The organism is Pseudonocardia sp. P-1 (assembly GCF_058111925.1).
Window position 1 is genome coordinate 4,519,931 of record NZ_CM176614.1, and the last position, 223,361, is coordinate 4,743,291.

At 73.1% G+C, this 223,361-nt stretch carries 225 protein-coding genes, 3 tRNA genes and 11 pseudogenes (1 of these 239 cut by a window edge); 119 read left to right on the forward strand and 120 right to left on the reverse strand.

Going from position 1 to position 223,361, the window contains the following annotated elements; translation table 11 throughout:
- On the reverse strand, positions 1–472 hold the start of the coding sequence (locus AC0GKK_RS22140; protein WP_224401671.1) for a cytochrome P450. Its footprint begins 761 nt before the window's first position; only the first 472 of its 1,233 coding nucleotides appear in the window; the start codon lies at positions 470–472; the stop codon falls past the left edge of the window.
- Positions 473–614: 142 nt separating this feature from the next.
- On the opposite strand from AC0GKK_RS22140, the gene AC0GKK_RS22145 reads away from it, so the two are divergent.
- The 4 genes from AC0GKK_RS22145 (at position 615) to AC0GKK_RS22160 (ending at position 5,116) form a co-directional block, all read left to right on the forward strand.
- Complete coding sequence (locus AC0GKK_RS22145) at positions 615–1,577, forward strand: AraC family transcriptional regulator (protein WP_405415735.1); 963 nt, start codon at positions 615–617, stop codon at positions 1,575–1,577.
- A gap of 735 nt (positions 1,578–2,312) precedes the next feature.
- On the forward strand, positions 2,313–3,419 hold the full coding sequence (locus AC0GKK_RS22150; protein WP_489882444.1) for a rolling circle replication-associated protein: 1,107 nt from the start codon (positions 2,313–2,315) through the stop codon (positions 3,417–3,419).
- 123 nt (positions 3,420–3,542) lie between these two features.
- Entirely contained in the window at positions 3,543–4,340 is a 798-nt protein-coding gene (locus AC0GKK_RS22155) for a transposase family protein (protein WP_161152599.1), read from the forward strand.
- Positions 4,341–4,345: 5 nt separating this feature from the next.
- Complete coding sequence (locus tag AC0GKK_RS22160; protein ID WP_489882445.1) at positions 4,346–5,116, forward strand: tyrosine-type recombinase/integrase; 771 nt, start codon at positions 4,346–4,348, stop codon at positions 5,114–5,116.
- Between the two features lie 8 nt (positions 5,117–5,124).
- On the opposite strand, the gene AC0GKK_RS22165 is transcribed toward AC0GKK_RS22160, so the two are convergent.
- Together AC0GKK_RS22165 and AC0GKK_RS22170 are read right to left on the reverse strand one after the other, a co-directional pair.
- Positions 5,125–5,328 carry a cold-shock protein gene (locus AC0GKK_RS22165; protein ID WP_489882446.1) on the reverse strand — a complete coding sequence of 68 codons (204 nt, stop codon included), beginning with the start codon at positions 5,326–5,328 and terminating at the stop codon, positions 5,125–5,127.
- 136 nt (positions 5,329–5,464) lie between these two features.
- Positions 5,465–5,541 (reverse strand) — tRNA-Pro (locus AC0GKK_RS22170).
- Positions 5,542–5,705: 164 nt separating this feature from the next.
- Here AC0GKK_RS22170 and AC0GKK_RS22175 point away from each other — a divergent pair.
- From AC0GKK_RS22175 to AC0GKK_RS22185, 3 genes are all read left to right on the forward strand, one after another.
- Complete coding sequence (locus tag AC0GKK_RS22175; RefSeq protein ID WP_062396966.1) at positions 5,706–6,404, forward strand: CHRD domain-containing protein; 699 nt, start codon at positions 5,706–5,708, stop codon at positions 6,402–6,404.
- A gap of 52 nt (positions 6,405–6,456) precedes the next feature.
- Positions 6,457–6,996, forward strand: a complete 540-nt coding sequence (locus AC0GKK_RS22180) for a sortase domain-containing protein (RefSeq protein ID WP_405415765.1) — start codon at positions 6,457–6,459, stop codon at positions 6,994–6,996.
- A gap of 67 nt (positions 6,997–7,063) precedes the next feature.
- Positions 7,064–8,230 carry an FtsW/RodA/SpoVE family cell cycle protein gene (locus AC0GKK_RS22185; protein ID WP_405415767.1) on the forward strand — a complete coding sequence of 389 codons (1,167 nt, stop codon included), beginning with the start codon at positions 7,064–7,066 and terminating at the stop codon, positions 8,228–8,230.
- Here AC0GKK_RS22185 and AC0GKK_RS22190 read toward each other — a convergent pair.
- Positions 8,223–8,891 (reverse strand): anti-sigma factor family protein, encoded by a 669-nt coding sequence (locus tag AC0GKK_RS22190; protein WP_405415770.1) that lies wholly within the window; start codon positions 8,889–8,891, stop codon positions 8,223–8,225. The two genes, AC0GKK_RS22185 and AC0GKK_RS22190, sit on opposite strands and share 8 nt — an antisense overlap.
- Positions 8,888–9,457 (reverse strand): sigma-70 family RNA polymerase sigma factor, encoded by a 570-nt coding sequence (locus AC0GKK_RS22195; RefSeq protein WP_062396962.1) that lies wholly within the window; start codon positions 9,455–9,457, stop codon positions 8,888–8,890. Before AC0GKK_RS22195 ends, AC0GKK_RS22190 begins: the two co-directional genes overlap by 4 nt.
- Positions 9,458–9,577: 120 nt before the next feature.
- Here AC0GKK_RS22195 and AC0GKK_RS22200 point away from each other — a divergent pair.
- Positions 9,578–9,651, forward strand: a tRNA-Gly gene (locus tag AC0GKK_RS22200).
- A gap of 186 nt (positions 9,652–9,837) precedes the next feature.
- Here AC0GKK_RS22200 and AC0GKK_RS22205 read toward each other — a convergent pair.
- The 7 genes and pseudogenes from AC0GKK_RS22205 to AC0GKK_RS22235 all read right to left on the reverse strand — a co-directional run.
- A pseudogene (locus AC0GKK_RS22205) lies at positions 9,838–10,143 on the reverse strand (transposase); the annotation flags it as partial.
- Positions 10,144–10,235: 92 nt separating this feature from the next.
- Complete coding sequence (locus AC0GKK_RS22210) at positions 10,236–10,775, reverse strand: MDR/zinc-dependent alcohol dehydrogenase-like family protein (protein ID WP_405415772.1); 540 nt, start codon at positions 10,773–10,775, stop codon at positions 10,236–10,238.
- An 85-nt stretch (positions 10,776–10,860) separates the two neighbouring features.
- Complete coding sequence (locus tag AC0GKK_RS22215) at positions 10,861–11,034, reverse strand: hypothetical protein (protein WP_405415775.1); 174 nt, start codon at positions 11,032–11,034, stop codon at positions 10,861–10,863.
- 197 nt (positions 11,035–11,231) lie between these two features.
- The gene (locus tag AC0GKK_RS22220; protein ID WP_489882447.1) at positions 11,232–12,065 is read right to left on the reverse strand and encodes an aldo/keto reductase; all 834 of its coding nucleotides are present in this window, start codon (positions 12,063–12,065) and stop codon (positions 11,232–11,234) included.
- A gap of 425 nt (positions 12,066–12,490) precedes the next feature.
- A pseudogene (locus AC0GKK_RS22225) lies at positions 12,491–12,778 on the reverse strand (DJ-1/PfpI family protein); the annotation flags it as partial.
- A gap of 151 nt (positions 12,779–12,929) precedes the next feature.
- A pseudogene (locus AC0GKK_RS22230) lies at positions 12,930–13,157 on the reverse strand (ANTAR domain-containing protein); the annotation flags it as partial.
- A gap of 80 nt (positions 13,158–13,237) precedes the next feature.
- Positions 13,238–13,810 (reverse strand): helix-turn-helix transcriptional regulator, encoded by a 573-nt coding sequence (locus tag AC0GKK_RS22235; RefSeq protein ID WP_489882448.1) that lies wholly within the window; start codon positions 13,808–13,810, stop codon positions 13,238–13,240.
- A gap of 162 nt (positions 13,811–13,972) precedes the next feature.
- On the opposite strand from AC0GKK_RS22235, the gene AC0GKK_RS22240 reads away from it, so the two are divergent.
- The 3 genes from AC0GKK_RS22240 to AC0GKK_RS22250 all read left to right on the forward strand — a co-directional run bounded on the left by AC0GKK_RS22240 (position 13,973) and on the right by AC0GKK_RS22250 (position 16,388).
- A complete protein-coding gene (locus tag AC0GKK_RS22240; RefSeq protein ID WP_489882449.1) occupies positions 13,973–14,341 on the forward strand; it encodes a potassium channel family protein in 369 nt (122 codons plus the stop codon).
- Positions 14,342–14,436: 95 nt separating this feature from the next.
- Entirely contained in the window at positions 14,437–15,624 is a 1,188-nt protein-coding gene (locus tag AC0GKK_RS22245; RefSeq protein ID WP_405415783.1) for a diacylglycerol/lipid kinase family protein, read from the forward strand.
- A gap of 308 nt (positions 15,625–15,932) precedes the next feature.
- Positions 15,933–16,388, forward strand: a complete 456-nt coding sequence (locus tag AC0GKK_RS22250; protein ID WP_405415786.1) for a DUF7144 family membrane protein — start codon at positions 15,933–15,935, stop codon at positions 16,386–16,388.
- A gap of 131 nt (positions 16,389–16,519) precedes the next feature.
- Here AC0GKK_RS22250 and mftD read toward each other — a convergent pair.
- The 9 genes and pseudogenes from mftD to AC0GKK_RS22295 all read right to left on the reverse strand — a co-directional run bounded on the left by mftD (position 16,520) and on the right by AC0GKK_RS22295 (position 23,537).
- Positions 16,520–17,712: pseudogene (gene mftD, locus AC0GKK_RS22255) on the reverse strand (pre-mycofactocin synthase MftD).
- 59 nt (positions 17,713–17,771) lie between these two features.
- Positions 17,772–18,623 (reverse strand): vWA domain-containing protein, encoded by an 852-nt coding sequence (locus AC0GKK_RS22260; RefSeq protein ID WP_489882450.1) that lies wholly within the window; start codon positions 18,621–18,623, stop codon positions 17,772–17,774.
- Positions 18,624–18,773: 150 nt separating this feature from the next.
- The gene (locus tag AC0GKK_RS22265; RefSeq protein ID WP_489882451.1) at positions 18,774–19,808 is read right to left on the reverse strand and encodes an AAA family ATPase; all 1,035 of its coding nucleotides are present in this window, start codon (positions 19,806–19,808) and stop codon (positions 18,774–18,776) included.
- Positions 19,805–20,611, reverse strand: a complete 807-nt coding sequence (locus tag AC0GKK_RS22270) for a mycofactocin-coupled SDR family oxidoreductase (protein ID WP_073577336.1) — start codon at positions 20,609–20,611, stop codon at positions 19,805–19,807. Before AC0GKK_RS22270 ends, AC0GKK_RS22265 begins: the two co-directional genes overlap by 4 nt.
- 124 nt (positions 20,612–20,735) lie before the next feature.
- A pseudogene (locus tag AC0GKK_RS22275) lies at positions 20,736–20,852 on the reverse strand (SDR family mycofactocin-dependent oxidoreductase); the annotation flags it as partial.
- Between the two features lie 13 nt (positions 20,853–20,865).
- Complete coding sequence (locus AC0GKK_RS22280; RefSeq protein ID WP_482638073.1) at positions 20,866–21,678, reverse strand: mycofactocin-coupled SDR family oxidoreductase; 813 nt, start codon at positions 21,676–21,678, stop codon at positions 20,866–20,868.
- 112 nt (positions 21,679–21,790) lie between these two features.
- On the reverse strand, positions 21,791–22,738 hold the full coding sequence (locus tag AC0GKK_RS22285; RefSeq protein ID WP_083658952.1) for a helix-turn-helix domain-containing protein: 948 nt from the start codon (positions 22,736–22,738) through the stop codon (positions 21,791–21,793).
- A 101-nt stretch (positions 22,739–22,839) separates the two neighbouring features.
- Entirely contained in the window at positions 22,840–23,271 is a 432-nt protein-coding gene (locus tag AC0GKK_RS22290; protein ID WP_489882452.1) for an STAS domain-containing protein, read from the reverse strand.
- Positions 23,272–23,315: 44 nt separating this feature from the next.
- On the reverse strand, positions 23,316–23,537 hold the full coding sequence (locus AC0GKK_RS22295) for a hypothetical protein (protein WP_489882453.1): 222 nt from the start codon (positions 23,535–23,537) through the stop codon (positions 23,316–23,318).
- Between the two features lie 284 nt (positions 23,538–23,821).
- On the opposite strand from AC0GKK_RS22295, the gene AC0GKK_RS22300 reads away from it, so the two are divergent.
- Entirely contained in the window at positions 23,822–24,067 is a 246-nt protein-coding gene (locus AC0GKK_RS22300; protein ID WP_489882454.1) for a tripartite tricarboxylate transporter TctB family protein, read from the forward strand.
- Positions 24,067–25,086, forward strand: coding sequence for a tripartite tricarboxylate transporter substrate-binding protein (locus AC0GKK_RS22305; protein ID WP_489882455.1), 1,020 nt, complete (start codon positions 24,067–24,069; stop codon positions 25,084–25,086). The genes AC0GKK_RS22300 and AC0GKK_RS22305 overlap by 1 nt, the downstream gene beginning before the upstream one ends.
- A 167-nt stretch (positions 25,087–25,253) precedes the next feature.
- Here the strand turns inward: AC0GKK_RS22305 and AC0GKK_RS22310 are convergent, their stop codons facing one another.
- The 4 genes from AC0GKK_RS22310 to AC0GKK_RS22325 are packed head-to-tail and all read right to left on the reverse strand — an operon-like array spanning position 25,254 to position 29,531.
- Positions 25,254–26,651, reverse strand: a complete 1,398-nt coding sequence (locus AC0GKK_RS22310; RefSeq protein WP_489882456.1) for an alkaline phosphatase family protein — start codon at positions 26,649–26,651, stop codon at positions 25,254–25,256.
- Positions 26,648–27,202 carry an adenylyltransferase/cytidyltransferase family protein gene (locus AC0GKK_RS22315; RefSeq protein ID WP_489882457.1) on the reverse strand — a complete coding sequence of 185 codons (555 nt, stop codon included), beginning with the start codon at positions 27,200–27,202 and terminating at the stop codon, positions 26,648–26,650. The genes AC0GKK_RS22310 and AC0GKK_RS22315 overlap by 4 nt, the downstream gene beginning before the upstream one ends.
- Positions 27,199–28,290 carry a selenide, water dikinase SelD gene (gene selD, locus AC0GKK_RS22320; RefSeq protein ID WP_489882458.1) on the reverse strand — a complete coding sequence of 364 codons (1,092 nt, stop codon included), beginning with the start codon at positions 28,288–28,290 and terminating at the stop codon, positions 27,199–27,201. Before selD ends, AC0GKK_RS22315 begins: the two co-directional genes overlap by 4 nt.
- Entirely contained in the window at positions 28,290–29,531 is a 1,242-nt protein-coding gene (locus tag AC0GKK_RS22325) for an acyl-CoA dehydrogenase family protein (RefSeq protein ID WP_489882459.1), read from the reverse strand. Before AC0GKK_RS22325 ends, selD begins: the two co-directional genes overlap by 1 nt.
- Positions 29,532–29,623: 92 nt before the next feature.
- On the opposite strand from AC0GKK_RS22325, the gene AC0GKK_RS22330 reads away from it, so the two are divergent.
- Positions 29,624–30,235, forward strand: coding sequence for a TetR/AcrR family transcriptional regulator (locus AC0GKK_RS22330; RefSeq protein ID WP_489882460.1), 612 nt, complete (start codon positions 29,624–29,626; stop codon positions 30,233–30,235).
- A 212-nt stretch (positions 30,236–30,447) separates the two neighbouring features.
- Here AC0GKK_RS22330 and AC0GKK_RS22335 read toward each other — a convergent pair whose 3' ends face one another.
- The gene (locus AC0GKK_RS22335; RefSeq protein ID WP_489884082.1) at positions 30,448–30,615 is read right to left on the reverse strand and encodes a hypothetical protein; all 168 of its coding nucleotides are present in this window, start codon (positions 30,613–30,615) and stop codon (positions 30,448–30,450) included.
- Between AC0GKK_RS22335 and AC0GKK_RS22340 the strand changes: the two are divergent.
- Positions 30,595–30,963, forward strand: a pseudogene (locus AC0GKK_RS22340) (transposase); the annotation flags it as partial. The gene AC0GKK_RS22335 and the pseudogene AC0GKK_RS22340 overlap by 21 nt on opposite strands.
- A gap of 18 nt (positions 30,964–30,981) precedes the next feature.
- Here AC0GKK_RS22340 and AC0GKK_RS22345 read toward each other — a convergent pair.
- Both AC0GKK_RS22345 and AC0GKK_RS22350 read right to left on the reverse strand, forming a co-directional pair.
- A complete protein-coding gene (locus tag AC0GKK_RS22345) occupies positions 30,982–31,575 on the reverse strand; it encodes a plasmid pRiA4b ORF-3 family protein (protein ID WP_337826784.1) in 594 nt (197 codons plus the stop codon).
- A gap of 326 nt (positions 31,576–31,901) precedes the next feature.
- A complete protein-coding gene (locus tag AC0GKK_RS22350; protein ID WP_489882461.1) occupies positions 31,902–32,165 on the reverse strand; it encodes an RraA family protein in 264 nt (87 codons plus the stop codon).
- On the opposite strand from AC0GKK_RS22350, the gene AC0GKK_RS22355 reads away from it, so the two are divergent.
- Both AC0GKK_RS22355 and AC0GKK_RS22360 read left to right on the forward strand, forming a co-directional pair.
- Positions 32,073–32,471 (forward strand): transposase family protein, encoded by a 399-nt coding sequence (locus AC0GKK_RS22355; RefSeq protein ID WP_489882462.1) that lies wholly within the window; start codon positions 32,073–32,075, stop codon positions 32,469–32,471. The two genes, AC0GKK_RS22350 and AC0GKK_RS22355, sit on opposite strands and share 93 nt — an antisense overlap.
- 71 nt (positions 32,472–32,542) lie before the next feature.
- Positions 32,543–32,695 (forward strand): annotated as a pseudogene (locus AC0GKK_RS22360) (IS481 family transposase); the annotation flags it as partial.
- Between the two features lie 224 nt (positions 32,696–32,919).
- Here AC0GKK_RS22360 and AC0GKK_RS22365 read toward each other — a convergent pair.
- The gene (locus AC0GKK_RS22365; protein WP_350589151.1) at positions 32,920–33,210 is read right to left on the reverse strand and encodes a hypothetical protein; all 291 of its coding nucleotides are present in this window, start codon (positions 33,208–33,210) and stop codon (positions 32,920–32,922) included.
- A gap of 149 nt (positions 33,211–33,359) precedes the next feature.
- On the opposite strand from AC0GKK_RS22365, the gene AC0GKK_RS22370 reads away from it, so the two are divergent.
- The 5 genes from AC0GKK_RS22370 to AC0GKK_RS22390 all read left to right on the forward strand — a co-directional run bounded on the left by AC0GKK_RS22370 (position 33,360) and on the right by AC0GKK_RS22390 (position 35,500).
- A complete protein-coding gene (locus tag AC0GKK_RS22370; protein WP_350589152.1) occupies positions 33,360–33,641 on the forward strand; it encodes a hypothetical protein in 282 nt (93 codons plus the stop codon).
- Positions 33,611–33,949 (forward strand): HAD-IC family P-type ATPase, encoded by a 339-nt coding sequence (locus AC0GKK_RS22375; RefSeq protein ID WP_237454169.1) that lies wholly within the window; start codon positions 33,611–33,613, stop codon positions 33,947–33,949. The genes AC0GKK_RS22370 and AC0GKK_RS22375 overlap by 31 nt, the downstream gene beginning before the upstream one ends.
- 88 nt (positions 33,950–34,037) lie before the next feature.
- A complete protein-coding gene (locus AC0GKK_RS22380; RefSeq protein ID WP_350589153.1) occupies positions 34,038–34,190 on the forward strand; it encodes a hypothetical protein in 153 nt (50 codons plus the stop codon).
- Positions 34,191–34,339: 149 nt separating this feature from the next.
- Entirely contained in the window at positions 34,340–34,765 is a 426-nt protein-coding gene (locus tag AC0GKK_RS22385) for a DUF6153 family protein (RefSeq protein ID WP_357439545.1), read from the forward strand.
- 75 nt (positions 34,766–34,840) lie between these two features.
- On the forward strand, positions 34,841–35,500 hold the full coding sequence (locus tag AC0GKK_RS22390) for a DUF305 domain-containing protein (RefSeq protein WP_405415796.1): 660 nt from the start codon (positions 34,841–34,843) through the stop codon (positions 35,498–35,500).
- Here AC0GKK_RS22390 and AC0GKK_RS22395 read toward each other — a convergent pair.
- Positions 35,458–37,632, reverse strand: a complete 2,175-nt coding sequence (locus AC0GKK_RS22395; RefSeq protein WP_489882463.1) for a proton-conducting transporter transmembrane domain-containing protein — start codon at positions 37,630–37,632, stop codon at positions 35,458–35,460. The genes AC0GKK_RS22390 and AC0GKK_RS22395 overlap by 43 nt on opposite strands.
- Positions 37,633–38,141: 509 nt before the next feature.
- Between AC0GKK_RS22395 and AC0GKK_RS22400 the strand changes: the two genes are divergently transcribed.
- Positions 38,142–38,999, forward strand: coding sequence for an alpha/beta fold hydrolase (locus AC0GKK_RS22400; RefSeq protein ID WP_253066658.1), 858 nt, complete (start codon positions 38,142–38,144; stop codon positions 38,997–38,999).
- A 6-nt stretch (positions 39,000–39,005) separates the two neighbouring features.
- On the opposite strand, the gene AC0GKK_RS22405 is transcribed toward AC0GKK_RS22400, so the two are convergent.
- The 3 genes from AC0GKK_RS22405 to AC0GKK_RS22415 form a co-directional block, all read right to left on the reverse strand.
- Positions 39,006–40,646 carry an SLC13 family permease gene (locus AC0GKK_RS22405; protein WP_489882464.1) on the reverse strand — a complete coding sequence of 547 codons (1,641 nt, stop codon included), beginning with the start codon at positions 40,644–40,646 and terminating at the stop codon, positions 39,006–39,008.
- A 266-nt stretch (positions 40,647–40,912) separates the two neighbouring features.
- Positions 40,913–41,710, reverse strand: a complete 798-nt coding sequence (locus AC0GKK_RS22410) for a DUF3048 domain-containing protein (protein ID WP_405415807.1) — start codon at positions 41,708–41,710, stop codon at positions 40,913–40,915.
- 368 nt (positions 41,711–42,078) lie between these two features.
- Positions 42,079–42,897 carry an IclR family transcriptional regulator domain-containing protein gene (locus AC0GKK_RS22415; RefSeq protein ID WP_357439533.1) on the reverse strand — a complete coding sequence of 273 codons (819 nt, stop codon included), beginning with the start codon at positions 42,895–42,897 and terminating at the stop codon, positions 42,079–42,081.
- A gap of 143 nt (positions 42,898–43,040) precedes the next feature.
- Between AC0GKK_RS22415 and AC0GKK_RS22420 the strand changes: the two genes are divergently transcribed.
- From AC0GKK_RS22420 to pcaD (AC0GKK_RS22440), 5 genes are all read left to right on the forward strand, one after another.
- Complete coding sequence (locus tag AC0GKK_RS22420) at positions 43,041–43,592, forward strand: flavin reductase family protein (RefSeq protein ID WP_073577353.1); 552 nt, start codon at positions 43,041–43,043, stop codon at positions 43,590–43,592.
- A gap of 73 nt (positions 43,593–43,665) precedes the next feature.
- On the forward strand, positions 43,666–45,261 hold the full coding sequence (locus AC0GKK_RS22425; RefSeq protein WP_100880615.1) for a 4-hydroxyphenylacetate 3-hydroxylase family protein: 1,596 nt from the start codon (positions 43,666–43,668) through the stop codon (positions 45,259–45,261).
- Positions 45,258–46,130, forward strand: coding sequence for a dioxygenase family protein (locus AC0GKK_RS22430; RefSeq protein ID WP_476652234.1), 873 nt, complete (start codon positions 45,258–45,260; stop codon positions 46,128–46,130). The genes AC0GKK_RS22425 and AC0GKK_RS22430 overlap by 4 nt, the downstream gene beginning before the upstream one ends.
- Before the next feature lie 76 nt (positions 46,131–46,206).
- Complete coding sequence (locus AC0GKK_RS22435; RefSeq protein WP_489882465.1) at positions 46,207–47,034, forward strand: adenylyltransferase/cytidyltransferase family protein; 828 nt, start codon at positions 46,207–46,209, stop codon at positions 47,032–47,034.
- Positions 47,031–48,392 carry a 3-oxoadipate enol-lactonase gene (pcaD, locus tag AC0GKK_RS22440; protein WP_357439524.1) on the forward strand — a complete coding sequence of 454 codons (1,362 nt, stop codon included), beginning with the start codon at positions 47,031–47,033 and terminating at the stop codon, positions 48,390–48,392. The genes AC0GKK_RS22435 and pcaD (AC0GKK_RS22440) overlap by 4 nt, the downstream gene beginning before the upstream one ends.
- A gap of 364 nt (positions 48,393–48,756) precedes the next feature.
- Here pcaD (AC0GKK_RS22440) and AC0GKK_RS22445 read toward each other — a convergent pair whose 3' ends face one another.
- Entirely contained in the window at positions 48,757–49,683 is a 927-nt protein-coding gene (locus AC0GKK_RS22445) for a LysR family transcriptional regulator (protein WP_482638065.1), read from the reverse strand.
- A gap of 107 nt (positions 49,684–49,790) precedes the next feature.
- On the opposite strand from AC0GKK_RS22445, the gene solA reads away from it, so the two are divergent.
- The 4 genes from solA to AC0GKK_RS22465 are packed head-to-tail and all read left to right on the forward strand — an operon-like array spanning position 49,791 to position 53,522.
- A complete protein-coding gene (gene solA, locus AC0GKK_RS22450; protein WP_482638064.1) occupies positions 49,791–50,975 on the forward strand; it encodes an N-methyl-L-tryptophan oxidase in 1,185 nt (394 codons plus the stop codon).
- 32 nt (positions 50,976–51,007) lie between these two features.
- On the forward strand, positions 51,008–52,339 hold the full coding sequence (locus AC0GKK_RS22455) for an aromatic ring-hydroxylating oxygenase subunit alpha (RefSeq protein WP_489882466.1): 1,332 nt from the start codon (positions 51,008–51,010) through the stop codon (positions 52,337–52,339).
- Between the two features lie 38 nt (positions 52,340–52,377).
- Positions 52,378–52,839, forward strand: coding sequence for a MarR family winged helix-turn-helix transcriptional regulator (locus AC0GKK_RS22460; protein ID WP_208826468.1), 462 nt, complete (start codon positions 52,378–52,380; stop codon positions 52,837–52,839).
- A complete protein-coding gene (locus AC0GKK_RS22465) occupies positions 52,836–53,522 on the forward strand; it encodes an SDR family oxidoreductase (protein WP_062396927.1) in 687 nt (228 codons plus the stop codon). The genes AC0GKK_RS22460 and AC0GKK_RS22465 overlap by 4 nt, the downstream gene beginning before the upstream one ends.
- A 19-nt stretch (positions 53,523–53,541) precedes the next feature.
- Here AC0GKK_RS22465 and AC0GKK_RS22470 read toward each other — a convergent pair whose 3' ends face one another.
- On the reverse strand, positions 53,542–55,905 hold the full coding sequence (locus AC0GKK_RS22470; RefSeq protein ID WP_489882467.1) for an FdhF/YdeP family oxidoreductase: 2,364 nt from the start codon (positions 55,903–55,905) through the stop codon (positions 53,542–53,544).
- Positions 55,906–56,371: 466 nt separating this feature from the next.
- Between AC0GKK_RS22470 and whiA the strand changes: the two genes are divergently transcribed.
- Positions 56,372–57,271, forward strand: coding sequence for a DNA-binding protein WhiA (gene whiA, locus AC0GKK_RS22475; protein ID WP_357439510.1), 900 nt, complete (start codon positions 56,372–56,374; stop codon positions 57,269–57,271).
- Between the two features lie 32 nt (positions 57,272–57,303).
- On the opposite strand, the gene AC0GKK_RS22480 is transcribed toward whiA, so the two are convergent.
- Both AC0GKK_RS22480 and AC0GKK_RS22485 read right to left on the reverse strand, forming a co-directional pair.
- Positions 57,304–58,314: a phosphotransferase family protein gene (locus AC0GKK_RS22480; RefSeq protein WP_357439506.1), complete on the reverse strand. Its 1,011-nt coding sequence runs from the start codon at positions 58,312–58,314 to the stop codon at positions 57,304–57,306.
- The gene (locus AC0GKK_RS22485) at positions 58,311–59,492 is read right to left on the reverse strand and encodes an acyl-CoA dehydrogenase family protein (protein WP_251787303.1); all 1,182 of its coding nucleotides are present in this window, start codon (positions 59,490–59,492) and stop codon (positions 58,311–58,313) included. Before AC0GKK_RS22485 ends, AC0GKK_RS22480 begins: the two co-directional genes overlap by 4 nt.
- Before the next feature lie 106 nt (positions 59,493–59,598).
- On the opposite strand from AC0GKK_RS22485, the gene AC0GKK_RS22490 reads away from it, so the two are divergent.
- The 3 genes from AC0GKK_RS22490 (at position 59,599) to AC0GKK_RS22500 (ending at position 61,544) form a co-directional block, all read left to right on the forward strand.
- Positions 59,599–60,183, forward strand: coding sequence for a TetR/AcrR family transcriptional regulator (locus tag AC0GKK_RS22490; protein WP_489882468.1), 585 nt, complete (start codon positions 59,599–59,601; stop codon positions 60,181–60,183).
- 77 nt (positions 60,184–60,260) lie between these two features.
- Positions 60,261–60,452 (forward strand): hypothetical protein, encoded by a 192-nt coding sequence (locus tag AC0GKK_RS22495; protein WP_489882469.1) that lies wholly within the window; start codon positions 60,261–60,263, stop codon positions 60,450–60,452.
- A gap of 21 nt (positions 60,453–60,473) precedes the next feature.
- On the forward strand, positions 60,474–61,544 hold the full coding sequence (locus AC0GKK_RS22500) for an ABC transporter ATP-binding protein (protein ID WP_346864727.1): 1,071 nt from the start codon (positions 60,474–60,476) through the stop codon (positions 61,542–61,544).
- Between the two features lie 73 nt (positions 61,545–61,617).
- Here the strand turns inward: AC0GKK_RS22500 and eutC are convergent, their stop codons facing one another.
- From eutC to AC0GKK_RS22535, 7 genes are all read right to left on the reverse strand, one after another.
- Positions 61,618–62,355, reverse strand: coding sequence for an ethanolamine ammonia-lyase subunit EutC (gene eutC, locus AC0GKK_RS22505; protein WP_346102866.1), 738 nt, complete (start codon positions 62,353–62,355; stop codon positions 61,618–61,620).
- Complete coding sequence (locus tag AC0GKK_RS22510) at positions 62,352–63,728, reverse strand: ethanolamine ammonia-lyase subunit EutB (protein WP_346102868.1); 1,377 nt, start codon at positions 63,726–63,728, stop codon at positions 62,352–62,354. The genes eutC and AC0GKK_RS22510 overlap by 4 nt, the downstream gene beginning before the upstream one ends.
- Positions 63,725–65,119, reverse strand: a complete 1,395-nt coding sequence (gene eat / locus AC0GKK_RS22515; RefSeq protein ID WP_489882470.1) for an ethanolamine permease — start codon at positions 65,117–65,119, stop codon at positions 63,725–63,727. The genes AC0GKK_RS22510 and eat overlap by 4 nt, the downstream gene beginning before the upstream one ends.
- A gap of 175 nt (positions 65,120–65,294) precedes the next feature.
- Entirely contained in the window at positions 65,295–65,501 is a 207-nt protein-coding gene (locus tag AC0GKK_RS22520) for a hypothetical protein (RefSeq protein ID WP_073577367.1), read from the reverse strand.
- A 144-nt stretch (positions 65,502–65,645) separates the two neighbouring features.
- Complete coding sequence (locus tag AC0GKK_RS22525; RefSeq protein WP_357439494.1) at positions 65,646–67,307, reverse strand: HlyD family efflux transporter periplasmic adaptor subunit; 1,662 nt, start codon at positions 67,305–67,307, stop codon at positions 65,646–65,648.
- Between the two features lie 31 nt (positions 67,308–67,338).
- Positions 67,339–68,559 carry an ABC transporter permease gene (locus AC0GKK_RS22530; protein WP_476652219.1) on the reverse strand — a complete coding sequence of 407 codons (1,221 nt, stop codon included), beginning with the start codon at positions 68,557–68,559 and terminating at the stop codon, positions 67,339–67,341.
- Positions 68,556–69,224 (reverse strand): ABC transporter ATP-binding protein, encoded by a 669-nt coding sequence (locus AC0GKK_RS22535; RefSeq protein ID WP_073577370.1) that lies wholly within the window; start codon positions 69,222–69,224, stop codon positions 68,556–68,558. Before AC0GKK_RS22535 ends, AC0GKK_RS22530 begins: the two co-directional genes overlap by 4 nt.
- Before the next feature lie 284 nt (positions 69,225–69,508).
- Here AC0GKK_RS22535 and AC0GKK_RS22540 point away from each other — a divergent pair, with 284 nt between their 5' ends.
- Positions 69,509–69,964: a MarR family winged helix-turn-helix transcriptional regulator gene (locus AC0GKK_RS22540; RefSeq protein WP_073577371.1), complete on the forward strand. Its 456-nt coding sequence runs from the start codon at positions 69,509–69,511 to the stop codon at positions 69,962–69,964.
- Here the strand turns inward: AC0GKK_RS22540 and AC0GKK_RS22545 are convergent.
- Positions 69,916–71,169: an FAD-dependent monooxygenase gene (locus tag AC0GKK_RS22545; protein WP_489882471.1), complete on the reverse strand. Its 1,254-nt coding sequence runs from the start codon at positions 71,167–71,169 to the stop codon at positions 69,916–69,918. The genes AC0GKK_RS22540 and AC0GKK_RS22545 overlap by 49 nt on opposite strands.
- A gap of 30 nt (positions 71,170–71,199) precedes the next feature.
- A complete protein-coding gene (locus AC0GKK_RS22550) occupies positions 71,200–72,024 on the reverse strand; it encodes an LLM class flavin-dependent oxidoreductase (RefSeq protein ID WP_237453547.1) in 825 nt (274 codons plus the stop codon).
- A 130-nt stretch (positions 72,025–72,154) separates the two neighbouring features.
- Between AC0GKK_RS22550 and AC0GKK_RS22555 the strand changes: the two genes are divergently transcribed.
- From AC0GKK_RS22555 to AC0GKK_RS22570, 4 genes are all read left to right on the forward strand, one after another.
- Positions 72,155–72,721, forward strand: a complete 567-nt coding sequence (locus AC0GKK_RS22555) for a TetR/AcrR family transcriptional regulator (RefSeq protein WP_251786662.1) — start codon at positions 72,155–72,157, stop codon at positions 72,719–72,721.
- A 78-nt stretch (positions 72,722–72,799) separates the two neighbouring features.
- The gene (locus AC0GKK_RS22560; RefSeq protein WP_346102879.1) at positions 72,800–73,348 is read left to right on the forward strand and encodes a 2Fe-2S iron-sulfur cluster-binding protein; all 549 of its coding nucleotides are present in this window, start codon (positions 72,800–72,802) and stop codon (positions 73,346–73,348) included.
- Positions 73,345–74,361 carry an FAD binding domain-containing protein gene (locus AC0GKK_RS22565; protein WP_346102881.1) on the forward strand — a complete coding sequence of 339 codons (1,017 nt, stop codon included), beginning with the start codon at positions 73,345–73,347 and terminating at the stop codon, positions 74,359–74,361. Before AC0GKK_RS22560 ends, AC0GKK_RS22565 begins: the two co-directional genes overlap by 4 nt.
- Entirely contained in the window at positions 74,358–76,472 is a 2,115-nt protein-coding gene (locus AC0GKK_RS22570) for a xanthine dehydrogenase family protein molybdopterin-binding subunit (RefSeq protein WP_489882472.1), read from the forward strand. Before AC0GKK_RS22565 ends, AC0GKK_RS22570 begins: the two co-directional genes overlap by 4 nt.
- On the opposite strand, the gene AC0GKK_RS22575 is transcribed toward AC0GKK_RS22570, so the two are convergent.
- Positions 76,444–77,130, reverse strand: a complete 687-nt coding sequence (locus tag AC0GKK_RS22575; protein ID WP_489882473.1) for a type 1 glutamine amidotransferase — start codon at positions 77,128–77,130, stop codon at positions 76,444–76,446. The two genes, AC0GKK_RS22570 and AC0GKK_RS22575, sit on opposite strands and share 29 nt — an antisense overlap.
- 193 nt (positions 77,131–77,323) lie before the next feature.
- On the opposite strand from AC0GKK_RS22575, the gene AC0GKK_RS22580 reads away from it, so the two are divergent.
- Positions 77,324–78,463 carry an FUSC family protein gene (locus AC0GKK_RS22580; RefSeq protein WP_405415851.1) on the forward strand — a complete coding sequence of 380 codons (1,140 nt, stop codon included), beginning with the start codon at positions 77,324–77,326 and terminating at the stop codon, positions 78,461–78,463.
- Positions 78,464–78,669: 206 nt separating this feature from the next.
- Here the strand turns inward: AC0GKK_RS22580 and AC0GKK_RS22585 are convergent, their stop codons facing one another.
- From AC0GKK_RS22585 to AC0GKK_RS22595, 3 genes are all read right to left on the reverse strand, one after another.
- A complete protein-coding gene (locus AC0GKK_RS22585) occupies positions 78,670–80,862 on the reverse strand; it encodes a heavy metal translocating P-type ATPase (RefSeq protein WP_489884050.1) in 2,193 nt (730 codons plus the stop codon).
- A gap of 195 nt (positions 80,863–81,057) precedes the next feature.
- Positions 81,058–81,261 (reverse strand): heavy-metal-associated domain-containing protein, encoded by a 204-nt coding sequence (locus AC0GKK_RS22590; RefSeq protein ID WP_357439469.1) that lies wholly within the window; start codon positions 81,259–81,261, stop codon positions 81,058–81,060.
- Positions 81,262–81,298: 37 nt separating this feature from the next.
- Positions 81,299–81,580, reverse strand: coding sequence for a metal-sensitive transcriptional regulator (locus tag AC0GKK_RS22595; protein ID WP_226350647.1), 282 nt, complete (start codon positions 81,578–81,580; stop codon positions 81,299–81,301).
- A 76-nt stretch (positions 81,581–81,656) separates the two neighbouring features.
- Between AC0GKK_RS22595 and AC0GKK_RS22600 the strand changes: the two genes are divergently transcribed.
- Both AC0GKK_RS22600 and AC0GKK_RS22605 read left to right on the forward strand, forming a co-directional pair.
- A complete protein-coding gene (locus AC0GKK_RS22600; protein ID WP_489882474.1) occupies positions 81,657–82,103 on the forward strand; it encodes a DUF6153 family protein in 447 nt (148 codons plus the stop codon).
- Positions 82,104–82,166: 63 nt separating this feature from the next.
- Positions 82,167–82,724 carry a DUF305 domain-containing protein gene (locus tag AC0GKK_RS22605; RefSeq protein WP_251786655.1) on the forward strand — a complete coding sequence of 186 codons (558 nt, stop codon included), beginning with the start codon at positions 82,167–82,169 and terminating at the stop codon, positions 82,722–82,724.
- A gap of 79 nt (positions 82,725–82,803) precedes the next feature.
- On the opposite strand, the gene AC0GKK_RS22610 is transcribed toward AC0GKK_RS22605, so the two are convergent.
- The 15 genes from AC0GKK_RS22610 to paaA form a co-directional block, all read right to left on the reverse strand.
- Positions 82,804–83,691, reverse strand: a complete 888-nt coding sequence (locus AC0GKK_RS22610; RefSeq protein ID WP_357439457.1) for a VldE C-terminal domain-containing protein — start codon at positions 83,689–83,691, stop codon at positions 82,804–82,806.
- Between the two features lie 221 nt (positions 83,692–83,912).
- Entirely contained in the window at positions 83,913–85,103 is a 1,191-nt protein-coding gene (locus AC0GKK_RS22615) for an alpha-amylase family glycosyl hydrolase (RefSeq protein ID WP_489882475.1), read from the reverse strand.
- Positions 85,104–85,113: 10 nt separating this feature from the next.
- Complete coding sequence (locus AC0GKK_RS22620; RefSeq protein ID WP_167409985.1) at positions 85,114–85,755, reverse strand: GntR family transcriptional regulator; 642 nt, start codon at positions 85,753–85,755, stop codon at positions 85,114–85,116.
- Positions 85,752–86,894 (reverse strand): CaiB/BaiF CoA transferase family protein, encoded by a 1,143-nt coding sequence (locus AC0GKK_RS22625; RefSeq protein ID WP_357439451.1) that lies wholly within the window; start codon positions 86,892–86,894, stop codon positions 85,752–85,754. Before AC0GKK_RS22625 ends, AC0GKK_RS22620 begins: the two co-directional genes overlap by 4 nt.
- Before the next feature lie 236 nt (positions 86,895–87,130).
- Positions 87,131–87,733 carry a phosphoribosylanthranilate isomerase gene (locus AC0GKK_RS22630; RefSeq protein WP_489882476.1) on the reverse strand — a complete coding sequence of 201 codons (603 nt, stop codon included), beginning with the start codon at positions 87,731–87,733 and terminating at the stop codon, positions 87,131–87,133.
- A gap of 27 nt (positions 87,734–87,760) precedes the next feature.
- Positions 87,761–88,702 carry a PDR/VanB family oxidoreductase gene (locus AC0GKK_RS22635; protein ID WP_489882477.1) on the reverse strand — a complete coding sequence of 314 codons (942 nt, stop codon included), beginning with the start codon at positions 88,700–88,702 and terminating at the stop codon, positions 87,761–87,763.
- A complete protein-coding gene (locus AC0GKK_RS22640) occupies positions 88,699–88,890 on the reverse strand; it encodes a hypothetical protein (protein WP_073577386.1) in 192 nt (63 codons plus the stop codon). The genes AC0GKK_RS22635 and AC0GKK_RS22640 overlap by 4 nt, the downstream gene beginning before the upstream one ends.
- On the reverse strand, positions 88,887–89,951 hold the full coding sequence (locus AC0GKK_RS22645; protein WP_178373008.1) for an aromatic ring-hydroxylating oxygenase subunit alpha: 1,065 nt from the start codon (positions 89,949–89,951) through the stop codon (positions 88,887–88,889). The genes AC0GKK_RS22640 and AC0GKK_RS22645 overlap by 4 nt, the downstream gene beginning before the upstream one ends.
- Positions 89,948–91,291, reverse strand: a complete 1,344-nt coding sequence (locus AC0GKK_RS22650) for an MFS transporter (protein WP_482638047.1) — start codon at positions 91,289–91,291, stop codon at positions 89,948–89,950. Before AC0GKK_RS22650 ends, AC0GKK_RS22645 begins: the two co-directional genes overlap by 4 nt.
- A 98-nt stretch (positions 91,292–91,389) precedes the next feature.
- Positions 91,390–92,166, reverse strand: coding sequence for an IclR family transcriptional regulator (locus tag AC0GKK_RS22655; protein ID WP_083474260.1), 777 nt, complete (start codon positions 92,164–92,166; stop codon positions 91,390–91,392).
- An 11-nt stretch (positions 92,167–92,177) separates the two neighbouring features.
- Positions 92,178–93,347, reverse strand: coding sequence for a 1,2-phenylacetyl-CoA epoxidase subunit PaaE (gene paaE, locus AC0GKK_RS22660; RefSeq protein ID WP_350589138.1), 1,170 nt, complete (start codon positions 93,345–93,347; stop codon positions 92,178–92,180).
- A gap of 82 nt (positions 93,348–93,429) precedes the next feature.
- Positions 93,430–93,873, reverse strand: coding sequence for a 1,2-phenylacetyl-CoA epoxidase subunit PaaD (paaD, locus tag AC0GKK_RS22665; protein WP_244326444.1), 444 nt, complete (start codon positions 93,871–93,873; stop codon positions 93,430–93,432).
- Between the two features lie 41 nt (positions 93,874–93,914).
- The gene (gene paaC / locus AC0GKK_RS22670) at positions 93,915–94,793 is read right to left on the reverse strand and encodes a 1,2-phenylacetyl-CoA epoxidase subunit PaaC (RefSeq protein WP_350589136.1); all 879 of its coding nucleotides are present in this window, start codon (positions 94,791–94,793) and stop codon (positions 93,915–93,917) included.
- A complete protein-coding gene (paaB, locus tag AC0GKK_RS22675; RefSeq protein WP_489882478.1) occupies positions 94,790–95,191 on the reverse strand; it encodes a 1,2-phenylacetyl-CoA epoxidase subunit PaaB in 402 nt (133 codons plus the stop codon). The genes paaC and paaB overlap by 4 nt, the downstream gene beginning before the upstream one ends.
- On the reverse strand, positions 95,188–96,135 hold the full coding sequence (gene paaA, locus AC0GKK_RS22680; RefSeq protein WP_476652197.1) for a 1,2-phenylacetyl-CoA epoxidase subunit PaaA: 948 nt from the start codon (positions 96,133–96,135) through the stop codon (positions 95,188–95,190). The genes paaB and paaA overlap by 4 nt, the downstream gene beginning before the upstream one ends.
- Before the next feature lie 199 nt (positions 96,136–96,334).
- Here paaA and AC0GKK_RS22685 point away from each other — a divergent pair, with 199 nt between their 5' ends.
- Positions 96,335–97,252 (forward strand): endonuclease domain-containing protein, encoded by a 918-nt coding sequence (locus AC0GKK_RS22685; RefSeq protein ID WP_489882479.1) that lies wholly within the window; start codon positions 96,335–96,337, stop codon positions 97,250–97,252.
- A 52-nt stretch (positions 97,253–97,304) separates the two neighbouring features.
- Here the strand turns inward: AC0GKK_RS22685 and AC0GKK_RS22690 are convergent, their stop codons facing one another.
- From AC0GKK_RS22690 to AC0GKK_RS22700, 3 genes are read right to left on the reverse strand one after another with little or no spacing between them, the layout of a single operon-like run.
- Positions 97,305–97,706: a GNAT family N-acetyltransferase gene (locus tag AC0GKK_RS22690; RefSeq protein WP_405415877.1), complete on the reverse strand. Its 402-nt coding sequence runs from the start codon at positions 97,704–97,706 to the stop codon at positions 97,305–97,307.
- On the reverse strand, positions 97,703–98,299 hold the full coding sequence (locus tag AC0GKK_RS22695; protein WP_062396736.1) for a TetR/AcrR family transcriptional regulator: 597 nt from the start codon (positions 98,297–98,299) through the stop codon (positions 97,703–97,705). Before AC0GKK_RS22695 ends, AC0GKK_RS22690 begins: the two co-directional genes overlap by 4 nt.
- Positions 98,296–99,114 carry an enoyl-CoA hydratase/isomerase family protein gene (locus tag AC0GKK_RS22700; RefSeq protein WP_251786640.1) on the reverse strand — a complete coding sequence of 273 codons (819 nt, stop codon included), beginning with the start codon at positions 99,112–99,114 and terminating at the stop codon, positions 98,296–98,298. The genes AC0GKK_RS22695 and AC0GKK_RS22700 overlap by 4 nt, the downstream gene beginning before the upstream one ends.
- Before the next feature lie 144 nt (positions 99,115–99,258).
- On the opposite strand from AC0GKK_RS22700, the gene paaZ reads away from it, so the two are divergent.
- Positions 99,259–101,289, forward strand: coding sequence for a phenylacetic acid degradation bifunctional protein PaaZ (paaZ, locus tag AC0GKK_RS22705; protein WP_489882480.1), 2,031 nt, complete (start codon positions 99,259–99,261; stop codon positions 101,287–101,289).
- Positions 101,289–102,620: a phenylacetate--CoA ligase PaaK gene (gene paaK, locus AC0GKK_RS22710; protein WP_489882481.1), complete on the forward strand. Its 1,332-nt coding sequence runs from the start codon at positions 101,289–101,291 to the stop codon at positions 102,618–102,620. The genes paaZ and paaK overlap by 1 nt, the downstream gene beginning before the upstream one ends.
- A gap of 4 nt (positions 102,621–102,624) precedes the next feature.
- On the opposite strand, the gene AC0GKK_RS22715 is transcribed toward paaK, so the two are convergent.
- On the reverse strand, positions 102,625–103,053 hold the full coding sequence (locus AC0GKK_RS22715; RefSeq protein ID WP_301548968.1) for an Lrp/AsnC family transcriptional regulator: 429 nt from the start codon (positions 103,051–103,053) through the stop codon (positions 102,625–102,627).
- A 171-nt stretch (positions 103,054–103,224) separates the two neighbouring features.
- Here AC0GKK_RS22715 and AC0GKK_RS22720 point away from each other — a divergent pair, with 171 nt between their 5' ends.
- From AC0GKK_RS22720 to AC0GKK_RS22730, 3 genes are read left to right on the forward strand one after another with little or no spacing between them, the layout of a single operon-like run.
- On the forward strand, positions 103,225–104,283 hold the full coding sequence (locus AC0GKK_RS22720) for a thiamine pyrophosphate-dependent enzyme (RefSeq protein WP_405415890.1): 1,059 nt from the start codon (positions 103,225–103,227) through the stop codon (positions 104,281–104,283).
- A gap of 23 nt (positions 104,284–104,306) precedes the next feature.
- Positions 104,307–105,275 carry an alpha-ketoacid dehydrogenase subunit beta gene (locus tag AC0GKK_RS22725; RefSeq protein WP_489884051.1) on the forward strand — a complete coding sequence of 323 codons (969 nt, stop codon included), beginning with the start codon at positions 104,307–104,309 and terminating at the stop codon, positions 105,273–105,275.
- Positions 105,272–106,681 carry a dihydrolipoamide acetyltransferase family protein gene (locus AC0GKK_RS22730; RefSeq protein ID WP_489882482.1) on the forward strand — a complete coding sequence of 470 codons (1,410 nt, stop codon included), beginning with the start codon at positions 105,272–105,274 and terminating at the stop codon, positions 106,679–106,681. Before AC0GKK_RS22725 ends, AC0GKK_RS22730 begins: the two co-directional genes overlap by 4 nt.
- A gap of 13 nt (positions 106,682–106,694) precedes the next feature.
- Here AC0GKK_RS22730 and AC0GKK_RS22735 read toward each other — a convergent pair whose 3' ends face one another.
- Together AC0GKK_RS22735 and AC0GKK_RS22740 are read right to left on the reverse strand one after the other, a co-directional pair.
- Complete coding sequence (locus AC0GKK_RS22735; RefSeq protein ID WP_357439359.1) at positions 106,695–107,336, reverse strand: cupin domain-containing protein; 642 nt, start codon at positions 107,334–107,336, stop codon at positions 106,695–106,697.
- Between the two features lie 114 nt (positions 107,337–107,450).
- The gene (locus AC0GKK_RS22740; protein WP_476652188.1) at positions 107,451–108,203 is read right to left on the reverse strand and encodes an SGNH/GDSL hydrolase family protein; all 753 of its coding nucleotides are present in this window, start codon (positions 108,201–108,203) and stop codon (positions 107,451–107,453) included.
- A 187-nt stretch (positions 108,204–108,390) separates the two neighbouring features.
- On the opposite strand from AC0GKK_RS22740, the gene AC0GKK_RS22745 reads away from it, so the two are divergent.
- Complete coding sequence (locus AC0GKK_RS22745; RefSeq protein ID WP_208820980.1) at positions 108,391–108,666, forward strand: ACT domain-containing protein; 276 nt, start codon at positions 108,391–108,393, stop codon at positions 108,664–108,666.
- Between the two features lie 7 nt (positions 108,667–108,673).
- On the opposite strand, the gene AC0GKK_RS22750 is transcribed toward AC0GKK_RS22745, so the two are convergent.
- The 4 genes from AC0GKK_RS22750 to AC0GKK_RS22765 are packed head-to-tail and all read right to left on the reverse strand — an operon-like array spanning position 108,674 to position 111,649.
- The gene (locus AC0GKK_RS22750) at positions 108,674–109,642 is read right to left on the reverse strand and encodes a pirin family protein (RefSeq protein WP_357439351.1); all 969 of its coding nucleotides are present in this window, start codon (positions 109,640–109,642) and stop codon (positions 108,674–108,676) included.
- Positions 109,639–109,977 carry a GNAT family N-acetyltransferase gene (locus AC0GKK_RS22755; RefSeq protein ID WP_179762151.1) on the reverse strand — a complete coding sequence of 113 codons (339 nt, stop codon included), beginning with the start codon at positions 109,975–109,977 and terminating at the stop codon, positions 109,639–109,641. Before AC0GKK_RS22755 ends, AC0GKK_RS22750 begins: the two co-directional genes overlap by 4 nt.
- 12 nt (positions 109,978–109,989) lie before the next feature.
- A complete protein-coding gene (locus tag AC0GKK_RS22760; protein ID WP_100878385.1) occupies positions 109,990–110,478 on the reverse strand; it encodes a carboxymuconolactone decarboxylase family protein in 489 nt (162 codons plus the stop codon).
- 16 nt (positions 110,479–110,494) lie between these two features.
- Positions 110,495–111,649: a low temperature requirement protein A gene (locus tag AC0GKK_RS22765; protein ID WP_405415904.1), complete on the reverse strand. Its 1,155-nt coding sequence runs from the start codon at positions 111,647–111,649 to the stop codon at positions 110,495–110,497.
- A gap of 53 nt (positions 111,650–111,702) precedes the next feature.
- Between AC0GKK_RS22765 and AC0GKK_RS22770 the strand changes: the two genes are divergently transcribed.
- Positions 111,703–112,875, forward strand: a complete 1,173-nt coding sequence (locus AC0GKK_RS22770; protein WP_357439348.1) for a low temperature requirement protein A — start codon at positions 111,703–111,705, stop codon at positions 112,873–112,875.
- On the opposite strand, the gene AC0GKK_RS22775 is transcribed toward AC0GKK_RS22770, so the two are convergent.
- A complete protein-coding gene (locus AC0GKK_RS22775; protein ID WP_489882483.1) occupies positions 112,872–114,239 on the reverse strand; it encodes a mycothione reductase in 1,368 nt (455 codons plus the stop codon). The genes AC0GKK_RS22770 and AC0GKK_RS22775 overlap by 4 nt on opposite strands.
- Before the next feature lie 135 nt (positions 114,240–114,374).
- On the opposite strand from AC0GKK_RS22775, the gene AC0GKK_RS22780 reads away from it, so the two are divergent.
- Positions 114,375–114,809, forward strand: a complete 435-nt coding sequence (locus tag AC0GKK_RS22780; RefSeq protein ID WP_489882484.1) for an STAS domain-containing protein — start codon at positions 114,375–114,377, stop codon at positions 114,807–114,809.
- Between the two features lie 8 nt (positions 114,810–114,817).
- Here AC0GKK_RS22780 and AC0GKK_RS22785 read toward each other — a convergent pair whose 3' ends face one another.
- Positions 114,818–115,777: a LysR family transcriptional regulator gene (locus AC0GKK_RS22785; protein ID WP_350589121.1), complete on the reverse strand. Its 960-nt coding sequence runs from the start codon at positions 115,775–115,777 to the stop codon at positions 114,818–114,820.
- An 87-nt stretch (positions 115,778–115,864) separates the two neighbouring features.
- Here AC0GKK_RS22785 and AC0GKK_RS22790 point away from each other — a divergent pair, with 87 nt between their 5' ends.
- Genes AC0GKK_RS22790 through AC0GKK_RS22800 form a run of 3 tightly spaced genes read left to right on the forward strand, consistent with a single transcriptional unit; the run spans position 115,865 to position 119,327 of the window.
- On the forward strand, positions 115,865–116,584 hold the full coding sequence (locus AC0GKK_RS22790; RefSeq protein ID WP_178372991.1) for a succinate dehydrogenase cytochrome b subunit: 720 nt from the start codon (positions 115,865–115,867) through the stop codon (positions 116,582–116,584).
- 4 nt (positions 116,585–116,588) lie between these two features.
- Entirely contained in the window at positions 116,589–118,565 is a 1,977-nt protein-coding gene (locus tag AC0GKK_RS22795; protein ID WP_489882485.1) for a fumarate reductase/succinate dehydrogenase flavoprotein subunit, read from the forward strand.
- A gap of 12 nt (positions 118,566–118,577) precedes the next feature.
- Positions 118,578–119,327 (forward strand): succinate dehydrogenase/fumarate reductase iron-sulfur subunit, encoded by a 750-nt coding sequence (locus AC0GKK_RS22800; RefSeq protein WP_062396708.1) that lies wholly within the window; start codon positions 118,578–118,580, stop codon positions 119,325–119,327.
- A gap of 78 nt (positions 119,328–119,405) precedes the next feature.
- Here the strand turns inward: AC0GKK_RS22800 and gdhA are convergent, their stop codons facing one another.
- Positions 119,406–120,743, reverse strand: coding sequence for an NADP-specific glutamate dehydrogenase (gene gdhA, locus AC0GKK_RS22805; protein ID WP_489882486.1), 1,338 nt, complete (start codon positions 120,741–120,743; stop codon positions 119,406–119,408).
- A gap of 328 nt (positions 120,744–121,071) precedes the next feature.
- Between gdhA and AC0GKK_RS22810 the strand changes: the two genes are divergently transcribed.
- From AC0GKK_RS22810 to AC0GKK_RS22820, 3 genes are read left to right on the forward strand one after another with little or no spacing between them, the layout of a single operon-like run.
- Positions 121,072–121,884: a hypothetical protein gene (locus tag AC0GKK_RS22810; protein ID WP_161152220.1), complete on the forward strand. Its 813-nt coding sequence runs from the start codon at positions 121,072–121,074 to the stop codon at positions 121,882–121,884.
- A gap of 8 nt (positions 121,885–121,892) precedes the next feature.
- On the forward strand, positions 121,893–123,800 hold the full coding sequence (locus tag AC0GKK_RS22815) for a fumarate reductase/succinate dehydrogenase flavoprotein subunit (RefSeq protein WP_224402406.1): 1,908 nt from the start codon (positions 121,893–121,895) through the stop codon (positions 123,798–123,800).
- Positions 123,797–124,558 carry a succinate dehydrogenase/fumarate reductase iron-sulfur subunit gene (locus AC0GKK_RS22820; RefSeq protein ID WP_224401794.1) on the forward strand — a complete coding sequence of 254 codons (762 nt, stop codon included), beginning with the start codon at positions 123,797–123,799 and terminating at the stop codon, positions 124,556–124,558. Before AC0GKK_RS22815 ends, AC0GKK_RS22820 begins: the two co-directional genes overlap by 4 nt.
- Positions 124,559–124,638: 80 nt before the next feature.
- Here AC0GKK_RS22820 and AC0GKK_RS22825 read toward each other — a convergent pair whose 3' ends face one another.
- Entirely contained in the window at positions 124,639–124,923 is a 285-nt protein-coding gene (locus AC0GKK_RS22825; protein ID WP_224401795.1) for a hypothetical protein, read from the reverse strand.
- Between the two features lie 68 nt (positions 124,924–124,991).
- Here AC0GKK_RS22825 and AC0GKK_RS22830 point away from each other — a divergent pair, with 68 nt between their 5' ends.
- The 5 genes from AC0GKK_RS22830 to AC0GKK_RS22850 all read left to right on the forward strand — a co-directional run bounded on the left by AC0GKK_RS22830 (position 124,992) and on the right by AC0GKK_RS22850 (position 129,744).
- Complete coding sequence (locus AC0GKK_RS22830) at positions 124,992–125,660, forward strand: alpha/beta fold hydrolase (RefSeq protein WP_489882487.1); 669 nt, start codon at positions 124,992–124,994, stop codon at positions 125,658–125,660.
- Between the two features lie 20 nt (positions 125,661–125,680).
- A complete protein-coding gene (locus tag AC0GKK_RS22835; protein WP_073577418.1) occupies positions 125,681–126,010 on the forward strand; it encodes a hypothetical protein in 330 nt (109 codons plus the stop codon).
- A gap of 83 nt (positions 126,011–126,093) precedes the next feature.
- The gene (locus tag AC0GKK_RS22840; RefSeq protein WP_489882488.1) at positions 126,094–126,921 is read left to right on the forward strand and encodes an HpcH/HpaI aldolase/citrate lyase family protein; all 828 of its coding nucleotides are present in this window, start codon (positions 126,094–126,096) and stop codon (positions 126,919–126,921) included.
- Positions 126,922–126,994: 73 nt separating this feature from the next.
- Complete coding sequence (locus tag AC0GKK_RS22845) at positions 126,995–129,007, forward strand: S9 family peptidase (protein ID WP_489882489.1); 2,013 nt, start codon at positions 126,995–126,997, stop codon at positions 129,005–129,007.
- Positions 129,004–129,744, forward strand: coding sequence for an AAA family ATPase (locus AC0GKK_RS22850; protein WP_357439330.1), 741 nt, complete (start codon positions 129,004–129,006; stop codon positions 129,742–129,744). Before AC0GKK_RS22845 ends, AC0GKK_RS22850 begins: the two co-directional genes overlap by 4 nt.
- 54 nt (positions 129,745–129,798) lie before the next feature.
- Here the strand turns inward: AC0GKK_RS22850 and AC0GKK_RS22855 are convergent, their stop codons facing one another.
- The 4 genes from AC0GKK_RS22855 to AC0GKK_RS22870 all read right to left on the reverse strand — a co-directional run bounded on the left by AC0GKK_RS22855 (position 129,799) and on the right by AC0GKK_RS22870 (position 133,057).
- Positions 129,799–130,692, reverse strand: coding sequence for an amino acid ABC transporter permease (locus AC0GKK_RS22855; RefSeq protein ID WP_073577422.1), 894 nt, complete (start codon positions 130,690–130,692; stop codon positions 129,799–129,801).
- A complete protein-coding gene (locus AC0GKK_RS22860; RefSeq protein WP_062396684.1) occupies positions 130,689–131,336 on the reverse strand; it encodes an amino acid ABC transporter permease in 648 nt (215 codons plus the stop codon). Before AC0GKK_RS22860 ends, AC0GKK_RS22855 begins: the two co-directional genes overlap by 4 nt.
- Before the next feature lie 72 nt (positions 131,337–131,408).
- Positions 131,409–132,266 carry a glutamate ABC transporter substrate-binding protein gene (locus AC0GKK_RS22865; protein WP_357439589.1) on the reverse strand — a complete coding sequence of 286 codons (858 nt, stop codon included), beginning with the start codon at positions 132,264–132,266 and terminating at the stop codon, positions 131,409–131,411.
- 62 nt (positions 132,267–132,328) lie between these two features.
- The gene (locus AC0GKK_RS22870; protein ID WP_251786687.1) at positions 132,329–133,057 is read right to left on the reverse strand and encodes an amino acid ABC transporter ATP-binding protein; all 729 of its coding nucleotides are present in this window, start codon (positions 133,055–133,057) and stop codon (positions 132,329–132,331) included.
- A gap of 134 nt (positions 133,058–133,191) precedes the next feature.
- On the opposite strand from AC0GKK_RS22870, the gene AC0GKK_RS22875 reads away from it, so the two are divergent.
- Positions 133,192–133,875, forward strand: coding sequence for a response regulator transcription factor (locus AC0GKK_RS22875; RefSeq protein ID WP_062396678.1), 684 nt, complete (start codon positions 133,192–133,194; stop codon positions 133,873–133,875).
- A 3-nt stretch (positions 133,876–133,878) separates the two neighbouring features.
- Positions 133,879–135,297: a sensor histidine kinase gene (locus AC0GKK_RS22880; protein WP_489882490.1), complete on the forward strand. Its 1,419-nt coding sequence runs from the start codon at positions 133,879–133,881 to the stop codon at positions 135,295–135,297.
- Here the strand turns inward: AC0GKK_RS22880 and AC0GKK_RS22885 are convergent.
- Positions 135,291–136,256 (reverse strand): TAXI family TRAP transporter solute-binding subunit, encoded by a 966-nt coding sequence (locus AC0GKK_RS22885; protein WP_489882491.1) that lies wholly within the window; start codon positions 136,254–136,256, stop codon positions 135,291–135,293. The two genes, AC0GKK_RS22880 and AC0GKK_RS22885, sit on opposite strands and share 7 nt — an antisense overlap.
- 102 nt (positions 136,257–136,358) lie before the next feature.
- Here AC0GKK_RS22885 and miaB point away from each other — a divergent pair, with 102 nt between their 5' ends.
- Both miaB and AC0GKK_RS22895 read left to right on the forward strand, forming a co-directional pair.
- Positions 136,359–137,828 carry a tRNA (N6-isopentenyl adenosine(37)-C2)-methylthiotransferase MiaB gene (gene miaB / locus AC0GKK_RS22890; RefSeq protein ID WP_489884052.1) on the forward strand — a complete coding sequence of 490 codons (1,470 nt, stop codon included), beginning with the start codon at positions 136,359–136,361 and terminating at the stop codon, positions 137,826–137,828.
- The gene (locus AC0GKK_RS22895; RefSeq protein WP_226350500.1) at positions 137,825–138,271 is read left to right on the forward strand and encodes an Rv2732c family membrane protein; all 447 of its coding nucleotides are present in this window, start codon (positions 137,825–137,827) and stop codon (positions 138,269–138,271) included. The genes miaB and AC0GKK_RS22895 overlap by 4 nt, the downstream gene beginning before the upstream one ends.
- 4 nt (positions 138,272–138,275) lie before the next feature.
- On the opposite strand, the gene AC0GKK_RS22900 is transcribed toward AC0GKK_RS22895, so the two are convergent.
- Positions 138,276–139,511 carry a DUF349 domain-containing protein gene (locus tag AC0GKK_RS22900; protein WP_208821050.1) on the reverse strand — a complete coding sequence of 412 codons (1,236 nt, stop codon included), beginning with the start codon at positions 139,509–139,511 and terminating at the stop codon, positions 138,276–138,278.
- Between the two features lie 372 nt (positions 139,512–139,883).
- Between AC0GKK_RS22900 and AC0GKK_RS22905 the strand changes: the two genes are divergently transcribed.
- Genes AC0GKK_RS22905 through AC0GKK_RS22925 form a run of 5 tightly spaced genes read left to right on the forward strand, consistent with a single transcriptional unit; the run spans position 139,884 to position 145,037 of the window.
- The gene (locus tag AC0GKK_RS22905; RefSeq protein WP_489882492.1) at positions 139,884–140,585 is read left to right on the forward strand and encodes a class III extradiol ring-cleavage dioxygenase family protein; all 702 of its coding nucleotides are present in this window, start codon (positions 139,884–139,886) and stop codon (positions 140,583–140,585) included.
- On the forward strand, positions 140,582–141,526 hold the full coding sequence (miaA, locus tag AC0GKK_RS22910) for a tRNA (adenosine(37)-N6)-dimethylallyltransferase MiaA (RefSeq protein WP_357439318.1): 945 nt from the start codon (positions 140,582–140,584) through the stop codon (positions 141,524–141,526). Before AC0GKK_RS22905 ends, miaA begins: the two co-directional genes overlap by 4 nt.
- Positions 141,523–142,392, forward strand: coding sequence for a diaminopimelate epimerase (gene dapF, locus AC0GKK_RS22915; protein WP_350591381.1), 870 nt, complete (start codon positions 141,523–141,525; stop codon positions 142,390–142,392). The genes miaA and dapF overlap by 4 nt, the downstream gene beginning before the upstream one ends.
- A gap of 54 nt (positions 142,393–142,446) precedes the next feature.
- A complete protein-coding gene (gene hflX, locus AC0GKK_RS22920) occupies positions 142,447–143,937 on the forward strand; it encodes a GTPase HflX (RefSeq protein WP_253069226.1) in 1,491 nt (496 codons plus the stop codon).
- Between the two features lie 35 nt (positions 143,938–143,972).
- Positions 143,973–145,037 (forward strand): hypothetical protein, encoded by a 1,065-nt coding sequence (locus AC0GKK_RS22925; RefSeq protein WP_253069227.1) that lies wholly within the window; start codon positions 143,973–143,975, stop codon positions 145,035–145,037.
- Between the two features lie 28 nt (positions 145,038–145,065).
- On the opposite strand, the gene lexA is transcribed toward AC0GKK_RS22925, so the two are convergent.
- A complete protein-coding gene (gene lexA / locus AC0GKK_RS22930; RefSeq protein WP_062396661.1) occupies positions 145,066–145,824 on the reverse strand; it encodes a transcriptional repressor LexA in 759 nt (252 codons plus the stop codon).
- A gap of 229 nt (positions 145,825–146,053) precedes the next feature.
- Between lexA and AC0GKK_RS22935 the strand changes: the two genes are divergently transcribed.
- From AC0GKK_RS22935 to AC0GKK_RS22955, 5 genes are all read left to right on the forward strand, one after another.
- A complete protein-coding gene (locus AC0GKK_RS22935; protein ID WP_253069228.1) occupies positions 146,054–146,284 on the forward strand; it encodes a hypothetical protein in 231 nt (76 codons plus the stop codon).
- Positions 146,285–146,447: 163 nt separating this feature from the next.
- Entirely contained in the window at positions 146,448–147,107 is a 660-nt protein-coding gene (locus tag AC0GKK_RS22940; protein WP_489882493.1) for a hypothetical protein, read from the forward strand.
- A gap of 519 nt (positions 147,108–147,626) precedes the next feature.
- Positions 147,627–148,118: a transcriptional regulator NrdR gene (gene nrdR, locus AC0GKK_RS22945; protein WP_062396654.1), complete on the forward strand. Its 492-nt coding sequence runs from the start codon at positions 147,627–147,629 to the stop codon at positions 148,116–148,118.
- 94 nt (positions 148,119–148,212) lie between these two features.
- Complete coding sequence (locus tag AC0GKK_RS22950) at positions 148,213–151,074, forward strand: vitamin B12-dependent ribonucleotide reductase (protein ID WP_253067492.1); 2,862 nt, start codon at positions 148,213–148,215, stop codon at positions 151,072–151,074.
- A gap of 80 nt (positions 151,075–151,154) precedes the next feature.
- Positions 151,155–151,796, forward strand: coding sequence for a hypothetical protein (locus AC0GKK_RS22955; RefSeq protein ID WP_253067493.1), 642 nt, complete (start codon positions 151,155–151,157; stop codon positions 151,794–151,796).
- A 14-nt stretch (positions 151,797–151,810) separates the two neighbouring features.
- Here the strand turns inward: AC0GKK_RS22955 and AC0GKK_RS22960 are convergent, their stop codons facing one another.
- A complete protein-coding gene (locus AC0GKK_RS22960) occupies positions 151,811–152,818 on the reverse strand; it encodes an alpha/beta fold hydrolase (RefSeq protein WP_489882494.1) in 1,008 nt (335 codons plus the stop codon).
- Positions 152,819–152,895: 77 nt separating this feature from the next.
- Between AC0GKK_RS22960 and AC0GKK_RS22965 the strand changes: the two genes are divergently transcribed.
- The gene (locus AC0GKK_RS22965) at positions 152,896–153,366 is read left to right on the forward strand and encodes an NUDIX domain-containing protein (protein WP_253067494.1); all 471 of its coding nucleotides are present in this window, start codon (positions 152,896–152,898) and stop codon (positions 153,364–153,366) included.
- 4 nt (positions 153,367–153,370) lie between these two features.
- Here the strand turns inward: AC0GKK_RS22965 and AC0GKK_RS22970 are convergent, their stop codons facing one another.
- The 3 genes from AC0GKK_RS22970 to AC0GKK_RS22980 are packed head-to-tail and all read right to left on the reverse strand — an operon-like array spanning position 153,371 to position 154,634.
- The gene (locus AC0GKK_RS22970) at positions 153,371–153,607 is read right to left on the reverse strand and encodes a hypothetical protein (protein ID WP_062396644.1); all 237 of its coding nucleotides are present in this window, start codon (positions 153,605–153,607) and stop codon (positions 153,371–153,373) included.
- Between the two features lie 47 nt (positions 153,608–153,654).
- Positions 153,655–154,407 (reverse strand): methyltransferase domain-containing protein, encoded by a 753-nt coding sequence (locus AC0GKK_RS22975; protein ID WP_489882495.1) that lies wholly within the window; start codon positions 154,405–154,407, stop codon positions 153,655–153,657.
- A gap of 14 nt (positions 154,408–154,421) precedes the next feature.
- Positions 154,422–154,634 carry a helix-turn-helix domain-containing protein gene (locus tag AC0GKK_RS22980; RefSeq protein WP_020623051.1) on the reverse strand — a complete coding sequence of 71 codons (213 nt, stop codon included), beginning with the start codon at positions 154,632–154,634 and terminating at the stop codon, positions 154,422–154,424.
- Between the two features lie 230 nt (positions 154,635–154,864).
- Here AC0GKK_RS22980 and AC0GKK_RS22985 point away from each other — a divergent pair, with 230 nt between their 5' ends.
- From AC0GKK_RS22985 to AC0GKK_RS22995, 3 genes are all read left to right on the forward strand, one after another.
- Positions 154,865–155,941, forward strand: coding sequence for an MBL fold metallo-hydrolase (locus tag AC0GKK_RS22985; protein ID WP_253067496.1), 1,077 nt, complete (start codon positions 154,865–154,867; stop codon positions 155,939–155,941).
- A 225-nt stretch (positions 155,942–156,166) separates the two neighbouring features.
- Positions 156,167–156,658 carry a DUF3145 domain-containing protein gene (locus tag AC0GKK_RS22990; protein ID WP_043277342.1) on the forward strand — a complete coding sequence of 164 codons (492 nt, stop codon included), beginning with the start codon at positions 156,167–156,169 and terminating at the stop codon, positions 156,656–156,658.
- Between the two features lie 44 nt (positions 156,659–156,702).
- Positions 156,703–157,248 carry a hypothetical protein gene (locus AC0GKK_RS22995; protein WP_253067497.1) on the forward strand — a complete coding sequence of 182 codons (546 nt, stop codon included), beginning with the start codon at positions 156,703–156,705 and terminating at the stop codon, positions 157,246–157,248.
- Positions 157,249–157,289: 41 nt separating this feature from the next.
- Here AC0GKK_RS22995 and AC0GKK_RS23000 read toward each other — a convergent pair whose 3' ends face one another.
- The 5 genes from AC0GKK_RS23000 to AC0GKK_RS23020 form a co-directional block, all read right to left on the reverse strand.
- Positions 157,290–158,537, reverse strand: coding sequence for a beta-ketoacyl-[acyl-carrier-protein] synthase family protein (locus tag AC0GKK_RS23000; RefSeq protein WP_489882496.1), 1,248 nt, complete (start codon positions 158,535–158,537; stop codon positions 157,290–157,292).
- A gap of 55 nt (positions 158,538–158,592) precedes the next feature.
- Complete coding sequence (locus AC0GKK_RS23005) at positions 158,593–158,835, reverse strand: acyl carrier protein (RefSeq protein WP_489882497.1); 243 nt, start codon at positions 158,833–158,835, stop codon at positions 158,593–158,595.
- Positions 158,836–158,889: 54 nt separating this feature from the next.
- Entirely contained in the window at positions 158,890–159,870 is a 981-nt protein-coding gene (locus AC0GKK_RS23010) for a beta-ketoacyl-ACP synthase III (protein ID WP_253067498.1), read from the reverse strand.
- Positions 159,871–159,875: 5 nt separating this feature from the next.
- Positions 159,876–160,799: an ACP S-malonyltransferase gene (locus AC0GKK_RS23015; protein WP_253067499.1), complete on the reverse strand. Its 924-nt coding sequence runs from the start codon at positions 160,797–160,799 to the stop codon at positions 159,876–159,878.
- A gap of 141 nt (positions 160,800–160,940) precedes the next feature.
- Positions 160,941–162,323: a PucR family transcriptional regulator gene (locus AC0GKK_RS23020; protein ID WP_489882498.1), complete on the reverse strand. Its 1,383-nt coding sequence runs from the start codon at positions 162,321–162,323 to the stop codon at positions 160,941–160,943.
- A 9-nt stretch (positions 162,324–162,332) separates the two neighbouring features.
- On the opposite strand from AC0GKK_RS23020, the gene AC0GKK_RS23025 reads away from it, so the two are divergent.
- Positions 162,333–163,079 (forward strand): pirin family protein, encoded by a 747-nt coding sequence (locus AC0GKK_RS23025; protein WP_489882499.1) that lies wholly within the window; start codon positions 162,333–162,335, stop codon positions 163,077–163,079.
- A 92-nt stretch (positions 163,080–163,171) separates the two neighbouring features.
- Here AC0GKK_RS23025 and AC0GKK_RS23030 read toward each other — a convergent pair whose 3' ends face one another.
- Both AC0GKK_RS23030 and aceE read right to left on the reverse strand, forming a co-directional pair.
- Positions 163,172–163,375: a cold-shock protein gene (locus AC0GKK_RS23030; RefSeq protein ID WP_073577448.1), complete on the reverse strand. Its 204-nt coding sequence runs from the start codon at positions 163,373–163,375 to the stop codon at positions 163,172–163,174.
- 226 nt (positions 163,376–163,601) lie between these two features.
- Positions 163,602–166,382, reverse strand: a complete 2,781-nt coding sequence (aceE, locus tag AC0GKK_RS23035) for a pyruvate dehydrogenase (acetyl-transferring), homodimeric type (RefSeq protein ID WP_346106654.1) — start codon at positions 166,380–166,382, stop codon at positions 163,602–163,604.
- Positions 166,383–166,752: 370 nt separating this feature from the next.
- Here aceE and AC0GKK_RS23040 point away from each other — a divergent pair, with 370 nt between their 5' ends.
- The 6 genes from AC0GKK_RS23040 (at position 166,753) to AC0GKK_RS23065 (ending at position 170,457) form a co-directional block, all read left to right on the forward strand.
- Positions 166,753–167,184 (forward strand): DUF3052 domain-containing protein, encoded by a 432-nt coding sequence (locus AC0GKK_RS23040; protein ID WP_073577450.1) that lies wholly within the window; start codon positions 166,753–166,755, stop codon positions 167,182–167,184.
- 68 nt (positions 167,185–167,252) lie between these two features.
- Positions 167,253–167,645: a redoxin domain-containing protein gene (locus AC0GKK_RS23045; protein WP_489884053.1), complete on the forward strand. Its 393-nt coding sequence runs from the start codon at positions 167,253–167,255 to the stop codon at positions 167,643–167,645.
- Between the two features lie 13 nt (positions 167,646–167,658).
- A tRNA-Val gene (locus AC0GKK_RS23050) sits at positions 167,659–167,730 on the forward strand.
- A 90-nt stretch (positions 167,731–167,820) separates the two neighbouring features.
- Complete coding sequence (locus tag AC0GKK_RS23055; protein ID WP_379674636.1) at positions 167,821–169,641, forward strand: tyrosine-type recombinase/integrase; 1,821 nt, start codon at positions 167,821–167,823, stop codon at positions 169,639–169,641.
- Between the two features lie 65 nt (positions 169,642–169,706).
- Positions 169,707–170,228, forward strand: a complete 522-nt coding sequence (locus AC0GKK_RS23060; RefSeq protein WP_357439285.1) for a GntR family transcriptional regulator — start codon at positions 169,707–169,709, stop codon at positions 170,226–170,228.
- Positions 170,229–170,250: 22 nt separating this feature from the next.
- A complete protein-coding gene (locus tag AC0GKK_RS23065) occupies positions 170,251–170,457 on the forward strand; it encodes a hypothetical protein (RefSeq protein ID WP_489882500.1) in 207 nt (68 codons plus the stop codon).
- Here AC0GKK_RS23065 and AC0GKK_RS23070 read toward each other — a convergent pair.
- Positions 170,458–171,256 (reverse strand): annotated as a pseudogene (locus tag AC0GKK_RS23070) (transposase family protein).
- A 191-nt stretch (positions 171,257–171,447) separates the two neighbouring features.
- Complete coding sequence (locus tag AC0GKK_RS23075) at positions 171,448–172,185, reverse strand: GntR family transcriptional regulator (protein ID WP_379674575.1); 738 nt, start codon at positions 172,183–172,185, stop codon at positions 171,448–171,450.
- Between the two features lie 135 nt (positions 172,186–172,320).
- On the opposite strand from AC0GKK_RS23075, the gene AC0GKK_RS23080 reads away from it, so the two are divergent.
- Complete coding sequence (locus AC0GKK_RS23080; RefSeq protein ID WP_357440970.1) at positions 172,321–173,325, forward strand: AraC family transcriptional regulator; 1,005 nt, start codon at positions 172,321–172,323, stop codon at positions 173,323–173,325.
- Between the two features lie 21 nt (positions 173,326–173,346).
- Here AC0GKK_RS23080 and AC0GKK_RS23085 read toward each other — a convergent pair.
- Positions 173,347–174,083 (reverse strand): annotated as a pseudogene (locus AC0GKK_RS23085) (IS5 family transposase).
- Between the two features lie 355 nt (positions 174,084–174,438).
- Between AC0GKK_RS23085 and AC0GKK_RS23090 the strand changes: the two are divergent.
- Genes AC0GKK_RS23090 through AC0GKK_RS23130 form a run of 9 tightly spaced genes read left to right on the forward strand, consistent with a single transcriptional unit; the run spans position 174,439 to position 183,540 of the window.
- Entirely contained in the window at positions 174,439–175,029 is a 591-nt protein-coding gene (locus tag AC0GKK_RS23090) for a flavin reductase family protein (protein WP_357440967.1), read from the forward strand.
- Positions 175,030–175,047: 18 nt separating this feature from the next.
- Positions 175,048–176,613, forward strand: coding sequence for a 4-hydroxyphenylacetate 3-hydroxylase N-terminal domain-containing protein (locus AC0GKK_RS23095; RefSeq protein WP_357440964.1), 1,566 nt, complete (start codon positions 175,048–175,050; stop codon positions 176,611–176,613).
- 4 nt (positions 176,614–176,617) lie between these two features.
- Positions 176,618–176,896 (forward strand): muconolactone Delta-isomerase, encoded by a 279-nt coding sequence (catC, locus tag AC0GKK_RS23100; protein ID WP_357440963.1) that lies wholly within the window; start codon positions 176,618–176,620, stop codon positions 176,894–176,896.
- 21 nt (positions 176,897–176,917) lie between these two features.
- Positions 176,918–177,730 carry a dioxygenase family protein gene (locus AC0GKK_RS23105; protein ID WP_379674577.1) on the forward strand — a complete coding sequence of 271 codons (813 nt, stop codon included), beginning with the start codon at positions 176,918–176,920 and terminating at the stop codon, positions 177,728–177,730.
- Between the two features lie 11 nt (positions 177,731–177,741).
- The gene (locus tag AC0GKK_RS23110) at positions 177,742–178,842 is read left to right on the forward strand and encodes a mandelate racemase/muconate lactonizing enzyme family protein (protein ID WP_489882501.1); all 1,101 of its coding nucleotides are present in this window, start codon (positions 177,742–177,744) and stop codon (positions 178,840–178,842) included.
- The gene (gene pcaD, locus AC0GKK_RS23115) at positions 178,839–179,630 is read left to right on the forward strand and encodes a 3-oxoadipate enol-lactonase (RefSeq protein ID WP_405415987.1); all 792 of its coding nucleotides are present in this window, start codon (positions 178,839–178,841) and stop codon (positions 179,628–179,630) included. Before AC0GKK_RS23110 ends, pcaD (AC0GKK_RS23115) begins: the two co-directional genes overlap by 4 nt.
- A gap of 24 nt (positions 179,631–179,654) precedes the next feature.
- Complete coding sequence (locus AC0GKK_RS23120; protein ID WP_476652143.1) at positions 179,655–181,190, forward strand: AMP-binding protein; 1,536 nt, start codon at positions 179,655–179,657, stop codon at positions 181,188–181,190.
- Positions 181,187–181,975, forward strand: coding sequence for a citryl-CoA lyase (locus AC0GKK_RS23125; protein ID WP_357440948.1), 789 nt, complete (start codon positions 181,187–181,189; stop codon positions 181,973–181,975). Before AC0GKK_RS23120 ends, AC0GKK_RS23125 begins: the two co-directional genes overlap by 4 nt.
- On the forward strand, positions 181,972–183,540 hold the full coding sequence (locus tag AC0GKK_RS23130; RefSeq protein ID WP_357440946.1) for a 4-hydroxyphenylacetate 3-hydroxylase N-terminal domain-containing protein: 1,569 nt from the start codon (positions 181,972–181,974) through the stop codon (positions 183,538–183,540). Before AC0GKK_RS23125 ends, AC0GKK_RS23130 begins: the two co-directional genes overlap by 4 nt.
- 36 nt (positions 183,541–183,576) lie before the next feature.
- On the opposite strand, the gene AC0GKK_RS23135 is transcribed toward AC0GKK_RS23130, so the two are convergent.
- On the reverse strand, positions 183,577–183,717 hold the full coding sequence (locus AC0GKK_RS23135) for a hypothetical protein (RefSeq protein ID WP_357440943.1): 141 nt from the start codon (positions 183,715–183,717) through the stop codon (positions 183,577–183,579).
- Positions 183,718–183,851: 134 nt separating this feature from the next.
- Between AC0GKK_RS23135 and AC0GKK_RS23140 the strand changes: the two genes are divergently transcribed.
- Together AC0GKK_RS23140 and AC0GKK_RS23145 are read left to right on the forward strand one after the other, a co-directional pair.
- A complete protein-coding gene (locus tag AC0GKK_RS23140; protein WP_405415997.1) occupies positions 183,852–184,046 on the forward strand; it encodes a hypothetical protein in 195 nt (64 codons plus the stop codon).
- 24 nt (positions 184,047–184,070) lie between these two features.
- Positions 184,071–185,457 (forward strand): annotated as a pseudogene (locus AC0GKK_RS23145) (IS256 family transposase).
- 61 nt (positions 185,458–185,518) lie between these two features.
- Here the strand turns inward: AC0GKK_RS23145 and AC0GKK_RS23150 are convergent.
- Both AC0GKK_RS23150 and AC0GKK_RS23155 read right to left on the reverse strand, forming a co-directional pair.
- Complete coding sequence (locus AC0GKK_RS23150; RefSeq protein ID WP_489882502.1) at positions 185,519–187,033, reverse strand: ISL3 family transposase; 1,515 nt, start codon at positions 187,031–187,033, stop codon at positions 185,519–185,521.
- A gap of 50 nt (positions 187,034–187,083) precedes the next feature.
- The gene (locus AC0GKK_RS23155) at positions 187,084–187,488 is read right to left on the reverse strand and encodes a hypothetical protein (RefSeq protein WP_489882503.1); all 405 of its coding nucleotides are present in this window, start codon (positions 187,486–187,488) and stop codon (positions 187,084–187,086) included.
- A 153-nt stretch (positions 187,489–187,641) separates the two neighbouring features.
- On the opposite strand from AC0GKK_RS23155, the gene AC0GKK_RS23160 reads away from it, so the two are divergent.
- From AC0GKK_RS23160 to AC0GKK_RS23175, 4 genes are all read left to right on the forward strand, one after another.
- Complete coding sequence (locus AC0GKK_RS23160; protein ID WP_010243516.1) at positions 187,642–188,337, forward strand: type 1 glutamine amidotransferase domain-containing protein; 696 nt, start codon at positions 187,642–187,644, stop codon at positions 188,335–188,337.
- A 66-nt stretch (positions 188,338–188,403) separates the two neighbouring features.
- The gene (locus AC0GKK_RS23165; protein ID WP_033200722.1) at positions 188,404–188,961 is read left to right on the forward strand and encodes a TetR/AcrR family transcriptional regulator; all 558 of its coding nucleotides are present in this window, start codon (positions 188,404–188,406) and stop codon (positions 188,959–188,961) included.
- A gap of 285 nt (positions 188,962–189,246) precedes the next feature.
- Positions 189,247–189,342, forward strand: coding sequence for a DUF5996 family protein (locus AC0GKK_RS23170; protein ID WP_337819678.1), 96 nt, complete (start codon positions 189,247–189,249; stop codon positions 189,340–189,342).
- Positions 189,343–189,349: 7 nt separating this feature from the next.
- Positions 189,350–189,613: a DUF5996 family protein gene (locus AC0GKK_RS23175; RefSeq protein ID WP_357440935.1), complete on the forward strand. Its 264-nt coding sequence runs from the start codon at positions 189,350–189,352 to the stop codon at positions 189,611–189,613.
- A 208-nt stretch (positions 189,614–189,821) separates the two neighbouring features.
- Here the strand turns inward: AC0GKK_RS23175 and AC0GKK_RS23180 are convergent.
- Positions 189,822–191,092 (reverse strand): annotated as a pseudogene (locus tag AC0GKK_RS23180) (IS3 family transposase).
- 409 nt (positions 191,093–191,501) lie between these two features.
- Here AC0GKK_RS23180 and AC0GKK_RS23185 point away from each other — a divergent pair.
- Together AC0GKK_RS23185 and AC0GKK_RS23190 are read left to right on the forward strand one after the other, a co-directional pair.
- On the forward strand, positions 191,502–192,317 hold the full coding sequence (locus AC0GKK_RS23185) for a GAF and ANTAR domain-containing protein (protein ID WP_489882504.1): 816 nt from the start codon (positions 191,502–191,504) through the stop codon (positions 192,315–192,317).
- Positions 192,318–192,712: 395 nt separating this feature from the next.
- Positions 192,713–194,368, forward strand: a complete 1,656-nt coding sequence (locus AC0GKK_RS23190; RefSeq protein ID WP_489882505.1) for a BCCT family transporter — start codon at positions 192,713–192,715, stop codon at positions 194,366–194,368.
- 145 nt (positions 194,369–194,513) lie between these two features.
- On the opposite strand, the gene AC0GKK_RS23195 is transcribed toward AC0GKK_RS23190, so the two are convergent.
- Positions 194,514–195,080, reverse strand: coding sequence for a PadR family transcriptional regulator (locus AC0GKK_RS23195; protein WP_062396568.1), 567 nt, complete (start codon positions 195,078–195,080; stop codon positions 194,514–194,516).
- 227 nt (positions 195,081–195,307) lie between these two features.
- Here AC0GKK_RS23195 and AC0GKK_RS23200 point away from each other — a divergent pair, with 227 nt between their 5' ends.
- The 7 genes from AC0GKK_RS23200 to AC0GKK_RS23230 are packed head-to-tail and all read left to right on the forward strand — an operon-like array spanning position 195,308 to position 204,411.
- Complete coding sequence (locus AC0GKK_RS23200) at positions 195,308–196,819, forward strand: class I adenylate-forming enzyme family protein (protein ID WP_489882506.1); 1,512 nt, start codon at positions 195,308–195,310, stop codon at positions 196,817–196,819.
- The gene (locus AC0GKK_RS23205; RefSeq protein WP_489882507.1) at positions 196,812–199,241 is read left to right on the forward strand and encodes a xanthine dehydrogenase family protein molybdopterin-binding subunit; all 2,430 of its coding nucleotides are present in this window, start codon (positions 196,812–196,814) and stop codon (positions 199,239–199,241) included. Before AC0GKK_RS23200 ends, AC0GKK_RS23205 begins: the two co-directional genes overlap by 8 nt.
- 1 nt (position 199,242) lies before the next feature.
- Positions 199,243–200,022, forward strand: a complete 780-nt coding sequence (locus AC0GKK_RS23210) for an enoyl-CoA hydratase/isomerase family protein (RefSeq protein ID WP_489882508.1) — start codon at positions 199,243–199,245, stop codon at positions 200,020–200,022.
- Positions 200,022–200,888, forward strand: a complete 867-nt coding sequence (locus tag AC0GKK_RS23215) for an FAD binding domain-containing protein (RefSeq protein WP_357547240.1) — start codon at positions 200,022–200,024, stop codon at positions 200,886–200,888. The genes AC0GKK_RS23210 and AC0GKK_RS23215 overlap by 1 nt, the downstream gene beginning before the upstream one ends.
- Positions 200,885–202,126, forward strand: a complete 1,242-nt coding sequence (locus AC0GKK_RS23220) for a 2Fe-2S iron-sulfur cluster-binding protein (protein ID WP_489882509.1) — start codon at positions 200,885–200,887, stop codon at positions 202,124–202,126. The genes AC0GKK_RS23215 and AC0GKK_RS23220 overlap by 4 nt, the downstream gene beginning before the upstream one ends.
- Before the next feature lie 46 nt (positions 202,127–202,172).
- Positions 202,173–203,483: a benzoate/H(+) symporter BenE family transporter gene (locus AC0GKK_RS23225; RefSeq protein ID WP_489882510.1), complete on the forward strand. Its 1,311-nt coding sequence runs from the start codon at positions 202,173–202,175 to the stop codon at positions 203,481–203,483.
- A 55-nt stretch (positions 203,484–203,538) separates the two neighbouring features.
- Positions 203,539–204,411: a LysR family transcriptional regulator gene (locus AC0GKK_RS23230; RefSeq protein ID WP_357439826.1), complete on the forward strand. Its 873-nt coding sequence runs from the start codon at positions 203,539–203,541 to the stop codon at positions 204,409–204,411.
- A 24-nt stretch (positions 204,412–204,435) separates the two neighbouring features.
- Here AC0GKK_RS23230 and AC0GKK_RS23235 read toward each other — a convergent pair whose 3' ends face one another.
- From AC0GKK_RS23235 to AC0GKK_RS23260, 6 genes are all read right to left on the reverse strand, one after another.
- Positions 204,436–205,026, reverse strand: coding sequence for a UbiX family flavin prenyltransferase (locus AC0GKK_RS23235; RefSeq protein ID WP_224401887.1), 591 nt, complete (start codon positions 205,024–205,026; stop codon positions 204,436–204,438).
- A complete protein-coding gene (locus tag AC0GKK_RS23240) occupies positions 205,023–206,378 on the reverse strand; it encodes a UbiD family decarboxylase (RefSeq protein WP_489882511.1) in 1,356 nt (451 codons plus the stop codon). Before AC0GKK_RS23240 ends, AC0GKK_RS23235 begins: the two co-directional genes overlap by 4 nt.
- Positions 206,375–207,166, reverse strand: coding sequence for an SDR family NAD(P)-dependent oxidoreductase (locus AC0GKK_RS23245; RefSeq protein ID WP_489882512.1), 792 nt, complete (start codon positions 207,164–207,166; stop codon positions 206,375–206,377). Before AC0GKK_RS23245 ends, AC0GKK_RS23240 begins: the two co-directional genes overlap by 4 nt.
- A complete protein-coding gene (locus AC0GKK_RS23250) occupies positions 207,163–208,578 on the reverse strand; it encodes an MFS transporter (RefSeq protein ID WP_357439818.1) in 1,416 nt (471 codons plus the stop codon). Before AC0GKK_RS23250 ends, AC0GKK_RS23245 begins: the two co-directional genes overlap by 4 nt.
- Positions 208,575–209,756, reverse strand: coding sequence for a cytochrome P450 (locus AC0GKK_RS23255; RefSeq protein ID WP_224401891.1), 1,182 nt, complete (start codon positions 209,754–209,756; stop codon positions 208,575–208,577). Before AC0GKK_RS23255 ends, AC0GKK_RS23250 begins: the two co-directional genes overlap by 4 nt.
- Positions 209,757–209,993: 237 nt before the next feature.
- Positions 209,994–210,842, reverse strand: a complete 849-nt coding sequence (locus AC0GKK_RS23260) for an SDR family NAD(P)-dependent oxidoreductase (RefSeq protein WP_357439815.1) — start codon at positions 210,840–210,842, stop codon at positions 209,994–209,996.
- 77 nt (positions 210,843–210,919) lie between these two features.
- Between AC0GKK_RS23260 and AC0GKK_RS23265 the strand changes: the two genes are divergently transcribed.
- Entirely contained in the window at positions 210,920–211,528 is a 609-nt protein-coding gene (locus tag AC0GKK_RS23265; protein WP_357439812.1) for a TetR/AcrR family transcriptional regulator, read from the forward strand.
- 6 nt (positions 211,529–211,534) lie between these two features.
- Here the strand turns inward: AC0GKK_RS23265 and AC0GKK_RS23270 are convergent, their stop codons facing one another.
- Together AC0GKK_RS23270 and rraA are read right to left on the reverse strand one after the other, a co-directional pair.
- Positions 211,535–211,822 (reverse strand): hypothetical protein, encoded by a 288-nt coding sequence (locus AC0GKK_RS23270; RefSeq protein WP_489882513.1) that lies wholly within the window; start codon positions 211,820–211,822, stop codon positions 211,535–211,537.
- Between the two features lie 24 nt (positions 211,823–211,846).
- A complete protein-coding gene (gene rraA, locus AC0GKK_RS23275) occupies positions 211,847–212,344 on the reverse strand; it encodes a ribonuclease E activity regulator RraA (protein ID WP_489882514.1) in 498 nt (165 codons plus the stop codon).
- A 269-nt stretch (positions 212,345–212,613) separates the two neighbouring features.
- Here rraA and AC0GKK_RS23280 point away from each other — a divergent pair, with 269 nt between their 5' ends.
- Positions 212,614–213,762: an MmpS family transport accessory protein gene (locus AC0GKK_RS23280; protein ID WP_489882515.1), complete on the forward strand. Its 1,149-nt coding sequence runs from the start codon at positions 212,614–212,616 to the stop codon at positions 213,760–213,762.
- 9 nt (positions 213,763–213,771) lie between these two features.
- Here the strand turns inward: AC0GKK_RS23280 and AC0GKK_RS23285 are convergent, their stop codons facing one another.
- From AC0GKK_RS23285 to AC0GKK_RS23300, 4 genes are all read right to left on the reverse strand, one after another.
- The gene (locus AC0GKK_RS23285) at positions 213,772–214,263 is read right to left on the reverse strand and encodes an inorganic diphosphatase (RefSeq protein WP_489882516.1); all 492 of its coding nucleotides are present in this window, start codon (positions 214,261–214,263) and stop codon (positions 213,772–213,774) included.
- A gap of 92 nt (positions 214,264–214,355) precedes the next feature.
- Positions 214,356–214,799, reverse strand: coding sequence for a DUF3632 domain-containing protein (locus AC0GKK_RS23290; protein WP_489882517.1), 444 nt, complete (start codon positions 214,797–214,799; stop codon positions 214,356–214,358).
- Positions 214,800–214,808: 9 nt separating this feature from the next.
- Positions 214,809–215,684 carry an alpha/beta hydrolase fold domain-containing protein gene (locus AC0GKK_RS23295; protein WP_350590729.1) on the reverse strand — a complete coding sequence of 292 codons (876 nt, stop codon included), beginning with the start codon at positions 215,682–215,684 and terminating at the stop codon, positions 214,809–214,811.
- The gene (locus AC0GKK_RS23300; protein ID WP_062396536.1) at positions 215,681–216,202 is read right to left on the reverse strand and encodes a phenolic acid decarboxylase; all 522 of its coding nucleotides are present in this window, start codon (positions 216,200–216,202) and stop codon (positions 215,681–215,683) included. The genes AC0GKK_RS23295 and AC0GKK_RS23300 overlap by 4 nt, the downstream gene beginning before the upstream one ends.
- A gap of 58 nt (positions 216,203–216,260) precedes the next feature.
- Between AC0GKK_RS23300 and AC0GKK_RS23305 the strand changes: the two genes are divergently transcribed.
- Positions 216,261–216,695: a MarR family transcriptional regulator gene (locus AC0GKK_RS23305; protein WP_350590727.1), complete on the forward strand. Its 435-nt coding sequence runs from the start codon at positions 216,261–216,263 to the stop codon at positions 216,693–216,695.
- 116 nt (positions 216,696–216,811) lie between these two features.
- The gene (locus tag AC0GKK_RS23310; protein ID WP_224401902.1) at positions 216,812–217,408 is read left to right on the forward strand and encodes a hypothetical protein; all 597 of its coding nucleotides are present in this window, start codon (positions 216,812–216,814) and stop codon (positions 217,406–217,408) included.
- Positions 217,409–217,417: 9 nt separating this feature from the next.
- Here AC0GKK_RS23310 and AC0GKK_RS23315 read toward each other — a convergent pair whose 3' ends face one another.
- Positions 217,418–218,770, reverse strand: a complete 1,353-nt coding sequence (locus tag AC0GKK_RS23315) for a spinster family MFS transporter (RefSeq protein WP_489882518.1) — start codon at positions 218,768–218,770, stop codon at positions 217,418–217,420.
- A gap of 87 nt (positions 218,771–218,857) precedes the next feature.
- Positions 218,858–219,610 carry a DUF1275 family protein gene (locus tag AC0GKK_RS23320; RefSeq protein ID WP_489882519.1) on the reverse strand — a complete coding sequence of 251 codons (753 nt, stop codon included), beginning with the start codon at positions 219,608–219,610 and terminating at the stop codon, positions 218,858–218,860.
- A gap of 130 nt (positions 219,611–219,740) precedes the next feature.
- On the opposite strand from AC0GKK_RS23320, the gene AC0GKK_RS23325 reads away from it, so the two are divergent.
- Entirely contained in the window at positions 219,741–220,208 is a 468-nt protein-coding gene (locus AC0GKK_RS23325) for a hypothetical protein (protein ID WP_357547258.1), read from the forward strand.
- Between the two features lie 73 nt (positions 220,209–220,281).
- Here AC0GKK_RS23325 and AC0GKK_RS23330 read toward each other — a convergent pair whose 3' ends face one another.
- A complete protein-coding gene (locus AC0GKK_RS23330; RefSeq protein WP_489882520.1) occupies positions 220,282–223,353 on the reverse strand; it encodes a DEAD/DEAH box helicase in 3,072 nt (1,023 codons plus the stop codon).
- Positions 223,354–223,361 lie beyond the last annotated feature (8 nt).

The following is a 223,361-nucleotide window of genomic DNA, read 5'->3' on the forward strand; positions in this document are numbered from 1 at the left end:
ACTCCACGTCGCGGAGCCCGAGGAGGTCACCGAGGGACCGCACACTGACCGGCTCGCAGTACTGCGCGACCAGCTCGGCGCGGCCGTCGTTCTCGAAGCTCTCCAGGTAGCGGCGGGCGATGGGACGGACGAGGTCCTCGACGTAGCGGTCGACCTCGACCGGCTGCAACGCGGGCTCGACCATCCCGCGCAGGTCGGCGTGGACGTCCCCGTTGACCCCGATGATCGCCGGGTGGCCGAAGGTGCGCCCGCCCGCCGGGGTGATGACGGCCTCGAAGGCGGCGCTCGTGGCCACCTCGCGGCAGACCTCCTCGGTGGACGCCACGTAGGAGCCCAGTACCGGGACGTAGGCGAGTGGTGCCTCGGCACGCAGACGCTCGTAGGTCGCGTACGGGTTCCGCTCGAGGTCGGACATCGTCACGTCGTCCAGCCACGAGAGGTCCGGGGTGCGGGCGTCGTTCACCGCCGTCATGGGGGTGGCTCCTTCACTGCGTCGGTTCGGGACGGCGAGAAGGTAGGCGGGGTCGTCGGGGGCTGACGACACCGATCGCGCGGTTTCGGTACCGATCGCGCGAGGAGTTCGAACGTGATCGGTGTCGGATACGATCGAGGGCATGGCCGCACACAGGGGTGCGCCACCTCGGGACTGGGACCAGGTGTCGCAGAGCGTCGCTGACGTGTACTTCCCGCACGAGCTGACGCCCATCGGTCCCGGGAGCAGGCCTCGCCTCACCCTGCAGACACTCGATCTCGGCCCGGTTCTCCTCGGCTACGTCGGCTGGGGAGCCGACATCGCCATCGACTGCGACTATCCCGGGGCGTACGAGGTCAACATCCCGTTGACCGGTCACTTCGTCAGCCAGACCCGTCGCGGATCGATGACCTCCGTCTCCGGCCAGGCGGCGGTCTTCCGGGCCGACAGCGCGTGCCGGATCACGCACTGGGACGCGACGTGCACCGTGCTGGGGGTCAAGTTCGACCGCACCTGGCTCGATCGCGAGGCGGAACGCGTACTGGGCAGCAACCCCGTCCGGGTCGCCGGCGTCCTGCCCGACCAGCTCGATCTCGACCGGGGCGGAGGTGAGGACTGGCGGAGACTCGTCAGCAGTCTCGCCAGCCACCTTCGTCGCCCGTCACTGTTCGCCGGCTCTCCCGTGGTCTCCGAGCAGCTGGCCGGCGCGGTGGCCGCGGGATTCCTGCTGACGAGCTGCCCCGACCTGGGCACCGGGTCGCCCGCGCGGCCGCGCACGGTGTCCCGGGTCGTGGACGCGGTCCGTGACGACCCGGCCCGGCCCTGGACCGTGGCGGACATGGCGGTCCTCGGGAGCACCACCGTGCGACGGCTGCAGGAGGGCTTCCAGGAGTGGATCGGATGCTCCCCGATGGAGCACCTCACGACCGTCCGCCTGCAACGGGCGAAGGCGGACCTGGAGAGCCGGACGTCGACCTCGGTCAGCGATGTCGCGGCGAACTGGGGGTTCTCGAGTCCGAGCCGGTTCGCAGCCGCATTCCGCCGTCGCTACGGCCTGTCGCCCTCGGAGTTCCGTCGGTACCACCGCCACGGCGGCTCCCACTGAGCACGTCGCCGCTGCGGGGGACGGCCGGACCACGGCTCGGTGCGGGCGCCGGCCGGGACCACCGGCCGTTGCCGGACGCTGTCGGATGCCGCTGTCGACCGCTTCCGGACCGCCGCGCACGGTGACGTCTCCGCTGGTCGGGGTGGCGGGATTTGAACCCACGGCCCCTCGCTCCCAAATCACGCCGGAACGGTCTCGCTCTGCGCATCCTGGTCGCCTGAACTGCGTAAATACTCTCGCGAGACGACCGCGGACGGTGGCGTACAGCGCCCCGTTGCTACAGAACTGCTACATGCCGACCGCCGTCGAGCCGCAGCCCTGATCCGTCGGGCTGCCCGCTGACGGCGGCCATCCCCCTACGCCCGCACACCGCCGGAACCCACGTGGCTCCGGCGGTGATGCCGGCGTGCCCGGACGACGGTTCAGCCTGCCCGCGAGACGGCCTCCGCGAGAGGCCACGCCGTGCAGCACACCCCATCCACGTACCCGGGTCCCGACGCGTCGCGGACCGCCCCCGATCCCGGCACCAAGAACAACACCGCCGACCCGACCCTGTCGTCGGTGGCGGCCGCGGGAGCCGTGGCCGGCCCGCAGGCGCGGGCCGGAGGCAGGAGCGTCTGCGGGTCGGACGCGAGCGGACCGGCCGCGGCCCCGGCGGCAGCCGCGGGCCGGCCTGGGCTTGTTCTATGTGCCATATCGGGCCGGGCCACCGAACCGACCCGGACCCCGGACACAGTGGAGGGGCTGTGGTCCCCGGCATTCCCCTCGCCGGAGCTCGTCGACGCCGCGGCCGCGCTGCTGCCCGCCGTCCGCGAGCACTCGGGCACGCTCGCCGAGGGACCGCGCTGGGAACTGACGGTCGGGCCGGGCATGTTCGCCGTGGGTACCCGGGACTGGGCGCGCGCCGAACGCACCGCGCAGCGTCAGGCCGAGGTACAGCGCAAGGACGTGGATCTGGCGGTCGGCCAGCACCTCGCGACCGGTGAGTGGGTCGATCCGCCGCCACGGATGAGGATCACCGGCTGGTCGCGGAAGTCTCGGGCACGGATGGTGCGACGGCTCTGCGAGCTGGACTACACCCCGCTCTACGCCGGTCGCCGGCTCCCGGCGATGGTCACGTTGACCTACCCCGGGGACTGGGAAACCGTCGTCCCCACCGGCCCGGTGCTGAAGCAGCACATGAAGGCCCTGCGCAAGCGCTACCTGCGCGCCTGGGGCGAGGACTGGGCGTGCGTGTGGAAACTCGAGTTCCAGCGGCGCGGGGCACCGCACGTCCACATGCTCTGCACCCCGCCGCACGGCCAGGCCGCCACGACCGGCGAGCGGTTCCACGTCTGGCTCTCGCGGGTGTGGGCCGAGGTCGTCGACCACCCCGACCCCGAGCAGCGGCGACGCCACGAGCTGGCCGGGACCGCGCTGGACTACCGGGAGGGCCTGCGCGCGACGGACCCGCGCCGGGTCGCGGCGTACTTCTGCAAGCACGGGATGCTCGCGGCAAAGGAGTACCAGCACCAGGTCCCCGAGGCGTGGCAGGAACCCGGCCGCGGGCCGGGACGGTTCTGGGGCGTCTGGAACCTCGAACGCGCCACCCGCACGCTCGCCGTCACCCCGGCCACCGGCGTGCAGGCCGGCCGGATCGCCCGGCGCTGGGCTCGCGCGCAACGCCGGACGCAGCAGACCTGGAAGATGCGCGTCGAGCAGTCCACCGGACGCGTCCGATACCGGCGCTCGCGGTCACGGGTGAAGCTAATGACCAACGGCGGCCGGGGCTGGATCGCGGTCAACGACGGACCGGCGTTCGCCGCCGGCCTCGCCCGCTATCTCGACCAGCTCGACCACTGAGCCTTTGCCAACCTGACGGACGGGCAGGTCAGAGCGTGTGCGGCGTGGCGTGACCTCGAAGGGGTGAAGCTCCTGGTAGACGAGCGGTTGCTGAGACCAATCCGTCCGACCAGGAGCTTCAAGGTGCTGTCCTACCCGTCCGGGATGACCGTGTCCACCCACACGCTGAAGATGGTCAGCACGCTGCTGCGTCGTCACCGCCGCGAACGCGCGACCCGCTGGCGCAGGCTCACCCCGGGCCGTCAAGCCCTGCTGGTCGTGGCGCACCTGCGCACCGGTGACACCTACGCCCAGCTGGCCTGCGGATTCAAGGTCGGGACCTCCACGGTGTACCGCTACCTGCGCGAGGCCATCGACCTGCTCGCTGCGATGGCCCCGACCCTGGAGCAAGCGATGCAGGTCGCGGCGCGCAAAGCGTTCGTGATCATCGACGGGACCCTGCTGCGCATCGACCGGGTCGGCATGGCGAGCGGCTATGACCGGGGGTTCTACTCGGGCAAGCACAAATGCCACGGGCTGAACGTGCAGGTCATCGCTGACCCGGTCGGCCGGTTGGTGTGGATCTCCCCGCCGCTGCCCGGGGCCCGTCACGACATGGGCGCAGCCCGCGAGCACGGCATCATCGACGCGCTCACCGAGTACGCGATCCCGGCCGCCGGCGACACCGCCTACCAGGGTGCCGGGCCTACGGTCGCGGTCCCGCAGCGCCGTCGGCGCCTCGACCCCGACACCGGTCGTTACCGACCCTTGTCGGTGAACCAGAAGGCGGTCAACGCCGCGCACGCCCGCCGTCGCGGGCCGGGCGAGCGGGTCAACGCCGAGCTGAAGACCTGGAAGGTCCTGCGCAAGATCCGCTCCAGCCCGAACCAGGCCGCAGCGCTCATCGCCGCAGTTCAGACCCTCATGATCGCCAACACTTGATCAGGTTGGCAAAGGCTCACTGCTGCGGGCGGCGGCCCTCGACCCGGCAGCTCCAGTACGTGCACGCCGTCCTGCGCAACGCGCTCGGGCACGCCGAGCGCCTGGAGCTGGTCCCGCGCAACGTCGCCAAGCTCGTGCGGGTCAAGACGCCGGAGTACTCCGTCGGGAAGGGCCTGCCCGTCGACCAGGTGCGCACCCTCCTCGCGACGGCCGAGGGGACGCGGTTCCATCCGCTCTACGTCGTCGCGGCCACCCTCGGGCTCCGACGGGGCGAGCTGCTCGGGCTGCGGTGGTGCGACATCGACATGGACGACGCGACGATCCACGTCCGGCAGACCGTGCAGCGCGTCGGCGGCGAGCTGGTCGTCGAGGGCACCAAGACCCGCGCCTCGTCGGCCGTCGTCCCGCTGCCGAAGATCACCCGCTCGGCGATCCTGGCTCGTCGCCGCGTCTGGGCCGACGAACGGGAGACCGCGGGGGAGTGCTGGCAGGACCACGACCTCGTGTTCTGCACGCAGGTCGGCACCCCGCTCGAACCGCGCGCGCTGAACCGCGACTTCGACAAGCTCCGTCTCCGCGCCGGCCTTCCTGGCGTTCGGCTGCACGACCTGCGGCACACCGTCGTCAGCCTGCTGCTGTCGCTCGGGACGCCCCCTCACGTCGTGCAGGCCATCGCCCGTCACGCCGACATCGACGTGACCATGACGATCTACGCCCACACCAACCTCGACGAGATGCGCCAGGCACTCGACGCGATCGAATGGGAGGCGGGATGAGCCAGGTGTCAGAGGCGTCGTGCGCGCGTCGCGCGGAAACGGAAGCTGTCCTGCTGGGCAGGTTCGTAGTCGAACTCGACCTGGTCGCCCTGCTCGAACGACTTGTAGCCCTCGGCTTCGATGGCACTGAAGTGGACGAAGGCGTCGAGGCCGTCGGGCAGCTCCTGGCTGCTGATCGCGCCCCAGCCCTTCTCGGCCTTGTAGAACTTCACGACCCCGGTTGCCATGCGTCGATCAGAGCAGGTCGGGTCGCCACGGTCCACGCGGTTGCGGGAGCTACTGCTACAGCAACTGCTACATCTCGATCTTTCGGCGATGTAGCACCGACCTGTTTCCGCAGGTCGGATGTGGTCGGGGTGGCGGGATTTGAACCCACGGCCCCTCGCTCCCAAAGCGAGTGCGCTACCAAGCTGCGCCACACCCCGTCGACCGCAGTCTAACTACGCTTTATACCCCGCCGCGCAGCGCTCCATGCCTGAGGTGATCGAGCACCCACGATCGGGTGAGACGTGAACGCGGCCACTGCGAGGTCCGTAGAGACGGGCAAGAACGACGAACCTCGTGAAACTCTCGGAAAGGACCCACCCCGATGCGTCGCACCCTGCCCCGTCTCGCCGCCGTCACCGCCGCGACCGCCCTCGGCTTCGCCGCGACCGCGGGCGTCGCCTTCGCCCAGCAGGCGGACGTGCCCGAGCCGGACTCGTTCACCAGCATGTACACCGTGATGGCCACCCCGGACACCATCATCAACAACGACGGCGCGTCGGTCCCCGGCCAGCCGGGTGCCACCGGAGAGTTCAACTTCCGGATCAACTCCGACGACGAGGTCATCTGCTACGACATCACGCTGCGTGGCGTGACCGGCGAGTACCAGAGCCCGGCCGCGACCGCGACGCACATCCACGAGGCGGCCGCCGGCCAGCCCGGCCCGCCGCGGATCTCCTTCCCGAACCCCCAGGGTGACGGCGACGTCCGCACCTCGTCCGGCTGCATGCAGGGCCCCTTCACCACCGGGCTCGAGGGTGACAACGGCCAGGACACCGGCACCGGCTTCTCGCTCAAGCAGATCGAGGCGAACCCGGCCGGGTTCACCGGCGACACGCACACCGCCGAGTTCGCCGCGGGCACCGTCCGTGGTCAGCTGCAGGAGGTCCCGATGGGCGGCGTCGAGACCGGCGCCGGTGGCGCGTCCGACTCCACCGCCCTGTACGCGATCGGTGCCGCCGGCGTCGCCGCGGCCGCCGGTGCGGGCGTCGTGATGGTCCGCCGGGGTCGTGCGCAGAGCTGAACCCGCGCGTGACCGACGCCCGGGAGCCCTGCTGCTCCCGGGCGTCGTCGCGTTGCTCCTCCTCCTCGCAGGCTGCGCCGCGCCGGCCGCACCCGCCGCGCCCGAGCGCCCGGCAGGCCCGGTCACGCAGGAGCCGGTCGTCGCCGAGCCGGGGGAGGCCGCGGTGCCGACCTCGGTGCGGATCCCGGCCATCGGGGTCGACGAGCCGGGTCTGGTGCGTCTCGGCGTCGCCGCGGACAACACCGCCGAGGTCCCGCAGGACTTCGACCGTGTCGGCTGGTTCGACCGCGGCGGCAATCCCGGACCGACTGTCCTGATGGGACACGTCGACTCGCGCAGCGGGCCCGCGGTCTTCTTCGACCTGCGCGACCTCGGACCGGGTGACGTCGTCGAGGTCGGTCGCAGCGACGGCACGACCCTACGCTACGCGATCGAGCGGACCCAGCAGGTTCCGAAGGACGCGTTCCCGACCTTCGAGGTGTTCGGCGCGGCGTCCCCGGACCTGCTGCGCCTGGTGACCTGCGCGGGCGACTTCGACCGCGGCGAGCGCAGCTACGTCGACAACTTCGTCGTGCACGCCCGCATGCTCTGACCGTTGCCCGACGCGCCGTGCGGTCCGGTTCCGCCCGTTGTGCCCGGTCCGGCGCGACACTGATCGGGTGACGGTGCCGAGACAGCGCGACGCGCGTGCAGCGGGCGGGACGCCGCGGCGCCGTCCGGCGTCGCGGCTCGCCCGGCTGCGTTCCGTACCGCCGCTGCACCTCGTGCTCGGCGCGACGGGGGCCCTGCTGGCCGTCGGTGTGGTGATGGTGCTGTCGGCGTCGGCGGGCGGGCGGACCGTCGCCGACGGGATGGTGCTCACCGTCTTCGTCCGCCACCTGATCTTCCTGCTGCTCGGGATCGGCGCGTTCGCACTCGGGATGTGGGTGTCACCGGCCCGGTTGCGACGGTGGACACCGTGGCTGCTGTTCGCCTGTCTCACCGCGCTGGTGCTGGTGCTGGTCCCCGGCATCGGCGAGGTCCGCGGCGGTGCCCGCCGGTGGATCTCGGTCGCCGGGTTCACCGTGCAGCCGGGCGAGGCGGCGAAGGTCGTGCTCCTGCTGTGGGGCGCGCACGTGCTCGCGTTGCGCGGGCGCGCCGTGCGCCACGGCCGCTACGCCGTCCTCCCCCTGGTGCCGGTCGCCCTGCTGGCCGGGGCACTGCTCATGCTGCAACCCGCGCTCAGCACGACGGTGGCGCTCGGCGTCATCGTGCTGTCGCTGCTGTTCTTCGCCGGTGCGCCGCTGGTGTTGCTCGCGGGCCTGTCCGGCGGGGCGCTGCTCGGCGTCGCCGTCCTGGGGCTCACCGCGGACTACCGCCGCGACCGGATCAGCACCTTCCTGGGCGCCGGCGACGAGCTCGGCGCCGGCTACCAGTCCCGCCAGGCGCTGCTGTCCCTCGCCGACGGCGGCCTGTTCGGCACCGGCCTCGGCCAGGGGCGCGCGAAGTGGGACTACCTGCCCAACGCCGCGAACGACTTCATCTTCGCCGTCATCGGTGAGGAGCTCGGGCTGGTCGGCGGGCTCGCCGTGCTGGCGCTGTACCTGCTGCTCGCCTGGGTCGGGCTGCGCGTCGCCGCCCGCACCCGGGACACCTTCCTGCGGCTGGTGACGGCGGCGACCGCGACCTGGGTGGTCGTGCAGGCCGTGATGAACGTCGGCTACGTCGTCGGTCTGCTCCCGGTGACGGGTCAGCAGCTGCCGCTGGTGTCGGCGGGCGGGACGGCGCTGGTCAGCACCCTGTTCCTGCTCGGGCTGGTCGCCAACGCCGCCCGCCGCGTCAGGTAGCCAGGCTGCCGCGCAGCACCGTGGACCCGGCGCCGTCGACGACCCGGAACTCCTCCGCGTCGGCCCGCAGCACCGAGGAGTTGAGGTTGCACACCATCGGGGCGGTGCCCGTGCCGATGAACTCGCCCGCGCTCACCTCACGCCCGTCCTCGGCCTCGACGACGACGCGGTAGGTCGCACCGGAGCGGAACCCGTCGCCGTCCAGCACGATCTCCACGCCCCAGGTGTGCGGGATCGCGACCGCCGTGGCCTGCACCGCGGGATCCATCGCCTGGACCGCGACCGGCTCGCGGGGGATCCCGTCGTGGTCGCCGACCAGGTACCCGGCGACGCCGCCGACGAGCAGCGCCGCCGCGGCCGCCGCCGCGACCGGGGCCCACCGGTTCCGTGCCCGGGCCGCGGCCGACGCCGCGCGCTCGGCCCGCGCCGCCGCCACGATCCGGTCGCCCAGATCCGGTGGGGGAGCGGGAGTGTGGTCGAGCCGGTCGGGGGCGACCCGGCCCAGCGCGGGCAGCACACTCGAGACCTCGGCCAGCTCCTCGCGGCACGCCGGACAGCCCTGCAGATGGGCCTCGAGGGTCGCCAGCTCGTCGCCCTCCAGCCTGCCCATCGCGTGGTCACCCAACGACTCCCGCATCGCCCGGTGCTCGTCCGGAGTCACGGTTCCACCCCCATCTCGTCCATCGCCAGTCGCAACGCCTTCAGCCCGTAGAAGACCCGGCTGCGGATCGTCCCGACGGGCACCCCCGCCTCCGCGGCGATCTCGGCGTGTGGACGCCCCCGCAGGTACGCCTCGACGATCGCCTGCCGGTGCTCGGGCCGGAGCCGCCGCAACGCCTCCTCGACCAGCCAGCCGTCGACGAGGGCGTCGTCGGCGGGACCGATGGAGTCGTTCCCGGTCTCGGGCTCGTCGGTGAGCTGACGACGCCAGGGTCGCACGCTCACCCGGCGGATCTCGTCGATGACCACGTTGCGCGCGATGGCGAACAGCCACACCCGCAGGCTCGCGACCGACGGGTCGTACGAGTCGGCACGACGCCAGGCGCGCAGGAAGACCTCCTGCACGGACTCCTGGGCTGCACCCTCGTCGCCCAGCTGGCGCAGGGCATAGCGGTAGAGCTCGGCTCCGTGCGCGGTGTACGCGGCGCGGAGCCCCGGCTCGGAGTCGAGCCCGGGTTCGGCGGGGCGCGCGTCGACGGAGCGCAACCTGCGGTGGGGCGCTTTCATCGGTGTCTGCGAACCTCCTGAACGTCCCTGTCCTCGTTGTGTACGCACCCGGGGGCGGGGGTGTTCACGGGGTCGGAGTGGGATACGCTGCGGGGGTCCTGATCGACGAGATCGGGGCATGCGGGCGTAGCTCAATGGTAGAGCCCCAGTCTTCCAAACTGGCTACGCGGGTTCGATTCCCGTCGCCCGCTCCACCACCTGACCAGCGGAAACGCTGATCAGCTCTGATCTTGAGACAGATTTCGTGCATCAAACGTGGTGCGAGTCGGTCCTAGCGTTGACTGCATGGCAGGTCGACAGCCCGCGAGCACGGCTCGCGCCCGGGGCAGCATCACCACGCTTCCGCGTGGCACCATCCGCGTCCGGGTCTACGCCGGGATCGACCCGGTGCGCTTGAGCACCTCATTGGCCCGGTGCAGTTCGCGGACCTCTTGCTCGAGCTCGCGTACCCGGGCTGCCTCGTCGGTGGTCACACCGGGCTGGTGGCCGTCGTCGAGGTCGGCTTGGCGCAGCCACAACAGCACCGACTCTGCGCCGTAGCCGAGCTGATCGGCCACCCCCTTCACCACACCGTGATCGTGTCCCAGCTCGGCGCGCAGGGTGCGGACCATCCGCACCGCCGCGGCCTTCTCCTCCCGCGAGTACCGCCGCGTCGTCGGCTTCCCCGCAGTTCGATCTGACGACATGACTCCATCCTCGTTTCCAAGGCCAAGAGTCTCTACAGCACCCAGGGCGGCTCCGTCGACCTCGCCGGCTGGCGTCACGGTCGCTATCGAGGTCAGGGTTGGAAGACCGCTCGGACGCAGCCGTCTTTCTTGTTCTTGAACATGTCGTAGCCGCGTGGGCCGTCGTCCAACGACATGACGTGGGTGGCCAGGTGGCTGGTGGTGATCTCTCCGTTGGCTATGCGGCCGAGCAGCATCGGCAGGTAGCGCTGCCCGTGTTGCTGCGCGCCGCGCAGGGTCAGTCCCTTGTTCATCAACGCGCCGAGCGGGAACTTGTCGACCAGCCCGGCGAACACCCCGAGGGAGAACACCGACCCGCCCTTGCGGCACGACATGATCGCCTCGCGGATCGCGATCGGCCGGTCGTTCTCCAGCCGTAGCTGCTGCTTGACCTTGTCGTAGAGGTACTCCGGGCCGTGGGTGTGCGCCTCCTGGCCGACGGCCTCGATGCACACGTCCGGGCCCCGTCCTCCGGTGCGCTCCCGCAGCTCGGCGCCGACGTCGGGACGCTGGTCGGTGGCCCCGGTCAGCCCTCGCAGCGCCTTGACCGCCCATCTCGGCACGGTCGTCGCGGCGTCCACCACTTTGCTCATCGTTTCCTCCTTCTGTCTGACGTCGCTGCGTATGTCGCAGTCCGCGGGGGTCAGATGGTGCTGCGACGGACCGCTCCGGTCTCGGTCAGGACGCGGACGAGGACGCGGAAGCGGCTTCGCCGGTCTCGTCGTCGTGGCCGACTTCGTCGCGGCGTTGGAGTGCGCGGTAGCCGTAGGTCGCTCGGAGGCGTTCGGCTTCGTCGTGACCGCTCAGCCGGCCGTCGCCACGCCGGGCGCGCAGCGACGTCTCCCGCTTCACCAGGTGTTGGATCCGGTCCAACAGGTCCTGATCCGTTTCACCTCAGGGCCCCCGTCCGGCTCGGCACCCCTCTGCCCTGTCCGACCCGGCGCCGTGGCACTCGGTCGGTGAGTGGGTCGGTGGCTCTTCTACGATCTCGGTCTGATTTTCTGCCCCAGGCTTCCTGGTGGTCGTCGCGCTGACCCCCCCGGGCAGGATCACAGGATTTCCAGTCGTCGCGGACCGCTCGGCGGCGGGAAGGCACGGTCGAGAGCATCCAGGTCCTCGCGGGTCAGCTTCGCGTCCAGTGCCGTGGCGTTGTCGCGCACGTGCTGCGGGCTGCTCGCCTTGGGGATGGTGCACAGTGAGTCGCGGCGCAGCACCCACGCCAGGGCCGCCGCAGCGGGGCTGATGCCGTGGGCGGCCGCGACCTCGCCGAGTGTCGCGTCGCCGAGGATGCGCCCCTGCTCGATCGGCGAGTACGCCATCACCGGCAGTTCGTGGTCGGCGCACCACGGCAGCAGGTCGTATTCCGGCCCCCGCCGCGACAGGTTGTACAGCACCTGGTCCGTGGCCAGTCCTTCGCTGCCCGGCACGTCCCGGAGCTCGGTGAGGGCGGCGTGGTCGAAGTTGCTGACGCCCCAGTACCGGATCTTCCCGACCTCGATCAGGTGCTGGAAGGCCTCGAGGGTGTCCTCCAGGGGGTGCCTGCCTTGCCAGTGCAGCAGGTAGAGATCGATCCGGTCGGTGCCCAGGCGTTCCAGACTGCGCTCGCAGGCCGCGATCGCGCCGGCAAGGGACGCGTTCGACGGCAGTACCTTGCTGACGACGAAGGCCTCGTCGCGGCGGCCCGCCAGTGCCTCACCGAGCACCTCCTCCGCACCGCCGCCGGCGTACATCTCGGCGGTATCGACCAGGGCCATGCCCAGGTCCAGGCCGGTGCGCAGGGCCGCGACCTCGTCGCCGCGGCGACCGGGGTCCTCGCCCCATCCCCAGGTGCCCTGGCCCAGAACGGGGACGGTTTCCCCCCTTGCCAGCGCGATTCGTCGCATCCGCGATCACTTCCTTCCGCGTCCTCGGCTGGGATGAGAGCCGCGACTTCCGGCCCTCATTCCCGGCCATGGAGTCGATCGCCGACGGCGTCACCGACGGGAGGAGTCCGACTCCTTCTGGATTGTCATGTCACAATTCCCTTCTCCCCTTCTACCGTTCCAACGTCATCCGGCGCCCGTCGGCTCGGTCAGTACTGCCTTCCCGGTGGCCGTGCGCAGGCACAGCGCCTCGACGGCGTCGGCGATCTCCGCCCAGTCACGGACCGAGCCCAGCTGCGGGTCGAGCCTGCCGCGCCCGATCAGCGTGGCGAGGACGCCGAGGTCGCGGCCGAAGGTGTCCTCGCCGGTGGCGTAGACGAAGAACCCGACGAGCCGTGCCGGCGGTGCGGCGGCGGAGTCGTAGAAAGGTGGCGGTCGGTGGTGGGTCAGTTCGCAGCCGGGACGGCCGCGAACTGTTCGACGATCGCCGCGCAGAACGCGGGCAGGTCGAACGGTGACCGGCTGGTGATGAACTGGCCGTCGACGCAGACCTCGTCGTCGACGACCTCGGCACCGGCGTTGCGCAGGTCGGTGCGGATCGAGGCCCACGACGTCAGTCGCCGACCGCGGATCACGTCGGCCTCGGCGAGGGTCCAGGGGCCGTGACAGATCGAGGCGACCGGCTTGCCGGTGCTCACGAACGCGCGCACGAACTCCACCGCGGCGGGGTGGGTGCCGGGTCCGCTGGGTCTGGTCGAGCAGGCTCTCCAGGACCTCGGTCACGACCCGGCAATGCTGCGCCGGACCGCGTTCGCGGACCCCGGCGACGACGACCGTCGCGAGCTCGGCGAGCTTGGTGTCGGAGTGCGGGGAGACCTGGACCAGCAGCGTGAACGCCTCGTCGGGGCCGATGTCGTAGTGGGCGACCAGGATGCCCTTGGCCTGCCCGATCGTGTCGCGGTTACGCAGGGCGCGGGTCAGGCCTTCGACCTGGTCCTGGAGCAGGGTGATCCGGCTCTGGTCGGACCGGACGGCCGCCGTGCGTGTGCTGTCGCCTCCGAGCTGTCCGGGGTGGTCCGTGACTCGATCGGGGCCGGTCAGCAGTGTCGACATCGACGGTGTGCTCCCATCCGGTGCTCGCGGCGATCTCCTGGTGCGCCGGGTCCACCAGGGACGATGGCGCCGCCATGACGCTAGGGAGCCCCGGCGTCGTCGCAGAGACGTTTCCGGCGAGGCGCCCGGTGCGGAAACGGCGGCCACCGACGGGCCGCTCCGCCCTCAGCGCAGCGCGCGAGCCAGGGTGGCGGCGGGGGCTCGCCGTAGTGGCGTCGGTAGGTGGTGGCGAAGCGTCCCGGGTGACTGAAGCCCCACCGGTGGGCGACGTCGATGATCCGGAGCCCGTCGACGGGGTCGGCGACGACGAGGTCGTCGTGGGCACGCTCGAGACGCACGTGCTGGAGGTACTGCTTCGGGGACCGGTCGAACTCACGGCAGAAACCCGCGTGCAGGGCCCGCACCGCCCCACCCCGGCCCGCTCGCGCGCCGATACGCGGCCGACCGTGGTGGCCGACGTCCCGGAAGACCACCCGGCGCGGATGACGACCGGTCGCCCGTCGCGGGTGTTCCGTCCGCTGCCGCCCGACCGACGAGCCGATCCGGCCTGCCTCGGCGTTGCGGGTGGCGGTCCCGACCGGCAGCGAGGACGGAGCGAGCCCGATGACCAGGCAGCGGCACGACGGGCTGAGCGCATCGGTTCCGCGGCGCATGCTGATCGTGGCGGTGGTGCGGGCCGCCGCGTCGGCGGCTCTGCTGGTGGTCGTCTACTACCTGGCCCCGCTGGACGGCCACTCGACGTCGGCACCGGGATCGCGTTCCTGCTCGGGCTGGTCGTCCTGGCCGGGGTCGTCGCCTGGCAGGTGCGGGCGATCATGGCCTCCGACGTCCCGCGGCTGCGCGCGTTCCAGGCGGTCGCCGTCGGCCTGCCCACGTTCCTGCTCCTGTTCGCCACGACCTACGTCGTGATCGCGAGCACGTACCCGGACAGCTTCAGCGAGACGCTCAGCCGGACCGACGCGCTCTACTTCGCCGTCACCGTCTTCGCCACCGTCGGCTTCGGTGACATCACCCCGCTCAGCGAGGTGACACGCATCGTCACGACGATCCAGATGATCGCAGGTCTGGTGGTGGTCGGGCTGGTCGCGAGGATCGTGCTCAGCGCGGTGCAGGTGGCGGAGCGGCGCCGCGAGAACGAGGGCACGGAGGCGGCGGGGGCCGACGACCACCGCGGGGGTGGTTGAGCGCGGGCGCGCACTCATCCGGGCCGGGTGACGACACCACGGCGCGCCCGGCCCAGCGTGGTCGGTGTTGTCACCCGGCCTGGAGGCGGAGCGCGATGGAGATCCCGGCGGACGTGCCGCTAGTCGGCGCCACCCCGGCGCACCCGGCACCGACCCCTCGGCGGCGTCTCGCGGCCGCCGGCGCGCTGGTCGCGCTCGTGTCGGCCGTCGTGGTCGCCGTCGCCGGCTTCCTGGACGACCCCGTCCGCCTGCCGTTGGCGCTGCTGCTGATCCTCGCCGCCGTGATGGCCGGTTGGACGGCGCTCGTGCACCGCGGCGGTCGACGGGCGGTCGCGGCGGCGGTCGCGGCCGCGGCGTTGCTCGGGCTCGTGGTGCTGTTCGTCTCCGGCTCCCCGTTGCGGCTCGCGGTCCTCGTCGCGCTCGTCGTTCTCTCCATGGCCGGCGCCCGGTTGGCGCTGGGGCACGACACGGCGGACGCATCCGCCACGGCCCGGGCCGTCGGACCGGCGAGCAACGGATTCCTGATCATGAACCGGTGGTCCGGCGGCGGGAAGGTCGACGAGTTCGACCCGGAGGGCGAGGCACACCGTCGCGGGGTCACCCCGGTCGTGCTGCAGCGCGGGGACGACCTGAGGGCGCTCGCCGAGCAGGCCGTCGCCGCCGGCGCCGACGTGATCGGGATGGCGGGCGGTGACGGATCGCAGGCGCTGGTCGCCGACGTGGCACGGCGCCACGACGCCGCGTTCGTGTGCGTGCCCGCCGGCACCCGCAATCACTTCGCCCTCGACCTCGGGCTCGACCGCGCCGCGGTCGCGGCCGCACTCGACGCCTACGGCGACGCCGTCGAGCGGCGCGTCGACCTGGCCCTGCTCGGCGACCGGATCTTCGTCAACAACGCCTCACTCGGCGTGTACGCCACCGTCGTGCAGTCCGAGGCCTACCGGGAGGCGAAGCTCGCCACCGCGGCGCAGGTCCTGCCCGACCTGCTCGGCCCCGGCGGTGACCGTTCCGACCTGCGCTACACCGGACCCGACGGCGGGCCCACGCCGCCCGCCGACGTCCTGCTCGTCTCCAACGGCGTCTACCGACTCGACTCCCTCAACGGGTTCGGCACCCGCGAGCGGATGGACGCAGGCGTCCTGGGCGTGGTCACGGTCACGGTGGACCGGGCGCGCGACCTGCCGAGCCTGCTCTCCGCCGAGGCAGGCGGGCGTCTCGACCGCTCCCTGGCTACCGGTCGTGGACCACGCCGGAGTTCTCGGTCGACTCCACCGAGCCGCTGATCGACGTCGGGGTCGACGGTGAGGCCCTGCGGCTGCCGCCGCCGCTGCGGTTCCGGTCGCTGCCCGGTGCGCTGCGCGTCCGCACGCCGGTGCACGCGCCCGGCGTCGCGCCCGCCGCCCTCGCACCCGGCGGCATCGGCGAGGCGAGCGTCGCCCTGGTCCGGGTGCTCGCCGGGCACCCCGCGCGCTGACGTCGCCCCGTCACCGGTGCGTCCGCCCGCTCACCCCACGCGGATGAGGACGTGCGGCCGGGGTGGCGCGACGATCGCCGGTGAGCCAGGACGCGCATCGATGAAGGAGGCCCCCCGATGTCGGTACCCCCGCAGGCGGCGACCACGGAGCCGCCGCGCTCCCCCACCATGTCCGCGCAGCGGCCGAGCCCCGCGCCCTGGGTCGTCGGGCTGAGCCTCTTCGCGGCGGTCATGATGATCGTCGCCGGCGTGTTCAACGCCCTGGAGGGATTCGTCGCGCTGTTCTACAACGAGGTCTACCTGGCCGGACCCCGGTACGTCTTCGCCTTCGACCTGACGACGTGGGGCTGGATCCATCTCCTCGCCGGCATCGCGTTGGTGGCCGCGGGCTTCGCGGTGATGTCCGGACGACTCTGGGGCCGGGTGGTCGGCATCGCGATCACGCTGCTGAGCATGCCCACGAACTTCCTGTTCATCCCCTACTACCCGGTGTGGTACCTGCTGATCATCGCCCTGGACGTCTTCGTGATCTGGGCGCTGTGCGTCTACGACCGGGATTCCGCGGCCGCCTGACCGCGGCGCGACGCCCGGGCGGCCACCGCCTCGCGTGAGCGGAACGTGGTTGCTGTTCACGGCGTTCCGAACAGCGACGGCGTTCCGCTCACGCGGGGCGGGACCGCGCCTGATCTCGTCGACGTCGCGGTTCAGACGACGCGCACGGACTCCTCCGCGCCGAGGGCCCGGGGGAACCCCGCGGGTACCACGATGTCGCGGGCGGTCAGGTCGTGCACCGACCGGTGGCCCAGGCCCAGGACCGCGGAGTCGATCCCGCCGCGCAGGATGTCGAGGACGTTCTCCACTCCGGCCTGCCCTCCTGCCGCCAGCCCCCACAGGTACGCGCGGCCGATCATCACCGCCCTCGCCCCCAGGCCCAACGCCTTCACCACGTCACCGCCCCGACGCACACCGCCGTCGGTGACCACCTCGATCTGGTCGCCGACGGCCTCCGCCACGGCGGGCAGGGCCCGGATGGAGGCCGGCGTGCCGTCGAGGTTGTTGCCGCCGTGGTTGGACACCGAGATCGCCGTGACCCCGGCGTCGACAGCGCGCTTGGCGTCGTCGACGCGCATCACGCCCTTGAGCATGAACGGCCCGCCCCACTGCTCGCGCAGCCAGGCCACGTCCTCCCACGTCGGCAGCGGCGTGCCCATCCACTGCCCGTACGCCTGGAAGAACGTGGGTGCGCTGCCACCCGGCGCCGTCAGGTTCGGAGTGGTCAGGTCGGGGATCCGCCCGGTCCTCGCGAACCGGTAGAGCCACTGGGGCCGCAGCGCCACCTCGGGACCGAACCTCAGCGCCGCCTTGAGGTCCACCTTCTCCGGGATGGCCGGGCTGCCCCAGTCGCGGCCGTTGGAGAACGACCAGTCCAACGTCATGATCAGCCCGACGGCCCCGGCGGCCCGCGCCCGCTCCATCCGCTGCACCAGCACGTCGCGGGTGCCCACCCAGTACATCTGGAAGAACGTCTGCGGGTTGGCCGCGGCGACCTCCTCGATGGACCGGCTGGCGAACGAGCTCAGGCCCATCGGGATGCCGCGGGCGGCGGCCGCCCGGGCCACGGCGACCTCGCCGTCCGGGTGCACGGCCTGCACACCGGTCGGGGAGATCAGCACCGGCATCGACGTGGGCGGCCCCATCACGGTGGTGGACAGGTCACGCTCGCTCTGCAGCCCGGCCACGTGCGGGGCGAACCCCAGCTCGCCGTAGGCCGTCGTGTTGTCCTCCACCGTCGCGCCGCGCTCGGACCCGGCCACAGCGCGCCGTACACCGACCTCGGCAGCTGCCTCCGCGCCCGCCGCTGCGCCTCCGCGACCGTCTCGAACCAACCGTTCGCCATCAGTTGTCTCGTCTCTCGTTCGTCTTTCGCACGTTCGTCTCTCGCATGAACGATCCGCCTCAGTCGGTGAAGATCGTCGTGAGGGCCGCCGCGACGTCACGATGATCGCGCACCAGCCGGCACCGTCCGCGCCCGAGGCGGGCGAGGTCGCGACCGAGGTCGACGTCGTCCTCCCCCGAGGTGTCGAGCAGGACGTCGAGACGGGGCAGGCGGGCGGCGGTGAGGCGCGGGTCCGGGCCGGCGTTGTGCACGCAGTCCGACAGCAGCAACACCCGGGCGTCGCGCGGCGGCACCCCGGCGAGCTGACGGCTTGCGACCTGCAGCGCGAACGCCACGTTCGTCAGGCCCCGGGTGGGCACCCGCAGCAGCAGGTCGAGCACGGCCAGCGGCTCCAGCTGCTCGCCCGGGCGGACGAGCACGGAGGCGTCGGACCAGAACGCCACGACCGCGAGCGAGTCCCGACCCAGCTCCGCGGCCAGCGCGCCGACGGTGGCCGCCGCGGTACGCACCCGTTCGCCCTTCATCGACCCGGAGACGTCGACGACGAGCACCACCGAGCGGCGCGTGCGGACCCGTTCCCGGACCCACACGTCGTCCTCGGTGATCACGGCGGTGCCTGCCACGGACTCCAGGGTGCGCTCGAGGTCCAGCTCGTCGGAGCCCCCGGACCAACGCAGGCTGGTGAGCTCCCCGACGCCGCGCCGCGCCCGTCGGTCGCGGGGTGGGCGCGCCACCGCGAGGGTCCGGGCGATCTGCCGAGCCCGAGCCCGAGCGAGCAGGTCGGCCTGCGAGGACTCGGTGAGCTCCGCGAGTGCGATCAGGTCGGCGTCCTCGTCGGACTCCCCCGGAGCGGTGACACCCGCCCGCGCCGGGCGGGCCGCGGAGCGCCGCCGGTCACCGGACGACAGCACCAGCCCGCCACCACCGGCCGAGGGCCGGAAGAGTGAGGGCTCCTCGTCGAGCTGCTTGGGACGACGCCGCAGCGGCCGCAGCGCCCGGGTGCGGCGACCCGAACCCGGGCGGTCTCGGCGGGTCAGCGGTGAGTCGGCCTCGACCGCTCTTCAACCGGGTTCCGCCGCTGCGGGCAGCAGCAGGAAGTGGTCCTCCCAGATCTCGTGGAGCACCTGCTCGGGGGTGGCATCGGTGGTCTCGTCGAGCTGGATGCGTCCGGACAGCGCGAGGAGCATCGCGTCCTTGACGAGCGCGGTGTAGTCCGGCGGGAGATCCCGAGGAGGCGCCACCGAGGGCTGCTCGGGCAGGGCCACGTCGCGCATCGCCGCGAGCTGCGCCGCGATCAGGGCGACGTCGATGGCGCCACGCACGCTGCTGCCCTGGCGGACGTCGTCGCGCTCGCGGGTGGCCCGCGTCAACGCCACGGCGTCGGCCACGAGCCGGGCCGAGGAGATCGCGGCGCGGCGGGTGACGATGCCCCGCTCGGCCTCGGCGTCCTGGTAGTCGATCGCCATCCGGCAGATCCGGTCGTGCACCGAGGTGGAGAGCCGGGTGGTGCCGATGGTGTCGTAGGGGTTCATCGACGCCACCACCCGGAACGTGGGCGCCGCCTCCAACGTGCCCACCCGCGGCACCGCGATCCGGCGCTCGGCCATCGCGGTGAGCAGCGTGTTGAGCGTGTCCTCCGGCGCCCGGTTGAACTCCTCGACGTAGAGGAACCCGCCGCTGCGCATCGCCTCCACCAGGGGTCCCGGCACGAAGTTGTCCGCGGTGTAGTCCTCCCGCAGCACCCGTGCGGGGTTGTGGTGGCCCACCAGGCGGGTCGGGGTGAGGTCCGCGTTGCCCTCGACGAACAACAGCGGGATGCCCCACTCGAGAGTGATCGCCCGCAGCAGCGTCGACTTGGATGTACCGGGCGGGCCCTCCAGCAGGACGTCGCGACCGGCGGCGACGGCCGCGAGCAGGAGATCCAGCTCCCGCTCGCGGCCCACCAGATGCCGAGCGACCCTGGCCCGGACCCCACGCACGGACCCGCCGTCTGCGCCGGTGACCCGGCTGCCGGTGATGGCGGTGTCGGTGATCGACGCGTCGGCGATGGTGCTGTCGGGGACGGATCCGTTGATCGCCGACTCGTGCAGTGTCATCGGATCGTGCAGCCCGCGTCGACCTTCATCTCCAGTCCGGTGACGTAGCGGGCCTCGTCCGACGCCAGGTAGAGCACGGCGTTGCTGATGTCGACCGGGTCGACGACCTCGACCGGCATGGTGTTCATGAAGATCGGGCCCATCGTCGGACTCTGCTCGATGAACTGGTTCATCCCGCCCAGCCCCGCCACCAGCGGGGTGTCCACGCCGGCGGGGTGGATCGTGTTGACGCGGATGTTGTGCTCGGCGAGCTCGTTGGCCAGCGAGCGCATCACGCCCACGATCCCGTGCTTGGCGGCGACGTAGGGGGCGAGCCACGGCTGCCCCTTGATGCCCGACGTCGAGCTGGTGATGATGATCGAGCCGCCGCCCGCCGTCAGCAGGTGCGGGATGGTCGCCACACAGGTGTGCCAGACACCGGTCAGGTTGACGTCGAGGGTGTCCGCCCAGATCTGCGGGGTCACCTCGTCCCACTTCTGCACCGTGCAGATGCCGGCGTTGGCGGAGACGATGTCGAGCCGGCCGAGCTGGGCCACACCCTCGTCGACGGCGGCCTTGAGCGCCGCGGCGTCGCGGACGTCGGCCTTGACCGCCACGATCCGGCGGTCCAGCGCCTCGACGGCCTTGACCGTGTCGGCGAGGTCCGCCTCGGTGGCCATCGCGTAGCCGACCGTGTCGAAGTCCTGGCAGGCGTCGACGGCGATGATGTCGGCGCCCTCCTCGGCCAGCCGGACCGCGTGGCTGCGGCCCTGGCCCCGGGCGGCTCCGGTGATGAACGCGACTTTGCCCTGCACACGCCCCATGGCGCGGCTCCTCTCGTGGATGGTGGTCTTGCTCGTGCTTACTTCTGCGTCATGCCGAGGTTGTCGAACCCCTTGATCCCGGCCGTCGAGCTGGTGAGGATGATCGCCCCGCCCGCTTCGACCAGATGTCGAGCGCGATGATGTCCGCGCCCTCCTCGGCGAGGCGCAGCGCGTGCGAGCGGCCCTGCCCCCGCGCAGCGCCGGTGATGAACGCGACCTTGCCCGTCACACGTCCGGCCATGGTCTGCGGTCCCCTACTTCTGGTTGAAGCCGGCGTCGACCGGGATCTGCGCGCCGGTGACGTAGCGCGCCTCCTCCGAGGACAGCCAGACGACGGCGTTGGAGACGTCGACGGGCTCGATCATCTCCACCGGCAGCGGGTTCTTCAGGGCCTCGAGCATCTCGGAGTGCTCGGTGAACCACTTCTGCATGAAGTCGTTGGTGACCAGCGGGGTGTTGACGCCGGTCGGGTGCACCGTATTGACCCGGATCGAGTACTTCGCCAGCTCCAGGGCCAGCGACCGCATCAACCCGACCACACCGTGCTTGGCCGCGGCGTAGTGCGCGATCTGCACGAAGCCCTTCATGCCGGCGGTCGAGCTGGTGAGCACGATCGAGCCGCCGTTGCCAGCCGCGATCATCGCGGGGATCGCCGCCTTGCAGGTCTTCCAGACGCCGGACAGGTCGATGTCGATCGTCTCGTCCCAGACGTCCTCGGTCATGTCCCAGGCGTTCTCGACGTAGGAGACGACGCCGGCGTTGCCGCAGACGATGTCGAGGCGGCCGAACTCGGCGACGCCCTCATCCACCACGGCCTGCATCGCCGCCATGTCTCGGACGTCGGCCTGCCGGGCGATGATGCGGCGGTCCAGGTCCTCGACCAGCTTCACCGTCTGCGCGAGGTCCTCGGCCGTGCCCAGCGCGTAGGGCACCGTGCGCATGTCCTGGCAGGCGTCCAGCGCGATGACGTCCGCGCCCTCCTCCGCCAGGCGCACCGCGTGCGACCGGCCCTGCCCCCGCGCTGCGCCGGTGACCAGCGCGACCTTGCCTGCCAACCGTCCGGCCATGTCGGCTCCTCCTTGAGCTGTCCTGTGCAGCTGAAGGTACGAGCGGCCGACATGCGGATCTTGACCGTGCCCGCACGCGCTCTTGCACGAGGCCGCACAGCCGGCGGGGGAGTCAGCTGCGGGCGCGTCGTTCCCGCGGGGTGATCCCGTAGCGCACCTTGAAGGCGCGGGTGAAGTGCGACGCGTGGCTGAAACCGACGGCGAGAGCGATCTCGGAGATCGTGCGGCGCGCCCAGCGGGTGTCGACCAGCAACGCGTGCGCCCGGCCGAGCCGCTCCTCGAGCAGCCACCGCCCCGGGGACGTGCCGTCGGCCTCCAGGAGCGCGTAGAGATAGCGCTGCGAGATGTTGATGCCGTCGGCGATGACGGCGGGCGTGAGCTCCGGATCGGACAGGTGACCGCGGATGAAGCTCCGTGCCCGGGCCAGGTGCACCGCGCGGACGGACCGGCCCTCGACATCGCCGCCGACCCGGTCGTGCAGGGCTGCGGCCACCAGGTCGAGGACGGATCCGCTGACCGGTGCCACCGATTCGGTCTTCTCACCATAGAGCGGAAGGGACCGCAGGAGCCCGGAGGCGAGCGCACCGACGCCGCTGGTCCCGGTGACGGTGACGCCGGTAGCCCCGGCGAACCCCGGCAGCCACGCGCCCAGCTGGTCGCGGGGCACGCGCACCACGATCTGCCGGGACCGGTCACCGAGGCGGCCGCGGTACGGACGGGCGCTGTCGAGCAGCACGAAGTCACCGGGCCGGTCGAGCACCGCGCGCCGTTCGTCCTGCTCGAACACCCCCTCGCCCTGCACGAGCAGGGTGAGGAACAGGTCATCGGTGTCGGCGCGGCTGATCAGCCGGGCCGTGCGGGCGACCTCGTGCGCGTCGGCGGTGACCGTGTCCACGTGCAGCCGGTCGACGATGCTGCGCACGATCTCTCCCACGAACCGGTCGGACGACGGCCCGGCGGCGTTCGCGGTCAGCTCGACGATGTGTCGGCAGATGGCGTCGCGCCAGTACGCGAAGCCGTCGTGGCCGTCGACGTCGGAGGTCGAGAGTCGCACTGCCATCAACCACCTCGCACGGCCGGGGTCGGGGTGCCTCCCATCGTGCCACCAACCGCCGCGATCCCGGCCGTCGAGCGAACGGTGGACCCCGCCGGCGCGGGCGCTCAGCTCGGGAGTTCCTCGAGGGTCTCGACGATGTCGGCGAGCCGGCTCAGCGCGGTCAGCGTCAGCACCTGGTGGGCGGCGGTGCCGGTGGGGCCGATCAGCTGCAGGCGGCGACCGTCTCCGGCCATCTGTTCGGCCAGTTGGTACAGCATCTGGACGCCGGCGCTGGCGAGGTGGCTCACGCCGGTGAGGTCGACGACCAACGGGAGCACTCCGCCGCGGCTGGCTTCCTGCAGGCGCTGGCGCAGTTCGGCGGCCGTGCTCAGGTCGATCGGCCCGTGTACCGCCACCTGCGGGGGGGTGAACCCGACCATCTGGACGCGGAAGGCCGCCTCGCTCGACACGGCGCTGCGCCGCGGGCCGGAGCCGTCGGGGCTGATGGGATGAAGGAGCGGGGCCTCCTCCAGCAGCTTCTCCGAGAGCCGCTTCACGGCGTCCGCGATCCGCTGCCACGTCTCCGGCGGGATCGCGCGGATCAGGTTGCCCGCGCGCGGGCGGCGTTCCCGAACGCCGTGCCCAGGGTGCGCATCACGCCCTCGGTGGGACGGATGGCATCGAGCAGCGACTCCATGCCCGGGGTCGCCTCGTCGAAGAACTGCATGGCTGCGGTGAGCAGCCGGAAGAACAGGGTCTCGAGCTTGCCGAGCACCGAACGCAGATTCGACAGGCTCCGCTCGGCCTGGCCAGTGCGGTTCATCTCGTCGAGCCAGTCGGCGGTCGCCGACGTGGCCGAGGCCGGGGAAGCAGCGGCTCAACCAGCTCCCACAGCTCGTCGGTGACCAGTCGTTCGACCGTCGATGCCCTTGCCATCGACCCCGAGCATCACCCGACCAGATCCATCTACATAGGACCGACACACCCCGACTTCTGCAACGACCTCTTAGCAGCCTCCACCTGGTCCGCAGCCTCACCGGGCGGGCCGGGCGGTCCCGCGCCCAGCGCTCCGGGGAAGGACCACCGCCCTCCGACGAGGCGACCAGGGTGTTCGCCACGGCCGGTCGCCGGTCCTGGACGGTGGCGCTGGCCTGGGTCGTCGGGTTCTTCGCCGGCACCTACGTCATCGGGCTCGTTGTCACCGGAGCCGTCTTCGCCCTCGCGTTTCTGCGGGTCCAGGCGCGGGCGAGCTGGCAGGCAAGCGTCGGGTACGGCGTCGCCGTCGGGCTGATCGTCTGGCTGCTGTTCGACGTGCTGTTCGAGATTGCGCTCCCCGAAGGGCTGATGCTCTGATGACACCTCGCAGATACCTCTCCGCCGTCGCGGCGGGAGTGGCCGCGCTCGTCCTCGCCGGGTGCGGTGCCGATCCGGGCGCGCTCCCGGCGCCGGAGTTCTACCGAGACCGCGCGATCGACCTCGTCGTGCCCTACGAGCCCGGCGGCGGCTACGACCTGTACGCCCGCGACGTCGCGCCCTATCTCGCCCGCTGCACCGGTGGTGACGTCAAGGTCGTCAACGAGGCCGGCGCCGGCGGGCTGCTCGCGACCTCGAACACCGCGGCCGCGGAGCCGGACGGAACCCGGGTGCAGATCGTCAACACGGTCGGTGCGGTGAGCGCCCAGATCGGTCAGGCGGCCGGGATCAACTTCGACCTGGCCGCCCTGTCCTGGGTCGCCAGGGTCTCGGCCGAAGCCAACGTCGTGGTCGTCGCCGCGGACAGCCGCTTCGCCGACTTCGATGACATGCTCCGCTCCCCGGGCCCGGTGCGGTTCGTCTCCACCGGGCCCGGCTCGAACGACTACATCAACCCGCCGCTGCTCCAGCAGATCTTCGACTTCCCGGTCGAGGTGATCAGCGGCTTCGCCGGATCGGGCGAGGCCCGCACGGCATACCTGCGCGGTGACGCCGACGCCCAGGTCCTGCCGGTAGCCAGCACCGTCAGCGCGATCCGGTCGGGGGAGATCCGCCCGGTGCTCGTGCTCGGTGACGCCGACAGCCCCGGACTGGAGGGCGTGCCCAGGGCCCGCGACCTCCCGGTCGCCGGCGCGGCGCAGCGGGAGACGTTGAGGTCGCTGCTCGATCTCGTCTCGCTGAGCCGCACGATGGTCGCCCCGCCCGGTCTCGCCCCGGACCGGCTGGCGTTCCTGCGCGACGCGTTCGCCTGCGCCCTGACCAACCCTGACCTGGTCGCTGCCTCGACCGAGCAGCGACGGCCGATCGAGTTCATGCCCGGGGCGGAGCTGACCGAGGCCATGCGCTCGGTGCTGAGCGCGGACCCGGCGTTCCGCGAGATCGTCCGGGACATCACGTGAGCGGATCCCGATCACCCCGGTCTGCTGGGACCACGACCGGACCCGGGCGCTGGAGGACGGGACCGTCGCCCGGACGGCGGTGACCTGACTGCCGCGGACGGCGCGGGCCACCGTCGATGCCGGCGCTCCGCGCCGGACCACGGTGTTGCTCAGCGCGTTGATGCCGGTCAGTCACGGCTGGTCGGGCCGGGCGCGGCGGTCCGGGCCGGCGGGTGCGGCCGCGCTTCCTGTCGCAGCGGCATCGGCCGGGGTGTGTCGGCGAGCGCGGACACCGCCCGGGCGGTGATGCGGTGGCCCATGAACACCGGCCGGTTGGCCTGCCCGAGCAGCAGCGGCAGCAGTTCTGCGGCCCGCACCTGGCCCCACCAGCCCATCTGGCTGGAGAGCTCGCCCCACTCGGTGACGCCGTCGGGTCGCACGGTCGGGCCCGCCACCAGCAGGGGGGTCGGTTCTCCCGCGTGCATCACGCCGTGGGTGGAGGGTGTCGCGTGGTCCCCGGTCACCGCGACCACGGCGCGCTCGGCGATCTCGCCGAGACCGGCCAGGCCGCGGTCGATGGCCTGCAGGACGTCGCGTTTGGCGAAGGGTTGCTTGGTGTGTCCGGCCTCGTCGGTGGCCTTCGTGTGGACGTGCACGAACCGGGCCCCGTCCTCGATGAGCCGCTCCGCCGCTTCCAGCCGGCCGGCCATGTCCTCCTCGAGGTCGTCGACCGGGGACAGGTGGCTCGAGGTCATGTCCAGCGCGGTGACGATGCCCTTGTAGAGGCGGGTGCTGGTGACCGCGGCACCGGCGACCCCGACCTGGTCGAGGAACGACGGGATCGTTCCTCGCCGGCCGGACCACTTGGTGGTGAGGACGTCGAGCGCGGGCAGGCCGCGGGCCAGGCGGCGCGCATTGACGTCACTGGCGCACAGCCAAGCCCGCGTATCGAGCAGCGCGGCGGTGAGATCCTCGGCGAACGCCGCACCGTCGGGTTCGGTCGGGACCGGGCGCATCCACGGGTGAAAGGTCTCGAACAGCGGGTCGGAGTCGGTGACGGCGCCGCTGTGGTGGGTGGGGGAGGACAGCAGGGCTTCGCCCTTGCTCCCGAGCTGTTGCAGGGTCATGCCGTGTTCGGCGAGTATCGGGGTGAGTCCGGTGAGCAGTGCGGTGACGTCGTCGAGGTCGTCCGGCCGGGCCCTGCCGGTGAGGTGGAGCGTGCTCCCGTCGACGCGCGAGGTGCGTAGGGAGGCGTGGGTGACGGCGACGTCGGGGTCGACGTCGAGGCCGCCGCCGAGGGCCTCGAGGACGGCGCGGCCGGGGAAGGGCACCTCGGCGTAGCCGAACATGGCCCAGTGGGCGAGTTCGGAGGCAGGAGCCCGCCCCCATCCGAACGGCAGGTGCCAGCCGCTCGCGCCGCGACGGGCCAGGTCGTCGAGGTGAGGGGTGTGGGCGGCTTCGGCCGGTGTGCGGCCGTCGAGCTGGGGGATCGGCCGGTCGCCCAGGCCGTCGAGGACGACCAGCACGATCGGTAGCCGGTCGTCGTCGAGTCGGGGTTGGGTCTCGCCGTATCCCGCGGGCTTCACGTCGCCTCCTCGGTCTCGGTCCGGTCCCGGTCTGCGAGGAGTTCTGCGAGCACCGGGACGACGGCGCGCGGAACCAGGTCTGCCCATACCGACCGGTCGGCGTCGAGGCGCGCGCGGATATCGGAGGCCGACAGCCGGGTGGCCGGGTCGCCGTCGAGCACCGTCACCTCGTATCCGGCGTCGGAGAGCCGGCTCGCCTTCTCCCGTTCCCAGGCGCTGTAAGCGCGCACGAGCTGTCGTGCACGGCCAGGGACGTACTCGTACCAGGTCTCGGGCCGGGTCAGGTCGAAGGGCACGATCGAGACGTGGCGGGACAGGCCTCGTTCCTGCAGCGCGGCCTGCAGCAGACGCAGACGCTCGAAATAGGTGAACGGGTTGGCCTCGGCGAGGTGGCGGTGCGCGGAGGTCGTCTCCTCGTGCCGGGCTCTGGTGTCGGGGTTGGTGACCGCGACGATGAGGTGCTCGGCCTCGTGCAAGGCGAGTTCGAACAGTTCCAGGTGCTGTCCGTGCACGGGCTGGAAGCGGCCGGTCACGCACGCCAGACGTCTCACTCGTGCTTCCTCCCGATCGGGCCCGGCGCGGCAGTGACACGCCCGGGGACGCCCTCGACCAGCTCGCCCACCACCGTCGCCGCGGTGTCGCCGCCACGGTGCAGCGTTGCCAGCAGCTCGCCCACCCTGGCCGGCGGGACGGCGAGCAGCAGCCCACCGGAGGTCTGGGCGTCGGCGAGCAGCAGCTGGCAGATCGAGTCCGCCTCGCCCGGCACGAACCAGCCCGCGTCGAGGGCGTCCTGCAGGGTTCGTCGGCTGCCGTCCGGTGCGCATCCGTTCGCGACGAGCCGGGCGGCACCGGGCAACAACGGCACCTCGTCCGGCCAGATCCTGGCCTCGAGGCGGCCGGCCGATGTCATCTCGTGCAGGTGCCCGATCAGGCCGTACCCGGTGATGTCGGTGCCCCCGGCCAATCCGCAGGCCACGGCGGCGCGCGAGGCGGCGGCGTTGAGTCGGGTCATCGACTCGACTGCGCCCACCACCTCGGTGTCGGCGGCGCGTCCCAGCTTGACGGCGGTGCCGATGACGCCGACGCCGAGGGGCTTGGTCAGCACCAGGCGGTCACCCGGGTGTCCGCCGCCCTTGTGCAGGATGGCGTCGTGGGCGGCCTCGCCGATGACGGCGAGTCCGTACTTCGGGGCGGGGTCGACGATGCTGTGACCGCCCGCGAGCAGCGCGCCCGCGTCGGCGACCGCTTCTGCGCCGCCACGGAGGACCTCGGCGACCAGCCCGGGGTCGAGGTCCGACGGCCAGCCGAGCAGGTTCAGCGCCAGCAGCGGGCGCCCACCCATCGCGTAGACGTCGGACAGGGCGTTGGTCGCCGCGATCCGTCCCCACTGGTACGGGTCGTCCACGACCGGGGTCAGGAAGTCGCAGGTCACCACCAGCGACCGGCCGTGCCACCCGGGTAGGTCGAAGACCGCGGCGTCGTCGGCGGGGTCGAGACCGACCCGTAGGCGAGCGTCGGTCCCGCCGGTCGCAGCGCCGGTACGCAGCGAGCCCAGTACGTCGTCGAGCAGTTGCTGGGGCAGCTTGCACGCGCAGCCACCACCCGGCGAGAACTGCGTGAGCGGAACCGACACGGCCATCACGCCGCCTTGGTCCTGAGCAGACCGCGGGCGATGGCGTTGCGCTGGATCTCCGAGGTGCCGGCCGGAATACGCAGGTTGCGCGCCACCCGGAACAGCTTCTCCTCGGGCGAGTCCTGGACGAGCCCCACCGCGCCACGGACCTGGATGGCGTTGTCGGCGACCCGGAAGAACGCCTCGTCGTTGATGACCTTGACCAGGCTGATCAGTCGGGGAGCCCCGGGGTGCAGCGGCATTCCGTACGGGTCGAGGTCGTCGAGCTGGGCCTGGGCGACCAGCGAGGTCGAGCGGGCCTGATAGATGTCGGCGTCGATGTCGGCGAGCATGTGCTGCACGGCCTGCTGGGCGGCGATCGGCTTCCCGCCGACCTCGCGTTGCTGGGCGTAGTCGACGGCGCGCTGAAGCAGCCACGCGCCCCAGCCGGCGCACATCCCACCGCGACAGAGCCGGCGCCAGTTGATCCACGACATCGCCAGGCCGAAGCCGTCGCCGATCTCGCCGACGACGTTCTCCGCCGGCACCCGCACATCACGGAACTCCAGTGTGCCGGTCAGCCCGTCGGCCATCGTGGTCGGCAGGTCGGCCCCGCGACTCACCCCGGGCGCGTCGGCGTCGATCAGGAACATCGACAACGACCGGGTCCCGGCGCCCGGGTCGGTGACCGCCACGACCTGCAGGACGTCGGCGAAGTGCGAGTTGGTGATCCAGCCCTTCGACCCGTTGATGATCCAGTCGGCACCGTCGCGGTTCGCGCGGGTGGCCATCCGCAGCACGTCCGAGCCGGCGCCGAGCTCGGTGTTGCAGAACGCCGCAGTGATCTCCCCGGTCATCAGCGGCGCCAGGTACTGCTCGCGCACGGCCGGAGAGCAGTGCTCGATCGCGGGGTTCGGCCCCTCGGTCCAGGCCAGTGCCGCCAGACCCAGTCCCAGGCCGGAGTGGCGGTAGACGAACTCCTCGACGTGGTGCATCTCGACCCGGCTGAACCCGCCGCCCCCGGCCGCGGTGCCGGAGTGCGGGGCGTAGAGACCCAGGGCGCCCGAGCGTCGCTGGACCTCGCGGCGCGCCTCCCACACCGCCGGATGCATGCGGCCCTGCTCATCGAACTTCGGGGCGCTCGCGGTGCCGGTGCCCTGCCGGGCCAGCTCCTTCTCCAGCTCGGCGACGTCGGTATCGAGGAACGTGCGGAAGCGCTCGGTGTAGGCGACGACCCGCTCGCTCGGAGCGATGTCTGCGACGGCCACAGTGACCCACCCCCGGTGGTTGAACAATGTTCGTTTGGATGAACGTTGTGCGGACTGTAGCGTCTCGGCCATCCACGGGAAAGGCGGAACGGATGCCGGAGGGCGCACGCGCAGCACGCGCCGATGCTGTGGCCGAGGCCAAGCGGGCGCTGATCCTCGAGGCCGCACTACGTGTGTTCGCCCGTGATGGGCTGCGCGACGCGAGCATCCGGGCGATCGCCAAGGAGGCCGGATACGCCACCGGGGCGATCTACGGCTACTTCCCGAGCAAGGAACACCTCTACGCCGCAGCTCTGCACGAGTCGCTGCAACGGTTGCGGGCCGAGACCGAGACCGCAGCGGCCGGCATCGAGGGGGCGGCTCGGCGCTACGTCGCCGCCGGCTTGGCGTTCTTCGACTTCTACGACGCCAACCCCCGTGATCTCGACATGGGGTTCTACCTGTTCGCTGGGGGAATGGCCCCCCGAGGACTGGGCGACGAGGAGGCGAACCATGAGCTCAACGCCGCCTTGTTGACCACGCTGGAGCCGGTCCGCGGTGCTGCCGAGGATCTCGTCGGCGCCGAGGAGGCGAATCGGCTCACCGCAGAGGCGTTCGCCCACGCCTCCGGCCTCCTCCTGCTGCGGCACACACACCGGCTGAACCTCTTCGGTCTCGAAGCACGGCAGCTGATGCAACGCTTCCTCACCGGGCAGATCACCTGACCGAACAGCCACACGGCCACCGGGCACCCGGCACAGCCCGCGGCCGCGGGCTCCGGCACGACGGCGGCCAGATCCGCGGCCCGCTGGTCCGGGACATGCCCAGCCCGGCGGCCGGCAGGATCCCCGATCCCACGGCCAACGTGTTGGCCGAGGTGGCCCGTGAGCAATCGTCAAGACCTGTGGATGAAGGTCTTAGAGCGTGTTTGAGAAGATCAAGTCGCGGGTGTGAAGACGTACTTCTGTTGGCGGGCGGCCGGCTTGCCGCGGGCGATGCGGCGGGTGATGGTGTTGATCGCGGCCCAGCGGATCATGGCCTCGGAGACGGCGGGGTGGCGTTCGTAGTCGCGGGCCAGACGGCGGTGTCCGGCGCGAACACCCACGACAGCCGGATGCTGGCCGAGCTGCTCGACACCAATCCCGGCGTCCGCGAACGGTGCGGCCAGGCCGGACGCCCGCGGCGGCGTCCCGGCAAGCTGCACGCCGACAAGGGCTACGACTACCCACGGTGTCGGCGCTACCTCTCCGGGCGCGGGATCGGGGTGCGGATCGCTCGCCGCGGAGTCGAAGACTCGGCCCGGCTCGGCCGGGTCCGGTGGGTCGTGGAGCGCACGATGGCCTGGCTGCTGTCGTTCCGGCGGCTCGGGCTGCGCTACGAACGCTCCCGCACCAGCATCGAGGCCTTGCTGAAGCTGGCGTGCGCGTTGATCTGCTTGCGCCGTCTGCCCTGAACGACCCCTCGCGGTGGATCAGGACCGCGCCGTCGCGCTCGACCCGGCCAGCGGCGACCAGGCCAACCGCTCCAGCGCTCGGTCGGTGCCGGCGAGGTCGAAATGGTGCGGATCGAACTGGTCCGAGCCCCACCACTCGACCCGCTCGGCGTGCTCAGCATGATCGGGATCGGCGAGCGCGTCGACGAACTCCGGGTAGCCGAACACCCCGCCCACGTCCTCGGGTGGACATGCACCCTGCCCCTCGACACAGCGCGGGTAGCGCACCCCAGGCTCTGGAGTGGTGACTGCGTCGACGGTCAGGACGTGGTGCCAGTTGTCGCCGAAGTCGTAGACATAGCCCGCGTCCTGCCCGGCGGCCAGCACCCGGAACAGCTTCGTCTTGGCCTCGTCGAGCGTGCCGGAGTCCCAGTCCGGATCAGGCATCCCATAGCGCACAGCGTCGATCTCGAACTCGTGCAGGTGGGAGTTGGTCCAGCCCATCGCGTCCTGCACGACCTCGTGCAGGACCGCGAGACTGGCCTCACCCGGGACCTCGACCACCCGCCGCACGGTCGGTTCGACATCGACCAGCACGATCTCGATCCGGAAGATCTTCGTCTTCGTCGTCACCCGAGGCCTCGCCATGCCCGCGATGCTCCCACCGCCCCTGGGAGCGCCCGGTACCCGCTCCCGGACTTCTGCAATGACCTCTAAGCGCAAGCGTCAGGGTCGCCGCCACCTCACCGGTGCGCTCGTCGTGGACTACGCCCGGCGAGGCCAGCAACGTCCCCATCGGGTCGTCTGCGTTCACCGGCCGCAGCTCCTCCTCGCGCTCGTCGCCGTCCCGCTGCGGGACGGCGGTAGAACGACAGCGCTGGCGCGCCACCAAGATGACAGCGCCGTCAGATCGGCTCCAACAGGGGCAAGGCTGGTGCTCGTACAGTCGGGCTCGCCCCTCACGGCGTCCCGGCGAGCCTGCCGGGACGGGTGACGATCACCCCGTCGTTGTCGCTCCACAAGTGTTGTCCCGGTACGAAAGTTGCACCTCCGAAGCTGACAGGAATGTCGATCTCTCCCGTGCCGTCGAACGGTTCTACTCGGGCAAGCACAAATGCCACGGGCTGAACGTGCAGGTCATCGCTGACCCGGTCGGCCGGTTGGTGTGGATCTCCCCGCCGCTGCCCGGGGCCCGTCACGACATGGGCGCAGCCCGCGAGCACGGCATCATCGACGCGCTCACCGAGTACGCGATCCCGGCCGCCGGCGACACCGCCTACCAGGGTGCCGGGCCTACGGTCGCGGTCCCGCAGCGCCGTCGGCGCCTCGACCCCGACACCGGTCGTTACCGACCCTTGTCGGTGAACCAGAAGGCGGTCAACGCCGCGCACGCCCGCCGTCGCGGGCCGGGCGAGCGGGTCAACGCCGAGCTGAAGACCTGGAAGGTCCTGCGCAAGATCCGCTCCAGCCCGAACCAGGCCGCAGCGCTCATCGCCGCAGTTCAGACCCTCATGATCGCCAACACTTGATCAGGTTGGCAAAGGCTCAGTGTCTCGAACTCGATCGGGGTCAGTCGATCGGCGCCCGCCGGGGTGTGTTCATCCTGACCCGCTGCAGGCTGCACCGCCTGGCCCACGTCGACCGGGTCACCGGCGAGGCCGTACGCCGCTACCAACACCCGGACCCCGGGGATCTGCTCCACGTCGACGCCAAGAAGCTTGACAGCATCCCTGAGGGCGGCGGCTGGCCGTTCACCGTGCCGCCGATGTCGTTGACCACGACGCGTGCGCCGCGGGCGGCGAGGGCGTGGGCACGGCCGAGGCCTCCGCCCGCGCCGGTGACGACGGCGACGCGTCCGGCGAAGTCGAGGGGCATGTGTTGTTCTCCGTGGTCGGGAGCACCGCGTGGTCGGCGCCCTGGGGTGGGGGATGAGGCCGGGGGTGGGCGAGCGTGTCGCTTGCCCACCCCCGACTCGTGCTACCCGGCGGTGACCGTCAGTCGTCCGAGGGTGGTGGCGGCGTCCGGGTGGTCGGCGGGTACCACCGCGGAGGACAAAGCGGTCCAGCAGGATGGGCAGCTGTAATGCAGGAAGACCACCGGCGCGTCGACGTAGTCGCCAGCGGTCGCGATGATCTGCGGGCCGGCGTCCGTGGGAGCGCCGTCGTAGACCGCGAGTGCCAGCGGGCCGTCGGCGGGGTCGCCCAGGACCTCGCCGCAGTGTCCGCACGCGGCCGCGGACCCCATCTCGACGAGGTTGTCGTCGAACAACCGTCAAGATCAGGCCACCCCCTCACAACGGCAAGGCGGGGCTCGTCACCCGGCACCACGAGCACCTCCGCCGCTGGAGCCAACGAGGACCGTCACCCCGGGGACAACGTCAGTGGACGTCGCCACCCGGTTCAGCGCTGTCCGGCCCGGTGCAGCCGGCGCGTGAGTTCTCCTCGTCCCCCGCGGTCGCGGTCGGGGTCGAGGCCACCGCGGACGGCACGCTGATCCAGGTCGGCGGACCTCACCTGCTCGACCAGCACGGCGCCGCCGAGTTCGCGGTCGCGGACCAGTGGTGCCGCCAAGGGGCGATCGTCCTGCACGCCCTCGTCGACGGTGAGGTCATCGCGCGCTGCGACGGGAAGACGAGATCAGGCCAGCGTCCCGGAAGGCGGGCGAGGCCCTGCACGCCGTCGGCACGCAGGCGGTCATGATCACCGGGGACGCCAGGGCAGTGGCTGACACCGTCGCTGCCGACCTCGGCATCGACCGGGTCTTCGCCGGAGTCCGGCCTGAGGACAAGGCCGCCACGGTGGCCGAACTGCAGAGCCAGGGTCGTCGGGTCGCGATGGCCGGGGACGGCGTCACCGACGCTCCTGCCCTGGCTCAGGGCGACGGGGGTATCGCGATCGGGGCCGGGACCGATGTCGCGATCGGTTCCGCCGGTGTCATCCTCGCCTGGTCCGACCCGAGGTCGGTGCTGTCGGTGACGACCTGTCGCGCGCGACCTACCGGAAGATGAAGCAGAATTTGTGGTGGGCGGCCGGCTACAATCTGGCCTCTGTCCCGCTGGCGGCCGGGTCCTCGCTCCCGTCGGGTTCGTCCTGCCGATGAGCGTCGGCGCGATCCTGATGTCGGTCTCGACCGTCGTCGTCGCCCTCGACGCTCAGCTTCTTCGCCGTCTCGACCTGACGCCTGCGCGCAGCACGGCACGACTCGCCGGTGCCGACACCACCGAGTGCGGTGCCCGTGCAGCGGTCTGACCCCAAAGGCAATCGACCGACGTGGCCGGCGGGGCGAGGGCATGGCGGGACGGATGTGGATCCGATCCGGTCGTGCCCGCCGTCTACGGCAGGCCGGCTGTAGCGGCAGCGCGCGCGGGCCGGGCGACCACCCCGGTACCGTGACCGACATGGGCAACAGGCGAGAAGGGCTACAGCTGGTGCTGCTGGTCCTGCCTGTCCTGCTCGGCCTGATCGGGATGCACGCACTCGTCGCCCCGCCCCCCACGGCAGACACCGGGCACGGGGTGGCGGCGACAGCGCCGGGGCACAGCGACCATCGTGCCGTCGAGGCATCCGCGCCACCGGCAACGGTGGCAGTCGAACCTCCGATGCCGGCCGACCACGGCGAGCACGACGCCACCCACGCACTGCACCTGTGCCTGGCCGTGTTGGCTGCCACCGGGCTCGCCCTGCTCGCGGCGTGGCTGTTCCTCGGACGTCTGACGCTCCCGGTAGCGATCACCGCGGCCCGTCGGCGCCCCCGCAGCCGACCCGCGCAGCGGCCGCCGCCCGTTCCCAGACGACTCGCTCAGCTCTGCGTGTTGCGGACCTGATCGGCCCCCGGCGCGGAAGAGCGCCGGATCCCGGCCCCGATCACCCGTACTCGACACGGAGAGCCAGAACCACCCATGAAGATCACCAACGTGGCCACTGCGGCCACGACACTGACCGCTGCCCTCGTGCTGTCGGCCTGCGGCGGCGCAGAGCCCACCGGCAGCGCCGCGCCCACGGCCCCCGCCCCGACCAGCTCCGCTGCTCCGGGCGCGGCGATCTCGGCCGAGCACAACCAGGCCGACATCGCCTTCGCCCAGGGCATGATCCCGCACCACCAGCAGGCGGTGGAGATGTCGAAGCTGGCCGCCGACCGTGCCGGCAGTGACGACGTCCGCCGTCTCGCCACCGAGATCGAGCAGGCCCAAGGCCCGGAGATCGCGCAGATGCAGGCCTTCCTCACCACCTGGGGCGCTCCCGCATCCGGTGGTATGCCCGGGATGGACCAGGGCGGCATGTCCGGGATGGACCATGGCGGAACGGGCCAGGGCGGGATGGATCACGGCGGTATGGCCGGGATGATGACGCCTGACCAGATGCGCCGGCTCGAGCACGCCGACGGCGCCGACTTCGACCGCATGTTCCTCGAGATGATGATCGCCCACCACGAGGGTGCGGTGCAGATGGCCCAGACCGAACTCGCCGCCGGAGCCAATGCCGAGGCGAAGGCACTGGCCCAGCAGATCGTCGACGCTCAGCAGGCCGAGATCGGCCGGATGCGCCAGCTGCTCGGCTGACCGTCCGCCGTCCACGGGCGACGACGGCGACCACGAGCCGCACTCACCCTGACCGATACGGGTGGGGGACGGGCCGTGAATCGGTATATCCCCCACCCGTGTCGACGGCGGAGGCCCTCCGATGGTGAAGAGTGCGCGTCGGCCCGCTGCCCGAGATCCACTGTCCGCAATGGTCGCGGCCGCCAGGTCTGGACCCGGCCGTGCCTTCCTGCGCTGCCTGCTCGCCCGAGTCCAGATCGGAGACAACGTTCTTGGCCGCGTTCTACGTCGTAGACGACCTGGGTGATGAAGAACCTGCATCCGGCGTCCTGTTTCGCGAGCAGCCGTAGGTGTTCGTCGCCGCTGCGGGTGTGTCGTTCCGGGAGCGGGCAGCTCGACGGCCTCGGTGAGCGTGTGGGTTGACGAGTCGCGTACACATGCAGGAGGGGGATGAGCAGGTGCCGGGCAGGGGCGTCACCACGGTAGGGGCGGCCGGTGGCCCGGCCCAGGCCGACGACACCGCTGCGCAGCCGCTCCACGACCGCGACGCCGGTGACCGGGAACAGCGCCCGGTCCAGTGCCCGGTCCACCCACCGGTGAGCGACGGCCACCACGGTCCCCAGGGCGATGGCGATCGCCGAGACCACCAGCGCCGGGGTGACGCCGTGCCACACGGAGACGGCCGGGACCGCCGCCGGGGCCACCCCGAGAGCCGCGGCCGCCGAGGACCGCAGCGCGCCGTCGAGCAGCCAGACCGCCGGCCCGAGCAGGGCACCGGCGAGCGCGGTGACGGTGACCGTCCCGGCCATCGTCCGTGCACCGCCGGGAGGACCGAGCGCGGTCGTCGACCCGAACAACACGGAGAACACCATCCGTGCGCTGTAGGCGACGGTCAGCACCGCGGCGGCGCCGAGCCCGACGGCGGCGAGCAGTGCCGGGCCCCCGTCTCCGGACAGGGCGGCGTCGAGGACGTACTCCTTGGAGACGAAGCCCAGCGTCACCGGTACGCCGGCCATGCTCAGGGCGATCAGGGCGATCAGGGCGATCAGGGCGATCAGGGCGATCATCGTGGCGGTCCAGGGCATCGACCGGAACAGGCCGCGCAACTCACGCAGGTCGCGGGTCCCGGCGCGGCGCTCCACCAGCCCCACGGTCATGAAGCCGGCGGACTTGAACAGGGCGTGCGTGACGACTCGGGCGCTCGCGGCCAGCAGCGCGGTCGTGGTCCCGACGCCGATGACGGCCACGAGCAGACCGAGCTGGCTGATCGTGGAGTAGGCGAGCATCTCCTTGAGATCGCTGCGCTGCAACGCGAACACGCCGCCCAGCAGCGCCGTCACCACGCCGACCGTGACCAGCAGCCATGGCCACAGCGGCGACGCCGACGCCGCGCCGGCGAAGCGCATCAGGAGGTAGATGCCGGCCTTGACCATCGCCGCCGCGTGCAGGTAGGCGCTGACCGGGGCCGGGGCGACCATGGCGTCGGGCAGCCACGAGTGGAACGGGAACTGCGCCGCCTTGGTCATCGCGGCCACGGCGACCAGGACGGCGACGGCACCGGCGAACACCGGATCCAGCGTCCAGGCCGGGTCGGCGAGCGCGGCCGACAGCTGCGTGGTCCCGGTCCGCACCACGATCGCGCACACCGCACCCAGCAGCGCCAGGCCGCCGGCGACGGTCACCAGCAACGTGCGTGCCGCCGGCGCTCGCCCCGCAGGTCCCACCCGCAGGATCAGCAGATAGGAGCAGAGGGTGGTGACCTCCGACGCCACGAACAGCACGACCAGGTCGTCGGCGAGGACCAGGGTCAGCATCGCCGCGGCGAACGCGGTCATCAGCGTGAAGAAGCCGCCCGCCCGCTCCTCGGTGACATAGGAGGTCGAGTACGCCAGCACCACCGTGCCGACTCCGAGGACGAGCAGGGCGAACAGCCAGCCGAGCCCGTCCACACGCAGCCGCAGCGCGATCTCCAGCGAGGGGATCCACGGCACCGCCTCGGTGCGCGTGCCGGGTCCGCCGGTGGCGACGACGGCGGTCAGGGCCGTCAGCACCACGACGGCGAGCCATCCGCCGCGCGCCCCGACCCGGTTCGCGAGTACTGCGACCGCGGGAACGAGCAGCCACAGGGCCGCCAGAACACAGAACAACGACATCGGGGAAAGAGCTCCTCGCGCGAATTTCGGGCACAAGTATCAGGCGGAACCCGGAATGGGAATCGCCGACGTGTCGAAACATTGCAACCCGCGCACCGCGATGCTGCGCATGCGGTCAGTTCGCGGCGACATGCCGCCTGTCGGTGCGGAGTCGCGAGCTCAGGCGTCGGGAGCGACGCCGGCGAGGATGGCTCCCCACGACGAGGGATGACCATCGGTGCCCGGATGCGGCACGAGCCACTGCAGGGCTCGGAAGGCGCATCGAGTAATCACGCCCAAAGACTACGCGATTCTTGCGGCTGTCGTCGCGCTGGGCGGATGCGATCCACGCCACCGTTGTCGCCGCATGACGAAACAATTGCGACGACGATCCGTGCGCAGCGTCTTTGCGCGATCTTTACGGACCCCTCGTTCGCTCACGCGCCTCGACGTGCCTACGGTGGCCTCGGTGTGCCGGGAAGCCTGGTCGGCGAGCAGAACACGCACGCTCGACGAAGGGCAGCCCCGCGATGGACATCTACCGCTCCGAACCCGGCCGTACCCTGCTGCGCGACTGGAGCAACCTGCAGATCAGCCGCCTTCTGCCCGACGCGCGTTGCCGGTGGATCGACACCCCCTTGGGGCCGACCCACCTCACGACCGTCGGTTCCGGGCCGGCCGTGGTGCTCCTGCCCGGTACGACCCTCGGCGCCGCTGCATCGGCGTACGTCGTGCGGGCTCTGGCCGCCGACCACCGGGTCACGGCAGTGGACGTCCCCGGGCAGCCCGGACTCAGCCACGGCGAGAGGCCCGCCGACGATCTCGTCGGCCGATATCGCGCCTGGATCGACGAGGTGCTGGCCGCGGTCGGGACCGAGCCGGCGACGATCGTCGGCGAGTCCCTCGGCGCCGCTATCGCGCTCTGCGCCGGGCCCGGCCCGGCGGTCGCCGGGCTCGTCCTCGTCGCCCCGGCCGGTCTGGTGCCCGCCCGGGTCACCGCGAGTCTGCGCCCGGCCCTGCCCTGGCTGTGGCATCCCACCGAGGCCCGCACCGAGCGGGTGCTGTCCTTCCTCTCCGGCGGTGCACCGCTGCCCGACCGGCGCCACCTCGTCGAGTGGATGACGCTGGTCCCCGAGCACACCCGCAGCTCGCTCGCGCCGGCACCCCTGCCCAACGCGGTCCTCACCGCCTGGCGCGACATCCCGTGCGTCGTCCTGGCCGGCCGTCGCGACCCGATCTTCCCGGCGGAGGAGCTGACCCGCCCCGCCCGGATGCTGCTCGGGGCCCGCGTCGAGTTCGTCGCCGACGCGGGGCACCTGCTCGCCCACTCCCACCCCGACGCCGTCCGTCGCGGGATCACCGCGCCGGCCGGCCCCGGGGCGGGGTGAGACGGCTCAGAACTGCAGGCCCAGCGCCCATCCGCCGAGCAGGAACGCGAACCCGGTGATCAGCACGACCCCGACCACGTTGAGCAGCAGACCACCGCGGGCCATCTGGCCGATGGTGACCACACCGGACCCGAAGACGATGGCGTTGGGCGGGGTGCCGACCGGCAGCATGAACGCGCACGTCGCGGCCAGCGCCGCCGGGATGAGCAGCGTCATCGAGTCGGCGCCGATGCCGATCGCGACCCCGCCGAGCACCGGGATGAACGTCGCCGCCGTCGCGGTGTTGCTGGTGACCTCGGTCAGGAACAGCACGATCGTCACCACCGCCGCCACCAGCAGCAGGACCGGAAGTACACCGAGGCCGGCGACGCTGGTGCCGATGAACTCGTCGAGCCCACTGGAGGCGACCGCCCCGGCGAGGGCGGGCCCGCCCCCGAACAGCAGCAGCACGCCCCAGGGCAGTCCCGCCTGGGCGTCGGGCCAGGCCAGCAACATCCGGTACCCGCCGCGGCGGCCGGTCGCGGCCTCGTCGGGCGGGATGGTCGCGGAGGGCAGGAAGAACAGCGCGACACCCGCGGCGATCGCGATCGCGGTGTCGTTCAGCCCGCCCAGCCACGGCAGCACGGCGTCCACGGCGTCGAACTCGGTGAGCAGGCCCGGCACGATCCACAGGAACGCCGCGGAGGCGAACACCGCGAGTACGCGCTTCTCGGCCGTACTGGCCGGGCCCATCTCCCGGAGCTGGTCGTCGATCATCTCCCGGCCGCCGGGGATCTCGGTCAGTGTGGTCCGGAACAGCACCCGGGTGATCAGCAGCCACGCGACGGTCACGAACACCACGACGATCGGGACCCCGAGCTGCATCCAGCCGACGAAGCTGATGTCGCGGTCGAGCTCGTCCTGTACGTAGCCGGCGACGATGGCGTTCGGCGGGCTGCCCAGCAGCGTTCCGAGTCCGCCGATCGACGAGGCCCACGCCACGGAGAGGATCAGCCCGATGCCGAACGAGCGCACAGCCGGGTCGCGGATGGTCTCACTGAGCGGGGCGCCGCGACGGACCTCGCCGCCGCCGCCCCCGGCACGCTCGGCGACCAGCGCCAGGACCGACAGCGCGATCGGCAGCATCATCAGTGTGGTCGCGGTGTTGGACACCCACATCGACAGGAACGCCGTCGCCACCATCATGCCGAGCACGATCCGGGTCGGTGTCGTGCCCACCGCCCGCAGCGTCAGCAGCGCGATCCGCCGGTGCAGGTGCCACTTCTGCATGGCGATCGCGATGAGGAAGCCGCCCAGGAACAGGAAGACGATCGGGTCGCCGTAGCGGGCGGTCGTGTCGGTCACCGACACCACCCCGAACGCGGGGAACAGCACCACCGGCAGCAGCGCGGTCGCCGACAGCGGGATGGCCTCGGTGACCCACCACGTCGCCATCAGGACACCGATCGCCGCGACCATCCGCGCCTCGGGGGGCAGTTCCTGCGCCGCCCCGAGCAGCAGCCACGTCAGCAGGGCGAGCGCCACGCCGAGCAGACGCAGCGACCACGTCGCCCGCGGGGTTCTGCCGTCGGCGGCGGTCGCCGCTCCCGGAGCCTGAGGATCCGCCGTGGCCGTGCCGGGCTCGGGACCGCTGTCATTCGTCGTCATCGTCGGAACCCCTGTGTCGTACGGCCGCTGTGCTGCGTCGCGGACCGTACCCGAATTGTCCCCATCCGGGTCGTTTGTTCTCGTTCGAACGCATGACCGAGCGAACGGAGGAACGGCACGGGCTCGACGGCGTGGTACGTCGGGACGGCCACGACGCGGGTCACCCGGGCGGCGTCCATCGGGAATCCCTGCGATCGACGATGCCGTCACGGCACCTGCGCCCTGCGACCGTGGAACGGGGCCGCACGATGCCCCGGGCGGACCGCCTACGCGACGAGCAGTACCCAGGTCCGCCCCGGGTGCAGGGGCACCTCACGGCCGTCGGGTGCGGTCAGACGGGTGGGGTCGCCCGCAGCGGGACGGGACCACCGGGCGGGGAACGAACGGCCGTCACGCAGGACCTCGGCGTCGCCCGCGCCGACGGTGAGCGCGATCGGGGAGGCCGAGCCGGCGCTGTCCCGGACCGAGGACTCGACGACCCCCACCCGTTGCACGACCACCGTGTCCGCCCGCACCGGCCGCCGGTCCGGGCCGGCGACGGCGATCTCCTCGCCGGTTGCGATCGTCCAGGCGTCGTCGGGTGCGCTCCAGGTGACGGTGACGGCGGTGGAACCCACCCGGACGGTGCGCTCCGGGGCGGGGGCACCCCCGTCCGGCGCGGGCCCGAAGCGCAGGCCGATGTCCTGGACCGGCCCCGCCTCCGGCACCCGGCCGCGGAGGTCCGCCAGGTCCACGTAGACGTTCACCGGCGCCGGCCGCCGGTCGTCACGCCGGAACGCCGCCGGGAACTCGCGGGGCACGGCCGGGACCAGCGGCGCGGCGACGATCTCGTCCATGACCGGCGGTGCGGCGCCGGAGAAGACGAGGGCCGGGCGGCCGTAGGCGCCGAGCACGCCCATGTCGGTCTCCCGGGCACTGCGCACCGGCCCCACCGAGCCCGGTAGCTGCGAGGCGAACACGGCGAGCAGACGGGTGAGGCCGCCCTCGACCGGCTCGACGTAGACGACGTCGGCGAACTCGACGCCGTCCCACGGGCGCGCCTCCGCGGTGTTGTCGATCTTCACGGCGAAGACTCTCGCTCCGGGCTCGGAGGGCAGCCCGGTCAGCGGGGACAGGAGCGGCGCCGGAGCGGTCGCCGGTGGCGGTACCGGCACGGACGGAGCGCATCCGACGGCGCCCACCAGCACCAGTCCGACGAGGGCCCTCACCGCCGGGTTCCCACGCACCGGCGCACCGTACTCCGCCACGTCGCGCCACGGCCGGTCGCACGCCAGGGCGCGAACCACACGGACCCGCTGGACCGCGACCACGGCGGACCCGGCCATGGCATACGACCTGGTGGCGTCACCGGAGGGCCGGGCGGCGGCCGCCGACCTGGAGAGCTCCGCCGACGGCGGAGCCACTCTGTTCGTCGCGCACGACTGACCCGCGGTCAGTAGAACCCGTCGCGGGTGGCGCCGAACCGGGCGCGCGAGGGTCGTCCGAGGCTCCGGCTCAGGCGTTCGGCCGTGGCCAGTACGTGCGGCAGGACGGTCTCGACCAGCCTCTCCGGTGAGCACCGGCCGACGCTGGTCGCGGACGCCAGCGCCGCGACGACCGCTCCCGTGTGGTCCCGCACCGGGACCGCCACGGCCATGAGGTCCGGGTCGAGCTCGCCGACGGCCAACGCCCAGCCCCGGGTATGCACCTCCCGGAGGATCCCGCGCAACGCCTTCGGATCGGTGACGGTCCGCGGGGTGCAGGCCGGGGGGGCCGCGGCGAGCACCCGGGCGATGGTCGGTTCCCCGGCCCAGGCCAGCAGGACCCGCCCCATCGCGGTCGCCGTGGCCGGGACCCGGGTGCCGGGGGAGACGTCGACCTGCAGGATCCGGCGTACCGGCACCCGGGCGACGTAGACGGCGTCCGTGCCGTCCAGCACGGTCAGCGAGGCGGACTCGTCGGTCTGCTCGGCCAGCTGCGTCAGGTAGGGGCGGGCGGCGTCGACGATCGAGTGCGTCGCGATGTACCGCTGTCCGACCGACAGCACGCGCGGCGTCAGCCGCCAGTGGCCGTGCGCCTGCTCGACGTAGCCGAGGTGCTCCAGGGTCAGCAGGATCCGCCGGACGGCGGGCCGGGACAGGCCGGTCGCCGCCGCCACGTCCGAGCTGGTCGGCCGGGGCCGGTCGGCGTCGAAGGCGAGCAGCACGGCGAAACCCCGCTCGATGCTCTGGATGCGGTCCCGAGCACCGGCACCGTCGGCCACGTCGGTCATTGGGACGGGATTCCTCTCAATTGATCGTGACCCGGTCCGTGCGGGCGCCGCAGGGGCGTTGACCAGCGCGAACCCACTCGACACAGTGGTCGTGAACGCAAAGCGGGCAATGTGTACGCAGAGCGTACAGGGAGGAGCGATCGATGGCGATCGACCCGCGAGAGCTGCGCCGGTGCCTCGGGCACTTCGCCACCGGCGTCACCGTCATCACCTGCCAGGGGGCCGACGGCACGCCGCACGGCGCGACGGTGAACGCCTTCACCGCGGTGTCGCTCGACCCGCCGCTGGTGCTGGTGTCGCTGGACCGGCGGTCGCGCCTGTGCGCCCTGGTCGAACAGGAGCGGCGGCCGTTCACCGTGAACGTCCTCGCGTCGGGGCAGAAGGAGCTGGCGCTGCACTTCGCGGGCCGGCCGAACCAGGACGTCGCGTGGCTGCCCGACAGCGCGTGCGGTGCGCCGCGGCTCGACGGCGCCCTGGCGCACATCTCCTGCACCCCCTGGCAGGCCTACGACGGCGGTGATCACGTTCTCTATCTGGGCGAGGTCCAGGAGTTCCTGATCCACGACGGAGCCCCGCTCCTGTTCCACACCGGCCGGTTCCACCACCTCGGGGACGACCACGAGCCGGTCCTGTGGGGCGACTCGGCCGACGGCCCCGCGGGGCAGAGCTGGATCACCCCGGCCGCGGCCCGCTGACCACACCCCCCGTCCATGACGCCGTGCGCACGCACGGCTCGCCCCCCGAGCCCGAACGACAAAGGAGTCGATGATGACCCTGCAGCAGGATTCGGTCGCCACCCCCACCGACGCCGACGGCCGCGTCACCCGGCCGATGACCGGCGACGAGTACATCGAAAGTCTCAAGGACGACCGCGAGGTCTACCTCTACGGCGAGAAGGTCGCCGACGTGACCACCCATCCGGCGTTCCGCAACGCGGTACGGATGACCGCGCGGCTCTACGACGCGCTGCACGACCCGACCCGCGCCGAGAAACTCACCGTCCCCACCGACACCGGCAGCTCCGGCGTCACCCACCCGTTCTTCCGGACCCCGCACTCGGTCGAGGACCTGCGCAAGGACCGCGAGGCGATTGCCGAGTGGGCCCGGATGACCTACGGCTTCATGGGGCGCAGCCCCGACTACAAGGCCGCGTTCCTCGGCACCCTGGGCGCGAACTCCGAGTTCTACGACCCCTACGCCGCCAATGCCCGGCGCTGGTACGAGGAGTCGCAGGAGAAGGTCCTCTACTGGAACCACGCGATCATCAACCCGCCGGTCGACCGGCACCGCCCGCCGGACGAGGTCTCCGACGTGTTCATGCACGTCGAGGAGGAGAACGACAACGGCGTCGTCGTCTCCGGGGCCAAGGTCGTCGCCACCGGTTCGGCGATCACCCACTTCAACTTCCTCGCCCACTACGGCCTGCCGATCAAGAAGCGCGAGTACTCCCTGGTCTGCACCGTGCCGATGGGCGCGCCCGGGATGAAGCTGATCTGTCGCCCGTCCTACGCCCAGCAGGCCTCGATGATGGGCACCCCGTTCGACTATCCGCTCTCCTCGCGGATGGATGAGAACGACACGATCTTCATCCTCGACAAGGTGCTCATCCCCTGGGAGAACGTGTTCATCTACGGCGACGCGGAGAAGGCGTCGACGTTCTTCCCCGGGTCCGGCTTCCTGCACCGCTTCACCTTCCACGGCGTCACCCGGCTCGCGGTCAAGCTCGACTTCATCGCCGGCCTGCTGATGAAGGGCCTGGAGGTCACCGGCTCGAAGGACTTCCGCGGCGTGCAGACCCGGGTCGGCGAGGTCATCGCCTGGCGCAACATGTTCTGGGCGCTGTCGGATGCGATGTGCGCCAACCCCGACGAGTGGGTGGGTGGGGCGAAGCTGCCCAAACTCGACTACGGCCTGGCCTACCGCTGGTTCATGACCCTGGGCTACCCGCGGGTCAAGGAGATCATCATGCAGGACCTGGGCGCCTCGCTGATCTACCTGCCCAGCCACTCCGCGGATTTCCTCTCCCCGGAGGTCCGGCCCTACCTGGACAAGTACGTCCGCGGCTCGAACGGCTACGAGGCCGTCGACCGGGTCAAGCTCATGAAGCTGATCTGGGACTCGATCGGCTCGGAGTTCGGCGGGCGCCACGAGCTCTACGAGCGCAACTACTCCGGCAACCACGAGGGCGTGCGTGCCGAGCTCCTGTTCGCCGCCGAGGCGTCGGGCACCGCGTCGGCGATGAAGGGCTTCGCCGAGCAGTGCCTCGACGAGTACGACCTCAACGGCTGGACCGTGCCCGACCTGATCAACAACGACGACGTGCGGCTGTTCGGCCGCAGGGTCGCGGAGGGGGACGGGTCATGACCACCACCGACCAGGGCACCGCACCGTCGGGCGCCGAGCTCGCCGGGGCCAACGCGACCGAGTCCGCGCGCCTCGGTCTGTCCAGCACGCGGGAGACGCCCGGGACCGGCGCCGACGCCGACCGCGTCGCCGCCGTCGTGGGCGCCGCGCTGGAGGGGATCCGGGCGGCGATCCGCGACCACAAGGTGACCTACTCCGAGTTCGACGCGTTCAAGCGCTGGCTCATCGAGGTCTCCGACACCGGCGAGTGGCCGCTGTTCCTCGACGTCTACCTCGAGTTCGAGGTCGAGCGGGTGGCCGCCGAGTCCCAGCAGGGCTCGACCGGCACCATCCTCGGCCCGTTCTGGCTCGACGGCCAGGTCCGGCTGCAGTCCCCGGCGACCCTGCCGATGCGCGCGGACGAGCCCGGCACCCCGCTCGTCCTCGCCGGCCGTGTGACCGGCACCGACGGCACGCCGCTGCCCGGGGCGACGGTCGACATCTGGCACACCGACGACGAGGGCTGGTACTCCGGCTTCGCGGAGAAGCCCCCGGCCGGGAACCTGCGCGGCGTCGTCGCCTGCGACGAGCAGGGCCGGTTCGAGATCCACACCCGCAGGCCCGCCCCGTACACGATCCCGCTGGACGGCCCGACCGGGAAGCTCACCACGACCGCGGGATGGAGCCCGTGGAGACCGGCCCACCTGCACCTGCTGGTCTCCGCCCCCGGGCACCGCACGGTCACCACCCAGCTGTTCTTCACCGGTGACCCGTACCTGGACTCCGACGTCGCCTCGGCGACCAAGCCGGAGCTGGTACTCGACCCGCAGCCCACCGGCGACGGCGACGAGGTCCGCTCGGACCACGACTTCGTCCTCGAACCCGAGTAGTCCGAACGGGTGGGGTGGGCCCCGGCACGGGGCCCGCCCCACCCGTCGGCGCAACCGTGACGTGGAGGTCCCGGTCATGACCGCCGCCCAGGCACCCGACCGCACCCCGAGCCGGCCCGTCGTCCCGCTGTGGTGGGGCGTCGACGCCGTGCCCGACTCCTTCGGCCCCTGCGTGGTGACCGTCGGTGTCTTCGACGGCGTCCACCGTGGCCACCGCCGCCTCATCGACCACGCCCGGGCCGTCGGGCGGGAGCGGGGGCTCCCGGTCGTGCTGCTCACCTTCGACCCGCATCCGGCCCGCGTGCTCGGGGTCGACCGCGACACCGCCGTCCTGACCACCGTGGACCACCGCGCCGAGCTCGCGGCCGCCGCCGGTGTCGACGCGGTCTGCGTCCTGCGCTTCACCTCCGGGCTGGCCGCCCGGACCCCGGACGAGTTCGCCCGCGACGTCCTGGCCCGCGGGCTGGGGGCCGCGGCGGTCGTCGTCGGCGCGAACTTCACCTTCGGCGCCCGCGCGGCCGGCGACGTCACCACGCTGGCGACCCTGGGGACGGGGTTCGGCTTCACCACCCACGTGGTGCCGCTGCTGCGCGTGGTCGACACCCCGTGCTCGTCCACCCACGCCCGGCGGTGCATCCGGTCGGGCCGGCTCGACGCCGCGGCGCGGGCCCTCGGCCGCCCGCACCGGGTCGACGGCGCCCGCCGCGGTGACGTCGTCCGTCCCGAGCCCGGGACGGCGCTCCCACCGCCCGGCCGCTACCGCGGCCTCGTCGACGGCAGGACGGCCGACGTCGAGGTGCTGCCCGACGGGCGGGTGCGGATCGTCGCGGCCGCGGGGGACCTGCCGTCACCGGACGGTCCGGTCTCGGTCGTCTTCGCCGGGGACGGCGGCGCGCTCCGATGACCACCGCGGAGCAGCGCCTCGCCCGGCTGGAGGCCATCGAGGAGATCCGGGCCCTCGACGCGCGCTACTGCCGGGCCCTCGACGACGGCGACTGGGACACCCTGGTCTCGCTGTTCACCGACGACGGCGAGTTCGTCGGCCTCCGCCACGCACGGGGCCCGGTCGGTCTGCGCCGGTTCTTCGCCGGCCTGGCCCGTGAGGGGCTCACCTCGTTCTGGCACCACGTGTCCAACCTGGAGGTCGAGCTGGACGACGACGCCGTCGACGGCGAGCCCGCGGCGGCGCGTGTCCACTCGCTGCTGTGGCAGCCCTGCGTCCGCGACGGGGTGCCGCACGTGGCCGCCGGTCGCTACGACGACCGCGTCGTGCGCCTCGACGGTGAGTGGCGCTACCGGCGCAAACGTATCTCGTTCGACTACTTCGCGCCGCTCGCCGACGGCTGGGAGAAGGGCGTGTTCAGCGTCGAGGACGCCGCCGCGACCTTCCGGACGGGCGCGCCCGAACCGGAGGTCGAGTTCGTCCACGCCCCGATCGACCTCGCGCACCGGATCGACGGCCGCGAGGGTGCCCCCGTCCTCGTGCTCGGACCGTCGCTGGGCACCGACCTGCACCTGTTCGACGAGCAGGTCGACGCGCTGGCCGACGAGTTCCGCATCGTGCGCTACGACCTGCCCGGGCACGGTGCGAGCCCGGCACCCGCCGGGCCGTACACGATGGCAGGCCTCGCGCGCGACGTCGTCGCGCTGCTCGACCGGCTCGACATCGGCCGCGCCCACTACGCGGGGGTCTCGATCGGCGGCGCCATCGGCCAGCAGATCGCCCTCGACCACCCCGGCCGTCTCGAGACCCTCACGGTGATCGCCTCGGCCGCACGGTTCGCCGAACCCTCCAGCTGGCCAGCGCGTGCGCAGGAGGTCCGGGCGAAGGGGACGGCCGCGATGATCACGAGCCGGGCCGGGGTCTGGTTCACCCACGACTTCGTGCGCACCCGCAACGAGGAGGCCGTCCGCCTGCTGCGGATGCTCGGGGCGACCGACCCGGAGGGCTACGCCGGATGCTGCGAGGCGATCGGCGCCTTCGACGTCCGGCGACGGCTGCCGGAGATCACCGTCCCGACACTTGTGATCGCCGGTGGCGCCGACCCGGCCACACCGCCGGAGCTGGCGAAGATCGTCGCCCACGGGGTGGCGGACGGGCGCTACGTCGTCATCGACGGGGCCGCGCACCTCACCAACGTGGAGGCGGCCGAGCGGGTCACCGGACTGGTGCGGAGCTTCGCCGCCGGCCCGCGCGGCGGCACCGCCCCGACACCGGGCGGAGGAGAGGATCGAGGAGGTCGGCGCGCGAGCCACTCCTGATCGTGGGCGGGGCCGGTCGCCGGAGCGGCACGGCCGGGAGGGGACGGCGGTCCGTGCCCGCCACGCCGCCCCTCCCGCTGCTCAGCCCGCCCGCAGCGGTTCGTTGCGGTCGACGGTCCAGGCGACCATGGCGCTGTCGAGGTAAGCGCGGACCTCCACGATCCGGGCGCCGGGCCGGGCCGATCGAACCGGCGGGCCCGGCGGTAGCCGTTGTCGAACGGCGCCCCGTCGAGGGTCACCGAGGTCGCGCGCAGCTCGGCGACGGTGATCTCCCCGGCGACGTGGAGGTGGCTGACCTCGAGGCGGATCCCGTCCCGCATCAGCGGTCCGGGTCCGCCGTGACCGGCGTTGTCGCTGTCCGGGGTCAGGCCGCGGCGAGCCGGTCGGCCAGCTCGCGGCACACCTCGTCCAGGGTCGCCAGCCCGGCGGCCACCGCGGGCCGGTGCCGCGCACCGGCGCGGACCGCGGCGACCACCCGGCGGATCGGCACCGGCGGCGTGCCGATCCGGATCCGCCGGGTCTCGTGACGGGCTGGGACGTCGGCCAGGCGGGGGACCAGCGCGACGCCGAACCCGCGGGAGACGAGCGCGGCGCCGGTGTCCCACTCGTCGGCGTGGTGGGCGATGTCGGGCGCGAACCCCGCGCCGGCGCAGGCCATCGTCACAAGCTGGTGGTAGGCCCGTCCCGGATTGCTGCAGATCCACCGCTCCGCGGCCGTGTCGGCCAGCGCCACGTCCGCGCGCCCGACCAGCGGGTGGTCCGGGCCGACCAGCAGGTCCAGCGGCTCGTCGAACAGGGTCCGCTGGTCGAACGCCGGGTCGGTCACCGGCGGGAGGCTCGACGTCGCGACGACCACCACGATGTCGGTGTCACCCGCGGCGAGCAGGTCGAACGCCCGGGCCGGCTCGCACTCCCGCAGCTGCAGCTCCCACCCGGGATGGGCGGTGCGCAGCCGTCCCAGCACCTCCGGCACGACGGCCGCCGCCGCGGTGGAGAACCCGCAGAACCGCAGCGCCCCGCCGGTGTCGCCGTCGCGGTGGGCCGCGAGGTCGGCCTGTGCCCGTTCCCACTGCGCCCGCAGGGTCTCGCCGTGCGTCAGCAGGGTCCGCGCCGCGGCGGTCAGGCGCACGCGTCGTCCGTCGGGTTCGAGCAGCGTCACCCCGAGCTCGCGGGCCAGCGCCTGCATCTGGTGCGACGCCGCCGACGGCGTCATCCGGCACACCTCGGCCGCCGCGGTCACCGTCCCGTGCCGGGCGATCGCGGTCAGCACCCGCAGCCTCCGATCGATCATTCGCAGAACGTACAAGATTCCGGGTCCGATTCTGCGATGGACCTGAACGGTTTCCGGCGCCCACCCTGTCGTCGTCAGCACACCGCGCAACGGCAGGAGCACGACGGATGGGTGCGTACCGCGCGATCGTCATCGGCCTCGGGGGGCTCGGCTCGGCCGCGCTGCACCGGCTCGCCACCGAGCTCGGTCCGGGGGTCCTGGGTCTGGAGCAGTTCGCGCTCGGCCATCACCGGGGCGCGTCCCAGGACCACTCCCGGATCATCCGGCTCGCCCAGCACCAGGACGCCTACGCCGCCCTGGCCGCACCCGCCTACCGGGCCTGGGCCGCCGTCGAGGAGGAGTCCGGCCAGCGGCTCGTCACCCGCACCGGCGGGCTGGTGATCGAGGACCGGGTCGCCCGGGCGGGCACCGCGACCGGCACCCGGAACATCGAGGGATACACCGCGCTGTTCGACCGCCACGGCGTCGCCTACGAGCTGCTCGACGCCGACGCCCTCACCGGGCGCTGGCCCCAGTTCCGGACCTCCGGTGGCGAGCAGGCCCTGTACCAGGAGGATTCCGGCATCGTCGACGCCGCGCGGGCGAACGCGGTGCACGTCGCGCTGGCCCGGGCGCACGGCGCCGAGGTCCGCCCGCACACCCCGGTCCGGTCGATCCGGGCCGACGGCGGCGGGGTCGCGGTCGTCACCGACGGGGGCACCCTGCGCGCCGACCGCGTCGTGCTGGCCGCCGACGCCTGGACCAACCAGCTGCTCGCCGGGGTGGGGCTGCGGCTGCCGCTGACCGTGCTGCGCGAGCAGGTCACCTACTACGCGACCCCGCACCTGGCCGAGTTCTCGCCCGGCCGCTTCCCGGTCTTCATGTGGCACGGCGAGCACAACTTCTACGGCTTCCCGGTGTACGGCGAGGTCGCGACCAAGCTCGGCCAGCACATGGGCGGCGAGGAGACCACCGCCGACGGCCGCTCGTTCGACCCCGACCCGGTCCGCCGCGAGCGCTACGACGCCTTCCTCGCCCGGCACCTGCCGCGGTTCCGCGGTCCGGAGCTGTACTCGAGGACCTGTCTCTACACCGTCCCGCCGGACCAGGACTTCGTCCTCGACACCCTGCCCGGTACCCCGCAGGTCGTCGTCGCCATCGGGGCGGGGCACGCGTACAAGTTCGCCGCGCTGATCGGTGGGCTGCTCACCGACCTCGCTCTCGGCACGGAGCCGGCGCATCCGGTCGACGCCTTCTCCGTCACCCGGCCCGCGCTGACCGACCCCGCCTTCCCACGCAGCTTCCACACCTGAGCCCGTCCGCCCCGCGACGAGAGGAGACCCCCGTGAGCATCGACCTCCCGGTCACCCCGGGCCCGGCGCCCGCCCCCCACGACGCCCTGCCCGCCCGGCCGGTCGACCCAGCCACGTTCGGCGACGAGGCCACCTACCGGCACACCCGCCTCCCCGTGGACCAGGCGTCGACCCTGCTGCCCGACGCCTACACCTCGCCGGAGTTCTTCGCCCTCGAACGGGAGCGGGTGTTCGCGACCGGTTGGGTCGCGGTCGGCCTCACCGCCGACGTCGACCGGCACGGCGCCTGCGTCGTCGTCGAGGTCGCGGGGCGGTCGGTGATCGTCACCCGCAACCGGCACGGTGAGCTGCGCGCCTTCCACAACGTCTGCCGCCACCGCGCCACCCGGCTGCTCGACGCCGACGCCCGTGAGGTCGGCAGGCGCGGCCGCATCCGCTGTCCGTACCACAGCTGGACCTACGACACCGACGGCGCGTGCCTGGGCACCCCGCTGTTCGAGGGCTCCGACGTCCCGGCCGGGCAGGAGCCCGTGTTCGACACCTCGGTCGCCACCGGCTTCGACCGCGCCGACCAGGGGCTGCTCCCCGTCGCCGTCGACAGCTGGGGGTTCCTGCTGTTCGTCCACCTCGGCCGCGATCCGGGCCCGTTGCGCGAGCAGCTCGGTGACCTGCCCGCCCGGTTCGCCGACCACCGACTGGAGGCCTGGTCGCCCCGCCGTCGCCGCCGCTACGACGTCGCGGCCAACTACAAGCTCGTCGGCGAGAACTTCATGGAGTACTACCACCTGCCGTGGGTGCATCCCGAGCTCAACCGGGTCTCCCGGTTCTCCGACCACTACCGCTGGCAGGGCCCCGGCATGTACACGGGCATGTGCACCACCCCGGTGTCGCGCAACACCGAGGCAGGCGGCTGGGACGGCCCGGCGCCGCTGAGCACGCTCGGCCCCGACGACGCGGACAGCGGCCGCTTCGTCTGGCTGTTCCCCAGCTGCGCGCTGGTGGTGCTGCCCAACCACGCCTTCGTGCTGCTCAACCGCCCGGTGGCCGCCGACCGGACGGAGGAGACCGCGGTGCTGCTCACCCATCCCGAGTTCGTCGACGACGAGGACGGCCGTGCGGGGCTCGACCAGCTCGAGGCGTTCTGGGACCTGGTCAACCGCCAGGACCTGGACATCGTCGAGCGGGTCCAGCAGGGCCTGGCGGACCCGGCCTTCCGCGGCGGCCGGATGTGCTTCCGCTTCGAGGAGCCCGTCCACCGCTTCCAGAACATGGTCGTCGACCGGATGGTCGGCCTCGACCGGGTCCCGGCCGGCGACGACGTCACCGCCGTGCGGATGTTCCCGGACCCGAATAGTATCGCCTGATACCTGTCGTCTGACAGCTATTTGGGTACCGTGACGGCGTGGACGACGACCAGGAGACCCGGCTGTTCGAGCTGGCCGACCGCATCCTCGCGGTCGGCAGGCTCATCCACGCGTCGAAGGAGCCCGCGTTCGCCGGGCAGAGCTGGACCCCGCTGGAGAGCGCGGTGATGCGCGTGGTCGACCGGGAGCCGGGCATCACCGCCGGTGCCGTCGCCCGGGCGACCCGGCTGATCTCCAGCAACACCAGCCGCGCGCTGCGCAACCTCGAGTCCAAGGGCCTGGTGCGGCGCGTGCCCGACCCCGACGACGCGCGCCGGGTCCGCCTGTACCCGACCGACCGCGCCGAGCAGAACCTGCGCGAGCTGCGTCGCATCTGGAGCGAGCTGCTCGACGGGGTCGCCGACGACCCCGCGGGGATCGACACGGCCGTCGTCCTGCTGCGCCGGATCGAGAACGGGCTCGCCGGCGACCCCCGCACCCACACCCAGGAGCAGACATGACCGACCGCACCGCACTCGTCGTCGGGGCCTCGCGCTCACTCGGGCTCGCCCTGGCGGGCGAACTCGCCGAGCGGGGGTTCGACGTCGTCGCCACCGTGCGTGGTGAGACCCCGGAGGCCCTCGCGGCACTCGCCGACCGGACCGGGCGGGTGACCGTCGAGCACCTCGACATCACCGACACCGGGCAGATCGACGCGCTGCGCGAGCGGCTCGGCGGCCGCCGGATCGACCTGTTGTTCGTCAACGCCGGCATCACCGACGCCGACGTGCCGGCCGCCCAGGTGCCCACCGAGGTGTTCGTCGAGGTCATGGTGACCAACGCGCTGAGCCCGATGCGGGTCGTCGAGGGGCTCGCCCCGCTGGTCCCGCCCACCGGCACGATCGGGGTCATGTCGTCGCGGCAGGGCAGCATCGGGTTCAACACCCGGGGCGGGCACGAGGTCTACCGGGCGAGCAAGTCCGCGCTCAACCAGCTCATGCGCAGCTACGCCGCCCGGACGGCGCAGGACCCGCGCACCCTGCTGCTCCTGCACCCGGGGTGGGTGCAGACCGAGCTGGGCGGCCCCGGGGCCCGGCTGACCGTCGCGGAGAGCGCGCGCGGGGTGGCCGAGGTCCTGGTGGGCCACGCGCACGACGGCGGCCTGCAGTTCCTCGACCACACCGGAGCGGTCGTCCCCTGGTGAGCCCCGGCACGCCTCACGGTCAGGACAGGTGCGACACCTCCGGCCGGGACTTGTGGCCGTCGTCGTCGCCGACCGCTCCCTGGGCGCCCCGCGGGTCGCACTCCTCGCTCCCGGCCACGCCGAGCCGGACCACCACCGACTTCGACGCCGGCTGGTTGCTCTTCAGCGCGGTGGCGTCGAGCGGGACCAGCGGGTTCGTCTCCGGGTAGTACGCCGCCGCGGTACCCCGCGGGACGTCGTAGGCCACCAGGCGGAAGTCGGACGCGCAGCGCACGTGCTCGTCGCCCTCCCAGCGCGTGATCAGGTCCACGTGGTCGCCCTCGGAGTACCCGAGCGCCGCGATGTCCTCGCGGTGGCAGAACACGACCCGGCGCCCACCCTCGATGCCGCGGTAGCGGTCCGACAGGCCGTAGATGGTGGTGTTGAACTGGTCGTGGCTGCGCAGGGTCTGGAGCAGCAGGTGCCCGTCGGGCACCTCGAGCACCTCGATCGGCGACACCGCGAACTCGCCGCGCCCGGACCCGGTCTCGAAGGTCCGCGAGTCCCGCGGCGGGTGCGGCAGCACGAACCCACCGGGGCGACGGACGTTCACCTCGTAGCTCTCGCAGCCGGTCACGACGCGGGAGATGTGGTCGCGGATGCGGCGGTAGTCCCCGCGCATCGCCGCCCAGTCGATGCCGTACCGGTCGCCCAGGGTGGCCTCGGCGATCCCGGTGATGATCGCGACCTCGGAGCGCAGGTGCGGGCTCGCCGGCGGCAGCGGGCCGCGGGACGAGTGCACGGAGCACGTGGAGTCCTCGACCGAGACGAACTGCGGTCCGGACTCCTGGACGTCGCGCTCGGTCCGGCCCAGGGTGGGCAGGATCAGCGCGGTCCGGCCGCCGTGCAGGTGCGACCGGTTGATCTTCGTCGAGATCTGCACGGTCAGCCGGGTGCCGGTCAGCGCCGCGGTCGTGACGTCGGTGTCCGGTGCGGCCTGCAGGAAGTTGCCGCCGAGGCCGACGAAGACCTTGACCTTCCGGTCACGCATGGCCCGGATGCTGTCGACGGTGTCCAGGCCGTGCTCACGGGGCGGGTCGAACGCGAACTCGGCCTGCAGGGCGTCGAGGAAGGAGTCCGGGACGCGCTCCCAGATGCCCATCGTCCGGTCGCCCTGGACGTTGGAGTGGCCGCGGACCGGGAAGAGCCCGGCGCCCGGACGGCCGATGTTGCCCTGGGCCAGGGCGACGTTGACGACCTCCTTGATCGTCGCGACGCCGTTGCGGTGCTGGGTCAGACCCATCGCCCAGCAGAAGACGGTCTTGCGCGAGTCCCGCAACAGGGCCGCGGCCCGGGTGATGTCGGCCCAGGACAGCCCGGTGGACCGGGTGACGGCGTCGCGATCGATCGAGGCGACGTGGTCGCGCCAGGCGTCGAAGCCGCTGGTGTGCCGGTCGAGGAACTCGTGGTCCAGGGCGTCCCACGCGACGAGCAGTGAGCCGATGGCCTGGAACAGCGCCAGATCGCCGTTGACCCGGACCGGCAGGTGCAGGTCGGAGATGTCGGTGCCGCGTCCGAGCACCCCCTGGGGGGTCTGCGGGTTCTTGAACCGCATCAGCCCGGCCTCGCGCAGCGGGTTGATCGTGAGGATCGTGGCGCCGTTGCGCTTGGCGTGCTCGAGCTGGGTCAGCATCCGCGGGTGGTTGGTGCCCGGGTTCTGTCCGGCGATGACGATCACGTCCGCCTCGAGCAGGTCGGGCAGCGTCACGCTGGCCATGCCGATCCCGATCGACTCCTGCAGGGCGATCGAGGTCGACTCGTGGCACATGTTCGAGCAGTCGGGCAGGTTGTTGGTCCCGAACGCCCTGGCGAAGAGCTGGTAGACGAACGCGGCCTCGTTGGACGCCCGGCCGGAGGTGTAGAAGGTGGCCTCGCCGGGGTCGTCCAGGGCGTTCAGCTCGTCGCCGATCAGCCGGAACGCCGCGTCCCAGCCGATCGGCTCGTAGTGGGTCCCGCCCGGTCGCCGGACCATGGGATGGGTGATCCGGCCCTGCTGGCCGAGCCAGTACTCCGACCGCTCGTCGAGCTCGGCGACGCTGTGGCGGGCGAAGAACTCCGGGGTCGCGCGCCGCGTCGTCGCCTCCTCGGCGATCGCCTTCGCGCCGTTCTCACAGAACTCGGCCACCGAGCGGTGCCCGGGGTCGGGGTCCGGCCAGGCGCAGCTGGTGCAGTCGAAGCCCTCGGCCTGGTTCAGCTTCAGCAGCGTGCGGGCGGTGCGGGACGGTCCCATCCGCTCCAGCGACCGCTTCATCGACACCGCGACGGCCGTCGCCCCGACGGCGTGGTCCTCGGGCGTGCCGACCTCCAGGTCGGCCTCCGAGTAGTCGTCGCTGTGTCCGTCCATGGGGCTACCTCCGCGTTCGACGACCGTCGGGCGGCGCCCCCGTCGGGGGCGCGCCCGCTGTGGACGCGCTACCCGGCTGGAGCGATCCCAACCGTCCACGACCCGATCGGGGCCGGACCGGTGGCGTGCGCCGGGGCCGACCCGGGGAAGAGGATCACGCAGGGTCACCTGTCGGCGGTCCGTCGACCACCGGTCGTCCCGGTCGCCGCGCCCGGCGTCCCCGGTGGCCCGGTTGTCGTGGCGGGCAAGCGGATCCGCCTCGTCCTGCGGCGGTCGATCGTTGTCCGGGATGTGGTGCACGCCGACCGGGAGCCCGGCGTGCGGCACCGGCCGGTCCGAGGCGCGTCGCCCCCGCCAGGGCGGTACGTCCCGGACCGGCCGTCCCCTCGGCCGGGGCGTCGTCCGACGGTCGCGGGGCCGAGCCCGCGCCGGCGGAGCACGCCGATCGGATCCGAAGGAGCCTCAGGTGGACATCCTCGACGTCCGGGACGAGCTGTTCCGGCACCGCCCCGCGCGGGCCGACATCGGACGCGCGGAGGCGGCGACGACACTCCGGTTCGCCTGCGCCGGGACCCTCGACCGGACCGTCGGGGCGGCATCGGTCCCGGTGCTGGACGTCCCAGCCGGGTGCGCGCGCGCCGTCGGTCGCCTGGCCCGGCAGATCACCGACCTGTTCGAGATCCCCGTCGTCCGGCTGTCCGCCGAGTCCCTCCGGGTCGTCGCACGGGTCCCGGAGCTGGCCCGCCGCACCCGGCTGTGCGACAGCACCGGCCGCTGGGTACGCGGCCTGCCGCCGCCGGTCGTCGCGGGCGACGACGCGGTCCTGGCCGGGGCCTGGCGCGCCGCGTTCCTGGTGGCCGGGGCGCTCGGCGGCCGCGGCCGGGCCGGGCTGGAGCTGCTCTGCCCGTCCCCGGAGACGGCGATGGCGCTCACCGGAGCGGCCCGGCGCCTCGGCGTCGCCGCGCTGACCCGCCCCGGCATCCACGGCGACCGCGTCGTCGTCCGCGACCCCGTCGACGTGCGCGCGGTGCTCGGCCGGATGGGTGCGCCGTGCGCGGCGCAGGCGTGGAACCCCGACCTGCGGCGCGGGACCGGGGAGGTGCCGGTGAGCGGCGCGCTGCACGACGCCAACCGGGAGCGCGCCTCCCAGGCCGCGGCGATGACGACCCTGCGCGTCCAGGCGCTGCTGGCGGACCCGCCCGCAGGGGTGCCCGAGCGACTGCTGGCCACCGGCCTGCTGCGGGCCCGCAACCCGGAGCTGTCGTTGCAGGAGCTGGGCCGCCTCGCCGACCCGCCGATGACCAAGGACGCGATCGCCGGGCGGCTGCGGCGGCTGCTCGAGCACACCGAGCGCCTCACCCGCTGAGCGCCCTGCCCGACGGCCCGGCCCGCCGTCGCTCAGCCGCGGGCCGCGACGACCCCGGCCGCGGCCAGCGGTGCGGTCGCCTCGCCCACGGTCGCGAACCCGTCGCCGCGGGTGTCGCCGCGCAGGTGCCGGGCGTGGATGCCCTCGGCGATGACGGCGACCTTCAGGTAGGCCAGGCCGCGGTGGAACGCCCAGTCCCGCGGCTCGCGCCCGGACGCCGCGGCGTAGCGCTCCACCAGCTCGTCGGCACCCGGCATCCGGGTGCTGGTGGAGGCCGCGGCCCCGGCCAGGACCGGGGCGAACACGGGGTCGCCGTAGACGACGTGCAGGGCCAGGTCGGCCAGCGGGTCGCCGAGGGTGGCCATCTCCCAGTCGACCAGGGCGCGCACCACGGTGGGGTCGTCGCGGTCGAGGATGGCGTTGTCGATACGGAAGTCCCCGTGCACGACGGCGTGGTCGCTCTCGGCCGGGCAGCTCGCCTCGAGCAGGCCGTGCAGGGTGTCCACGTCGGGCAGCTCGCGGGTGGCGACGCGCTGCCACTGGCCGTACCAGCGCTCGACCTGGCGGCGCAGGTACCCGGCGGGGCGGCCCAGCTCGGACAACGGGCCGGTGGCGACGTCGACGGCGTGCAGCGCGGCGAGGGTGTCGACCAGGGAGAACGCGGTCGCCCGCACGCCTGCGTCGTCGAGGGTGGCGAGGTCGTCCTCGCTGCGCACCACGATCCCGTCGACGAACCCGGTGAGCGCGAACGGCACCCCCAGCACCGACGCGTCGGCCAGCGCGACCGCCGGTGCGACGGGGACCCCGGACCCGGCGAGGGCGGCGACGACCCGGTACTCGCGGCCCATGTCGTGCGCGGACGGGGTCAGCGTGCCGAGTGGGGGGCGGCGCAGGATCCAGACGTGTTCCCCGTCGGTGACCCGGTAGGTGAGGTTGGACCGCCCGCCGGAGACGAGCTCGGCGGTGACCCCGCCGCGGTAGCCGTCGACGTGCCGGCGCAGGAACGCGTCCAGCGCGGTCAGGTCCAGGCCGTCGGGGCTCATCGGGTGGCCCGCGCGACGGTGCGGCGGGCGATCGACCAGCGGTGGGTCTCCGAGGGGCCGTCGTAGATGCGGAACGGGCGCACCTCGCGCAGGAACCGGCTCAACAGCACGTCCCCGGAGACGCCGCGGCCGCCGTTGAGCTGCAGGGCCCGGTCGACGACCCGCCACACGGCCTCCGCGGTGAAGGTCTTGGCGATCGAGACCTCCATCCCGGCGGGGCGGCCCTGGTCGAGCTCCCAGCAGGCGCGCAGGACCAGCCCGCGCGCGGCGGCGATGTCGATCTCGTTGTCGGCGATCATCGCCTGCGCCATGCCGAGGTCGGCCAGCCGTGACCCGAACACCTGCCGCTCCGCCGCCCAGGCCACGGCGATGTCCTGGGCGCGGCGCGCGATGCCCAGCCAGCGCATGCAGTGGGTCAACCGGGCCGGGCCGAGACGGACCTGGGCGTAGCGGTAGCCCTCGTCGACCTCACCCAGCACGGCGTCGTCGGTGACGCGGCAGTCGGAGAACCCCACCTCCAGGTGCCCGCCGTAGAGCGACTCGTCCAGCGTCGGGATGTGCCGGCCGATCGTCATGCCGGGGTTGTCGGCGTCGACGAGGAACATCGTCGCACCACCACGGTCACCGGGCACGCCGCTGGTGCGGGCCATGACGATGGCGAACGCGGCGCCGTCGGCGCCGGTGATGAACCACTTCCGGCCGTCGATCCGCCAGCCGCCGTCGACCCGGGTGGCCGTGGTGGACAGTGCGTCGGGGTCGGACCCGGCGCCGGGGGAGGGCTCGGTCATCGCGAAGCACGAGCGCACGTCCCCGGCGGCGAGCGGGGCGAGGTAGCGGACCTTCTGGTCCTCCGAGGCGATCCGCTCGAGCAGGTGGATGTTGCCCTCGTCGGGCGCGGCGATGTTCAGCGCGATCGGGCCGAGCAGCGAGTACCCGGCCTCGGTGAACACCGCGGCGCGGCCGCACATGTCCAGGCCGTGCCCGCCGAACTCGGGGGCGGCGTGCGGGGCGAACACCCCCGCGGCGCGGGCGGCGTCCTGCAGCCGGACCCGCTCCCCGTCCGACGGCAGGACGCCGCCGTGGGCCTCCTCGACCGGGACCACCACCTCCCGGACGAAGCGGGCCGTCCGCTCCGCGAGGTCCTGCACGTGCGCGTCCTGGGCGAGGTCGACCGCCATGTCTCCTCCATCGGCTAATGATTGTTAGCCATCATGTAGCAGCATCGCGGCAGCCGGGGACAGCGTCGGGAGCCACATCTCACATCACGGCTATAGACTGCTAGCCGTGCGGAGCGATGAGATCCGGTCGGCGGCGCTGGCGGAGTTCGCCCGCCGCGGCTACGAGGCGACGACCATGGCCGACATCGGAGCCGCCGTCGGGATCCGCGGGCCGAGCCTCTACAAGCACGTCCGCTCCAAGCAGGAGCTGCTCGCCTCGGTCATCGACGCCACCATGGACGCGCTGATCCGCGAGCACGACGCCGCGGTGGCCGGGATCGACGACCCGGTCGAACGGCTGCGCCGCGCCGTCGAGGCGCACGTGCGCTTCCACGCCCGGAACCGGGTGGAGGCCTTCGTCGGCAACCGGGAGCTGCGCAGCCTGACCGAACCGCACCGGTCGGAGATCCTCGCCAGACGCGCCGACTACGAGCAGCGCTTCCGGCGGCTGATCGCCGACGGCGCCGACGCCGGGGTGTTCTCGGTCGCGTCGCCGCGGCTCGCGTCGTACGCGATCCTCGACCAGGGGATGGGCGTCGCGGTGTGGTTCCGCGACGACGCGGGCCCGGGGGAGAACGAGGTCGCCTGGCAGCTCGCGGAGTTCGCGCTACGCCTCGTCGGGGCCGGGCCCGCCGCGCTCAGGCCCCGGTGAACCGGGGCCGCGGCGCTCGGCCGGCGCCCGCGCGCCCTCCAGGATCGGCATCCGGGCGCCCGGCCCCGGACCGCGGGGTGGGGACACGGACCGTCGTCACCCGGGCCGGCGTGGTGTCCGCCGACGACGACCGGGTCACCGCCCTGCTCTACTTCACGCAGGAGGCCGCCCGCACCGGCGAGCCACCGCGCACCACCCCGGGCCGCGCCGAGGTCACGGTCAAGCGGGTCGACGGCCGGTGGCTCGTGTCCGACCTGCGCAACTTCTAGGCGAGAAGGAGACGTGACCCCATGACGGGTGTCGAGGTGAAGGTCGAGGGGCTGACGAAGTCCTTCGGTCGGGCCAACATCTGGTCGGACGTGAGCCTGACGCTGCCCGCGGGTGAGGTGTCGGTGCTGCTCGGGCCGTCGGGTACGGGTAAGTCGGTGTTCCTGAAGTCCCTGATCGGGCTGCTGAAGCCGGAGCGGGGGTCGATCGTGATCGAGGGCGTCGACCTGTGCAAGTGCTCGGAGTCGGAGCTGTACGAGATCCGGAAGCTGTTCGGGGTGCTGTTCCAGGACGGTGCGTTGTTCGGGTCGATGAACCTGTTCGACAACATCGCGTTCCCGTTGCGGGAGCACACGCGCAAGTCGGAGTCGGCGATCCGCGACATCGTCATGGAGAAGATCGACATGGTCGGTCTGGTCGGTGCCGAGGGCAAGCTGCCGGGTGAGATCTCGGGTGGTATGCGTAAGCGGGCGGGGTTGGCGCGGGCGTTGGTGCTGGATCCGAAGATCATTCTGTTCGACGAGCCGGACTCGGGTCTGGATCCGGTGCGTACGGCGTATCTGAACCAGCTGATCATCGATCTGAATGCGATGACGGACTCGACGTTCCTGATCGTGACCCACGACATCAACTCGGCGCAGACGGTGCCGGACAACATCGGGTTGCTCTACCGCAAGCACCTGGCGATGTTCGGCCCCCGTGAGGTGTTGCTGACCTCCGACGAGCCGGTGGTGGCGCAGTTCCTCAACGGGCGTCGGGAGGGTCCGATCGGGATGTCGGAGGAGAAGGACGCCGCCCAGGCCGCCCGCGAGATGGAGGAGGCCGGCGGTGAGCTGGAGGGGCGTCCCGAGATGAAGCCCCAGCTCGTGGCCTCGACCGGGATGCCCGACCGGCAGGCGGTGCACCGTCGTCGGGAGCGGGTCCAGGCGATGCTGCACGAGCTGCCGTCCTCGGCGCAGGAGGCGATCCGGGAGCAGTACGCCGATGCCGACGCGGCGTCCACCGGCCCGTCGCGGGACGGGACGACCCGGCAGGAGGCGCGAGCGGGCGGCGACGACTGGCCCACCGACGTCCACCCGCGGGTCGGCGGCTGACGGAGGGGGTCCCGGTCCATCCCGCCGCGCGTCTCGACAGGACGGCGCGCAGGGAGACCTGCCGGGCGCGGGCTCAGCTCCCGGCGTCTCCCGAGGGCAGTGCCGGGCCCGCCTTGAGCGCGACCCCGGACAGCTTGAGCCGCCGCGCCTCGCTCATCAGCAGGGCGAGCGTGGTCGCGGCGGCGGCGTAGCCGGTGCCGTGCGGCGGGCGGACGTTGGAGATGCAGTTGCGCTCGGAGTCGCGGCGGCCCCGGTGGGCGTCGTAGGTGAAGTACAGCCCGAGCGAGTCGACCGAGCTCATCCCCGGCCGCTCCCCGACGAGCACGACGACGTGCCGCGCCCCCACCGCGGTCGCGATCTCGTCGCCGAGCGCGACCCGGGCCTGGGTGGCGACGACGACCGGCGCCACCCGCCACCCGTCGAGCCGGTCGAGGATCTCGGCCAGCATCCCCGGGGCGTGCTCGGCGACCGCGCGGGGCGAGAGCCCGTCGGCGACGACGAGCACCACGTCGTGCTCCCCGCGCGGCAGGTCGGCGCCGTCGGCGAGGCGGCGGCCCAGGTCGGGCCGGGTCAGGTACTCGGTGCGGTCGGCCGGGGCCCCGGCGGCGCGCAGCGTGTCCACCCCGAGCGCGGCGATCCGGTCGGTGAGCGCGTCGACGTCGAGCGGGGTGTGCACGGCGTCGCGGGCCGCGGCGTGCGCGGCGCGCAGCTCCAGCAGCCGCGCGGTCGGCAGCGCGTCCCCGGCCCGCCCGAGCGCCACCCGCGCCCGGGTGGAGGCCCGCAGCAGCTCCAGCGGGTCCGCTGCGCTCACCCCACACCCGCCGTCAGCGCACGGACCGCCGCGGGGGCCAGCTCCTTGAGCCGTCCGTCCGGTGCCAGCATGTCCATGGTGGACAGCCACCCCTCGAACTCGGGGGCGGGACGCAGGCCCAGCACCTGACGGGCGTAGAGCGCGTCGTGGAAGGACAGCGACTGGTAGTGGAGCATCACGTCGTCGCCGCCGGGCACGCAGATCACGAATGAGCAACCGGCCGCGCCGAGCAGGGTGAGCAGGGCGTCGGTGTCGTCGGCGTCGGCCTCGGCGTGGTTGGTGTAGCAGACGTCGACGCCCATCGGGACACCCAGCAGCTTCCCGCACAGGTGGTCCTCCAGACCGGCGCGGGTGATCTGCTTGCCGTCGTAGAGGTACTCCGGCCCGATGAACCCGACGACGGTGTTGACCAGAAGCGGGTCGAACGCCCGGCACACGGCGTAGGCGCGGGCTTCGAGGGTCTGCTGGTCGACGCCGTGGTGGGCGTCGGCGGACAGCGCGGAGCCCTGCCCGGTCTCGAAGTACATGCAGTTCGTGCCGACGGTGCCCCGGCCCAGTGACAGCGCCGCGTCGTGTGCCTCGCGCAGCATCGCCAGGGTCACCCCGAACCCGGTGTTCGCCGCCTCGGTGCCGGCGACGGACTGGAACACCAGGTCCACCGGGGCGCCGCGCTCCATGATCTCGATGGAGGTCGTGACGTGGGCGAGCACGCAGGACTGGGTGGGGATGTCGTAGCGGGTGCGCACCTCGTCGACCAGGTGCAGCAGGTCGGTGGTGCGCTGCGGCGAGTCGGTCGCCGGGTTGATGCCGATGACGGCGTCGCCGCAGCCGAGCAGCAGCCCGTCGACGATGGACGCGGTCACCCCGGACGGGTCGTCGGTGGGGTGGTTGGGCTGCAGCCGGGTCGCCATCGTGCCGGGCAGCCCGACCGTCGAGCGGAACGCGGTGACGACCGGGGTACGCCGCGCGACGGCGATCAGGTCCTGCAGCCGCATCAGCTTGGCCGTCGCCGCGACCATCTCCGGGGTCAGGCCGGGCGCGAGCGCGGTGGTGTCGGTGGACGGGTCGAGCAGGTGCTCACGGAACCCGCCGACGGTCATCGACGCGACCGGGGCGAACGCCGCGCGGTCGTGCGAGTCGAGGATCAGGCGGGTCACCTCGTCGTCCTCGTAGGGGACGACCTGCTCGTCGAGGAAGGTGGCGAGCGGCAGGTCGGCCAGAACCGTCTGGGCGGCGACGCGTTCCTGCTCCGACCGGGCCGCGACCCCGGCGAGCACGTCCCCTGAGCGTTCCGGGGTGGCCGCGGCCAGCAGCGCCCGGAGGTCGGCGAACTCGTGCGTGTGCCCACCGAGGGTGGCTCTGCGGGTGGTCACGTCAGCTCGGCCTCCGCCTGCGCCAGCGCCGCGAACTCCTCGTCGGGGGCCGCGGCGACCAGGTGGTGTCGGGAGTAGAACGCGAAGTACAGCATGAACAGGGCGAAGGCGCCGAGGGTCGCGCCCGCCGCGACCGGGTCGACGAGGAACGTCGCGATGACGGCGAGCACCGCGACGACCAGCGCGAACCCGGTCGTGACGACGCCGCCGGGGGTCCGGTAGGGCCGCGGCATCTCCGGCGCGGTCCGGCGCAGCACGATGTGGCTGACCATCATCAGCACGTACGACAGCGCGGCCCCGAACACCGCCATGTTCAGCAGCACGTCCCCCTGCCCGGTCAGCGAGAGCAGGAATCCGATCGCGCCGGGGACGATCAGGGCGAGGGTGGGTGCCTTGCGGCCGTTGGTCACCGACAGCACCCGCGGCAGGTACCCGGCGCGTGACAGCGCGAAGGTCTGGCGGGAGTAGGCGTAGATGATCGAGAAGAAGCTCGCGACGAGCCCGGCCAGCCCGACGTAGTTGACGACGACCCCGGCGGTCGACCCGCCGAGCGCCTCGACGAGCGGGTTGCCCGACTCCGACAGCGCCTGTGCGCCGAGCGCGCCGGTCGCGAGCACGAGCACCAGCGTCCCGGTGACGAGCAGGACCAGCATCGCGGCGACGATGCCGCGGGGCACGTTGCGCTCGGGGTCGCGTGCCTCCTCCGCGGCCAGCGGGACGCCCTCCAGCGCGAGGAAGAACCAGATCGCGAACGGCACCGCCGACCAGATCCCCAGGTAGCCGAAGGGCAGGAATGGTGACGCCCCGGCGGCCGCGGTCGGCGCGATGTCCACGAGGTTGGCGGTGTCGAACAGCGGCACCGCGGCGACGGCGAAGATCAGCAGCCCCAGCACGGCGATCGCGGTGATCACGAACATGACCTTGAGCGCCTCGCCGACGCCGGCGATGTGGATGCCGATGAACAGCAGGTAGGCGGCGAGGTAGACCCACCAGCCGTCGGTGATCCCGAACAGGCCGAGCGACTCGACGTAGGCACCGATGAAGGTGGCGATCGCCGCGGGGGCGATGGCGTACTCGATGAGGATCGCGGTGCCGGTCGCGAACCCGCCCCACGGGCCCAGCGCGCGGCGGGCGAAGGTGTAGCCGCCGCCCGCGGCGGGCAGCGCCGAGGACAGCTCGGCCATGCCCAGCACCATCGCGAAGTACATGCCCGCGATGACGACACCGGCGATCAGCAACCCGCCGAACCCGCCCTGGGCGAGACCGAAGTTCCAGCCGGAGTAGTCGCCGGAGATGACGTAGCTGACGCCGAGCCCGGCCAGCAGGACCCAGCCCGCGGCCCCGGTCCGCAGCCGGCGTCGCTCCAGGTAGTCCGATGGATCCTGGGCCATGTCGTCCTCCTGGGCGCGTCCGCACCGGCGGGGACCGCCGGGTGTGGGGACAAGCTAGGAAGTACGGGCCGGACCGGGGTAGGGCCGCGCGGGGTAACCGTGTGAAGAGTGTGTGTCCGCCGCGGGGTGCGGGGCGGGGCGGCGGTGACGCGCGCACCGCCCCGCACCGGGCTGCTCAGTCCGCGAGCTTGCTGATCGCCTGCGCCCAGAGGAAGAACTTGTTGGTGCCCAGGTCACGGACGGTCGTGATGTTGAACGCCTCCTTGAGGAGCTTCGCGTCGCCCTCGGAGACGCCCTTCAGCGCGTCGACGGGGGCGTCGGCCAGCTCCTCGACACCCTTGCCCTCGTACGCCTTGTCGAACTTGCCGGCGATGTCGCCCACGACTGCTCCTTCCCGATGCGGCCCGGGACCGCGTCCTACGGATGTGCGTGGGCCAGCCTGGCAGTGATCGTTGCGGGACCGAACGACCGACACCCGTGACTCGGTGAACGGGCGAGCGGGCCGCCGAGCGTGATCCCGCGGCGGTCAGTTCCCGCCCTGGCCACCCCCGCCGGGCCCGCCGCCAGGACGGCCCGGCGTCGCCTCGACGGTGGCCTGCGGCAGCAGGACCTGCTGGCCGTCGTCGAGGCCGGACCGCACCTCGGTGAACTGGTCGCCCACCAGGCCGGGGACGAACTGCCGGGTCACCGCGGCGCCGTCGTCGCCGGGCACGTCGACGACCGAGCGGCCGCCCTCCTGCCGGACGGCGGTGTTCGGCACCCGCAGCACCCCGTTGCGTGCCTCGGTGCGCACGTCGGCCTGCGCGGTCTGGCCGTCGCGCAGCTGCGGGTCGGTGCGGTTCAGCACGACGGTCGCGTAGTAGCTCACGACGCCCGACAGCTGCGTCGCGGTCGGCGCGACGGCCACCACGGTCGCCGGCAGGCTCACCCCGGGCAGCGCGTCGACGGTGACGTCGACGGTCTGGTTCGGCGCGACCCGCGCGGCGTCGCTCTCCTCGAACGGGACGACCAGCTGATAGGTCTGCAGGTCGTTGAGGGTGAGGAACGGTGCCCCGCCCGCCGCGGACGCGCCGCCACCGGCGGCCCCCGCGCCGCCCGAGGCCGCCGACGCCGACCCGACGGCCTGCGGGATCCGGGCGTCGGTGCCGGGGGCGAGCGCGGTCGCGGCGCTCGCGGCGGGCACGACGTCACCGACCGCGCCGTTGATCGCGGACACGGTGCCGGCGACCGGGGCGCGCAGCAGGGTGTCGTCGAGGGCGCGCTGGGCATCGGCGAGGGTGTTGCGGGCGTCGGCGACCACGGCGTCCTGCACCGCGACGTCGGCCGGTGCGTCGTTGTTCGCCCCGGTGAGCTGCGAGCGGGCGTCGGACACCGCGCTCTCGGCGTTCGCGATCGAGACCCGGCCGGAGGCGGCGCCGGTGTCGCGGGTGCCCTCGGCCTGCGCCAGCGCCGTCTGCGAGGTGATGACCTGGCCCTTCGCCGTCGTCACGGCCTGCTCGTCGGTGGCGACGGCGGTGCAGGCCGGGTCGGTCGTCGCCGCGCCGAGGCCGGACCCGCCCGAGGTGCCGGACCCGCCGGACAGCCCGCCGAGCAGCCCGCCGCCGGACGGGTCGGCGGTGGGCTCCGGGGTCGCGGACGCGGTGCTGCCGCCGGAGCGCTTGCAGGCCCGCCGGTCGGTCTCCAGCTTCTCCTGGGCCGCGGCGAGCTGCTTGCGGTCGAAGGCGAGCTGGACCCTCGCCCGCTCGACGGCGGTGTCGTTCGCCGCGTTCTGCGCCCCGACCTGGTCGCGGGTCGCGGCCAGTACCGACTCGGCCGAGGCCAGCGACGCCTGCGCGGCCTCGACGGTGTTCGCGCCGGTCAGCTTGCCCAGCGACGCCTGCTGCTGGTCCAGCCCCGCCTGCGCGGCGGCGACCTGGGACCGGGCCTCGGCGTCGTCGAGCCGGGCGAGCGGCTGCCCGGCGGCGACGGTCTCGCCGACCTCCACGAGCAGCTCGGTGACCCGGCCGCCGTCGGTGAACCCGAGGTTCTGCTGGGTGATCGACACCAGCGACCCCGACGCCGACACCCCGGTGGAGACCACACCCCGGTCGACGACGGCCGTCGGCGGCGGCTGGTCCCCTCCGGTGCAGGCCGTGAGGCCGACGAGTCCGGCGAGCAGCAGGCTGCCCGCGAGCCGCAGTCGGGTCATGAAGTGCTCCTCGGTGCTGTCGCGGGCGCTGTCACTGGTGCCGCAGGGCGTCGATGGGCCGCATCCGCGCGGCCCGGTTGGCGGGGAAACCGCCCGCGAGCAGCCCGATCAGCAGGCTCACCCCGAAGGCGAGCACCACCGATCCGGCCGACACCGTCGGGGCGGGGAAGTCGGGTACGAGGCGGGGCAGGACGATCCCGGCCAGCACGGACACACCGACGCCGACCAGGATCCCGATGACCCCGCCGATGCCGGTGAGGACCATCGCCTCGATGAGGAACTGCTGCAGGATCGCGCGGCGGCGCGCGCCGATGGCCTTGCGGATACCGATCTCGCGGGTCCGCTCGGTCACCGTGACCAGCATGATGTTGGCGACGCCGATGCTCCCGACCAGCAGCGAGATGCCCGCGACCGCCGCGACGAAGATCGTCACGAAGCTCAGGACCTGCGAGGACTGGTCGAGCAGGCTCTGCAGCGCGGTGACGGTGTAGTCGCGGTCCTGCGGGTCGTCGATGCGGTGCCGGTCGTCGAGGACCGTCGTGACCTGCTCGACCGCCTGCGGCACCGCGTCGGTGGACACCGCGCGCACGGTGATCTGGTCGACGACGTCGCCGCCACCGGTCAGGTAGGCGCGTGCGGCGCCCAGCGGCATGACGGCGATGTCGTCCTGCTGGCCGTTGGCGGCGAGCACGCCGATCACCCGGAACGAGGTGCGGCCGATCCGCACCTCCGAGCCGAGCGCCTCGCCGGCGCGGCCGCCGAACAGCGTCGCCACCGGGTTGGGGCCGAGCACGACGACCTTCGCCCGGGTCGTGGCCTGGCGGTCGTCGAAGAACGACCCGACGACCAGCTCCCGGTTGGTGATGTCGAGGTAGTCGGCGTCGGCGCCGGTCACGCCGCTGCGGACGCTCCCGCCACCGGCCAGCTGCAGCTGCGCCGAGCCGGTCACCGTCGGGCTGACCGAGGCGACCGCGGGTGCGGAGGCCCGGTCCCGCAGGGCGCGGACGTCGGCGTCGGTGAGGTCGCGCGGCGTGCCGCCGCCGCTGATGCCACCGCGGTCCGGGGTGATCTGGATCTGGTTGGCGAGCGGGCCGAACGCGTCGGCGACGAAGCGCTGCAGACCGTTGCCGAAGGCGACCAGCACGATCACCGCGGCGACCCCGATGATGATCCCGAGCATCGTCAGCAGCGACCGCAGCGGCCCGGCCCGCAGGCCCCGTACCGCGATCCGCGCGGACTCCCAGATCGTCATCGGCGCTCGTCACCCACGATCCGGCCGTCGCGCAGGGTCACCACGCGCTTGGCGAACTCCGCGACCTCGGGCTCGTGGGTGATCAGCACGACGGTGCGGCCGCTCTCGTTCAGCTCCACGAACAGGTTCATGACGTCGGTGGTCGAGGCGGTGTCGAGGTTCCCCGTCGGCTCGTCGGCCAGGATCATCGAGGGGTCGGTGACCAGGGCACGGGCCACCGCGACGCGCTGCTGCTGGCCGCCGGAGAGCTCGTTGGGCCGGTGGTCGCCGCGGTCGCCGAGCCCGACCCGTTCCAGCGCGCGCCGCGCCCGGCCCCGGCGGTCGCGCCCGCCGGCGTAGACCAGCGGCAGCTCCACGTTGGCCAGCGCCGAGGTGCGCGGCAGCAGGTTGAACGACTGGAAGACGAAACCGATCTTCTGCAGCCGGACGTCGGCGAGCCGGTTGTCCGACATCCGGCCGACGTCGATGCCGTCGAGCCGGTAGGCGCCGGAGCTCGGCACGTCGAGGCAGCCGAGGATGTTCATCATCGTGGACTTGCCCGAGCCGGAGGGGCCCATGATCGCGACGAGGTCGCCGTCGTCGACGTGCAGGTCCACGGCGTCGAGTGCGCGCAGCTCGAGGGCTCCGGTCCGGTAGACCTTGGAGACCCCCTCCAGCTCGATCACGATTCCGGAGATTACGCACGGGGCGGTTCCGGGAAATCGTCGGGTCGCCGTCGGGAATGGTGCGCAGAAATATGGCGTCACCCGATCGGGTGGAAGGTTGCGCAGGGCCGTCACCTGCGGGTCGTCGATCAGTTAATGCGGATTCATTCCCATTCGACGGTCGAGAGCGGGGAGGTGTCCCCGAAACGGCGTCGCGAATTCGTGACCACCTCGTGACCGGTCCTGCCGCGGCTGCGGCCGGGCCCGTCCGGCTACGGTGCCGTGGACCGACGCCGGGAGGCCGCATGGGCGAGCGACGACACCTGCTGGAGGGGCTGGCCGGCCCGACCGTCGCGCTGGAGGCGGTGAACCGGGCGACCCACGAGTTCACCGGCAGGCAGGCCCGGCGGGCGGGGCTGCACCCGACCGACCTGTGGGCGTTGCGGCTGCTCGACGTGCACGGCTCGCTCGGGCCGACCGAGCTGGCCCGGCGGCTGGACCTGCGGCCGGCCTCGACCACCGCGCTGATCGACCGGCTCGAGGCGGCCGGCCACCTCGAGCGTGTCCCCGACCCGCACGACCGCCGCCGGGTCACCGTGCGCTCGCGGGAGGAGTCCTTCCGCGCGCGGCTCGCGCAGTGGGAGCCGGCCGTCCGGGCCCTCGACGACGTCGCCCGCCGCCTCTCCGCCGACGAGGGCGAGGTCGTCGAGCGCTACCTGCGCGCGGTCGTCGCCACGCTCGACGAGCTCGGCGCCGGGTAGTCCGGGAGCCGGAACGCGTCGACCGCGCCGGTCGGGGTGGCCCCGAGCAGCCCGGTCACCCGCTTCCCGACCGGGCTCGCGACGGCCCGGAACGCGGTGCGCAGCGTCCGGATCCCGGCCCGGGTCCGCGGGTTGGCCAGCGTCAGCGGCGGCAGCTTCTGCGCCTGCTCGGTCGCGGGCCTCAGCAGCTCCTCGTAGCGGTGCAGCGCACCCGCGGTGTCGCCGGGGCGGGCGGCCAGCTCCCCGGCCAGTACGTAGGCACCGATCAGGGCCAGGCTCGTGCCCCCGCCGCCCAGCGGCGACGGGCAGTACGCGGCGTCGCCGAGCAGTACCACCCGTCCCGAGCTCCAGCGCGGGGCCGTGACCTGCCCGACGGCGTCGAAGTACATCGGGGCCCCGCCCGGCCCGTCGCCGAGCTCCCGCATGATCCGCGGGGCGACCCAGCCCGCATCGGCGAAGGTCCGCCGCAGGACGGTGCGGACGTCGGCGTCGCCGAGGGTCTCCAGGCCGCGCACCCCGGACAGGAAGGTCAGCATGGCGCGGGTGGTGCCCAGGTTGTCCGGGCGCAGGTGCACCCCGCGCGAGCCGGTCTCGTGGAACCAGTTCCACCAGGCGTCGTCATCGGCGGTGCGGGGGATCGTCAGGTAGGCGCCGTACAGGCCGGTCTCGCGGACGGTGACGTCGGCGAACACCAGGTCGCGGGTTCGCGACCGCAGCCCCTCGGCGACCACGACGAGGTCGGAGGTGACCGTGGTGCCGTCGTCGAGGGCGACCCGGGCCGGGCCGTCGCCGGCGCCCCGGTCCTCGACGCCGGTGATCCGGGTGCCGAACCGGAACGCCGTGGACCCCGGCGCGGCCCCGATCAGCACCCGGGCCAGCTCGCCGCGCAGGATCTCCAGCTCGGCGGTCGGACCGTCGGCCGACCCGGTCGGGTCCATCGGGATCTCGGCGACCGGGCGCCCGTCGTCGCCGATCACGCGGAAGCCGACCTCGCGGGTGCCGGCGGCCCGCACGGCGTCCTCCAGGCCCATCCGGCGCAGGACCTCACGGGCGGTGCCACGGACGTCGATGTTGTGCCCCTCGTCGCGCTGCCGCGGCGCGCGCTCCAGGACGGTCGTCCGCCAGCCGTACGCGGCCAGGCGCAGGGCGAGCGCGGAGCCGGCGATGCCGGCGCCGGAGATGAGGGCGTGCCGGGAGGAGGCCATGGTAGTTAGATGACCGAACTATCCGGTCGGCTAAACCTGCGCGACGATCTCGTCGGCCACCCAGCGGGCGGCACCCTGCGGGAACGGGGCGGGCAGCCCCAGGACCACGTGCCCGAAGCCCGCGCCGACGGCGGCGGACACCCGCTCGCGGGCGTCCGCCGGGTCGTCGTAGGAGACGCCCAGGTGGATCGACCGGGTGATCTCCGCCGGGTCCCGGTCGATGTCGGCGCACAGCTCGTCGAGCAGCGCGCTGCGGGCGACGGCGTCGTCGAGGTCGCCGCCGGGGATGTTCCAGACGTCGGCGTGCCGGGCCGCGATCCGCAGCGTCGCCCTGGCCCGTCCGCCGATCACGATCGGCGGGTGGGCCTGCACCGGCTTCGGGCTGCCGAACGCGCCGGTGAGCCGCACCTGCTCGCCGTCGACGTCGAACGGCTCGGTCTCGGTCCACAGCCGCCGGATCACCGTGCAGGCCTCGTCGAGCGCGGTGACGGCGTCGGCGGTGGCGGCGAAGGGCAGGCCGTGCGCCTCGTACTCGCGGCGGGCGAGCGGGTGGTCCGGGCGGGACCCGACGCCGATGCCCAGGTCGAGCCGTCCGCCGGAGACGACGTCGACCGTCGTCGCGATCTTGGCCAGCACCGCGGGCGGGCGGAACCGGTTGCTGGTGACCAGCAGACCCAGACGCAGCCGTCGGGTCCGAGCGGCGAGCGCGGACAGGGTGGTCCAGCCGTCGAGGGCCGGTCCCAGCGGGTCGCCACCGATCGGCATGAGGTGGTCGAACAGCCAGGCGTGCTCGATGCCGGGCAGCTCGTCGGCCTCCAGCCAGACGCGCAGCAGGTCGTCGTAGGTGGTCTGCATCTGGGCGGTCATGATGCCGATGGACGCTCGGGACACGGGAACTCCTGTGCGGGGCGAGTGCGGACGATGAAACGGAACAGTGTTCCGGGTACGATACGGAACAGTGTTCCGGTCAGCAAGGGAGTGTGCGGTGGGAGTGCAGCGGGAACCGGTCCGGTCCGACGCCCGGCGCAGTCGTGCCGCCCTGCTCGAGGCCGCCGCGGCCGAGTTCGTGACCGCGGGCGTCGACGCGCCGGTCCGGGCGATCGCCGCCCGCGCGGGGGTCGGCGTGGGGACGGTCTACCGGCACTTTCCGACCCGGCCCGACCTGGTCGTCGCCGTCTACCGGCACCAGGTCGAGGGGTGTGCGGCGGCCGCACGGACCTGCCTGGACGCCGGTCCGACGCCGTTCGACGCCCTCACGGCCTGGGTCGGGGAGTTCGTCGACCTGCTCGTCACCAAGCACGGGCTGGTCGCGATGCTCGTCCACGACGACGGCCGCTCCGCCGCGCTGCACGAGCTGTTCCTGGAGCGCCTGCTGCCGGCGGGGGAGGAGATCGTCCGGGCGGCGCGGGAGGCCGGGCAGCTGCCGTCCGACGTCACCGCCTACGAGGTGCTGCGGGGGATCGGCAACCTGTGCTTCGGTGCCGAGGCCGACTCCGCCTACGACGCCCGCCGCGCCGTCGGCTTCTTCCTCGCGGGCCTCCGGGTTGCGTAACCGGAACAGCGTTCCTATATTTCCGGAGGAGGCTCCGTTTCGAGCTCTCCACTCCGTCTCCCGAAGGAGCGCACCATCGTGGACTCCACGATCTCCCTCACCGTCGACGGCCGTCGCCACGAGCTGACGGTCGACACCCGGACCACCGTCCTCGACGCGCTGCGTGACCGGCTCGGCGTGACCAGCGCCAAGAAGGGCTGCGACCACGGCCAGTGCGGTGCGTGCACCGTCCTGCTGGCCGCACCCGGCGAACAGGGGCCGGGCCGCCGCGTGCTGTCCTGCCTCTCGCTCGCCGTCGCCCACGACGACGCCGCGGTCACCACCGCCGACGGCCTCGGCGCCGGCGCGGACCTGCACCCGCTCGCCGAGGCCTTCGTCGCGCACGACGCCTACCAGTGCGGCTACTGCACCCCCGGCCAGATCTGCTCGGCCGTCGGGATGCTGGACGAGGCCCGCGCCGGGCACCCCAGCGCGGTCACCGCCGACCTGTCCGGCGACGGGCCGGCCGTGCTGGACCGCGCCGAGATCGCCGAGCGCCTGTCCGGGAACCTGTGCCGCTGCGCCGCCTACTCCGGAATCGTCGACGCCGTCGGTGCCGTGGGCACCGGGACGGGGGCGTCGCGGTGAAGCCGTTCGCCTACACCCGTCCCGGCGACGCCGCGGCTGCGGTCGCCGTCGTCTCCGCCGACCCGTCCGCCGCCTACCTGGCCGGCGGGACCAACCTCGTCGACCACCTCAAGCTGGGCCTGGTCGAGCCGGGCACGCTCGTCGACGTCACCGGCCTGCTGCCCACCGGGATCACCCCGACCGCCGACGGCGGCCTGTCCATCGGCGCGGGCGCCCGCAACACCGACGTCGCCGTGGACCCGCGGGTCCGGCGCGACTACCCGGCACTGTCCGCGGCGCTGCTCGCCGGGGCCTCGGGGCAGCTGCGCAACATGGCGACGACCGGCGGGAACCTGCTGCAGCGCACCCGCTGCTCCTACTTCGCCGACCTCACCGCGCCCTGTACCAAGCGTGACCCCGGGCAGGGCTGCTCCGCGCAGCACGGCTGGGCCCGCCACCACGCGATCCTCGGCGCACCCGAGGGCGGCTGCATCGCGACCCACCCGTCGGACATGGCGGTCGCGCTGGCCGCGTTCGACGCCCGCGTGCACGTCCTCGGCCCGGACGGGGAGCGCACCGTCGCCGCCACCGAGCTGCACCGGCTGCCCGGCGACGACCCGGGCCGCGACACCGTGCTGGAGCACGGGGAGCTGATCACCTCGGTCGAGCTGCCCGCGCTGCCGGTCGCCGCGCACTCCACCTACCGCAAGGTCCGCGACCGCGCCTCGTACGCGTTCGCACTGGTGTCGGTCGCCGCGGCCCTCGACGTCGCCGACGACGGCACCGTCCGCGACGTGCGGATCGCCCTCGGCGGGGTCGCGCACCGGCCGTGGCGGGCGCACCGCGCCGAGCAGGCGCTGCTCGGCGGGCCCGCCACCGACGAGGCGTTCCGCGCCGCCGCGGCGGCCGAGACCGCCGACGCCCGTGCCGTCGACACCGCCGTCGGCGGCAACGCCTTCAAGATCCCGCTGGTGGCCGGCACGGTCACCGCCACCCTGCGCGGCCTCGCCGCGCACCGGACGGAGGCCGCATGACCAGCACCGTCACCCCCGGCACCACGACCGACGGCGCCGCGGGCACCTCGCACACCCGGATCGAGGGCCCCGCCAAGGTCACCGGCAACGCCGTCTACGCCTACGAGCAGGACGCGGTCGACCCGCTGCACCTGCGCGGCGTCGGCGCCACGGTCGCCCGCGGTCGGGTCCGCGCCGTCGACACCACCGCCGCGGCCGCAGTGCCCGGGGTGGTCGCGGTGCTCACCCCGGACACCGCGCCCCGGATCGACGGCAGCGCCACCCCCGAACAGACGGTGCTGCAGTCCGGCGAGGTGCACCACCGCGGCCAGTACGTCGCCGCCGTGCTCGCCGAGACCGCCGAGGCGGCCCGGGAGGCGGCGGACCTGGTCGTCGTCACCTACGACGCCGAGCCGGCCACCACCGCGTTCGACCCGGCCTCGCCGGAGGCCTACACCCCCGAGGTCGTCGTCGCGTTCCCGCCGGACGCCACCACCGGCGACCCGGACGCCGCGTTCGCCGCGGCCCCGGTGCAGGTCGACGCCACCTACCGGACGCCGATCGAGTACCACCACCCGATGGAGCCGCACAGCACCGTCGCCCGCTGGGACGGCGACCACCTCACGCTGTTCGAGGCCTCGCAGGCGGTGTGGTCGGCCCGGCGCGAGCTCGCGCAGATGTTCGGTATCGGCGACGACGACGTCACCGTCGTCTCACCGCACGTCGGCGGCGGGTTCGGTACCAAGGGCACGCTGCACGGCGGGTCGGTGCTGGCCGTCGTCGCCGCCCGGGCGGTCCCCGGACGGTCGGTCAAGCTGGCGCTGACCCGCCGCGAGATGACCGACCTGACCGGCTACCGCCCGGCGACCGTGCAGCGGGTCCGGCTCGGTGCCGGGACCGACGGGCGGCTGCACTCCCTCGCCCACGACGTCGTCGAGTCCGGCGCGCGGATGGCCGAGTTCGGCGAGCCGACCGCAGTGATCAGCAGGCACCTCTACGCGTCGCCGCACCGGCGGACCTCGCACCGGGTCGTGCCGCTGGACCTGTCCACGCCGACGTACATGCGCGCACCCGGCGAGGCGCCCGGCAGCTTCGGCGCGGAGTCCGCGCTGGACGAGCTCGCCGTCGCGCTCGGGATCGACCCGGTCGAGCTGCGGATCCGCAACGAGCCCGACGTCGACCCCGACACCGGCAGGCCGTTCTCCAGTCGCAACCTCGTGGCCTGCCTGCAGCGCGGCGCCGAGCGGTTCGGCTGGGCCGACCGGGACCCGCGCCCGCGCACCCGGCTCGTCGACGGCTGGTGGCACGGCACCGGCGTGGCCGCCGCGTTCTTCCCGAGCTTCGCGATGCCCGGCTCCGCCGCCGCGATCCGGTACGCCGACGGCGGTGCCGGTGCGCCGGGCCGCTACCGGGTGGACATCGCCGCGGCCGACATCGGGCAGGGCGCCCGCACGGTGCTCACCCAGATCGCGGCCGAGGCGCTCGGGGTGCCGCCCGCGCAGGTCGACCTGAACCTCGGCGACACCGGGCTGCCGCACGCGACCATGGCCGGTGGGTCGGCGGGTACCGCGTCCTGGGCGACGGCGATCGTCGAGGCCGCCGACCGGTTCCGCGACAAGTGGGGCACCGACCCCGAGGACGCGGCGGAGGCCGACGGCGTCGCCGGGCACAACCCGGCGATGGCCGAGTACGCGATGGGTGCGCACGGGGCGCACTTCGTCGAGGTCGCGGTGCACGCCGACACCGGCGAGATCCGGGTGCCGCGGATGCTGGGGGTGTTCGCCGCGGGCCGCATCCTCAACCCGCTGACCGCGCGCTCGCAGTTCCTCGGCGGGATGGTGTGGGGGCTGTCGATGGCGCTGCACGAGGAGGGCGTCGTCGACCCGGCCCGCGGGCACGTCGTCAACCACGACCTCGCCGGCTACCACGTGGCGGCGAACGCCGACGTCGGCGACATCGACGCCGAGTGGGTCGACGAGGACGACCCGCACGTCAACCCGGTGGGCGCCAAGGGGATCGGGGAGATCGGGATCGTCGGGGTGGCCGCGGCCGTCGCGAACGCCGCCCACCACGCCACCGGCGTGCGGGTCCGGTCGCTGCCGATCACCCTGGAGCACTTCCTGGGGGCCTGAGCGCGAGCGCCAGGACCCGCTCGGCCCGCTCGGCGAGCCGCTGCGGGTCCTGGGCCGCCGTCGCCGCCCGGAGGGCCCGCGCGTCGAGGCCGTCGGGCACACCGAGGGTGTACCAGCGCTCCAGCAGGTCCACGGTCATCTCGGGGTGGAACTGCACGCCCACGCTGCGACCGGCCACGAACGCCTCGTGTCCGGCCCCGCCGGCGGCGAGCAGCTCCGCCCCGGGCGGTGCGACGAGCTGCTCGGCGTTCCAGCAGAACCACGGCCCGGCCGGGAGGCGGCCGTCGGCCGGGTCGACCGTGTGCCATCCGATCCGGGCGGTCGGCAGCGTCGTCCGGGAGCCGCCGAGCGCCTCGGCGAGGAGCTGGGCGCCGAAGCAGATCGCCAGCACCGGCACACCGGCGTCGTGCGCCCGGCGCAGGAACGCGACCTCACGGACCGCCCACCCCGCGATCCGCTCCCTCGGCCACGGCGCGCCGAGGGTGACCACCAGGCCGGCCCCCGTCGGGTCGGGGAACCCGGCGTCGACGTCCGGGGCGTCGTACCGGTCCGCGGGCACCACCGTCGTCCACTCCGGACGGATCCCGCGTCGTTCCAGGGCCGGTCCCAGCGCCCCGAGGCCGGCGACGTGGTCGTGGCCGATCACGATGGCGCGCACCGGCACATCCTGCCACCGCCCGGGTTTGTGCCGCGCGGTCGTGGGTAGTCCTCCGGCGGCCCGCGCCCGTGTGCGCACGGCGCCACCCCGGACTCCACCGCGTTCTCCGCGGCCGTCGGGTGGCCAGGGCTCCTCCGTGGTCGAACAGCCGGCCCCGCTTCCCGTATCACCTGCACGACCGACGGAGCCGTCGTTGATCCCGCACCACCCGAACTCCCCGGCCTCCCCGTTCACCGAGGGGCTGCGCCACCGCATGCGACTGGCGTGGCGGGCCGGCGCCGCAGCCGGCGCGGCCTGGTACCTCGCCACCCTCGTCCCCGGTGTGCTCGGCCAGTACCCCTACTACGCACCGCTCGGTGCCCTGCTCGTCTGCTACCCGACCGTCTTCGACTCGCTGCGCCAGAGCCTGCACGCCGTGCTCGCCACCGGGCTCGGTGTCGGTCTCGGCGCCGCCGCCCTGCACCTGGGCGGCGCGCAGTGGTGGGCGGTGGCCGCGGCTGTGCTGGCCGGGATCGCGGCGGGTGCCGTCCCCGTGCTGGCCACCGCCCGGGACCTGATCCCGACCGCGGCGTTGTTCACCATCCTCATCGGAGCCACCGACCCGTCCGGGTTCATGGCCGGCTACCTGGGGCAGACCCTGCTGGGGGTGGTCGTGGGGGTCGCGGTCACCCTGGTCCTGCCGCCCCCGCCGCAGAACGCCCGCGCGCACCGCGTGGTGGCGCGGCTGCGTGACGGCATCGCCGACCACCTGCAGGAGATGGCGGAGGTCCTGGCCGAGCAGTGGCCGCCGGAGCGCGAGGAGTGGACACGCCACCGCCACCACTTCGAGCCCCTGATCGACGCGACCCGGGAGGCGGTCCGTTCCGCCGACGCCGGGCGGCGGGCCAACCTGCGGGCTCGTGCCTACCGGGCGCGCGGCCAGCAGCTCTACGAGGCCGCGCAGACCCTGGAACAGCTCGCGGTGCTCGTCCGCGACATCAGCACGGTCCTGGCCCAGACGGCGTGGGCCGAGCGCACCGTGCTCGTCCTCGACCCCGCGCTGCGCACCCCGGTCGCGGAGGCGATGGGCGGCCTGGCCACCGCGATCCGGTCGGCGGAGCTCGCGCACCTGACCCGCGGCCCCGCACCCGCCGGGCTCGACGGGCACCGCCGCCACCTGGCCGCCGCCCGGGACGCGCTGGACCGGGTCACCGACCGGCTCGACTCCCAGCGCGCGGGCTGGGAGGACAGCCTCGCCGCGTCGGGGATCGTGCTGCACCTGCGGCGTTGCCTGGACCACCTGCACGCCGGACCGGCCGACCGCAGCCCGGATCTGCATCCGGCGGAACGGTGACGTGTGGGCGGCCGCCGACGGGGTACGTCAGGTCCATGTCGGCGCTCGTACCCGGGGCGTACGCCGGCCCAGGTCCTGTCGGTTGAGATCCTGCAGCCGGCGGGGCCGCCCCCAACACCACTCCGATCACCGCGCACGCACGACGAGCGCCGACGACCTGTCGGGGGGCGTCGTCGGAGTTCCGCGCCGACGACGCCGAGCAGGGGTCAGTCCGCCAGCGGGCGGAACCGGCGCAGCCGCAGGCTGTTGAGCACCACGCACACCGAGCTGAACGCCATCGCCGCCCCCGCGATCATCGGGTTGAGCAGTCCGAACGCGGCCAGCGGGATCGCGGCCGTGTTGTAGGCGAACGCCCAGAACAGGTTGCCCCGGATCGTGCCCAGAGTGCGCCGGGAGAGCCGGACGGCGTCGGCCGCGGCCCGCAGGTCACCCCTGACCAGGGTGATGTCCGACGCCTCGATCGCCACGTCGGTGCCGGTGCCCATGGCCAGGCCCAGGTCGGCCCGGGCGAGCGCGGCCGCGTCGTTCACCCCGTCGCCGACCATCGCGACGACCCGGTCCTGCTCCTGGAGCCGCTCCACCACGGCGAGCTTGTCCGCGGGCAGCACGTCGGCGATGACGCTGTCCGGGCCGGGCTCGATGCCGACCTCACGGGCCACGGTCTCGGCGACGGCCCGGTTGTCCCCGGTGAGCAGCACCGGGCGCAGCCCGAGCCTGCGGAACTCCGCGATCGCCTCGGCCGACGTCGGCTTCACGGTGTCGGCGACGACGAACACGGCACGGGCGGCCCCGTCCCACGCGACGGCGACCGTCGTACGGCCCCGCGCGGCCTCGTCCGCGGCGACCGCGGCGAGGTCGTCGGGCAGCGGGACCGACCACTGCTCCAGCAGCCGCGGACGGCCGACGAGCACGGCGTGGCCGTCGACGACGCCCTGCACGCCGAGGCCCTCGTGGTTGGCGAAGTCCGTGACGGCCGGCAGGTCACCGACCCGCTCGGTCGCCGCACCGGCGATCGCGGCGGCCACAGGGTGCTCCGAGGCGCTCTCGAGGGCCCCGGCGAGACGCAGCACGGTCGCCTCGTCGGTGCCGTCGGCGGTGTGCACGCCGGTCAGCGCCATGGTCCCGGTGGTGACGGTGCCGGTCTTGTCGAGCACGACGGTGTCGACCCGCCGGGTGGACTCCAGGATCTCCGGGCCCTTGATCAGGATGCCGGTCTGGGCGCCGCGCCCGGTGCCGACCAGCAGCGCGGTCGGCGTGGCCAGCCCGAGCGCGCAGGGGCAGGCGATGATCAGTACGGCGACGGCGGCGGTGAACGCCGTCGAGGCGAGGGCGCCGGTGAGGATCCAGACCAGCAGCGTCGCGGCGGCGATCACGGCGACGACGGGCACGAACACCGCGGAGATCCGGTCGGCCAGGCGCTGCACCTCGGCCTTGCCGTTCTGCGCCTCCTCGACCAGCCGCGCCATCTGGGCGAGCGCGGTGTCCGAGCCGACCCGGGTCGCGCGCACGACGAGCCGCCCGCCGGAGTTCACACACCCGCCGACGACGGTGTCGCCCGCCCGGACCTCGACCGGCACCGACTCACCGGTCAGCATCGAGACGTCGACCGCCGAGCGGCCGTCGACGACCTCGCCGTCGGTGGCGACCTTCTCCCCGGGGCGCACGACGAACTCCTCGCCCACGGCGAGGTCGTCGACGGCGACGCGCACCTCGGCGCCGTCGCGGAGCACCGTCACGTCCTTCGCGCCCATCTGCAGCAGCGCGCGCAGCGCGGCACCGGCCCGGCGCCGGGAGCGGAGCTCGACGTAGCGCCCGGCCAGCACGAACGTGACGACCGCGGCGACGACCTCCAGGTAGATGTTCCCGCTGCCGTCGGTGCGCGAGATCGTCAGCTCGAAGGGGTGCACCATGCCGGGCATCCCGGCGGTGCCGAGGAACAGCGCGTAGAGCGACCAGGCGAGCGCGGCCGTCGTCCCCATCGAGACGAGGGTGTCCATCGTGGCGGCGCCGTGGCGCAGGTTCGTCCAGGCGGCGCGGTGGAACGGCGCGCCCGCCCAGCCCCAGACCGGCAGCGTCAGCAGCAGCGACACCCACTGCCAGCCGACGAACTGCCACGCGGGCGTCATCGCGAGGACGACGACCGGCACCGACAGCACGGCGGCTCCGATGAGCCGGTTCCGCAGGTCGCGCAGGTCGCGCTCGGGATCCTCGTCGGCTCCGGCGCTCGGCGGGGTGGCGGTGTAGCCGGCGGCCTCGACGGTCCCGAGCAGGGTGTCGAGCCCGACGCCGCCCGGGGCGCTGATCCGCGCCTTCTCGGTGGCGTAGTTGACGGTGGCGGTGACGCCGTCGAGCTTGTTGAGCTTGCGCTCGATGCGGTTGGCGCAGGAGGCACAGGTCATGCCGCCGACGGCGAGCTCGATCTCGGTGACGGTGCTGCCCGCGCCGTTCTCGGCGACGGTCCCGGTCGCGGCTGCGCGGGGCAGGGCGGTGACGGGTCCGTGGGCCGGGGACGTGTCGCTCATGGTCGGTCCTCCGGGGGTGACCCGGCGCGGGTGGCGGTGGCGACCCGCGCCGGGTGGGTGGTCAGGGGGTGCTCAGACGAGCTGGTAACCCGCCTCGTGCACGGCGTCACGGACGGCGTCGGGGGAGATCTCGTCGTCGCTGGTGACGGTGACGGCGCCGGTCGGCAGGTCGACGGCCACGTCGGTGACGCCGGCGATCTCCCTGATCTCCTCGGTGACCGAGGCGACGCAGTGCTGGCAGGTCATGCCGGTGACGGTGTAGCTGGCGGTGCTCATCGTGCTCTCTCCCGTTCGGGGTTGGGGAACATCGGGTTCAGGACCGGACCAGCCGGGCGATCGCCGCGCTGGCCTCCCGGATCTTCTCCTCGGCGACGGGGCCACCCTCGGTGGCGGCGTCGGCGACGCAGTGCTTCAGGTGTTCGTCGAGCAGACCCAGCGCGACGGCCTCGAGGGCCTTGTTGACCGCGGCGACCTGGGTCAGCACGTCGATGCAGTACTTGTCGGACTCGATCATCCTGGTGATGCCGCGGACCTGGCCCTCGATCCGGCGCATCCGCTTGACGTGCGCGTCCTTGGTGTCGGCGTAGCCGGGCATCGCGTCCTCCTCGGGGTCCACCGTCACTATACCCCTAGGGGGTAACGGTATCCACCGTGGCGGTAGCGTGCGGGGTGTGACGGACCGGACCCGGCTGCTCGTGCTCGTGCTGCCGGTGCTGCTCGGGCTGCTGGGGATGCACGCGCTCGCGGCGCCGCCCGTGTCCTCCGATGTACACCACGCTCCCGCCGCCGCACCCGTCGTCACCCACGGGGGCACGCTCCACGACTCCCCGGGGCCGTCGCATCCCGGCCCGCACGGGGTCGCGCCCGCCGGGGAACCGGGGGCCGCGCATCCCGACCCGCACGGCGTGCCCCACGACGGGGCGTCGCACCTGCTGCACCTGTGCCTGGCCGTGCTCGCGGCCGGGGTCGTCCTGGCCGCGGCGGTGCTGCTGGCCGGGGTCGCGCCGCTGCCGTCGTCGCGGGGGCCGGCCGGTCCGGGGAGTCCGCGGACGGCACCGGCGGCCCGTCCGCCCCCGGTCCCGCGGCGGCTCGCGCTGCTCTGCGTGTCGCGGACGTGACCGGCCTCCGGCGCGGGAGAGCGCCGGAGCCGCCGAGCACCCACGACACGGGAGTACCGACACATGACACGCACGAACGTGGCGCTCGCCGCCACGGCACTGGCCGCCGCCCTCGTCCTGACCGGCTGCGCCGGCGGGGGAGCGTCCGCCCCGCCCGCGGCCTCGTCGAGCAGCGCCGACGTCGCCTTCGCCCAGGGCATGATCCCGCACCACGAGCAGGCGGTCGCGATGGCGCGGCTCGCCGACGGCCGCGCCGGAGCCCGGGTGCGCGACCTCGCCGCCCGGATCGAGGCGGCCCAGGGCCCGGAGATCGGCCGGCTCCAGGGGTTCCTGGCCGACTGGGGCGCCGCGCCCGCCGCGGACCACCACGGCGGTCACGGCGACATGGCCGGGATGGCCGGGATGATGTCCGACGAGCAGATGGCCGCTCTGGGGCGCGCGTCCGGCGCCGCCTTCGACCGGTCGTTCCTCCAGATGATGATCGCCCACCACGAGGGGGCGGTGACCATGGCCCGCGCCGAGCTCGACGCCGGGGTGGACCCGCGGGCGCGGGAGCTGGCGCAGCAGATCGTCGACGCCCAGCAGGCGGAGATCGCGGAGATGCGGACGCTGCTGGGCTGAGCGGAGATCGTCACGGCTGAGGGGTCCGGTGCCGGGAGCGGCACCGGACCCCTCGGACGCGGCGATCGTCGTCGCGACGTCAGGTGAACGAGATGTGCACGTGGTCCATGTGGTTCGCCGTCGCCCCGCCCCGGTCCTCCTGGGCCTTCCAGCCGCTGCCGGTGTCGATGCGCTGCTGCCAGATGATGTAGGAGATCCCGAGGTCGTCCCGGTTCTGCCGGGCGTAGGCGGCGAGCCGGTCGCCCGTCGCCTTGTCGACCATGAAGTCCAGAGCCTTGCCGCTGGGGTGGTCGGAGGCGTTGCCGCGGCTGCCGATGCCCAGCACGGAGTCGACGCCGAACAGGCAGCGCAGCTTCTCCCCGGCCGTCGCCACGTTCGCGGCGACGCCCTCCATGCCCGCGGTGCCCAGGGCACACGTGGTGGACCCGGTCGGGCCGCCACCCGAGGGGGCGCCGGAGGTCCCGGCCGAGGACCGCGCGGAGTCGGCGGCGCGGGCGGCCGCCTCCCGTGCCTCGCGGGCGGCGGCACGGGCGCGCTCGCGCGCCTCGTCGCGGGCCTTCACCGCGGAGCCGACCGCACCGTCCGCGGCGCCGACGATCGCGTCGACGTCGACCGGGGGCGGCGGCTCGGCCAGCGACCGGGCCGCGCCGGCGTGCGCCGTCGGCGTGGCCGGGACCGCGTCGGCGAGCGAGGCGTCCGCGGCCGGGGTGCTGAACGCCTGCAACGCGAGGTCGTCGACCCGGGGGAGCCCACCGCCCGTCGCGGCGTGCGCGGCGACGAGGCCGCCACCGGCGAGCGCGGAGGTGAGTGCCTGCAGGGTGCGGGCCCGCCCCGCGCGGCGGTGCCTCCCGCCCCGCTCCGGGCCGACGTCACGGGTGACGACGGTCGTCGACGGCAGGGGTCGGCTCGGGTCGGTCCGGCTCGGGGAGCGCCGGGCCGCCACGGAGCCGGGGATGTTCCTCGGCACGCAGGGCGTCCTTCCTCGTCGGAGACGGCTGCGCCCGGGTGCCTGGGGAGCGGGGCGCGCGGGTCCTGCTGGGGATCAGGACCGTGACCGTTCCGTGATCGACCGTACGGATCGGGTTGTCCGCGTGGGGCCGGTCCGCGACCACCGGCCGTCGCGGTGCTGCGAGTGGCGTGCCGCTCGGCCGGAAGGATCAACCGTGATCCACCTGTTGCCGAGGTCGGTCAGACGTCCTGGACGTCCCAGGTGCCCGCGGCGTAGTCGAGGGTGACCCGCAGTGCGCCACCGTCGCCATGGCTGACGTAGACGAGCCGGTCGTCGGTGGCCTCGGCCACCTCGGTCCGCGCGTCGTACAGCCAGGGGTGGCGCCTGCGCAGGCCGATCAACTCCTGGTGCACGGCCAGGACGTGCGGGTCGGCGCCGGAGGGGAGGGACCCGTCGGCGGGGAACTCGGGGCGGACCGCGTCGTCGCCGCCTGCCCGCTCCTCCTTGACCCCGGTCAGGCCGAGCTCGTCGCCGGCGTACACCGACGGCGTGCCGCCGACCGTGCACAGCACGGCGACGGCGAGCTCGATGTGGCGGCGGTCGTGCAGCTGCGACGCGAGCCGGGTGACGTCGTGGTTGCCGACGAAGGTGTTCGGCACCGCGGCGGCGACGAACCGGTCGTGACGCTGCAGCGCCCACGCCAGCTCGTGCGGGTTGCCGTCGTCGAGGCTCGACCAGATCGCCTTCCACAGCTCGTACTGGGTGAGCGCGTCGATCGTGGTGGCGGCGGTGACCGCGTCGTGCTCGCCGTGGATGACCTCGCCGAGGAACCAGGCATCCGGGTGGCGCTCGCGGACGCGGGGGAGCACGGCGGCCCAGAAGTCGTCGGGGACGGTGTAGGCGGCGTCGAGCCGCCACCCGTCGGCGCCGCGGTCGAGCCAGTGGCAGAGCACGTCGGTGACATGGTCGCGGACGGCGGGGTTGTCGTGGTCGAGGGTGTGCAGGCCGGGGTGGCCCTCGAAGACGGCGATCTCCCCGTCGTCGGTGTGCCGGAACCAGGCGTCGTCCGGCCCGCCGGGGTCGGCGCGGGCGGCGAGCAGCCGCGGGTGCTCGGGGCCGACGTGGTTGAACACGCCGTCGAGGAGGATCCGCAGGCCGCGCCCCTTCGCCTCGGCGACGAGCGCGTCGAAGTCGGCGTCCGAGCCCAGGCGCGGGTCGATCCGCAGGTGGTCGGTGGTGTCGTAGCCGTGGGTGGCCGAGGCGAACACCGGGCCGAGCAGCAGCCCGTTCGCCCCCAGCGCGACGGCGTGGTCGAGCCAGCCGACGATCCGCCGCAGCGAGTGGTCCGCGCCGTCGCCGCGGTCGGGGTGGGCCCCGGTGAACCCCAGCGGGTACACGTGCCACCAGATCGCGTGCCGTACCCAGTCCATCCGGGCGACCCTAGTCGTCGAACGGGTCCCCGGCCCGCGCCCCGCCGAGCGCGCGGAGCAACGAGGCGAACCCGCCCGCCACGTGCGCCTCGGTCGCGGCGGCGGCCCGGTCGGCGTCGCCGTCGGTCACCGCGTCGAGGATCGCCCGGTGCTCGGCGGCCGAGGCGGCGGCGCGGTCGTCGTCGTGCAGGGTCAGGTCCCACGGGAACGCCTGCCACAGCGCGGCGATCCGCTCCGGCAGCGCGGGCACGCCGCACCGGTCGTAGAGCAGGAAGTGGAACTCGCGGTTCCGCTCGCGGGCGGCGGCCGGGTCGTCGGCGGGGCGGTCGAGGACGGCGCGGGCCCGGGCGAGGTCGTGCCGCGAGACCCGCGGCGTCGCGCGGCGGACCGCGTGGGCCTCGGTGAGCCGGCGCACCACGTAGGTGGCGGTCACCCGGTCCACGTCGACGCCGGCGACCCGCACCCCGCGGTGGTGCTCGGCGACGACCAGCCCCTCCGCGGACAGCAGGCTCAGCGCCTCGCGGACCGGGGTGATGGACGCGCCGAAGCGGCGGGCCAGCTCGTCCTGGCGCAGCGGCGTCCCGCGGGCGAGGCCGCCGCCGAGGATGTCGCGGCGCAGCTCGTCGACGATCCGGTCCCGCTTGGTGCTCACCGCTCGTCGAGCCAGGCGAGGACGGCGTCGGTGTGCTCGCCGACGGCCGGGACCGGGTCCATCCGCGCGGTCCGCCCGGCGACGGTGATCGGCGGCTGCAGTGCGCGCAGCGGCCCGACCGGGCTGCCGACCTCGGTCCACCGGCCGCGCGCGGCGAGCTGCGGGTGCTCCAGCACCTCACCGACCTCGCGCTGCCGGGCGTGCGCGATCCGCGCCTGGACCAGCCGCGCGACGAGCTCGTCGCCGGTCAGGCCCGTGAGCACGGTGTCGATCTCGGCGTGCAGGTCGGGACGGTTCTCCACCCGGGCCCGGCCGCTCGCGAACCGCGGGTCGGTCGCGACCTCCGGGCGTCCCAGCACGACCTCGCAGAACGTCGCCCACTCCCGTTCGTTCTGGATCGACAGGACGACGTCGGTGCCGTCCCCGGCGGAGAAGGTGCCGTACGGGGCGATCGCGGCGTGGCTGGTGCCGGTCCGCTGCGGGGCGGTGCCGCCGTAGCCCGCGTAGTAGAGCGGGTAGCCCATCCACTCCACCAGCGAGTCGAACAGGCTGACCTCCAGGTCGGTGCCCCGCCCGGTGCGTTCCCGCTCGTAGAGCGCGGACAGGATGCCGGAGAAGGCGTACATGCCGGCGCCGATGTCGGCGGCCGGGATACCGCTCTTCGCGGGCGCGTCCTCGGTGCCGGTGATCGAGACCAGCCCGGCCTCGGACTGGATGAGCAGGTCGTAGGCCTTGGCGTCGCGGTACGGGCCGGACGAGCCGTAGCCGGAGATCGAGCAGGTCACCAGCCGCGGGTACCGCTCGCGCAGCGCCGCGGCACCGAGCCCGAGCCGCTCGGCGGCGCCCGGGGCGAAGTTCTGCACGAACACGTCGGCCCGGTCCAGCAGCCGCAGCATCGTGGCGCGGCCGTCGTCGGACTTGAGGTCGAGGGTGACCGACTCCTTGGACCGGTTCAGCCACACGAAGTGGCTGGACATGCCGTGGACGGTCTCGTCGTAGTCGCGGGCGAAGTCGCCCGAGCCCTCGCGTTCGATCTTGATGACGCGGGCGCCGAGGTCGGCGAGGTGCCGGGTCGCCAGCGGGGCGGCGACGGCCTGCTCGCAGGACACGACGAGCAGCCCGTCCAGGGGGAGCGCCATCAGATGCCCCGCCTGTCGTCCCGGCCGATGCCGGACGCACCCCCGGTGACGATCGCGACCTTGCCCTGCAGTGCGCCCGCGGCCATGACGGCTCCTCGACGTCGAGACGATGCCTGATCACCGGAATAATGCATGATCCAGCGAGATCATGCATCCTCGAGGTCGAGCCGCGTCGATCAGCACGTTGCGGCCCCCGGTGGGGCGGAGACGTGCTGATCGAATCGGCCGCGCGGTCCTCAGCCCACGGCGCGGGCGGCGGCGACGAAGTCGCGGACGCGGGCGTGATCCTTCACGCCGCGGGACGACTCGACGCCGCTGGAGACGTCGACGCCCCAGGGGCGGACCCGGCGCACCGCGGTGGCGACGGTGTCCGGGTCCAGCCCGCCCGCGAGCAGCCACCTCCCGGCCGGTCGCGGGTCGAGCGCCTCGGCGTCCCAGCGCTCGCCGGACCCGGCGACGGGCGAGTCGAGCAGCAGCACGTCCTCGCCGTACAGGCCCACGGTGAGGTCGGGGTCGTGGGCCAGCGAGGTCGCCCGCCACAGGGTGATCGGCGCGCGGGCGGCCACGGTGAAGTCGTCGCGGGTGTAGCGGCCGTGCAGCTGCAGCGCGTCGGCGCCGGCGTCGGCGGTCACCGCCGCGGCCCGGTCGGCGGGCAGGTCGGCGACCACGACCACCGACCGCACGCCGTCCGGCACCCGGGCGACGAGCGCGCCGAGGTCGGCCGGGTCGACGTGGCGCGGGCTCGGCGGGTACACGACGAACCCGACCGCGTCGGCGCCGGCGGCCACGGCCGCGTCGACGTCACCGGGGGTCCGCAGCCCGCACACCTTGACGAACACGCGCCCGACCCTACGGGGCGCCCGGCCTCACAGCTCGAGCACCAGCCGCGGCGACCGCGCCCGGGACACGCAGAGCATCATCACCTCGTTCGACGCCCGCTCCTCCTCGGTGAGCAGCGAGTCCCGGTGGTCCGGTTCGCCGGCCAGCACCCCGGTCTCGCACGTGCCGCAGGTCCCCTCCCGGCACGAGGACAGCGTCGCGATCCCCGCGCCCTCCAGGGCGTCGAGGATCGAGCAGCCCGCCGGGACGGCGACGACCGTCCCCGACCCCGACAGCTCCACCTCGAACGCCTCGTCCGGGCCGTCGAGCGCGCCGGGCCGGGCGGAGAACCGCTCGACGTGCACCGGCACGCCGAGACGCTCCCCCTCGGCCTCGACGGCGGCGAGCAGCCCCTCCGGCCCGCAGCAGTACACGGGCCGCCCGGCGGCCGCGGCCAGGATCCCGGCGACGTCGAGCAGCCCGGCCTCGTCCTGCGGCACCAGGGTGACCCGGTCGGGGTGACGCCCGGCGAGCTCGGTGAACGCCATCGACGCCCGGCTGCGCCCCCCGTGGACGAGCCGCCAGTCCGCGCCCGCGGCGTGCGCCGCCGCGATCATCGGGACCAGCGGGGTGATGCCGATCCCGCCGGCGACGAACACGTAGCCCGGGGCGTCGACGAGTGCGAACCGGTTGCGCGGCCCGCGGACGAGCACCGTGTCGCCCTCGGCGACGACGTCGTGCACGTGCGCCGAGCCGCCCCGCCCGGCGGGTTCGCGCAGCACCGCGACCCGGTAGACCGAGCGCTCGCCCGGGTCCCCGCACAGCGAGTACTGGCGGACGAGGTCCGCGGTCAGCACGAGGTCGAGATGCGCACCGGGCGTCCACTCCGGGAGCTCGGCGCCGGACGGGTCGCGCAGGGTCAGCAGCACGACGTCGTCGGCGAGGAGCTCCTTCTTCTCCACCACCAGGTGCAGCTCGGGGTCGGTCACGACGTACTCCAGGTCTCGTGGTCCACGGGGCAGCCCAGCAGCCAGTCCCACAGCGGCACCGGGTCGTCGAAGACGCGTTCGGCGCCGCAGTGGCACACCGCGCGCAGCAGGTCGGTGCCCAGCACCCAGTGGATGCGCTGGACACGGTGCCCGTGCAGGACGGGCGGGGCCTCGGGGATCGCGCTCACCGGGCGGGCGCCGGGGACGGGACCGCCGGTGCCGCGCCGGCCATCCGGGCGAGCATCCGGCGCGCGGCGAGCCCGCCGGTGTCGATGTTGACCGACAGCTCCTGGTAGCCCGCCGGCTCGGTCGCGATCACCTTCTCCAGCACGTCGAGCGCCTCGACGTCCTGCAGCACGACGGTGCGGTTCTGCTCGGCGAGGAACGCCGAGACCTCGACGTCGGCGAGGGCGAAGTCGCGCGCGACCATCCAGAAGTCGTGTGTGGAGTGCTCGGTCTCCGGGGTGATCGCGTAGACGACCTCCACGTGGAAGGCGTCCGGGTCGGAGCCGTCGGCGTGCGGGACGGAGCCGACCGGCGCGATCCGGGAGTGCAGCTTGTACAGGCACGGCGGGGTGTACTCGATGTCCTGCCAGCGCGAGATCCGCCCGGACAGGCCGGTGGAGCGCTCGTAGAACGGCGGGCACTCGGCGTCGGCCATGTGCCGCGAGACGTAGACGACGCCTGCGTCCTCGTCGACCTCGGTCGAGATCGGGGTGGCGGCGACCTCCGGGGTGCCGATGTAGCCGCCGTGCAGGTAGGTCTCGTGCGACAGGTCGAGCAGGTTGTCCACCAGCAGCGAGAACCGTGCGGCCAGCGGCTCCATCCCGCGCACCGTGGTCCACGCGGCGTCGTCGAGGTAGGTCGCGCGGGGGATGCGCAGCGGGTCGGCGCGCTCCGGGTCCCCGATCCAGACCCAGATCAGCGAGTCCTGCTCGACGACGGGGTAGGCCGCCAGCCGGGCCGTGCGCGGCACCCGGTTCTGCCCCGGCACCGCCACGCACTTCCCGTCGGCGCCGTAGGTGAATCCGTGGTAGCCGCAGACGACGGTGTCGCCGACCAGCCGGCTCGGGGCCTGGGACAGCGGGAACCGGCGGTGCACGCAGCGGTCGGCGTGCGCGGTGACCTGGCCGGCCTCGGTGCGCCAGAACAGGATCGGCTCGTCGCAGATCGTGCGGCCGAACAGCTCGCGGCCGATCTCGGCGGAGTAGGCGGCGACGTACCACTGGTCGCGGGGGATCGAGCTCATGCGGAGACTCCCTGGGTGGTGGGGGTGTCGGATCGGCGGAGCAGCAGGACGAGGGCGGCCGCGCCGACGAACACGGCCGCGAAGAGCAGGTAGAGCGACTGCGGGGTCGCGCCACCGTCGAGCAGCGCCCCGGCCAGGGTCGGCGCGAGGATCGCCCCGGACCGGCCGACCGCGAGCGCGGTGCCGACGCCGGTGGTGCGCACGTCGGCGCCGTAGGAGGTCGGTGCCATCGCGTACAGCCCGGCGACGCAGCCGTTGACGAACAGCCCGACCAGCGCGGCGACGACGAACGCCACCGCGAGCGAGGAGGTGCTGGCGATGAACACGGCCAGCAGCACCGCGGTGGCCAGCAGGTACCCGGCGAGCACGTGCCGCAGCGGGAACCGGGCGGCGAGCAGGCCGAGCCCGGCGGCGCCGAAGATGCCGCCGACGTTGAGCAGCGTGCCGCCGGCGATGCCCGCGTCCGGGGAGAGCCCGGCCTCGACCAGCAGGGTCGGCGTCCAGCTGGTGACGAAGTAGAACCCGGCCATCACGCAGAAGAAACTGATCCAGAGCAGCACCGTGGTGCGGCGCAGCGCCGGGCGCAGCAGCGCCCCGTACCCCGCGGCGACGCCGGTCCGCACCGGAGCGCCGTCGGGGAGGGCGGGCAGCGCCGCGTGCCCCATCCGCGCCAGCAGCGCGTTGACCCGCTCCAGCGCCCCGGCCGGGCGGCGCACGAGCAGGAAGTCCAGGGACTCCGGCAGCCGCCACCAGACCAGCGGGACCGCGGCCAGGGTCGCCAGGCCCCCGGCGAGGAACACCGACCGCCAGCCGAACTGCCCGATCAGCGTGGCCGCGAGCACGCCGCCGAGGACGGCCCCGATCGCGTAGCCGGTGGAGTTCAGGCTGACCGCGAGCCCCCGCCAGCGGGCCGAGGCGTACTCCGCGGCGACGACGTTGCTGGTGGCGAGGATGCCGCCGACGCCGAGCCCGGTGATCAGCCGCAGCGCGCCGAGCTGGCCGGGGGACTGCGCCGCGGCCGAGCCCAGCATGGCGAGGCCCGCCACGACCAGGCAGCCCAGCACGATCGGCCGCCGCCCGACGCGGTCGGCCCACGGTCCGATGAGGACCGAACCGGCGGCCATGCCGACCAGGCCCGCGGACAGGAGCAGCCCGAGCTGGCTGCCGGACAGGTCCCACTCGGTGGCGACCGAGCGGCCCGTGAAGGCCATGACCAGCACGTCGAAGCCGTCGAGGACGTTGAGCAGGACGCACGCCGCGACCGCGCCCCACTGGTACCGGGACATCGGTGCGTCGTCGAGCAGGCGGCGGACGGTGTCCGCCGCGGGGGATGGGCGCATGGTGGGACTCCGTCGTCTCCGCGCGGTCGTGGTGGTGCAGCGAGGATGCGGGGCGACGGGGGCCGCGCCGTACGTTCCTTCCGGATAATGGAAGGGTTTCAGCGCGTGGAGGTGCTGAGCGCGCGGCTGATCCCGGCGGCGGTGGTGCGCACCAGCGGGGCGAGCGCGCGGGCGGACACGCTGCCGTGCCGCACGACGAGCGAGACGGCCGCGACGACCTGGCCACGGGCGTCGGAGACGGGGGCGCCGACCGACAGCGCGTCGTCGGTGACCTGCCGGTCGCTGACCGAGTGGCCGTCGCGGCGGACGTCGGCGAGCATGCGGCGCATCCGCTGCGGGTCGGTCACCGTGAACGGGGTGTAGCGCTCGATCCGCGCGCCCAGCACCTCGTCCTGCAGCTCCGGCGGCGAGTGCGCGAGCAGCACCAGCCCGACCCCGGTCGCGGTGAGCGCGAAACGCCCCCCGACCCGGGTCTGCACCGGGACCGCGCCGGACCCCGCGAGCCGCTCGACGAACACCACCTCGGCGCCCTCGCGCACCGCGAGCTGCACGTTCTCCCGGGTGACCCGGGACAGGTCCTCCAGGAACGGCAGCGCCGTCTCGCGCAGCGCCTGCCCGCGCGGGGCGAGCGCGCCGAGCTCCCAGACGCGCAGCCCGATCCGGTAGCGGCCCTCGTCGTCACGTTCCAGCGCGCCCCACGCCGCCAGGTCGGCGACGAGCCGGTGCGCGGTCGACAACGGGACGTCGGCGTGCCGGGCGAGGTCGCTGAGCGACAGCGCGGGCCGGTCGGGGCCGAACGCGTCGAGCAGGCCGAGCGCGCGCACCACGACCGACCCGGTCGGTCCCACCGGGTGGCCGCGACGCGACGTGGTCATGATCGCCGGTATCAGGCGTCGTAGTCGACCGTGGCGGTGTCGGTCACCGGGCGGGACTGGCAGGTGAGGACGAACCCGGCGGCGACCTCGTCGTCCTCCAGTGCGTAGTTGCGCCGCATGGTCACCTCGCCGTCGGTCACCTTCGCGCGGCACGTCCCGCACACCCCGCCCTTGCAGGCGAACGGCAGGTCGCCGCGGACCTTCTGGGCGGCGTCGAGGACGTACTCGCCCGCCGGGACGGCCAGCGTCGTCGACCGTCCGTCGAGGACGACCGTGACCTGGGCGCCGTCGCCGTCCGGCCCGGGCTCGTGGCGGTCGAGCTCCGGCGGCGGCTCGTCGACGTAGAACAGCTCGCGGTGCACCCGGCGCCGCTCGACGCCCAGCTCACCGAGCACCGCGACCGCGGCCTCGGTCATGCCGAGCGGGCCGCACAGCCACCAGTCGTCGACGTCGCCGGTGTCGACCAGTGCGGTGAACAGCAGCCGCAGCCGGTCGGCGTCCAGCCTGCCGCTGACGATCTCGGCCTCGGTGGGCTCGCGCGAGAGCACGTGCAGCAGGTGCAGCCGCGGGCCGTAGCGGTTCTTCAGGTCGGCGATCTCCTCGGTGAACATCACCGTGTCGGTCCGCCGGTTGCCGTAGACGAGGGTGACGCGGGTGTCGTCGTGCGCGGCCAGCAGCGACGCCGCGATCGACAGCACCGGGGTGATCCCGGACCCGGCGGCGACGAGGCCGTGGTGCGTGCCCGCGGTCAGCTCCGGGGTGAACGACCCGGCCGGCGGGCCGACCTCGACGACGTCGCCCGGGGTCACCTCGTCGACCAGCCAGGCGGAGAACAGGCCGCCGTCGACCCGGCGTACCCCCACCCGCGGTGCGGCCCCGGCGGCGGAGCAGATCGAGTACGACCGGCGCTCCTCGCCGTCGGCGGTGTCCTTGCGCAGTGTCAGGTACTGGCCGGGCCGGAAGTCGTAGTGCCCGCGCAGGTCCTCGGGGACGTCGAAGGTGACGGCCACGGCGTCGTCGCACAGCCGGTCGACCTCGGTCACCACGAGCCGGTGGAAGCCGGCGGGCAGCGCGTCGTCCTCGGCCAGCAGGGCCTCGATCTCGTCGTCCAGGTCGAGCGTCGTCCGGCCGTACGCCTGGTTGGCCCGGGCCTGCCACGCCGCCGCGCGCCGCTCGCTCATCGGATCTCCTCGCCGGTCCGGTCGATCACCGGGCGCGCTCCGCTCCTCGCCCGCCGGGGCTCGCTGTGATGCTCACACACCCTCAGATCTCCTTCATGTGCTCGAACGGCTCCCGGCAGGTGGTGCACCGCCGCAGCGCGGTGCACGCGGTCGGGCCGAAGCGCGACAGCTCCTCGGTCGCCCGGGACCCGCACTGCGGGCAGGGCACGACCGTCGACGGCGCGTCCAGCGTCAGCGGGATCGGTCCGTCCGTCCGCGGGGCGCTCCCGGGGGGCGCGACGCCGGCCTCGGCGAGCTTGCGCCGCCCGGCCTCGCTGATCCAGTCCGTGCTCCAGGCGGGGGAGAACACCGTCCGCACCTCGACGCGCGCGTACCCGGCCGCGGTGAGCGCGCCGCGGATGTCCGCGCGCATCTCCTCGATCGCCGGGCAGCCGGAGTAGGTCGGGGTGATCGTGACCGTCACGCGGTCGTCCTGTTCGGACACCGAACGGATCACGCCGAGGTCGTCGAGGGTGAGCATCGGCATCTCGGGGTCGACGACCTGCGCGACGACCGTGCCCGCCCCGCTCACCAGGACGCCCCGGGGTGCCGGCGCGCGAGGCTCTGCAGCACGACGAGCGCGGGCTCCAGCTTCTCGGTGTGCACGCCCTGGCGGCCGCCGCGGCCCCCGACCGTGCCGGTGGCCGGGACTTGCGGCACGGTCAGCGTGGCGCGCCCGATCACCTGCGCGAGCACCGCGTCGACCTCCTCGCGGGTGTCCGCCGGGTCGACGGCGACACCGGCGGCGACCAGGCGTCGCTCGGTGTCGGTGGTGCGGAACAGCTCGCCGAGGTGCGGCCACACCCACTCCAGCGCGTCCTGCATGCGCCGGTGCGACTCCGGCGTGCCGTCGCCGAGGCGCAGCGTCCACCGCGCGGCGTGGTCACGGTGGTAGGTGACCTCCTTGACCCCCTTCGCGGCGACGGCGGCGACCACCGGGTCGGCGGAGTCCGTGAGCCGGTGCAGCAGCGCGAGCCGCCAGGTGGAGAACACCAGCAGCCGGGCGATGGCGCGGGCGAAGTCCAGGTCGTCGGACGGCTCGACGAGCCCGACGCAGCGGAACTCCGACACCTCGCGCCAGTAGGCCAGCGCGTCCTCGTCGCGGCCGGTCAGGTGCCCGGCGCGCGACAGCAGCACCCGGGCCTGGCCGAGTAGGTCGAGCGCGGTGTTGGCGAGCGCGACCTCCTCCTCCAGCTCCGGGGCGTTGGAGACCCATTCGGTCAGCCGGTGGGACAGGACCAGCGCGTCGTCGCCGAGCATCAGGCAGTACTCCGCGAGGTCCGCCGGATCGGTGCCCGCGGGAACCGGCGCGACGATGTCCGCCTCGCTGTCCTCGAACCCCGACCCGAACGCCCAGCGCGGGTCGTCGCCCTCCTCGGTGAGGCCGTCGTAGACGGAGCCGCTCACAGGTGCGGCACCTCCTCCGGGATCGCGTAGAACGTCGGGTGCCGGTAGACCTTGTCCCCGCTCGGGGCGAAGAACGGGTCCTTCTCGTCCGGGCTGGACGCGGTGATCGCGTCGGCGCGGACCACCCAGATGCTCACACCCTCGTTGCGGCGGGTGTAGACGTCGCGGGCGTTGTGCAGGGCCATCTCGTCGTCCGCGGCGTGCAGCGACCCGACGTGGACGTGGTTGAGCCCGCGCTTGCCGCGGACGAAGACCTCGTAGAGCGGCCAGGCGCGACGGCTCGGCTTCGCACCCCGCCCGGTCTCGACACCCGTCGTCGGGACGGCGCCGTGGCCGCCCTCGGCCGTCATGCTCGTTCCGCCTGCGCTGCTCTCGGTGCTCATGTCCTGCTCGCTCATGCCCGTGCCCCCTGCTTCTCGGCGTAGGCCTGCGCCGCCTCGCGCACCCACGCCCCGTTCTCGTGCGCGCGACGCCGGTGGTCCAGGCGCTGCCGGTTCGCCGGCCCCGCCCCGGAGACCACGGCGGTGAACTCCGACCAGTCCGGCTCGCCGAAGTCGTGCGCCTGCCGCTCGGGGTTCCAGCGGAGGTCCGGGTCGGGAAGCGTGACGCCCAGTACCGCCGCCTGCGGGACGGTCATGTCGACGAAGCGCTGGCGCAGCTCGTCGTTGGTGTGGCGCTTGATGCCCCACGCCATCGACCGGTGGGTGTTGGGGGAGTCGCCGTCGGCCGGGCCGAACATCATCAGCGACGGCCACCACCAGCGGTCCACCGACTCCTGCACCATGCGCTTCTGCGCCTCGGTCCCCGCGGTCAGGGCGAGCAGCGACTCGTAGCCCTGACGCTGGTGGAACGACTCCTCCTTGCAGATGCGGATCATCGCCCTGGCGTAGGGCCCGTAGGAGCAGCGGCACAGCGGGACCTGGTTCGCGATCGCCGCGCCGTCGACCAGCCACCCGATGACGCCGATGTCCGCCCAGGACAGCGTCGGGTAGTTGAAGATCGAGCTGTACTTCTGCTTGGAGTCGATCAGCTTCTCGGTGAGCTCCTCGCGGTCGACGCCGAGGGTCTCGGCCGCCGCGTACAGGTACATGCCGTGACCGGCCTCGTCCTGCACCTTCGCCAGCAGGATCGCCCGGCGCCGCAGCGACGGCGCCCGCAGCAGCCAGTTGCCCTCGGGCTGCATCCCGATGATCTCCGAGTGCGCGTGCTGGGCGATCTGGCGGATCAACGTCCTGCGGTAGGCCTCGGGCATCCAGTCTCGCGGCTCGATCCGCTGGTCCGCCGCGATCGTCGCGTCGAACCGCTCCTCCAGCTCCGCCGGGGATGGCGCGGTGCTCGTCACTGGACACCTCCGTACCGAATGTTCGTTCGGCTACGAGTGTGGCGGATGACCGGGGGATCCCGCAACCCCGTGTCCCTGAGGTGTCGATCAGCACCTTTCCGCCCTGCACGGGGCGAGAACGTGCTGATCGACGCGCGGCGGCGGGTGCCGGACCGGGGACGTCGGGGAACCGGTCGGCGGGCGAGGCGGTCCAAGGGGCATGGATCTCGCGCGACCGTTCCTCGGCGCTGCGGCGGTGCGCGCCGGGGTGGTCACCTCCAAGCAGCTGCGGGGGCCCCGGTTCCGCCCGGTCGTGCGCGGGGTGTTCGTCGCCGCTCACATCCCGGACTCCTTCCTGCTGCGGTGCGAGGGCGCGGCGGTCGCCGTCGGGGCGATCGGGGCCGGGACCGGCCGGGCGGCACTGTGCGGGTGGGCCGCGGCCGAGATGCTCGGCGCGGACTGCGCACCGCGCGGGGTCCCGGTGGAGGTCGTGGTGGCGCTCGGGCACCGGCGCAGCCGGCCCGGACTGGTCCTGAGACACCGCGACATCCCGGCCGCGGACGTCGTGACCGGTGTCCGGATCCCCGTCCCCGGTGAGCGGAGGCCCCGCTACCTACCGGGCCGGACGGTCGTCACGACGTCGCGGGTGCGGACCGCGTTCGACCTGGCCTGCCGGGTCGGGCGGACCGACGCCGTGATCGCGCTGGACGCGCTGGCCAGGGTCGGCGGCTACCCACCGGGGGAGGTCCTGGCGTTCGCCGCCGCCCGTCCGGTCGCCCGGGGGAGCCGGCGGCTCGCGGACCTGGTCGCCCTGGCGGACCCGCTGGCCGAGTCCCCGATGGAGACCCGGGTCCGGCTCGCCCTGCACGACCACGGGATCCGGCAGCCGGTGCTGCAGCACCCGGTCGGGCCGTTCCGGATCGATCTCGCCTATCCCGACCAGCGCTTCGGTATCGAGTACGACGGGGAGCACCACCTGGACCGCAGCCGAGCCCGGGCGGACCTGCGACGGCAGGCGTTCCTGACCGCGCAGGGCTGGGAGATCCTCCGTCCCGAGGCCCGCGTGGTCCTGGCCCGCCCCGACCTCCTGGCCGTCGAGGTCCGTCGCCGCCTGACGTCCCGAGGCGGTCACGCGTGATCGATCAGCACGTTTCCGCCCCGTCGCGGGCGAGAACGTGCTGATCGACTGCTCAGCCGTGCAGGCGCAGGAGGCCGGCGTCAGTGGGAGGGAGGGCGCAGGAGCGGTAGAAGGGGGTCAGGTGGGGGGCGAAGTCCACGTGCAGCCAGGTGCAGCCGGCCGCGGTGGCCTGCTCCACGGCCCCGGCGACCAGCGCCCGGCCGACCCCGCGGCGGCGGTACCCGTCGGCGACGACGAGGTCGAGCAGGAACGCGTGCCGGTCGCCGTCCCAGGCGAGGTTGACGAACCCGGCGAGCGCGTCGCCGTCGCGGGCGTCGAGCCAGCTCAGACTGTGTGCCGCGAGCTGGGCGGACCAGCGTCGCAGGCGTGGGGTCTCGTCGAACCCGGCGGCGTGCAGCGCGGAGAGCGCGACGTCGTCGACCTCGGGGCGGACGCGGACCCGGACGTCGGTCACGGCGCCGGGACGATGCCGGAGAACGCGGCGCGGACGACGTCCTCGGGCAGGGTGGCGGTCCCGGGGCGGCCGGGGCGGTACCACTCGACGATCGAGTTGATCGTGCCGGACAGCAGCCGTGCGGCCAGGGCGGGGTCGACGTCGGAGCGGACCTCGCCGGCGTCGACGGCGTCGCGGACCAGGGCGCGCACGGCCGCGTCGAACGCACGGCGGCGTTCCAGCGCCCAGCGCTCGGTCTCGGTGTTGCCGCGCACCCGGAGCAGCAGGGTGACGTACGGCAGCTCGGCCATCAGCACCCCGACCTGCGCGGCGACGATCACCCGAAGCCGGTCGGCGGGGGAGCCGGTGCGGGCCTCGGGCAGGTCGAGCACGCCGAACAGCCCCTCGACGGCGCGCTCCAGCGCCGCGCGCAGCAGGGCCTCCTTGCCCGCGAAGTGGTGGTAGAACGACGACTTCGTGATCCCGGCGGCCCGCGAGAGATCCTCCATCGACGTCGCGTCGTAGCCGCGGTCGATGAACTCCCCGACCGCGGTCTCGAGCAGCGCGTCGCGGCCGCCGCTGGGCCGCCGGGCCCGCTTGACCGGCGAGCTCATCGGCCCTCGAAGACGGGCTTCTTCTTCGCGAGGAAGTCGCTCACGGCCTGCTGGTGGTCGCGCGTGGTCGACAGCCGGACCTGGGCGTCGGCCTCGTACTCCAGGACGGCGGGGAGCTCGTTGACCGCGCCGAAGCGCAGCGCGCCCTTCACCTCGGCGTAGGCGCGGGTGGGCCCGGCGGCCAACCGGCGCGCGAGCTCCAGTGCGGTGCCGAGGACCTCGTCGGCCGGGACGACGTCGCGCACCAGGCCCCAGTTGCGGGCGTCCTCGGCGGTGAACTGCTCGTTCAGCAGCACCAGCTCCGTCGCCCGGGAGACGCCGACGGCGTGCGCGAGCGACGCCGCGAGGCCGCTGTCGGTGGACAGCCCGATCCCGGTGAACGCGGTCGCGAACTTCAGCCCCTCCGCGGCGATCCGCAGGTCGGTGGCCAGCGCGATGCCGAGACCGGCGCCCACACAGGGCCCGTTGATCGCGGCGACCACCGGCTTCGGTGCCTCGTTGAGCGCGCGGATCAACGGGTTGTAGTGCCGGCGCACGGTGCCCAGGGCGTCGACCGGGTCGGCGTCGAGCGCCGCGGCGTGCTCGCCCAGGTCCTGCCCGACGCAGAACGCCTTCCCCGCGCCGGTCAGCACGACCGCACGCACCGTCTCGTCCGCGGCGACCTCCACGGCCGCCGCGAGCAGTGCCTCCTTGAGCTCGACGGTGAGCGCGTTGTACTTCGCGGGCCGGTTCAGCGTGACCACCGCGACCGAGGGGTCGGTCTCGTCGCGGGTCACGAGGACGGCGGGATCGGTGCCGGCGGCGGGGGAGGTCATCCGGTGAGCCTAGCGGCCGACCGAACGATCGGTCCCCGGTGCGACGTGAGTCTGGTGCGTCGGCGAGGTCCGGTGCTACGTTTTCCCGAACGAACGGTCGGTTCAATGCTGACTTCGACGACGAAGTGCGACGGAGGCTCGCCGATGACCCTGCTCCGCAGCCACCTCTCCGGTACCTGGCAGACCGGATCCGGGGACGGTCGCCCGTTGTACGACGCGGTGACCGGCGACGAGGTCGCCCGTGTCTCCGCCGAGGGCCTGGACCTCGGCGCGGCCCTGGCCCACGGTCGCCGCACCGGTGGCCCGGCCCTGCGCGAGCTGACCTTCCACCAACGCGCCGCGCTGCTGAAGGCACTCGGCGGGCACCTGCGCGAGCACCGCGAGGAGCTCTACGCCGTCTCCGCGCGCACGGGCGCGACCCTCGGCGACTCGAAGTTCGACATCGACGGCGGCATCGGGGTCCTGCTCGCCTACGCCTCGAAGGCCAAGCGTGAGCTGCCCAACGACACCGTGTTCGTCGAGGGCGCGGTCGAGCCGCTGGGCCGCGGCGGCAGCTTCCTCGGCCAGCATGTGCTGACCCCGCGCCACGGAGTCGCGGTGCAGGTCAACGCGTTCAACTTCCCGGTCTGGGGGCCGCTGGAGAAGCTCGCCCCGGCGTTCCTCGCCGGTGTCCCCACGCTGATCAAGCCGGCGTCGCCGACCGCGTTCCTGACCGCGAGGCTGGTCGAGCTGATCGTGGACTCGGGTCTGCTCCCCGACGGCGCGGTCCAGTTCGTCGCCGGGTCGCTGGGGGACTGCTTCGACCACCTCACCGGGCAGGACCTGGTGAGCTTCACCGGCTCGGCGTCGACCGCGCAGACCCTGCGCAGCCACCCCGGGATCGTCCGGAACTCCGTGCGGTTCTCCGCCGAGGCCGACTCGCTGAACCTGGCCGCGCTCGGCCCGGACGCGACGCCCGGCACCGAGGAGTTCGACCTGTTCGTGACGGCCCTGACCACCGAGATGACGGTCAAGGCCGGGCAGAAGTGCACCGCGATCCGGCGCGCGTTCGTGCCGCGCACACACGTCGACGCCGTCGTCGAGGCCGTCACCGCGCGGCTCGCGTCGGTCGTGGTCGGCGCCCCCGACGCCGAGGGCGTCCGGATGGGGGCGCTCGCGAGCCTCGACCAGCGCGAGGAGGTCCGCCGCAGCGTGAAGGCCCTGCGCGACGCCGGCCGGATCGTGTTCGGCGACCCCGACCACGTCGAGGTGACCGGCGCCGACGCCGACCGTGGCGCGTTCGTCTCCCCGCTGCTGCTGGTCGGTGACCCGGACCGCGCCGAGCCGCACGAGGTCGAGGCGTTCGGCCCGGTGTCGACCGTGCTGCCCTACGACACTCCTGCGCAGCTGATCGACTACGCCGCCCGCGGCCAGGGCTCGCTCGCCGGGTCCGTCGTCTCCGCCGACCCCGGGTTCGTCCGCGAGGTCGTGCTCGGTGTCGCGCCGTTCCACGGCCGCGTGCACGTGCTCAACGCCCGCGACGCGGGCGAGTCCACCGGGCACGGGTCGCCGCTGCCGCAGCTCGTCCACGGCGGCCCGGGCCGCGCCGGCGGCGGCGAGGAGATGGGCGGCGTGCGCGGGGTGTTCCACCACATGCAGCGCACCGCGGTCCAGGCCGACCCCGACTCGCTCGCCGCGATCACCGGCCGCTGGGTCACCGGCGCGCAGCGCCACACCACCGACGTGCACCCGTTCCGCAGGCATCTCGAGGAGCTGCGCCCCGGCGACTGCCTGGTCGCCGGCCCGCGCCGGGTGACCCGGGAGGACGTGGAGCACTTCGCCGAGTTCACCGGCGACACGTTCTACGCGCACATGGACGAGGGCGCCGCCGCGGCGAACCCGCTGTTCGGGCAGCGCGTCGCGCACGGCTACCTGGTCGTCTCGCTGGCCGCGGGCCTGTTCGTCGACCCGGACCCGGGCCCGGTGCTCGCGAACTTCGGCGTCGACGGGCTGCGGTTCCTCACCCCGGTCCGCTTCGACGACGAGCTCACCGTGACCCTGACCTGCAAGCAGCTCACCCCGCGCGAGTCCGCCGGCTACGGCGAGGTCCGCTGGGACGCCGACGTCACGCGGCAGGACGGCGAGTCCGTCGCCCGCTACGACGTGCTCACCCTCGTCGCGAAGAAGGACGCGTGATGACGACCGCCACGAAGCGTCCGGGCGACGCGCCCCCGGCCGAGCTGCTGGACCCCGCCGAGCGGATGTCGGTCGACGAGCTGCGCGCGCTGCAGCTGGAGCGGCTGCAGTGGTCGCTGCGGCACGCCTACGACAACGTGCCGCACTACCGTGCGAGGTTCGACGCCCACGGCGTCCACCCCGACGACTGCCGCGAGCTCGCCGACATCGCGAAGTTCCCGACGACGACCAAGGCCGACCTGCGGGAGACCTACCCGTTCGGCATGTTCGCGGTGCCGCGCGAGCGGATCGCGCGGATCCACGCGTCGTCGGGCACCACGGGCCGCCCGACCGTCGTCGGCTACACCGCGGGCGACCTCGACCGGTGGGCCGGGCTCGTCGCCCGGTCGATCCGGGCCGCGGGCGGGCGCCCCGGGCACCGTGTGCACGTCGCCTACGGGTACGGCCTGTTCACCGGCGGGCTCGGCGCGCACTACGGCGCGGAGAAGCTGGGCGCGACCGTCATCCCCGTCTCCGGCGGGATGACCCCGCGCCAGGTACAGCTCATCGGCGACTTCTCACCCGAGGTCATCATGCTGACCCCGAGCTACATGCTCACCCTGCTCGACGAGTTCGAGCGCCAGGGTGTCGACCCCCGGTCGACGAGCCTGCAGGTCGGGATCTTCGGTGCCGAACCGTGGACCGAGCAGATGCGCACCGAGATCGAGGAGCGGGCCGGCATCCACGCCGTCGACATCTACGGGCTGTCCGAGGTCATGGGACCCGGTGTCTCGCAGGAGTGCGTGGAGACCAAGGACGGCCTGCACATCTGGGAGGACCACTTCCTGCCCGAGGTCGTCGACCCGCTCGACGGCACCCCGCTGCCCGACGGCTCCGAGGGCGAGCTGCTGTTCACCAGTCTCACCAAGGAGGGGCTGCCGATCATCCGTTACCGCACCCGCGACCTCACGACGCTGCTCCCGGGCACCGCGCGGCCGCAGATGCGGCGGATGGCCAAGATCACCGGCCGGTCCGACGACATGATCATCCTGCGCGGGGTGAACGTGTTCCCGACCCAGATCGAGGAGATCGTGCTCCGCACGCCCGGGCTCGCGCCGCACTTCCAGCTGGAGCTGACGACCCAGGGCAGGCTCGACGCGATGACCGTGCGCGTGGAGGCCCGCGGCGACACACCTGCCGACCGCCGCGCCCCGGCCGCCGCGGAGCTCGTGCGCGCGGTGAAGGAGACCGTCGGCATCTCCGTGACCTGCGACGTCGTCGACCCCGACACCCTGGAGCGCTCGGTCGGCAAGCTGCAGCGGCTCAAGGACCACCGGGAGCCGAAGGCCTGACCCGTCAGCGGGACTCGTCCTCGAAGATCAGGATCGTCCGCGTCGACACGACCGTCGGCAGCGCCTGCAGGCGTTCGAGCACGACGCTGCGCAGCGCGTCGTTGCCGGTGGTGCGCACCAGCAGCAGCACATCGAAGTCCCCGCCGACCAGTGCCATGTGCCGGACCTCGGGGATCGCGCGCAGCTGTTCGCGCAGCTCGCGCCAGCTGTTCTGGCGCACCGTCAGCGTCACGTACGCCGAGGTGTGCAGCCCCACCTTGTCCGGGTCGACGAGTGCGGTGAACCCGGTGACCACGCGATCGTCGACGAGCCGGGCGAGGCGGGCGTAGGCGTTCGCCCGCGAGATCGTCAGGCGCTCGGCCAGCGCGCGCCCGGTCAGCCTGCCGTCGCGCTGCAGCTCCGCGACCATCCGCCGGTCGATGTCGTCGAGCATCGGCCCCTCCGTTCGTCTCGCCGCGCCCCGCCGGGCACCGGTGACCCGGACCACTCGTCCGGAGTGATGCCGCGCTGCGGGCCGATCGTCTCGTCATCTCACCGCCCCCAGTCGATCGTACGGATCATGCGCCATTCTCGAGGCACTGTGTCCGCACGGAGGGGAGTCATCGTGGACGACCGGCGCGAGACCGTCCGCCTGCTGGAACCGGACGGCACCACCGTGCCCGGCGCGCAGCTCCCGCCGCCGGACCGGCTGCTCGCGGGCTACCGCGGCCTGGTGCACGCCCGGCGGCTCAACGAGCAGGCCGGTGCACTGGTCCGGCAGGGACGCCTGGCCGTGTACCCGTCCTCGCGTGGCCAGGAGGCCTGCCAGGTGGCCGCGGCGATGGTGCTGGCCGACGGCGACTGGCTGTTCCCGACCTACCGGGACACCGCCGCGATCGTCGCCCGCGGCGTCGACCCGGTCGAGGTGCTCACGATGCTGCGCGGGGACCGGCACTGCGGGTACGACGTCGCCACCCACCGCGTCGCCCCGCAGGCGACCCCGCTCGCGACGCAGCTGCTGCACGCGGTCGGCGTCGCCCACGCGGCGCGGCTCAAGGGCGAGCCCGACGCCGTCCTGGCGCTCTGCGGCGACGGCGCCACCAGCGAGGGCGACTTCCACGAGGCGCTGAACTTCGCCGCGGTGTTCCGCGCCCCGGTCGTGTTCCTGGTGCAGAACAACAAGTACGCGATCTCGGTGCCGCTGCACCGGCAGAGTGCCGCGGCCCGGCTCGCGGACAAGGCGCTCGGCTACGGCATGCCCGGGGTGTGCGTCGACGGCAACGACCTGCCCGCCCTGCTCACCGTGCTCGACGAGGCGCTGCGCCGCGCCCGCGACGGGGGCGGCCCGACCCTGGTCGAGGCCGACACCTACCGCATGGAGGCCCACACCAACGCCGACGACGCGGGCCGCTACCGCGACGAGAGCGAGGTCGCCTCCTGGGCCGGCCGCGACCCGCTGCTGCGTCTGCGCGCCCGGCTGCGCGCCGACGACCTGCTCGACGACGACGCCGAGCGCGCTCTCATCGACGACGCCGAGCGGATGGCCGCCGACCTGCGCACCGGCATCGCGGCCGAGTCCCCGGTGGACCCCGAGGACCTGTTCGCGCACGTCTACGCCCACCCCACCCCGCAGCTGCGCGAGCAGCGCGACCGGCTGCGCGCCGAGCTGGAGGTCACGCCGTGAACACCGGACCCGTGAAGCTCACCATGGCGCAGTCGATCACCACGGCGCTGCGTGAGGCGATGGCCGCCGACCCGACCGTCGTCGTGTTCGGGGAGGACGTCGGTCCGCTCGGCGGGGTCTTCCGGGTCACCGACGGGATCGCCGCCGAGTTCGGCGAGCACCGCTGCTTCGACACCCCGCTCGCCGAGTCCGGCATCGTCGGCACGGCGGTGGGGATGGCGATGAACGGGCTGCGGCCCGTCGTCGAGATGCAGTTCGACGCGTTCGCGTATCCGGCGTTCGAGCAGATCGCGAGCCACGTCGCGAAGTTCGGCAACCGCACCTCGGGCCGGATGCGGCTGCCGATGGTCATCCGGGTGCCCTACGCCGGCGGGATCGGCGGCGTCGAGCACCACTGCGACTCCTCCGAGGCGTACTACGCCCACACCGCCGGGCTGACCGTGCTCGCCCCGGCCACGAACGCCGACGCCCACGGCCTGCTCCGCGCGGCGATCGCGTACCCGGACCCGGTGGTCTTCCTGGAGCCGAAGCGGCACTACTTCACCAAGGAGGAGGTGGACACGACCGTCCCGGTGCCGCCGATCGGACGGGCCGTCGTCCGCCGCCCTGGGGTCGACGCGACGCTCATCGCCTACGGCCCGACGGTGCCGGTCGCGCTCGCCGCCGCCGAGGAGGCCGCCCGTGAGGACCGTGACCTGGGCGTGGTCGACCTGCGGTCGATCGTCCCGTTCGACGACGAGACCGTCTGCGCGCAGGTCCGCCGGACCGGGCGGGCGGTCGTCGTCGCGGAGGCCCCGGGGTTCGCCTCGGTCGCCTCCGAGATCGCCGCCCGGGTCTCCGAGCGGTGCTTCCACCACCTCGAGGCGCCGGTGCGCCGGGTGACCGGGTTCGACGTGCCCTACCCGCCGCCGAAGCTGGAGCAGCACCACCTGCCCGGGGTGGACCGGGTACTCGACGCCGTCGACTCGCTCGGCTGGGAGGACCCGGCGTGAGTGCCCAGGTGTTCACCCTGCCCGACCTGGGGGAGGGACTGACCGAGGCCGAGCTGGTCCGCTGGCTCGTGGCCGACGGGGACACCGTCGGCGTCGACCAGCCCGTGGCCGAGGTGGAGACGGCGAAGGCCGTGGTCGAGGTGCCGTCGCCGTACGCGGGCACGGTGCTGACCCGGCACGGCGCGGAGGGCGAGACGCTGCGGGTCGGGGAGCCGCTGGTGTCGGTCGGGGACGCCGAGGAAGCCGGGTCGGGCAACGTCCTGATCGGGTACGGCACGTCCGGCGGGCACGAGGGGGCCCGCCGGCGTCGCCGGGCCGCGAAGCGTGCCCCCGCGCCCGCACCCGCCGCCGCACCCGCCGCTTCGCCCGAGCCCGAGCCCGAGCCCGCCGCCGCGTCCGCGGTCCCGGCGGCGACGTCCGTCGCCGAGCGCGCGCCGGGGGAGCGCCGGCCGGTGCAGTCCCCGGTGGTGCGGCGGCTCGCCCGCGACCACGGCATCGACCTCGCGACCGTCGAGGGGACCGGCCCCGGCGGCATGGTGCTGCGCCACGACGTGGCGCTCGCCGCCGCCCGCGCGGCGGAGGCTGCCGCCGCCGAGCCGTCCGCTGCCGCGTCGGCCGCTCCCGCCGCGCCGCCCGCCGCCGCAGCGCCTGCTCCTGCACCGCCCGCTCCGACGACCGGCACCGCACCGGGCCGCGACCCCCGCACCGGGCTCGCGGTGCGGGGGATCGTGCCGCTGCGCGGGGTCCGCCGCGCCGTCGCCGAGACCCTGACCCGCAGCCGCGCCGAGATCCCCGAGGCCACGACCTGGGTCGACGTCGACGCCACCGATCTGCTCGCCCTGCGCCCGCAGCTCACCGGCGCCGACGGCCGCCCGGTCGGGCTGCTCGCGATCCTGGCCCGGTTCGTCGTCGCCGGTCTCGCGCGGTTCCCCGAGCTCAACGCCCGGGTCGACACGCAGGCGGGGGAGATCGTGCACCTCGACGGGGTGCACCTCGGTATCGCCGCGCAGACCGACCGTGGCCTGGTCGTCCCGTCGGTGGCCGACGCCCATCGCCTCGGGATGCGCGGCCTCGACACCGAGATCCGCCGGCTCACCGCAGCCGCCCGGGACGGCTCGGTCACCGCCGCGGAGCTGACCCGCGGCTCGTTCACCCTGAACAACTACGGGGTGCTCGGCGTCGACGGCAGTGCCGCGATCATCAACCATCCCGAGGTCGCGATGCTGGGCGTCGGACGGGTGCTGCCGCGGCCGTGGGTCGTCGACGGCGCGGTCGTCCCGCGGTCGATCACCCAGCTGTCACTGGTGTTCGACCACCGGGTCTGCGACGGCGGCACCGCGGGCGGGTTCCTCCGCTTCGTCGCCGATGCCGTCGAGTCGCCGCTGTCCGCGCTCGCCGACCTCTGAGCCCGCCCGGCGCTCAGCGACGGCGGGTGATCACCACCGGCTCGATCCGCTGGGGCACCTGCGCGAACGCCGACTCGGGCACCCCGAACGACGCGGCCAGCACGTCACGGGGGATCGCGTTCAGGCTGCCGACGATGCCGATGTCGTCGTCCGGCTCGGCGGTCGAGGTGTTGAAGACGATGAGCACGTCGAGCGGCTCGGTCGTCGACGCGTTCTCGAAGTAGTGGAACAGGCCCGTCGGCGCGAACACGAGGTCACCGCGTTCCGCGGTGAAGACGTCGTTGTGGTACTCGCCGTCGGGGTGGGTCCCGAGGACGGTCCACTTCGCGGTGCCGGAGACGATGTAGTTCAGCTCCCACGCGGTCGGGTGCCAGTGCGGCTCCCGGATCCCGCCGGGGTCGAGGTGGGCCAGGTACACCGACCCCTGCTGTCCGGCGAGCACCGGGAAGTTCTGCTCGTTCGCCCCGCGCAGCCATCCGCCGTCGAAGGTGACGGGCTCGGTCGCCGCGAGGTGGAACAGGTGGCCGGGCTGCCCGGTCCGCGGCGGGGTCGGGGCGCCCGCCCCGGCGGTCCCGCCCGTGGCGGCCAGTCCCGCCATCCCCGCCACCCCCGCGACGCCGGCGCCCAGGGCCCGTCGCCTGCTGATCCCCGTCATGGCCTGCTCCTTCCGCAGAAATCGTTGTCAGTCGCAACGGTATGGCGGACGGTGATCCGTCGGGGTGATCACTTCCAGCGGCTTCCGTGATGGCGGGTCACGGATCGGCGCAGCTCAGCGTGCCGGGACGACCGTCCAGGCCGGGGCCTTCGCCGGACGGCCGTCCCCGGAGGACCGTCCCCGGAGCCGTCGTCCGACCCAGGGCAGGACGTGGGCGCGGTAGTAGGCGAGTCCCGCGGCCCGCCCGGTCGGCGAGGTCGCGGCGACGGTCGTCGTGGGCGTCGCGCCGCGCACCCCGAGTGCCTCCAGCACCAGCCCGGCGGCGCGCAGGTGCCCGGGCGTGCCCAGGTGCAGGCGGTCGTCCGACCAGTAGCCCGGCCTGCGGATCTCGGCGTCGCCGAACACGTCGACGAAGGTGAGCCCCTGTGCGGCGGCGAGCGTGCGCACCGTCGCCGACAGCTCGGCGCCGCGGCGGTGGACGACCCGTCCCAGCGGGAGCCGGTCCGACGGGTCGGCGCCGCTGAGGAGCACCAGCCGGACCCCCGCCGCCGCGCAGCGGTCGACGGCGCGGGCGGTCAGCGCGGCGAGCCCGGCGACGTCGGTGCGGGGCCGCAGCATGTCGTTCCCGCCACCGTTGAGCGTGATCAGCGTCGGTGCGGGGTCCAGCGCCAGCGCGGCGTCCAGCTGTGGCCCGACGACGTCGGCCAGCAGCCGGCCCCGTACGGCCAGGTTCGCGTAGTGCACCGGTTCGCCGGAGGCGCCGGCCAGCCCGGCGGCGACCCGGTCGGCCCAGCCGCGGGGGATGCCCGCCGCGTCCTCGTCGCCCACGCCCTCGGTGAAGCTGTCCCCGATCGCCACGTACCGCACGGGGTCAGCATCCGCGTCGCGGCCGCCACGGTTCGGCCCGGGGGTGGTGACGGCTGTTACCCTCGGCCCGTGCGCGGTCGGATCATTACCCGGCGCGCCGGCTGAAGCCAGGGAGCCGGCGCGTGGCACGTCGTGCCCGCCGGACCTGGCCGGATCCTGACGTTCGCCCTCGAACACCGGAGATCCGATGAACGCCCCCACCGCCGAGCGCACCCGTCCCGGAAGCGATCCCGCCGAGCACGGTCACGTCGTCTCGCTGCTGCTGACCGACGCCGACGACGGCCTGTACAAGGTCCTCACCACGCTGCGGTCGCGCCGCTGGAAGGTCCGCTCGCTGCGGGTCGACATGTCCGGCGAGATCGGCCGGGTCGACCTCGTCGTCACCCGCGACGGCCGGGACGCCGACCTGCTCCTCGAGCAGCTGCGCCGGGTCGTGCCGGTGGTGCGCGCCGACCTGGGCTGATCCGGGGCTATCCCCGAGGGGTCAACCGCGCGTTCGGCAGCTCCGGCGCCGGCAACGTCGACTCCCAGGCGTCCGGGAACACCCCGAAGCGCCCGCCCTCCCGCCCCCCGGCGGCACGTTCGTCCTGCCACTGCTCCCGGAAGGCCGCGATCTCGTCGTGGGTGGAACCGACGAAGTTCCACCACATCACGATCTGCTCGCCCAACGGCTCCCCGCCGAGCAGCACCAGGCGCGCGCCGTCGTCGCCGGCGTGCAGGTCCAGGGTCGTACGGCCCGGCGGGAGGTACACGAGCTCGGCGGACGCGGCCGCCGTCCCGCACACCCGCGCCGCGCCGGTGTCGACCAGCACGCCGTGCTCGAACCCGGCGTCGACGTCGAGCGTCACCGCCGCCCCGGCGGGCAGCACGACCTCGGCGCCCAGCAGCGGGGTGAACGTCTCCACCGGTGACGACGACCCGGCCAGCGACCCGAGGAACACCCGCAGCGCGGCGTCCCCGGCCCGCACCCGGGGCGGCGCGTAGTGCTCGAAGCGGGGTGCGGTGTCCCGGTGCGCGGCGGGCAGCGCCAGCCACAGCTGCACCCCGTGCAGCACCTCGGTACCGGGCGTGGAGAACTCCGAGTGTGCGATGCCGGACCCTGCGGTCATCAGGTTCAGCTCGCCCGGGCGCACGACCGCGTGCGCGCCGGTGGTGTCGCGGTGCTCGACCTCCCCGGTGAACAGCCACGACACCGTCGCCAGCCCGGTGTGCGGATGCCCCGGCACGGCCATCCCGCCGGTGTCGGCGACCCGGTCCGGGCCGTAGTGGTCCAGGAAGCACCAGGCCCCGATCAGCGACCGGGTGCGACGGGGCAGCGTGCGGCGCACCGTCATCGCACGCGGCCCGCCCAACGGCACGTCGCGCGGGGTCACCAGCTCCGCGGCGGCGGTGTCGCCCCCGCAGACGACCTCCTCCGGCACGGTCTCGACGTTGCTCACCGCGCCCTCCGCCGGACGGTGGCGACGGCGTCGGGCGTCACCAGGTCGAGGATGTCGGCGTAGCCCTGGTGGGTCGACACCCAGCGCCGCACGTACGGGCAGACCGGCACGATCCGCTTCCCGGCGGCGCGGGTGTCGTCCAGCGCGAAGCGGACCAGGGTGCTCGCGAGCCCGCGCCCGGACAGCTCCGGGTCGACCTCGGTGTGGTGGAAGATCCGCTGCTCGTGGTCGTCGACGTACTCGGCCCGGCCGACCACGGTGCCGTCGAGCAGGATCTCGTAGCGGTGGTGGCCCGTGTCGTGGGTGACCACGGTGTCGTCGGTGTCGCCGGACATGTGCTCAGCCTCTCAGGACGCCCGGCGGCGCACCACGCGGCCGTCGGCGTCGCGCTCGGGGACGGGGTGCGCCGACAGGATCGAGACCCGGTTGAACGCGTTGATGGTGATCGCCGCCCAGACCAGCACCGACACCTCGTCGTCGGTGAGGTCACCGCGGACGGCGGCGTAGGCGTCGTCGTCGAGGTGGGTCCCGGCGGTCCGGGTGACGGCCTCGGCGAGACCGAGTGCGGCGCGCTCGCGGTCGTCGTAGAGGGCGCTGTCGCGCCAGGCCGGGAGCAGCGCCATCCGCTGCGGGGTCAGCCCGGCCGCCAGCCCCGACCGCCAGTGCGTGTCCAGGCAGGTCTCGCAGCCGTTGATCTGGGAGACCCGCAGGTTCACCAGCTCCAGCAGGTCCCGGTCCACCCCGGCCGCGGCGGCGCGCTCGCGCACGACCGCGACGACGTCGGTCATCGCCCGGAACACCTCGGGGGTCTGCTTGTCGATCCACACCCGGCCCATGTCACCTCCGAACCCGTCACGCGGCGACGGTGTTCCGGGCGGGTGCCGTCTCGACGGTCACGACCACCGCCACCATCACCACCGCGGCGACGACCGGGGTGAACGGCGCGAACGCCGACAGCCCCAGCAGCCCCGCCAGCACGACGACGGCGGCGTTGCGCCCGGCGGCGAGCGTCGGGCGCAGCGCGAGCGCCCACACCCCGAGGACGAACAGCGCGACCGGCACGGTCAGGGTCGCCCCGGCCGCGGCGGCGGACAGCCCGGTCGCGGTGGTGTCGACGTCGACGGCCACCTCGATGCCCGCCGAGAACGCCCCGGCCGCGGCGAAGACGAGGTAGTGGCCGTAGCCGTGCACCAGCGCCCGTGGCATGGCCCGCAGGTGCTCGTGCTGGTCGCGGGCGAAGTAGACCCACCACATGCCCGCCGCCAGCACGAGCCCGCACGCCGAGAGCAGCAGCAGCGGGCCCAGGTGCTCGGCGGAGGACAGCGCGTCGACCACGGCCGTCGTCGAGGCCAGGACCGACTCGCCCAGCAGGATCAGGGTGAACAGGCTGTAGCGCTCGGCGATGTGGTGCGGGTGCCACGGTGTCGTCCGCGCCCGCTCGGCGACCACCGGGACCGCCAGCTCGGCCAGCGCCAGCACGACGAACCCCACCGGGTGCGGGTCCACGAGCACCCAGGTGATCCACAGCAGCTGGACGACGACGATGCCGCCCGCGTAGCGCAGCGCCGTGACCCGCAGCTCCCGGTGCGAGCGGGCCGCCCGCAGCCACTGCGTGACCATCGCCAGGCGCATCACCACGTAGCCCGCGACGAGCACGCCGTAGCCCTCACCGGCCATCGCCGACGGGGTCCCCGCGGCCAGGACCAGCGCCCCCGCCATCTGCACCAGGGTGGTGACGCGGTAGAGCCAGTCGTCGACGTCGAAGGCCGAGGCGAACCAGGTGAAGTTCATCCAGGCCCACCAGATGCCGAAGAACACCAGCAGGTACGACCCGACCCCGGCACCGACGTGCCCGCCGGACTCGGAGTGGTGCAGCGCGGCCGACGACAGCGACACCGCCACCACGAACACCAGGTCGAAGAACAGCTCCAGCGGACTGGCCGCCCGGTGGGGCTCGTCCGGGTCGCGGGGGCGCATCGCGCGCAGACCGAGGTTCACGCCGGGCATCGTTGCGCGCCGCACTACCCTTCGGCTGCGCCGACACGGGGAAGGACCCACCGATGACCACACCGGACACCACACCCGACACCCGGCCGCGGGTGCTGCGCCGGGCGGGCGACTCCGAGGTCGCCCCGATCGAGCTGTTCTTCGACCTCGTCTACGTGTTCGCGATCGTCCAGGTCTCCCACACGCTGCTGTACCACCTGACCCCGCTCGGGGCGCTGGAGACGGCGGTGCTGTTCGCCGCGGTCTGGTGGCTGTGGAACTACTCGGCCTGGGCGATGAACTACCTGGACCCGGCGCGCCCGTCGGTCCGGGTGCTCAACGCCGGCCTGATGCTGACGGCGCTCGGGATGGCGCTGGCCCTGCCGGGCGCGTTCGGTGACTCCGGGCTGCTGTTCGCGCTGTGCTTCGCCGCCGCCCAGATCGGCCGCCCGCTGTTCCTCGTCGTGAGCGCGCGCGGGCACGTCATGGCCCGCAACTACCGCAACCTGCTGGTGTGGAGCACGGCCGCGTCGGTGCTGATGGTCGTCGGCGCGTTCCTCCCGCCGGTGGCGCGGCTCGTGGTCTGGGCCGTCGCCGTCGCCGTCGACATGGCGGGCCCGCGGTTCGAGTTCCGGGTGCCGGGGCTCGGCCGCACCCCGACGGAGGAGTGGCCGACCGACGTGGAGCACCTCGCCGAGCGCAACCGGCTGGTGTTCATCATCGCGCTCGGCGAGTCGATCCTGATCATGGGTTTCACGCTGTCGGAGATGGAGGTCGTGACCCCCTACGCGGTGGTGATCACCCTGCTCGGGTTCGCCGGACTGGTCGCGCTGTGGTGGTCCTACTTCGCGCTCGCCGGACACGGCACCCGGGCTGCCTCCGGCGACGGGTCGACCCGCGCGGCGCGGGCCGCGTTCGCCTACGCACACGGCCTGATGGTGGCCGGCGCGGTGCTGTTCGCGGTCGCGATCGACCTGCACCTCACACACCCGGAGAACACCCCGGCCCTGGTGCTGACCTCGGTCGGCGGTCCGCTGCTCTACCTCGTGGGCAACAAGCTCTACCTGCAGGGCCGCACCGGGACGGTCGGGCGGTCGCGCTACGTCGCCGCGGCCGTGCTGGCCGCGGCCGCGGCGGTCGCGCTCGTCGCCGGGCACGCGCTGCCCGCGATCGTGATCGGCCTGGTCGTGCTCGCCGTGGTGGTCGGGCTGGCCGTGGTCACCGAGCTGACCGAGCGGCGCGCCTAGTCCTCCTCGACGGCGTCGCGCAGCGCGTTCTCCAGCACCTCGGTCAGGGCGGGGTGGATCCAGTACTGGACGTGGGCGAGCCGCTCCGCGGTCACGCCCAGCGCCATCGCCTGCACCAGCTGCTGGACCATCGTCGACGCCTGCGGGCCGAGCAGGTGCGCCCCCAGCAGCGTGCCGTCGGGGGCGACGAGGACCTTGCAGAACCCGCGCTGCTCCTCCAGCGCCCAGCCGAAGGCGACGTCGGCGTACTCGTGGAACCCGACCCGGAACTCCAGGCCCTCCTCGCGGCACTGCTGCTCGGTGCGCCCGACGGAGCCGATCTGCGGGGTGGTGAACACCGCGGCCGGCACGGACCCGTGGTCGACCTCGCGCAGGTCGTCGGGGTGGGCGAGGTTGTGCCCGACCACCTCGGCCTCGTGGTTCGCGACGTGCTTGAGCGGGTGCGGGGTCGAGATGTCGCCCAGCGCCCACACCCCGTCGGCGGTGGTGCGGCCGTGGGCGTCGACGACGACGCGGCCGGCGTCGTCGGTGTCGACCCCGGCGTGGTCCAGGCCGAGCCGGTCGGAGTTCGGACGGCGCCCGGCCGCGACGAGCAGCCGGTCGGCCCGGACCTCCGTGCCGTCGTCGAGGTGCAGCCGCACGTCGCCCTCGCCGCCGGTGACCTTCTCCACCGTCCGGCCGGTGTGGACGGTGAAGCGCTCGCGGGCGGCGTCGGTGAACCGCTCCACGACGGTCTCGTCCATCCCGCCCAGCAGTGTGTCGGCGCTCTCGATGATCGTGACCGCGCAGCCCAGCCCGCCGAACACGTGCGCGAACTCGGCCGCGATGTAGCCGCCTCCGATGATCGCCAGGTGCTCGGGCAGCTCGTCGATCCGCATGATCGTGTCGGAGGTGTGGAACGGGACGCCCGAGTCCGCGACCGGTGGCGGGACCACCGGCCGTCCCCCGACGGCGAGCACCATCCGGTCCGCGGTGAACTCCGCGGTGCCGCCGTCGCCCAGGTCCACCGTCATCGCGCGCGGCGCGGTGAAGCGGGCCACGCCGTCGTAGACGGTGCCGTGGGCACGGCGGTGGTCGCGGCCCTCGTCGCCGATCGGGTCGAGCCGGGCGAAGACCCGGTCGCGGATGTCGCTCCAGCGGATCCGGTCGATCCGGGCGTCCACGCCGTAGGACGACGCCGCCCGCACGGTCTCGGCGACCTCGGCGGTGTAGGCGAGCATCTTGGTCGGGATGCAGCCGACGTTGAGGCAGGTCCCGCTGAACCGGGTCGCCTCGACGTGGGCGACATCGAGACCGTCGAAGCGGTCGTCGACGATCATGTTCCCGGATCCGGTGCCGACGATTGCGAGATCGTGATGGGCCACCCGCCGAGCGTAGGAAGACCGGCGGCGTGCCGCGCGTCGACGGGGCGACGACGCCGCCGTCATCGGGCGATCGGCGTGCGGTACTGGCACTCTGGCCCCGGCGGTGGCGCGGCGCCCCGCGGGAGGCGGCCGGTGATGACCGATCCGACGGAGGGCCCGGGAGGAGTGCCCGGCCTGTCCGCCGCGACCGCGGAGGGCGGCGGCCTGGCCGTGGAGGCGGTGCCGCACCCGTCGGGGCCGGTGGCGCTGCACGCCGTCGGCGACGTCGACGTGGCGACCGCGCCGTTCCTGGCCGAGCAGGTGGGCGCCTGGTTCGCCGCGGCCCCGCGGATCGTGCTGGACCTGTCCGCGGTCGGCTTCCTCGGCTCGGCCGGGATCGCGGCGCTGCTGGACTGCCACCGCGACGCCGCCGCGGCCGGGGTGGTGCTGGAGCTGTACTGCGGCGCGGCGCGCCAGGTCCGCCGGGTCCTGCAGGTCACCGGCACCCTGGAACACCTGCGGCTGCTCGACCCGCACCCGCCGCCGGAGAGCCCCGGGGGCCACGCCCCGCTGTTCCCGGTGCCCGACTGACCCCGCCCTCAGCCGAGCAGATCCCGGCCGGTCCGGTGCCGGTGCAGCACCTGGACGTCGGTCGTGCCCTCCCGCAGCGACGCCGAGGTGTCGGACATGTGCTCCAGCAGCGTGTCCGCGAAGGCGATGACGGCCGGGGTGGGGGCGATGTCGGCCCGCCGCGCCAGCGCCACCGTGCGGTGGATCGCCGGGTTGAGCACCGTGCGCCGCAGCCGCGGCCGCCCGATGAACGTCAGGTCCGGCACCACCGCCACCCCGGTGCCGGCCTCGACCATGCGCAGCACCGCGTCCATCTGACCGCCCTCGACGGCGATCCGCGGCGTGACCCCGGCGACGGCGTAGGCCCGCAGGGTCACCTCCCGCAGGTCGTAGCCCCGGCGCACCATCACCAGGTCGTGCCGGGCGAGCTCGGACACCGTCATCGACCCGCGCGGGGTCAGCGGCCTGCGCGCCCGCGGCGAGGCGACCGAGAGCCGTTCGCGCAGCAGGGGAGCGGTGTGCAGGGTCGGGTCCACACCGTCGGGGGGCACGATCACCAGCGCGACGTCCAGCTCCCCCTGCACCAGCGCCGCCTCCAGCGGCTGCGAGCCGTCCTCGGCGAGCTCGACGGCGATCTCGGGGTGCCGGGAGTGGAAGACCCGCAGCACGTCGGACAGCACGCCGATGCACAGCGACGGCGTCGCCCCGACCCGTACCCGGCCGCTGCGCAGGCCGACCATCTCGGCCACCGTCGTGCGGACCATGTCGGAATCGGCGAGCATCCTGCGTGCCAGTGGCAGCACCGCCTCACCGGCCGGGGTCAGCGTGACGGCCGACCCGCGGTTGATCAGCGGGGAGCCCAGCTCGTCCTCCAACGCCCGCAGCGCGCGGCTCAGGGTCGGCTGGGCGACACCCACCTGGTCGGCCGCCCGAGTGAAGCTGCGCACGTTCGCCACGGCGACGAAGTACATGAGCTGCTGAAGTGTCACGCGCATAGCTTACGGCTATGAGCGGAGACCGTTTCATGCATTGGACTGCCTTACCCGTTGGTATGTCCACTGGAGGACGTGGTCACGATGTCCGAGAAGTCCCGGGCCGGCGGCGGAGCCAAGCCCGCCGCACCCCGGCGCCCGCGCACGCCCAGTGCGCTGTTGAAGTTCGTGATGGCGGTGAGCGGCGTCGTGCTGCTCGGCTACGTCACGCTGCACATGATCGGGAACCTGAAGATCTTCTTCGGCCCCGAGGCGATCGATCACTACGCGGCCTGGCTGCGCACCATCCTGGAGCCGGCGCTGCCCTACTCGGGCATGCTCTGGATCGTCCGCGTGGTGCTGGTCGTCGCGGTGGTCGCCCACATCTGGTCGGCGACGATGCTCGCCCTGCGTGCGCGCAGGGCCCGCCCGATCAAGTACGCGGGTGGCTCCTACCAGGTCAAGGGCAGCTACGCGGCCCGCACCATGCGCTGGGGCGGCGTGATCATCGCGCTGTTCGTGATCTACCACCTGCTCGACCTCACCGCGGGCACGCTGAACCCGAACGGCGTGCACCTCGCGGTGGCCGACAACCTCGCGGCCGACTTCACCCTCGCCCGCTGGTACGTCACCCTGTTCTACGTCCTCGCGGTGGTCGCGCTGGGCTTCCACGTCCAGCACGGCATCTTCTCGGGCATCCAGACGCTCGGGTGGTCGTCGAACAGCCGTGAGCGCACCATCAAGGTGGTGTCGACGGTCTTCGCCGCCGTGCTGACCCTCGGCTTCATCTCGGTGCCCCTCGCCGTCACGTTCGGAGTGGTCTGATCCCATGACTGACAGCACTGACGCCTCGTCCCACCACGTGGCCTACGCCGACTACGCGACCGGTGAGCCGGTCGTCGACAAGGCGGTCCCCTCGGGTGCCATCGAGACCCGCTGGGAGCGCCGCCGGTTCGGCGTCAAGCTGGTCAACCCGGCGAACAAGCGCTCGAAGAAGATCATCGTCGTGGGTTCCGGCCTGGCCGGCGGCTCCGCGAGCGCGACGCTCGGCGAAGCCGGCTACCACGTCAAGACGTTCTGCTACCAGGACAGCCCGCGGCGCGCGCACTCGATCGCCGCGCAGGGCGGCATCAACGCGGCGAAGAACTACCGCAACGACGGCGACAGCGTGTACCGGCTGTTCTACGACACCGTGAAGGGCGGCGACTTCCGTGCGCGGGAGTCCAACGTCCACCGGCTCGCCGAGATCTCCCGCCAGATCATCGACCAGTGCGTCGCGCAGGGCGTCCCGTTCGCCCGCGACTACGCCGGTCTGCTCGACAACCGCTCGTTCGGCGGCGTGCAGGTCTCCCGCACCTTCTACGCCCGCGGCCAGACCGGCCAGCAGCTGCTGATCGGCGCCTACCAGGCGCTGGAGCGCCAGGTGAAGGCCGGCACCGTCGAGATGTACGCCCGGCACGAGATGCTGGAGCTGATCGTCGTCGAGGGGCGCGCCCGCGGCATCGTCGCGCGCGACATGGTCTCCGGCGAGATCGAGGTGCACACCGCCGACGCGGTCGTGCTCGCCTCCGGCGGCTACGGCAACGTCTTCTACCTGTCGACGAACGCCAAGGGCTGCAACGTGACCGCCTCCTGGCGGGCGCACCGCAAGGGCGCGCTGTTCGCGAACCCCTGCTTCACCCAGATCCACCCGACCTGCATCCCGGTCTCCGGCGACCACCAGTCGAAGCTGACCCTGATGTCGGAGTCGCTGCGCAACGACGGCCGCGTCTGGGTCCCGAAGAAGCTCGGCGACGACCGCGGGCCGAACGAGATCCCGCACGACGAGCGCGATTACTTCCTCGAGCGCAAGTACCCGGCGTTCGGCAACCTGGTGCCCCGCGACATCGCGTCCCGGGCCGCCAAGGAGGTCTGCGACGAGAAGCGCGGCGTCGGACCGTCGGGTCTGGGCGTGTACCTGGACTTCGACGACGCCATCCAGCGGCTCGGCCGCAAGGCCGTCGAGAACAAGTACGGCAACCTGTTCGAGATGTACGAGCGGATCACGGGTGAGAACCCGTACGAGGTCCCGATGCGGATCTTCCCCGCCGTGCACTACACGATGGGTGGCCTCTGGGTCGACTACGACCTGCAGTCGACCGTCCCGGGTCTCTACGTGGCGGGCGAGGCCAACTTCTCCGACCACGGCGCGAACCGGCTCGGCGCCTCCGCGCTGATGCAGGGCCTGGCCGACGGCTACTTCGTCCTCCCGGTCACGATCGGCGACTACCTGGCCAAGAACGAGCTCGACGCCGTCCCGGACGACGCGCCCGAGGTCGTCGAGGCCGTGCAGTCGGTCACCGACCGGATCGACCAGTTCCTGTCGATCAACGGCACCCGCACGGTGGACTCGTTCCACCGCGAGCTGGGCCAGATCATGTGGGACTACTGCGGGATGGAGCGCACCGAGGAGGGTCTGCGCAAGGCGCTGGACCGCATCCCCGAGCTCCGTCGCGAGTTCTGGAACAACGTCAAGGTGCCGGGTACCGGCGCGGAGCTCAACCAGAGCCTGGAGAAGGCCGGCCGGGTGGCCGACTTCCTCGAGCTCGGCGAGCTCATGTGTCTCGACGCGCTCGTGCGTCGCGAGTCCTGCGGCGGTCACTTCCGCGGGGAGAGCCAGACCGAGGACGGCGAGGCGCAGCGCGACGACGAGAACTTCTCCTTCACCTCGGCCTGGGAGTACACCGGCCGCGGGCAGGCTCCGGTCCTGCACAAGGAGGAGCTCACGTTCGAGTACGTGCACCCGACCCAGCGCAGCTACAAGTAAGGCGAGGACCCCGTGAAGCTCAATCTGAAGGTCTGGCGCCAGCGCGACGCGGTCGACAAGGGTCGCCTGGTGAACTACACCGTCGACGCCGACGAGGACATGTCGTTCCTCGAGATGCTCGACGTGCTCAACGAGAAGCTGATCCTCTCCGGCGACGAGCCGGTCGCGTTCGACCACGACTGCCGCGAGGGCATCTGCGGCTCGTGCAGCATGGTCATCGACGGCCGGCCGCACGGCCCGCAGCGGGCGACCACCACCTGCCAGCTGCACATGCGGCACTACTCCGACGGCGACACCATCGTCATCGAGCCGTTCCGTTCGGGCTCCTTCCCGGTCATCAAGGACCTCGTCGTCGACCGCGCCGCGTTCGACAAGATGATCCAGGCCGGCGGCTACGTCTCGGTGAACACCGGGTCGGCGCCGGAGGCCAACTCCAACGCCGTGCCGAAGGTCGCCGCGGACCGCTCGTTCGCCGCGGCGAACTGCATCGGCTGCGGTGCCTGCGTCGCGGCCTGCCCGAACGGGTCGGCGTCGCTGTTCCTGGGCGCGAAGCTGACCCACCTGGGTGAGCTGCCGCAGGGCCAGCCGGAGCGCTACGAGCGCGTCGTCAGCATGGTGGAGGAGCACGAGGCCGCCGGCTTCGGCGGCTGCACCAACACCGGCGCCTGCGCCACCGCCTGCCCGAAGGAGATCCCGCTCGACGTGATCTCCCAGCTGAACCGCGACTACCTCGCGGCCACGGTGGGCGGCCGCAAGAAGTAGCGGACCCGCGACGACGGCCGGGGCCCGGTCACCACCGCAGTGGTGACCGGGCCCCGTTGTCGTCGGCGAGCCGGTCGCTCAGACCAGGCCGAGCGCCAGCATCGCGTCGGCGACCCGGGCGTAGCCCGCGATGTTCGCCCCGGCGACGTAGTCGCCCGGTCGTCCGTACTCCTCGGCGGTGGCGTGGCAGCGGTCGTGGATGTCGGTCATGATCTCGCTCAGCCGGTTCTCCGAGTACTCGAAGCTCCACGAGTCGCGCGAGGCGTTCTGCTGCATCTCCAGCGCCGACGCCGCGACACCGCCGGCGTTCGCGGCCTTGCCCGGGGCGAAGATCGCGCCCCCCTCGCACAGCACCTCCACCGCGTCCGGGGTCGTCGGCATGTTCGCGCCCTCACCGACGAACAGGCATCCCGAGCGCAGCAGGGCGCGGGCGCCGTCGGCGTCGAGCTCGTTCTGGGTCGCCGAGGGCAGCGCGACCTGGCAGGGCACGTCCCAGATGGAGCGGTCGGTGGAGAACTCGGCGCGCCCGATCTTGTCGGTGTAGACGTGCAGCCGCTCGCGCCGGACCTCCTTGATGTCCTTGAGCAGTTCCAGGTCCACCCCCTGGGGGTCGTGCACGACGCCGTCGGAGTCCGACACCGCGACGACCCGGCCGCCGAGCTGGTGGACCTTCTCCACGGTGTAGAGCGCGACGTTGCCCGAGCCGGACACCACGACGTCCTTGCCCTCCAGCGAGTCCCCGCGGACCTCCAGGGCGCGACGGGCGAAGAACGCGCTGCCGTAGCCGGTGGCCTCGCGCCGGACCTGCGCACCGCCGAAGGCCAGCGCCTTCCCGGTCAGCACACCGGACTCGTAGCGGTTGGTGATGCGCTTGTACTGGCCGAACAGGTAGCCGAGCTCGCGGCCGCCGACACCCATGTCCCCGGCGGGGACATCGGTGTACTCACCGAGGTGGCGGTAGAGCTCGGTCATGAAGCTCTGGCAGAAGCGCATGATCTCGCGATCGGAGCGCCCCCGCGGGTCGAAGTCCGATCCGCCCTTGCCGCCGCCGATCGGCAGCCCGGTCAGGGCGTTCTTGAAGATCTGTTCGAAGCCGAGGAACTTGACCGTCCCGAGCAGCACGGTCGGGTGGAACCGCAGACCGCCCTTGAACGGGCCCAGCGCGCTGTTGAACTCCACCCGGAAGCCCCGGTTGATGTGGATGTCCCCGTCGTCGTCCTCCCACGGCACCCGGAAGATGATCTGCCGCTCGGGCTCGCAGATCCGCTCGACGATCCGCGCCTCGGCGTACTCCGGGTGCTTGTCCACAGCCGGGCCGATGCTCTCCAGCACCTCGTGGACGGCCTGGTGGAACTCGGTCTCGCCCGGGTTGCGGTCCAGGACGCGCTGGTGGATGGGTTCGAGGGTGGGGTGCATCGGTGCTGCTCGTTCTCCTCTCGGCGACCGGCAGGGCGCCGGCGGCCGGTCACGGACCGGGGATGCCCGGGATCGGCCGGGTCGACTGTTCATGAGACCACCGCGGCCGTTCCGCAGAGGCATCGATCGGATCACAGACGGTGTGACCCCGGCCGCTGTGAGCCACATCTCCATTCGGGACCGAATCGGACACCGACGTAGATCACATGTGATCCGCGTCGTATTCTCTGGCGGTCCCGCGCCCCCGCGTGGTGACGAGTTGGACACGGCGCTGTGTCCGGGCCCGCACCGGGTCATGGTGCCGGTGAGACGACAGGAGCTCCCGCGCGTGTCATCCACCACTGACACCGGCGGCCGGGCCGGCTCGGGCCGGGCAACCATCGCTGCACGCACGCTGCGCACCGACCGATGGTGGCTCCCACCGCTCGCGACCTTCGTCGCGTTCGTCGCCTGGGTCGCCTACGCCACGGTGCGGGCCTTCATGCAGGACCACTACTTCGTCGCCGAGTACGGCTATCTGACGCCGTTCTACTCGCCCTGCGTCTCGATGGGCTGCGTGGAGGAGGCCTCGCACTTCGGCCGGTTCCTGCCCGACGTGTGGTGGCTGCCCTACGCGGCGGTCTCCCTGCCGTTCCTGCTGCTGTTCCGGCTGACCTGCTACTACTACCGCAAGGCCTACTACCGGGCGTTCTGGCTCTCCCCGCCGGCCTGCGCGGTCGCCGAGCCGCACCGCCGCTACACCGGTGAGACGCGCTTCCCGCTGATCCTGCAGAACGCGCACCGCTACTTCTTCTACATCGCCGGGATCATCACGCTGATCAACGCCTACGACGCGGTGCTGGCCTTCGCCAAGCCCGGCGGCGGGTTCGGCCTGGGGCTGGGCAACATCATCCTGGTCGTGAACGTGGTGCTGCTGTTCGGCTACACGCTCTCGTGCCACTCGTGCCGCAGCGCCGTCGGCGGGCGGCTCAACCACTTCTCGAAGCACCCGGTCCGCTACAAGCTGTGGACCCAGGTCTCGAAGCTGAACACGCGGCACAACCAGTTCGCGTGGGCGACGCTGGTGAGCCTCGCCGTCACCGACTTCTACGTCATGGCCGTCTCCGCCGGCTGGATCAGCGACCTGCGGATCGTGGGGTGAGCACCGAGATGGACGAACAGATCGAGCGGCACGACTACGACGTCGTCGTCATCGGGGCCGGCGGTGCCGGCCTGCGGGCGGCGATCGAGGCGCGGCTGCAGGGCAAGCGGACGGCGATCATCTCCAAGTCGCTGTTCGGCAAGGCGCACACCGTGATGGCCGAGGGCGGCTGCGCGGCGTCGATGGGCAACGCCAACCCGAACGACAACTGGCAGGTCCACTACCGCGACACCATGCGCGGCGGGAAGTTCCTCAACAACTGGCGGATGGCCGAGCTGCACGCCAAGGAGGCCCCGGACCGGGTCTGGGAGCTGGAGACCTACGGTGCGCTGTTCGACCGCACCACGGACGGCAAGATCAGCCAGCGCAACTTCGGCGGGCACACCTACCCGCGGCTGGCGCACGTCGGCGACCGGACCGGCCTGGAGCTGATCCGCACCCTGCAGCAGAAGGTCGTCTCGCTGCAGCAGGAGGACCTCGCCGAGACCGGCGACGCCGAGTCCCGCATCCGGGTCTTCCACGAGTGCACGATCACCGAGCTGTTCACCACCGACGGCGCGATCTCGGGCTGCTTCGGCTACTTCCGCGGCGACGGCCGGTTCGTGCGTTTCGACGCCCCGGCGATCGTGCTCGCCACCGGCGGGGTCGGGAAGAGCTACTCGGTCACGTCGAACTCCTGGGAGTACACCGGCGACGGCCACGCGCTGGCCCTGCGCGCCGGCGCGACGCTGATCAACATGGAGTTCCTGCAGTTCCACCCGACGGGCATGGTGTGGCCGCCCTCGGTGCGGGGCCTGCTGGTCACCGAGTCGGTCCGCGGCGACGGCGGCGTGCTGCGCAACACCGACGGCAAGCGGTTCATGTTCGAGTACGTGCCGGACGTGTTCAAGGAGCAGTACGCCACCTCCGAGGAGGAGGGCGACCGCTGGTACACCGACCCGGACAACAACCGGCGCCCGCCGGAGCTGCTGCCCCGCGACGAGGTGGCCCGGGCGATCAACTCCGAGGTCAAGGCCGGGCGCGGGACCGAGCACGGCGGGGTGTTCCTCGACGTGTCGACCCGGCTGAAGCCCGAGGAGATCCTCAAGCGGCTGCCGTCGATGCACCACCAGTTCAAGGAGCTGGCCGACGTCGACATCACCAAGGAGCCGATGGAGGTCGGCCCGACCTGCCACTACGTGATGGGCGGGGTGGAGGTCGAGCCGGACACCGCGATGTCGAAGGTGCCGGGGCTGTTCGCCGCGGGCGAGGTCGCGGGCGGCATGCACGGCTCCAACCGGCTCGGCGGCAACTCGCTGTCGGACCTGCTGGTGTTCGGCCGTCGCGCCGGGCTGCACGCCGCGCAGCACGCCGACGCCGGCCGGCCCGCCGTGGCCGAGTCCGACGTCGCCGCCGCGCTGGAGCGGGCGATGCTGCCGTTCTCCAGCGCCACCGAGGGCGGGGAGAACCCGTTCGTGGTGCAGCAGGAACTGCAGAAGACGATGCACGAGCTCGTCGGGATCATCCGCAAGGGCGACGAGATGGAGCTCGCCCTCAAGAAGCTCGAGGACATCGCCACCCGCACCCGCACCGTCTCGGTCGAGGGGCACCGCCGGTTCAACCCCGGCTGGCACCTGGCCCTGGACCTGCGGAACATGCTGCTCGTCGCGCTGTGCACCGGCAAGGCCGCGCTGGAGCGCCAGGAGTCCCGGGGCGGGCACACCCGCGACGACTTCCCGGTCATGGACTCGGACTGGCGGCACCTGCTGCTGGTGTGCCGGGCGATCGGCGAGGACGACGTCGAGCTGACCCGTCAGGAGCAGCTCCCGATGCGGTCGGACCTGTTCGACCTGTTCGAGATGGACGAGCTGAAGAAGTACTACACCGGAGACGAGCTGGGCGGTCACCGCGCCGACTCCGCGGAGGGGAACCAGTGAGCAGTCACCTGCACCACTTCCGCGTCTGGCGCGGCGACGACACCAAGGGCGAGCTGGTCGACTACCCGGTGGAGGTGAACGAGGGCGAGGTCGTCCTCGACGTCATCCACCGGCTGCAGGCCACCGAGGCCGGCGACCTGGCCGTGCGGTGGAACTGCAAGGCGGGCAAGTGCGGCTCGTGCTCGGCGGAGATCAACGGCCGGCCGCGGCTGATGTGCATGACGCGGATGAACACCTTCGACGACGCGGAGGTCGTCACCGTCACGCCGCTGCGCAGCTTCCCGGTGATCCGCGACCTCGTGACCGACGTGTCGTTCAACTACACCAAGGCCCGCGAGATCCCCAGCTTCACCCCGCCCGAGGGCGTGGCTCCGGGCGAGTACCGGATGGCGCAGGTCGACGTCGAGCGGAGCCAGGAGTTCCGCAAGTGCATCGAGTGCTACCTGTGTCAGAACACCTGCCACGTGGTCCGCGACCACGAGGAGAACAAGGAGGCGTTCGCCGGGCCGCGCTACCTGATGCGGATGGCGGAGCTGGACATGCACCCGCTCGACGCGCACGGCAACCGCGCCGTCGAGGCCCAGGAGGAGCACGGGCTGGGGTTCTGCAACATCACCAAGTGCTGCACCGAGGTGTGCCCCGAGCACATCAAGATCACCGACAACGCGCTCATCCCGCTCAAGGAGCGCGCGGTGGACCGCAAGTACGACCCGCTGGTGTGGCTGGGGGACAAGATCTTCCGACGCTCCGGGAGCTGAGCGTGCCCGCGCACCCCGGCGGCGGGCGTCGCACCCGCCGCACGGGGTGCGGGGACCGCGCCGGGGGTGCGACGGGTCGCTCAGCGCTCCATCGACCGGCGGATCTCGGCGAGCCGGTCGGCGGCCTTGCGCTCGCGCTCGGCGAACGCGTCCTCCGCCTCCGCGGCGCGCGCGTCGCCGCCCGCGAGCTCCTCGGCGGCCGCCGCGGTGGCGGCGCGGCCCTCGATGCGGTCGCGCACGTAGGAGAACGTGGGGACGCCGTCGTCGGTGTAGTCGGTGACGGGCTCGACCGGGTCGGGGACGGCAGGGTCGGGCACGACCGGCTCCGGGTCGGGGACGGCGGGCAGGTGGGTCGGGTCGGTCATCGGGCCTCCTCGGTTCCGCCCTCGACGGTAGGCGATGAGAACGCCCCCGGTGGGCGGTCGTCACCGGTATGACGACCTTCGCGCTGGTCCCCGGGGAGGGGACCGACACCTGGTACTGGGGTCCGCTGGAACGGGAGCTGACCCGGCGCGGCCACCGCGCGGTGCCGGTCGAGCTGCCCTGCGACGACGACACCGCCGGGCTGGAGACCTACGCCGACGCCGTCGTGGCCGCGGTCGGCGGTGCCGACGACCTCGTGGTCGTCGCGCACTCCTTCGGCGGGTTCAGCGCACCGCTGGCGTGCGACCGGATCGCGGTGCGTGGGCTCGTCCTGGTGACGGCGATGGTGCCGCTGCCGGGCGAGTCCGCGGCGCAGTGGGGCGACGCGACCGGCGCCGGGGTGGCGCTCGCCGAGCAGGACGCCCGCGACGGGCGCGACCCCGACGACGTCGTCGGGCTCTTCTACCACGACGTCGAGGAGTCGGTGGCGAACGAGGCACTGCGTCACGAGCGCGACCAGTCCGCGACGCCGTGGACCCAGCCGTGGCCGCGTGCGGCCTGGCCGGACGTGCCGACCCGGTACCTGCTGTGCCGCGAGGACAAGCTGTTCCCGGCCGCGTTCGTCCGGACGATGCTCGCCCGGCGGCTGCGCGGCGTCGTGCCCGAGATGGTCCCCGGCGGGCACCACCCGATGCTGTCGCACCCCGGCGCGCTGGCCGCGGCGGTGCTCGGTCGCTGAGGGCAGGCGATGATGGCGTCGTGGCGCGCACGCGGATCCGGGAGCTGGTGGTGGTGCACGACGCGGCCTGCGCGCCGTGCTCGCGGATCGCACGGGAGCTGCCGGGCTGCGTGACCGTCCGGGTCCGTGCGCGGTCCTGCCACGAGCCACGGCTGGCCGAGATCTACCCGAACCTGCCGGCCGCCGTCGCCGGGTGCCGGGCGCCCGCGGTCGGTGTGCTCCGCACCGACGGGCAGGTCCGCTGGTGGACCGGGATGCGCGGGATCGTCGGGCTGGCGCCGGTGCTGCGGCCCGGCGCGCTGCCGGTCGCGGTCCGGCTGCTGCGGGAGGCGGCCGCGGTACGGCGCTGAGGCCGGGCCCCGGTGAGCCGGCCGTCGACGCACCGGAGATCCTGGTCGGACCCGACTCGCCGTCCGACCGGAGGGACCCACCCGTGGACACCGTCGCCCGCCCCCTCGACCACGGGCCGGCCCTGCTGTTCTGCCCCGGCGACCGGCCCGACCGGTTCGCCAAGGCGCTCGCCGCGGCCGACGCCGTCATCCTCGACCTGGAGGACGCCGTCGGCCCGGACGACAAGGACGGCGCCCGGGACGCCGTCGTCGCCGCGCTGGCGGAGCTGGACCGCACCCGGGTGGTCGTGCGGGTCAACGCGCCCGGCGCCCCCGCCCACGACGGCGACGTCGCCGCGCTGGCCGCCCACCCCGACCTCACCCTGATGCTGCCGATGGCGATGAGCGCCGCCGCGGTGGAGGCGCTGGCCCCGCACCCGGTGATCGCGCTGTGCGAGACCGCGCACGGGGTGCTGGAGGCGCCGTCGATCGCCCGGGCGTCGAACTGCGCGGGCCTGATGTGGGGCAGCGAGGACCTGCTCGCCGACCTGGGCGGGCGCACCGGGCGCGCGGCCGGCGGCGGCTACGGACCGGCCCTCACCGAGGCCCGCACCCGGATCCTCTACGCCGCCCGCGCCGCGGGCCGGGCCCCGGTCGACACGGTGCTCACCGACATCGCCGACACCGACACCCTGCTCGCCGACGCCGTCGACGCGGCGAACGCCGGGTTCGCGGCGAAGGTGTGCATCCACCCGTCGCAGGTGGAGGTCGTCCGCCGCGGGTTCCGGCCCGGTGACGACGAGACCGAGCACGCCCGCGCCCTGCTTGCCGAGGCGGAGCGGCACCCCGGGGTCTTCCGGTTCGGCGGGGAGATGGTCGACGCACCGGTGCTCGCCCGGGCCCGGGCGACGCTACGGCTGGCCGAGGCATAGACGGCGCCGATCGCAGCGCTCGGATGCATCGACCTACGGGCACGGCGGCCCGGCGATGACTACCGTGGGCGCCGTGACGATCTCCGGGTACGGGTCGTGGCCGACACCGGTCACGTCCGAAGTGGTGGTGACGGCCGCGGTGCGGCTCGGGGAGGTCCGCCCCGACGGTGCGCCCGGCACCGAGGACACCGGCGTGGTCTGGGCCGAGGGCCGCGCCGCGGAGGGCGGCCGGACCCAGCTGGTGCGCCGTACCGGCGGCGACGCCGCGGGCTCGCGCACCGATCTGCTGCCCGAGGGCGCGAACGCCCGCTCGGCGGTCCACGAGTACGGCGGCGGCGCGTGGTGGCTGCACGCCGGCAGCCCCGGCGTCGTCTGGTACGTCGAGTGGGCCGACCAGCGCCTGTACCGGCTCGACCGCGGCGCCGCCCCGGTCGCGCTCACCCCGGAGCCCGCGGTGCCCCGTGGCGACCGCCACGCCGACGGCGACGTCGCCCCCGACGGCACCTGGATGGTCGTGGTCCGCGAGCGCCACCACGCCGCGCACACCCCGGCCGCCGAGGTCGTCAACGAGATCGTGCGGCTCGACGCCCGCGCCCCGTCGGAGCCGGAGGTGCTGGTCGGCGGCCCGGACTTCGTCGCCGCGCCGCGGATCTCCCCGGACGGCGGCACGCTGGCCTGGCTGTCCTGGAACCACCCGTCGATGCCGTGGGACGACGTCGAGCTCACCGTCCGCGACCTGGCGTCCGGGGTGGACACCGTCGTCGCGGGCGGGCCGGGGGAGTCGGTCACCGAGCCGCAGTGGCAGCCCGACGGGTCGCTCACCTTCATCAGCGACCGCACCGGCTGGTGGAACCTCTACCGCTGGCTGCCCGGCCACGACATCGAGGCGCTCGTGCGCATCGACGCCGAGATCGGCGTGCCCGGCTGGGTGCTGGGCGGGTCGCGCTACGCCGTCCTGGAGGACGGCCGCGTCGTGTTCGCCCGCTCCTCGCGGGGCTTCGACGCGCTGGTCGTGCGGGAGGTCGACGGCCGGATCATCGAGCTCGACACCCCGTTCACCGCGATCGGCTCGGTGCGCGCCGACGGGCCCTACGCCGTCGTCTGCGTCGCCGGGTCGCCCACCGCCGAGCCGGGCGTGCACCGCGTCGTGCCCGCCCCGGACGGCGCGGGGGAGCCCGGCGCGGCCGGGGTGCAGACCCTGCGCGCCCCGCGCGACCTCGGCCTGCACCCGGAGACCGTGTCGGTGCCCGAGCCCATCACGTTCCTGTCCTCGGACGCCGCGGGCAGCCCGCGCACCGGCTACGCGCTGTTCTACCCGCCGCCGGCCGGCCACGACGCCCCCGAGGGCGAGCTGCCGCCGCTGCTCGTCGTCATCCACGGCGGGCCGACCGGCTCCGCGACCCCGGTCCTCTCGGTCGCCGTGCAGTACTGGACCAGCCGCGGGTTCGGCGTCGTCGACGTCGACTACGGCGGCTCCACCGGCTACGGCCGCGCCTACCGCGAGCAGCTGAAGGGCGCCTGGGGGATCGTCGACGTCGCCGACTGCCTCGCCGCGGCCCGCACGCTCGCCGACACCGGCCGCGTCGACCCGGCCCGGATGGCGATCCGCGGCGGCTCCGCGGGCGGGTTCACCACCCTGGCCGCCCTCGCCCGCGACGACACCCCGTTCTCCGCCGGGGCGGACCACTTCGGCGTCGCCGACCTGGCCGCGCTCGCCCGGGACACCCACAAGTTCGAGTCCCGCTACCTCGACGGCCTGGTCGGGCCGTGGCCCGCGGCGGAGGCGGTGTACACCGAGCGCTCCCCGCTCACCCACGTGGGGCGTTTCCGCACCCCGCTGATCGTGCTCCAGGGCGACGAGGACGCCATCGTCCCGCCCAACCAGTCGGAGATGATCGTCGACGCGCTGCGCGGGCGCGGGGTGCCGGTCGCCTACCTGCTGTTCGCCGGGGAGCAGCACGGCTTCCGGCAGGCCGCGAACATCCGCCGGGCCCTCGACGCCGAGCTCGCGTTCTACTCCCGGGTGTTCGGGTTCGCGCTGCCCGCGGAGGAGGGCATCGAGCCGGTGGAGATCGGGAACCTGTGAGCGCGGGGCACTTCATCGCCCGCATGTCCCTCGATCCCGCGGCCCCGTCGCGCGGCTACCCGTTCGAGCTCCCCGTGGTCCGGTGGCTGCGCGAGCAGGGCGGGCTCGCGCTCTACCCGGGCGTGACGTTCCTGGTGGGGGAGAACGGGTCCGGGAAGTCGACGCTGGTGGAGGCGGTCGCCGTCGCAGTGGGGCTGAACCCCGAGGGCGGGTCGCGGTCGTTCCGGTTCGCGACCCGGGCCAGCGAGTCCGACCTCGGGTCGCACCTGCGGGTCGCCCGGCGGCCGGGCCGGGAGCGCACCAGCTTCTTCCTGCGTGCGGAGTCGTACTACAACGTCGCGTCCGAGGTGGAACGACTCGACCGGGAGCCGGGCGGCCCGCCGCTGCTGCCGGCCTACGGCGGCTCCGGGCACGAGCGCAGCCACGGCGAGTCGTTCCTGGCGCTGCTGCGCCACCGGTTCTTCCCGCGCGGCCTCTACCTGCTCGACGAGCCGGAGGCCGCCCTGTCGGTCACCGGGGCCCTGGCGGTGCTCGCCCGGATGACCGACCTGACCGCGCGGGGCAGCCAGTTCGTCGTCGCGACCCACTCGCCGGTGCTGCTCGCGCTGCCCGGGGCGACGATCCTGGAGATCGGCGACGACGGCGCGGTCCGCCGCGTCGGGTACGACGAGGCGCTCCCGGTCGTGCTGACGCGGGGGTTCCTCGCCGACCCGGACGCATTCCTGCGGCACCTGTAGACGACCTCGGCCCCGGGAGGACAGGACGTCCTCCCGGGGCCGTGTCCACGAACGTCAGGCCGCGCCGCCCCCGTACCCGGCGCCGGACGGCACCTGCGGCGCGGTCAGCTCCGGGTCGGCGGGCTTCGCCCCGCCGCTGCGCGGCCCCTGCGACAGCCGCCGCTCCACCAGCCGCGAGATCCCGGTCAGGATCAGGCACAGCCCGATGTAGATCACCGCGATGACCAGCGCGACCGGCAGGATCGGCGAGCCCAGCTGGTTCTGGCTGCCCAGGAAACGCGCCTGGTAGAGCAGCTCGGGGTAGAGGATGATGAAACCGAGCGCGGTGTCCTTCAGGACCACGACGAGCTGCGACAGGATCGTCGGCAGCATCGAGCGCAGCGCCTGCGGGAGCAGCACGTTCGTCATCACCGGGGTCTTGCGCATCCCGAGCGCGTAGGCGGCCTCGCGCTGACCGCGGGGCACCGCGTTGACGCCGGCGCGGAACACCTCGGCGAGCACCGAGCCGTTGTAGAGCATCAGGCCGAGCACGACCGCCCAGAAGGCGTCGATCTCGATGCCGAGCCCGCGGGAGAGGCCGAAGTACAGGATGAAGATCAGCACCAGCAGCGGGACGGCGCGGAAGAACTCGACGACCGTCGTCGCCGGGACGCTGACCCAGCGGTGGTCAGAGAGCCGTCCCGCGGCGAAGAACGCGCCGAAGGCCAGCGACAGCACCGCGGCCACCGCGAAGGCGCTGATCGTCGCCCAGAGCGCCCCGAGCAGCAGGTACTGGATGCGGACGTAGGTGATCCACTCCCACAGCCGCGGGGAGAACTGGCCGGCTTCGTAGAACCGCCAGACCACGAACCCGACCAGTGCCAGGACGACCAGCGTGCCGACCACGCCGAGGGTCCGGTTGCGCCGGATCGCGGCCGGCCCGGGCACGTCGTAGAGGACCGAGCTCATCGGGCGACACCCCACTTCGCGTCGAGCCGCCGCTGCAGCAGCGTCAGCGGGACCACCAGGACCACGAAGATCGCCGCGATCCAGAGCAGGCCGATCATGACGTTGTAGCCGCGCTCGGAGAGCACGCTGTAGACGCTGCCCAGCTGGAACACCGCGAACCCGGAGGCGATCGTGGTGTTCTTCAGCAGCGCGATCTGGATGTTGGTCATCGGCGGGACGACCGCGCGCACGGCCTGCGGGAGCACGATCTGGCCCAGAGTCTGGGTGAAGGTGAAGCCGAGAGCCCGGGCCGCCTCGGCCTGGCCGACCGGCACGGTGTTGATGCCCGACCGGACGATCTCGCAGACGAACGCCGCGGTGTAGAGGGTCAGGCCGATGCAGGCCAGGGTGAAGAACGAGAACTCCACCAGCTCCAGGCGCGGGTAGGCGAAGGCGAAGAAGAACAGCACCAGGGTGAGCGGCGTGTTCCGCAGCAGCGTCACGTAGAGGCTGCCGAAGCTGCGCAGCACCGGCACCGGGCTGACCCGCAGACCGGCGATCAGGGTGCCGAGGATCAGCGAGCCGATCGCCGAGACGACGAACAGCCCGACGGTGCCGAGGATCGCGCGCCAGTACACGTCGGCGTTGTCCAGCAGGACGTTCACCGTGGTGCCCTCCTTCCGTACTCGTGGACGCGGCCGGCCCCCGGGACATCGGGGACCGGCCGCGCCGGGGGGTCAGTAGCGGTCGATCGTGGGCGGCTGGGCCTGGGTGCCGGACTTGCCCAGGGTGCCGTCGTAGATCGTCTTCCAGGTGCCGTCGTCGATCGCGGCCTGCAGCAGGTCGTTGACCTTGGTGCGCAGCGCGGTGTCGTTCTTCGGCAGGCCGATGCCGTAGGGCTCGGAGGAGAACTTCTCCCCGACGACCTTCAGCTGCTCCGGGTTCTGCGAGGCGTAGCCGAGCAGGATCGCGTCATCGGTGGTGACGGCGTCGACCTGGTTGTTGATCAGCTGGTCGACGCACTGGGTGTAGGTCTGGAACTCGACGATGTTCGCCGCCTCGGTGAGGTTCTGGTCCCGGACCCGCTGGATCGGGGTCGAGCCGGTGACCGAGCAGACCTTCTTTCCCTGCAGGGTCTGCGGGCCGGTGATCGCGTTGTCGTCGGCGCGCACGAGCAGGCCCTGGCCCGCGGTGTAGTACGGCCCGGCGAACCCGACGCGCTGCTTGCGCTTGTCGTTGATGGTGTAGGTGCCGACGTAGTAGTCGACCTCGCCGCGCTCGATGACGTCCTCACGTGCCGCGGACGGGACGACCTTGTAGTCGATCTGGTCCGGGGAGAAGCCGAGGCCGCCGGCGACCATCCTGGCGATGTCGATGTCGAAGCCGGTGAACTGGCCCGTGGTGGCGTCGCGGAAACCGAGGCCCGGCTGGTCGTCCTTCACACCGACGATCACGCGGCCGCGCTGCTTCATCGCCGCGAACGTCGGCGAACCGGCGACCTCGACGTTCTGTGCGACGGTGGGCTCGTAGCCCGAGCCCTCGGCGCCCGGTGCGCCCTCCTGGCCGCAGCCGGCCAGGGCCAGGGCGGCGGCCATGGCGGCCGCCACCAGGATGCGGGTTCTCTTCACGTTCGCTCCGCTCGTCGGGGTGGGGTGGGTCAGTGGGAGAGGATCTTGCCGAGGAAGTCCTTGGCGCGGTCGCTGCGCGGGGCGGTGAAGAACTCGTCCGGGGTCGCGTCCTCGACGATCTCGCCGTCGCTCATGAACACGACGCGGTGCGCGGCCCGGCGGGCGAAGCCCATCTCGTGGGTCACGACGACCATCGTCATGCCCTCCTTGGCCAGCGAGGTCATGGTGTCGAGCACCTCGTTGACCATCTCCGGGTCCAGCGCCGAGGTCGGCTCGTCGAAGAGCATCACCTTCGGCTTCATCGCCAGCGCGCGGGCGATCGCCGCGCGCTGCTGCTGGCCGCCGGACAGCTGCGCCGGGTACTTGTCGCGCTGGTTGGCGATGCCGACGCGCTCCAGCAGCGCCAGCCCGGTCTTCTCGGCCTCGGCCTTGGAGGCGCCGCGGACCTTGAGCGGGGCCAGCGTGACGTTCTCCAGGATCGTCTTGTGCGCGAACAGGTTGAACGACTGGAAGACCATGCCGACGTCGGCCCGCAGGGCGGCCAGCGCCTTGCCCTCCGCCGCCAGTGCGGTGCCGTCGATCTCGATCGTGCCGGTGTCGATCGGCTCGAGCCGGTTGATCGTGCGGCAGAGTGTGGACTTGCCGGAACCGGAGGGGCCGAGGACGACGACGACCTCACCACGGGCGACGTCGAGATCGATGTCGCGCAGCACGTGGAGGTCGCCGAAGTGCTTCTGCACCCCGGCCATCCGCACCATGGGAGTGCTGGACGCGGGCGGGCTGGTCATGCTGCCTCCGGACATGGCGAGAGCCTGGACGGAACGGACATGCGAGTCCACCACCTTGAGGAACCTTTAGGGTCTCGGCCACGTAACGGAAAGGGCGGGCAGCGGTGCACATCCTGCTGATCGAGGACGACGACCGGGTCGCCGCCGCGCTGCGCCCGGCGCTGCACCGGCACGGGATGACCACGACCCGCCTCGACCACGGCCGCGGCGCCGTCGACCACCTCGACGGCGTCGACGTCGTACTGCTCGACCTGGGCCTCCCCGACGCCGACGGGCTCGACGTCTGCCGTGCGATCCGCGCCGTCTCCGAGGTCCCGGTGCTGATGGTGACCGCCCGCGGCGAGGTCACCGACCGCATCGCCGGGCTGCACACCGGCGCCGACGACTACCTGGTCAAGCCCTACGACATCGGCGAGCTCGTGGCCCGGGTGCACGCGGTGCAGCGCCGCCGCAAGGTCGGTGACGACGGCACGGTCGCCCCGGCCGGGTCGGCCCCGGTGACCGTCGGCGACGTCCGCGTCGACCCCGAACGGCACGAGGTCACCGTCGCCGGGGAGCAGGTGGTGCTCACCCGCAAGGAGTTCCAGGTGCTGTCGCTGCTCGCGCGCGCCGACGGCGCCGTCTGCACCCGCGCCCAGATCGTCGCCGAGGTGTGGGGGCGCGGCTGGGCGGGCGCGAACCGGACCCTCGACGTGCACGTGGCGACGCTGCGGACCAAGCTCGGCCGCCCCGAGCTGGTGCGCACCGTGCGCGGCGTCGGGTACCGCTTCGCCGCCACCGAGGACTGACCCGTGCGCAGCCGGCTGCTGCTGGTCGTGCTCGTGCTCGTCGGGCTGCTCGCCGCCGGGCTGGGCGTCCCGCTGGCGTGGACCGCCGCCCAGCGCGCCCAGGAGGAGGTCTTCACCGACCGGCTCACCGACACGATCTCCTTCGCCTCCACCGCGCAGCGCCCGCTCATCGAGGCCCCCGCGGGCAGCTCCGCGCTCACCACCTTCACCGACGAGATCACCCGCTACGACGACGTCTACGGCGTCGCGGTGCTCGTGGTCGACCGGACCGGTCGGACACTGACCGCGTCCCGCTCGGCCGACCGGCTGCCCGAGCTGGGGGACTACGCCACCGAGCGGACCGCGGTCGCGCTGGCCGGGCGCCGTTCGTCGACCTACCCGCTGCTGATGCCGTGGGACGCCCGGCCGCTGGTGCTGGCCGAGCCGGTGCTCGTCGACGGCGAGGTCGTCGGCGCGGTGGCGACGGTGTCACCGACCGACGCACTGCGGGCCGAGGCGGTGCGCACCTGGTCGCTGATCGCCGGGGCCGCGGTGTTCGCGCTGCTCGCCGGCACCCTGGTCGCGCTGCCGCTCACCGCCTGGGTGCTGCGCCCGGTCCGCCGGCTCGACGAGGCGATGGGCCGGGTCGGGACGGCCGTCGTCGCCGGGGGGCCGCCCGGTCCGCCGTCGCGGCGCAGCGGCCCGCCGGAGCTGCGCTCGCTGGCCGGGTCGTTCGACCGGATGACCGAGACGGTGCGCGAGGCGCTCGCCGCGCAGCGCGCGTTCGTCGCCGACGCCTCCCACCAGCTGCGCAACCCGCTCACGGCGCTGCGCCTGCGGCTGTCCAACCTCGACGGGCACGTCGACCCGGCCGCCGCCGACGACCACCTCGCGGCGATGGAGGAGGCCGAGCGGCTGTCCCGGGTGCTCGACGGGCTGCTCGCGCTGGCCCGCGCCGAGCGCGCGGTGGAGGACCCGGGTGACGCCGAGGACACCGACCTCGACGTCGTCATCGCCGAGCGGGTGGACAACTGGCGGCCGCTGGCCGAGCACTCCGGGATCGAGCTGCGCCGCAGCGGCCCGCACGGCCTGCACGCCCTGATCGGCGAGCCCGCGCTGGAGTCGGTGCTCGACGCGCTGCTCGACAACGCGCTCAAGTACACCCCGGCCGGGCGACGGGTGCGGGTCGCGACGCTGCGCACCGCGGACCGGATCGGTGTCAGCGTCGTCGACGGCGGGCCCGGCCTGGCGCCGGAGGACCGGGCCCGGGCCACCGACCGGTTCTGGCGGGCGCCCGGTCAGACCAACGTCGAGGGCAGCGGGCTGGGTCTGGCCATCGCGGTGCGGACCGCCGCCGCGGCCGGCGGGAGCCTGCAGCTGGGCGCCGCCCCGGGCGGCGGGCTGCGGGTCACGCTGTGGCTGCGCCCGGGGGCACCTCAGTAGCCCTTGGTGGCCCGGTAGAACGCGACGGCGCCGTCGTGCAGCGGGATCGGCTGGGTGCCGATCGCCGAGCGGGAGTCGACGGTCACCGCGGCCGGGCTGGCCTGGGCCAGCCGCGGCTGCTCGTCGAAGGCGGCGCGGATGAGTGCGCCGGCCAGGTCGGCGTCCATCCCCTCGGTGACCAGCAGCGCGTTGCGCACCGACAGACACGACACCGGGCCGGGCAGGCCGTAGGTGTTCGCGGGGACCGTCGCCACCGAGTAGACGGGATACCGGTCGCGCATGCGGTCGAGCACGCCGCCGAGCTCCAGCAGTCGGATCGGGACCTGTGCGGCCAGCTCCCGCACGCCGTCGGTGGGGACCCCGCCGGACCAGAAGAACGCGTCGAGAGTGCCCTCGCGCAGCGCCGCCGTCGCGTCCGTGAGGCCCAGCTCCGCGCGGGTGCCCAGGCCCGCGACACCGATCCCGGCGACGTCGAGCAGCCGGATCGCGATCGGTTGGTAGCCGCTGCCGCCCGGGCCGATCGACACCCGCCGCCCGCGCAGGTCGGCGATGCTGCGCAGGTCGGAGTCCGCGCGCACGACGATGTGGGTGACGTCGTCGTAGAGCCGGGCCAGTGCGCGCGGCTCGGCCGGGCCGGTGGTGCGGGCGGCGACGTCGGCGGCCACGTCGACCTGGCTGATCGTGACCGCGGCCGCCCCGCTGGTCAGGAGCTCCATGTTCTGTGCGCTGCCCGCGGTCTCCAGCACCCGCGGGGCCGCGGCGAGCCCGAGCCGTTCCCGCCAGATCTCCGACAGCGTGCGCGCGAGGTTGATGTACACCCCCGGCTGCACCCCGCCGGCGATCACCAGCGGGGCGGCGGGCCGGGGCCCGGTACAGGCGGCCAGCCCCGCCCCCAGACCGAACGCCGCCCCCGCGCGCAGCACGGTGCGCCTCGTCAGCGGGGGCCCGGGCCGGTGCACCCGCCCATCATCCCCGACGGCCCCGTCCCGGCGTCGTCGCACCGGGCGCCTACCCTCGGGTGTGTGAGCCGCAGCTACACCGTGCGCACCTACGGGTGCCAGATGAACGTGCACGACTCGGAGCGGATGGCCGGTCTGCTGGAGGACGCCGGGTACGCCCGGGCCGAGGACCCCGACACCGCCGACGTCGTCGTGTTCAACACCTGCGCGGTGCGGGACAACGCGGACAACAAGCTCTACGGCAACCTCGGGCACCTGCCCCCCCGCAAGGTCGCGAACCCGGACATGCAGATCGCCGTGGGCGGCTGCCTGGCCCAGAAGGACCGCGACACGATCACGCGGCGGGCCCCGTGGGTCGACGTCGTGTTCGGCACGCACAACGTGCACGCCCTGCCGACGCTGCTGGAGCGGGCCCGGCACAACGAACAGGCGCAGGTCGAGATCGCCGAGGCGCTCGAGGTGTTCCCCTCGACGCTGCCCGCGCGCCGCGACTCCGCCTACGCCGGCTGGGTGTCGATCTCGGTGGGCTGCAACAACACCTGCACGTTCTGCATCGTGCCGTCGCTGCGCGGCAAGGAGCGCGACCGGCGCCCCGGCGACGTGCTCGCCGAGGTGCAGACCCTCGCCGCGGACGGCGTGCTCGAGGTGACCCTGCTGGGCCAGAACGTGAACGCCTACGGCTCGGACTTCCAGGAGGGCACCGCGGACAGGTCCGCCTTCGCGAAGCTCCTGCGGGCCTGCGGCGAGGTCGAGGGGCTGGAGCGGGTGCGGTTCACCAGCCCGCACCCGCGCGACTTCACCTCCGACGTGATCGCCGCGATGGCGCAGACCCCGAACGTCTGCCCGCAGCTGCACATGCCGCTGCAGTCCGGCTCCGACGACGTCCTGCGCCGGATGCGCCGCAGCTACCGCTCGGAGCGGTTCCTGTCGATCCTGGCCGAGGTGCGGGAGTCGATCCCGCACGCGGCGATCACCACCGACATCATCGTCGGTTTCCCCGGCGAGACCGAGCAGGACTTCCAGGACACCCTCGACGTCGTCGAGCGGGCCCGGTTCGCCGCGGCGTTCACCTTCCAGTACTCGAAGCGCCCCGGGACGCCCGCCGCGGACCTGCCCGACCAGCTGCCCAAGGCCGTCGTGCAGGAGCGCTACGAGCGCCTCGTCGCGCTGCAGGAGCGGATCTCCTGGGAGGAGAACCGCAGGCAGGAGGGCACCGAGGTCGAGCTGCTGGTGTCCACCGGCGAGGGCCGCAAGGACGCGGCGACCGCCCGGCTCACCGGCCGCGCCCGCGACGGGCGGCTCGTGCACTTCGCGCCCGGGGACGCGACCGGCATCCGGCCGGGCGACATCGTCACCGTCCGGATCGACCGCGGTGCCCCGCACCACCTCGTCGCCGACGGCGGTGTGCTCACCCACCGCCGCACCCGCGCCGGTGACGCCGCCGAGGCCGGCGAGCGCCCATCCGGGGCACCCACCACCCTGGGACTGCCCGCGTTCGGCGCCCCGGCGCCCGAGCCGGCACCCGCCGCGCCGTCCTGCGGCGTCCCCGCCACCACCGGAGGTACCCGATGAGCGACGTGTCCCCGGAGACCCGCGCCGAGATCGACCGGGCCGGGCGCGGTGTCGCCCGCCGGATCGACCCGGGCGCGCGCGCCATGCTGATCGCGGTGGCGATCGTCGCCGCCGTCGCCGCGCTGCTGCTCCCGTGGGTGGCGGGCACCCCGGGCTGGCAGGTGCTGGCCTCCGGCACCTCCGGGCCGCTGCCGACGCTGTTCTCGTTCACGATGACCGGGTTCGCCGTCGTGGTGTCCGCGGCCGCGCTGCTGACCCGGCTGTGGGCGCTCGCCTGGCTCGCGGCCTTCGGCTGCGGGATCTCCTCGGTGAACGGGCTGTGGGCGATCTGGTCGCAGCAGACCGGCGCCGAGGCCGGCCCCGGGTTCGGGATGGTCCTCGGCGTGATCGCGGTCGTGCTGCTGACCTTCGTGTGGGCGGGCGCCGCGCTGCAGCGCGACTGACCCCCTACCGCTCGTCGACCGCCTGTTCGGCGGCGGTCAGCCACTCCCGCCACTGCGCCGCCTGCGCACGGGCCTGCTCGGCGCGCCTGCCGTCGCCGGCCGCCTCGGCCTTCTCCGCCTGCGCCTCGAACTGCTCGACCCGCACCCGGAACTGCTCCACGCGGGCCTGGGCCTCGGGGTCGGTGCGGCGCCACTGCGCGTCCGCGGCGGCGGCGACCTTGTCCTCGATCCCGCGCAGCCGCCCCTCCAGGGTGCGGATCTCCTCGCGCGGGACCTTGCCGATGGCCTCCCAGCGCTCCTGGACCTCGCGCAGCCGGGCCCGTGCGCCGTCCGGGTCGGACAGGTCGATCGTCTCGGCCTCGGCGAGCAGGGCCCGCTTCGCCTCGGCGTTCTCGGCGAACTCGGTGTCGCGGGCGGAGAAGTGCTCCCCGCGGCGGGCGAAGAAGCGGTCCTGCGCGCCGCGGAAGCGGGCCCACAGCGCGTCGTCGGCCTCGCGGTGGGCGCGGCCCGCCGCCTTCCACTCGGTCATCAGGTCGCGGTAGGCGGCCGCGGTCGCGTTCCACTCGTCGGAGTCGGCCAGGGCCTCGGCCCGGTCGACGAGCTCCTCCTTGCGGGCCTTCGCGGTGACCCGCTGGCGGTCGAGGTCGGCGAAGTGCGAGCCGCGCCGCCGGTTGAACGCCTCACGGGCCTTCGAGAAGCGCTTCCACAGCTGCTCGTCGGTCTTCTTGTCGACGCCGCGGACGGTGCGCCACTCGTCGAGGATGGCCTTGAAACGGTCCCCGGCCTGCTTCCACTGGGTGGAGTCCGCGGCCATCTTCTCGGCCTCGACGGCGAGCGCCTCCTTGCGGGCGACGGCGTCGTGCCGGGCGCGCTCGCGTTCCTCCTTCGCCGCGCTGACGCCCTGCTCGGCCCGGCCGACCAGCTCGTCGAGCCGCTCGCGCAGGGCGGGCACGTCCCCGACCACGTGCGCCTCGCCGAGGCCCTCGCGCAGCGCGGTGAGCGCGGTGAGCGACGCCTTCGCGTCCCCGCCGCCGGCGATCCGCGCGGCGAGCACCTCGGTCTCGGTGACCAGCGCGTCGAACCGCTTCGCGTAGTGCTCCAGGCCCTCCGCGGGCGGACCGGCCTGGTAGGAGCCGACGACCCGCTCGCCGTCGGCGGTGACCAGGGTGATGGTCCCGTCGTCGTCGGCGCGGCCCCAGCGCCCCGGGTCACCGGCCGCCGAGGGCACCGGCGACGGCAGCGCTGCGGGCGGCGCGGGCGGTGCGACCGCGGCCGGGGTGGGCGCGGGTCGCGCGGCGGGCGGCGGTCCGGGCCGTGGGCCGGGCCGGGGCGGCCCCGGCTTCGGCGGGGTGGGCCGGGTGGGCTCGGCACCCTGTCCTGCAGCGTCGGTCGCGTGGGTCTCGGACACCGGTAGGTCCTCCTCGTTCGGCCCGCCGCGGGGGCGGGCGCCCCGGTGCGGATGTCCGTCCGGGGCCGTGCGCGCACCGGGCCCCTCGCGCGGTGCGGAGGCCGGAACGGCGATTCAAGCAGGTCCACCGCCCTCGGGGGAACCGCGCGCCCCCGGCCGGGTACGGGCGTCGCGGCGGGGGAGCGCTGATTACCCTCGGATCCCGTGCCCGCCGCGATCGCCGTCCTGCCCCAGCCCCCGCTCCTCGTCCCCGCCCTGAGCGGCGACGCGGCGGTCGAGACCGAGGGGCTGCGCGAGGCCGTCGCCACCGCCGTGACGGGTCTGGCCGCGGCCGCGGACAGCTGGGTCGTCGTCGGCGCCGATCCCGGCGGGCGGCGCACCGTCGCCCCGGGTACCCGCGGCACCTTCGCCGGCTACGGCCGCGACGTCCCCGTCGCGCTGCCCGGTCCGGCCGGTCCCGACGAGGGCCCGGATCTCCCGCTCCCGCTGCTGGTCGCGGCCTGGGCCGCGGTGCCGACCGGGGTCGGGTCGGCGCGCGGCGAGCTCGTCGCGCCGGACGCCCCGGTCGCCGACTGCCTGGCGCTGGGCGCGGAGCTCGCCGGCGAGGGGGTCGGGCTGCTCGTCGTCGGTGACGGCGCGGCCAAGCACACCGCGAAGGCCCCCGGCGGGTTCGACGGCCGCGCCGAGGCGTTCGACGCCGTCGTCGCCGCCGCGTTCGACGCCGGTGACCCCGAGGCGCTCGCCCGGCTCGACCCGGACGGCGCCGCCGCACTCTGGGCGTCCGGCCGCGCGCCCTGGCAGGTCCTCGCGGGTGCCGCGCGCGGGCGGGCCTGGACGGCGGCGCACCGGCACACCTCGATGCCCTACGGCGTCGCCTACCACGTGGCGCTGTGGGAACCGGCGTGAACGCGCCTCCGTCGACGGCACCGCCGCTCGTGGTCGTGGTCGGGCCGACCGCGACCGGCAAGTCCGACCTCGGGCTGGAGCTGGCACTGGCGCTGGGCGGGGAGGTCGTCAACGCCGACGCGATGCAGCTCTACCGCGGCCTGGACGTCGGCACCGCGAAGCTCGCCCCGCACGAGCGGCGCGGCATCGTCCACCACCAGCTCGACGTCCTCGACGTCACCGAGACCGCCTCGGTCGCGGCCTACCAGCGCGAGGCCCGGGCGGTCGTCGAGGAGCTGCGCGCCGCCGGACGCACCCCGGTGCTCGTCGGCGGCTCGGGTCTCTACGTGCAGGCCGTGCTGGACGAGCTGGAGTTCCCCGGCACCGACCCGGAGCTGCGCGCCGTGCTGGAGGCCGAGCTGGACCGCGACGGGTCCGGCGCGCTGCACGCCCGCCTCGCCGCGGTCGACCCGGTCGCCGCGGAGCAGGTGCTGCCCTCGAACGGGCGGCGGATCGTCCGCGCGCTCGAGGTGATCGCGCTGACCGGCCGGCCGTTCCGGGCGACGCTGCCCGGGGCGGGCACCCCCCGCTACGACGCCGTGCTGCTCGGCGTGGACCGCGACGTCGCCGAGCTCGACGAGCGCGTCGCGCTGCGGGTGGACCGGATGCTCGACGACGGTCTGGTCGACGAGACCCGCACCCTGCTCCGCCACGGGCTGGCGCAGGGCCGCACGGCGTCCCGCGCGCTGGGCTACCGGCAGGTGATCGAGGCCCTCGACCGCGACCCCGCCCACCCCGACCTCGCCGGTGTCCGGGAGGAGACGGTCCGGGCGACCCGGCGGTTCGTGCGCCGCCAGCGCTCCTGGTTCCGCCGCGACCGCCGCATCCACTGGCTCGACGGTGCCGACCCGGACCTGGTGGCCTCGGCGCGCGCGGTGCTCGCTCGTAGGCTGGTGGCATGACCGGCGGCATCGCGTTCAGCAAGGGGCACGGCACGCAGAACGACTTCGTGGTGCTGCCCGACCCGGACGCCGCGCTCGACCTCACCCCGGCGCGCGTCGCCGCCCTGTGCGACCGCCGCCGCGGCCTCGGCGCGGACGGGGTGCTGCGGGTCGTGCGCTGGGCGAAGCTCGCCGGGGAGCCCGGCGTCGGTGAGCCCGCCGACGGCGTCGAGTGGTTCATGGACTACCGCAACGCCGACGGCTCGCTCGCCGAGATGTGCGGCAACGGCCTGCGCGTGTTCGCCCGCTACCTGCACGAGCGCGGCTGGGCCACCGGCGGGCCGGTCGGCACCCGCAACGGGGTGCTCGACACCGCGGTCGGGCCGGACGGGGTCTCGGTCGGGCTCGGCACGGTCGGCGTCGGCCCGGCGTCGGTCGCCACCAGCGGCGACGCGCGTGTCGACGGCATCGCCCTCGACGTCGGCAACCCGCACCTGGCCTGCGTCACCGCGGCCGACCCGGACACCCTCGACCTGACCCGCGCGCCCTCGTTCGACCCGGCGCTGTTCCCGAACGGGGTGAACGTCGAGTTCCTGACCCCGCTGGACGGTCCCGCCGACGGCGGCCGGATCCGGATGCGGGTGTACGAGCGCGGCGTGGGGGAGACCCGTTCCTGCGGCACCGGGACCGTCGCCGCCGCCGTCGCCGCGCTGCGGCACGCCGGGCACTCCGCCGGCGACGTGCAGGTCACCGTCCCGGGCGGGCTGCTGCGGGTGACGGTGGAGGCGGGTACCGACGACCGGACCGGGCCCACGACGCTGCACGGCCCGGCCGTGCTGCTCGCGTCCGGGGAGCTGGACCGGGCGTGGTGGGACGCGCCCGCCTGAGCGTCGCGAATCCGGGCGGACACGGGCCCCGCGACGTGGGAGAATGGGGTCGAGATGACTGATGCCCACACGCACCCCTCCGTGACCCCCTCCGCGTCGAACCCGGTTCCGACGGGTGGCGAGCTCGACCTGGAGGAGCGCACGTCGTTGCGCCGGATCCACGGGCTGTCCACCGAGCTCACCGACATCACCGAGGTCGAGTACCGCAAGCTCCAGCTGGAGCGGGTCGTGCTCGTCGGCGTCTGGACCGAGGGCACGGCCGAGCAGGCCGAGAACTCGATGACCGAGCTGGCCCGCCTCGCCGAGACCGCCGGTTCCGAGGTGATGGACGGCCTGGTCCAGCGCCGCTCCAGCCCGGACCCGGCCACGTTCATCGGCTCCGGCAAGGTCGAGGAACTGCTCGGAACCGTCCGCGCCACCGGCGCCGACACCGTCATCTGCGACGGCGAGCTGTCACCCGGCCAGCTCCGCCAGCTGGAGGAGCGGCTCAAGGTCAAGGTCATCGACCGGACCGCGCTGATCCTCGACATCTTCGCCCAGCACGCCCGTTCCCGGGACGGCAAGGCCCAGGTCGAGCTCGCGCAGCTGTCCTACCTGCTGCCGCGGCTGCGCGGCTGGGGTGAGGCGCTGTCCCGGCAGGTCGGTGGCCGCGCCGCGGGCGGTGTCGGTATCGGTGGCCGTGGCCCCGGTGAGACGAAGATCGAGCTGGACCGGCGCCGGATCCGCGCGCGCATGTCGAAGCTGCGCCGCGAGATCGGTGCGATGCGCCAGGTCCGCGAGACCCAGCGCGGCAGCCGTCGCCGCAACGAGATCCCGTCGGTCGCGATCGTCGGCTACACCAACGCGGGCAAGTCGAGCCTGCTCAACCAGCTCACCGACGCCGGCGTGCTGGTGCAGGACGCGCTGTTCGCGACGCTGGACCCGACCACCCGCAAGGCGCAGACGCCCGACGGGCACGAGTACACCCTCACCGACACCGTCGGGTTCGTGCGGCACCTGCCGCACCAGCTCGTCGAGGCGTTCCGCTCCACGCTGGAGGAGGCAGCCCGGGCCGACCTGCTGGTGCACGTCGTCGACGGGTCCGACCCGCTGCCCGACGACCAGATCGCCGCGGTCCGCCAGGTGCTCGTCGAGGTCGGTGAGGCTGCGGGCGACACGATGCCGCCCGAGCTGCTCGTGATCAACAAGACCGACGCGGCCGGTGACCTCGCGCTGGCCCGGCTGCGGCACGCCCAGCCGGACGCGGTGTTCGTCTCCGCGCACAGCGGAGACGGGATCAGCCGGCTCCGGGAGCGCATCGCCGAGCGACTGCCGCGCCCGGAGTACGAGGTCGACCTCCTGCTGCCCTACACCGAGGGTGCGCTGGTCGCGCGGCTGCACGACGACGGCGAGGTCCTCGCCGAGGAACACACCGCCGACGGCACCCGGATCCGGGCGCGGGTGAAGCCCGAGCTGGGCACCGCGGTGCTGCCGTTCGCGGTGGCGGGCTCGGCCCTGCCGACCGGGACCGGCACCGACCTGCCGGCGACGGCGGCGGGCCACTGAGCGTCCCACCGGCCGGGCGGCCGGGTCCCGGGACCGTGGCCCGCCGCCTGACCGCGGTCCTCTGCCTGACCGGCGCGCTCACGGGTGCGGCCGCGCCGCCGCCCGGGGCGATCCCGGCCTGCTCGATCGACGACCCGCGGCTGGCGGAGCTGTCCGGACTGGTCGCCGAGGGCCCGCCCGGCGCGGCCCCGCAGCGCTACCACGCCGTCGTCGACGGCGGCGGGACCGCGCGGACGTTCACCCTGGACCCGGCCGGCTGTGCGGTCACCGGCACCCGGCAGGCCGACGTCCCGGTCACCGACGTCGAGGACCTCGGCCTCGGACCGGGCGGGGAGCTGTGGCTCGCCGACACCGGCGACAACGGGGCGCGGCGCGGGTCGGTCCGGCTCGTCGTGCTGCCCCCGGCCGGGCCGCCACGGGTGCACGACCTCGTCCACCCCGACGGTCCGCGCGACGTCGAGGCACTGCTGGTCGGCGACGACGGCGTGCCCCTGCTGGTCGACAAGACCACCGGGGCCGCCGGGGTGTACCGGCCCGCCGCGCCGCTGCGCGATGGCGGGGACCCCGTGGAGCTGCGCCGGGTGGCACAGGTGGTGCTGCCCTGGTCCGGCACCGGCGGCGGGCCGCTCGGGGCCGCCGGGTCGCGCACGGTCACCGGCGGCGGGCTCTCGCCGGCCGGGGCCGACGGCGGGCGCGCCGTCGTGCTGCGGACCTACACCGACGCCTGGGTGTTCCCGCTGCCCGCCGGCGGACCGGCGACCGTCGACGCGCTGGTCGCGGCCCTGGGCGGGGCACCGCTGCCGGTGCCGTTGCCGGGGGAGGCGCAGGGTGAGGCGATCGCCCCGGACGGCCGGGGCGCGCTGCACTCCGGGAGCGAGGCGCGGGGCCTGACCGCGGCAGCGGTCACGGTCGTCCCGGGCGCGGTGTCCGCGGCGACCGTTCCGCAGGCACCGGTCGTGCCTCAGCCCGCCGCGGTGCCCGAGTACCGCACGTACCCGTCGTGGCTGCCTGCCGCGGGCGGGGCCGCGGCGCTCGGGGCTCTGCTGGCCGCCGGCGCCGTCGCGATGTCCCTGCACGGACGGCGCCGCCGGTCCCGCTGATCGCGGGAGCGGGCGCCGTCCGAGGAGGTCAGAGGCGGCGCAGGACCGCCACGACGCGGCCCAGGATCGACGCGTCGTCACCCGGGATCGGGTCGTAGGCGTCGTTCGCGGGCATCAGCCAGATGTGCCCGTCCTTGCGGCGGAACGTCTTCACGGTCGCCTCGCCGTCGATCATCGCGGCCACGACCTCGCCCTGCTCGGCCACCGGCTGCTGGCGCACGACGACCCAGTCGCCGTCGGTGATCGCGGCGTCGACCATCGAGTCACCCTTGACGTTGAGCAGGAACAGCGTGCCCTCGCCGACGATCTCGCGCGGCAGCGGGAACACGTCCTGCACGGCCTGCTCGGCCAGGATCGGGCCACCGGCGGCGATGTCGCCGATGAGCGGCACGAACGCCGGCGCCGGCCGCGCGGAACGCAGGTCGGCGGTGTCGGTGTCGGAGTCCGTCCCGTCGGTACCGGCGATCTGCTCCGGGCTGCGGACGTCGACCGCGCGGGTGCGGTTCGGGTCGCGCCGGAGGAAGCCCTTGCGCTCCAGGGTGCGGAGCTGGTGGTGCACCGACGAGGTGGACGTGAGGCCCACCGCGTCACCGATCTCGCGGACGCTGGGCGGGTAGCCGTACCGGTCCACCCAGTCCCGGATGACGGCCAAGACCTTCTTCTGCCGCGGGGTCAGGCCGCGGGTGTCGGCCGCGGGGTCGGGGAACTCCCGGACCTTCGCGGATCCCCGGTCCGCGGCGGTGCCGGTCACGCCGGGACCACCGTGTCCGGTGTCGTCCGCTGCCATCGCATTCGCCTCCTCGGGGTACTTACGGCGACGACCCTAGCCGCCACGGGCCCGTTCGCCAAACATGCGTTCGAAGTCGCCCGGGGCGTGTCGTGGATTCCGTCGGGCCGCGGTGGTACAACATCGCACACGCGTTCGATCGAACACCGGTTCGATCGAACGCGGTCCGCGTCGCCGTCCGGCCGCGCGGGGGCGACCGGCAGCGGGAACGGCAGCGGGGGTGGCGATCGTGGGTGCGGCGGTCATCGGGGACGTGACGGTCATCGGGCGGGTCCCGGGGTGCGCCACGACCGACGGGGTGCGGCCCGGCCGGGTGCCGGGCGTCGTGCGCCGTGCGGTGGCCGCGTCGGGTGTCCTGCTCGCCTCGGCGGCCGCGGTCGTCGCGCTCGGGGTGCTCGCCGACGTCGCGGTCGCCACCCACGGCCCGGCCGGGCCGCCCGCGGTCGGCGCACCACGCTGAGAACGTCCCCGGCACGGGCGACGACCTGCGGGAACGCGGTTGTTGTCGGTGCCGGGTGCTACACCGCTCGTACACCCGTTCGACCGGGCTCGGGGAAGGGCCGGTCGGCAGCGGGGGAGACGAGACCGCCCGGGGGACGGGCGGTCCGACGGCAGGAGGAACCATGCGAGAGCTCGACGAGCGGATCCGCGATCACGGCGCGGTCGGCTGCCTGACCGGCGCCCCGGCGCCCGGCACCCCCACCTCGCGCGCCCGGCGCGCCGCCCGGGAGCGGGTGCGGGCCGCCGACGGTCTCGCCGGTGCGGCCGGTGCCGGCTCGTCGGCCGCCGCGCGCGCGGCCCACCGGTGGGCCGCCCACGGGGCGCACGAGCGCGCACTGGCCGAGTCGGTGGCCCGCCATCCCGCCGCCCGTTCCCGGCGCGCTCCGGTGTCCGGCGCCCCCGGGTCCGGTGTCCCGGTGTCCGGTCCCGCCGGCGGTCCGAACCCCGCGGTCCTGACGCCCCGCTGCACCACCGCGGACCCGGCCCCGAGGGCGACGGCGACGCTGACGCGGCCCGCGCCGGCCGCGGCGCCGCCCCGTCCTCGGTCGGTGGCCGTGCCGGCACCGCGCACCGTCCGTCCGCCGTCCCGGCGCTGCCTGGTCCCGGCGCGCCCGCGCCCGGCCCGCAGCCGCGCCCGCGGGCGCCTGGAGCGGTTCCTCACCGGGGTCGCGGCCCTGCTCTGCGCGACGACCGCGGTGGTGGCGCTCGGGCTGCTGGGCGACGCGGCGGCGGGCTGGAACGCCCCCGCGGCCGCCGTGCCGTCGGTCGGCGCCGTGCGCTGACGTCGGCCGGCGCCGCGCAGTGCGGCGCCGCACCCCGTGGTTCGCACGGCCGTGCGCTGCGGGGCGGTCCGAGGTGGTGACGGTGCGGAGCGACGGACGCCGCGTCGGCGTCGCATCGGGTGACGGCGTGCGCGGGGTGGCGCGCGGGTGTCGGGACATGGTCGCCGGGATGTCGCCGGAGGAGTCGGCGACGTGCCGCCGGGCGCGTCCGCAGGGCGTGTCCCCGCATCGGGTGGCCGCCGGTCGCGGTCCCTCCGGCGCGACGGACGGCGCCGCCCGCGACGTTCCTCGGTGCCACCAGCGCCGATGCCCCGCTCCATGATCGTCGGCGACGGACCGGTCGCGGAACGTGGTGTGCGAGGCTCGGTTCCCGATCGGGCGAAGCTCGGCGTGGCACCGGGCCCGGGATGGCGTACCCCTAGATGTAGGGGTTACATTGGTGTCGTTCCGCCACTGGTTGGGGGGACGGATCGCTGCGGAGAGTTTCCGGAACGTCACGGAAGAAGGGTGTGAGCGTCCATGCGCTGCCCGTTCTGCCGACACCCGGACTCCCGCGTGATCGACTCCCGGACCGCCGACGACGGGACCTGCACCCGCCGGCGCCGGTCCTGCACCTCGTGCGGACGACGGTTCACCACGGTCGAGGAGGCCGTGCTCGCCGTCGTCAAGCGCAGCGGGGTGACCGAGCCCTTCAGCCGGCAGAAGGTCGTCGGCGGGGTTCGGCGGGCGTGCCAGGGCCGGCCGGTCGACGAGGACGACCTGCAACAGCTCGCCCACCGGGTCGAGGAGACGGTGCGGGCGCGCGGGGCGGCGGAGCTCCCCAGCCACGAGGTCGGGCTGGCGATCCTCGGGCCGCTGCGTGAGCTCGACGAGGTCGCGTACCTGCGGTTCGCGAGTGTCTATCGGTCCTTCTCCTCCATCGAGGACTTCGAGAAGGAGATCGCCGACCTGCGTTCGGCGGCTGCCGGGGAAGCAGCCGACGACGAGGCCGGTCACCACCCGGACGGCTGAGCGGCGCGTCGTCGTCGCCGGTCGTACCGGGAAGAGAGCCGTCCGCGCACCCCAGCGTGCGGGCGGAGAAGCGTCGGATGTGCGGAGGCAGTTCATGACCGAGACCGTCGGGGGCCCGACGACAGACACCGGTGAGAGCGCGGCGGCCAAGCCGTCGCGTGGCCGCGGGAAGACCGGCGCCAAGCGCGCGCCCGGCCTGACCGTGCAGCGTGTCTTCACCACCGAAGGGGTCCACCCCTACGAGGAGGTGGAGTGGGAGCGCCGCGACGTCGTCATGACGAACTGGCGCGACGGCACCGTCAACTTCGAGCAGCGCGGCGTCGAGTTCCCGCGCAGCTGGTCGGTCAACGCCACCAACATCGTCACCAGCAAGTACTTCCGCGGCGCGGTGGGCTCGGACACCCGCGAGTCCAGCCTCAAGCAGCTCGTCGAGCGGGTCGTCGGCACCTACAAGCGGGCCGGTCTCGAGCACGGCTACTTCGCCACCGACGGCGACGCCGAGATCTTCGACCACGAGCTGACCTGGATGCTGATCCACCAGGTGTTCAGCTTCAACTCGCCGGTGTGGTTCAACGTCGGGACCGCCAGCCCGCAGCAGGTCAGCGCCTGCTTCATCCTCTCGGTCGACGACACGATGGAGTCGATCCTGAACTGGTACCGCGAGGAGGGCCTGATCTTCAAGGGCGGCTCCGGTGCCGGCCTGAACCTCTCGCGCATCCGCTCGTCGAAGGAGCTGCTGTCCTCCGGCGGCACCGCCTCGGGCCCGGTCTCGTTCATGCGCGGTGCCGACGCCTCCGCGGGCACCATCAAGTCCGGCGGCGCCACGCGGCGCGCGGCGAAGATGGTCGTCCTCGACGTCGACCACCCCGACATCGAGGAGTTCGTCGAGACCAAGGCCAAGGAGGAGGCCAAGGTCCGCGTCCTGCGCGACGCCGGCTTCGACATGGACCTGGGCGGCTCCGACATCACCTCGGTGCAGTACCAGAACGCCAACAACTCCGTCCGCGTCACCGACGAGTTCATGCGCGCCGTCGAGGGGGGCACCGACTTCGGTCTGCGTGCCCGCATGACCGGTGAGGTCATCGAGCGCGTCGACGCCCGCACGCTGTTCCGCGGCATCGCCGAGGCGGCCTGGAACTGCGCCGACCCCGGCATCCAGTACGACGGCACGATCAACGACTGGCACACCACCCCGGAGTCCGGCCGCATCAGCGCGTCGAACCCGTGCTCGGAGTACATGCACCTGGACAACTCCAGCTGCAACCTGGCGTCGCTGAACCTGCTGAAGTTCCTCGACTCCGACGACCGGTTCGACGCCGAGACCTTCGCCAAGGCCGTCGAGCTGATCATCACCGCGATGGACATCTCGATCTGCTTCGCGGACTTCCCGACCGAGCCGATCGCCGACACCACCCGGAAGTTCCGCCAGCTGGGCATCGGCTACGCCAACCTCGGCGCGCTGCTCATGGCGACCGGCCACGCCTACGACTCCGAGGGCGGCCGCGCGCTCGCCGGGTCCATCACCTCGCTGATGACCGGTGCCGCGTACAAGCGCTCCGCCGAGCTCGCCGGCGTCGTCGGCCCGTACGAGGGCTACGCCCGCAACGCCGAGTCCCACCAGCGCGTCATCCGCAAGCACGCCGCGGAGAACGACCGCATCCGCACCTTCGCCTCCAGCACCCCGGTGCAGAAGCTCGCCACCGAGGTCTGGAAGCAGTGCCAGGACATCGGGCAGGTCAACGGCTGGCGCAACGCGCAGGCGTCGGTGCTGGCCCCGACCGGCACGATCGGCCTGATGATGGACTGCGACACGACCGGCATCGAGCCGGACCTGGCGCTGGTCAAGTTCAAGAAGCTGGTCGGCGGCGGCTCCATGCAGATCGTCAACCAGTCGGTGCGCCGCGCCCTGGACAACCTCGGCTACCAGGCCGAGCAGGCCGAGGCGATCGTCGAGTACGTCGCCGAGCACGGCCACGTGGTCGACGCCCCGGGCATGAAGCCCGAGCACTACGAGGTGTTCGACTGCGCCATGGGCGACCGGACGATCGCCCCGATGGGCCACGTCCGCATGATGGCCGCCGCACAGCCGTTCCTGTCCGGTGCCATCTCCAAGACGGTCAACATGCCCGAGCGGGCGAGCGTCGAGGACGTCGAGCGGATCTACCTCGAGGGGTGGCGCCTCGGCCTCAAGGCCCTGGCGATCTACCGCGACAACTGCAAGGTCGGCCAGCCGCTGTCCGCCGGCAAGGGCGGCGACAAGAAGGCCGACGCCGAGCCGGAGAAGCACGTCGTCGTCGAGCAGCGGCCGGTCCGCAAGCGGCTGCCGAAGAAGCGGCCCAGCGAGACCGTGTCGTTCACCGTCGGTGGCGCCGAGGGCTACCTCACCGCCGGCAGCTACCCCGACGACGGCCTCGGCGAGATCTTCGTCAAGCTCGGCAAGCAGGGCTCGACCCTGGCCGGCGTGATGGACGCCTTCTCGATGTCGATCTCGGTGGGTCTGCAGTACGGCATCCCGCTGGAGTTCTACGTCTCGAAGTTCTCCAACCTGCGCTTCGAGCCTGCCGGGATGACCGACGACCCGGACGTCCGGATCGCGACCTCGGTGCTGGACTACCTGTTCCGCCGCCTGGCGCTGGACCACCTGCCGTACGAGAAGCGCGCCCAGCTGGGCATCTTCTCCTCCGACGAGCGGTCCGCCCAGGTCGAGAACGACTACGGCACCGGCGAGAAGCTCGACATGGAGGAGTTCCGCTCCTCCGTGCCGACGACCGAGGAGCGCAAGGAGGCCGGTGTCGATCCGGCGCCGGTCGAGGTCGGCAGCTCCACCGAGCTGCTCGAGCTGCGTCTGGGCAAGGCCGCCGACGCACCGCTGTGCATGACCTGCGGGACGAAGATGCGCCCCGCCGGGTCCTGCTACCTCTGCGAGGGCTGCGGCTCCACCAGCGGCTGCAGCTGACCGACACCGCACCACACCGGGGCGGCTCCGAGACCGGAGCCGCCCCGGCGCGTGTGACGGAGGCAGGGATCGGGGACCACGTGACCGAGGACCGCACCGCGGAGGTGGCCGGGCGCCTCGGCGTCGACCCGCGGGTGCTCGCCGTACTCGTCGCCGCCCCGTGGCGCGTCGCGGACGGCCACGACACCGGGCCCGTCCCGGAGCCGGTGGGGGAACGCGGGACCGTCTACGTCGGCGTCCCGTCCCCGGCGGAGCTGCGCGAGCTCGACCTGCCCGCCGACGGGTTGCGGCACTTCGGGCTGACCCCGGCCGACCTGCGTCGCGGCGGCTGGACCGACGCCGACCTGCGCTCGGCGGGGCTCCTCCCGCCCGGCGCGACGCCGGACCCGGTGGCCTGGTTCGTCGCCGGGGAGCCGCCGCAGCTGATGCTCGGGTTCGCCCCGGCGGGTCCGGTGCTGCTGGCCCGCCCGGAACCACGACGGGACGGCCGTCTCCCGGTGCTGGACCCGGCGGACGCGGTGGAGGTACCCGTCCTGCCCGGCTGCGACGACCCGGACGGCGACGCCGGGCTCGCCGTCCGCCAGGTGCGTGACGGTCTGCTGCGCCGGGCCCGGCGCCGGCTGACCCACTGCGTGATCTGCCTGCGCCCGGTGCACCGCGCCGCGACGACGCACGGCGCCTGCCACGGCTGTGCCGGCACCTGGCTGGGGTTCGTGTTCTGACCGCGGGCCCGGGGTCAGGTCGCCGAGACCGGTCCCGTCCGCGCCCCGGCGACGCCGGCGGGCGGGGGAGCGGGGCAGCGCAGCAGCTGGCGCCACTGCTCCGGACTCCACCGCGCCGGGTCGGTGGACCCCAGGAACTCCTCCAGTACCCCGACGAACCGGGCCGGGTCGCTGTGGTGCGGGAAGTGCCCGGCGTCGTCGAAGACCTCCAGCCTGCTGCCCGGCATCGCGGCGTGCGCGGTGCGGGCATGCGCCAGCGGCACGACGGCGTCCCGGGCGCCCCACACGAGCATGGTCGGCATCCCCCGGGTCAGGTAGCAGCGATCGAGCATGGTCACCACCTGCCCGCGCCAGTCGACGACGGCGCGCAGCGTCCGGATGAACGCCGTCCGGGACGTCGCGTCGGGCAGCGCGTCGACCAGCCGGAGCAGGTCGGCGGCGTCGCGGCCGAGGTCGGCCCCGACCAGGCGCAGCGCGTCCAGGGCCCACCCGAGCTGCCACCGCAGCGGCGGCAGCTGCGAGGCCGCCAGCACCGCGTGCGCGCCGGGCAGGCTCACCGCGCGCAGCAGCGGCGTGACCTCCGGTCCCGCCCCGCCGGTGCCGACCAGCACGAGACGCTCGGTGCGTTCGGGGTACTGGTAGGCGAACTGCATGGCGACGCCGCCGCCGAGCGAGTGCCCCACCAGCGTGGCGCGGGGCACCCCGAGGACTCCGAGCAGGTCGCGGACCCCGTTGGCGTAGGCGGCGACGGAGTAGTCGGCGCGCGGCTTGTCCGAGTGCCCGTGCCCGAGCAGGTCCGGGGCGATCACCAGATGCCGCCGGGCCAGTGCGGGGAACACCGCCTCCCACGTGGCCGAGCTGTCGCCGATCCCGTGCACGAGCACGACCGCGGGCCCGGAGCCGGCCACCCGGAACGCCCGCCGGTAGCCGTGCACGGTGCGGAACCGCAGCACCGAGTCCCGCGGCGGCACGACGCCGAGCCGGTCGCCGACCGGTGCCGGGCGCGAGGTGGGGGCCGCCATCCGCCCGACGGTAGGACCGCCGGGTTACCCCGGTGTTGCCGTCGGCGAACGGCGGTACGGCACCTAGGGTCGACGGCGTGAGCGAGCGCTACCGGGTCGTCCCGGCGTCCTACGTCCTGCTGCTGCGCGGCACCGGTGAACGCACCGAGGTACTGCTCCAGCTGCGTGCGGGCACCGGGTTCATGGACGGCCACTGGGCCGCCGCCGCGGCCGGGCACGTCGAGGCGGGCGAGGACGCGGCCGCCGCCGCGGTGCGCGAGGCCCACGAGGAGCTCGGTGTCACCGTCGACCCCGCCGACCTCGTCCCGCTGACCGCGGTGCACCGCACCCGGCGCAACGGGAACCCGGTCGACGAACGCGTCGACTTCTTCTTCACCTGCCGACACTGGGCCGGCGAGCCACGTCGCGCCGAGGACGGGAAGACCGCGGGCCTGGACTGGTTCGCCCTCGCCGACCTGCCCGCCGACACGGTCCCGCACGAACGCGCGGTGCTCGAGGCCCTGCGCGACGGCGGCGTCGCCGCGGTCCGCAGCCACGGCTTCGACTAGCGGACTACTCCGGGTCGACGAGCTGGATCTCGACGGTGACGTCCGGGCTGTCGGTGTCGTCGGGGTCGATCGCCCAGTGCAGCACCCAGTCGACCTCGTAGTCGTCGCGCCGCCGGCCCGGCGGGGCGAAGTTGACCCACTCGCCGGCCCGGGGCAGCGTCTGGAACAGGCGGACGAAGTCGGGCTGCTGCCCGATCCTCACCCGCGCGGTGATCGGTGTCTGCGACGACGGGGAGCCCACGGCCGCGATGCTGCCCGACCGGCGCCCCGCGCGCCACGCCCGCCGGTTCAGGGCCGGACGGCGCCCAGGAACCAGCGGTCCACCGAGAACGGTTCGTCGCCGCAGAACGCGACGCTCGACGCCCACGCGTCGACGTCGGCCCGGGTGAGCCCGCACCGGCCCGGCGCGGCGTCGGCGACCATCTCCCGCAGTGCGGCGCCGTAGCCGGTGGAGGCCGGACCGCGCATCGGCATCCGGCGCGTCCACTCCCCGTCGAACCCGGCGCGCTGCAGCAGCGGGCCCAGCTCGTAGGGCAGCCGCGACCGCGGCACCGTGGTGCACCACGCGTCGCGGATGCGGCGGTGCCGGTCCTGCCCGGGCCCGGGCCAGTGCAGCGAGGTCCAGTCCGTGTCCAGGACCAGCAGCCGACCGCCCGGGCGCAGGACCCGGTACAGCTCGGCGACGGCCGCCGGCAGGTCCTCCAGGAACTCGAGCACCTGCAGGCAGGCCACCGCGTCGTACGGCCCGCCGGGCAGCGAGCCCGGACCGGCCAGCGCGCGCTGCGTGACGACGGCCCGGGTGCCGCACCGGCGTCGCGCCAGCGTCACCATCACCGGGTCCGGGTCGACACCCGTGGCGCCCGGACCGACGGCCCGGGCGACCTCGTCGAGCAGCTGTCCCGGCCCGGTCCCGACGACCAGGATCTGCTCACCGGCCCGCGGATCCAGCAGCTCCAGGGTCCGCTCCCGTTCGGTGCGGGCCTCGGCGGTGTCGTAGGTGTCCGCGACCCGCCGCGTGCTCGCGGAGTCGATCGGCATCATTCCGGCTCCGTGTCTCACCCGCCGGTGTAGCGCGCCGACTCGATCAACGCCTCTACCGACTCGGGTGGCACGCGGAACGAGCGCCCGAAGCGCACCGCGGGCAGCTCCCCGGAGTGCACCAGCCGGTACACCGTCATCCGGGAGACCCGCATCCGGTCCGCCACCTCCGCCACGGTGAGGAACGGCGCGTCCTGCCCGGACCGTTGCTCCGGGATCCCTGCCGCCATGCTGCGCCCCTCCTTCGCCGACCCGCCCCCAGGTCGACCTCTGATCACCGAACGCAGGGACGGTAGCGCGGATCGGACCACCCTCCCGGTGCGAACATGTCCCACCCTCGGGTGGACTGTCCGGAAACTATCGGCTCTCGGTGTCCGTCCGGGCACGCGGAGTGATGACGGGACCCCGTGGGGGGAGCCACCGGCCCGGACGCGCGTGCGCGGTCATCTATCGTCGGGAGGTGACCGCCGCTCCCACCGTGACCGATGACGACCCGGACGGCGACTGGACCGCGCCGGGCGTGTTCCGCAGCGCCCCCGGCGTCTACCGGATCCCGTTGCCGCTGCCGCAGGACGGGCTGCGTGCCGTGAACGTCTACGCACTCGCCGACGACACGGGCTGGACCCTGATCGACTCCGGCTGGGCGATCGACGAGGCCCGCGACCTGCTCTGCAAGGCGCTGGCCGCGCTGGGCTCCGGTTTCGGCGACGTCCGTCGCTTCCTCGTCACCCACGCCCACCGGGACCACTACACCCTGGCGGCGGTGCTGCGCCGCGAGTACGGCACCCGTGTGCTGCTCGGCGCGGGGGAGCGGCCCAACCTGGAGGTCATCACCGATCCCGACCGCCCGCAGGGCGAGCCCGACCGGACCCGGCTGCTGCGTGCCGGCGCCGCCGGCCTCGTCGACGAGCTGGGCCGGGCCGGGCCGTGGCCGCGTCCGCTCCCCGAGGAGTGGGAGGCCCCCGACGAGTGGATCGCCGACCGTGCCGCCATCGCCGTCGCCGACCCGGCGGGTACCCGCACGCTGACCGCCGTGGAGACCCCGGGGCACACCCGCGGGCACCTCGTGTTCGCCGACGAGGCCCACGAGCTGCTGTTCGCCGGCGACCACGTGCTGCCCCGGATCACCCCGTCGATCGGCCTGCAGCCGTCGCCGGTGGCGAGCCCGCTCGGGCAGTTCCTCGACTCGCTGCGCCTGGTCCGGTCCCGGCCGGACGCGACCCTGCTGCCCGCGCACGGCCCGGTCGGCGGCAGCGCGCACGCCCGCACCGACGAGCTGCTGGCCCACCACGACGTCCGGCTCGCCCAGTGCCGCGACGCCGTCGCCGCGGGCCACCCGACGGCCGACGCCGTCGCCCGGGTCCTGCGCTGGACCCGGCGGGAACACCGGCTGGAGGACATGGACCTGTTCAACCGGACCCTCGCGGTCCTGGAGACCGGGGCGCACCTCGACGTGCTCGCCGACCTCGGCGAGCTGCGCCGGACCGAGGTTCCCGACGCCGCCACCGGGGTCGCCCTCGCCACCTACACCGCCTGACCCGCGCGCCGGGCCGCGACACGCCGGGCGCCGTTCACCCGCTCGTCGTGTCGGGGTGGCTCCCCGGAGCGGAATCGGGCAGAGTGAGGCCACCGAAGTCCACTCACGCCACGGAGGTCACCACACCCACATCCAGCACATCAGTACCGCGGGTCCGAGCACCGGCCGCGCTGCGCCGAGGACGTAGGGGAAGACGATCCTCGTCGACGACAGCGGAGGTTGGCAGTGAGCACACGCGGAGTGGTGTTCGTCCACTCGTCGCCGACTGCGGTCTGTCCGCACGTCGAGTGGGCGCTCTCGGGCGTTCTCGGAACGCGGGTCTCCCTCGAGTGGTCCGCACAGCCGGTGGCGTCCGGTCAGATGCGGGCCGAGTGCACCTGGAGCGGTCCCGCCGGTAGCGGCGGGGCCCTCGCGGGGGCGCTGAGGGCCTGGTCGATGCTGCGGTTCGAGGTGACCGAGGAACCGAGCCCCGGCGTGGACGGGGAGCGGTTCATGCACGTCCCCGGCCTCGGCATGTGGCACGGGCGCACCAGCGCCAATGGCGACGTCGTGCTGCCCGAGGACCAGCTGCGCACGGTCATGGCCGAGCACGGCGGCGCCGGGCTGTCCCGGCGTCTCGACCAGCTGCTGGGCACGGCCTGGGACGACGAGCTGGAGTCCTTCCGCTTCGCCGGCGACGGCGCGGCGGTGACGCTGCTGACCCACCGGGTCGGCTGAGCCGAGCCGGGCCGGGCAGACTGTCGTCCCATGGGGGGCGAGGAATGAACGGCCGGGCCGCGATCACGGTCGGCGTCCTGCTGGTGGCGCTCGTGGCCGTCGGCGGTGTCGCGTGGACGGTGTCCGGGACGACCCGTTCCGGCGTCGCCCCCGCCTCCGCGCCGCAGACCGTGCCCGACAGCGGCGCGGGCAGCAGCGAGGTGACGATCAGCGCGGGCGCGGCCGAGCATCCGGCCGCCCAGCTGGTGATGCAGCAGGTGCAGCTCTACTTCAACGCCGTCAACGGCCGCGACCACGCCACCTGGACCCGCGTGGTGAACCCCGAGACCGCCGACCGGCAGCCCCGCGAGTCGTGGCTGGAGGGGATCGGCTCCACCACCGACGGCACCATCCGCATCGACCGGATCGACTCCGCGACCGGCGGCGGTGTGCTCGCCCTGGTGCGCTTCATCAGCGTCCAGGACCCGAACGACGGCCCGCCCGGCCTGCATGTCGGCCGGATCTGCTGGCAGGTCGCCTTCCCGATGGCGGGCTCGCCGCCGCGGATGGACGTCGGGAGCCCCGACGGGATCCTGCGCGCCCCCTGCTGAGCGGGCGTGCGGGTCCCCGGCCGGGGACCCGCACGGAGCCGTCAGGCCTTGGTGAACACCAGCGAGGCGTTGTGCCCGCCGAAGCCGAACGAGTTGTTGACGGCGGCGTCCACGGTCATCTTCCGCGGCTCGCCGGCGACGACGTCCAGCTCGACCTTCGGGTCCTTGTCGGTCAGGTTGAGCGTCGCGGGGACGATGTCGTCGCGCACGCTGAGCAGCGCGATGATCCCCTCGACGGCCCCGGCCCCGCCCACGAGGTGCCCGAGCGCCGACTTCGGTGCGGTCAGCACCGGGTGGTCGCCGAACGCCCGCTTCACGGCGGTCGCCTCGCCCACGTCGCCGACCACCGTGGAGGTGGCGTGGCAGTTGACGTGGACGATGTCGGAGGCGGTCAGACCGGCCCCGGCCACCGCCTTCTGCATCGCCCGGATCTGGCCCTCGCCCTCGGGGTCGGGCCCGGTGATGTGGTACGCGTCGGACGTCAGACCGATCCCGGCGAGGCGGCCGTGCACGGTGGCGCCGCGGGCCTTCGCGAACTCCTCGCGCTCGAACACGAGCACGCCCGAGCCCTCACCGAGGACGAAGCCGTCCCGCCCGGTGTCGAACGGCCGGGAGGCGCGCTCCGGGTCGTCGTTGCGGGTGGAAAGGGTCCGCGACTGCACGAACCCGGCCACGGTGATCGGCACGATGCAGGACTCGGCGCCGCCTGCGAGGACGACATCGACCTCCCCGTCGCGCAGCAGCTTGTAGGCCCAGGCCAGTGCCTCGGCGCCGGTGGCGCACGCCGAGGCGGGGGAGTGCACCCCGCCCTTGGCCTTGTACTCCAGGCTCACCAGCGCGGCCGGCCCGTTGGGCATGAGCATCGGCACGGTCAGCGGCGAGACCTTGCGCAGCCCGTGCTCCTCGAGCAGGTCGTCCTGCGCGAGCAGGGTCGGCGCGCCGCCGATGCCCGCGCCGATGACGACGGCGAGCCGCTCGGCCTCGACCGCGGCCCCGTCCTCGCCGGGGATCGCGCCGAGCCCGGCGTGCGCCCAGGCCTCCTTGGCGGCGACCATCGCGACCTGCTCGCACCGGTCCATCCGGCGGGCCTGCACGCGGGGCAGGACCTCGGTGGGCTCCACGGCGAGCTGGGCCGAGATGGACACCGGCAGGTCGAACCGCTCGGTCCAGTCGGCCCGGGTGGTTCCCACCCCGGACTTCCCGGCGAGCAGCGCCTCCCAGGTGGAGGCGGCGTCCCCGCCGAGCGGGGTGGTGGCCCCGAAACCGGTGACGACCACTCCGTCGGTCATGACGTCTCCTTCTCCCCGGCGGACAGCGCTACCGGTGCGAGCCCGCCGGTACGGATCACTGGTGCTTGGCGATGAAGTCGACGGCGTCGCCGACGGTCTTCAGCTCGGCGAGCTGGTCGTCCGGGATCTTGGCGCCGAACTTGTCCTCGGCCTGCACGGCGATCTCCACCATCGACAGCGAGTCGATGTCCAGGTCGTCCACGAAGGACTTCTCGGGGGTCACCTCGGCGGTGTCGATGCCGGCGGCCTCCTCGACGATCTCGGCCAGCCCGGTGAGGATCTCGGCGTTGTCAGCCACGATGGTTCTCCTTGCGCGGTGGATGGGTGCGGGTGCCAGGTCTCCGGTGCCCCGTCAGGGACAGACGACGACCTGTCCGGCGTAGGACAGTCCTGCGCCGAAGCCTACGAGGAGCAGCACGTCGCCGGACCGTACCCGGCCGGCCGTGCGCATGTGGTCCAGCGCCATCGGGATGGACGCGGACGAGGTGTTGCCGGAGTGCACGATGTCGTCGGCGACGACCATGTCCTCCCGGGCGCCGTGGCGGCGCAGCTTCTTCGCGATCGCCTCGACGATGCGCAGGTTCGCCTGGTGCGGGACGAGCACGTCGATGTCGGCGGGGGTGAGCCCGGCCCGCTCGACGGCGTCGAGCGCGACGGGGGAGATCGCCGTCGTCGCCCACCGGAAGACGGCCTGGCCCTCCTGGTGCAGCTTGTTCGTGGTCTCGCCGAGGATCCGGATGGTCGACGCGTGGTCGCCCGCACTGCCCCAGCTGACCGGGCCGACGCCCACCTCGTCCTCGCCGTCCGCCGGTCCGAGCAGGGCGGCGCCCGCGCCGTCGGCGAAGATGATGCAGGTCGAGCGGTCGTCCCAGTCGACCCAGTCCGAGAGCTTCTCGGCGCCGATGACCAGCACGTGCCGGGCCGAACCGGCCCTGATCATGTCCGAGGCGACGGCCGTGGCGTAGCTGAAGCCGGCGCAGGCCGCGTTGAGGTCGAACGCCGCGACGCCGTTCGCGCCCAGGCCGGTCGCCACCTGGGCGGCGGCGTTCGGGATCGGGTTGGGCATCGTGCAGGTCGCAACGATCACGGCGTCGAGCCCGGCCGGGTCGAAGCCGGCGTCGGTCAGCGCCGCTGCCCCGGCCGCCGTCGCCATGGACGTCAGCGAGGTGTCGGCGTCGGCGATCCGGCGCTCGGCGATCCCGACGCGGCTGCGGATCCACGCGTCGTCGGTCTCGACCCGCTTCTCCAGGTCGGCGTTGGTGACCACGTGCTCGGGCTGGAAGCTGCCGAGGCCCAGGAAACGGGCCCCGGCGACGGTCGGGGTCGCTCGCATGGGGCTCACTTCCCGTGCTCGGAGATCAGGTCGACGGCGGCGTCGAGCTGCTCGGGGGTCTTGAGCGCCAGCGTCAGGGTGCCCTTGACGGCGCGCTTGACCAGCCCGGTCAGCGTCGCGCCCGGGGGCAGCTCGAGGGTCGCGCCGGTCCCGCGGTCGGCGAGGGTCTGCATGCAGGCGTCCCAGCGGACCGGCCGGGTGACCTGCGCGACGAGCCGGCGCAGCGCCTCGGCGCCGGTGTCGACGGTCCCGCCGTCGGCGTTGGAAAGCAGCGTGAGCGTCGGGTCCGACACCGGCACCGACGACGCGTGGCTCTCCAGCACGGCACGCGCGGGCTCCATGTGCGCGGTGTGGAACGCCCCGGCGACCGGGAGCTCCTTGACCCGCGCCTTCTCCGGTGGCGACGCGACGAGCTCGGTGATCGCCTCCTTCGCCCCGGCGGCGACGATCTGGCCCGCCCCGTTGCGGTTGGCCGGGTCGAGACCCAGCTCGGCGAGGCGGGCCAGCACGGCTTCCTCCTCGCCGCCGAGCACGGCGGCCATCGAGGTCGGCGCGACGGCGCAGGCGGCGGCCATCTCACGGCCGCGGACCCCGGCGAGGGCGACGGCGGCGTCCTCGGTCAGCACGCCCGCGATCGCGCAGGCGGTGATCTCGCCGATCGAGTGCCCGGCGACGACGGTCCCGGACGGCAGCTCGACCCGCTCGCGCAGGCGGCGCGCGGCCAGCAGGCCCAGGGTGACGATCAACGGCTGGGTGACCGCGGTGTCGGTGATCTCCTCGGCGTCGGCGGTGGTGCCGAGACGCGCCAGGTCGAGCCCGACGGCGTCGGACCAGCCGGCCACGGCCTCCGCCGCGGCCGGGTCCTCCAGCCACGGAGCGAGCATGCCGGGGGTCTGGGCCCCCTGGCCGGGTGCGAGCAGGGCGATCACGGGGACATCACACACCTCTCGGGGGCGGCGCCGGGATACCGGTTACGACGAAGTCGGACCACCGAAGTTGTAGGAAACCTACGAACTGCAGGTGTGACCGGGGCCTCGTTACCGATCCGTAGGGGCCGGTGTTTGTAGGGTTCACGACAACGCCCCGCCCACCGGGACACGGACGCCGTCGACCTCCTGATCATGCTCCCCGGTCGGGTCCAGAGGAGTCAGCGGGGTGTGCGCGGCGACGGCCGGGCCGTCGGACGCGCGGGCGGTGCGGTCGGCGACGAGCGCGGCCCGCAGCACGAACGCCTCCCGGGGGTCGGTGGGGGAGCGCCCGACGAGCTCGCCGATGCGGCGCAGGCGGTAGCGCACCGTGTTGGGGTGCACGTAGAGCGCGCGGGCGCAGCCCTCCAGGTTCGCCCCGCCCTCCAGGTACGCGGCCAGGGTGCGCAGCAGTTCGCCACCGGTGTCGTGGAGCGGGGCGAGGACGTCCTCGGCGAGCCGGCGGCGCGCGGCCGGGTCGCCGTGCAGGGCGCGCTCGGGCAGCAGGTCGGCGGCGTCGACCGGGCGCGGGGCGTCGGGGTGGCCGGGGGCGGCGGCCAGTCCGGCCAGTGCCTCGGCGACGGCGGCACCCGCGGTGGCCAGATCGGTGCTGGGCGGGCCGGAGACGACCGGTCCGGGCCCGAAGTGCGCCGCGACCTCGGCGAGCACCCGCGCGGTGACCGCGCTCGCCCCCGGGGCCGGCCCGGGCCCGGTCGGCGCCGCACGCGCCGAGGTGGTCTCGGCGAGCCGGTCGGCGACCCGGCGCGCGGGCCGCCCGGTCAGGTGCAGCAGGACCACCAGCCGTCGCCCCTGGACTCCGACGAGCACGTCGTGGCCGAGCCGCGCAGCGACCCGGCGCAGCTCCACGATCAGCTGCGGGGACTCGGGGCCGGAGCCGGGGGCGGAGCCGACCAGGCAGTGCACCGGGGCGGCGGGGTCCCAGCCGAGCGCGGCGGCCCGGGACACGAGCGCACCGTCGGTGTCGCCGCGCAGCACCGCGTCGACGACGAGCGCCTCCAGCCGGGCGTCCCAGGCACCGCGGGACTCCGCGGCGCCGGCGTACACGGTGGCGGCGGCGAAGGCGATCTCCCGGCCGAAGCGCAGCACGGCCTCGGTGAGCTCGTGGCGCTCGGTGCCGTCGTCGGCGAGCGGGGGCAGGTGCTCCTCGAACACGTCCGCGGCGATACGCACCAGCTCGACGGTCTGGCGCAGGCTGATCCGCCGGGCCAGGTCGCGCGGCGCGATCCGGAACGCCTCGGCGGTGAGCGGGGTGGTGCGGTCGGGCTCGCGCAGCCAGGACACGAAGTTCGCGACGCCGGTCTGGGTCACCAGGGCCACGCCCGCGCGCTGGTCGGCGGGCAGCCCCGCGAACCACGGGCAGCGCCGCTCCATCTCCGCCAGGCAGGCCGCGGCCAGCCGGGACGAGGCGAGCTCGAGGCGGCGCAACGTCGCGTCCGCGACCGGGTGGCGGTGCACGTCGGGCAGCATGACACGACGATGGACGCACCCACAGGACACGTCACGCTGTACCGCGCCGGCTCGCGGGCGCGCACGGAGACCGGCTGGCTCGACTCGCGGCACAGCTTCTCCGCCGGGGCGCACTACGATCCGGCCAACACCCACTTCGGGCTGCTGCTGCTGCACAACGAGGACCGGCTCGTCCCGGGGCGCGGCTACGACGAGCACCCGCACCGCGACACCGAGATCCTCACCTGGGTCCTCGACGGCGAGCTGGAACACCGCGACAGCACCACCGGGCGGAGCGCTCGGGTCGGGCCGGGCGGTGTGCAGTACCTGGGAGCGGGATCGGGGGTGCGGCACTCCGAGCACGCGACGCCGGACGGGGGCGTGCGGTTCGTGCAGATGTGGGTGGTGCCCGAGGAACCGGGCGGCGACCCGCGCCACCTCGTGCGTGCGGCGCACGCGGGGGAGGGCGGGGACACCGTCGTCCTGGCCTCGGGCCTGGAACGGCACCGCGAGTCGACCCTGCTGCCGCTGCGTCAGCGCGCGGCGGCCCTGTCGGTGGCACGGCTCGCGCCGGGCGCGGCGACGGAGCTGCCGACCGCCCCGTTCGTGCACGCGTTCGTGGCACGTGGGGGCGCGACGCTGGAGGACGTGCCCGGTGACGAACTCGGTACGGGCGACGCGGCCAGGGTCGTCGATGACGGCGGCCGGCGGATCACCGCCGGACCGGACGGGGCCGAGATCCTGGTGTGGGAGATGCACGCGGCGCTGGGGTGGTGACACCCGGGCACCGCGGAACCGGCCGGGGCGCGCGGGGCCTCGGCCGTGACGGGTTGCTGCCGGTCACCACGACGGACGGGTGACCGGACGGCTCAGAGCGGCGTGACCCCGCTGGCCTGCGGCCCCTTCTGCCCCTGCTCGATGTCGAACGACACGCGCTGCCCCTCGTCGAGGCTCTTGTAGCCGTTCGTCTGGATTGCCGAGTAGTGCACGAACACGTCCGCACCACCACCGTCGGGGGCGAGGAAGCCGTAGCCCTTCTCGCTGTTGAACCACTTGACGGTGCCTTCTGCCATTCCTGCTCCCTGGAGATCATCGGCCCGGAGCACCTCGCCCGGAACCGCGGGCCAGCGACGCACACGGTCGACGCCCTGGTCAGGACGGCGAGTCGCGAGGACGAGTGATCACCGCCACCGCCGTCGCGCGGAGCCTATCGTGATCTGCGCCGCCCTGGGAGGGGCGAAAAATCGGCGACGGCCCGCCGCCCCGTGCGGGGCGGCGGGCCGTCGTGTGCCGGTGGGATCAGGCGGCCCCGCCGTCGCCGATCTGCGGGCCGGCGGCCTGCGGGTCGTCGATCTTGTAGCCGGCCGCGGCCTCGGCCGCGGTCTCGGTCTTCACCAGGCCCTGCTTGGCCAGCACCGAGAGCGCACCGACGACGATCGACTCGGCGTCGACCGCGAAGTGGCGGCGCACGGCCGGACGGGTGTCGGACAGGCCGAACCCGTCGGTGCCCAGCGACAGGAACGGCGCCGGGGACCACTGGCGGATCTGGTCGGGGACCGCACGCATCCAGTCCGAGACCGCCACGACCGGGGCGTCGCCGTGCTCGCCGTCGCCCAGCTTCTGGGTCACGTACGGCACGACCGGCTCGTCACCGGGCTTGAGCAGGTTGGCGTGCTCGGCCTCGACGCCGTCGCGGCGCAGCTCGCCCCAGGACGTCACCGACCAGACCTCGGCGCGGACGTCCCACTCGTCGGCCAGCATCTTCTGCGCGGTCAGCGCCCACGGCAGCGAGACACCGGAGGCGAGCAGCCGCACCACGGGGCCGTTGCCCTCGGGCGCGGGGGCGAAGCGGTGCATCCCGCGCAGGATGCCCTCGCGGTCCACGTCCTCCGGCTCGGCCGGCTGGCGGTAGGGCTCGTTGTAGACCGTCAGGTAGTAGATGACGTTCTCGGGCTTCTCGCCGACCATCCGGCGCAGCCCGTCCTGGACGATGTGCGCGACCTCGAAGGAGAACGCCGGGTCGTAGGCGACGACGGCCGGGTTGGTCGCCGCGAGCAGCAGCGAGTGACCGTCGTTGTGCTGGAGGCCCTCGCCGGTCAGCGTGGTGCGACCGGCGGTGGCGCCGACCAGGAAGCCGCGGGCCATCTGGTCCGAGGCGGCCCAGATCGAGTCGCCGGTCCGCTGGAACCCGAACATCGAGTAGAAGATGTAGACCGGGATCATCGGCTCGTCGTGCGTGGCGTAGGACGTGCCCGCCGCGGTGAACGACCCGACCGACCCGGCCTCGTTGATGCCCTCGTGCAGGATCTGGCCCTGCTCGGACTCCTTGTAGGCGAGCATCAGGTCGGCGTCGACCGAGGTGTAGTTCTGGCCGTTCGGGTTGTAGATCTTCTGGCTCGGGAACATCGAGTCCATACCGAAGGTACGGGCCTCGTCCGGGATGATCGGCACGAAGCGCGCGCCGATCTCCTTGTCCTTGACGAGCTCGCGCAGCAGCCGGACGAACGCCATCGTCGTGGCGACCTCCTGCTTGCCGGAGCCCTTCTTGACGAAGTCGTAGACCTTGTCGCCGGGGAGCACCAGCGGCTTGCTGGCGGTCCGGCGCGACGGCAGCGGCCCGCCCAGCTGGCGACGGCGCTCCCGCAGGTACTGGATCGCCTCGTCGGACTCGCCGGGGTGGTAGTACGGCGGCAGGTACGGGTCGGCCTCGAGCTGCTTGTCCGAGATCGGGATGCGCTGCTCGTCGCGGAACTGCTTGAGGTCGTCGAGCGTGAGCTTCTTCATCTGGTGGGTGGCGTTGCGGCCCGCGAAGTGCGTGCCCAGGCCGTAGCCCTTGATGGTCTTGGCCAGGATGACGGTCGGCTGGCCGTGGTGCGCGGTCGCGGCGGCGTAGGCCGCGTGCACCTTGCGGTAGTCGTGCCCGCCGCGCTTGAGCTTCCAGATCTCGGCGTCGCTCATCGGGTCGACGAGCGCCTTGGTCCGCGGGTCCCGGCCGAAGAAGTGGTCGCGGACGTAGGCGCCGTCGTTGGCCTTGTAGGTCTGGAAGTCGCCGTCCGGCGTGGTGTTCATCAGGTTGATCAGCGCGCCGTCACGGTCGCCGTGCAGCAGCGAGTCCCACTCGCGGCCCCAGATGACCTTGATGACGTTCCAGCCGGCGCCCCGGAAGAACGCCTCCAGCTCCTGGATGATCTTGCCGTTGCCGCGGACCGGGCCGTCGAGGCGCTGCAGGTTGCAGTTGACGACGAAGTTCAGGTTGTCCAGGCCCTCGTTGGCCGCGACGTGGATCAGGCCGCGCGACTCGGGCTCGTCCATCTCGCCGTCGCCGAGGAAGGCCCACACCTGCTGCTGGGAGGTGTCCTTGAACCCGCGGTCGCCCAGGTAGCGGTTGAACCGCGCCTGCATGATCGCGTTCATCGGGCCGATGCCCATCGAGACCGTGGGGAACTCCCAGAAGTCCGGCATCAGCCGCGGGTGCGGGTAGGACGGCAGCCCGCCGCCCGGGCCCGCGTGGGACAGCTCCTGGCGGAACCCGTCGAGGCGGTCCTCGCTCAGCCGCCCCTCGAGGAAGGCGCGGGCGTAGATGCCGGGGGAGGCGTGACCCTGGATGTAGATCTGGTCGCCGCCGCCGGGGTGTTCCTTGCCACGGAAGAAGTGGTTGAAGCCGACCTCGTAGAGCGTCGCCGAGGAGGCGTAGGACGAGATGTGCCCGCCGACGCCGATACCCGGGCGCTGCGCGCGGTGCACGGTCATCGCGGCGTTCCAGCGCAGCCAGCGCCGGTAGGTGCGCTCGACGTCCTCGTCGCCGGGGAACCACGGCTCGCGGTCGGTCGGGATGGTGTTGACGTAGTCCGTCGCGGTCAGCGACGGGACGCCCACGTGCTTCTCACGGGCGCGCTGCAGCATCGTCAGCATGAGGTAGCGGGCGCGCTGCTGCCCGGCGTTGTCCAGGACCGCGTCCAGGGAGTCCAGCCACTCGGCCGTCTCCTCGGGGTCGATGTCCGGCAGGTGGGCGGCCAGCCCGTCCCGGATGACGTTGACGCGGCGCTTGTCGTCGCCGGGCGTGCTGCTCTGCGCGGTCAAGGGTTCTCCCTGCCTGATTCCGTCGGTGGCCGGGATCGCCCGGCCCTGTCTGTCCGCCGCCGGCTGTGGGGCGACGTCGCCGGCCGGACTCGACGGTCGTGGCCGTGGCCCGGTCCATCGTGCCTGTTCCGGCGCGGTCCCGAAACTCGTCGTTCACGAAGTCGGGCTCTGGCCGCGAGGATAGGTACTACTCGTACGTAACTGAACGGAGGGCGGGGTGACCTGCGCGTCACCGCGCCGCGGACCGCGAGCCGGTTGCATCCGGTCGTGCCCCCGTGATCGGATGCCCCATCCGATTTCGCGCGAAGGGTGGCGCCCGCACGCGGAACCGAAGACGATGGACTGCGTGAGCAGCGTGAAAGGGGAACGAGTGGTGACCGCGGCAGATGCCGGTGCGTCCGACATCGCGGCAAAGCTCGGCATCGAGCCGGGCATGATCGTCCAGGAACTCGGGTACGACTCCGACATCGACGACCAGGTCAGAGAGGCCGTCGAGGACACGACCGGTGAGGAGCTCCTCGACGAGGACGCCCAGGAGGTCATCGACGTCGTCCTCCTGTGGTTCCGCGACGGGGACGGCGACCTGATCGACACCCTGGTCGACGCCCGAACGCCCCTCTCGGACGAGGGCTTCGTGTGGGTCCTGACACCCAAGACCGGCCGTGACGGCCACATCCAGCCCTCCGAGATCGCCGAGGCGGCTCCGACCGCCGGACTGTCGCAGACGTCCAACGCGACGCTCGGAGACGACTGGGTGGGGTCGAAGCTCGTGCCGCCGAAGCAGGGGAAGGGCAAGCGCTGAGCCCAGTAGTCGAGGGTGCGGCCGCCCCGGACTTCGAGCTCCCCGACCAGAATCGACAGCCGGTCTCGCTGGCGTCGGTCCTCGGGTCGGGGCGCTCGGCGCTGATGGTCTTCTTCCCGTTCGCGTTCTCCGGGATCTGCGGCGGGGAGCTGACGGCGGTGCAGGCGTCGCTCCCGGAGTTCCAGAACGACGCCACCCAGGTGCTGGCGATCTCCTGTGACCCGACGTTCTCGCTCGGGGCCTGGGCCGCTTCCGCGGGGTTCGGGTTCCCGCTGCTGTCGGACTTCTGGCCGCACGGGGCCGTGGCGTCGGCCTACGGGGTGTTCGACACCGCGAAGGGGATGGCGCTGCGGGGGACGTTCCTGATCCGCCCGGACGGCACCATCTCGTTCGCCGAAGTGAACCAGCCGGGGGAACCGCGGGACCAGGACGGGTGGCGTCGGGCCCTGGGGGCCGTGTGAAGATGTCCGTCCCGGGCGCGTAGCTCAGCGGGAGAGCACTCGGTTTACACCCGAGCGGTCGCAGGTTCGAACCCTGCCGCGCCCACTTATCTGACCAGGGACTTCGCTCCCGACAAGATCAGTAATCGGTCCGCGTGACACGGTTCGTGACACGAAGGGCTCGTATCCTCGGCCCATGACACGGGCGAAGGCCGGTCGCCGGAGGCAGCGCGGAACGATCGACAGGCTCCCGAGCGGCGCCCTGCGTGTCCGCGTGTACGGCGGCCAGGACCCGGTGTCGGGGAAGCGGAACACCCTCGTCGAGGTCATCGAGCCCGGTCCGCGTCAGGAGGCCCGCGCCGAGGCCGCGCGGACGCGGCTTCTCAACGCCGTCGACGAGCAGCGCAGCCCCCGGACGAGCGCGACGCTGGATCAGCTGCTCGACCGGTACCTGGAGACCCTCGACGTCGGCGCGACCACACACCGCGCCTACACCCGTTACCTGGAGCTGCACGTCCGCCCGTTTCTCGGTCGGACGACGGCCGGCGCCGTCGGTGCCGAGGCCCTCGACTCGCTCTACGCCGAGCTGCGTCGGTGTCGCGACCACTGCTCGGGGTCGGCGAAGCGCGTCGACCACCGGACGTCCCGCGATCACGAGTGCGACGACCGGTGCCGTCCACACCGCTGCCGGCCGCTGGCGCCGGCCACGATCCGGCACATCCACTTCGTGCTGAACGGGGCGTACTCGCGCGGGGTGCGGTGGCGCTGGGTGTCTGTCAACCCGGTCGAGTTCGTCTCGCCTCCCGCGAAGCCGCCGCCGGACCCGCAGCCGCCGTCCGCGGCGGAGGCCGCGCGGCTGCTGAACGAGGCGTGGCGGGACCTGGACTGGGGCGCGCTGGTCTGGCTGTTCATGACCACCGGCGCCCGCCGGGGCGAGCTGTGCGCGCTGCGCTGGTCGAACGTCGACCTGGAATCCGGCACGTTGACGATCCGTCGGGCGATCGCCCAGGACGGGCGGGCGTTGCAGGAGAAGGACACCAAGACCCACCAGCAGCGTCGGCTCGCGCTGGACGCGGAGACGGTCGAGGTGCTGCGCGACCACCGGGAGCGGTGTGAAGAGCGGGCCCGGGCGCTCGGGGTCGAGCTGCGGCCGGAGGCGTTCGTGTTCTCCCTGGCGCCGGACGGGTCGGCGAGCCTGGTGCCGGGGTCGGTGACGCAGCGGTACTCGCGGATGGCGGCGCGGCTGGGGTTGAGCACGCACCTGCACAACCTGCGGCACTACTCGGCGACGGAGCTGATCGCGGCCGGGGTGGACGTGCGGACGGTTGCGGGGCGGCTCGGGCACTCCGGGGGTGGGGTGACGACGCTGCGGGTCTACGCAGCGTGGGTGTCGGAGGCGGACCAGCGGGCGGCAACCGGGCTCGGGTCGCGGATGCCGGAGCGGCCGGCGGGTCCTGGGTCGGAGATGGAGCGGGTTCGGCGGGATCCGCGGTCGGCTCGGGAGCGGCTGGCGGTCGAGCTGCTGGAGCGGATTCAGTCCGGGGTCGTGCCGGAGGGTGGGCACCTGCCGGGGGTCAAGGTGCTGGCAGCCGAGCAGGGGCTCGCGCCGAGCACTGTGCACCGTGCGTTCGAGCTTCTGCGGGAGTGGGGTGTTCTCGTCGGGGCGGCGGGGGAGCGGCCGACGGTCGTCGCGCCGTCGGTCGTTGTGGATCGCCCGGTCGAGACGGCTTTGTTGGAGCCCGCGGAGCGGGAGCCTGCACGTCCGGCGCCCGCGGCCGAGCAGGCCGCGAGCTACTTCACCGTCGTCGTCCGGGGGCCGGGCGGACGTCGGTACCCAGCCCGGGTCGTGACGGGCAGTCTCATCGACCCAGGGACCTTCCGGGCCCATCTGCTCGGTATCGCGCGGATGGAGGACCCGGAGGTCACGGGTGGCGGAGACGCGTGGATCGGGGACTACGAGATCGAGGTCGTTCCACTCGCGTCCCCGAACCAGCCTCCAATGGTCTTCCGCTGGTAGACCACCTTGCCCTGAACCTCTGATCGGAACAGCCGCCCGGGGCCCGGATCAAGTCCGCTGGCGCGGTGTCTTCCACGGCTCTGGGGCCCGCGGCCGATACCCTCGGCGGAATTGTCGCCGAGCTGTGGAGAGTCGTCGTCGTGGCCCCTCGTGGGACCTCCCACCGCATCGCGGAGGATCTCCGCCATCGCATTCGCGACGGCGCCTTGGTGCCCGGCTCGCTCCTGCCCTCCGAGGCGCAGCTCTGCGAGCAGTACGACGTAGCTCGCGGGACAGCGCGCGCCGCCCTCGCGGTTCTCGTGGATGAAGGCGTGGTCGAGGTCGTCCCGGGCGTTGGCCGCCGGGTCGCCGGAGGCGACGGAGCGGACCGGACCACGGCTTACGGCCGCATCGCCGCAGACCTCGCCGAGCAGATCCGCGCCGGAACGCTGGCGCCTGACGCGCCGCTGCCGAGCGAGGCGACGGTGATGGAGCAGTACGGCGTCTCCCGGAACACGGCGCGGCGGGCGTTCAAGGTGCTCGCGGACTCCGGGGTCGTCGTCGTGCGCCACGGAGTCGGTGCCTTCGTGCGATCGGCCGAGTCCTGAGTCGTAGCGCTACGGTCGCTCTATGACGAGCCCGGAGGGCGTCTCGCCGGACGTCTGGCATGTGCACGGCGAGCGCGTGATCTACGACAACGAGTGGGTCACTGTCGGCTTAGCTGACATCTCCCAGCCATCGGGCGAGCGCTTCGAGCACCACACTGTCACGCTTCCCGCGGCTGCTATGACGGTCGTTCTGGACGACGACAGCTGCAATGAGCCTTTGCCAACCTGATCACGCGCTGGCGATCATGAGGGTCTGAACTGCGGCGATGAGCCTGTCGGCGGTGTTCGGGCTGGACCGGATCTTGCGCAGGACTCGCCAGTTCTTCAGCTCGGCGTTGACCCGCTCGCCCGGTCCGCGACGGTGGGCGTGGGCGGTGTTCACGTCCTTCTGGTGTCGCGACAGCTTCCGGAATCGGCCGGTGTCGGGGTCCTTACGTCGACGCCGCTGCGGCACGGCGACCGTAGGACCGGCGCCTTGGTAGGCGGTGTCGGCCGCGGCGGGGGATCTCATGCTCGGCCAGGGCGTCGATGATCCCGTGCTCGCGGGCTGCGCCCATGTCGTGCCGCGCGCCCGGCATCGGCGGGGAGATCCACACCAGGCGGCCGACCGGGTCCGCGATGACCTGCACGTTCAGTCCGTGGGCTTTGTGCTTTCCAGAGTAGAACGCCCGGTCGTAGCCCGATGCCATCCCGACCCGGTCGATGCGCAACAGGGTGCCGTCGAGGATCACGAACGCCTTCCGTTTCGCGACCTCGATGGCTTGTTCCAGGGTGGGGGCCTTCGCGGCGAGCAGCTCGATCCCCTCCTGGATGTAGCGGTAGACCGTGGAGGTGCCGACCCCGAACCCGCAGGCCAACTCGGCGTAGGTGTCGTTCTTGCGCAGGTGCGCGACCACCAGCAGCGCCTGGCGGCCGGCGGCGAGCTTGCGCCACCGGGTTCCACGGGCGGCGCGGTGTCCGCGCAGGAGATCGGCGAGCAGGTTGAGCGCGCGGCTGGACACGGTCATCCCAGACGGGTAGGACAACACCTTGAAGCTCCTGGTGGGACGTGTTGATCTAGTCAATCGCCCGTCTACCAGGAGCTTCACCCATTCGAGGCCACGACACGCCGCAGTCCGCTGACCAGCACGTCCACCGAGGTTGGCAAAGGCTCAATGTGGGCCAGATCCATCGAGTTGGCCTTGCGTGCTGACGAGCAGCGGGTGCCTCCCTCGCAGGGTCAACGCAGGGTGCGGCGCAGTTTGACCCGGTAGCTGTACTGGGACGGCAGGAAGTGGCTCGTGGCGAGCTCGACGGGGATGTGCTCGGTGGTGCGGTAGAGCCGGTCGATCCGCAGGAGTGGATCACCGGGTGTGCAGCCCAGGTGCCCGGCGGTGCCCGCGGTGGCCGCTGCGGCGGTGATGGACTGCTCGGCCTCGGCGATCGGCAGCCGCAGGTGCTTGTCGAGCAGCCCGATCGCGGTGGCGTTGCTGGTTGACGCGGGATCGCACAGCTCGGGCACGCCGTCCAGCCGGACGCCGACCTCCGGCGTCAGGTGCACCGCAGTCACGCAGAGCGGCGCACCGCGGTGCCGGCGCAGGACCTCGAAGGTGAACACGGCGTCGCCGTCGATTTCGAGCCGTGCAGCGACGTCGATGTCGATGCGCCGGTGCAGCGGCTGCAGTATCTCCCGGGTGGTGCCCGCTGCCATGCCCATCAGGTCCTCGATGGACCCGAACTGCTGGAGGTACGCCCCGTCCCGCCGCGCGGCGAACGTGCCCCGGCCCCGGACCCTGGTGACCATGCCTTCGGCGACAAGATCGTGGAACGCGCGGCGCACGGTCTGCCGGCTGACCCCGTACTGCCGCGCGAGCACCGCCTCGGTGGGCAGCGCCGTCCCGTCGGGATAGCGCCCGTCGAAGATCGCTGTGCGCAGGTCGCGGGCCAGCACCCGGTACGCAACGCCGGTGGTTGCCATGACCCGGTGATCGTGCCATCTCCGGTGGCCCGGGATTCCCGCGGTATCGGCCGGGGTTGACGGTTGTGGGCTGCGCGCTGGACCATGTGCGAACTTTGGCCGTACAAATAGGCGCGTCGACCGAGGGAGCGCAGCGTGGCGCAGATCCAGACGGGCGCGACGGCGAGCCGTGCGCCTGACCGCGTCGCGTCGTACCGCACGTCGGAAATCGACGAGGCCCGGGGGGCGGTGGGCCTGGAGTTCTTCACCCACCGGCTCTCCCCCCTGGGCCCGGCGCGCGACTTCACGATGTCGCTGCGCTCGGCGGAGTGCGGGACGCTGACCGTCGGAGTGCTCGAGTACGCGGGAGCCGACGTCAGCCTGGACTTCGGTGAGCTCGCCGACAGCTACCACTTCAGTATCCCGGTGCGCGGATGGGTCGACGCGGCCTGCGGCACCTGCTCCGTCAGGTCGACGCCGGAGCAGGGCGCGATCTATACTCCGACCGGCAGGACTGTGATCCACCGGTGGCGCGCGGGCTGCGCCCAGTACGGGGTGAAGTTCGACCGTCGGGTGCTGGAGGGCGAGCTGGAGGCCATGCTCGGACGGCCGGTGCGCTCGCCGATCTGGTTCCGCCCGGCGCTGTCGATGACCTCGGCGGCCGGTCGGAGCTGGATGCGGCTGGTACGCACGCTCGTCGACGAACTCGACGCCGGGCCAGGTTTGCTCCTCGAGCCCGCCGTCGCCGCGCAGTTCAGCCGGGCGGTCAGCACCGGCCTGCTCATGCTAGCGGAGCACGAACACTCCGACGAGGTGCACCGCCCGCGCCCGCCGGCCCGGCCGCGGACCATCCGGCGTGCGGTGGAGGCGATCCACGCCGCGCCGGGCGATCCGCACACGCTGGCAGGACTCGCCGAGCTCGCGGGCGTGAGCGTGCGGAGCCTGCAGGACGGGTTCGCCGTGCACGTCGGGCTGCCGCCGATGGCGTACCTCCGCGACGTGCGATTGGTCAACGCGCACCGGGACCTCGTCGACGGCCACGGTCCGGTGGCCAACGTCGCCCACCGCTGGGGCTTCCTGCACCTGGGCCGCTTCGCCGCCGACTACCGGCGCAAGTACGGGCAGACCCCCTCACAGACGCTCGCCCTCGGCGCAGTCTGAGAGCGCATTTTGATTCTCGGGTTACCAGTCGCCGGTGCGAGCGAGTCGCCGGGACATGGTCATGATCATCGATAGATGGACCATCGCCTCGTGATGTTCGGGCAGGGTCTCGTAGTCGCGTACGCAGCGGCGACGTTTGCTGATCCAGGCGAAGGTCCGCTCGACGACCCACCGGCGGGGCAGGACCTGGAACCCGGCCAGGTCATCGGTGCGTTTGACGACTTCGACACCGAAGGCGAGCACGGCGTGGGCCCAGCGCACCAGGCGACCGGCGTAGCCGCCGTCGGCCCAGATGTGGCCGACCGTGGAGAAGCGGGTCCGCAACGCGGTGAGCAGCCGGTGCGCGCCGTCGCGGTCCTGGATACCGGCGACAGTGATCACGACCGCTAGCAGCAGCCCGCCGGTGTCCACGGCGATGTGGCGTTTGCGGCCGTTGACCTTCTTACCGGCGTCGTAACCGCGCGAGCGAGTGGGTACGGTGTCGGCGCCACGAACCGAGGCGGAGTCGATGATCGCCGCAGTCGGCGCCGGATCACGGCCCTCGTAGACGCGGACCCAGCGCCGGAACAGCCCGTACACGGTCTGGTGCGGCGGGAAGTCGTGCGGCAGTGCCGCCCAGGCAATACCCCCGGTGACCAGGTAGAAGATCGCGTCGAGGACCAGCCGGCGCGGGTGCTTCTCGGGTCGCCCGCCCCGGCCTGCGGTGTTGCCCGCCGGGGGCAGCAGGGCTCGATCAACGCCCACTGCGCATCGGTCATCGACGAGGTTGGGTAGAACACGCAGGCCGACGACCGGACTGCCTCGTTCGAGTGGGCAGGGCATGACACACACGAACAGGTCGGCGAGGATGACACGCGGGCTCCTGGTGGACGGCTTGGTGTAGGAACCGCCCGACTACCAGGAGCCCGCTACATGATCGCCGCGGACGCGCCGCCGCTACTCCAAACCGTGATCACCACGGCCACCACTCCGAGTTGCAAAATGCGTTCTGAGATTGCTGCGCGACGCGGACAACGGCCGCGTCGAGCGGATCGACCACCGCCGTGTGCCCTCCTAGCTTCGTTCGTGATGCGGGTCATACGGACTTGCACCGGACCGTGGAGGTCGACCGACATGCCCATCGACAGCCGCGCCCTCCGCACCGCGCTCGGGCACTTCGCGACCGGCGTCACGGTCGTCACCTACGGAGTCGACGGCGATCGCTACGGGGTGACGGTCAACGCCTTCACCGCCGTGTCCCTGGATCCGCCGCTGATCCTGGTCTCACTCGACCGGCGCAGCCGGGCGAGCGAGGCGCTGCCCGGGCGACCGTTCGTGGTGAACGTCCTGGCGGCGACCCAGTGCGACCTGGCGCTCAACTTCGCCGGCAAGCCGGACGGGGAGCTGATCGTCCCCTGGGATGCCGATGCCGACCCGGCCGCCCCGCGGCTGACGGGCTCCTCGGCCTGGTTCGCGTGCACCCCGTGGCAGGCGCACGACGGCGGCGATCACGTCCTCCTCCTGGGTGAGGTCGAGGATCTCGACCTGCCCGGCGAGGAACCCCTGCTGTTCTACGGCGGTCGTTTCCGGGCCGTCGGTGGCTTCCCCGATGCCGTTCTCGAACCCACCTTCGTGCCGGACCCGGGCTGGTTCGGCGAGACCCACCAATTGACGTTCTCCCGCGACTTCGCGGACCGGTCGCGCACGCACCGGCCCTGCACCTGAGGAAGAAAGGCGACCGACATGTCCGCAGAGACGATGACGCCCCACCCGGCGGGTGGGACGACGACGCGCCCCCTCACCGGCAGCGAGTACCTGGAGTCCATTCGCGACGGCCGGGAGGTGTGGATCTACGGCGAGCGGGTGAAGGACGTGACCACGCACCCGGGCTTCCGCAACAGCGCCCGGATGGTGGCCCGGTTCTACGACGCCCTGCACGACCCGGAGAAGAACGAGGGCCTGATCGCGCCCACCGACACCGGCAGCGGCGGGTTCACCCACCCGTTCTTCAAGGCGCCGTACACCGTCGAGGACCTGAAGGCCTCCGCCGACGCCATCGCCGGGATGGCCAGGGAGAACTGGGGGTGGATGGGCCGCAGCCCCGACTACAAGGCGAGCTTCCTGTCCACGCTGGGGTCGAACACCGAGTTCTACGCACCGTTCGAGGACAACGCGCGCAAGTGGTACGCGACCGCGCAGGAGCAGTGCCTCTACTTCAACCACGCGATCGTCAACCCGCCGATCGACCGGAACAAGGCTGCCGACGAGGTCAAGGACGTCTACGTCCACGTCACCAAGGAGACCGACGCCGGCATCTACGTCAGCGGCGCCAAGGTAGTTGCCACGGGATCGGCGTTCACGCACTACAACTTCATCGGCAGCTATCAGCCGGTGCGCACCAAAAACATGAGCGCGATCTTCATCGTGCCGATGAACGCCCCCGGTCTGAAGCTGTACTGCCGCCCGTCCTACGAGTTCACCGCGGCCGCCGTCGGGAGCCCGTTCGACTACCCGCTCACCAGCCGGTTGGACGAGAACGACGCGATCATCATGTTCGACGACGTGTTCGTCCCGTGGGAGAACGTCTTCTGCTACGAAGTGGAGAAGGCGAACAACTTCTTCGCAGGCTCCGGGTTCGTGTTCCGGGCGATGCTGCATGGCTGCGTGCGGCTCGCGGTGAAGTTCGACTTCCTGTGCGGGCTGCTGCTCAAGGGCCTGGAGATGACCGGCGCCGGGGACTTCCGCGGCGTACAGACCCGGGTCGGTGAGCTGCTGAACTACCGCAACCTGTTCTGGGCCTGCGTGGACTCTATGGTGCACAACCCGACACCGTGGTCGGACGGGACGATGCTGCCCAACATCGACTCGGCGGGGGCCTATCGGCAGATGTCGACGATCGCCTACCCGCGGGCGAAGGAGATCTTCGAGCAGGACCTCGGGAGCGCGCTGATCTACCAGAACTCCAACGCCGTGGACTGGCTGAACCCCGAGATGCGGCCCTTCCTGGACAAGTACGTCCGCGGCTCGAACGGGCGCACCGGCGAGGACCGGATCAAGGTCATGAAGCTGATCTGGGACGCGATGGGCACCGAGTTCGGCGGGCGCCACGAGCTCTACGAGCGCAACTACTCGGGCAACCACGAGAACGTCCGGCTCGAGACGCTGTGGGGCCAGACCGCAAGTGGGCAGGTCGACGGCTACAAGGCGATGGTCGACCGCTGCATGTCCGAGTACGACCTCAGCGGCTGGACCGTGCCCGACCTGATCAATCCCGATGACGTGTCGTACTTCCGCGGTCGGGGGGTCTGAGCCCATGTTGTTCCTCGCGCAGATGGAGGTCTCGGTCCCGCACGACGTCGACCCCGCAGACCTGGCGAAGGTCAAGGACGCCGAACGCGAACGGGCACAGGAGATCCAGCGCTCCGGTCGCTGGCCACATCTCTGGCGGGTCGCCGGACGCTACGCGAACGTCAGCGTCTTCGACGTCGAGTCGGTCGACGAGGTGCACGAGCTGATCTCGTCGCTGCCGATGTTCGCGTTCATGGACATCACCATCACCCCGCTGGCCACGCACCCGTCGTCGCTGGCCTGATCCGGACCCGAAGGACGAACCATGACCACCACCAGCCAGGAACGCGTCGCGACGGTCGTCGCGGCGCTCATGGATGCCATCCGCGCGACGATCGTGGATCAGCGGGTCACCTACGACGAGTATAACGCGGCCAAGCAGTACGCCATCGACCTCGGCGAGGCCGGTGAGTGGCCGCTGTTCGCCGACGTTTTCTTCGAGGCCACCGTGGAGCAGGTGGAGGCGGCGACCAGCGACGCCAGTGACGGCGCGATCGAGGGCCCGTACTTCATCCCCGGAGCCACGCAGCTCGAAAAGCCGTACGTGATGCCGATGCGGGAAGACGAGCCGGGCGAGACCCTGCTGTTCTCCGGCACGGTCGCCTCCGCTGACGGCACCCCGCTGGCCGGCGCACAGATCGACATGTGGCACAGCGACCACTACGGGACCTACTCCGACATCCCGTACCCGGACGACCGCGAGCTCCCCCCGTCGGGCAACCTGCGCGGGCGGTTCACAGTCGACGAGAACGGCCACTTCGAGGTCCGCACGATCATTCCGGTGCCCTACGAGATCCCGAAGACGGGCCCGACCGGGGCGATGCTCGCGGCTGCGGGCTGGCACGCCTACCGGCCGGCGCACCTGCACGCCATCGTCACCGCACCGGGCCACAAGTCCTTGACCTGCCAGCTCTACCTGTCCGAGGACCCCTACCTCGACTCCGATGTCGCCGGCGCGGTCAAGCCCGGGCTGGTGCTGACGCTGGAGAAGCACAGCGACCCCGGTGACCTGGCGGCCCGGAACCTCGACGGCCCGTATTTTTCGGCATCGCACGCGTTCCGGCTCGCGAAGTCCTGAAAGGATCGTCCGTGAAGATCGCTTCGATTGAAGCCGTCCCGTTCAGCATCCCACTCCGCAACCCCACCGGGTTCGCACACGCCAGCATCTCCGCCGCCGACCACGTCCTGGTGCGGGTGCGCACCGATGACGGCCTGGTCGGGCAGGCGGAGGCGCCGGCCCGCCCGTTCACCTACGGGGAGTCGCAGCAGTCGATCGTCACTGCGATCGACGAATGGTTCTCCCCGGCGATGGTCGGGCTCGACCCGCTGGCCCGGGAAGTCGCGCGGGACCGGATGAGCTGGCTGGTGCACAACCACACAGCCCGCGGTGCCGTGGACATGGCCGTATGGGACGTGATCGGGCAAGCACTCGGGCAGCCGGTGCACCGGCTCCTCGGAGGTTACGCCGACGCGATGTCGGTGGTGCACATCCTGTTTGCCAGCTCGCCGGAGGGGATGGTCGACGAGGCGAACGAGATGCGGGAGCGCTACGGGTTCGGCACGTTCAAGATCAAGACCGGGAGGGACCCGAAGGTCGACGCCGCCGCCGTCCGAACCCTGCGGGCGGCGCTCGGCGACGACGTCGAGCTCTACATCGACTCCAACAAGGGCTGGAGCGCCGATCAGGCGATCGCGCTGCTACCGGTGATGGAGGAGGCAGGTATCTCGATGCTCGAGGAACCAACCCCGGCACTGGAGCCGCTCGGGCGGCGCCGGCTGGCCGCGCGCACCTCGATCCCGATCCTCGGCGACGAGAGCGTGACGCGGATGGGCGACATCGCCACCCAGATCCTCGACGACCACTCCCAGATGATCAGCATCAAGACCGCGCGGACCGGATTCTCGGAGTCGGAGCGCATCGTGGGGATGTGCGAGGGGCTCGGCGTGGGCCTGGCTATGGGCAGCCAGATGGACGGCATGGTCGGCACGCTGGGCACGTTGGCCTTCGGCGCGGCGTTCAAGAGCACGTCCGAGCGCGCCGGGGAGCTGGACTACTTCCTGCAGCTCACCGATGACATCCTCGCCGAACCGCTGGTCATCGCCGACGGCAAGATGGCCGTACTCGACCGGCCCGGCGTCGGGATCGAGATCGACGAGGACAAGCTCGCGCACTACCGGGTGGACAAATGAGCACCGCGCGACTGCACCACGACCTGCACGGACCTGAGGACGCGCCGGCCCTCGTGTTCGGCCCCTCGCTGGGCACCGACCTCGGGCTGTTCGACGCGCAGGTGGCGGCACTGTCCGGCGAGTACCGGGTGATCCGGTTCGACCTGCGCGGCCACGGCGGCTCGGAGGTACCGCCCGGCCCGTACACGATCGGCGCCCTGGCTGAGGACGTCATCGCCCTGCTCGACTCGCTCGCAGTGCACCGCTTCAGCTACTGCGGGGTCTCGATCGGCGGGGCGATCGGGCAGTGGCTGGGGATCCACCACGGCGACAGGATGGACGGCCTGATCATCTGCGCGTCCGCGGCCCGCTTTGCCGACCCCGAGGGGTGGCCGGTGCGCGCGGCGAAGGTGCGTGCGGAGGGCACCGAGTTCCTCGTGCCGTCGCGGACCGGCGCGTGGTTCACGGCCGAGTTCGCCGAACGGGAGCCGGCCGAGGCGCAGCGGCTGCTTGCGATGCTGCGTAGCACTCCGGCCGAGGGCTACGCCGGGTGCTGCGAGGCGATCGGCGCCTACGACGTGCGGGACCGCCTGCGCGACATCGCGGTGCCCACGCTCGTGATCGCAGGGGAGGAGGACCCGGCCACCCCGCCGGACATGTGCCGCGAGATCGCCGACGGCATCCCGGGGGCGCGGTTTCGGATCGTGCCAGGGGCGTCGCATCTGCTCAACGCGGAGAAGCCGGAGATTGCAAACCCCGCGATCGCCGAACACCTCGCCGCGGCCCGGTCCGGCACCCGGTCGGGCTGAACGATGCTCCGCACGATCCCGGCCTTGCTCGCACGGGCCGCCGATGCGTACGGCGACCGACCGTGGCTGATCACCGATGACGGGACGCGCTCGTTCGTCGCGGCCGCCGAGATGGTCGGCGCGGTCGGCCGTCGGCTGCGGAACCTGGGTGTCGGCCGCGGCGACATCGTGGCGCTCACGCCCCGTAACGAGCCGGATCACCTGCTCGCGATCCTGGGGGTCACCGCGATCGGCGGGATCGCCGTGCCGCTCAACCCCCGCAGCGCCGAGACCGAACTGCACGGCCTGCTCGGGCAGCTCGCCGCGGGTGGACGGCTGCGGGCGGTCGTCACCGACGCCGGCCTGCGCGACTCCGTGTCGCGTGCACTCGGCGAGCAGGGGCCACCACCGTGGCTGGTTCACGTGGACGAGCTGGTCGCGGGCCCGTACCCCCCGGAGGCGCCCGCGGTGCCAGTGGGCGAAGACGACGTCGCCCTCATGATCCCGACGTCGGGCACGACAGGCCGGTCCAAGCTCGTGATGCAGACCCACCGCGCGCACGTGATGTCCGGAGAGGGCTTCCCGGCGTGGATGGAGCTCGGCGACGACGAGCGGCTCATGACGGCGCTGCCGCTGTTTCACACCAACGCGCTCGCCTACTCCACGATGGGCTCGCTGGCCTGCGGCGCCGGGCTGATCCTGCTCCCACGGTTCTCCGCCTCCGGGTTCCTCGACGCGGCCCGTCGGCACGGTGCGACCTCGTTCAACGCCGTCGGCGCCATGCTGGAAATGCTCGACGAGCAGCCCGAGAACGCGGGAGACGCGGAAACCCCGCTGCGCACCGCCTACACCGCGCCCTCGCCGCCGGCGGAGCGGCATCGCGCGTTCGAGCGGCGTTTCGGGCTCCGGCTGGTGTGCGGCTACGGCATGTCCGAGAGCGTGTACGGGCTGATCTGGCTGCCCGGGACGCGGCCGTTCGGGACGCTCGGCGGGCTGCGCCAGCACCCGGACCTCGGGGTCGTCAACCAGGCTCGCGTGGTCGACGACGACGGCGACGACGTGCCGCCGGGGACGCCCGGGGAGCTGCTGCTGCGCAACCCCACCGTGACGCCGGGCTACTACGACATGCCGGCGGAGACCGCCGCCGCGCTCCGCGACGGCTGGCTGCACACCGGGGACCTCGTCACCGCGGGTACCGACGGCACCTACACCTTCGTCGCCCGCAAGAAGGACGTGATCCGCCGCCGCGGCGAGAACCTCGCCCCGGCCGAGGTGGAGGACGCGGTGCGCGCGCACCCGGACGTCGCCGAGTGCGTCGTCGTCGGAGTGCCCGCGGGGCTGGCCGAGGAAGAGGTCAAGGCCTACGTCGTGCTCGGCCCCGGCGCGACGGCCAGCGCCGAAGCCTTGCGCGACACCGTCGCCACCCGCCTCGCCTCGTTCAAGGTGCCGCGGTTCTGGCACTTCCTCGAGGAATTGCCTCGGACCCCGACGGGACGGGTGGTGATCCGTGAACTCCCCGGCCCGGGCGGTCCCGGTGAACTGGACCTCGCCCCACTCCGCCGATCAGGAGCCAGCACATGACCTCGTACCGCACCAGCATCGGCACATCCGACCGGGATCGCATCCGGTTGCTCGGGCACGACCTCACCGAGGACCTGATGGGGTCCGTGGCCTTCAGCGACCTTGCGTTCTGGCTGGTCACCCTGCGCCGCCCGACCCCCGGTGAGGGACGGCTGTTCAACGCGGTGCTGGTGGCACTGGCCGACCACGGCTTCACTCCGACGGTGCTGGCGGCGCGGCTGACCCTGCACAGCGCACCGGAGTCCGTGCAGGGGGCGATGGCCGCGGGCCTGCTCGGCGGCGGGTCGCGGTTCCTCGGTGTCACCGAGGACGTGGCTGCGTTCCTCGGCGGCGGCCTCGCCGCCGCCGGGCCCGGCGCCGATCTCGACGCCGTCGCCCGCACCTTGGTCGGTGACCGGGCAGCAGCCGGCCTGCCCGTCCCCGGGCTCGGGCACCCGGTGCACAAGGAGAACGACCCGCGTACCCCGGTGCTGCACCGGATCGCGGAGGAGGAAGGGGTGAGCGGGTCGCACCTGGCGCTGCTCGCCGCGATCGAGCGGCTGCATCCCCAGATCCTGGGCAAGCAGCTGCCGACCAACGGGGCCGGTGTCTGCGGTGCCGCGCTCGCGGATCTCGGCATCCCGGCGAACCTGGTCCGCGGCGTCGCCCTCGTCGCCCGGTCGGCCGGTCTGCTGGGTCACATCGCGGAGGAGATGCGCGATCCCCTCGGCCGCCGTCTCTACGACGCGGTGGACCGCGACGCCGAGTACATCGAGCCCACCGCACGACTTCAGGAGGACGCATGACGACCACGGCATCCACGCCCACCGGGACGAGCGTGCGGGTCCCGTTCACCGGTGAGGAGTACCTCGAGAGCCTGCGGGACGGGCGCGAGGTCTACATCTACGGCCGGCGCGTCGACGACGTCACGACGCACCCGGCGTTCCGCAACACGGCCCAGTCGATCGCCCAGATGTACGACGCGCTGCACGCCGACGCCGCACCCGGCGGACCGGGGGTGATCACCGGGCCCACCGATACTGGCAACGGCGGCTTCACCCACAAGTTCTTCACTGTGCCGCACTCCGCGGACGACCTGGTCGCAGGCCGCGACGCGATCGCGGCCTGGCAGCGCCTGTCCTACGGGTGGATGGGACGGAGCCCGGACTACAAGGCCTCGTTCCTCGGCTGCCTCGGCGGCAATACCGAGTTCTTCGACCCCTACCAGGAGAATGCCCGGCGCTGGTACCGCGACAGCCAGGAGCGGGTGCTGTTCCTCAACCACGCCCTGGCCAACCCGCCGGTGGACCGCCACCTCGGGCCGGACGCGCTGCGGGACGTGTTCGTGCACGTCGAGGAGGAGAACGACAACGGCCTCGTGGTGTCCGGCGCGAAGTGCGTGGCCACCGGGTCGGCGCTGACGCACTACAACTTCATCGGCCACTACGGGATGCCGTTGAACAAGAAGGAGTTCGCGGTCATCTTCATGCTCCCGATGGATGCTCCCGGGGTGAAGCTGGTGTCCCGGGCTTCCTACGAGTACCAGGCCACGGTGGCCGGCAGCCCCTTCGACTACCCGCTCTCCAGTCGTTTCGACGAGAACGACGGGATCATGATCCTCGACCGGGTACAGATCCCATGGGAGAACGTCTTCGCCTACGGGGACGCCGACAAGGTCAACGGCTTCACACCGCGCTCCGGCTGGCTCCCGCGGTTGACCTTCCACGGGCTGACCCGGTTGTGCGTCAAGCTCGACTTCATCGCGGGCTGCGTGCTCAAGGCCGTCGAGATCGCCGGCACGAACCAGTACCGCGGCGTGCAGGCCCACGTCGGCGAGATCCTCGCCTGGCGCAACGTCTTCTGGGGCCTGACCGAGGCGATGGCGCGGAACCCGATCCCGTGGGTCGGTGACGCAGTGCTGCCCAACAATGACCAGGGCGCCGCGTACCGGGTGCTCGCGCCGGTGGCCTACCCGCGGATCAAGGACATCATCGAGAACCACGTGGCCAGCGGGCTCATCTACGTGAACTCGCACGCCGAGGACTGGAAGAGCGACCAGGTCCGCCCCCTTCTCGACCGCTTCCTGCGCGGGTCGAACGGGGTGGAGGCGCTCGACCGCGTGAAGCTGATGAAGCTGCTGTGGGACGCAATGGGCACCGAGTTCGGTGGACGGCACGAGCTCTACGAGCGCAACTACGCCGGCAACCAGGATGACACCCGCATCCACCTTTTGCGCGGCGCGGAGGCACAGGGCACCACCGACGAGCTCATGAGCTTCGTCGACACGTGCCTGGGGGAGTACGACCTCGACGGATGGACCGGCGACCACCTGTTCAATCCCGGGCCGTTGAGCACGATCACCCCACATTGACACGATCGGCGCGGGGACCGGACATCCCGCGGAGCCCTACCGGAGGAGCGCTGTGGCGTTGCTGCCGACGGGCTCCGCGGGCTCGGTGTCCCTGACCAACTGGCCGCGCAGCGCGATGTCGGCGAGCTGATCGGCGATGTCGTCGGAGTTCAGGAGGCCGTCTGGTTTCAGCCACACCCAGGAGTAGTTGAAGATGCGGCCGCGACCGCGAACTACGCCTCGATGGGCGCGCACAGCCTGGACTACGAGTTCCCCTACGGCGCGCACATCCCCGCGTTCTACGCCCTGCTCGCGCAGCGCTACCACTGGTCATGCAGTCCGATGTGGACGGGGAACCATGCTCGACGGGCACGATCGCGGGCCCGCCGTCCTACGTCGCCGACCTGCTGCACCGCTACCACGAGGCAGGCTTCCACCACCTCACGCTCACCTACGGCGGCAGCCCGCGGAAGCGGATCGCGGTGATCGAGGAGATCTTCGCGGGGACTGTAAGAACATCGGTGTAACTCCGATCAAGGAGTGTGGACCCGATGACAGACCTGGCAGACGAGCCGGTGGTTGACCTCGACGCGGTAACCGACGGCCCGGCCGAGGGTGCAGGCCCAGCCGGGCTGGACCCTGTCGATGAGCAGCTGATCGCCCAGCTCGCCGGCCGGGCACGGGCGAACGGGCTGGAGCTGACCGGGGAGAATGGTCTGCTCGCGCAGCTGACCAAGCGGGTCCTGGAATCCGCTCTGGAAGGTGAGATCACCGATCACCTCGGCTACGAGTCCCACGACCCGGCCGGCCGTGACGGCGGGAACTCTCGCAACGGTCACCGGTCGAAGACCGTGCTGACCGAGGCCGGGCCGGTCGAGCTCGATGTGCCCCGGGACCGGGACGGCTCGTTCACCCCGAAGATCGTCGCCAAGCGGCAGCGCCGCATGTCCGGGGTCGACGAGCTCGTGCTGTCGCTGTCGGCGAAGGGCCTGACCACCGGGGAGGTCCAGGCTCACCTGGCCGAGGTCTACGGCGCCCAGGTGTCCCGGCAGACGATCTCGACGATCACCGACAAGGTCATCGAGGCGATGGTCGAGTGGCAGAACCGGCCACTCGACCCGGGACGGAGTCCAATGGTCGTCGCGAATCCTCACGACGACCATTGGACTCCGTCCCGGGCGGACTACCCGGTGATCTTCATCGACGCGATCCACGTCAAGATCCGCGACGGGAAGGTCGCGAACCGGCCCATCTATGTCGCGCTCGCGGTGACCTGTGAGGGCCGCCGGGAGATCCTCGGGCTCTGGGCCGGGGACCCCCTGCAGCGGCGGCGAGGGCGCGAAGTACTGGCTGCACGTACTCACCGAGATCCGTAACCGCGGCGTCGGTGACGTGCTCATGGTTGTCTGTGACGGCCTGGCGGGGCTGCCGGATGCGATCGGCGCGGTCTGGCCCGCCACTATCACCCAGACCTGCGTGGTGCACCTGCTGCGCAACAGCTTCCGCTACGCCGGCCGCCAGCACTACGACGCGATCGCCAAGGCCCTGCGACCGGTCTACACCGCACCCACCGAGGCTGCGGCGACCGAGCGGTTCCTGGAGTTCTGCGAGGCCTGGGGTGAGCGGTATCCGGCGATCGTGCGGCTCTGGGAGAACGCCTGGGCCGAGTTCGTGCCGTTCCTGGGGTTCGACGTCGAGATCCGCAAGATCATCTGCACGACGAACGCGATCGAGAGCGTGAACGCCCGGATCCGGCGGGCGGTCAAGGCCCGCGGGCACTTCCCGAACGAGGCCGCCGCGCTCAAGTGCGTCTACATGGCGATCATGAGTCTCGACCCCACCGGCACCGGGCAGCACCGGTGGTCGATCCGCTGGAAGCCCGCCCTGAACGCCTTCGACATCGCCTTCGACGGACGCCTGTCCGCCGGACGCACGTAACCCGACCAACCTCAGTTACACCGGAAACTTGGCTCTGGCGCAGATTGGGTGGTGAGCCGAGTCAGCTGAGCAGGATCCGCTGCCGGAGCAGCGGGAACCCGGCCCGGCCATACATCTGCCGCTTGAGGAGCTTGACCTTTGTGTTCGCTCCTTCGATCGGGCCGTTGCTGTAGGGCAGGGTCAAGCCCGCCAGGACGGCCGGCAGGTCCTTGCGCAGGCCGCGCACGAACGCGTGCAACGGTGTCAGGTCGCTGCTTTCGACTGCGGTCATCCAAGGGCGCACCTCGGCGCCGCGCCGCTGGGTGAGCAGGTTCGCGAAGCCACGGACGTGCTCGACCAGCGCGGTGAGCTGCGGGCATGCCGCGAGCAGGTCGTCGAGGTGGGTGCGGTCATCGTCGGACAGGTCAGCGGGCCGGGTCATGATCCACGAGACCAGCCGGCGTGGCGCGGGCACCGGCCGCTCGGTGCGGGCCCGGCCCTGGTTGAGGTAGCGGACCAGCAGGTTCGCGCTGCCGGTGTAGCCGCGCTCGCGGATCTCGGCCAACAGCTGGGTGGTCGCCACGTTCGGGTTCGCGGCCAGCCGACGTCGTAGGTGATCGCGGTGCGGGTCGACGAGGGTGGTCCCGTAGCGGGGTGGCCGGATCAGCTCCTCGGCCCGCGCGGCGCGGGCGTAGCGCTTGATCGTGTTGAGCGACCAGCCCAGCCGTCGCGAGCACTCGAGTAGCCCCACGCCCTGATCGAGCAGGGCGTGGACCGCGGCGTGGCGGGCCCGTGTCCGTTGCGCGAGCGCCGGCTCCCGCAGTGTGCTTGTCGCGCCGGCCGCAGCGGGTAGCCAGCACGCGGTGTGGGCGATCACGACCTTCTCCACTGCGCATCCGAGGCCGTGCCACAGGTGCCACCGGTCGCTGACCTGCACCGCCTCCGGTGCGCCGGCGGTGATCGCTTCGGCGTAGCTGGCCGACCCGTCCCGGCATACTGCCGTGATCCCCGGCCGGTCGCGTAGCCACGCCGAGAGGGTCGCGGCTCGCCGGTCGGGGAGAACGTCGATCCGGCGGTGGGTGATCGGATCGATCACCATGGTCATGTAGCGGCGCCCGCGGCGCAGGGCGACATCGTCGACGCTGAGCACCGAGGGCACCGGCAGGGTCGGTAGCGGGAGCGCCATCAGCGCGCGCAGCAGACTCGACCGGGAGACCGTCACGCCGAGCGTGGCCAGCAGGGCGGCACCAGCTCGTCCGGCCAGCGTGATCGCGACCTGCCCGATCGTGGCCGCCAGCCGTAGGGTGCGGCGGGCGTATCGGCTGGCCAGGGCAGGGATCTGCTCGCGGAAGGTCCGCTGCGGGCACTCCACGTCGGTGCAGAGCAGCCGGCGGACCCGCAGATCCATCACAGCCGGGCGTCCTCCGACCGGAAGGTCGGCCAGTCGGCGCAGGTGCCAGGCGTGCACCCGGCGTGACTCGGTGCCGCATCGCGGGCACGGCGCCGAGGACATAGCGCTGCGTGCGGTGATCCGTAAGACAGAACCGGTGGCGACGACATCCTCGACGACCAGGGACGACAACCCGGGGAACAACACGCTCTCAAGATCACGACCGCACCAGCGAGATGATCACAGAGCCGAGCGCGTCACCCGGACGTGACGCGCCCGCGGCCACCACCGCATCTGTGCCAGAGCCGGAAACTTGACAGTCCCCTCCCCGGCGGCGCATCGATGCCCTGGCGCTCGATGTGCGCGTCGATGGTGTCCTTGATGGACTCGCTGACCTGGTCGGCGTGGTCGAGCGCGTCCGCCAGGCCATGGCGGAAACGCAGGGTGCCGCCTGCGTGGTCGGCGAGCGGACCGTAGAGCCGCATCCCCTCGGTGGCGAACCGGCGCAGGTCGATGTCGCGGCCGCCGTCGCGGCCGGTGACGTAGTGGTTCGCCTGGGCGCGGACGGCCTCGCGGCGCGGGTGCTCGGTGACCGGCATCCGGTAGTAGCCCATCTCGTCGGGCCAGTCGGTGACGTCCCGGCCCCGATGGAAGCGCGCCACCCGCGGCGCGCTGCCGGCCGCCAGGTGCTCAGGGAGAGCCGGGCGCGGTTGACAGCCGCGGGTACCGAGCGTAACTTTTGCTCAGTCGAACTGACAAAAGAAGCACAAAACGTCAGAATGTCTGACACACGCCGAAGTAGGAGAGAAGCTCGGATGGCCAAGATCTTGTTCGTGATGACCGGTGCGACGTACTGGACGCTCAACGACGGAACCAGGCACCCGACCGGCTACTGGGCCGAGGAGTTCGTGGCTCCCTACTCGGCGTTCAGGGATGCCGGACACGAGATCGTTGTCGCCACTCCGGGTGCGATCGCGCCGACCGTCGACGCGGTCAGTCTGACTCCGGACATGGCCGGTGGTGAGGACGCCGCGAAGGAGCAGGCCGCGGTGATCGACGGAGCTGAGGAGCTCCGGAGGACGATCGACCTGGGGGAGGTGCAGCTCTCAGACTACGCCGCCGTGTACTACCCTGGTGGACACGGCCCGCTGGAGGACCTGGCCTTCGACAGGGACTCAGGAAAGCTGCTGATCGACGCGCTGGGATCCGGCAAGCCGCTCGGTATCGTCTGCCACGCACCGGCGGCCCTGCGCGCGACCGTCGCCGACGACGGGACGACACCGTTCGCGGGCTACCGCGTGTCCGCGTTCTCCAACGAGGAGGAGCGGCAGGTCGGTTTGGCGGAGAAGGCGCCGTGGCTGGTCCAGGACGAGGTTGTGAGCCTCGGTGCGAAGTACGACGAAGGCGAGCCGTGGGCTCCGCACATCGTCGTCGACCGTAACCTGTACACGGGCCAGAACCCTGCTTCGTCCGCCCCGTTGGCAGAGGAGCTCCTCAAGGCGCTGCCCTGATGACGGTGCTCCGCTGAGGTGTCGACCCACCGATGCACCGACAGGAGAGGGCTGGACCGGGCTGACATGACGAGCGCACCCCGCCTCGACCACGTCCTGGATGCCACCTACGCGTGTCTCACGCGGCATGGTGTGCGGCGCACGACGATGGATGACATCGCCCGAGAAGCGGGGATGTCGCGGTCAGCGGTCTACCAATATGTCCGCAACAAGGACGACGCCGTGCGGCGGCTCGCCGCGCGCCTGCACCTGCAGGCGACGGAACGAGCCTCCGCCGCGGCGGAGTCCGACGCACCATGGCAGGAGCGAGTGCGGTCAGTGCTGCAGGTCAAGCTCGACCTGGTGCTCGAGCTGGCAGGCGACTCTCCGCACACCGCCGAACTGCTGGATGCGAAAGCACGGCTCTACGGCGACATCTGCATCAATTTCACCGGCCGCGTCGGTGAGCTCCTGACGAGTCTGTTCGCTGAGGCGAGTCCTTCCGGAACGGCGCCCGAGGACGCCGCCGCGATCTGCACTGCGCTGGTGACCGGCCTGGAGTCGACCCCGGACAACGTCCGACTGCTGCCGACCGCTGTCGATCTGCTCACGGCTGGACTGGCCACCTCCGATGAGCCGGCCTGAGGCTCGCGTCGCCGCTCGTCGGCACGACCGGTGGGGGTGGCGCAGACGGTCGGCGCACTGACCGTCGGTCAGTGGTGTCCACCAAAGTGGTGTGCGACCCGGTCCTGTTGAGGGCTGTGGTGTCGACGTGTAGGGCGGCCACCGCGTGATCTTCTGGAGACCTTCCACAGTGCTTCAGGAGTTCCACGCGATGACCGCACCCTCCAGTATCGACCCCTCTGAGTTCCTGCACGAGCAGCTGTCCCAGGCGAGGTCCGGCTCTGCTTCGTCGTCAAGGTCAGCCCGGTGCACTTCTTCTGGGGCGGGATGGACCTGGCCTGCACCCGGTTCTCTGGGCGCCCGGCACCGCCGCACCCCGGCGGCGCCCCGAACTGCGGTTGACTGGGTCATGGTCGAGGGCTACTCCCGCGAGCTGAGCAGCTGCGGGTTCTGGCCCGGCGGCGGCGACGAGGGCGCCTTCTACGCCTACGCGGACCCGGCACCCGACGGGTTCGCCGAGCAGCCGGCCGGACCGGACGGCGCCCACTACAGCACCGAGTTCCAGCAGTTCCTGTTCCCCTACGAGGCCGCCCGGGCCGCCGCCGACCCGGACCGTGCCGTCAGCGAGTTCCTGCACGCCACGTACGAGGCCGCGGCGAACCTCGGGCACTGAGCCTTTGCCAACCTCGGTGGACGTGCTGGTCAGCGGACTGCGGCGTGTCGTGGCCTCGAATGGGTGAAGCTCCTGGTAGACGGGCGATTGACTAGATCAACACGTCCCACCAGGAGCTTCAAGGTGTTGTCCTACCCGTCTGGGATGACCGTGTCCAGCCGCGCGCTCAACCTGCTCGCCGATGAACCGCCCCGGCGTGTCCGGAGAGCTATCGGGTTGAGTGCTCTGACTCGGGCTGGCCGATGTGTTGACGGTAGTGCGCGGCCTCCAGCTCGGCCGGGGGCAGGTCCGCGGCAGCGGAGTGCAGCCGTCGGTGGTTGAACTAGTCGACGTACTCGAGGGTGGCGATCTCGACCTGCTCGACCGTGCGCCACGGACCTCTCGGCTTGATCAGCTCGGTCTTGAACAGCCCGATCGTCGACTCCGCCAACGCGTTGTCATACGCGTCGCCCACCGACCCGACCGAGGGCGCCGCGCCGGCCGCGGCGAGTCGTTCGGTGTAGGCGATGGACCGATATTGCGACCCCGCATCCGAGTGTGCGACCAGCCCGGACAGGTCCTTATGGCCCTGTCGGGCGCGAGTCCATACCGCGTGTTCGAGGGCATCGAGCACCAGCTCGGTACGCATCGACGTGGCCGCGCGCCAGCCCAGGATCCGCCGCGAACAGGCATCGATGACGAAGGCGACGTAGACCATCCCCGACCACGTCGGCACGTAGGTGAAGTCAGTAACCCAGAGCTGGTCCGGGGCCGGCCGGTCGAACCGGCGCTCGACCAGGTCACCGGCCCGCGGCCCACCACCGTCGATCGTGGTGCGGACCCGGCGTCCGCGGCGGACCCCGGCCAGCCCCGCCGCGCGCATCAGCTGCTCGACCGTGCATCGGGCGACGTCGATGCCCTCGCGGCCCAGCTGGATCCAGACCTTCCGAGCGCCGTAGACGCCATAGTTCTCGGCATACACCCTGCTGATCTGAGCGGTCAGTTCCTCGTCACGCACCTGCTGTCTGCTCGGGGCCCTCAACGCCGCGGCGCGGGCGGCGTAGTAGGTCGACGGGGCGATCGCCACGCCCAGCTCGGCGAGCTGGGCGCAGATCGACGCGACACCCCACCGCCGTCCCACCGTGGAGCGGGCGGCGTGCTGGTCGATGAACCTCACCAACGCTTGTGTGGCCGGTCGATCTCGGCCGCGAAGAAAGCCGACTTGAGGATCTCGTTGGCCCGCTTGAGCTCCGCGACCTCCCGGCGCAGCCGCTTGACCTCCTCGGACTCCTCAGTGGTGGTGCCCGGCCGGACACCACCGTCGATCTCGGCTTGACGGACCCACTTGCGCACCGTCTCCCCGGTGCCGACCCCGAGCTTGGTGGCGACGGCGTTCATCGCCGCCCACGGCGAGTCGTAGTCCGACTCGACCTCGGCGACCATGCGCACCGCCCGCTCACGCAACTCCGGCGGATACGGCGGCTGGGAACGACGTGTCATGACTCCATCTCCTCAGAAGATCAAGTCTCCCGACACGCCGGGGCGGTTCACGCCGCCGTGGAGCGAGCACTCACCTGGCGGCACCACCGCGTCGTCGACGCCGAGACCCTCTGGACCTCGCTCTAACCCGGCCCCTCCATCCACAACCCCATCGGCCTCGGACCGGAGCCGCACCGACGTCCGACTCGTCGACGTTCACCGTCGACCTGATGTTCGTGCGTGCTTCTGCTCGATCCATGCCGGCCATGGTCCGGATGTCACTCGGGAGGGGTCCCGACCGGTCGAGGTGCAGGCGCGTCGACCCGGCCGAGCTCCGACGGCCCGGGGCACGGAAGCCGGTGGCGGACACCGCCCGGGCGCGTGTCCCGTCGCGGTGTTTAGCCGTGCCTACGACGGGTCACCCCGACGGGTGGACCTGACGAGGCCAGAGCTGATCGGAACGCCGGACGAGTCGGAGCGCAGCGCCGACGGCGCGTCCCCCACCCGGCACGCCGCCACGGTCGACGACGCCGACGTCGTCGACCAGTTCCGGCGTCTCGCACCGGCACTCCTGGACTGCGCGACGGTCGCCGAGGTGCTGGACCGGGTGCTCGACGCCGTGACACGCGTCGTGCCCGTGGCGGCGATGGCGAGCGTGACGATGCGCGACGACGAAGGCCACTACTACACACCGGCGTCCACCGGCGGGCCGGCCGAGGAGATCGACGTCGTGCAGTACCGCAGTGGTCGCGGTCCCTGCGTCGACGCCGCCCGGGAGGACGGCCCCGCGTCCGCGGTGTCGGACGACCTGCGGCGCGAGGAGCGGTGGCCCGAGCTGGCCGGGACCGCAGTGGGTCACGGGTTCCTCTCGGTGGCCGCGGTCGAGCTGCTCCCCGACGCCCGGCCGCCCCGGCTGCCGGGCGCGCTCAACGTGTACGCCTCCGAGCCGCAGGCCTTCGGCCGCGCGGACCTCGACCGCCTGACCATCCTGGCCGGGTACGCCTCGCTCGCGCTGGCGACCACCGACGCGATCTCGGCCGCGGAGCTCAAGCAGGCACATCTGCGGACGGCGATCGAGACCCGTGACGTCATCGGCCAGGCCAAGGGCATCCTGATGGCCCGCCGCGGGCTGGACGCCGACGAGGCGTTCGACCTGCTGCGCCGGACCTCGCAGGACATCAACGTGAAACTGGCGCGCCTGGCCCGCACGGTCGCCGAGCGTCCCCAGGACATCGACTCCCTCTAGCGGCCCCGGGCGGGCGTTTGGGCACCCGTGCAGCGGGCAGACGCGTCGCATCCCGAGCATCGACCCCGGGGCGGTGCGAGGGCCAGGCCGGGGCGGTTGAGTTCCGACAGCCGCCCCGGCTGAAAAGCGAGTACTCCTGCGCCGGCATCCCGGAGCGGTCCGATCCGGGCCCGGTCGGCTGATCCGGTGAGACCGTTGCCGAGCCGAGATGACTCCTGGTCACACCCACCGCGCATGGTCCGGCGACGCTCTGCGCAGCCCTCGACAGGTGGACATCGAGGACTATATCGGACATCTTTGCGCCACTGTGCCGTCGCCGTCCGCTCTGCCTCCGACGACCCGAGGCGAACACCACCATCGGGCGGACCGGTCGACGGCCGGAGGAGGAGCGCGACGTGCAGGAGCTCGCGCGCAGGTTCGGCCTGCGCACCCACCCGCAGATCTTCTTCTGGTCTGCAGGTCTGATAATCGCCTTCCTCGTGGTGCTGCTGCTCGCGCCGGGCCCCATCGGCGCGGCGTTCGACGCGGGTCGTGGGTGGATCACGACGAACCTCGGCTGGTACTTCGTCATGGGGGTGACGACCTGGCTCGTGTTCCTGATCTGGGTGGCCCTGAGTCGCTACGGCACCCTGCGCCTGGGCGGTGACGACGCACGTCCCGCCTACTCGAACGTGTCCTGGTTCACGATGCTGTTCGCCGGAGGGATCGGGACCATCCTGATGTTCTGGGGGGTCGCGGAGCCGATCTCGCACTTCACGACGCCCCCGGTCGACGGTGTCGAGCCCTACAGCGCCCAGGCCGCGCAGGATGCGATGTCCTTCGCGCTGTACCACCTGAGCCTGCACACCTGGGCCATCTTCACGCTGCCGGGGCTGGCCTTCGGCTACTTCATCTACCGCTACGACCTGCCGATGCGGGTCTCGTCGGTGTTCTACCCGTTCCTCAAGGAGCGGATCCACGGCCCGATCGGGCGGACGATCGACATCTTCGCGGTGCTCGGCACGGTGTTCGGCGTCGCGGTGTCGCTGGGCCTCGGCACCTCGCAGATCAGTGCCGGGCTGAGCGCGCTGCTGGGGGTGCCGGACTCCGTCGGCGTACGGGTGGCGGTCATCACCGTCCTCACCCTCGTGGCGACGGGGTCGATCGCGGTCGGGCTGGACAAGGGGATCCGTCGGCTGTCGAACCTCAACATCGGACTCGCGGTGGGGCTGATGCTGTTCGTACTCGTGGCCGGTGAGACCGTCTTCCTCCTCCGGCAGATGATCGAGACGACCGGGCTCTACCTGTCGAGCCTGCCGAGGCTGTCGTTCTGGAACGACTCCCTGGCCCCCTACACCGACGAGGACGGCTGGGGCTGGCAGGCCGGATGGACCGTCTTCTACTGGGCGTGGACGGTGACCTGGGCCCCGTTCATGGGGGTCTTCCTCGCCCGCATCTCGAAGGGGCGCACCATCCGCCAGTTCGTCGGCGGGGTGCTCGTGGCCCCGGCGACCTTCACGGTCGTCTGGTTCGTGATCTTCGGCTGGTCGGCGATGGCGATCGACGGCATCGGCGGTGCCGGGGGGCCGATCTCGGCCGCCGTCGCCGACAGTGTGCCGCTCGCGATGTTCGCCTTCTTCGAGAACTTCCCGGCGGCGACACTCGTCTCCGGAATCGCGGTCGTCGTGGTCGCATTGTTCTTCGCGACGTCCGCGGACTCGGCCGCCCTCGTCGTCGACATGCTCTGCACCGGCGACGACCGGCCCAGCCCGATCCGGCAGCGGGTGTTCTGGGGGCTCACCATCGGTGCACTGGCCGCCGCGCTCATCGTCCTGGGCGGTGATGCCGCGCTGGATGCGCTGGAGCAGGTGATCACCGTGGTGGGGCTGCCGATCTTCACCATGGTCTTCGCGATGGTCTTCGCGCTCGTCGCCGGGCTCCGTTCCGAGGTCCCGCCCCGGATGGTGACGGTGCGGGGGCATCTCTCCGAGCAGCCGGTGGACGGGACCGGGACGGATGGCACGGCCGCCACGCGTGACGTCGCCGGACGGCCTGCGTCGCCGACCGACTGACGCGCGACATCCGGCCGGGCCCGGACTCCGTGTCCGGTCGGATGTCGTCCGGGGCTCACCGGGGCCCCGGTCGACGCGGCGGTGGACCAGGTGGTCACCGACCCACGGATCGGAGCGGGCGAACGACCCCCGGCAGGGCCGGTGCTCAGTCGCGTGGGTCGCGCTCGGCCCGCTCGCGACGGAGCCGGTCGAGGTCGTCGTTCGCCAGCGCGCTCCAGAACCTGAGCGCGGCGTGCTCCATCTCCAGGCCCAGCTCGATCGTGATCATGCGCGGCTCGGCCCACTCCTCGCGGCCGTGCCGGGCGACCATGTCCTCGTAGTCGGCGATCCGGCTCTCGTGCTGGCGGATCTGCTCGCGGGCGAGCTTCCCGACGTCGTCGGGGGATCCCGCCTCGTTGAAGAACAGCTTGAGCTCGGCGATGTCGCGCATCTGGAAGTGCTCGGCGGTGGGCGCCGCCAGCCACTCGCGCAGGGCCGCCCGGCCCTCGTCGGTCAGGGAGTAGGTCTTGCGCCGCCGTCCGTGCTCCTCGGTGTCGAGGGCGAGCAGGCCGGCGTCGGCGAGCCGGTCCGGCTCGGAGTACAGCTGCGCGTGCGGGAAGTGCCAGAAGTAGCCGACGGAGCGGCTGACCGCGCGCTTCAGGTCGTACGGCGTCGAGGGCCCGCGCAACGCGATCATGCCCAGGACCAGATACGACGTCGTGGACAGTCGCATCCGCGCTCCTCTCGTGCCGGCCGGTGCTCCGCGGACTCTAGACGAGGCGGGTCGTCGATCCGCGGATGCGGCTCGACCCTCGCACGTGCGTCCCGCCACCCGCGACCGCCCCTCCTGACACCGGAGCCCGCCGTACGGGGTCGCTCCCGAGGCCGGTGGAATCCGGGGCTTCCCCTCTGACAGTCTGAACCGTATGGTCTGAAACAGACTAACGACGAGGGGGTCGGATGGACCTGGTGACGACGCTGCGATGGGCGGTCGAGCGCAACCCCGATCGGCCGGCGGTACGCGGAACCGGCAGGTGGCTCTCCTATCGGGAGTGGGACGCGCGGACCGACCGGCTGGCCGGAGCCCTGCGGAGCCTCGGCGTGGAGCGGGGGGCCCGGGTGGGCCTGGTGATGCACGGTGGCGAGCAGCTCGCGAGCCTGCACCTGGCCGTGCAGAAGCTCGGCGCGGTCTCGGTGCCGCTCTCGACCCGGTTCGGGGTCGAGGAGCTCGGCTACTGCCTGGGCGACGCCGACGTCCGCCTGGTGGTCGCCGACGCCGCGCACGCCGAGCGGGTCGCCGCCGCCGGCCTGGGGGACCTGCTGCGGGACGTGGCGGCCGTCGACGAGCTCGCCGAGCGGCTCGACAACGCGGTCTGCGTCGTCCCGGACGAGTCGGACCTCAGCGTCATGCTCTACACGTCGGGGACCACGGGGAAGCCGAAGGGTGTCCCGCGTACCCACCGGGCCGAGCATCTGGCAGCGGTCGCGCACGTGATGCAGACCCGGCAGCGGCAGGGGGTCGCGACCCTCGGGGTGATGCCGCTGTTCCACACGATGGGCCTGCGCACGCTGCTGGCCTCCGTCGTGGTCGGCGGCACGTGGGTGGGCCAGCCCGCCTTCGACGCCGACGAGTCGATGCAGCTGATCCTCGAGGAGAACGTCGGTTCCCTGTACCTGGTGCCGACGATCTACTGGTCGCTGCTGCGCACCGGACGGCTCGGGGACGCCCGTGCGCTCGACAACCTCGCCTACGCCGGCGCCGCCATGACCCCGTCGCTCGCCGAGAAGCTGGTCGAGCAGGTCGCGCCCACCTCGTTCGTCAACCACTTCGGTTCGACCGAGATCTACACCTTCACCATCGGGCCCGACGTCGCCGCCAAGCCCGGCTGCGCCGGGCGGGCGGGGCTGTTCTCCCGGGTCCGGCTGATCGCGCCCGACGCGGGCGCCCCGGTCGACGAGGAGGTCCCGCGCGGGACGCAGGGTCAGGTGATCGTCTCGATGGCCTCGCCCGAGGCCTTCGGCGGCTACCGGAACCGGCCGGACGCGAACGCCAAGGCCATCCGGGACGGGTGGTACCACACCGGTGACCTCGCCGTCGCCGACTCCGACGGCGACCTCTGGGTCTCCGGCCGCACCGACGACATGATCAACTCCGGTGGCGAGAACATCTACCCGGACGAGATCGAGTCGGTCCTGACCCGCTGTCCCGCCATCGACGACGTCTGCGTGGTCGGGCTGCCCGACGAGCGCTGGGGACACGCGGTGACCGCGTTCGTGGTCCCCGTCCGCGGGACCGACCCGCTGGCCGCGGCCGAGCAGGCCCTGGCCTGGGCCCGGGATCAGCTGCCGTCGCTGAAGCGGCCGAAGCGGGTGATCGCCGTCGACTCGATCCCGCGGTCCGGGGTCGGCAAGACGCTGCGCCGCACGCTCGTCGCGGGCGAGTACGACCTGAGGGGAGAAGCACGTGTCTGATGTGTCCGATGTGTCCGTGGCCGCCCGCACCTGGGTCCCCAGCCGGGACGAGGACGCCGCGCTGGTCACCGGCCGGGGCGCGTTCCTCGACGACCTGGACCCGCTGCCCGGCACGCTGGTCGCCACCGTCGTGCGCTCCACCCGTCCGCACGCCCGGCTGCGCTCGGTCGACCTGAGCCGCGCCCGGGCCCATCCGGGGGTGGCGGCGGTGATCGGCCCCGATGAGGTGCGCGCCGCGCTGCGGCCCTTCCCCCTGTCGACCGGCGCGGTGATGCCCTACCTGCCCACCGGTGTGGACAAGGTGCGCTTCGTCGGCGAGCCGATCGCCGTCGTCGTCGCCTCGGACCGCTACGTCGCCGAGGACGCCGCCGAGCTCGTCGCCGTCGAGTACGACGACCTGGGTGCGGTCACCGCGGCCCGCGCCGCGCTGGAGCCGGACGCGCCGCTGCTGCACGAGGACGCCGGGTCCAACGTCGCCACCGACCGGACCTTCTCCTTCGGCCCCGTCGAGGAGCGGTTCCGCGACGCCGCGCACGTGGTGACCGGCCGCTACGACTTCCCGCGCTACTCCTCGGTGCCGATGGAGTGCTACTCGGTCATCGCGCAGTGGAACGAGGGCGACGCCGGCCCCTCGGTCGAGGCCTGGGCGAACTTCCACGGACCGTTCTCGATGGTCCCGGTCATGGCCGGCGCGCTCGGTATCCCGACGTCGCGGGTGCGGCTGCACGTCCCCGCCGACATCGGCGGCAGCTTCGGGATCAAGGCCGGCATCTACCCGTACGTGGTGCTGATGGCGCTGGCCTCGAAGCACTCCGGCACGCCGGTGCGGTGGGCCGAGGACCGCGTCGAGCACCTGATGGCGAGCTCCACCGGTGCGGACCGGGCGATGACCTTCTCCGCCGCGGTCGACGCCGACGGCACCGTGACGGCCCTGCGCACCGACCTGATCGACAACGTCGGCGCCTACCTGCGCCCGCCGGAGCCGTCCACGCTCTACCGCTGCTACGGCAACATCACCGGGCCCTACCGCATCGACGCCGTCGAGATCCGGGCCCGCGCCGTGGTCACGAACACCATGCCGACCGGGCTGAACCGCGGCTTCGGCGGCCAGCAGCTCTACTTCGGGCTGGAGCGGCTGATGGACGCGGTCGCCGCGGCGACCGGGCTCGACGTCGTCGAGGTGCGGCGCCGCAACCTGGTGTCGGCGTTCCCGCACGAGACGGCGACCGGGGGCGTGTACGACTCCGGCGACTACGCCGCGGCGCTGGACCTGGCCGTGAAGAACGCCGACCTGGCCGAGCTGGAGCGCCGGCGGGAGGCGGCCCGGGCCGAGGGCGCCTTCTACGGCATCGGCACCGCCCTGGTCGTCGACCCGTCCGGCACCAACATCGGCTACGTCGGGCTGGCCACCCCCGCCGAGGACCGCAGGCCGGGCCGGGACAAGTCCGGCTCCACCGAGCACGTCCGGATGTCGGTGGACCTGCAGGGGATCGTGACCGTGCTGCTCGGGTCGGTTCCGCAGGGCCAGGGCCACGCCACCGTGGCGCGGAAGGTCGCGGCGCAGCGGCTCGGGCTGCCGATCGCGCAGGTACGGGCGGTCGTCGACATGGACACCGCGACGACCCCGTGGACGGTCACGTCCGGGTCGTACTCGTCGCGGTTCGCGCCGCTCGTCACGAGCGCGGTCGTCGCCGCCGCGGACACCATCGCCGCCACGGTGAAGGCGGCCGGGGCCACGCTGCTGGAGGGGGCCGACCCGGGCGAGCTGACCCTGCTCGACGGGAAGGTCGTCCACCCGGACGGCCGTTCGGTCGCCTTCCGGCACGCCGCCGGCGTCGTGCACTGGGACCCGGCGTCGCTGCCCGACGGCGTCCCCGCCCGGCTCTACGCCGAGGCCGAGTTCTCCCCGCGGGAGACCCGCGCGGCCACGGCGGACGACCGGATCAACTCCTCGCTCTGCTACGGCTTCGTGGCCGAGATCGTCGCGGTGCGGATCGACCCGGACACCCTGGAGATCGAGGTCGACCGGGTGTCCTCGGTGCACGACGCCGGGACCGTCCTCGACCAGACCCTGCTCGACGGCCAGGTCTACGGCGCGCTCGTGCACGGCCTCGGCGGCGCAGCCTACGAGCAGTTCACCCACGCCGACTCCGGGCAGCCGACGGCGGCGACGTTCCTCGACTACCTGTGCCCGACCAGCGCCGAGGCCGGGTTCGACCTGCGTACCGACCACGTGGTGACCCCGTCACCGCTGACCCCGCTCGGCGCCAAGGGCTGCGGTGAGGGGTCGTCCATGAGCTTTCCCGTGGCCTACGCCAACGCCGTCGCCGACGCGCTGGCACCCCGCGGGATCGACATCACCCGCCTGCCGCTGCACGGCGAGGTACTACACCAGCTGCTCACCGAGAAGGAGAACTCCTGACATGGCACTCACCGGCGGCGACGTCGTCCTGACCCGCGAGCACGACGGGCGGGTCGCCTACCTGACCCTGTCCCACGGCAAGTACACGGTCGTCACGATGGAGATGCGCAGGCTCGTCGCCGAGCGCTTCGCCGAGATCGACCGGGACCCGCAGGTCCGCGTCGTGGTGGTCCGCTCCGACGGCCAGCACTTCACCTCCGGCGGCGACATCGCCGGGTTCATGGAGGTCGACCCGATCGACCTCACCGACCTCGGCCAGGACGTCACCGCCCCGGCCCGCAGCACCAAGCCGGTCATCGCCGCGATCGACGGCTACTGCTTCGGCGTCGGGCTGGAGATGGTGCTGTCCTGCGACATCCGGCTCGGCACCCCGCGTACCCAGCTCGCGCTGCCGGAGATGAACCTGGGCATGATCCCCGGCTCCGGTGGCACCCAGCGCCTGGCCCGGCTGATCGGGCTGTCCCGGGCGAAGTTCCACATCATGACCGCCACCCGGATCCAGGCCCAGCAGGCGCTCGACTGGGGCATCCTGGCCGGCCTGTACGACGACCGCGACGCGCTCTACGCCGAGGTCGACGCGCTGGCGCTGAAGATGGCCGGCTTCTCCCCGGCCGCGCTGCGCACCGCCAAGGAGGTCCTCGACCGCGGCGTCGACGGCCCGCTCTACACCGGCATCGAGCTGGAGCGGAAGGCCTACTCGATGCTGCGGGCGACCGAGGACTTCGCCGAGGGCGTGAAGGCCTTCGGGGAGAAGCGCACCCCGAACTTCACGGGCCGCTGATGAAGGCCGCACCGTTCGCCTACGTCCGCCCCGGCCGGCTCGACGACGTGCTCGGCGAGCTCGCCGGCGGCGACGGCAAGGTGCTGGCCGGCGGCCAGTCCCTGGTGCCGGTCCTCGCGATGCGCCTGGGCCGCCCCGGCACCCTGGTCGACATCACCGCCGTGCCCGAGCTGACGTCGGCGGGACCGGACCGGGACGGGTACCGGATCGGCGCGGCGGTGCGGCAGCGCGCGGTCGAGCACGACCGGGCCGCCCACGCCGTCCCGCTGATCGGGATGGCCATGCCGTTCGTCGGGCACCGGGAGCTGCGCAGCCGGGGCACCGTCTGCGGCAGCCTCGCCCACGCCGACCCGGCCGCCGAGCTACCCGCCGTCGCCTGCTGCGCGCAGGCGACGGTCGAGCTGGCCGGACCGGCCGGACGGCGGAGCATGCCCGCCGAGGAGTTCGTGACCGGCGCGATGACCACCGCGGCCGGGCCGGAGGACGTCGTCGTCGCGGTGACGTTCCCGCACGCCCGGCCGGGGGAGGGGTTCGGGTTCGCCGAGATCGCCCGCCGGCACGGCGACTTCGCGCTCGCCGGCGTGGTCACCCGGGTCCGGGTCGGGCACGACGGCGCCGTGACCGAGGCCCGGCTGACCGGGTTCGGGGTCTCCGACCGGGCCGTGACCCGCGACGTGACACCGCTGCTCACCGAGCACGAGGACGACCTGCGCCCGGCCACCGCCGCACTGGCCGACGAGGTCGTCGACACCGGCGGGGACACCCACGGATCCACCGGCTACCGGCGCCGGTTGTTCGGGGTCCTCGCCGCCCGCGAGCTGTCCCGCGCGCTGCACCGCGCCCGGGACCGGAAGGAGCGTTCATGACCACCGTGGAGCCGAGGCGGACACGTGCTGCGGAGCCGCGGGACCGCGTCGCCGCCGACGAGACCGTCGGGATCACGATGACGGTGAACGGCACCGCGACGACCGTCACCGTGCCGCCCCGCGCACACCTCGGTGACGTGCTGCGCGAGCAGCTCGGCCTCACCGGCACCCACCTCGGCTGCGAGCACGGCGTCTGCGGCATGTGCACCGTGCTCGTCGACGGCGAGGCCGCCCGCGCCTGCCTGCTGTTCGCGGTGCAGTGCGAGGGCGCCGAGATCGTGACCGTGGAGGGCCTGGGCACCCCCGAGGACCAGCACCCGCTGCAGCAGGCGTTCTCCGCCCACCACGCGCTGCAGTGCGGGTTCTGCACCCCCGGGATGCTCATGAGCAGCTACGACCTGCTCAGCAACACCCCTGAGGTGGAGAGCGAGGAGCTGCCCGAGCAGATGTCCGGTGTGCTCTGCCGGTGCACCGGCTACCGCGGGATCCTCGCGGCCGTCGACGACGTGCGGCAGCGCCACCCGGACGGCGTCCCCGGGCCGCGGGCGTGCGGCGCGCGCACCCTGGTCGGGCGGGGGACCGGTGGCGGCAGCGGCGCCGGAGCCCCCGCGGAGGAGGTGCCGGCGGCGGCGCTCGCGCAGGAGGTGCGGCTGCCCTCCGGTCCGCCGTCCGCGGTCGTCGACGTCACCAGCGCGCTCCGGCAGCCGGTCGAGCGGGTCTGGGCGGTGCTGAACGACTTCGACCTGCTCGCGCGCTGCCTGCCCGGTGCCCGGCTCACCGAGGTGCTCGACGGCGACCGCTACCGGGGCCGCGCCGTCGTCGCGCTCGGCCCGGTGAAGCTGTCCTTCGACGGCCTGGCCCAGGTCGTCGAGCGGGACCCGGCCGCGCACCGGCTGCGGTTCCACGCCCAGGGCGCCGACGCCGGCGGCAGCGCCACCCAGGCCGACGTCGTGCTCGCGGCCGAGGCCGGGCCGGACGGTGGCACGGTCCTGACCGCGCACGCCGACGTCCACCTCACCGGCCGGGTCGCGCAGTTCGGCCGGGCGTTGGCCGGTGACGTCTCGCGACGGCTGTTCGAGCAGTTCGCGACGAGCGTCGACGAGGCCGCCGAGACCGGGTCGGTCACCGAGCCCGGCCGCGGTGCGCAGCTGCGCCTGGTGCTGGGGACCGTCCGGGACACCGCCCGGGCACTCGTCCGCCGCGGTGTCGCCCGTGTCCGCACACTGCGGCGCCGGTAGCGGTCGTCGCTCCCCGTCCCGTGAGTGATCGCAAGGAGGCGACACCATGACCGCACCGACCGACGAGCCCGCCGAGGGCCCGGCCGCCGCACCGCCCACCCCACCGGCCGAGCCGCGGCCGACCCGCCGGGTCGAGCCCGGCCCGGGGATCCGGTCCGGGTTGCGCGGCCTGCCCCGGCGGCTGAACCCCGCGACGGTCGGCGCCGGGGTGGTCGCGGCCGTGTTCGGCTGCACCGGGCCGGCGCTGATCGTGATCGACGGTGCCGCGGCGAACGGGCTGGACGGCCGGCTGATCGCGTCGTGGATCTTCGGGATCTACGTCTTCGGCGGCCTGATCTCGCTGTTCCTCGCCCTGCGCTACCGGATGCCGGTCGTCGGTGCCTTCTCCATCCCGGGGGCCGTCCTGGTGGTGGGGGCGCTGGGGACGTTCCCGTTCTCCGCCGTCGTCGGCGCGTTCCTCGTCGCGGGACTGCTCGTGCTCGTGCTCGGGCTGTCCGGCCTGATCGGCACCGTGTCCCGGTGGCTGCCGCAGCCGATCGTGATGGCGATGATCGCCGGGGCGCTGATCCGCTTCGGCACCGGCGTGGTGACCGCGGCCGAGTCCGCGCCCTGGATCGTCGCGTCCGCGGTGGCCGGGTTCCTGCTGCTGTCCCGGTTCGTCCCTGCGGTGCCCGGCGCACTCGGCGCGCTGGTCGCCGGGCTGGCCGCGGCCGCGGTCACGGGCGGCTTCGCCTCGCAGGCCACCGCCGTCGACGGCTGGACGGCACCGGTGCTCGTGGCGCCGACGTTCGACCTCGCCGCGATCCTGGCCGTCGGGATCCCGCTGGCGGTCCTGGTGATCGCCGCGGAGAACGCCCAGGCCTACGGTGTGCTGCTCAGCCAGGGCTACCGGCCCCCGATCAACGCGATGACGGTCGTCAGCGGAGTGGGCGGGCTGCTGGCCCCGCTGACCGGCGGCCACAACGCCAACGTCGCGGGCCCGATGACCGCGATCTGCTCGGGCCCGCAGGCCGGGCCGGACCCCGAGGCCCGGTACGCCGCGAGCGTCGTCAACGGCGTGCTGTTCATCGCGTTCGGCGTCCTCGCCGGGATCGCGGTCACCGCGGTCACGGCGCTGCCGACCGAGCTGGTGGCGGTCGTCGCGGGGCTCGCCATGATCGGGGTGCTGGTGTCGTCGTTCCGGGGGGCGTTCGCTGAGGGCCGGTTCCGGACCGGTGCGCTCACGGCCCTGGTGGTGGCGATGAGCGGGGTCGCGCCGCTGGGGATCTCCAGCCCGTTCTGGGCGCTCGTCGCCGGGGTCGCGATCTCCGCGGTGCTCGAGCCGGGTGACTTCAGGGTGCGGTCCGAGGCCGGATGAACGCGTGCGCGCCGCCACGGTGACACGGTAGGGAACAGATGGTCCGGGGTGATCCGTGGAACTGCATCAACTTCGGTACTTCGTGACGATCGCGCACGAGGGGAGCTTCACCTCCGCGGCCGCCCGTCTGTATCTGTCCCAGCCGTCGTTGTCGGTGCAGATCCGCAAGCTGGAGCAGGACGTCGGCGCTCGGCTGTTCGAGCGGACCGGCCGGCACATCGTGCTGACCGCGGCCGGATCCGCGCTGCTCGAGCACACGGAGATCGCGCTCGCCGAACTCCAACGCGGCCGGGAACGGGTGGCCGAGGTCAGCGGTCTGCGCGAGGGTGAGGTCCGGGTCGGCGTGTTGCCCAGCATCGGCGCGCGGATGCTGCCCGAGGTGCTGGCCCGGTTCCGGCGCGCGCACCCGCTGGTCGGGGTGCGGATCGTCGAGCACGACATCTCCCGGGAGTTCGAGCAGCTCGTGCGCTCCGGGGAACTGGACCTGGCGATGACCCGGATGCCGCTGACCCTGAGCGGACTGTGCGTCGACGTGCTGGTCCGCGAGCCGGTGCTCGTGCTGGTTCCTGCCGCGCACCGGCTGGCCGGCCGAGCGGAGGTCGCGCTCGCCGAGCTGGCCGGCGAGGATCTCGTCGGGATGCGTACCGGGTACGGCCTGCGCGACCTCGCCGATCAGTTGCTGGCCGAGGCCGGTGTCCGCCCACGGGTGGTACTGGAGACCGGACAGTTGGCGATCGTGCACGGGATGGTGGCCGCCGGCATGGGGGTCGCGCTGCTGCCGAGGATGGCCGCGGGCGACGGCCCCACGGTCCCGATCGCCGACTCCTGTGCGTTCCGTGAACTGGGCGTGGTGTCGCGGGCCAGCGCGCACGTGTCCCCGCCGGTACAGGCGTTCCGCCGGTTGCTGCTGCGCACGGCGCGCGAGTGAGGGCGGAGCTCGGCCGCGTGTCCGCTACCGGTGCACGACAGCTCGTCCGTCCCGCTCGCCGGTCCAGCGGGCGACCGCGTCGGTGTCGACGTCCAGGAGGTCGAGCGCCCGGCCGGTGGTGTGCTCGACGATGTCGGCGACGCTGTGCGGGTGTGCGTAGAAGGCGGGCACCGGCGGCATCACGATCGCGCCGGAGGCGGTGACCTCGGACATCAGCCGTAGGTGGCCGGCGTGCAACGGGGTCTCCCGCAACAGGAGCACCAGGCGCCTGCGCTCCTTGAGCACCACGTCCGCGGCCCGCACCACGAGCGACTCGTCGTAGCTGGCGGCGATCCCGGACAGCGTCTTCACGCTGCAGGGCGCCACCAGCATCCCGGCCGTGCGGAACGAGCCGGAGGAGATCGGCGCGCCCAGGTCGCCGTCGGAGTGCACGACGTCGGCGAGTGCGCGCACGTCGGCGACGCTGTGGTCCGTCTCGTAGCCGATGGTCGCCCGCGCCGCCTTCGTCAGCACCAGGTGCGTCTCGACGTCGGGCACCTCGCGCAGCAGCTCCAGCGCCCGGATCCCGTACACCGCCCCGGACGCCCCGGTGAGCGCGACGATGATGCGTCTCATCGGAGGTCCCCCAGCTCCGCGAGATGGCGCTCGAGAGCCGACGGGTCGGCCGGGGCCACCGTCATCTGCCGGTAGCGGTCCCGGTCGGCGGCCGGGACGGTGGCGTCGAGGCCCAGCTTCGCGGTGAGCCCCTGCTCGGCCGAGGGATCCAGGCTGCTGCCCTTCGCGTTCGGCACCACCAGCAGGTCCCGGTCGGGTTGGGTCCGGGTGGCCACCGCCCAGGCCACCTGCTCGTCGTCGGTGATGTCCACGTCGTCGTCGACGACGGTGACCTGCTTGATCGTGGACGCGGTGAGGAACAGCGTCATCATCGCGGTGGTCGGCGCTCCTGGCGTGGGCCCGCGGAGCGCGACGACGGCGGTGAGCCGGCACGAGCCGGACTCGGGCAGCCGCAGCGCCGCCACGTCCAGCCCGGCCCGGCGCAGGGCCCGCAGGCAGGCCGCCTCGCGCGGCACGCCGCCGGCGTAGAAGTGCTCGCGGCCGCCGGAGAGGATCGTCTGGAACACCGCGTCGTCACGGTGCCAGCCGTCCAGCAGCTCGATCACCGGGGCGGGGCCGCCGGGACCGTAGGTGCGCGGATACTCCCCGAACGGACCCTCGGCCTCGCGGCGTCCGGCCCGGAAGCGGCCCTCCAGCACGAACTCCGCCCGGGCCGGCACCAGCGCGTCCACGGTCGGGGCGGCGACCAGCTCGACCGGAGGGGCCAGCGCGTTGGCCACGGCGTAGTCGTCGAGCTCGCGGTCGGCGGGGGACTGGCTGGCGAGTACGAGCGCCGGGTGCACCCCGACCACCAGGGCGACGTCGAGGTCGTGACCCGCCGCCTCGGCCTCGGTGAAGATCCTCCGCAGCCGCCCGGGCAGCAGCAGCGCACGCAGCTCCCGCTCGCCCGCGGCCAGCAGCCGGTTGATCGAGAGGTTCATCCGCCCGCTGACCGGGTCGCGGACCGCCAGCAGCGCCGAGGTCAGGTACCTGCCGCCGTCCTCGGAGTGCTGACGGGTCAGCGGCAGCGCCGAGAGCATCCGGTCGCCGTGCATGCGGTTCGCCAGCACCGGGGCCCCGGACGCCTCCACCTCCGGGCAGCGCTCCGGGGCGTCCAGGGCGGCGGCGAAGCGGTCGGCCACCCCGGCCGGTTCGCAGCCCAGTACCAGGCCGAGGTGCGTCCGGCTCGGCACGGTGTTCCCCACCAGCGGGAACTCCGCGCCGATCACGTCGCCGAACCGGACGGCGCGCCGCCCGTCGGCACGGGTCAGTACCGCGGCGACGTCCTGGTCCGGGTCGATCGGGGACCTCAGCCGGGCGAGCTCGCCGCGGCCGTCGAGCACGTCGAGCCAGGAACGCAGGTCGGAGCTCACGTGAACACCCCACCGCCGTCGACGACGACGGTCTGGCCGGTGACGAACCCGGACGACGGCGAGGCCAGCCACATGACGGCGCCGACGAGGTCGCCCGGGGTCATCTCGCGGCCCAGCGCCCGTCCCTTCGCCGCCGCGGCGATGTAGTCGCCGGTGTTGAGCGTCCGGCTGGCGGCGTCGCTGACCAGGCCGGGCGCGACGCCGTTGACGGTGATCGCGTCGGATCCGAGCTCACGTGCTGCGGCCCGTGTGAGCCCGTCCACGGCCGCCTTGGACGCCACGTAGTGCGCGAACCCGGGCGCACCCATCCGCGCCACGGTGGAGGAGATGTTGACGATCCGTCCGCCGCCGCGGGCGCGCATGGCCGGGGTCACCGCTCTGATCGCCTGCCAGGTCCCGCGCACGTTGACCGTCAGCACCCGGTCCCAGGACTCGGTGGTGAGCTCGGTCAGGTGCGACTTGGTGCCCAGTCCCTGGTAGATCGCGGCGTTGTTGACCAGCGCGTCGATCCCGCCGAACTCGGCGCCCGCGGTGGCGACGACGGTCTCCCAGTCGGCGTCGGAGGTGACGTCGGCCGTCACGAACACGACCTTCCCCGCGCCGGCGGAGCTCACCTCGTCGGCCAGGGCGAGCCCCGCGTCGGCGGCCCCGGCGACGTCGGTGGCCACGACGTTCGCGCCCGCCGCCGCGAACGCGGCGACGTAGTCGCCGCCGATCCCGCCGCCGGCGCCGGTGACGAGGACGGTGCGGCCCAGGTGCTCGCCGCTGCTCTTCTCGTGCGTGTTCATCGTGATCCTCCCGGGAGGGACTCCGGCCGGTCGGCCGCGGCGGTGGGTGACGGACTGGGAGCGGCGTCGCGCGGGTCCTCGCGGTCGAGCGCGCCGCGCGTCTCGGGGACGAACGCCGCCCCGAGCAGGAACAGCGCGACGACCACGGCCAGGAACAGCGCCAGCCGGCCGGGGATGTCCGGGACGGTCGGGCTGGCCAGGCTGACGAACGTGGTGGTCAGCCCGCCGATGGCGAACCCGCCGTTCCAGATCAGGGCGGTCGCGGTCGCACGCAACCGGGTCGGGAACAGCTCGTTCAGGAAGATCGGCACCGCGGCGATGGGGGCGTTGGCCAGCATGGTGATCATCAGGCCGTAACCGAGCAACGCCCCGGTGTCGTCCGGCCCCAGCCCACCCATGGCCAGCGCGAGCAGCGGCAGTGCCACCAGGTTCACGATGCCGGTGGCCAGGAACACCGGGCGACGGCCGAACCGTTCGGAGGCGTGCCCGGCCAGCAACGCGATCGGCAGGATGGCCAGGCTGGTCCAGACCAGCAGCAGCCCACGCGCGCCCGCCGGCAGCTGGTTGATCTCGGCCAGGAACGTGGGCAGGTAGCCCGAGGTGAGGTAGTACTGCGCGCCCGCGCCGATCACCAGTGCGGTGGCCGCGACCAGCGTCCGCGGCCGCACCGCCGTGGGCAGGTCCCGGGCCCTGGCCGGCGGCTCCGGGGCCGCACCGGCGGCCCGCGCCCGCGCGGCGGCCCACACCGGGGACTCCTCGAGCAGCCGGAAGAACGCGAGGCTCGCCAGCGAGGCCACCAACCCGGTGAAGAACATGATCCGCCAGCCCCACACGTCGAACGCGGGGCCGGGGAAGGCCGAGGACACGGCCAGGAACACCAGCGACGCGATGACGGCGCCGAGCCCGGGCCCGCCGCCGGCGACCAGCCCGGAGACCAGGCCGCGCCAGCGCTGGGGCACCGTCTCGGTGCCGAGGGTGTGGGTCGAGGCGACGACGCCGCCGACGAGCAGGCCCTGCACCAGGCGCAGCGCGACGAACACCAGCGGTGCGGCGACACCGATGGCGGCGTAGGTCGGCAGCGTGCCCATCAGGGCGGTCGCCAGACCGACGCCGCCCACGGTGACCAGCATGGTCCGCTTGCGGCCGTGCCGGTCGGCGTAGCGGCCGAACACCGCCCCGCCCAGCGGGCGCATCACCAGGCTCACCCCGAACGAGGCGAACGTGGCCGCGAGCGTGAGTGTGGGGCTGTCGGTGGGGAAGAACAGGGGGCCCACCGTGGAGGCCACGTAGAGCAGGATGAACAGGTCGAACAGATCGAACGCGAAGCCGACCGTGGACGCGGTGCCCGCGGTGACCATCTGACGGGTCGTCGGCGCGGGGACCGGGGCCGGGCCGGGAACGGCCGCGCTCACCAGGTCACCGGCAGCCGCCGGACGCCGAGGTGGCGCCCTCCGCCCTCGAGCGGGTCGGTCCGCTCGACGTCGCCGTCCACCCGGAACCCGGGGATGCGCTCCAGCACGACCTGGACCGCCGTGCGGATCTCGAGCTTGGCCAGGGCCATCCCGGGGCAGGTGTGGATCCCGGCGCCGAACGCGAGGTGCCGGTTCGGCCGCCGGTCGATGACGATCTCGTCGGCGCGGTCGAAGACCTCGGGATCGCGGTTGGCCGAGGCGAACAGCAGCAGCACCCGTTCGCCCGCCTTCATCTGCTGACCGTGCAGGCAGGTGTCGGCCGTGAGCTGTCGCGGGAACCAGTGCAGCGGGGTCTCGTGGCGCAGGATCTCGTCGATCATGGAAGGGATCAGCTTCGGCTCGTCGAGCAGCCGCTGCTGCACATCCGGATGCTCGGCCAGGTACAACAGGGTGTTGCCCAGACCGAGCGCCGTGGAGTCGTGCCCGGCGTAGGTCAGGATGAACATCATGTTGGCGAGCTCGTCGTCGGTCGCCCCGAGCTCGCGGTTGGCCTCGACGAGTCCGGTGAGGAAGTCCTCGCGTGGGTTCTCGCGCCGGTCGGCGAACAGGCCGACCCAGTACCGGCACACCCGGTCGATGATCTCCGGGCCGCGGGAGCCGGAGGCGTGGGTCAGGAACTCCTCGGAGTAGCCGCGGATCTCCTCGGTGTCCTCCGGACCCAGGTCGTAGAGCCGGGTGATGACCTCCAGCGGAAGCGGAGTGGCGAGTTCGGCGGCGAGTTCGGCGCGGCCCCGTCCGGCGAACCCGTCGACGAGGCGCTCGGCGATGGCGCGGACCGCCGGTTCCATCGTCTTCGCCGCGGCGCCGCTGGTCAGCGGCGCGATGAGCTCGCGGAACCCGGCGTGTTCGGGCGGATCGTGGTCGATCGGGGGGAACCGGCTCCCGGACACCGGGGGCAGGTAGACGCCGCCGGTCGAGGAGTAGGTCGTGTGGTCGGTAGCGGCGTCGCGGACGTCGGCGTACCGCGAGATCGACCAGTAGCCGCCGTGGCGCTCGCCGTGCGAGACCGGGCAGTGTCGGCGCAGCTGCGCGTAGGTCGCGTAGGCGCGCTCGGGGGACAGACCGGGATCGTGCGGATCGAAGTGCGGGAGGACCTCGCGCGGACTGTTGTCGGGCACCGTTGCCTCTTCTCTATCCTCGGCTCTCCACCCCGCTGGCGCGGTGTGCCCCGAGTCTGCGCGGCAGAGCGCCGCCCGACGATGCGCAGCTGGCTATGCCAGCGATAGTCGTCCGGCCAGGTCCCGACCACCGGGTGCGGGTGCGGCCCGTGCGGGACCGCCGTGCGGGACCCACCGGGCGAGCCGGTCCCGGCCGGACGATCCGTCGACGACCGGCAGGAGGCCGGCCCCGGTGGGTCAGGGCGTGGCGACCGGAGCCGGCCAGACGAAGCGGTCGTCCTCGGCGTAGTCCTCGCAGCGGGCCCGCAGTGCGGCGGTGACCTGGTCGGGGGCGTCCGCCCCGACCAGGAGCCGGAACGGGCCGTCGGGCGCGTGGACGTGCCGGCGCAGGGCGTCGACCGCCTCCGCGACGGGCGCCCCGAGCGGCCCCTCGGCCCGCCACGGCACCTCGGCCGTCCCGAACAGCTCGCGCCGCAGGTCGTCGTAGGCGGGCGACGGGGTCGCGAAGTGCATCCCCGGGCCGGCCCAGTCCGTGTCGAACCCGCCGAGCTGGGCCACGGTGACGCGGACGCCGAACCGGGCCACCTCACCGGCGAGCGCCTGGGAGAAGCCCTCCAGCCCCCACTTGCCCGCGTTGTACAGACCCAGGGTCGGCATGGCGCCGACCGCGCCGGTCGTGGAGATCTGGACGATGTGTCCCGCACCGCGGGCGCGGAGATGGGGCAGCACCGCCTGGGCGACCCACAGCGGTCCCAGCAGGTTCGTGTCCACGATGTCGCGCGCCTCCTCCTCGCCGGCCTCCTCGACCGCTCCGACGAGGCCGTAGCCGGCGTTGTTGACGACGACGTCGAGACGCCCGAACCGCGCGACACCGGCCGAGACCGCGGCCCGGACCGCGTCCCGGTCGCGGACGTCCGCCGTCGCGACGTGCAACGCCGACGGGAACTCCGTACGCAGGTCGGCGAGCGCGTCGGCCTGCCGGACGGTCGCCACCACCCGCTCGCCGGCGGCGAGCGCGGCCTGCGTCAGGGCCCGGCCCAGCCCGCGGCCGGCGCCCGTCACGAACCACACGGGTCGTTCGGTCACGGGACTCTCCTCGTCGCGACGCACACTCATGACAACTACGATACGGAACGTTCCGTTTCGATTGCTATCCTGATCGTGTGGATGACGACGGCCGTGACCGACCGCCGGTGCCGACCGGCCGCTCCGAACGGGCGCGTACGGCCGCGCTCGAGGCGGCCCTGGCACTGGCGGTGGAGCTGCCGTACCCGCAGGTGACGATGGAGGCGATCGCGGCACGTGCCGGCGTCGGCAAGGCCACGCTCTACCGGCGGTGGCGCCACCGGGGTGCCCTGCTGGTCGACGCCGTGGCCCACCGCAACGCGCGCGCGGCCGTCGGCGACGGGGGGATCCCGGACACCGGTGACCTGCAGGCCGACCTCTCCGTGGTGCTGCGCGCGGTCGTCGACGAGCTCGCGGTGCCCGCATGGGACGCGCTGCTGCGGGCGCTGTGCGTCGAGGCGCTCGTCGACACCGCGGTCGGTGCGCAGGTGCTGGAGGAGGTCTTCGCCCCGCAGATCACCCTGTTCGCCCGGCGGTTCGCGACGGCGAGGGCCACCGGCCACATCGACGGCTCCGTGGGGGACGTCGAGGCGTTCGAGCTGTTCGTCGCGCCGCTCTTCCACCGGTGGCAGCTGCGGACCGGGGCGCTGGACCACGCCTACGCCGACGCCGTCGTCCGGCGCGGCTGTCGCGCGCTCTCGCCCTGAGTACCCCTAGGAGGAGAAGCGGGGGTGCAGCGTCGGAGCCGTCCGGTCGTACTCCGCGAGCCAGTCCCGGCCCGCGGGGGTGAGCCGCACCCGTCGCAGGTCGCCGTCCGGCCCGCCGGCGGGCTCCACGTGGCCGAGCTCCCGGACGGTCGCGGCGAACTGCAGCGCGATCGACTCCTGCACCTCGGAGACCTCGCCCGTCCCGAAGACGACGGCGGCCGGAGCGGCGTCGCCGCCGCTCGCCTCCACCCGGCGCAGGAACTCGGCGAGCCGGGAGTCGGACTTGGCGCTCATGGGTCGACGGTAGCCGTCGGCACCTCACGGCGCGACGACGACGATCCCGTCCTCGTCGGAGTAGAGGATCTCGCCCGGGGTGAAGTCGACCCCGCCGAGCGTCACGGTGCCGTCGACCTCCCCGGCCCCGGTCTTGCTGCTCTTGCGGGGATTCGTGCCCAGCGCCTTGAGGCCGAGGGGGAGCGCGGCGAGTGCCACGGTGTCGCGGACGACCCCGTTGACGACGATCCCGGCCCAGCCGTTCGCCACCGCCAGGCCCGCGATGACATCGCCGATGAGCGCGCAGTGGGTCGAGCCGCCGCCGTCGACGACCAGGACGGCTCCGTCACCGGGGCCGTCGAGCGTGGCGCGGAGCAGGGCGTTGTCGTTCTCGCACCGCACGGTCCGCACGGGACCGGCGAAACGGGAGTGTGCGCCGAAGGAGCGGAACTGGACGTCGCAGGAGCGGACGGCGTCGCCGAGGTCGTCGGCGAGGTCGGCGGTGGTACGGCGGCCCAGGAGGAACTGCGGGTCGATCGACATGGTGCCCACTCTCGCCCGGACCGGGCCCGGTGTCAGCGTGCGGGTCCCGGCGCGTCCGAACGGGACGACGGAGCGGCCGAACGGGACCCCCGCTCTGTGACCGTGACCGCGCTCCGTAACCGGCGCGCGTCCGAATCGTTGAATCGGCACGGCTACCAAAGGAGGGCGTCGTGCCAGGACCGAGATGGGACCCGGACTCGGGTCGCTGGGTGCTCGGGGACGAGTCGTCCCCGGTGACCCGACGTGGACGACGCCGATCGGTCGAGGTGATGGACCGTTCCGACGACGTCGTCGAGGCGGCGGCCCGGGACCTCTCGCCCGAGGACCTCGTCGCCGGGATCGTCTTCCCGTCCGTCCGGGAGCCCGAGCCCCGGCCGGTCGCGCCCCGCGGACGTCCCCGGTCGATCACGGAGCGTGACGATCTGGCCCGACCAGGAGCGGACCGGACCGACCACGGCTCCCGGCGCGGGCGTCGTCGCGCACCGGAGACTCCCGGACCGGACGCGCCCTCGGCCGATCCGTACCCCGAGAGCCCGTATACCGGCGAGCCGCGCCCGAGCGCGACGACTCCGCCCCGGCCGCTCCCGGTGCGCCGGCCGCCGGCGGTCGCGTCGCCGCCCGGGTACGACCACGGCGGGCGTCCCCGGCACGGCGGACGACGTCGGGCCGAGGAGCGCGACGCCGGGCCCTACGGCGTGGACGGGTTCGCGGTCGCCGGTCCCGGCGACGCCCCCGCCCCGTGGGACGGCCCGGAGACCGGACCGGGCCCCGACCCCCGCGACGGCCGGGCAGGGCCGGTGGACCCGCACGACCTCGGGTACGACCCGCGCGACCTCGACCTCGGTCCCGACGGGGACGGAGCGGACACCGACCCGGCCCCCGGTCCCGAGGACGTCGAGGACCCGCCGCGCCGCGGACGCCGCCGCGCCGTGCAGGAGGGCACCCGTCGCCGCAGATGGCCGTGGGTCGTCGGGGTCGCCGCGGCGGCTGCCGCGGCCGTGCCGATCGGGCTCGCCGTGTTCGGTGGCACCGAGGACGAGACCCCGGCGGCGTGGCGCGAGGGTTCGGTCGCGTTCGGTGCGTCGACCGGTGGCGGCCAGCCCGGCGTCGTCCCGGCCACCGAGGTGTCCGCGGCACCCACGGCGCCCGCGGCGGCCCAGATCACCTACGAGGTCACCGGGTCCGGCTCGGGGGTCACGATCACGTTCGGCCGCGGCACCTCGGTCGCCCAGGTCTCCGGCGCGGACGTGCCGTGGGAGCGCACCGCCCCGGCCGCCGGCGAGCCCACCGACTACTCGGTCACCGCCGCAGGCGGGTCCGGCGAGCTCTCCTGCCGGATCCTCGTCGACGGCGCCGTGATCTCCGAGGAGTCGGCCGACGGCGACTACTCCGCGGTGTCCTGCAACGGACGCCGCTGACGGCGGTGCTCAGTGCGGCGTCTCCCGGAACCGCTTCCGCGACGCCTCCAGCTCGGCCTCGGCCGCGGCCCGGTTCGCCCAGTCGGCGCCCTCGACGCTCTTGCCCGGCTCCAGGTCCTTGTAGATCTCGAAGAAGTGCTGGATCTCCCGGCGGTGGAACTCGGGCAGGTGATGGATGTCGCGCAGGTTCTCCAGGCGGGGGTCGTGGGCCGGGACGCAGAGCAGCTTGTCGTCGCCGCCCGCCTCGTCGGTCATCCGGAACATGCCGATGGTGCGCACGAGCACGAGGACGCCGGGGAACAGCGGCTCGCCGGTGCTGACGAGCAGGGCGTCGAGCGGGTCGCCGTCCTCCCCGAGGGTGTCCTCGACGAAGCCGTAGTCGCCCGGGTACTGCGTGGCGGTGAACAGCGTCCGGTCGAGCCGGATGCGCCCGGACTCGTGGTCCACCTCGTACTTGTTGCGGCTGCCCTTCGGCACCTCGACCAGCATGTCGAACTCCACGGGGTCCTCCTCGACGCGGCGGCGGAACGGCAGGTTCAGTCAGTACACGGTCGGCCGCCCCGATGCACGTCCCGGCGCGCCGGACGGCCGGGTCAGGAGCGATTCCGCTCCCACGACTCCCATGCGGAGAAGTCGCCGAGCCCGGCCCGGGTCAACCGTCGGGCGAAGGCGAACAGTGCCGGGTAGTCGTCCGGGTACACGTCCAGGGAATCGCGCAGCTGCGGCCCCAGGCACGGCAGGTCGGTGAACAGTCGTCGGGTCCACACGGTGCGCACGGCGTCGTCGGCACCGGTCAGGGGGCCGAGATCACGGACTCCGGTGAGCAGTGCGACGAGGGCGTCGTGGACGGCGACGGTGCGGGCCGCGGCGGCGACCTCGCCGAACCCGGTCCAGGCCAGTTCCTCCAGACCGTCTTCCAGGTCGTCCCGCCGGGCCCGGAACGGCGCGGCGAACCGGGCCACCGCGGTGTCCCGGTTCGCCCGTCCGCCGATGAGGTCGGCCACCACGTCCCGGAACAGGACCGCGTCCTCCGCCATGGGACGAGCCTAGGCGCCCTGGTGCGCCCCCCGGATGTGCGCTGCCAGCCGGGCCCGGACGTCCGCCACGACGCCCGGAGGGCCACCGCGCAGGTCGTAGGCGTGGTCGGCGCCGGGGACGTCGATGTGTTCGACCAGCGCACCGGCCGCCCGGAGACGGTTCGCGTACCGGACGGCCTCGTCGCGCAGTGTGTCCAGCTCGGCGGTGACGACGACGGCCGGCGTGATTCCGGTGAGGTCGGCGTCGTCGCCGGGAGCGGCCGGGGAGGCCAGCGGGTTGCGGGCGGCCTCCGGCGCCGGGAGGTAGGCGGCGTTGAACAGCCGGGAGATCCGCGGTCCGATGAGGGGCTTCGCGGTCCGCGCCCGCTTCGTCCCGGGCTCGCTGGCGAGGTCGAGGGGCGGGTAGTGCAGCACCTGCAGTGCGATCCGGGGTCCGCGGCCCGTGGCGAGGAGGTGGCGTGCGGCCGCGGCGGCCAGACCGCCGCCCGCGCTCTGTCCGCCGACCGTCAGGCGGCCTCCGTCGCCGCCGTGCGCCGTCTCCGGGGCTGCGGCCCAGGCCAGGACGTCGAGCGTCTGCTCGACCGCAGCCGGGAACGGATGCTCCGGAGCGAGGACGTACTCGACGTCGAGCACGGTCACTCCGGTCGCGGCGAGTGTCCGGCACCATTCCTGGTCCTGGTGACGGCCGGGCAGGACGTAGCCGCCGCCGTGCAGGTTGACGTGCACCGGGCTCCCGTCCCCGCCGGGGTACACCGTCACCGGAGCCGCACCGTGCCGGGTGGGCGCGCTCAGCGTGCGGGTCCCGGCGGGCGCGACCCGCGACCGTGGTCCACCGGGCGCGTGGCGGAGCAGGCCGATCGCGGCCCGCACCAGCAGCGGATTCACGCGTGCACCCGGTCGGATCCGGGATCGGTGCGCGCGGCGAAGCCGGGGGGCAGCTCGTCGGGGCCGACGGCGACCACGGTCTCGTCGTCGACGCCGACGAACTCGAACAGGGTGATCTTCGCGAACTCGGGGATCGTCTCGATCGGGTGGGTCGGCCCCGCGTCGCGCAGCTCCCGCATGCGGTCGAGGTGGTCGTTCTGGAAGCAGACGGTCTCCGTGCCGTCGTCGGCGACCCAGCGCGGGAAGAAGATGGTGCCGTGCAGACGCCGCCGGGCCGGCATCACGCAGACCACGACCGAGGTGCCGGTCGGCTCGTTCCAGGACAGCTTGTAGACGCCCTCGTCGAGCCGGACCAGGTCCACCTCCTGGTCGCGCACCCAACGCCCGCCGACGTGACCGCTGTGGATCCGGTAGTCGATGGTGTGGTCGTTCTTGACGTACATCTCGTACTGCCAGCCGGTGTCGTAGGTGTAGATGAACCGGTGCCCGACGACGGCGGTCAGATCCTCTTCGTCCATGACGATAGTATTGCAACAAAACTATTTTGTGGGAAATGCGTCGTGCGACACTGCCCCGGTGACGACGACCGCCGCGCTGATCGGCCGCGAGCTCGGCCCGCTGCGCCGGACCCTGCTGCGCCGCACCCGTATCGCCGCCGATCTGCCGGACCTGTCCGAGGCCCAGATCGAGCTGCTCCGCACGCTGGCGGCGGGAGGGCCGCTCGCGCCGAGCGAACTGGCGGCGGCGCTGCGTCTGGCACGGTCCACGGTGAGCAACCTGCTGCGCACGCTGACCGCCGCCGGATTCGTCGAGCGGCGGGCGGGGGCGAACCAGCGGACGGTGGTCGTCGCCGTCTCCGCGCGGGCGGCCGGGGCGCTGGAACGCTACGACGCGGCGGCCGAGGCCCTGCTCGGTGCGGCGCTCGACCGCCTCGCCCCCGCCGAGCGCGCCGCCCTGGCCGCCGCCGCTCCTGTACTGGCCCGGCTGACCGGCGCGCTCGACGCCGGCTGACCCGGCCTCCTCCCTGCGGTGGAGACCCGGATCGTCCTCCGGACCGATTCGCCGGGCCGCGCCGACGGGCAGGCTCGCAGGTGTCTGTTCCCGAGCCACCGGCGAAAGGCCCCACGATGACCACCGAGAGCCCGGCCATGGTCCGCCTGCGCGACGCCGTCGGCCGCACCGTCGCGGCCGGCACCGCCCGTGCCACCCTGCTGATGGACATGTCCGGGACCCGCGCCGTGGGCGAGGCGCTCCCGCGGCGCCGGCGCCCGCTCCCGGCTCTGGCGCGGGCCGTCCTGCGCCGGGTGCCGCGGCAGGTCGTCACCAGCGGAGTCCTCGACCTCACCCGGCGCCGCGCGATGGTGGGCCACGACCACATCGCGTTCGTGCAGATCGAGGACCGGGTCTGGAGCGGGCGGCCCGGCCGCAGGCTCGACCGGCTGGGCCTCACCGATCCCGGCCGGATCGTCACCCCGCTGGCGGCGTTCGACCGGCTCGCCGACGTCACCGAGGCCCACGACCACGGCGTCGTCGCCGACCGCGGCGAGCGGTGGCGACGCCTGACCGTCACCACCGGCGACGGCGAGCCGGGCGAGGTGTGGCTCGACGGCGCCCACGTGCGCCGGATCCGGCTGCCGGAGCAGCGCCAGGACTCGACGACGGTGACGCTCGACGCGTTCGGCACCGACGTCGACGACCGGGACTGGACCCGGCTGCCCGGCTGAGAGCCCGGGTCAGCCGGTGGCCGCGGTCATCCGCTCGTTGTCCCGGCGCACCGTGCGGGCGGCGAGCAACAGCCCCGCCGACGCGATCGCCATCGACAGCGGCACGATCACGGCGAGGGCCTGCCGCAGCCCGTTCGCCGCCGCGTCGGCCGGGCTCGCGCCCGCGGCGAGGGCGTCCGCGGCGAACGCGTCCGACAGGGCACCGGCGATCACCGGCCCGACCGCGCCGCCCAGCAGGTAGAACGCGGCGAAGAACACCGCCGTCGCCGTCGACCGCAGCCGCGGCCCGACGACGTCGGCAACGGCAGGGTAGGCCGAGGTGTAGTAGAGGTACTGCAGCAGCCAGCCGGCGCCGAACAGCACGACGAACGTGCCCGTCGCCTCCGGCCCCACGGACAGCGCGAACCAGGTCAGCGGGACCGACACCAGCGTCGCCACCGCGCCGACCAGCACCCGCGCACCCGTCGAGCGGCGGGCGGCCCGGTCCGACACCCAGCCGCCGACGAGCAGCCCGACCAGCCCCGTCACACCGACGACGACGCCGGTCAGCACCGCCGCCCCGGTCAGGGACGCACCGAAGTAGCGCTGGAACAGCGGCACAGTGAACGTGTTGACCGAGTAGGCGGCGAGGTTCGCGCCGATCCCGGCGACGATCAGGAACCACATCGTCGGGACGGCCAGGATCCGCCGGAACGGCCGGTCGACCGGTGCCGGTGTCGCCTCGACCGTGGTCGTCGACGCCGGTTCGGACGCCCCGCGGCGGGGCTCGCGCACCAGGAAGAACCCGGCCGCGATGAGCAGCCCGGGGATCGCGGCCAGCACGAACGGGGCCCGCCACGTCCCGAACGCCTCGGCGATCGCACCGACCGAGAAGTAGGCGAGCACGAGCCCGACCGGCAGCCCGAGCTGGAACAGCCCGAACGCCCGCGCCCGCTTCCCCGCCGGGTAGAGGTCGGCGATCGTGGAGTTCGCGGCGGGCGCGTAGCTGGCCTCGCCGATACCGACGCCGACCCGCATCAGCAGCAGCGAGACGTAGTTCCAGGCCGCGCCGCTCGCGGCCGTCAGCAGGCTCCACGCGACGATGCCCCACCCCATGATCCGGGCCCGCGAGCGGTGGTCGGCGAGGCGCCCGAGGGGGAGCCCGCACAGGGCGTAGACGACGGTGAACGCGGCGGCCAGGACGCCGATCTGCAGGTCGGAGAGCCCGAACTCGAGCTTGACGGGCTCGGCGACGATCGCCGGGACGGCCCGGTCGTAGAAGTTGAACGTGTTGGCGGCGAACAGCAGCGCCAGCACCCGGCCGGCGTTGGGGGCCTGTTCGCCCTGCTCGGTGGGCAGGAAGCGTTCCCGTTCGGTCGTCATGTGACCCCCGGTCCTCGGCGTGGACGCGTCGTTGCGGCCACGCCGGTCAGACTGCCCGACGGGGACGAATCCGTCACCGTCCGCGGCTCACACCCCGGTCGGAGTCACCACCAGCGACCGGGTCCGGGCCGCGGTGTGGCCGGCCGGGCGCAGCCCGACGGCGCGCCGGGAGCGCGCCGAGGCCAGGGCGAGCACCGTCGCGGCGGCGACCAGGGCCACCGGCACGGCGACCACTCCGGCCGGGAGGACCCGGTGCAGCGAGCCCGTCGCGGCGACGGCGAGCACGAAGACCGCGATGCGGGCTCCGGCGCCGGGGTTCCAGCTGCGCCCGGCCGGGTCGACCATGCCCGACACCCAGTTGGTGACGACCCCGGTGAAGTAGTTGGTGGGAGTGCCGGCCGGACCGATCCGGCGCAGCGCCGCCCCCTGCAGCCCCATCGCCAGCGTCGCCGTCCCGATCATCGGCTCCACAGGGAAGGTGTGTCCCGGCCCGCCGAGCAGCCACGCGAGGCCGAACGCGGACAGGACCGCGAGCTCCAGGCCGAGCGTGACACCGACGGCGCCCCGGGCCGGAAGCCTCCGCTCGGCCAGACCCGCCGTCACGGTGCCGGCGACCAGGCCCAGCACGTAGCCGCCCAGTGCCCAGGCCGCGGGGGCGAGCGCCGCGACCGACCCCAGCCCCCGGCCGAGCGCGACGAAGCTGCCGGTCATGGCGCTGACGACCACGTCGTGGAACGCCGTGAACGAGGCCCCGTCCAGGGCGCCCGCCGCCGCGGCGAGCAGCAGCGGTACCGCCGCGAAGATCCGGGTCGTCCGCTTGTCATGATCTGTGGTGAGCACGGCGGCAGCATTCGGCCGTTCGGCCTAAGGGGACGCTAAGCGGCGGGCAATGATCAGCTCGCCGCCCGGCCGAGTCCCCGCCCACCCGGCCTGCGCGGTGTGCCGAGGACTCGGATGGTTCGATCACCCCATGCTGCGTGCCGAGCGGACGAGCGTATGGCGCCGCGACTACGAGTTCACACTGGACGGCGCGCCGGTCAGCACCTTCAGCTCGCACTGGTGGCGCTCCGGCGGGCAGATCCAGGTCGAGGGCCGCGAGTACCGGATCGGATCGACCGTCTGGGGCAGGACCTACACGATGACCGACTCCGCGGGGACCGTCGTCGCCACGGCGGAGCGGGCTGGTCGCAAGCACTGGACCGTCACCGCCGACGGCCGGTCCTACCGCTTCCGCCGGGCCTCGGTGTGGAGCTCCGAGCAGCACCTCGTCGAGGGCGACCGGACCGCCGGGACGATCCGGAGGTCGAGCTGGTGGCGCGGCGGGGCCGAAGCGACCTTGCCGGGTCTGAGCCTGCCGGCGCAGCTGTTCGTCGTCGCGGTCGTGCTCTCGGTGTGGGAGCAGCAGAACGCGGCCGCCGCGTCGAGTGGGGGAGGCTGAACCGGAGGGCGAGTGTCCGGACGGATCTGTCCCCGGCCGGCGATGCCGCCTCCGGCACGTTACCCGCTCCGGGTCAGGACGCCACGACGCTCGCCGCCCGGAACGTCTCGCCCGGCATCGCGCGGCGCAGCTTCCAGGTGATCGCGATCGGCTTGCTGCCCTGGTGGGAGACGTACCGGCAGGCGCCGAGGCACAGGAACGGCGCGCCCGGGCCGATGTCGTCGCCGGGGGAGTCCCGTACGAACAGCACCACGTGGCTGCCCTGCTCGGCGTGGGTCAGGTAGCGCCGGCCCGTCCCCGTCTCCGGGGAGGCCGCGTTCTGCGACTCCCAGTGGAACAGGTCGGGCTGCAGCGCGAAGTCCCGGTACATCGTGGTGGGGGAGAAGTCCCGCTCGGTCTTGTGCAGGTTGACCAGCAGCGCGTCGACCCGCGGGACGTCGGCCCAGACCACGCCGGTCGCATGCCCGGATGCCTTGCGGTCGAAGGAGGCCCAGTCCAGGGCGGCCAGGATCTCCTCGCGCCGGTAGTGCGCGTGGCTCTGCAGCGGCACGTTCTGCAGCCCCTCGCCCAGCGAGCGCGGCAGGTGCCGGGCCTGGTCGAGCGTGTACGCGGTCAGCTCGCGGATCTCGGCGCAGACCGCGGGGTGGCGGCGCAGGTGGTCGACCCCGGCCTGGTAGCTGTCGAACCCGCCGCGGTCGGGCCAGAGCTGGAAGAACAGCATCCGGGCCAGCCGCTGCTCGCGCTCGGTCAGCTCGGCGTAGCCCGGACCGGCCGCCTCGGCGACGCGGGCGTAGACGGCGGCCCGCTCGGGGTCGTCGACGTGGGTCAGCATGGCGAGCCGCCGGAGCAGCGCGGTCTCGTCCGGTCCGGTGGCCGGGACGGTCAGGCCCGCGTCCCGGCGGAGCGCCGTCCAGGAGCCCTTGCCGCGGTAGACGTCGGCCAGCTCGCCGCCGGACTCGTGCAGGTAGCGGGCCAGGGCCGACTCGCCGTGCGAACGGACGTCGGCGATGAGGTCCCTGCGGGACAGGCGGAGCCGGCTGCGCACGTTGTCCAGCACGATGTCGCGGGCGACCGGGTCCAGCACCATCGCCGAGCCGGACGGCAGGAACGGGAAGCCCTCCTCGACGTCGCGGACGACCCCGGCCCGGCTGCTGCCGGTCAGAGCCCGGAGGCGCAGGTCGAAGCGGAACTCGCGGCGGTGCTGGCCGATGAAGTCCAGGACGGTGAGCACCGCCTTGTCCGGAGCGCGTCGCAGCCCGCGGCCGAGCTGCTGGAGGAACACGGTCGCGCTCTGGGTGGGGCGCAGCAGCAGGACGGTGTCGACCTGCGGCACGTCGAGCCCCTCGTTGAACACGTTGACGGCGAACAGGCAGTTCACCCGACGGTCCCGCAGCCGCCGCAGGGCGCCGTCACGGTCGTCGCGGGCCGTCTGCCCGGTGACCGCCTCGCTGGGGATGCCGGCCGCGGTGAACACCCGCGCCATGTACTCGGCGTGCGCGACCGAGACGCAGAACCCGAGCGCCCGCATCGCGGTCACGTCGGTGACCTTGGCACGGGTCTCGCGGACGACCTTGGCGGCGCGGGCGTCGTTGCCGGTGTAGAGGCCGTCGAGGGAGACGGTGTCGTAGCTGCCGCGCTTCCACTCGATCCCGGTGAGGTCGACGTCGTCGGCGACCCCGAAGTAGTGGAAGGGCACCAGCAGGTCCGCCGACAACGCATCCCACAGGCGCAGTTCGGCGGCGGTACGCCCCTCGAAGAACAGGTCACGGACGTCGACGCCGTCGGAGCGTTCGGGGGTCGCGGTCAGACCCAGGAACTCGGCGGGCCGCAGGTGGTCGAGCAACGCGCGGTAGGTGGGCGAGGCCGCGTGGTGGAACTCGTCGATCACGACGACGTCGAAGTGGTCGGGCGGGATGTTCTCCACCCCGTAGGACGCCAGTGACTGCACCGAGGCGAACACGTGGTTCCAGCGCTGCGGGCGGTCCCCACCGACGTAGGTCTCGCCGAAGGCGCCGTCGGCGAGCACGGTGCGGTAGGTGCGCCGGGACTGGTCGAGGATCTCCTTGCGGTGCGCGACGAACAGCAGCCTCGGGTGCGCGTGGCGCAGCCGCGCGTAGTCCAGCGCCGCGACGACGGTCTTGCCGGTCCCGGTCGCGGCGATGACGAGGTTGCGGTGCCGGTCGTGCACCTCGCGTTCGGTCGCGAGGGCTTCGAGGATCTGCTCCTGGTGCGGGAACGGGCGGACCTCCAGCCCGGACAACGGGGTGGTGCCGTCCTGGTGACGGCCCAGGGCGTCGGCGAGACGCTGCGAGTCGGCGGGGAGGTCCGGGTCGTAGGAGACGAAGTCGGGCGCAGCCCAGTAGGAGTCGAACGTCGAGGTGAACTTGCGGATCAGCTCCGGCGTGGCCACCGAGGACAGCCGGACGTTCCACTCCAGACCGTCGACCAGCGCGGACCGCGACAGGTTCGAGCTCCCGACGAACGCGGTGTCGAAGCCGGACTCCCGGCGGAACAGCCACGCCTTCGCGTGCAGCCGGGTGGTCGCGCTCGCGTAGCTGACCCTCATCTCGGCGCCGTGCCGCCGGACGAGCTCGTCGACCGCCCGCTGCTCGGTGGCGCCCATGTAGGTGGTGGTGATGACCCGGAACGGGACGCCACGCTCGTGCAGGACGTCGAGCTCGGTCTCCAGCAGCCGGATGCCGTGCCAGCGGATGAACGCGCACAGCAGGTCGACCCGGTCGGCGCTGGACAGCTCGGACTGCAGCGCGGTGTGCAGCTTCGGTTCGCCGGCGGCGTTGGTGAACAGCGCCGCGTCCGACAGCGGGGTCAGGGGGCGCCGGACCTCGTGCACCCCGGGTGCGATCTCCCGGGTGAGCGCGATGAGCTGCTGCAGGTCGGCGGAGAGCTGTTCCTCGCGCTCGACCTGGGCGAGCAGCCGGTTGACCAGCGCGACCCGCTGTTCCGGATCCCGGTCGGCCAGCGCCTGCTCGACGACCGCGGCCACGTGACGGGACAGCACCCGCGGCTGGGTCGCCTCCTCGACCTCGTCCCAGCGCGGGGTCAGGTCGCCGACGGCGGCGAGGGCGGTGTCGAGCCGGGCGGTGCGCAGACGTTCGTGCGCCCCGGCGCGCAGGGGTTCGGTCACGGCGCCAG

Bases quoted from the DNA above. Each gene is read 5' to 3' on its own strand.
- AC0GKK_RS22770 (WP_357439348.1), top strand. From the start codon at position 111,703: ATGACCACACCGGACACCACACCCGACACCCGGCCGCGGGTGCTGCGC.
- AC0GKK_RS22385 (WP_357439545.1), top strand. From the start codon at position 34,340: ATGGGCAACAGGCGAGAAGGGCTACAGCTGGTGCTGCTGGTCCTGCCT.
- AC0GKK_RS23165 (WP_033200722.1), top strand. From the start codon at position 188,404: ATGACGAGCGCACCCCGCCTCGACCACGTCCTGGATGCCACCTACGCG.
- AC0GKK_RS22305 (WP_489882455.1), top strand. From the start codon at position 24,067: ATGACACCTCGCAGATACCTCTCCGCCGTCGCGGCGGGAGTGGCCGCG.
- selD (WP_489882458.1), bottom strand. From the start codon at position 28,290: ATGGCCGTGTCGGTTCCGCTCACGCAGTTCTCGCCGGGTGGTGGCTGC.
- dapF (WP_350591381.1), top strand. From the start codon at position 141,523: ATGACCGGCGGCATCGCGTTCAGCAAGGGGCACGGCACGCAGAACGAC.
- AC0GKK_RS23075 (WP_379674575.1), bottom strand. From the start codon at position 172,185: ATGGCAACCACCGGCGTTGCGTACCGGGTGCTGGCCCGCGACCTGCGC.
- AC0GKK_RS22235 (WP_489882448.1), bottom strand. From the start codon at position 13,810: ATGCGCCGCGGAACCGATGCGCTCAGCCCGTCGTGCCGCTGCCTGGTC.
- AC0GKK_RS23225 (WP_489882510.1), top strand. From the start codon at position 202,173: ATGACCGCACCGACCGACGAGCCCGCCGAGGGCCCGGCCGCCGCACCG.
- AC0GKK_RS23210 (WP_489882508.1), top strand. From the start codon at position 199,243: ATGGCACTCACCGGCGGCGACGTCGTCCTGACCCGCGAGCACGACGGG.
- AC0GKK_RS22480 (WP_357439506.1), bottom strand. From the start codon at position 58,314: ATGAGCCCCGACGGCCTGGACCTGACCGCGCTGGACGCGTTCCTGCGC.
- AC0GKK_RS23090 (WP_357440967.1), top strand. From the start codon at position 174,439: ATGCCCATCGACAGCCGCGCCCTCCGCACCGCGCTCGGGCACTTCGCG.
- AC0GKK_RS23000 (WP_489882496.1), bottom strand. From the start codon at position 158,537: ATGACCGACGGAGTGGTCGTCACCGGTTTCGGGGCCACCACCCCGCTC.
- AC0GKK_RS23315 (WP_489882518.1), bottom strand. From the start codon at position 218,770: ATGACGACCGAACGGGAACGCTTCCTGCCCACCGAGCAGGGCGAACAG.
- AC0GKK_RS23290 (WP_489882517.1), bottom strand. From the start codon at position 214,799: ATGGCGGAGGACGCGGTCCTGTTCCGGGACGTGGTGGCCGACCTCATC.
- AC0GKK_RS22400 (WP_253066658.1), top strand. From the start codon at position 38,142: ATGGACATCTACCGCTCCGAACCCGGCCGTACCCTGCTGCGCGACTGG.
- AC0GKK_RS22250 (WP_405415786.1), top strand. From the start codon at position 15,933: ATGTCGGTACCCCCGCAGGCGGCGACCACGGAGCCGCCGCGCTCCCCC.
- AC0GKK_RS23175 (WP_357440935.1), top strand. From the start codon at position 189,350: ATGGTCGAGGGCTACTCCCGCGAGCTGAGCAGCTGCGGGTTCTGGCCC.
- AC0GKK_RS22745 (WP_208820980.1), top strand. From the start codon at position 108,391: ATGAACGCCCCCACCGCCGAGCGCACCCGTCCCGGAAGCGATCCCGCC.
- AC0GKK_RS22390 (WP_405415796.1), top strand. From the start codon at position 34,841: ATGAAGATCACCAACGTGGCCACTGCGGCCACGACACTGACCGCTGCC.
- AC0GKK_RS22735 (WP_357439359.1), bottom strand. From the start codon at position 107,336: ATGACGGGGATCAGCAGGCGACGGGCCCTGGGCGCCGGCGTCGCGGGG.
- AC0GKK_RS22435 (WP_489882465.1), top strand. From the start codon at position 46,207: ATGACCGCCGCCCAGGCACCCGACCGCACCCCGAGCCGGCCCGTCGTC.
- AC0GKK_RS22940 (WP_489882493.1), top strand. From the start codon at position 146,448: ATGCGAGAGCTCGACGAGCGGATCCGCGATCACGGCGCGGTCGGCTGC.
- AC0GKK_RS22525 (WP_357439494.1), bottom strand. From the start codon at position 67,307: ATGACCCGACTGCGGCTCGCGGGCAGCCTGCTGCTCGCCGGACTCGTC.
- AC0GKK_RS22760 (WP_100878385.1), bottom strand. From the start codon at position 110,478: ATGGGCCGGGTGTGGATCGACAAGCAGACCCCCGAGGTGTTCCGGGCG.
- nrdR (WP_062396654.1), top strand. From the start codon at position 147,627: ATGCGCTGCCCGTTCTGCCGACACCCGGACTCCCGCGTGATCGACTCC.
- AC0GKK_RS22540 (WP_073577371.1), top strand. From the start codon at position 69,509: ATGGGCGAGCGACGACACCTGCTGGAGGGGCTGGCCGGCCCGACCGTC.
- AC0GKK_RS23055 (WP_379674636.1), top strand. From the start codon at position 167,821: ATGACACGGGCGAAGGCCGGTCGCCGGAGGCAGCGCGGAACGATCGAC.
- AC0GKK_RS23220 (WP_489882509.1), top strand. From the start codon at position 200,885: ATGACCACCGTGGAGCCGAGGCGGACACGTGCTGCGGAGCCGCGGGAC.
- hflX (WP_253069226.1), top strand. From the start codon at position 142,447: ATGACTGATGCCCACACGCACCCCTCCGTGACCCCCTCCGCGTCGAAC.
- AC0GKK_RS22700 (WP_251786640.1), bottom strand. From the start codon at position 99,114: ATGACCTCCCCCGCCGCCGGCACCGATCCCGCCGTCCTCGTGACCCGC.
- AC0GKK_RS23300 (WP_062396536.1), bottom strand. From the start codon at position 216,202: ATGGACGAAGAGGATCTGACCGCCGTCGTCGGGCACCGGTTCATCTAC.
- AC0GKK_RS23125 (WP_357440948.1), top strand. From the start codon at position 181,187: ATGACCTCGTACCGCACCAGCATCGGCACATCCGACCGGGATCGCATC.
- AC0GKK_RS22470 (WP_489882467.1), bottom strand. From the start codon at position 55,905: ATGGACGGACACAGCGACGACTACTCGGAGGCCGACCTGGAGGTCGGC.
- AC0GKK_RS23325 (WP_357547258.1), top strand. From the start codon at position 219,741: ATGCTGCGTGCCGAGCGGACGAGCGTATGGCGCCGCGACTACGAGTTC.
- AC0GKK_RS22895 (WP_226350500.1), top strand. From the start codon at position 137,825: ATGAGCGACGTGTCCCCGGAGACCCGCGCCGAGATCGACCGGGCCGGG.
- AC0GKK_RS22175 (WP_062396966.1), top strand. From the start codon at position 5,706: ATGCGTCGCACCCTGCCCCGTCTCGCCGCCGTCACCGCCGCGACCGCC.
- AC0GKK_RS22755 (WP_179762151.1), bottom strand. From the start codon at position 109,977: ATGTCCGGCGACACCGACGACACCGTGGTCACCCACGACACGGGCCAC.
- AC0GKK_RS22825 (WP_224401795.1), bottom strand. From the start codon at position 124,923: ATGACCGACCCGACCCACCTGCCCGCCGTCCCCGACCCGGAGCCGGTC.
- AC0GKK_RS22830 (WP_489882487.1), top strand. From the start codon at position 124,992: ATGACGACCTTCGCGCTGGTCCCCGGGGAGGGGACCGACACCTGGTAC.
- AC0GKK_RS22280 (WP_482638073.1), bottom strand. From the start codon at position 21,678: ATGGCCGGACGGTTGGCAGGCAAGGTCGCGCTGGTCACCGGCGCAGCG.
- AC0GKK_RS23310 (WP_224401902.1), top strand. From the start codon at position 216,812: ATGACCACCGAGAGCCCGGCCATGGTCCGCCTGCGCGACGCCGTCGGC.
- AC0GKK_RS22295 (WP_489882453.1), bottom strand. From the start codon at position 23,537: ATGAACCGCACTGGCCAGGCCGAGCGGAGCCTGTCGAATCTGCGTTCG.
- AC0GKK_RS23235 (WP_224401887.1), bottom strand. From the start codon at position 205,026: ATGAGACGCATCATCGTCGCGCTCACCGGGGCGTCCGGGGCGGTGTAC.
- rraA (WP_489882514.1), bottom strand. From the start codon at position 212,344: ATGTCGATCGACCCGCAGTTCCTCCTGGGCCGCCGTACCACCGCCGAC.
- AC0GKK_RS22865 (WP_357439589.1), bottom strand. From the start codon at position 132,266: ATGGCCGCCGCCCTGGCCCTGGCCGGCTGCGGCCAGGAGGGCGCACCG.
- AC0GKK_RS22380 (WP_350589153.1), top strand. From the start codon at position 34,038: ATGAGCGTCGGCGCGATCCTGATGTCGGTCTCGACCGTCGTCGTCGCC.
- solA (WP_482638064.1), top strand. From the start codon at position 49,791: ATGGGTGCGTACCGCGCGATCGTCATCGGCCTCGGGGGGCTCGGCTCG.
- AC0GKK_RS22695 (WP_062396736.1), bottom strand. From the start codon at position 98,299: ATGAGCTCGCCGGTCAAGCGGGCCCGGCGGCCCAGCGGCGGCCGCGAC.
- AC0GKK_RS22420 (WP_073577353.1), top strand. From the start codon at position 43,041: ATGGCGATCGACCCGCGAGAGCTGCGCCGGTGCCTCGGGCACTTCGCC.
- AC0GKK_RS23280 (WP_489882515.1), top strand. From the start codon at position 212,614: ATGGACCGTTCCGACGACGTCGTCGAGGCGGCGGCCCGGGACCTCTCG.
- eat (WP_489882470.1), bottom strand. From the start codon at position 65,119: ATGGCCCAGGATCCATCGGACTACCTGGAGCGACGCCGGCTGCGGACC.
- paaK (WP_489882481.1), top strand. From the start codon at position 101,289: ATGACGACCGCCACGAAGCGTCCGGGCGACGCGCCCCCGGCCGAGCTG.
- AC0GKK_RS22725 (WP_489884051.1), top strand. From the start codon at position 104,307: ATGGCGCAGTCGATCACCACGGCGCTGCGTGAGGCGATGGCCGCCGAC.
- AC0GKK_RS22950 (WP_253067492.1), top strand. From the start codon at position 148,213: ATGACCGAGACCGTCGGGGGCCCGACGACAGACACCGGTGAGAGCGCG.
- AC0GKK_RS22995 (WP_253067497.1), top strand. From the start codon at position 156,703: ATGAACGGCCGGGCCGCGATCACGGTCGGCGTCCTGCTGGTGGCGCTC.
- AC0GKK_RS22605 (WP_251786655.1), top strand. From the start codon at position 82,167: ATGACACGCACGAACGTGGCGCTCGCCGCCACGGCACTGGCCGCCGCC.
- AC0GKK_RS22655 (WP_083474260.1), bottom strand. From the start codon at position 92,166: ATGACCACGTCGCGTCGCGGCCACCCGGTGGGACCGACCGGGTCGGTC.
- AC0GKK_RS22285 (WP_083658952.1), bottom strand. From the start codon at position 22,738: ATGGCAGTGCGACTCTCGACCTCCGACGTCGACGGCCACGACGGCTTC.
- AC0GKK_RS22530 (WP_476652219.1), bottom strand. From the start codon at position 68,559: ATGACGATCTGGGAGTCCGCGCGGATCGCGGTACGGGGCCTGCGGGCC.
- AC0GKK_RS22395 (WP_489882463.1), bottom strand. From the start codon at position 37,632: ATGTCGTTGTTCTGTGTTCTGGCGGCCCTGTGGCTGCTCGTTCCCGCG.
- AC0GKK_RS23010 (WP_253067498.1), bottom strand. From the start codon at position 159,870: ATGCGAGCGACCCCGACCGTCGCCGGGGCCCGTTTCCTGGGCCTCGGC.
- AC0GKK_RS22790 (WP_178372991.1), top strand. From the start codon at position 115,865: ATGTCCGAGAAGTCCCGGGCCGGCGGCGGAGCCAAGCCCGCCGCACCC.
- AC0GKK_RS22220 (WP_489882447.1), bottom strand. From the start codon at position 12,065: ATGCGACGAATCGCGCTGGCAAGGGGGGAAACCGTCCCCGTTCTGGGC.
- gdhA (WP_489882486.1), bottom strand. From the start codon at position 120,743: ATGCACCCCACCCTCGAACCCATCCACCAGCGCGTCCTGGACCGCAAC.
- AC0GKK_RS22590 (WP_357439469.1), bottom strand. From the start codon at position 81,261: ATGAGCACCGCCAGCTACACCGTCACCGGCATGACCTGCCAGCACTGC.
- AC0GKK_RS22615 (WP_489882475.1), bottom strand. From the start codon at position 85,103: ATGGACTGGGTACGGCACGCGATCTGGTGGCACGTGTACCCGCTGGGG.
- AC0GKK_RS23140 (WP_405415997.1), top strand. From the start codon at position 183,852: ATGCAGTCCGATGTGGACGGGGAACCATGCTCGACGGGCACGATCGCG.
- AC0GKK_RS22265 (WP_489882451.1), bottom strand. From the start codon at position 19,808: ATGACACTGCACGAGTCGGCGATCAACGGATCCGTCCCCGACAGCACC.
- AC0GKK_RS22550 (WP_237453547.1), bottom strand. From the start codon at position 72,024: ATGCAGACCACCTACGACGACCTGCTGCGCGTCTGGCTGGAGGCCGAC.
- AC0GKK_RS22650 (WP_482638047.1), bottom strand. From the start codon at position 91,291: ATGCGCCCATCCCCCGCGGCGGACACCGTCCGCCGCCTGCTCGACGAC.
- AC0GKK_RS22245 (WP_405415783.1), top strand. From the start codon at position 14,437: ATGGAGATCCCGGCGGACGTGCCGCTAGTCGGCGCCACCCCGGCGCAC.
- AC0GKK_RS23195 (WP_062396568.1), bottom strand. From the start codon at position 195,080: ATGCGACTGTCCACGACGTCGTATCTGGTCCTGGGCATGATCGCGTTG.
- catC (WP_357440963.1), top strand. From the start codon at position 176,618: ATGTTGTTCCTCGCGCAGATGGAGGTCTCGGTCCCGCACGACGTCGAC.
- AC0GKK_RS22330 (WP_489882460.1), top strand. From the start codon at position 29,624: ATGCCGGAGGGCGCACGCGCAGCACGCGCCGATGCTGTGGCCGAGGCC.
- AC0GKK_RS22415 (WP_357439533.1), bottom strand. From the start codon at position 42,897: ATGACCGACGTGGCCGACGGTGCCGGTGCTCGGGACCGCATCCAGAGC.
- AC0GKK_RS23160 (WP_010243516.1), top strand. From the start codon at position 187,642: ATGGCCAAGATCTTGTTCGTGATGACCGGTGCGACGTACTGGACGCTC.
- AC0GKK_RS23200 (WP_489882506.1), top strand. From the start codon at position 195,308: ATGGACCTGGTGACGACGCTGCGATGGGCGGTCGAGCGCAACCCCGAT.
- AC0GKK_RS23245 (WP_489882512.1), bottom strand. From the start codon at position 207,166: ATGAACACGCACGAGAAGAGCAGCGGCGAGCACCTGGGCCGCACCGTC.
- AC0GKK_RS22795 (WP_489882485.1), top strand. From the start codon at position 116,589: ATGACTGACAGCACTGACGCCTCGTCCCACCACGTGGCCTACGCCGAC.
- AC0GKK_RS22270 (WP_073577336.1), bottom strand. From the start codon at position 20,611: ATGGGGCGTGTGCAGGGCAAAGTCGCGTTCATCACCGGAGCCGCCCGG.
- AC0GKK_RS22145 (WP_405415735.1), top strand. From the start codon at position 615: ATGGCCGCACACAGGGGTGCGCCACCTCGGGACTGGGACCAGGTGTCG.
- AC0GKK_RS22195 (WP_062396962.1), bottom strand. From the start codon at position 9,457: ATGAAAGCGCCCCACCGCAGGTTGCGCTCCGTCGACGCGCGCCCCGCC.
- pcaD (WP_405415987.1), top strand. From the start codon at position 178,839: ATGAGCACCGCGCGACTGCACCACGACCTGCACGGACCTGAGGACGCG.
- AC0GKK_RS22645 (WP_178373008.1), bottom strand. From the start codon at position 89,951: ATGAGCTCGATCCCCCGCGACCAGTGGTACGTCGCCGCCTACTCCGCC.
- AC0GKK_RS22960 (WP_489882494.1), bottom strand. From the start codon at position 152,818: ATGGCGGCCCCCACCTCGCGCCCGGCACCGGTCGGCGACCGGCTCGGC.
- paaE (WP_350589138.1), bottom strand. From the start codon at position 93,347: ATGAGCGAGCGGCGCGCGGCGGCGTGGCAGGCCCGGGCCAACCAGGCG.
- AC0GKK_RS23215 (WP_357547240.1), top strand. From the start codon at position 200,022: ATGAAGGCCGCACCGTTCGCCTACGTCCGCCCCGGCCGGCTCGACGAC.
- AC0GKK_RS22405 (WP_489882464.1), bottom strand. From the start codon at position 40,646: ATGACGACGAATGACAGCGGTCCCGAGCCCGGCACGGCCACGGCGGAT.
- AC0GKK_RS22445 (WP_482638065.1), bottom strand. From the start codon at position 49,683: ATGATCGATCGGAGGCTGCGGGTGCTGACCGCGATCGCCCGGCACGGG.
- pcaD (WP_357439524.1), top strand. From the start codon at position 47,031: ATGACCACCGCGGAGCAGCGCCTCGCCCGGCTGGAGGCCATCGAGGAG.
- AC0GKK_RS22240 (WP_489882449.1), top strand. From the start codon at position 13,973: ATGGCCTCCGACGTCCCGCGGCTGCGCGCGTTCCAGGCGGTCGCCGTC.
- AC0GKK_RS22595 (WP_226350647.1), bottom strand. From the start codon at position 81,580: ATGCCCGGCTACGCCGACACCAAGGACGCGCACGTCAAGCGGATGCGC.
- AC0GKK_RS22870 (WP_251786687.1), bottom strand. From the start codon at position 133,057: ATGGTGCGGATGGCCGGGGTGCAGAAGCACTTCGGCGACCTCCACGTG.
- miaB (WP_489884052.1), top strand. From the start codon at position 136,359: ATGAACGTGCACGACTCGGAGCGGATGGCCGGTCTGCTGGAGGACGCC.
- AC0GKK_RS22500 (WP_346864727.1), top strand. From the start codon at position 60,474: ATGACGGGTGTCGAGGTGAAGGTCGAGGGGCTGACGAAGTCCTTCGGT.
- AC0GKK_RS22780 (WP_489882484.1), top strand. From the start codon at position 114,375: ATGACCGATCCGACGGAGGGCCCGGGAGGAGTGCCCGGCCTGTCCGCC.
- AC0GKK_RS23095 (WP_357440964.1), top strand. From the start codon at position 175,048: ATGTCCGCAGAGACGATGACGCCCCACCCGGCGGGTGGGACGACGACG.
- AC0GKK_RS22715 (WP_301548968.1), bottom strand. From the start codon at position 103,053: ATGCTCGACGACATCGACCGGCGGATGGTCGCGGAGCTGCAGCGCGAC.
- AC0GKK_RS23020 (WP_489882498.1), bottom strand. From the start codon at position 162,323: ATGCTGCCCGACGTGCACCGCCACCCGGTCGCGGACGCGACGTTGCGC.
- AC0GKK_RS23130 (WP_357440946.1), top strand. From the start codon at position 181,972: ATGACGACCACGGCATCCACGCCCACCGGGACGAGCGTGCGGGTCCCG.
- lexA (WP_062396661.1), bottom strand. From the start codon at position 145,824: ATGGCAGCGGACGACACCGGACACGGTGGTCCCGGCGTGACCGGCACC.
- AC0GKK_RS22585 (WP_489884050.1), bottom strand. From the start codon at position 80,862: ATGACCTGTGCCTCCTGCGCCAACCGCATCGAGCGCAAGCTCAACAAG.
- AC0GKK_RS22570 (WP_489882472.1), top strand. From the start codon at position 74,358: ATGACCAGCACCGTCACCCCCGGCACCACGACCGACGGCGCCGCGGGC.
- AC0GKK_RS22855 (WP_073577422.1), bottom strand. From the start codon at position 130,692: ATGAGCTCGGTCCTCTACGACGTGCCCGGGCCGGCCGCGATCCGGCGC.
- AC0GKK_RS22980 (WP_020623051.1), bottom strand. From the start codon at position 154,634: ATGGCGGCAGGGATCCCGGAGCAACGGTCCGGGCAGGACGCGCCGTTC.
- AC0GKK_RS22765 (WP_405415904.1), bottom strand. From the start codon at position 111,649: ATGCCCGGCGTGAACCTCGGTCTGCGCGCGATGCGCCCCCGCGACCCG.
- AC0GKK_RS22465 (WP_062396927.1), top strand. From the start codon at position 52,836: ATGACCGACCGCACCGCACTCGTCGTCGGGGCCTCGCGCTCACTCGGG.
- AC0GKK_RS23065 (WP_489882500.1), top strand. From the start codon at position 170,251: ATGACGAGCCCGGAGGGCGTCTCGCCGGACGTCTGGCATGTGCACGGC.
- paaD (WP_244326444.1), bottom strand. From the start codon at position 93,873: ATGCCGATGCTCACCCTCGACGACCTCGGCGTGATCCGTTCGGTGTCC.
- AC0GKK_RS22685 (WP_489882479.1), top strand. From the start codon at position 96,335: ATGGATCTCGCGCGACCGTTCCTCGGCGCTGCGGCGGTGCGCGCCGGG.
- AC0GKK_RS23025 (WP_489882499.1), top strand. From the start codon at position 162,333: ATGGACGCACCCACAGGACACGTCACGCTGTACCGCGCCGGCTCGCGG.
- AC0GKK_RS22815 (WP_224402406.1), top strand. From the start codon at position 121,893: ATGGACGAACAGATCGAGCGGCACGACTACGACGTCGTCGTCATCGGG.
- AC0GKK_RS22210 (WP_405415772.1), bottom strand. From the start codon at position 10,775: ATGAGCAAAGTGGTGGACGCCGCGACGACCGTGCCGAGATGGGCGGTC.
- AC0GKK_RS23105 (WP_379674577.1), top strand. From the start codon at position 176,918: ATGACCACCACCAGCCAGGAACGCGTCGCGACGGTCGTCGCGGCGCTC.
- AC0GKK_RS22485 (WP_251787303.1), bottom strand. From the start codon at position 59,492: ATGGCGGTCGACCTCGCCCAGGACGCGCACGTGCAGGACCTCGCGGAG.
- paaZ (WP_489882480.1), top strand. From the start codon at position 99,259: ATGACCCTGCTCCGCAGCCACCTCTCCGGTACCTGGCAGACCGGATCC.
- AC0GKK_RS23030 (WP_073577448.1), bottom strand. From the start codon at position 163,375: ATGGCAGAAGGCACCGTCAAGTGGTTCAACAGCGAGAAGGGCTACGGC.
- AC0GKK_RS22425 (WP_100880615.1), top strand. From the start codon at position 43,666: ATGACCCTGCAGCAGGATTCGGTCGCCACCCCCACCGACGCCGACGGC.
- AC0GKK_RS22430 (WP_476652234.1), top strand. From the start codon at position 45,258: ATGACCACCACCGACCAGGGCACCGCACCGTCGGGCGCCGAGCTCGCC.
- AC0GKK_RS22545 (WP_489882471.1), bottom strand. From the start codon at position 71,169: ATGGCCTCCTCCCGGCACGCCCTCATCTCCGGCGCCGGCATCGCCGGC.
- AC0GKK_RS23270 (WP_489882513.1), bottom strand. From the start codon at position 211,822: ATGAGCGCCAAGTCCGACTCCCGGCTCGCCGAGTTCCTGCGCCGGGTG.
- AC0GKK_RS22975 (WP_489882495.1), bottom strand. From the start codon at position 154,407: ATGATGCCGATCGACTCCGCGAGCACGCGGCGGGTCGCGGACACCTAC.
- AC0GKK_RS22625 (WP_357439451.1), bottom strand. From the start codon at position 86,894: ATGGCGCTCCCCCTGGACGGGCTGCTCGTCGTGTCCTGCGAGCAGGCC.
- paaB (WP_489882478.1), bottom strand. From the start codon at position 95,191: ATGAGCGAGCAGGACATGAGCACCGAGAGCAGCGCAGGCGGAACGAGC.